Source organism: Pseudomonas sp. R28(2017), assembly GCF_002112505.1.
Lineage (GTDB): Bacteria > Pseudomonadota > Gammaproteobacteria > Pseudomonadales > Pseudomonadaceae > Aquipseudomonas.
Window position 1 is genome coordinate 56,731 of sequence record NZ_NEHW01000008.1, and the last position, 230,686, is coordinate 287,416.

The 230,686-nt window shown below is 63.4% G+C and carries 196 protein-coding genes, 8 tRNA genes, 4 pseudogenes and 1 riboswitch (1 of these 209 cut by a window edge); of the genes and pseudogenes, 90 read left to right on the forward strand and 118 right to left on the reverse strand.

Annotated features, from left to right (window positions below):
* Positions 1-26: 26 nt before the first annotated feature.
* On the forward strand, positions 27-1,061 hold the full coding sequence (selD, locus tag CAF78_RS15370; RefSeq protein WP_085673736.1) for a selenide, water dikinase SelD: 1,035 nt from the start codon (positions 27-29) through the stop codon (positions 1,059-1,061).
* Entirely contained in the window at positions 1,061-2,173 is a 1,113-nt protein-coding gene (gene mnmH / locus CAF78_RS15375) for a tRNA 2-selenouridine(34) synthase MnmH (protein WP_085673738.1), read from the forward strand. The genes selD and mnmH overlap by 1 nt, the downstream gene beginning before the upstream one ends.
* Before the next feature lie 52 nt (positions 2,174-2,225).
* On the opposite strand, the gene CAF78_RS15380 is transcribed toward mnmH, so the two are convergent.
* The 13 genes from CAF78_RS15380 to hmpA form a co-directional block, all read right to left on the reverse strand.
* On the reverse strand, positions 2,226-2,606 hold the full coding sequence (locus tag CAF78_RS15380) for a lysozyme inhibitor LprI family protein (RefSeq protein WP_085673740.1): 381 nt from the start codon (positions 2,604-2,606) through the stop codon (positions 2,226-2,228).
* An 11-nt stretch (positions 2,607-2,617) separates the two neighbouring features.
* The gene (locus CAF78_RS15385; RefSeq protein WP_085674111.1) at positions 2,618-3,157 is read right to left on the reverse strand and encodes a hypothetical protein; all 540 of its coding nucleotides are present in this window, start codon (positions 3,155-3,157) and stop codon (positions 2,618-2,620) included.
* A gap of 11 nt (positions 3,158-3,168) precedes the next feature.
* Complete coding sequence (locus CAF78_RS15390; protein ID WP_085673742.1) at positions 3,169-3,732, reverse strand: GNAT family N-acetyltransferase; 564 nt, start codon at positions 3,730-3,732, stop codon at positions 3,169-3,171.
* A 99-nt stretch (positions 3,733-3,831) separates the two neighbouring features.
* The gene (locus tag CAF78_RS15395) at positions 3,832-4,215 is read right to left on the reverse strand and encodes a YkgJ family cysteine cluster protein (RefSeq protein ID WP_079229671.1); all 384 of its coding nucleotides are present in this window, start codon (positions 4,213-4,215) and stop codon (positions 3,832-3,834) included.
* A 150-nt stretch (positions 4,216-4,365) separates the two neighbouring features.
* On the reverse strand, positions 4,366-5,574 hold the full coding sequence (gene alaC / locus CAF78_RS15400; RefSeq protein WP_085673744.1) for an alanine transaminase: 1,209 nt from the start codon (positions 5,572-5,574) through the stop codon (positions 4,366-4,368).
* Between the two features lie 174 nt (positions 5,575-5,748).
* Positions 5,749-6,873, reverse strand: a complete 1,125-nt coding sequence (locus CAF78_RS15405) for a hypothetical protein (RefSeq protein ID WP_085673747.1) — start codon at positions 6,871-6,873, stop codon at positions 5,749-5,751.
* A gap of 134 nt (positions 6,874-7,007) precedes the next feature.
* Positions 7,008-7,895 carry a heme o synthase gene (gene cyoE, locus CAF78_RS15410; protein WP_085673749.1) on the reverse strand — a complete coding sequence of 296 codons (888 nt, stop codon included), beginning with the start codon at positions 7,893-7,895 and terminating at the stop codon, positions 7,008-7,010.
* A gap of 11 nt (positions 7,896-7,906) precedes the next feature.
* Entirely contained in the window at positions 7,907-8,239 is a 333-nt protein-coding gene (gene cyoD, locus CAF78_RS15415; RefSeq protein ID WP_054887538.1) for a cytochrome o ubiquinol oxidase subunit IV, read from the reverse strand.
* Positions 8,239-8,862: a cytochrome o ubiquinol oxidase subunit III gene (gene cyoC / locus CAF78_RS15420; protein WP_027920308.1), complete on the reverse strand. Its 624-nt coding sequence runs from the start codon at positions 8,860-8,862 to the stop codon at positions 8,239-8,241. The genes cyoD and cyoC overlap by 1 nt, the downstream gene beginning before the upstream one ends.
* Before the next feature lie 3 nt (positions 8,863-8,865).
* On the reverse strand, positions 8,866-10,884 hold the full coding sequence (gene cyoB / locus CAF78_RS15425; protein WP_085673751.1) for a cytochrome o ubiquinol oxidase subunit I: 2,019 nt from the start codon (positions 10,882-10,884) through the stop codon (positions 8,866-8,868).
* 3 nt (positions 10,885-10,887) lie between these two features.
* Positions 10,888-11,832: a ubiquinol oxidase subunit II gene (gene cyoA, locus CAF78_RS15430; protein WP_085673753.1), complete on the reverse strand. Its 945-nt coding sequence runs from the start codon at positions 11,830-11,832 to the stop codon at positions 10,888-10,890.
* Positions 11,833-12,390: 558 nt separating this feature from the next.
* A complete protein-coding gene (locus CAF78_RS15440; RefSeq protein ID WP_085673755.1) occupies positions 12,391-12,897 on the reverse strand; it encodes a disulfide bond formation protein B in 507 nt (168 codons plus the stop codon).
* A 318-nt stretch (positions 12,898-13,215) separates the two neighbouring features.
* Entirely contained in the window at positions 13,216-14,394 is a 1,179-nt protein-coding gene (gene hmpA, locus CAF78_RS15445) for an NO-inducible flavohemoprotein (protein WP_085673757.1), read from the reverse strand.
* A 155-nt stretch (positions 14,395-14,549) separates the two neighbouring features.
* Here hmpA and norR point away from each other — a divergent pair, with 155 nt between their 5' ends.
* The 15 genes from norR (at position 14,550) to CAF78_RS15525 (ending at position 45,958) form a co-directional block, all read left to right on the forward strand.
* Positions 14,550-16,103, forward strand: a complete 1,554-nt coding sequence (gene norR, locus CAF78_RS15450; protein ID WP_085673759.1) for a nitric oxide reductase transcriptional regulator NorR — start codon at positions 14,550-14,552, stop codon at positions 16,101-16,103.
* A 195-nt stretch (positions 16,104-16,298) separates the two neighbouring features.
* The gene (locus CAF78_RS15455; protein WP_085673761.1) at positions 16,299-28,325 is read left to right on the forward strand and encodes a BapA/Bap/LapF family large adhesin; all 12,027 of its coding nucleotides are present in this window, start codon (positions 16,299-16,301) and stop codon (positions 28,323-28,325) included.
* Between the two features lie 63 nt (positions 28,326-28,388).
* A complete protein-coding gene (locus CAF78_RS15460; RefSeq protein ID WP_085673763.1) occupies positions 28,389-29,822 on the forward strand; it encodes a TolC family outer membrane protein in 1,434 nt (477 codons plus the stop codon).
* A complete protein-coding gene (locus CAF78_RS15465; RefSeq protein ID WP_085673765.1) occupies positions 29,819-31,987 on the forward strand; it encodes a type I secretion system permease/ATPase in 2,169 nt (722 codons plus the stop codon). The genes CAF78_RS15460 and CAF78_RS15465 overlap by 4 nt, the downstream gene beginning before the upstream one ends.
* A complete protein-coding gene (locus CAF78_RS15470) occupies positions 31,984-33,168 on the forward strand; it encodes an HlyD family type I secretion periplasmic adaptor subunit (RefSeq protein ID WP_085673766.1) in 1,185 nt (394 codons plus the stop codon). Before CAF78_RS15465 ends, CAF78_RS15470 begins: the two co-directional genes overlap by 4 nt.
* A gap of 202 nt (positions 33,169-33,370) precedes the next feature.
* A complete protein-coding gene (locus CAF78_RS15480) occupies positions 33,371-34,270 on the forward strand; it encodes a chemotaxis protein (RefSeq protein ID WP_085673770.1) in 900 nt (299 codons plus the stop codon).
* A 98-nt stretch (positions 34,271-34,368) separates the two neighbouring features.
* Entirely contained in the window at positions 34,369-34,680 is a 312-nt protein-coding gene (locus tag CAF78_RS15485; protein ID WP_085673772.1) for a hypothetical protein, read from the forward strand.
* Entirely contained in the window at positions 34,677-35,411 is a 735-nt protein-coding gene (locus tag CAF78_RS15490) for a YkgJ family cysteine cluster protein (RefSeq protein WP_085673774.1), read from the forward strand. The genes CAF78_RS15485 and CAF78_RS15490 overlap by 4 nt, the downstream gene beginning before the upstream one ends.
* A 436-nt stretch (positions 35,412-35,847) precedes the next feature.
* A complete protein-coding gene (locus CAF78_RS15495; protein ID WP_085673776.1) occupies positions 35,848-37,011 on the forward strand; it encodes an efflux RND transporter periplasmic adaptor subunit in 1,164 nt (387 codons plus the stop codon).
* A complete protein-coding gene (locus tag CAF78_RS15500) occupies positions 37,008-40,100 on the forward strand; it encodes a multidrug efflux RND transporter permease subunit (RefSeq protein WP_085673778.1) in 3,093 nt (1,030 codons plus the stop codon). The genes CAF78_RS15495 and CAF78_RS15500 overlap by 4 nt, the downstream gene beginning before the upstream one ends.
* A gap of 9 nt (positions 40,101-40,109) precedes the next feature.
* Positions 40,110-40,784 carry a heavy metal response regulator transcription factor gene (locus tag CAF78_RS15505; RefSeq protein WP_027918369.1) on the forward strand — a complete coding sequence of 225 codons (675 nt, stop codon included), beginning with the start codon at positions 40,110-40,112 and terminating at the stop codon, positions 40,782-40,784.
* On the forward strand, positions 40,759-42,153 hold the full coding sequence (locus CAF78_RS15510) for a heavy metal sensor histidine kinase (protein ID WP_085673780.1): 1,395 nt from the start codon (positions 40,759-40,761) through the stop codon (positions 42,151-42,153). The genes CAF78_RS15505 and CAF78_RS15510 overlap by 26 nt, the downstream gene beginning before the upstream one ends.
* 336 nt (positions 42,154-42,489) lie before the next feature.
* Positions 42,490-42,711 carry a hypothetical protein gene (locus CAF78_RS15515; protein ID WP_085673782.1) on the forward strand — a complete coding sequence of 74 codons (222 nt, stop codon included), beginning with the start codon at positions 42,490-42,492 and terminating at the stop codon, positions 42,709-42,711.
* A 204-nt stretch (positions 42,712-42,915) separates the two neighbouring features.
* On the forward strand, positions 42,916-44,250 hold the full coding sequence (locus tag CAF78_RS15520; RefSeq protein WP_085673784.1) for an OprD family porin: 1,335 nt from the start codon (positions 42,916-42,918) through the stop codon (positions 44,248-44,250).
* A gap of 211 nt (positions 44,251-44,461) precedes the next feature.
* A complete protein-coding gene (locus CAF78_RS15525; protein ID WP_085673786.1) occupies positions 44,462-45,958 on the forward strand; it encodes a sensor domain-containing diguanylate cyclase in 1,497 nt (498 codons plus the stop codon).
* On the opposite strand, the gene CAF78_RS15530 is transcribed toward CAF78_RS15525, so the two are convergent.
* Positions 45,955-46,431, reverse strand: coding sequence for a PA2169 family four-helix-bundle protein (locus CAF78_RS15530; protein WP_085673789.1), 477 nt, complete (start codon positions 46,429-46,431; stop codon positions 45,955-45,957). The two genes, CAF78_RS15525 and CAF78_RS15530, sit on opposite strands and share 4 nt — an antisense overlap.
* A gap of 201 nt (positions 46,432-46,632) precedes the next feature.
* On the opposite strand from CAF78_RS15530, the gene CAF78_RS15535 reads away from it, so the two are divergent.
* Complete coding sequence (locus CAF78_RS15535) at positions 46,633-46,854, forward strand: DUF3820 family protein (RefSeq protein WP_085674113.1); 222 nt, start codon at positions 46,633-46,635, stop codon at positions 46,852-46,854.
* A 121-nt stretch (positions 46,855-46,975) separates the two neighbouring features.
* Here the strand turns inward: CAF78_RS15535 and CAF78_RS15540 are convergent, their stop codons facing one another.
* Genes CAF78_RS15540 through ptsP form a run of 3 tightly spaced genes read right to left on the reverse strand, consistent with a single transcriptional unit; the run spans position 46,976 to position 52,502 of the window.
* Positions 46,976-48,706 carry a PTS fructose-like transporter subunit IIB gene (locus CAF78_RS15540; RefSeq protein WP_085673791.1) on the reverse strand — a complete coding sequence of 577 codons (1,731 nt, stop codon included), beginning with the start codon at positions 48,704-48,706 and terminating at the stop codon, positions 46,976-46,978.
* Positions 48,703-49,650, reverse strand: coding sequence for a 1-phosphofructokinase (gene pfkB / locus CAF78_RS15545; RefSeq protein ID WP_085673793.1), 948 nt, complete (start codon positions 49,648-49,650; stop codon positions 48,703-48,705). The genes CAF78_RS15540 and pfkB overlap by 4 nt, the downstream gene beginning before the upstream one ends.
* Entirely contained in the window at positions 49,650-52,502 is a 2,853-nt protein-coding gene (gene ptsP, locus CAF78_RS15550) for a phosphoenolpyruvate--protein phosphotransferase (protein WP_085673795.1), read from the reverse strand. The genes pfkB and ptsP overlap by 1 nt, the downstream gene beginning before the upstream one ends.
* A gap of 297 nt (positions 52,503-52,799) precedes the next feature.
* Between ptsP and cra the strand changes: the two genes are divergently transcribed.
* Both cra and CAF78_RS15560 read left to right on the forward strand, forming a co-directional pair.
* On the forward strand, positions 52,800-53,795 hold the full coding sequence (gene cra / locus CAF78_RS15555) for a catabolite repressor/activator (protein WP_085673797.1): 996 nt from the start codon (positions 52,800-52,802) through the stop codon (positions 53,793-53,795).
* Between the two features lie 2 nt (positions 53,796-53,797).
* Positions 53,798-54,574 carry a TatD family hydrolase gene (locus CAF78_RS15560; RefSeq protein ID WP_085673799.1) on the forward strand — a complete coding sequence of 259 codons (777 nt, stop codon included), beginning with the start codon at positions 53,798-53,800 and terminating at the stop codon, positions 54,572-54,574.
* A gap of 123 nt (positions 54,575-54,697) precedes the next feature.
* Here CAF78_RS15560 and CAF78_RS29065 read toward each other — a convergent pair whose 3' ends face one another.
* From CAF78_RS29065 to CAF78_RS15580, 5 genes and pseudogenes are all read right to left on the reverse strand, one after another.
* Positions 54,698-55,411 carry a methyl-accepting chemotaxis protein gene (locus tag CAF78_RS29065; RefSeq protein WP_371915521.1) on the reverse strand — a complete coding sequence of 238 codons (714 nt, stop codon included), beginning with the start codon at positions 55,409-55,411 and terminating at the stop codon, positions 54,698-54,700.
* A gap of 144 nt (positions 55,412-55,555) precedes the next feature.
* Positions 55,556-56,722, reverse strand: a pseudogene (locus CAF78_RS29070) (HAMP domain-containing protein); the annotation flags it as partial.
* A 121-nt stretch (positions 56,723-56,843) separates the two neighbouring features.
* Entirely contained in the window at positions 56,844-57,674 is an 831-nt protein-coding gene (ampE, locus tag CAF78_RS15570) for a regulatory signaling modulator protein AmpE (RefSeq protein WP_085673801.1), read from the reverse strand.
* Positions 57,671-58,237: a 1,6-anhydro-N-acetylmuramyl-L-alanine amidase AmpD gene (gene ampD, locus CAF78_RS15575; protein WP_085673803.1), complete on the reverse strand. Its 567-nt coding sequence runs from the start codon at positions 58,235-58,237 to the stop codon at positions 57,671-57,673. Before ampD ends, ampE begins: the two co-directional genes overlap by 4 nt.
* Before the next feature lie 89 nt (positions 58,238-58,326).
* Positions 58,327-60,471, reverse strand: a complete 2,145-nt coding sequence (locus tag CAF78_RS15580) for a DUF1631 domain-containing protein (protein WP_085673805.1) — start codon at positions 60,469-60,471, stop codon at positions 58,327-58,329.
* Positions 60,472-60,715: 244 nt separating this feature from the next.
* Here CAF78_RS15580 and nadC point away from each other — a divergent pair, with 244 nt between their 5' ends.
* The gene (gene nadC, locus CAF78_RS15585; RefSeq protein WP_085673807.1) at positions 60,716-61,564 is read left to right on the forward strand and encodes a carboxylating nicotinate-nucleotide diphosphorylase; all 849 of its coding nucleotides are present in this window, start codon (positions 60,716-60,718) and stop codon (positions 61,562-61,564) included.
* A gap of 55 nt (positions 61,565-61,619) precedes the next feature.
* On the opposite strand, the gene trxB is transcribed toward nadC, so the two are convergent.
* Entirely contained in the window at positions 61,620-62,582 is a 963-nt protein-coding gene (gene trxB / locus CAF78_RS15590; RefSeq protein WP_085673809.1) for a thioredoxin-disulfide reductase, read from the reverse strand.
* Positions 62,583-62,893: 311 nt separating this feature from the next.
* Here trxB and cysZ point away from each other — a divergent pair, with 311 nt between their 5' ends.
* On the forward strand, positions 62,894-63,622 hold the full coding sequence (gene cysZ / locus CAF78_RS15595) for a sulfate transporter CysZ (RefSeq protein WP_085673811.1): 729 nt from the start codon (positions 62,894-62,896) through the stop codon (positions 63,620-63,622).
* Positions 63,623-63,666: 44 nt separating this feature from the next.
* Here cysZ and CAF78_RS15600 read toward each other — a convergent pair whose 3' ends face one another.
* The 4 genes and pseudogenes from CAF78_RS15600 to CAF78_RS29080 all read right to left on the reverse strand — a co-directional run.
* Positions 63,667-64,284, reverse strand: coding sequence for a GAD-like domain-containing protein (locus tag CAF78_RS15600; protein ID WP_085673813.1), 618 nt, complete (start codon positions 64,282-64,284; stop codon positions 63,667-63,669).
* A 19-nt stretch (positions 64,285-64,303) separates the two neighbouring features.
* Entirely contained in the window at positions 64,304-65,650 is a 1,347-nt protein-coding gene (locus CAF78_RS15605; RefSeq protein WP_085673815.1) for a DUF6861 domain-containing protein, read from the reverse strand.
* 223 nt (positions 65,651-65,873) lie between these two features.
* Positions 65,874-66,305 carry a methyl-accepting chemotaxis protein gene (locus CAF78_RS29075; protein ID WP_371915522.1) on the reverse strand — a complete coding sequence of 144 codons (432 nt, stop codon included), beginning with the start codon at positions 66,303-66,305 and terminating at the stop codon, positions 65,874-65,876.
* A gap of 162 nt (positions 66,306-66,467) precedes the next feature.
* Positions 66,468-67,211 (reverse strand): annotated as a pseudogene (locus tag CAF78_RS29080) (PAS domain-containing protein); the annotation flags it as partial.
* Between the two features lie 158 nt (positions 67,212-67,369).
* Here CAF78_RS29080 and CAF78_RS15615 point away from each other — a divergent pair.
* Positions 67,370-68,584, forward strand: a complete 1,215-nt coding sequence (locus CAF78_RS15615) for a glycosyltransferase family 1 protein (protein WP_085673819.1) — start codon at positions 67,370-67,372, stop codon at positions 68,582-68,584.
* Here CAF78_RS15615 and CAF78_RS15620 read toward each other — a convergent pair.
* The 3 genes from CAF78_RS15620 to CAF78_RS15630 form a co-directional block, all read right to left on the reverse strand.
* Positions 68,553-69,656, reverse strand: coding sequence for an NADH:flavin oxidoreductase (locus CAF78_RS15620; protein WP_085673821.1), 1,104 nt, complete (start codon positions 69,654-69,656; stop codon positions 68,553-68,555). The genes CAF78_RS15615 and CAF78_RS15620 overlap by 32 nt on opposite strands.
* Positions 69,657-69,778: 122 nt before the next feature.
* Positions 69,779-70,261 carry a glutathione peroxidase gene (locus tag CAF78_RS15625; protein ID WP_085673823.1) on the reverse strand — a complete coding sequence of 161 codons (483 nt, stop codon included), beginning with the start codon at positions 70,259-70,261 and terminating at the stop codon, positions 69,779-69,781.
* A gap of 146 nt (positions 70,262-70,407) precedes the next feature.
* On the reverse strand, positions 70,408-70,893 hold the full coding sequence (locus tag CAF78_RS15630; protein WP_027918346.1) for a peptidylprolyl isomerase: 486 nt from the start codon (positions 70,891-70,893) through the stop codon (positions 70,408-70,410).
* Between CAF78_RS15630 and CAF78_RS15635 the strand changes: the two genes are divergently transcribed.
* Positions 70,892-71,194, forward strand: coding sequence for a DUF3565 domain-containing protein (locus CAF78_RS15635; protein ID WP_085674117.1), 303 nt, complete (start codon positions 70,892-70,894; stop codon positions 71,192-71,194). The two genes, CAF78_RS15630 and CAF78_RS15635, sit on opposite strands and share 2 nt — an antisense overlap.
* Before the next feature lie 31 nt (positions 71,195-71,225).
* Positions 71,226-73,313 carry a phosphate acetyltransferase gene (pta, locus tag CAF78_RS15640; protein WP_085673825.1) on the forward strand — a complete coding sequence of 696 codons (2,088 nt, stop codon included), beginning with the start codon at positions 71,226-71,228 and terminating at the stop codon, positions 73,311-73,313.
* Positions 73,314-73,371: 58 nt separating this feature from the next.
* On the opposite strand, the gene CAF78_RS15645 is transcribed toward pta, so the two are convergent.
* From CAF78_RS15645 to CAF78_RS15700, 10 genes are all read right to left on the reverse strand, one after another.
* Positions 73,372-74,097: an OmpA family protein gene (locus tag CAF78_RS15645; RefSeq protein WP_085673827.1), complete on the reverse strand. Its 726-nt coding sequence runs from the start codon at positions 74,095-74,097 to the stop codon at positions 73,372-73,374.
* 109 nt (positions 74,098-74,206) lie between these two features.
* Entirely contained in the window at positions 74,207-74,851 is a 645-nt protein-coding gene (locus tag CAF78_RS15650; protein ID WP_085673829.1) for an MBL fold metallo-hydrolase, read from the reverse strand.
* A 19-nt stretch (positions 74,852-74,870) separates the two neighbouring features.
* Positions 74,871-75,218, reverse strand: a complete 348-nt coding sequence (locus CAF78_RS15655; protein ID WP_085673831.1) for a type II toxin-antitoxin system ChpB family toxin — start codon at positions 75,216-75,218, stop codon at positions 74,871-74,873.
* On the reverse strand, positions 75,215-75,493 hold the full coding sequence (locus CAF78_RS15660; RefSeq protein ID WP_085673833.1) for an AbrB/MazE/SpoVT family DNA-binding domain-containing protein: 279 nt from the start codon (positions 75,491-75,493) through the stop codon (positions 75,215-75,217). Before CAF78_RS15660 ends, CAF78_RS15655 begins: the two co-directional genes overlap by 4 nt.
* A gap of 169 nt (positions 75,494-75,662) precedes the next feature.
* On the reverse strand, positions 75,663-76,355 hold the full coding sequence (locus CAF78_RS15665) for a sensor histidine kinase KdpD (RefSeq protein ID WP_085673835.1): 693 nt from the start codon (positions 76,353-76,355) through the stop codon (positions 75,663-75,665).
* On the reverse strand, positions 76,352-77,959 hold the full coding sequence (locus CAF78_RS15670) for a tetratricopeptide repeat-containing response regulator (protein WP_085673838.1): 1,608 nt from the start codon (positions 77,957-77,959) through the stop codon (positions 76,352-76,354). The genes CAF78_RS15665 and CAF78_RS15670 overlap by 4 nt, the downstream gene beginning before the upstream one ends.
* A 175-nt stretch (positions 77,960-78,134) precedes the next feature.
* Positions 78,135-80,852 (reverse strand): LuxR C-terminal-related transcriptional regulator, encoded by a 2,718-nt coding sequence (locus CAF78_RS15675; RefSeq protein ID WP_085673840.1) that lies wholly within the window; start codon positions 80,850-80,852, stop codon positions 78,135-78,137.
* A 251-nt stretch (positions 80,853-81,103) separates the two neighbouring features.
* Positions 81,104-82,468, reverse strand: a complete 1,365-nt coding sequence (locus CAF78_RS15685; RefSeq protein WP_085673843.1) for a DUF1329 domain-containing protein — start codon at positions 82,466-82,468, stop codon at positions 81,104-81,106.
* A gap of 25 nt (positions 82,469-82,493) precedes the next feature.
* Positions 82,494-84,413: a DUF1302 domain-containing protein gene (locus CAF78_RS15690; protein WP_085673845.1), complete on the reverse strand. Its 1,920-nt coding sequence runs from the start codon at positions 84,411-84,413 to the stop codon at positions 82,494-82,496.
* Between the two features lie 299 nt (positions 84,414-84,712).
* The gene (locus CAF78_RS15700) at positions 84,713-86,395 is read right to left on the reverse strand and encodes a fatty acid--CoA ligase (protein ID WP_085673847.1); all 1,683 of its coding nucleotides are present in this window, start codon (positions 86,393-86,395) and stop codon (positions 84,713-84,715) included.
* A 162-nt stretch (positions 86,396-86,557) separates the two neighbouring features.
* On the opposite strand from CAF78_RS15700, the gene CAF78_RS15705 reads away from it, so the two are divergent.
* From CAF78_RS15705 to CAF78_RS15715, 3 genes are all read left to right on the forward strand, one after another.
* Positions 86,558-87,523 (forward strand): 2-hydroxyacid dehydrogenase, encoded by a 966-nt coding sequence (locus CAF78_RS15705; protein ID WP_085673849.1) that lies wholly within the window; start codon positions 86,558-86,560, stop codon positions 87,521-87,523.
* Between the two features lie 64 nt (positions 87,524-87,587).
* Positions 87,588-88,586 carry a class I SAM-dependent methyltransferase gene (locus CAF78_RS15710; protein WP_085673851.1) on the forward strand — a complete coding sequence of 333 codons (999 nt, stop codon included), beginning with the start codon at positions 87,588-87,590 and terminating at the stop codon, positions 88,584-88,586.
* 40 nt (positions 88,587-88,626) lie between these two features.
* Positions 88,627-88,747, forward strand: a riboswitch (yybP-ykoY riboswitch).
* Between the two features lie 91 nt (positions 88,748-88,838).
* On the forward strand, positions 88,839-89,420 hold the full coding sequence (locus CAF78_RS15715; RefSeq protein ID WP_177408548.1) for a TMEM165/GDT1 family protein: 582 nt from the start codon (positions 88,839-88,841) through the stop codon (positions 89,418-89,420).
* Positions 89,421-89,517: 97 nt separating this feature from the next.
* On the opposite strand, the gene CAF78_RS15720 is transcribed toward CAF78_RS15715, so the two are convergent.
* The 4 genes from CAF78_RS15720 to CAF78_RS15735 all read right to left on the reverse strand — a co-directional run bounded on the left by CAF78_RS15720 (position 89,518) and on the right by CAF78_RS15735 (position 91,491).
* The gene (locus tag CAF78_RS15720; protein WP_085673855.1) at positions 89,518-90,333 is read right to left on the reverse strand and encodes a M48 family metallopeptidase; all 816 of its coding nucleotides are present in this window, start codon (positions 90,331-90,333) and stop codon (positions 89,518-89,520) included.
* A gap of 79 nt (positions 90,334-90,412) precedes the next feature.
* Positions 90,413-91,033, reverse strand: coding sequence for an SOS response-associated peptidase (locus tag CAF78_RS15725; protein WP_085673857.1), 621 nt, complete (start codon positions 91,031-91,033; stop codon positions 90,413-90,415).
* Positions 91,034-91,048: 15 nt separating this feature from the next.
* The gene (locus CAF78_RS15730) at positions 91,049-91,309 is read right to left on the reverse strand and encodes a putative signal transducing protein (protein ID WP_085673859.1); all 261 of its coding nucleotides are present in this window, start codon (positions 91,307-91,309) and stop codon (positions 91,049-91,051) included.
* Positions 91,309-91,491: a CPXCG motif-containing cysteine-rich protein gene (locus CAF78_RS15735; RefSeq protein ID WP_027918329.1), complete on the reverse strand. Its 183-nt coding sequence runs from the start codon at positions 91,489-91,491 to the stop codon at positions 91,309-91,311. Before CAF78_RS15735 ends, CAF78_RS15730 begins: the two co-directional genes overlap by 1 nt.
* 123 nt (positions 91,492-91,614) lie before the next feature.
* Between CAF78_RS15735 and CAF78_RS15740 the strand changes: the two genes are divergently transcribed.
* Positions 91,615-92,784, forward strand: coding sequence for a 1-acyl-sn-glycerol-3-phosphate acyltransferase (locus CAF78_RS15740; protein ID WP_085673861.1), 1,170 nt, complete (start codon positions 91,615-91,617; stop codon positions 92,782-92,784).
* A gap of 34 nt (positions 92,785-92,818) precedes the next feature.
* Here CAF78_RS15740 and CAF78_RS15745 read toward each other — a convergent pair whose 3' ends face one another.
* On the reverse strand, positions 92,819-93,079 hold the full coding sequence (locus CAF78_RS15745; protein WP_085673863.1) for a hypothetical protein: 261 nt from the start codon (positions 93,077-93,079) through the stop codon (positions 92,819-92,821).
* 162 nt (positions 93,080-93,241) lie between these two features.
* Here CAF78_RS15745 and CAF78_RS15750 point away from each other — a divergent pair, with 162 nt between their 5' ends.
* On the forward strand, positions 93,242-93,448 hold the full coding sequence (locus tag CAF78_RS15750; RefSeq protein WP_085674121.1) for a hypothetical protein: 207 nt from the start codon (positions 93,242-93,244) through the stop codon (positions 93,446-93,448).
* A gap of 170 nt (positions 93,449-93,618) precedes the next feature.
* On the opposite strand, the gene CAF78_RS15755 is transcribed toward CAF78_RS15750, so the two are convergent.
* Complete coding sequence (locus CAF78_RS15755) at positions 93,619-94,203, reverse strand: YajG family lipoprotein (protein WP_054887481.1); 585 nt, start codon at positions 94,201-94,203, stop codon at positions 93,619-93,621.
* Between the two features lie 145 nt (positions 94,204-94,348).
* Between CAF78_RS15755 and CAF78_RS15760 the strand changes: the two genes are divergently transcribed.
* Together CAF78_RS15760 and mqo are read left to right on the forward strand one after the other, a co-directional pair.
* Positions 94,349-94,582 carry a hypothetical protein gene (locus tag CAF78_RS15760; RefSeq protein ID WP_085673865.1) on the forward strand — a complete coding sequence of 78 codons (234 nt, stop codon included), beginning with the start codon at positions 94,349-94,351 and terminating at the stop codon, positions 94,580-94,582.
* Positions 94,583-95,186: 604 nt separating this feature from the next.
* Positions 95,187-96,692 carry a malate dehydrogenase (quinone) gene (gene mqo, locus CAF78_RS15765; protein WP_085673867.1) on the forward strand — a complete coding sequence of 502 codons (1,506 nt, stop codon included), beginning with the start codon at positions 95,187-95,189 and terminating at the stop codon, positions 96,690-96,692.
* A 179-nt stretch (positions 96,693-96,871) separates the two neighbouring features.
* On the opposite strand, the gene CAF78_RS15770 is transcribed toward mqo, so the two are convergent.
* The 4 genes from CAF78_RS15770 to CAF78_RS15785 form a co-directional block, all read right to left on the reverse strand.
* The gene (locus CAF78_RS15770; protein ID WP_085673869.1) at positions 96,872-97,162 is read right to left on the reverse strand and encodes a PA4642 family protein; all 291 of its coding nucleotides are present in this window, start codon (positions 97,160-97,162) and stop codon (positions 96,872-96,874) included.
* A gap of 67 nt (positions 97,163-97,229) precedes the next feature.
* Positions 97,230-97,700, reverse strand: coding sequence for a hypothetical protein (locus CAF78_RS15775; protein ID WP_085673871.1), 471 nt, complete (start codon positions 97,698-97,700; stop codon positions 97,230-97,232).
* A 52-nt stretch (positions 97,701-97,752) separates the two neighbouring features.
* Entirely contained in the window at positions 97,753-98,226 is a 474-nt protein-coding gene (locus CAF78_RS15780) for a WbuC family cupin fold metalloprotein (protein WP_085673873.1), read from the reverse strand.
* A 2-nt stretch (positions 98,227-98,228) separates the two neighbouring features.
* On the reverse strand, positions 98,229-98,786 hold the full coding sequence (locus CAF78_RS15785; RefSeq protein WP_085673875.1) for a hypoxanthine-guanine phosphoribosyltransferase: 558 nt from the start codon (positions 98,784-98,786) through the stop codon (positions 98,229-98,231).
* A 161-nt stretch (positions 98,787-98,947) separates the two neighbouring features.
* Between CAF78_RS15785 and upp the strand changes: the two genes are divergently transcribed.
* Positions 98,948-99,586, forward strand: coding sequence for a uracil phosphoribosyltransferase (gene upp, locus CAF78_RS15790; RefSeq protein WP_012316249.1), 639 nt, complete (start codon positions 98,948-98,950; stop codon positions 99,584-99,586).
* Positions 99,587-99,588: 2 nt separating this feature from the next.
* On the forward strand, positions 99,589-100,863 hold the full coding sequence (locus CAF78_RS15795; RefSeq protein ID WP_085673877.1) for a uracil-xanthine permease family protein: 1,275 nt from the start codon (positions 99,589-99,591) through the stop codon (positions 100,861-100,863).
* Positions 100,864-100,933: 70 nt separating this feature from the next.
* Here the strand turns inward: CAF78_RS15795 and hemH are convergent, their stop codons facing one another.
* Positions 100,934-101,947, reverse strand: a complete 1,014-nt coding sequence (gene hemH, locus CAF78_RS15800) for a ferrochelatase (protein ID WP_085673879.1) — start codon at positions 101,945-101,947, stop codon at positions 100,934-100,936.
* A gap of 13 nt (positions 101,948-101,960) precedes the next feature.
* Positions 101,961-102,866 carry a TIGR01777 family oxidoreductase gene (locus CAF78_RS15805; RefSeq protein WP_085673881.1) on the reverse strand — a complete coding sequence of 302 codons (906 nt, stop codon included), beginning with the start codon at positions 102,864-102,866 and terminating at the stop codon, positions 101,961-101,963.
* A gap of 187 nt (positions 102,867-103,053) precedes the next feature.
* On the opposite strand from CAF78_RS15805, the gene CAF78_RS15810 reads away from it, so the two are divergent.
* The 5 genes from CAF78_RS15810 (at position 103,054) to CAF78_RS15830 (ending at position 108,134) form a co-directional block, all read left to right on the forward strand.
* Positions 103,054-104,040: an NAD(P)/FAD-dependent oxidoreductase gene (locus tag CAF78_RS15810; RefSeq protein ID WP_085673883.1), complete on the forward strand. Its 987-nt coding sequence runs from the start codon at positions 103,054-103,056 to the stop codon at positions 104,038-104,040.
* A gap of 108 nt (positions 104,041-104,148) precedes the next feature.
* The gene (locus CAF78_RS15815; protein WP_085673885.1) at positions 104,149-105,117 is read left to right on the forward strand and encodes a DUF523 and DUF1722 domain-containing protein; all 969 of its coding nucleotides are present in this window, start codon (positions 104,149-104,151) and stop codon (positions 105,115-105,117) included.
* Positions 105,107-106,006 (forward strand): MerR family transcriptional regulator, encoded by a 900-nt coding sequence (locus tag CAF78_RS15820; RefSeq protein WP_085673888.1) that lies wholly within the window; start codon positions 105,107-105,109, stop codon positions 106,004-106,006. Before CAF78_RS15815 ends, CAF78_RS15820 begins: the two co-directional genes overlap by 11 nt.
* Positions 105,997-107,439: a deoxyribodipyrimidine photo-lyase gene (gene phrB, locus CAF78_RS15825; RefSeq protein ID WP_085673890.1), complete on the forward strand. Its 1,443-nt coding sequence runs from the start codon at positions 105,997-105,999 to the stop codon at positions 107,437-107,439. Before CAF78_RS15820 ends, phrB begins: the two co-directional genes overlap by 10 nt.
* Complete coding sequence (locus CAF78_RS15830) at positions 107,436-108,134, forward strand: SDR family oxidoreductase (RefSeq protein WP_085673892.1); 699 nt, start codon at positions 107,436-107,438, stop codon at positions 108,132-108,134. Before phrB ends, CAF78_RS15830 begins: the two co-directional genes overlap by 4 nt.
* A gap of 117 nt (positions 108,135-108,251) precedes the next feature.
* On the opposite strand, the gene CAF78_RS15835 is transcribed toward CAF78_RS15830, so the two are convergent.
* From CAF78_RS15835 to hemA, 6 genes are all read right to left on the reverse strand, one after another.
* Complete coding sequence (locus tag CAF78_RS15835) at positions 108,252-108,770, reverse strand: acyloxyacyl hydrolase (RefSeq protein ID WP_085673894.1); 519 nt, start codon at positions 108,768-108,770, stop codon at positions 108,252-108,254.
* Positions 108,771-108,875: 105 nt separating this feature from the next.
* Positions 108,876-109,673, reverse strand: a complete 798-nt coding sequence (gene murI, locus CAF78_RS15840; protein WP_085673896.1) for a glutamate racemase — start codon at positions 109,671-109,673, stop codon at positions 108,876-108,878.
* Positions 109,666-110,421 (reverse strand): molybdopterin-synthase adenylyltransferase MoeB, encoded by a 756-nt coding sequence (locus tag CAF78_RS15845; RefSeq protein WP_085673898.1) that lies wholly within the window; start codon positions 110,419-110,421, stop codon positions 109,666-109,668. Before CAF78_RS15845 ends, murI begins: the two co-directional genes overlap by 8 nt.
* Positions 110,415-111,245, reverse strand: a complete 831-nt coding sequence (gene prmC, locus CAF78_RS15850) for a peptide chain release factor N(5)-glutamine methyltransferase (RefSeq protein ID WP_085673900.1) — start codon at positions 111,243-111,245, stop codon at positions 110,415-110,417. Before prmC ends, CAF78_RS15845 begins: the two co-directional genes overlap by 7 nt.
* A complete protein-coding gene (gene prfA, locus CAF78_RS15855) occupies positions 111,245-112,327 on the reverse strand; it encodes a peptide chain release factor 1 (RefSeq protein WP_085673902.1) in 1,083 nt (360 codons plus the stop codon). The genes prmC and prfA overlap by 1 nt, the downstream gene beginning before the upstream one ends.
* Entirely contained in the window at positions 112,324-113,601 is a 1,278-nt protein-coding gene (gene hemA / locus CAF78_RS15860) for a glutamyl-tRNA reductase (RefSeq protein ID WP_085673904.1), read from the reverse strand. The genes prfA and hemA overlap by 4 nt, the downstream gene beginning before the upstream one ends.
* Positions 113,602-114,071: 470 nt before the next feature.
* On the opposite strand from hemA, the pseudogene CAF78_RS15865 reads away from it, so the two are divergent.
* From CAF78_RS15865 to CAF78_RS15915, 11 genes and pseudogenes are all read left to right on the forward strand, one after another.
* Positions 114,072-114,559: pseudogene (locus tag CAF78_RS15865) on the forward strand (Hcp family type VI secretion system effector).
* Between the two features lie 10 nt (positions 114,560-114,569).
* Entirely contained in the window at positions 114,570-115,547 is a 978-nt protein-coding gene (locus CAF78_RS15870) for a hypothetical protein (RefSeq protein ID WP_085673906.1), read from the forward strand.
* A 614-nt stretch (positions 115,548-116,161) separates the two neighbouring features.
* Positions 116,162-117,883, forward strand: a complete 1,722-nt coding sequence (locus CAF78_RS15875) for a tetratricopeptide repeat protein (protein WP_085673908.1) — start codon at positions 116,162-116,164, stop codon at positions 117,881-117,883.
* A 4-nt stretch (positions 117,884-117,887) separates the two neighbouring features.
* Positions 117,888-118,505, forward strand: a complete 618-nt coding sequence (gene lolB / locus CAF78_RS15880) for a lipoprotein insertase outer membrane protein LolB (protein ID WP_085673910.1) — start codon at positions 117,888-117,890, stop codon at positions 118,503-118,505.
* Positions 118,506-118,509: 4 nt separating this feature from the next.
* Positions 118,510-119,370: a 4-(cytidine 5'-diphospho)-2-C-methyl-D-erythritol kinase gene (gene ispE, locus CAF78_RS15885; protein WP_085673912.1), complete on the forward strand. Its 861-nt coding sequence runs from the start codon at positions 118,510-118,512 to the stop codon at positions 119,368-119,370.
* Positions 119,371-119,390: 20 nt separating this feature from the next.
* A tRNA-Gln gene (locus CAF78_RS15890) sits at positions 119,391-119,465 on the forward strand.
* A 48-nt stretch (positions 119,466-119,513) separates the two neighbouring features.
* The gene (locus tag CAF78_RS15895; protein WP_003247410.1) at positions 119,514-120,455 is read left to right on the forward strand and encodes a ribose-phosphate pyrophosphokinase; all 942 of its coding nucleotides are present in this window, start codon (positions 119,514-119,516) and stop codon (positions 120,453-120,455) included.
* A gap of 120 nt (positions 120,456-120,575) precedes the next feature.
* Positions 120,576-121,169 carry a 50S ribosomal protein L25/general stress protein Ctc gene (locus tag CAF78_RS15900; RefSeq protein WP_085673914.1) on the forward strand — a complete coding sequence of 198 codons (594 nt, stop codon included), beginning with the start codon at positions 120,576-120,578 and terminating at the stop codon, positions 121,167-121,169.
* Positions 121,170-121,252: 83 nt separating this feature from the next.
* Positions 121,253-121,837: an aminoacyl-tRNA hydrolase gene (gene pth / locus CAF78_RS15905; RefSeq protein WP_085673916.1), complete on the forward strand. Its 585-nt coding sequence runs from the start codon at positions 121,253-121,255 to the stop codon at positions 121,835-121,837.
* A 22-nt stretch (positions 121,838-121,859) separates the two neighbouring features.
* Positions 121,860-122,960, forward strand: coding sequence for a redox-regulated ATPase YchF (ychF, locus tag CAF78_RS15910; RefSeq protein ID WP_085673918.1), 1,101 nt, complete (start codon positions 121,860-121,862; stop codon positions 122,958-122,960).
* Between the two features lie 611 nt (positions 122,961-123,571).
* Positions 123,572-125,293 (forward strand): SulP family inorganic anion transporter, encoded by a 1,722-nt coding sequence (locus CAF78_RS15915; RefSeq protein WP_085673920.1) that lies wholly within the window; start codon positions 123,572-123,574, stop codon positions 125,291-125,293.
* Between the two features lie 117 nt (positions 125,294-125,410).
* Here CAF78_RS15915 and CAF78_RS15920 read toward each other — a convergent pair whose 3' ends face one another.
* The 14 genes from CAF78_RS15920 to CAF78_RS15985 form a co-directional block, all read right to left on the reverse strand.
* Positions 125,411-126,421 (reverse strand): DUF2955 domain-containing protein, encoded by a 1,011-nt coding sequence (locus tag CAF78_RS15920; protein ID WP_085673922.1) that lies wholly within the window; start codon positions 126,419-126,421, stop codon positions 125,411-125,413.
* The gene (locus CAF78_RS15925; RefSeq protein WP_085673924.1) at positions 126,411-127,502 is read right to left on the reverse strand and encodes an HlyD family secretion protein; all 1,092 of its coding nucleotides are present in this window, start codon (positions 127,500-127,502) and stop codon (positions 126,411-126,413) included. Before CAF78_RS15925 ends, CAF78_RS15920 begins: the two co-directional genes overlap by 11 nt.
* Positions 127,499-129,013 (reverse strand): efflux transporter outer membrane subunit, encoded by a 1,515-nt coding sequence (locus tag CAF78_RS15930; RefSeq protein ID WP_085673925.1) that lies wholly within the window; start codon positions 129,011-129,013, stop codon positions 127,499-127,501. Before CAF78_RS15930 ends, CAF78_RS15925 begins: the two co-directional genes overlap by 4 nt.
* A 13-nt stretch (positions 129,014-129,026) precedes the next feature.
* Positions 129,027-130,124, reverse strand: a complete 1,098-nt coding sequence (locus tag CAF78_RS15935) for an AI-2E family transporter (RefSeq protein WP_085673927.1) — start codon at positions 130,122-130,124, stop codon at positions 129,027-129,029.
* Positions 130,125-130,164: 40 nt separating this feature from the next.
* Positions 130,165-131,355: a monovalent cation:proton antiporter-2 (CPA2) family protein gene (locus CAF78_RS15940; RefSeq protein ID WP_085673929.1), complete on the reverse strand. Its 1,191-nt coding sequence runs from the start codon at positions 131,353-131,355 to the stop codon at positions 130,165-130,167.
* A 35-nt stretch (positions 131,356-131,390) separates the two neighbouring features.
* Complete coding sequence (gene ppk2, locus CAF78_RS15945; RefSeq protein WP_085673931.1) at positions 131,391-132,209, reverse strand: polyphosphate kinase 2; 819 nt, start codon at positions 132,207-132,209, stop codon at positions 131,391-131,393.
* 94 nt (positions 132,210-132,303) lie between these two features.
* Positions 132,304-132,924: an isochorismate family cysteine hydrolase YcaC gene (ycaC, locus tag CAF78_RS15950; protein WP_010951959.1), complete on the reverse strand. Its 621-nt coding sequence runs from the start codon at positions 132,922-132,924 to the stop codon at positions 132,304-132,306.
* A gap of 119 nt (positions 132,925-133,043) precedes the next feature.
* On the reverse strand, positions 133,044-134,429 hold the full coding sequence (locus CAF78_RS15955; protein WP_085673933.1) for an aspartate aminotransferase family protein: 1,386 nt from the start codon (positions 134,427-134,429) through the stop codon (positions 133,044-133,046).
* Between the two features lie 12 nt (positions 134,430-134,441).
* A complete protein-coding gene (locus CAF78_RS15960) occupies positions 134,442-135,908 on the reverse strand; it encodes an NAD-dependent succinate-semialdehyde dehydrogenase (RefSeq protein WP_085673935.1) in 1,467 nt (488 codons plus the stop codon).
* A gap of 36 nt (positions 135,909-135,944) precedes the next feature.
* Positions 135,945-136,964, reverse strand: a complete 1,020-nt coding sequence (gene doeB, locus CAF78_RS15965; RefSeq protein WP_085673937.1) for a N(2)-acetyl-L-2,4-diaminobutanoate deacetylase DoeB — start codon at positions 136,962-136,964, stop codon at positions 135,945-135,947.
* Positions 136,965-136,967: 3 nt separating this feature from the next.
* Positions 136,968-138,158: an ectoine hydrolase DoeA gene (doeA, locus tag CAF78_RS15970; RefSeq protein WP_085673939.1), complete on the reverse strand. Its 1,191-nt coding sequence runs from the start codon at positions 138,156-138,158 to the stop codon at positions 136,968-136,970.
* A 36-nt stretch (positions 138,159-138,194) separates the two neighbouring features.
* The gene (gene eutC, locus CAF78_RS15975; RefSeq protein WP_085673942.1) at positions 138,195-139,187 is read right to left on the reverse strand and encodes an ectoine utilization protein EutC; all 993 of its coding nucleotides are present in this window, start codon (positions 139,185-139,187) and stop codon (positions 138,195-138,197) included.
* Between the two features lie 32 nt (positions 139,188-139,219).
* Complete coding sequence (gene eutB, locus CAF78_RS15980) at positions 139,220-140,191, reverse strand: hydroxyectoine utilization dehydratase EutB (protein ID WP_085673943.1); 972 nt, start codon at positions 140,189-140,191, stop codon at positions 139,220-139,222.
* Positions 140,192-140,394: 203 nt separating this feature from the next.
* Positions 140,395-141,789: a PLP-dependent aminotransferase family protein gene (locus tag CAF78_RS15985; protein ID WP_085674123.1), complete on the reverse strand. Its 1,395-nt coding sequence runs from the start codon at positions 141,787-141,789 to the stop codon at positions 140,395-140,397.
* Positions 141,790-142,029: 240 nt separating this feature from the next.
* Here CAF78_RS15985 and ehuB point away from each other — a divergent pair, with 240 nt between their 5' ends.
* From ehuB to ehuA, 4 genes are all read left to right on the forward strand, one after another.
* Complete coding sequence (gene ehuB, locus CAF78_RS15990; RefSeq protein ID WP_085673944.1) at positions 142,030-142,884, forward strand: ectoine/hydroxyectoine ABC transporter substrate-binding protein EhuB; 855 nt, start codon at positions 142,030-142,032, stop codon at positions 142,882-142,884.
* Between the two features lie 62 nt (positions 142,885-142,946).
* Positions 142,947-143,606, forward strand: coding sequence for an ectoine/hydroxyectoine ABC transporter permease subunit EhuC (gene ehuC, locus CAF78_RS15995; RefSeq protein WP_085673945.1), 660 nt, complete (start codon positions 142,947-142,949; stop codon positions 143,604-143,606).
* On the forward strand, positions 143,603-144,259 hold the full coding sequence (gene ehuD, locus CAF78_RS16000; protein WP_085673946.1) for an ectoine/hydroxyectoine ABC transporter permease subunit EhuD: 657 nt from the start codon (positions 143,603-143,605) through the stop codon (positions 144,257-144,259). The genes ehuC and ehuD overlap by 4 nt, the downstream gene beginning before the upstream one ends.
* Positions 144,260-144,318: 59 nt before the next feature.
* A complete protein-coding gene (ehuA, locus tag CAF78_RS16005) occupies positions 144,319-145,113 on the forward strand; it encodes an ectoine/hydroxyectoine ABC transporter ATP-binding protein EhuA (protein WP_177408549.1) in 795 nt (264 codons plus the stop codon).
* A gap of 10 nt (positions 145,114-145,123) precedes the next feature.
* Here ehuA and CAF78_RS16010 read toward each other — a convergent pair.
* Positions 145,124-145,744, reverse strand: a pseudogene (locus CAF78_RS16010) (CorA family divalent cation transporter); the annotation flags it as partial.
* Between the two features lie 191 nt (positions 145,745-145,935).
* Here CAF78_RS16010 and CAF78_RS16015 point away from each other — a divergent pair.
* From CAF78_RS16015 to CAF78_RS16025, 3 genes are all read left to right on the forward strand, one after another.
* The gene (locus tag CAF78_RS16015; RefSeq protein ID WP_085673947.1) at positions 145,936-146,325 is read left to right on the forward strand and encodes a nuclear transport factor 2 family protein; all 390 of its coding nucleotides are present in this window, start codon (positions 145,936-145,938) and stop codon (positions 146,323-146,325) included.
* A 94-nt stretch (positions 146,326-146,419) separates the two neighbouring features.
* The gene (locus tag CAF78_RS16020; RefSeq protein WP_085673948.1) at positions 146,420-147,919 is read left to right on the forward strand and encodes a cytosine permease; all 1,500 of its coding nucleotides are present in this window, start codon (positions 146,420-146,422) and stop codon (positions 147,917-147,919) included.
* Positions 147,920-147,932: 13 nt separating this feature from the next.
* Positions 147,933-149,363 carry an aldehyde dehydrogenase family protein gene (locus CAF78_RS16025; RefSeq protein WP_085673949.1) on the forward strand — a complete coding sequence of 477 codons (1,431 nt, stop codon included), beginning with the start codon at positions 147,933-147,935 and terminating at the stop codon, positions 149,361-149,363.
* A gap of 407 nt (positions 149,364-149,770) precedes the next feature.
* On the opposite strand, the gene CAF78_RS16030 is transcribed toward CAF78_RS16025, so the two are convergent.
* Positions 149,771-150,304 (reverse strand): GNAT family N-acetyltransferase, encoded by a 534-nt coding sequence (locus CAF78_RS16030; RefSeq protein WP_085673950.1) that lies wholly within the window; start codon positions 150,302-150,304, stop codon positions 149,771-149,773.
* Positions 150,305-150,494: 190 nt separating this feature from the next.
* Between CAF78_RS16030 and CAF78_RS16035 the strand changes: the two genes are divergently transcribed.
* Complete coding sequence (locus CAF78_RS16035) at positions 150,495-151,712, forward strand: DUF3422 domain-containing protein (protein WP_085673951.1); 1,218 nt, start codon at positions 150,495-150,497, stop codon at positions 151,710-151,712.
* A 32-nt stretch (positions 151,713-151,744) separates the two neighbouring features.
* Here the strand turns inward: CAF78_RS16035 and CAF78_RS16040 are convergent, their stop codons facing one another.
* From CAF78_RS16040 to CAF78_RS16050, 3 genes are all read right to left on the reverse strand, one after another.
* Positions 151,745-154,147 (reverse strand): DUF3772 domain-containing protein, encoded by a 2,403-nt coding sequence (locus tag CAF78_RS16040; RefSeq protein WP_085673952.1) that lies wholly within the window; start codon positions 154,145-154,147, stop codon positions 151,745-151,747.
* Between the two features lie 56 nt (positions 154,148-154,203).
* Positions 154,204-155,256 (reverse strand): bifunctional DNA-binding transcriptional regulator/O6-methylguanine-DNA methyltransferase Ada, encoded by a 1,053-nt coding sequence (gene ada, locus CAF78_RS16045; RefSeq protein ID WP_085673954.1) that lies wholly within the window; start codon positions 155,254-155,256, stop codon positions 154,204-154,206.
* Positions 155,257-155,405: 149 nt separating this feature from the next.
* Positions 155,406-156,032, reverse strand: coding sequence for a DNA-3-methyladenine glycosylase (locus CAF78_RS16050; protein WP_085673956.1), 627 nt, complete (start codon positions 156,030-156,032; stop codon positions 155,406-155,408).
* A 174-nt stretch (positions 156,033-156,206) separates the two neighbouring features.
* Between CAF78_RS16050 and CAF78_RS16055 the strand changes: the two genes are divergently transcribed.
* From CAF78_RS16055 to CAF78_RS16065, 3 genes are all read left to right on the forward strand, one after another.
* Positions 156,207-156,722: a sigma-70 family RNA polymerase sigma factor gene (locus CAF78_RS16055; protein ID WP_085673958.1), complete on the forward strand. Its 516-nt coding sequence runs from the start codon at positions 156,207-156,209 to the stop codon at positions 156,720-156,722.
* Positions 156,709-157,665: a FecR domain-containing protein gene (locus CAF78_RS16060; protein WP_085673960.1), complete on the forward strand. Its 957-nt coding sequence runs from the start codon at positions 156,709-156,711 to the stop codon at positions 157,663-157,665. Before CAF78_RS16055 ends, CAF78_RS16060 begins: the two co-directional genes overlap by 14 nt.
* A gap of 94 nt (positions 157,666-157,759) precedes the next feature.
* Positions 157,760-160,234, forward strand: a complete 2,475-nt coding sequence (locus CAF78_RS16065) for a TonB-dependent receptor (protein WP_085673962.1) — start codon at positions 157,760-157,762, stop codon at positions 160,232-160,234.
* A gap of 61 nt (positions 160,235-160,295) precedes the next feature.
* Here the strand turns inward: CAF78_RS16065 and CAF78_RS16070 are convergent, their stop codons facing one another.
* Together CAF78_RS16070 and CAF78_RS16075 are read right to left on the reverse strand one after the other, a co-directional pair.
* Positions 160,296-161,456, reverse strand: coding sequence for an MFS transporter (locus CAF78_RS16070; protein ID WP_085673964.1), 1,161 nt, complete (start codon positions 161,454-161,456; stop codon positions 160,296-160,298).
* A 631-nt stretch (positions 161,457-162,087) separates the two neighbouring features.
* A complete protein-coding gene (locus CAF78_RS16075; RefSeq protein WP_085673966.1) occupies positions 162,088-163,299 on the reverse strand; it encodes an MFS transporter in 1,212 nt (403 codons plus the stop codon).
* A 182-nt stretch (positions 163,300-163,481) separates the two neighbouring features.
* Between CAF78_RS16075 and CAF78_RS16080 the strand changes: the two genes are divergently transcribed.
* A complete protein-coding gene (locus CAF78_RS16080) occupies positions 163,482-164,441 on the forward strand; it encodes a FecR domain-containing protein (RefSeq protein WP_256573846.1) in 960 nt (319 codons plus the stop codon).
* 68 nt (positions 164,442-164,509) lie between these two features.
* A tRNA-Met gene (locus tag CAF78_RS16085) sits at positions 164,510-164,586 on the forward strand.
* Between the two features lie 64 nt (positions 164,587-164,650).
* Here the strand turns inward: CAF78_RS16085 and CAF78_RS16090 are convergent.
* Positions 164,651-165,262 carry a LysE family translocator gene (locus CAF78_RS16090; protein ID WP_085673970.1) on the reverse strand — a complete coding sequence of 204 codons (612 nt, stop codon included), beginning with the start codon at positions 165,260-165,262 and terminating at the stop codon, positions 164,651-164,653.
* A 133-nt stretch (positions 165,263-165,395) separates the two neighbouring features.
* On the opposite strand from CAF78_RS16090, the gene CAF78_RS16095 reads away from it, so the two are divergent.
* Entirely contained in the window at positions 165,396-166,310 is a 915-nt protein-coding gene (locus CAF78_RS16095) for a LysR substrate-binding domain-containing protein (RefSeq protein WP_085673972.1), read from the forward strand.
* Here the strand turns inward: CAF78_RS16095 and CAF78_RS16100 are convergent.
* Positions 166,250-166,834, reverse strand: a complete 585-nt coding sequence (locus CAF78_RS16100) for a D-Ala-D-Ala carboxypeptidase family metallohydrolase (protein ID WP_177408546.1) — start codon at positions 166,832-166,834, stop codon at positions 166,250-166,252. The genes CAF78_RS16095 and CAF78_RS16100 overlap by 61 nt on opposite strands.
* 67 nt (positions 166,835-166,901) lie before the next feature.
* Between CAF78_RS16100 and CAF78_RS16105 the strand changes: the two genes are divergently transcribed.
* A complete protein-coding gene (locus CAF78_RS16105) occupies positions 166,902-168,059 on the forward strand; it encodes a hypothetical protein (protein WP_085673974.1) in 1,158 nt (385 codons plus the stop codon).
* Between the two features lie 115 nt (positions 168,060-168,174).
* On the opposite strand, the gene rimI is transcribed toward CAF78_RS16105, so the two are convergent.
* A complete protein-coding gene (rimI, locus tag CAF78_RS16110; RefSeq protein ID WP_060512520.1) occupies positions 168,175-168,630 on the reverse strand; it encodes a ribosomal protein S18-alanine N-acetyltransferase in 456 nt (151 codons plus the stop codon).
* Positions 168,627-169,415 carry an energy transducer TonB gene (locus CAF78_RS16115; RefSeq protein ID WP_085673975.1) on the reverse strand — a complete coding sequence of 263 codons (789 nt, stop codon included), beginning with the start codon at positions 169,413-169,415 and terminating at the stop codon, positions 168,627-168,629. Before CAF78_RS16115 ends, rimI begins: the two co-directional genes overlap by 4 nt.
* A 201-nt stretch (positions 169,416-169,616) precedes the next feature.
* Here CAF78_RS16115 and mksB point away from each other — a divergent pair, with 201 nt between their 5' ends.
* Genes mksB through mksF form a run of 3 tightly spaced genes read left to right on the forward strand, consistent with a single transcriptional unit; the run spans position 169,617 to position 174,419 of the window.
* On the forward strand, positions 169,617-170,894 hold the full coding sequence (mksB, locus tag CAF78_RS16120) for an Mks condensin complex protein MksB (protein WP_027918274.1): 1,278 nt from the start codon (positions 169,617-169,619) through the stop codon (positions 170,892-170,894).
* On the forward strand, positions 170,884-171,591 hold the full coding sequence (gene mksE / locus CAF78_RS16125; protein ID WP_027918273.1) for an Mks condensin complex protein MksE: 708 nt from the start codon (positions 170,884-170,886) through the stop codon (positions 171,589-171,591). Before mksB ends, mksE begins: the two co-directional genes overlap by 11 nt.
* Positions 171,588-174,419 carry an Mks condensin complex protein MksF gene (gene mksF / locus CAF78_RS16130; RefSeq protein WP_085673976.1) on the forward strand — a complete coding sequence of 944 codons (2,832 nt, stop codon included), beginning with the start codon at positions 171,588-171,590 and terminating at the stop codon, positions 174,417-174,419. Before mksE ends, mksF begins: the two co-directional genes overlap by 4 nt.
* Positions 174,420-174,541: 122 nt before the next feature.
* Here mksF and CAF78_RS16135 read toward each other — a convergent pair whose 3' ends face one another.
* The 5 genes from CAF78_RS16135 to rplU form a co-directional block, all read right to left on the reverse strand.
* Positions 174,542-175,003 (reverse strand): CreA family protein, encoded by a 462-nt coding sequence (locus CAF78_RS16135; protein WP_085673977.1) that lies wholly within the window; start codon positions 175,001-175,003, stop codon positions 174,542-174,544.
* Entirely contained in the window at positions 175,000-176,118 is a 1,119-nt protein-coding gene (proB, locus tag CAF78_RS16140) for a glutamate 5-kinase (RefSeq protein ID WP_085673978.1), read from the reverse strand. The genes CAF78_RS16135 and proB overlap by 4 nt, the downstream gene beginning before the upstream one ends.
* A gap of 85 nt (positions 176,119-176,203) precedes the next feature.
* Positions 176,204-177,430: an Obg family GTPase CgtA gene (gene cgtA, locus CAF78_RS16145; protein ID WP_085673979.1), complete on the reverse strand. Its 1,227-nt coding sequence runs from the start codon at positions 177,428-177,430 to the stop codon at positions 176,204-176,206.
* 187 nt (positions 177,431-177,617) lie between these two features.
* Positions 177,618-177,875, reverse strand: a complete 258-nt coding sequence (gene rpmA, locus CAF78_RS16150; protein ID WP_003247464.1) for a 50S ribosomal protein L27 — start codon at positions 177,873-177,875, stop codon at positions 177,618-177,620.
* A gap of 37 nt (positions 177,876-177,912) precedes the next feature.
* The gene (rplU, locus tag CAF78_RS16155) at positions 177,913-178,227 is read right to left on the reverse strand and encodes a 50S ribosomal protein L21 (protein ID WP_003247466.1); all 315 of its coding nucleotides are present in this window, start codon (positions 178,225-178,227) and stop codon (positions 177,913-177,915) included.
* A 244-nt stretch (positions 178,228-178,471) separates the two neighbouring features.
* On the opposite strand from rplU, the gene CAF78_RS16160 reads away from it, so the two are divergent.
* From CAF78_RS16160 to CAF78_RS16170, 3 genes are all read left to right on the forward strand, one after another.
* Positions 178,472-179,440: a polyprenyl synthetase family protein gene (locus CAF78_RS16160; RefSeq protein ID WP_085673980.1), complete on the forward strand. Its 969-nt coding sequence runs from the start codon at positions 178,472-178,474 to the stop codon at positions 179,438-179,440.
* Between the two features lie 144 nt (positions 179,441-179,584).
* The gene (locus CAF78_RS16165) at positions 179,585-179,926 is read left to right on the forward strand and encodes a zinc ribbon domain-containing protein YjdM (RefSeq protein ID WP_023382397.1); all 342 of its coding nucleotides are present in this window, start codon (positions 179,585-179,587) and stop codon (positions 179,924-179,926) included.
* 81 nt (positions 179,927-180,007) lie between these two features.
* Complete coding sequence (locus tag CAF78_RS16170; protein ID WP_085673981.1) at positions 180,008-180,253, forward strand: hypothetical protein; 246 nt, start codon at positions 180,008-180,010, stop codon at positions 180,251-180,253.
* 125 nt (positions 180,254-180,378) lie between these two features.
* On the opposite strand, the gene CAF78_RS16175 is transcribed toward CAF78_RS16170, so the two are convergent.
* From CAF78_RS16175 to CAF78_RS16195, 5 genes are all read right to left on the reverse strand, one after another.
* Complete coding sequence (locus CAF78_RS16175; RefSeq protein WP_085673983.1) at positions 180,379-180,996, reverse strand: FKBP-type peptidyl-prolyl cis-trans isomerase; 618 nt, start codon at positions 180,994-180,996, stop codon at positions 180,379-180,381.
* A gap of 85 nt (positions 180,997-181,081) precedes the next feature.
* Positions 181,082-181,387, reverse strand: a complete 306-nt coding sequence (locus tag CAF78_RS16180; protein ID WP_085673985.1) for a DUF6482 family protein — start codon at positions 181,385-181,387, stop codon at positions 181,082-181,084.
* A gap of 206 nt (positions 181,388-181,593) precedes the next feature.
* Positions 181,594-182,082: a TIGR00645 family protein gene (locus tag CAF78_RS16185; protein ID WP_003247486.1), complete on the reverse strand. Its 489-nt coding sequence runs from the start codon at positions 182,080-182,082 to the stop codon at positions 181,594-181,596.
* Between the two features lie 109 nt (positions 182,083-182,191).
* Entirely contained in the window at positions 182,192-182,530 is a 339-nt protein-coding gene (locus CAF78_RS16190; RefSeq protein ID WP_085673987.1) for a hypothetical protein, read from the reverse strand.
* A 162-nt stretch (positions 182,531-182,692) separates the two neighbouring features.
* Entirely contained in the window at positions 182,693-185,131 is a 2,439-nt protein-coding gene (locus CAF78_RS16195) for a Lon protease family protein (RefSeq protein WP_085673989.1), read from the reverse strand.
* Positions 185,132-185,385: 254 nt separating this feature from the next.
* On the opposite strand from CAF78_RS16195, the gene CAF78_RS16200 reads away from it, so the two are divergent.
* From CAF78_RS16200 to CAF78_RS16215, 4 genes are all read left to right on the forward strand, one after another.
* Positions 185,386-185,874 carry a DUF3015 domain-containing protein gene (locus CAF78_RS16200; RefSeq protein ID WP_085673991.1) on the forward strand — a complete coding sequence of 163 codons (489 nt, stop codon included), beginning with the start codon at positions 185,386-185,388 and terminating at the stop codon, positions 185,872-185,874.
* Between the two features lie 75 nt (positions 185,875-185,949).
* Positions 185,950-187,803 carry a DUF4105 domain-containing protein gene (locus CAF78_RS16205; protein WP_085673993.1) on the forward strand — a complete coding sequence of 618 codons (1,854 nt, stop codon included), beginning with the start codon at positions 185,950-185,952 and terminating at the stop codon, positions 187,801-187,803.
* A 94-nt stretch (positions 187,804-187,897) separates the two neighbouring features.
* Entirely contained in the window at positions 187,898-188,254 is a 357-nt protein-coding gene (locus tag CAF78_RS16210; RefSeq protein ID WP_085673995.1) for a hypothetical protein, read from the forward strand.
* A gap of 68 nt (positions 188,255-188,322) precedes the next feature.
* The gene (locus CAF78_RS16215) at positions 188,323-188,820 is read left to right on the forward strand and encodes a GreA/GreB family elongation factor (protein ID WP_085673998.1); all 498 of its coding nucleotides are present in this window, start codon (positions 188,323-188,325) and stop codon (positions 188,818-188,820) included.
* 32 nt (positions 188,821-188,852) lie between these two features.
* Here CAF78_RS16215 and gdhA read toward each other — a convergent pair whose 3' ends face one another.
* The 3 genes from gdhA to CAF78_RS16230 all read right to left on the reverse strand — a co-directional run bounded on the left by gdhA (position 188,853) and on the right by CAF78_RS16230 (position 192,893).
* Entirely contained in the window at positions 188,853-190,193 is a 1,341-nt protein-coding gene (gdhA, locus tag CAF78_RS16220) for an NADP-specific glutamate dehydrogenase (RefSeq protein WP_085674000.1), read from the reverse strand.
* Positions 190,194-190,505: 312 nt separating this feature from the next.
* A complete protein-coding gene (gene ettA / locus CAF78_RS16225; RefSeq protein WP_085674002.1) occupies positions 190,506-192,173 on the reverse strand; it encodes an energy-dependent translational throttle protein EttA in 1,668 nt (555 codons plus the stop codon).
* A 300-nt stretch (positions 192,174-192,473) separates the two neighbouring features.
* Positions 192,474-192,893, reverse strand: a complete 420-nt coding sequence (locus CAF78_RS16230) for a hypothetical protein (protein ID WP_085674004.1) — start codon at positions 192,891-192,893, stop codon at positions 192,474-192,476.
* Positions 192,894-193,153: 260 nt separating this feature from the next.
* Here CAF78_RS16230 and CAF78_RS16235 point away from each other — a divergent pair, with 260 nt between their 5' ends.
* The 4 genes from CAF78_RS16235 (at position 193,154) to CAF78_RS16250 (ending at position 200,314) form a co-directional block, all read left to right on the forward strand.
* On the forward strand, positions 193,154-196,984 hold the full coding sequence (locus CAF78_RS16235; protein WP_085674006.1) for an EAL domain-containing protein: 3,831 nt from the start codon (positions 193,154-193,156) through the stop codon (positions 196,982-196,984).
* A 202-nt stretch (positions 196,985-197,186) separates the two neighbouring features.
* Positions 197,187-198,440, forward strand: coding sequence for a serine hydroxymethyltransferase (gene glyA, locus CAF78_RS16240; protein WP_085674008.1), 1,254 nt, complete (start codon positions 197,187-197,189; stop codon positions 198,438-198,440).
* A 147-nt stretch (positions 198,441-198,587) separates the two neighbouring features.
* Positions 198,588-199,181: a hypothetical protein gene (locus tag CAF78_RS16245; RefSeq protein ID WP_085674011.1), complete on the forward strand. Its 594-nt coding sequence runs from the start codon at positions 198,588-198,590 to the stop codon at positions 199,179-199,181.
* 179 nt (positions 199,182-199,360) lie between these two features.
* A complete protein-coding gene (locus tag CAF78_RS16250) occupies positions 199,361-200,314 on the forward strand; it encodes an arsenic resistance protein (protein WP_085674013.1) in 954 nt (317 codons plus the stop codon).
* A 97-nt stretch (positions 200,315-200,411) separates the two neighbouring features.
* Here the strand turns inward: CAF78_RS16250 and CAF78_RS16255 are convergent, their stop codons facing one another.
* Positions 200,412-201,341, reverse strand: coding sequence for a malate dehydrogenase (locus CAF78_RS16255; RefSeq protein ID WP_085674015.1), 930 nt, complete (start codon positions 201,339-201,341; stop codon positions 200,412-200,414).
* Positions 201,342-201,718: 377 nt separating this feature from the next.
* Here CAF78_RS16255 and CAF78_RS16260 point away from each other — a divergent pair, with 377 nt between their 5' ends.
* Positions 201,719-203,104 (forward strand): GntP family permease, encoded by a 1,386-nt coding sequence (locus CAF78_RS16260; RefSeq protein WP_085674017.1) that lies wholly within the window; start codon positions 201,719-201,721, stop codon positions 203,102-203,104.
* 194 nt (positions 203,105-203,298) lie between these two features.
* On the opposite strand, the gene CAF78_RS16265 is transcribed toward CAF78_RS16260, so the two are convergent.
* A complete protein-coding gene (locus CAF78_RS16265) occupies positions 203,299-204,141 on the reverse strand; it encodes a LysR family transcriptional regulator (RefSeq protein WP_085674019.1) in 843 nt (280 codons plus the stop codon).
* 103 nt (positions 204,142-204,244) lie between these two features.
* Here CAF78_RS16265 and CAF78_RS16270 point away from each other — a divergent pair, with 103 nt between their 5' ends.
* Positions 204,245-204,634: a tautomerase family protein gene (locus CAF78_RS16270; protein WP_085674021.1), complete on the forward strand. Its 390-nt coding sequence runs from the start codon at positions 204,245-204,247 to the stop codon at positions 204,632-204,634.
* Between the two features lie 58 nt (positions 204,635-204,692).
* Here CAF78_RS16270 and CAF78_RS16275 read toward each other — a convergent pair whose 3' ends face one another.
* Together CAF78_RS16275 and CAF78_RS16280 are read right to left on the reverse strand one after the other, a co-directional pair.
* Positions 204,693-205,493, reverse strand: coding sequence for a class I SAM-dependent methyltransferase (locus CAF78_RS16275; RefSeq protein ID WP_256573845.1), 801 nt, complete (start codon positions 205,491-205,493; stop codon positions 204,693-204,695).
* Positions 205,494-205,572: 79 nt separating this feature from the next.
* A complete protein-coding gene (locus tag CAF78_RS16280) occupies positions 205,573-205,803 on the reverse strand; it encodes a hypothetical protein (protein WP_027918244.1) in 231 nt (76 codons plus the stop codon).
* A 1,461-nt stretch (positions 205,804-207,264) separates the two neighbouring features.
* Between CAF78_RS16280 and CAF78_RS28085 the strand changes: the two genes are divergently transcribed.
* On the forward strand, positions 207,265-207,903 hold the full coding sequence (locus tag CAF78_RS28085; protein WP_143515064.1) for a hypothetical protein: 639 nt from the start codon (positions 207,265-207,267) through the stop codon (positions 207,901-207,903).
* 227 nt (positions 207,904-208,130) lie between these two features.
* Here the strand turns inward: CAF78_RS28085 and CAF78_RS16300 are convergent, their stop codons facing one another.
* From CAF78_RS16300 to CAF78_RS16315, 4 genes are all read right to left on the reverse strand, one after another.
* A complete protein-coding gene (locus CAF78_RS16300; RefSeq protein ID WP_143515065.1) occupies positions 208,131-209,315 on the reverse strand; it encodes a hypothetical protein in 1,185 nt (394 codons plus the stop codon).
* Positions 209,316-209,533: 218 nt separating this feature from the next.
* The gene (locus CAF78_RS16305; RefSeq protein WP_085674031.1) at positions 209,534-210,187 is read right to left on the reverse strand and encodes a hypothetical protein; all 654 of its coding nucleotides are present in this window, start codon (positions 210,185-210,187) and stop codon (positions 209,534-209,536) included.
* A 265-nt stretch (positions 210,188-210,452) separates the two neighbouring features.
* Entirely contained in the window at positions 210,453-211,670 is a 1,218-nt protein-coding gene (locus CAF78_RS16310) for a hypothetical protein (protein ID WP_085674033.1), read from the reverse strand.
* Between the two features lie 322 nt (positions 211,671-211,992).
* Positions 211,993-213,630 (reverse strand): hypothetical protein, encoded by a 1,638-nt coding sequence (locus tag CAF78_RS16315; protein ID WP_085674035.1) that lies wholly within the window; start codon positions 213,628-213,630, stop codon positions 211,993-211,995.
* Between the two features lie 555 nt (positions 213,631-214,185).
* On the opposite strand from CAF78_RS16315, the gene CAF78_RS28090 reads away from it, so the two are divergent.
* Positions 214,186-214,674 carry a hypothetical protein gene (locus tag CAF78_RS28090; RefSeq protein ID WP_143515066.1) on the forward strand — a complete coding sequence of 163 codons (489 nt, stop codon included), beginning with the start codon at positions 214,186-214,188 and terminating at the stop codon, positions 214,672-214,674.
* Between the two features lie 488 nt (positions 214,675-215,162).
* Here CAF78_RS28090 and CAF78_RS16320 read toward each other — a convergent pair whose 3' ends face one another.
* The 7 genes from CAF78_RS16320 to CAF78_RS16355 form a co-directional block, all read right to left on the reverse strand.
* Positions 215,163-216,221 carry a serine protease gene (locus CAF78_RS16320; RefSeq protein WP_085674037.1) on the reverse strand — a complete coding sequence of 353 codons (1,059 nt, stop codon included), beginning with the start codon at positions 216,219-216,221 and terminating at the stop codon, positions 215,163-215,165.
* 439 nt (positions 216,222-216,660) lie between these two features.
* Positions 216,661-217,761 (reverse strand): hypothetical protein, encoded by a 1,101-nt coding sequence (locus tag CAF78_RS16325; protein ID WP_085674039.1) that lies wholly within the window; start codon positions 217,759-217,761, stop codon positions 216,661-216,663.
* Between the two features lie 176 nt (positions 217,762-217,937).
* A complete protein-coding gene (locus tag CAF78_RS16330) occupies positions 217,938-218,225 on the reverse strand; it encodes a hypothetical protein (RefSeq protein ID WP_085674041.1) in 288 nt (95 codons plus the stop codon).
* Positions 218,222-219,202, reverse strand: a complete 981-nt coding sequence (locus CAF78_RS16335; RefSeq protein ID WP_085674043.1) for an integrase domain-containing protein — start codon at positions 219,200-219,202, stop codon at positions 218,222-218,224. The genes CAF78_RS16330 and CAF78_RS16335 overlap by 4 nt, the downstream gene beginning before the upstream one ends.
* 890 nt (positions 219,203-220,092) lie before the next feature.
* Positions 220,093-221,415: an integrase arm-type DNA-binding domain-containing protein gene (locus CAF78_RS16345; protein ID WP_085674045.1), complete on the reverse strand. Its 1,323-nt coding sequence runs from the start codon at positions 221,413-221,415 to the stop codon at positions 220,093-220,095.
* A 162-nt stretch (positions 221,416-221,577) separates the two neighbouring features.
* Positions 221,578-221,653, reverse strand: a tRNA-Thr gene (locus tag CAF78_RS16350).
* Between the two features lie 70 nt (positions 221,654-221,723).
* Complete coding sequence (locus tag CAF78_RS16355; protein ID WP_085674048.1) at positions 221,724-222,134, reverse strand: pilin; 411 nt, start codon at positions 222,132-222,134, stop codon at positions 221,724-221,726.
* A gap of 215 nt (positions 222,135-222,349) precedes the next feature.
* Between CAF78_RS16355 and CAF78_RS16360 the strand changes: the two genes are divergently transcribed.
* Genes CAF78_RS16360 through yacG form a run of 4 tightly spaced genes read left to right on the forward strand, consistent with a single transcriptional unit; the run spans position 222,350 to position 225,247 of the window.
* Positions 222,350-223,558: a type II secretion system F family protein gene (locus tag CAF78_RS16360; RefSeq protein WP_085674050.1), complete on the forward strand. Its 1,209-nt coding sequence runs from the start codon at positions 222,350-222,352 to the stop codon at positions 223,556-223,558.
* A 2-nt stretch (positions 223,559-223,560) separates the two neighbouring features.
* Positions 223,561-224,427, forward strand: coding sequence for an A24 family peptidase (locus tag CAF78_RS16365; protein WP_085674052.1), 867 nt, complete (start codon positions 223,561-223,563; stop codon positions 224,425-224,427).
* Positions 224,427-225,050 carry a dephospho-CoA kinase gene (gene coaE, locus CAF78_RS16370; protein WP_085674054.1) on the forward strand — a complete coding sequence of 208 codons (624 nt, stop codon included), beginning with the start codon at positions 224,427-224,429 and terminating at the stop codon, positions 225,048-225,050. The genes CAF78_RS16365 and coaE overlap by 1 nt, the downstream gene beginning before the upstream one ends.
* Positions 225,047-225,247 (forward strand): DNA gyrase inhibitor YacG, encoded by a 201-nt coding sequence (gene yacG / locus CAF78_RS16375; protein ID WP_085674056.1) that lies wholly within the window; start codon positions 225,047-225,049, stop codon positions 225,245-225,247. The genes coaE and yacG overlap by 4 nt, the downstream gene beginning before the upstream one ends.
* 127 nt (positions 225,248-225,374) lie before the next feature.
* On the opposite strand, the gene CAF78_RS16380 is transcribed toward yacG, so the two are convergent.
* Positions 225,375-226,058, reverse strand: coding sequence for an energy-coupling factor ABC transporter permease (locus tag CAF78_RS16380; protein WP_085674058.1), 684 nt, complete (start codon positions 226,056-226,058; stop codon positions 225,375-225,377).
* 104 nt (positions 226,059-226,162) lie between these two features.
* On the opposite strand from CAF78_RS16380, the gene CAF78_RS16385 reads away from it, so the two are divergent.
* The 3 genes from CAF78_RS16385 to CAF78_RS16395 all read left to right on the forward strand — a co-directional run bounded on the left by CAF78_RS16385 (position 226,163) and on the right by CAF78_RS16395 (position 228,478).
* Entirely contained in the window at positions 226,163-226,792 is a 630-nt protein-coding gene (locus CAF78_RS16385; RefSeq protein WP_027918232.1) for a DUF1780 domain-containing protein, read from the forward strand.
* 132 nt (positions 226,793-226,924) lie between these two features.
* Positions 226,925-227,098, forward strand: a complete 174-nt coding sequence (locus CAF78_RS16390; RefSeq protein ID WP_008091951.1) for a DUF3094 domain-containing protein — start codon at positions 226,925-226,927, stop codon at positions 227,096-227,098.
* Between the two features lie 84 nt (positions 227,099-227,182).
* On the forward strand, positions 227,183-228,478 hold the full coding sequence (locus tag CAF78_RS16395; protein ID WP_085674060.1) for an NAD(P)/FAD-dependent oxidoreductase: 1,296 nt from the start codon (positions 227,183-227,185) through the stop codon (positions 228,476-228,478).
* Between the two features lie 149 nt (positions 228,479-228,627).
* On the opposite strand, the gene CAF78_RS16400 is transcribed toward CAF78_RS16395, so the two are convergent.
* From CAF78_RS16400 to clpB, 6 genes are all read right to left on the reverse strand, one after another.
* Positions 228,628-228,703 (reverse strand) — tRNA-Lys (locus CAF78_RS16400).
* Positions 228,704-228,708: 5 nt separating this feature from the next.
* Positions 228,709-228,785, reverse strand: a tRNA-Pro gene (locus CAF78_RS16405).
* Between the two features lie 47 nt (positions 228,786-228,832).
* A tRNA-Lys gene (locus CAF78_RS16410) sits at positions 228,833-228,908 on the reverse strand.
* A 6-nt stretch (positions 228,909-228,914) separates the two neighbouring features.
* Positions 228,915-228,991 (reverse strand) — tRNA-Pro (locus CAF78_RS16415).
* 4 nt (positions 228,992-228,995) lie between these two features.
* Positions 228,996-229,071 (reverse strand) — tRNA-Asn (locus tag CAF78_RS16420).
* Between the two features lie 456 nt (positions 229,072-229,527).
* Positions 229,528-230,686, reverse strand: partial view of an ATP-dependent chaperone ClpB gene (gene clpB / locus CAF78_RS16425; RefSeq protein WP_085674062.1) — the 3' portion only. The gene runs 1,406 nt beyond the window's last position; 1,159 of the gene's 2,565 nt are visible here — the last part of the coding sequence; the start codon falls outside the window, past its right edge; its stop codon occupies positions 229,528-229,530.

Sequence of the window (230,686 nt, forward strand, 5' to 3'; positions counted from 1 at the left end):
CAACAAATTGATCCCCTGAGGTGCATATGAGCGAGCCGATTCGCCTGACCCAGTACAGCCACGGTGCCGGCTGTGGCTGCAAGATCTCCCCCAAGGTGCTGGATGTGATCCTTGCCGAAAGCGGCGCCCAGGCCCTGGACCCGAAGCTGTGGGTCGGCAATGCCTCGCGTGACGACGCCGCCGTGTATGCCCTGGACGACGAGCGCGGGGTGGTGTCGACCACCGATTTCTTCATGCCGATCGTCGACGACCCATACGATTTCGGCCGCATCGCCGCGACCAACGCCATCAGCGACATCTATGCCATGGGCGGCGACCCGCTGATGGCCATCGCCATCCTCGGCTGGCCGGTCAACGTGCTGCCACCGGAAGTCGCCCGCGAAGTGATCCGCGGCGGCCGCGCCGTGTGCGCCGAAGCCGGTATCCCGCTGGCCGGCGGCCACTCCATCGACGCCCCCGAGCCGATCTTCGGCCTGGCTGTGACCGGCGTGGTCAGCAAGCGCCACCTCAAGCGCAACGACACCGCCACCGCCGGTTGCCGCCTGTACCTGACCAAGCCACTGGGCATCGGTATCCTCACCACCGCCGAGAAGAAGGCCAAGTTGCGCGAGCAGGACCAGGGCCTGGCACGCGACTGGATGTGCACGCTGAACACCCCGGGCAGCCGCTTCGGCAAGCTCGACGGGGTCACCGCGATGACCGACGTGACCGGTTTCGGCCTGCTCGGCCACCTGGTCGAGCTGGCTGAAGGCAGTGGCCTGACCGCTCGGCTGGACTATGCCGCCGTGCCGCGCCTGCCGAGTGTCGACCACTACCTGGCCGAGGGCTGCATCCCTGGCGGGACCCTGCGCAACTTCGACAGCTACGGGCACAAGCTCGGTACGCTGACCGACGAGCAGAAGCACCTGCTGTGCGACCCGCAGACCAGCGGTGGCCTGCTGGTTGCCGTTACCCCTGAAGGCGAGGCCGAGTTCCTTGCGCTGGCCGCCGAACTGGGCCTGAACCTGTCGCCGATCGGCCAGCTGGTCGAGCGACAGAGCCACGCGGTCGAGGTGAACTGATGCGCCCCGACTGCACCGACTTCCGTCAATTGTTCCTGAACGACGCGCCGATGATGGACATGCGCGCGCCGATCGAATTTGCCAAGGGTGCCTTCCCCGGCACCGTCAACCTGCCGCTGATGAATGACCAGGAGCGGCAGAAGGTCGGCACCTGCTACAAGCAGCAGGGCCAGGCCGCCGCCATCACCCTCGGCTACCAGCTGGTCAGCGGCGCCACCCTGCGCGAGCGCCTGCACGCCTGGGTCAGCTTTGCCAAAAAGCACCCCGACGGTTACCTGTACTGTGCCCGCGGCGGCCTGCGCTCACTGCTCGTGCAAAACGTGTTGCGTGACGAGGCCGGCATCGACTACCCGCGGATCAAGGGCGGGTACAAGGCGATGCGCAGCTTCCTGCTGAACACCACCCAGCAGGCAGTCGAGCAATGCGACTTCATTCTCATCGGCGGCCTCACTGGCACCGGCAAGACCGATGTGTTGCACCAGCTCGGCAACGCGCTCGATCTTGAAGGCCATGCCAACCACCGCGGATCCAGCTTCGGCAAGCGTGCCACCGCGCAGCCGGCGCAGATCGACTTCGAGAACAAGCTGGCCGTCGACGTGCTGAAAAAGCGTGCCCGTGGCATCGACCAGTTCGTGCTTGAGGATGAAGGCCGTATCGTCGGCAGCTGCTCGGTACCGCTGGAGCTCTATCACGGCATGCAGCACTACCCGATGGTGTGGCTGGAGGACAGCTTCGACAACCGCGTGGAGCGCCTGCTGCGCGACTACGGGATAAGTCTGTTCGCCGAATTCATCGACAAGTACGGTGAAGACCAGGGGCGCCACCTGTATGCCGAGCGGCTGACGCAAAGCATGGGCAACATTCGCAAGCGCCTTGGTGGCGAGCGCTACCAGCGCATGTCCGAACTGCTGCACCAGGCGCTGGAAGAGCAGCTGCGCAGTGGCGAGGTGGGTCTGCACCGCGGCTGGCTGGAGGTCTTGCTCAAGGAGTATTACGACCCGATGTATGCCTACCAGCGCGAGGCCAAGGCCGAGCGCATCGAGTTTGCCGGGGATGGTGTTGAAGTGCGCGAGTATCTCAAGGCCCGCGCCCTGCGCCAACACCGAAAATAAATCGGTCTCTGTGGGAGCGGGCTTGCCCGCGAATGGGCCAGCCCAGGCAACCTCACTGCCCCGGGCTGAGCACCCGCTCCAGCTCCGCCGCCCGCTCGCGGGTCATGTCCAGTACGCACATGCCCCCTTCGAGCTGCGCCAGGGTCCCGCCACTGGCCTGCACATGGAACGTGCAGTTCGCATCGCGATAGGCGATCCACTGCCGCTGCACATCGCGCAGGCTCTTCTGCGGCGCGGGCTGGAGCTTGCTTGTCAGCTGCTTGTAGACCCGATTCAGGCGCTGGTCCTGCAGTTGGGTCTCCGCCTGGATGCAACTGCTCATGGCCACCGTGCTGGAGGCCTTGTCCATGCACTGGCTGTAGGCCGGCGAGTTGTCGTCGGCCAGCGCCATCGGCGCAAGGAAGGCCAGGAGGGTCAGGTATCGCTTGTTCATCGCAAATCCCTTCATAGCGTATGTACCGGCTCTGGCGGCATCAGTACCTTGCCCGGCTCGAACTGCAGCGCTGGCATCTGGGTCGCCGCATAAGCAGTAACGGCCAGCGCCGCGATCAGGGCGACATCCAGCCAGTTCCAGCTTGGTACCTCGTCACGGCTGCGTGCGACCCGGCACTGCCAGGCCTGGCCTGCACAGAATACCGCGATTGCCGCCAGCCAGAGGTAGAAGCCGGCGCCGAAGCCGGTGCGGTGGGTGAATGCGTAGCTGATGTTGTCCGGCAGGCGTTCGATGCCGAAGCTGCTGGCAGCCAGGTACAACGCACCCAGGCCAAGCAGCAAGGCCAGCCGACGCAGGCGTCGATGGCAAAGGATGGCCACTGCCAGCAGCGGGTTGGCGAACCACTGGAACATGCCGAAGGGGATGCCCCAGGGGCCGTAGAGGAACATCTGCAGCGCCGGCATGTGCCTGCCGCCGCTCATCAGGGCTCCGTCGAAGGCCAGGCTCAGCAGGTAGAGGGCAAGGCTCAGGGTCAGGTAAAACCCAGGCAAGCGGGCCAGGCTCATGCGACAGGGGGTTCGAGCAGCAGGCCGTAGATACCCGAGTCGGTCAGTTCGCCCGCCACGCACCAGCGCGCCCGCAGTGTCCCTTCAAGCACGAAGCCCTGGCGCTCGAGGGTGCGCGCCGAGCCCTGGTTGCGCGGGTCGATCTCGCCTTCGAGGCGGCGCATGTGCAGGGTGTGGGCGATGTAGTCGATGAAGCAGGTGAGCGCTTCGTCCATGTAGCCCCTGCCCTGCACCGCACTGGCCAGGCAATAGCCGATTTCGCCACGGCGCGAGACATCGTCGATGTTGAACAGCTGGACCATGCCGATCAGTTCGCCATTGTCGCGGCGGTACATGCCCAGCTTGAGCTGGTCGCCATTGGCATAGGCTTCGCGGTCGGCGGCCAGGGCGCTTTCCGCTTCGGCCAGGTCTTGCCAGGGGGCATGGTGCCAGTAACGCATGACCTCGGGGTCGGCCATGATCGTCAGCCATTGCTCAGCGTCGGCATGGCGCATAGGGCGCAGCTGCAGGCGCGGGCTGTCGAGGCAGAGGTCAGTGGGGAAACTGCGGGGTGGGGTCACACCGGATCTCCTGTCCATTGCTGGGGAGATGACAGTTTAACGTCATGTGACCAGTTCGAGCATCCCGGGGCTCTGTAGGAGCGCCCTTGTGTGGTGGAGTCAGGCCACCTCGGCCCCATCGTCCGGCCAATGCGGCTCGTTGGCCCCAGGCGGGGTCAGTGGCGGCAAGCCATAGGCCGCCCGCGCATCGTCGCAACTCGGGTTATGCACACCACCCTCCCACGACGCCTCGAACTCGCGGCACGGGCTGGAACGGTTGGCGTAGATGGTGCACGCCACCTCGGTACCGATCTCGCCCTGCAGGCTCACGCAGCGGCAAGGCTTGGCGTCGGTGCCGATCATGGCAACGCGGGTGGGGTTGATCTGTACCACCAGGTCATCCGGCACAAGGCCGCCGGCAGACTGGCATTCGCCCCAGAAAAAGGACACACGGAAATACCCGCAGCAGGCGCCGCAGTCAAGGCAAGGGTTGTATTCGGACATGATGGCACGGAGGGAAGGTTGTTGTTATCGGGGCTGGGCCCGCGCGCCATTTGTAATCGAAGCCAGGTCGGCTGAGAAGAGGGGCATGCAAAAATAGTTTGCCGTTGATCCGGCAGTGCCGTGCCCGCCAAAGCGGGCCCGGCTGAAGCGCTACTTCCGGGTCAGGCCATCGGCACGGAACATCTGGCGGATACCGCGAATCGCCTGGCGAATGCGGTCCTGGTTCTCGATCAGGGCGAAGCGCACATGGTCATCGCCGTAATCACCAAAACCGATCCCCGGCGACACACAGACCTTGGCTTCGGCCAGCAGCTTCTTGGAGAACTCCAGCGAGCCCAGGTGCGCGTACTGCTCCGGGATCTTCGCCCACACGTACATCGACGCCTTGGGGTTCTCGACCATCCAGCCCAGCTCGTGCAGGCCCTTGACCAGCAGGTTGCGGCGCTGGCGGTACTGCTCGGCGATGTCACGCACACACTGCTGGTCGCCTTCCAGCGCGGCGATGGCAGCGACCTGCAGCGGGGTGAAGGTGCCGTAGTCGTGGTAGCTCTTGATCCGCGCCAGGGCACTGACCAGCTCGGGGTTGCCGACCATGAAGCCGATCCGCCAGCCGGCCATGTTGTAGCTCTTGGACAGGGTGAAGAACTCCACCGCGATGTCCTTGGCGCCCGGCACCTGCATGATCGACGGGGCCTTCCAGCCGTCGTAGACGATGTCGGCGTAGGCCAGGTCGTGCACCACCAGTACATCGTACTGCTTGGCCAGGGCGACCACGCGCTCGAAGAAATCCAGCTCCACGCACTGGGCCGTGGGGTTGGACGGGAAGCCGAGGATCATCATCTTCGGCTTGGGGATCGACTCGCGGATCGCCCGCTCCAGCTCGTTGAAGAAATCCACCCCCGGCACCAGTGGCACGGAGCGCACCTGCGCACCGGCGATCACGGCACCGTAGATGTGGATCGGGTAGCTCGGGTTGGGCACCAGCACGGTGTCGCCGTGGTCGAGGGTGCCGAGCATCAGGTGCGCCAGGCCCTCTTTCGAGCCGATGGTGACGATGGCTTCGCTTTCCGGGTCGATGTCGACCTCGTAGCGTTCCTTGTACCAGTTGGAGATGGCCCGGCGCAGGCGCGGAATGCCGCGGGAGGTGGAGTAGCCATGGGTGTCCTCACGCTGGGCGACCTGCACCAGCTTCTCGACGATGTGCGGCGGGGTCGCGCCATCGGGGTTGCCCATGCTCAGGTCGATGATGTCCTCGCCACGACGGCGGGCAGCCATCTTGAGTTCGGCCGTGATGTTGAAAACGTAAGGGGGGAGACGATCGATGCGCGCGAAGCGGCGCGGCGAACCTGGATTGGCCATGGTTTCCTCTGAAGACGTAAGCGCCCGGAACCGTCCGAGCGACGCTGGCCGCTGCGGCGGCCGAAAAAGAGGATAGTGCCGCCTCGAATAGCATGTAAAGGCATTTTTCCTGTTTATATATATTTTTTCAGATGGTTAGATCGAAATTCATATATTTCCAGGACTTGGAAGAATTCACTTCAAAGCCTCGTACGTGCGTTGATCCCACTGCTTCAGACCCAACCCCTCGCTCGGCTGCATGTGTGCACCCCTCACCTCGCTGAAGGGCTTATCCTTGAGGCCGTGGTGAACCTTGCGTTCGTCGCCCTGCCCCTCTTCGAAATAGGTATAGGATTTGCCGCGCATGGCCAGGTAAATCGCATCGTCGCTGGTTAGCGCCTGGTGATGCACCATCAGTTGCCGATCATCCAGCTGCAGGCACTTTTCCAGGCTGACGCCCCAACCCTTCAGGCAACACTCGGCCAGATGTCGCACGATGCGGCCAGGTGCCTTGCAGGTGTCACCCCGCCCTTCGCCCGTCGGTGAAGCATTGCCCACCAGTGTGGCGTGACGCCCCGGCATCGGGTAAATGCTCATACGCGTACCAACGGCCACCTCCGGCACCACGCAGGCGAACCCCCGGGAGCGTTCGTCGCGGGCGTAGAAACCGACATACTGCTTGACGTTTGCTGCCAGCACGGCGCGCGTCTTCTGCAAATTGAGCATCCCTGGAACCGGGTCGATGGCCAGGATGTTCACCGCTATGTGCTGCAAGGCAGGGTCCTGCGCCATGGCGTTGGCAAGCATGTGGCAGCTGATGCCGCCGCGGCTCCAGCCAATCAGGTTGACCTGTTCGGGTATCAACTGCTTGCGGAACTGGCGGATGATCTGCTCCTGCAGCGCTTGCGGGGTGACCCGCTTGCCGTAATCGTATCGTTCGCGGAACCAGTTGCCGGTTCCCTTGGCCTCCTCAATCGGTGCACCGGCCGCTTTCAGGCGCTCGTACTCGCCCTGGGTGCGCTCGCCTCGCTGCCACAGGCTCTCGCCCTTGATCACTTGCAAGGCATGCTGGACATTCTCATCCCAGCCGCTGCCGAGCAACGTTCCCATTGCCGCACCATGGTCGCCATCATCGACGAACAGGTTGTCGTCCTGAAGATTGCCGCTGCCCGGCCCATCGACCACGATCTTGTCGGCAAACTCCCGCCCCTGATCATTGAAGGCGAGCAGCGAGATCAGCTCGCCATCCCAATAGTCAGGGTGGCTGACATCGCCTGCGGTAGCCCCGGTGCCGCAGAAGTACACGTTGAACACACTCATGCCTGTTTTCTCCGATTGGCTGAAGCACGAACGGTAGCGCCGCAGTCGCCGGCGCTATCAGCCGGAAGCGCTGAACCACAGGCAATAAAAAACCCCGGCACATGGCCGGGGTTTTCGGGTAACAGGCGTCTGTATCAGCGCGCGTAGGTCATCAGCACGTCTGCAGCGGTCTGGCTGTCCACACCCATCATCACGCTCAAGGCAGTGACGGTGAGGATGGAGAAGCCGAACACCTTGCGCGCCCACTTGCTGTCGTCTTCCGCCTTGTAGCCACCCCAGGCCATGTACAGCCAGTACAGGCCCATGGCTGCCGCCACGGCCAGGTAGCCGAGGCCGGCGTAACCGCCGAGGGTGAGCATCAAGGTGGCGAGCAGGAAGGCCAGCACGTACAGCACGATCTGCTTCTTCGCCGCGAGGATGCCGCGTGCCACCGGCAGGACCGGAATGTTGGCAGCGCTGTAATCCTTGAAGCGGAAGATGGCGATGGCGAAGCTGTGCGGCATCTGCCACAGGCTGAACATCACCAGCAGGGTCACTGCGGCCAGGTCGAAGCTGTTGCTCACGGCGCAGTAGCCGATCACCGGAGGCATGGCACCGGACAGGCTGCCGACCAAGGTGCCGTGCACCGATTTGCGCTTCAGCCAGAGGCTGTAGAAACCGACGTAGACGATGAAGCCTACCGCTGCGCAGAACGCCGACAGCGGGTTGGCCTGGACATACAGCAGGCTGAAGCCCGCCACCCCGAGCAGGGTGGCGTAGACCAGCGCGAGGGTCAGCGACATGCCGCCCTGCACCATGACGCGGTTCTTGGTGCGCTCCATCTTGTGGTCGATGTCACGGTCGATGCAGTTGTTGAACACGCATCCGGACGCCACCACCAGCGAAGTACCGATCACCGCCGCCAGGAACAGGGCGAAGTCCACATGGCCCTTCGAGGCAAGGAAGAAACCGCCTGCCACGGAAAGCACGTTACCGAAAATGATCCCCGGTTTGGTGATTTGGATAAAGTGCTTAACGGACATGCAGTCTTACCTCACTTGGCCATCATTTCGAAGTGGATGCTGAACATGATCCACAGCGACAGGCCGACCAGCAGAGCGATTACCAGGGTGGTGAACAGGAACGTCGACACGTTGGAACGCTGCTCTTTCGAGCGGTCCATGTGCAGGAAGTACACAAGGTGTACCACTACCTGAATCACGGCCATGGCCACGATGATCAGAACCGTCAGGTTCTTCGGCAGGCTTGGCGACATGGCCAGGCCGAACGGGATCGCGGTCAGGATGATCGACAGGATGAAGCCGATCATGTACGACTTGACGCTGCCGTGGTTACCTTCGTGATGAGTGTCGTGTGCGTTAGCCATTACAGAACTCCCAGCAGGTAGACGACGGTGAATACGCAGATCCAGACCACGTCCAGGAAGTGCCAGAACAGGCTCAGGCAGCTCATGCGGGTCTTGGCGGTCGGCGTGATGCCGTGCTTGTTGATCTGGTACATCATGATTGCCATCCAGATCAGGCCGGCGGTCACGTGCAGACCGTGGGTACCTACCAGGGCGAAGAAGCCCGACAGGAAGCCACTGCGGGTCGGGCCGAAGCCCTCGCCGATCAGGTGATGGAATTCATAGATTTCCATCGCGATGAAGCCTGCACCGAACAGGAAGGTCACAGCCAACCAGCCCAGCACGCCCGCTTTCTTGCCGTCGAACATCTTCAGCATGGCGAAGCCGAAGGTGATCGAGGACAGCAGCAGGAACAGCGTTTCAACCGCTACGAAGTCGAGCTGGAAGATGTCGTGACCCGACGGGCCGCCGGCAAAACTGCCGGACAGCACCGCGTAGGTGGCGAAGAGCGACGCAAACAGGATGCAGTCGGTCATCAGGTACAGCCAGAAACCGAGGACGGTCATCTGGCCCGAGTCGTGGTGGTGGTCATCGTGAGCATGGTCATGACCATGCGCGCCACCGTGGATTACTTGACTGGACATTGATTACACCCGTTCAAACGATTCGACACGTGCGCCGGCAGGCAGAGCACCTGCTTTGGCCAGCGCTTTGAGACGCTCGCCTTCGATGCGCGCCACTTCTTCGGCCGGAACCATGTAGCCCTGGTCGTCACGCGCAGCGTGGCGAACGAAGACCGCGATGGTTGCCAGCAGGCTCGCGCCAACCAGCCACCAGATGTGCCAGATGAAAGCGAAGCCGAAGACAGTCAGGAACATACCCATGAACAGACCGGTAGCGGTGTTGTTCGGCATGTGGATCGCTTCGTACTTGCCCGGCACCTTGTAGGCAACACCGGCTTCCTTGGCTTCGTTCCAGCAGTCCAGGCCAACTTTCTCTGGCATGTGGGCGAAGTTGTAGAACGGAGGTGGCGACGAGGTCGACCATTCCAGGGTACGGCCGCCCCATGGGTCGCCGGTCACGTCCAGGTTCTGCTCGCGATCGCGGATCGAAACGACGATCTGGATCAGCTGGCAGGCGATACCGAACAGGATCAGCACGGCGCCGGCAACGGCTACGTACAGGTAGGGTTCCCACAGTGGGTTGTCGGAGTGGTTCAGACGACGGGTCATGCCCATGAAGCCCAGGGCGTACAGCGGCATGAACGCTACGTAGAAGCCGGAGATCCAGAACCAGAAGGCAGCTTTGCCCCACTTCTCGTTCAGCTTGAAGCCGAACGCTTTTGGCCACCAGTAGGCGAAGCCGGCGATGTAGCCGAATACCGCACCACCGATGATCACGTTATGGAAGTGAGCGATAACGAACAGGCTGTTGTGCAGCACGAAGTCAGCACCTGGAACAGCCAGCAGAACGCCAGTCATGCCACCGATCGAGAAGGTGATCATGAAGCCCAGGGTCCACAGCATTGGTGCGGTGAAGCGCACACGGCCCTGGTACATGGTGAACAGCCAGTTGAACAGCTTCACACCGGTCGGGATGGAGATCAGCATCGTCGCCAGGCCGAAGAAGGTGTTGACGCTGGCGCCGGCACCCATGGTGAAGAAGTGGTGCAGCCATACGGCGAAGCCCAGAACGGCGATGGCGCCCGATGCGTAGATCATCGAGTGGTGGCCGAACAGACGCTTGCCGGAGAAGGTCGAAGTCACTTCCGAGAACACGCCGAAGGCCGGCAGGATCAGGATGTAAACCTCAGGGTGACCCCACGCCCAGAACAGGTTGACGTACATCATCGGGTTCCCACCAAGCTCGTTGGTGAAAATGTGGAAGTCCAGATAACGGTCAACAGTCAGCAGCGCGAGTGCAGCGGTCAGGATCGGGAACGAAGCCACGATCAGCACGTTGGCCCAGGTGCAGGTCCAGGTGAAGATCGGCATGTCCATCAGCTTCATGCCAGGTGCGCGCATCTTCATCACGGTGACGAGGAAGTTCACGCCGGTCAGTGTCGTACCCAGGCCTGAGAGCTGTAGCGCCCAGATGTAGTAGTCGACACCCACCCCAGGGCTGTACTGAATGCCCGCGAGCGGCGGATAGGCAACCCAGCCGGTCTTGGCGAATTCACCAACGCCCAGCGAGATGTTGACCAGCAGCACGCCTGCCAGCAGCAGGTAGAAGCTCAGGGAGTTCAGGAACGGGAAGGCAACGTCACGTGCACCGATCTGCAGAGGAACCGCCAGGTTCATCAGGCCGGTGAAGAACGGCATCGCCATGAAGATGATCATGATCACACCGTGAGCGGTGAAGATCTGGTCATAGTGTTCAGGCGGCAGGTAGCCTTCGGAGCCACCGGTAGCGGCAGCCAGCTGGGTACGCATCATGATGGCGTCGGCGAAGCCGCGCAGCAGCATGACCATCGCGACGACGATGTACATCACCCCGATTTTCTTGTGGTCGACGGTGGTCAACCACTCGGTCCACAAGTAGGTCCACTTGCGGAAATAGGTGATAGCACCAACGACAGCAATACCCCCGAGCGCGATCATGGCAAGGGTCACCATGACTATCGGCTCGTGGAAGGGTATCGCCTCCAGGGTTAATTTACCGAACATCTCTTACTCCTCTGCACCGGCAGCTGGTTGCATACTCGATTCCACACCCTTGGTTGTGGCCAGATCTTTGCTGCCTGCTTCTTCGTGGCTCGGACGACCGCGGTTCATGCCTTCGTACTTGTCGACGATGATCTGGAACTGGTCAGGCGAGGCCTCGCTGTACAGCGCGACCGGGTTGTTTTCGCTTGGTTTGGCCAAGGCGTCGTATTCGGCCTTGTCCAGCTTCTTCGGCGACTGCTTGACCTCGGCGACCCACTTGTCGAAGTCTTCCTGAGAGGTTGCAGTGGCCTTGAATTTCATGCCGGTGAAGCCAGCACCGCTGTAGTTGGCGCTGATACCGTCGAACTCGCCGTTTTCGTTGGCGATCAGGTGCAGCTTGGTGGTCATGCCCGCCATGGCGTAGATCTGGCCACCCAGGCCCGGGATGAAGAACGAGTTCATCACGGCGTCGGAGGTGACGCGGAAGTTGACCGGGGTGTTAGCCGGGAAGACGATCTTGTTGACCGTGGCAATGCCCTGCTCCGGGTAGATGAACAGCCACTTCCAGTCCAGCGCGACCACGTCGATCTGCACCGGCTTCACATCGGAATCCAGTGGACGGTACGGGTCCAGCTTGTGGGTCGACTTGTAGGTGACGTAGCCCAGGGCGATGATGATGATGATCGGGATGATCCACACCGCGGCTTCGATCTTGGTCGAGTGCGACCAGTCTGGGGTGTAGGTGGCGGCCTTGTTGGAAGCACGGTACTTCCAGGCGAATGCCACGGTCATGATGATGACCGGAATCACCACCAGCAGCATCAGGCCGGTAGCGATCAGGATCAGGTTCTTTTGCTCAATGCCGACCTGACCTTTCGGGTCGAGCAGGGTCCAGTTGCACCCACTGAGTAAAAGCATGCCTAAAAAGGGCAATATGCCAAACAGTCTGGGGTAACGCTTTTTACTCATCTCACGACCTCTAGATCAGCTTGCTTCAATGCAATTTGTGTTTTGGTAGCCAACACTTCGTCCTGCCAAGTGCGGCATTTCGCGCCCGTACTCGCTCCTGCCTGGGTCCGACTGCAGGACCTTGGCGCAAAGCGGGTTAGCGGTGCTTATGGTTTCGTAGGCAACAGGCCTGTACTTCAGACCAAGTCCATTTGGTGCGGGAAAACGCGGAGGGGGGTCCGCCCGGTATCGCCGTTGGGCGAAACTTGACGAAGTCAGCAAAAAGGAGCGCTGGGGCTTCCTTCAATCCTGCGACTCGCAAGCAGTGCCGAACGGAAATTGGGGGCGATTGTAGATAGGTCGCCAACCCTTGACTATGACTTATTGAGCAACAGTCCTTTACAGAATCCGTAACAATAGCGCGCTACAAATCAACTTCGCGACAGTTTGTCGCACCCCGCTTGCTAGCCCTCAAACCCGCATTTCGCAAGGCTTTGAGGTTGATCTGGATCAAGCGGGAGAGGACTTTTCACTCTTCTCATCCGGTGCAAAAGACCACACCGAAATCGTGACTTATGTCTAAGACTGGCGCCGGTTGCGGTAGATGCCGAACGGTACCAGGATGGCAGTCAGGACGAACGCCACCAGTGCCCACTGCGCCAGCGACAAACCGAGGATCGGCGGGTACGGCGTGCTGCAGAAGCCGTCGACCTGGAACGCCAGCGGCCAGAGCTTGGCCAGGGGCAGGTCGTCGACGATCGGTTGCAGGGTATCGATGCCGCAACTGACCATGGGGTTGGCGAGTATATACACATGGTTGCCCGCCGCAACGATTCCGCCAATGGCACTGAGCACCACCAGCCCCTCGAACAGGGTCAGGCTGCGGCGCCCGGGCATGGCAGCGGCAATGAACGCGAAGATGGCGATAAAGAGCAAGGCATAGCGTTGCAGGATGCACAGCGGGCAAGGTGCCTCGCCCAGTACCACCTGCATGTACAGCGCACCGCCGATCAGGGCGAGGCAGATCACCCCCAGCAGCACCAGAAAGCGCCGTTCGCGGTTCAGGCGCAAGGTTTGTTCGTTCATTGCCGATTCCTTCGATGGATAGGTGGCAGCGTGGTCCGCCCGCCTGGGTGCAATTCTACACGCAGGCATGGCCCTTTAGCGTGTCGAGGAGGCGGCGAGACAGCACTGCGCAGGGCTATCCGGAGATGCTGAGACCGGCTGCAGCAACGTCGGTTCAACGTCGGCCGGTAAAAAAGCGGCTGCCCGGGTGCCGCACAGGGGCAAGCCCCTCGACACCCGGGAGTGAAGGATACAGTGATTAAAGGAGGATTAAAGATGAAAGGTGCCGAGGCACCCTTCATCTTTCCTTATATATAGGCAGGAAGTCTTAACAGGGGATCATTCCAGGGCAGCCGCGGGCCCGAAGAACTCGTAGCGGCTCTGCTGCTCCGGCACACCCAGGCCCTTGAGCTGGCGCTTGACCGCCGCCATGAAGCTTTTCGGCCCGAGGAAGTAGGCATCCACATCACGCTCGCGCGGCAGCCACTCACCCAGCAGGTCCTGGCTCAGCAGGCCAACCGCGTCGGCCTTCTGCGCACCCTCCTGCTCGGCATAGCAATAGAAGCGCTTGAGCTGCGGGTGGCGCTCGGCCAGGCCATCGATCCATTCGCGGAAGGCGTGCACCGCACCGTTACGCGCACAGTGGATGAAATGCACCGGGCGCTGGGTCTGCAGGGCCGCTTCGAGCATCGCCAGGGTCGGGGTAATGCCCACGCCACCGCTGATCAGCACCAGTGGCTTGTCGCTGGCCACCAGGGTGAAGTCACCCGCTGGCGGGAACAGCTGCAGGGTGTCGCCCACCACCAGCTGATCATGCAAGTAGTTGGAAACCTTGCCGCCCTCCTCGCGCTTGACGCTGATGCGATACCCCTGGCCGTCGCACAGGGCCGACAGCGAGTAGTTGCGGCGCTGCTCGGCACCGTCGATGAACAGCTGCAGGCCAATGTACTGGCCAGGCTCGGCCTTGAGTACCGGCTGGCCATCCAGCGGTTCGAAGTAGAACGACGTGATCTCGCTGCTTTCCTGCTCGCGACGGGCCAGGCGGAATTCGCGGGTACCGCGCCAGCCGCCAGCGGCCTCTTCCTTCTGCTTGTAGAGGCTTTCTTCGGCACCGATCAGGATGTCGGCCAGCTGACCATAGGCAGCGGCCCAGGCGGCGATGACCTCAGCGGTGGCGATTTCCTTGCCCAGCACTTCTTCGATGGCGCGCAGCAGGCAGCTGCCGACGATCGGGTAGTGCTCCGGCAGAATCTGCAGGGCGACGTGTTTGTTGATGATCTGGCCGACCAGGCCACCCAGTTGCTCCAGCTGGTCGATATGACGGGCATACATCAGCACGCCATTGGCCAGGGCACGCGGCTGGTCGCCACTGGCCTGGTGGGCCTGGTTGAACAGCGGGCGGACCTCTGGGTACTCGCTGAGCATCATCTTGTAGAAGTGAGTGGTCAGCGCTTCACCACCGGTTTCCAGCAGAGGGACAGTGGCTTTGATGATTGCACGTTGTTCGGCATTGAGCATTTGCAACGACTCCTGAGCCTGTGGCTTCAAATGGTTGCCCCTGCTATTTCAGCAATCGTGCCAACTTTTTTCGCCAATGAAATCAGGGCATTGACACCAATCATGTCAAATCGACCTGGCCAGGCGTATAGTCAAATCGACCCACAGGAGTCCTTATGACTACAAAGCCACTGCTCACCACGTTGCTGCCCCTGGTCAGTGACCTGTCCCGCGACTTGCCCGACCAGGAGCGCTATCGCCGCCTGCTGCAGGCCATGCGCGGGCTGCTGCCGTGCGATGCCGCCGCGCTGCTGCGCCTGGATGGCGAATGGCTGGTGCCGCTGGCTGTCGATGGGCTCTCCCCGGACACCTTGGGGCGCCGCTTCAAGGTCAGCGAACACCCGCGCTTCCAGATCCTGCTCAGCCGCCCGGAACCGACGCGCTTTGCCAGCGACTCCGAGCTGCCCGACCCCTACGATGGCCTGGTCAACGCCCCTGACGCCGCCCTTGAAGTACACGACTGCATGGGCTGCCCGTTGATGGTCGACGAGCGCCCCTGGGGCCTGGTGACCCTCGATGCCCTCACCCCCGGCCAGTTCCAGAGCCTGGAGCTGGATGCCCTGCAGGCCTTTGCCAGCCTGGCCGCCGCTACCGTGACCGTGGCCGAGCGCATCGAACACCTGGCCCTGCGCGCCGAAGACGAGCACCACCGCGCCGAGATCTACCGCCAGGCCAGCGGCCAGGACAAGGAGCTGATCGGCCAGAGCCCGGCGCACAAGCGCCTGCTGGAAGAAATCCGCCTGGTGGGCGGCAGCGAGCTGACCGTGCTGATCACCGGTGAAACCGGGGTGGGTAAGGAGCTGGTGGCCATGGCCCTGCACCAGGCCAGCAGCCGCGCCGACAAACCCCTGGTCAGCCTGAACTGTGCAGCCCTCCCCGATACCCTGGTGGAAAGCGAACTGTTCGGCCATGTGCGTGGCGCCTTCACGGGCGCCCACGGCGAGCGCCGCGGCAAGTTCGAGCTGGCCAACGGCGGTACGCTGTTCCTCGATGAAGTGGGCGAGTTGCCGTTGACCGTGCAAGCCAAGCTGTTGCGCGTGCTGCAGAGCGGCCAGCTGCAACGGCTGGGGTCGGACCGCGAACACCGCGTCGATGTGCGCCTGATCGCCGCCACCAACCGCGACCTGGCCGCCGAGGTACGCGCAGGCAACTACCGCGCCGACTTCTACCACCGCCTCAGCGTGTACCCACTGCAGGTGCCGCCGTTACGCGAACGCGGGCGAGATGTGCTGCTTCTTGCCGGCTATTTCCTCGAGCAGAACCGATCACGCCTTGGCCTGAACAGCCTGCGGCTGAGCAGCGAGGCGCAAGCCGCATTGCTGGCGTATGACTGGCCAGGCAATGTGCGCGAGCTCGAACACCTGATCGGCCGCTCGGCGCTCAAGGCCATGGGCCAGCACCCGGAACGCCCACGCATCCTCACCCTGGACGCCAGCGACCTTGACCTGCACGCCCCCCACCCTGCGGCGGTTGCCGCCCATGCTGATGCCACCCTGGACACGGCACCCGTCCCCGCAGGTGGCCTGCGCGAAGCCGTGGACGATTACCAGCGCCAGGTGATCGATGCCTGCCTGCAACGCCATCAGGACAACTGGGCAGCAGCGGCCCGCGAACTGGGCCTGGACCGCGCCAACCTCAGCCGCCTGGCCCGTCGGCTGGGGCTTCGCTGAGCCATCATGCACTAAAGGACTACCCGGAAAGCCATCTGGTGGCAATCTGCTGGGCTGCTATATCTCCCTAATCTCCGGTTACGCGGCCGTGACACGGCCAGGCTGCGCACAACACGTTCCGTTGGTCGGGCGAGTTGTGCAAGCCAAGGGTCGCCAACGTCGACCCTGTGTACCGAAATCCAGCAGGGAGCACTCATGGACAACATCGTCGTCGCCGACAAGCAATCCGCCGTCGCCACCCAGAATGCCTGGGGCAACATCACCCTCAACAGCCCAGGCGTCGTGCAGATGCCCGTCGCCCCCGACCAGGTGGCGACCGTCACCCGGCGCGGTCAGGACCTGATCGTCACGCTCAAATCCGGAGAAAAAGTCACGGTCGGCAACTTCTTTGCCATGGACCAGGCAGGGGTTGGCAGCGACATGGTGTTCGTCGGTGAAGACGGTACCTTGTGGCACGCCAACTATGACGCAACGGCCTTCACCGGTTTCACCTTCGACGAAGTGAACTCGCTCGACGAACTGGTCGCCGGCATCGGCACCGCCGGCAGCGAAACCTCGACCTTTGCCATTGCCGGCCTCAGCCTGCTTGGCGTCGGCGGCGTGGCAGCAGCGACGAATGGCGGCGGCGGTGGCGGTGGCGGTGGCGGTGGCGGCGAGCCTGGTGATACTACGCCACCGGCCACGCCCATCGACCTGCTGGTGTCGCCTGACGGTCTGCGCCTGAGTGGTCGCGGTGAGGCAGGCACCAGGGTGAATGTGTTCGATGCCGCAGGCAACCTGATCGGCAGCGGCACGGTGAATGCCGATGGCAGTTTCGATGTCGCCCTGAACACCCCACAGGCCAATGGCGAAAACCTTGGCGTCTCGCTGACCGATGCAGCGGGCAACACCTCGCAGCCCGGTACGGCCACGGCACCTGACATCACCGCGCCCACAGCACCGACGGAGCTGGCGATCAACGCGCAAGGCACTACGCTTACCGGCCGCGCCGAGCCCGGCTCGACCGTGCAAGTGCTGGGGGCCGGCGGCGCTGTGCTGGGAAGCGCTGTAGCCGCTGCCGACGGCCAGTTCAGCATCACCCTGCAGCCGCCGCAGACCGACGGCCAGGCCTTGCAAGTAACGGCCACCGACGCTGCCGGCAATGCCTCCGGCGGCACCGCCATCACCGCACCGGACGATGGCGTCGGCAACCCGCCCGACACCACGCCCCCTGACGCGCCGACCGAGCTGGCGGTCGGCCAGGCCGGTCAGCAGCTCACCGGCCGCGGCGAACCCGGCACCACGGTGCAAGTGCGCGATGCCGAGGGTCACGTCATCGCCACCGGCACGGTCGGCACCGAGGGTACCTTCCAGGTCACCTTGAACCCTGCGGTGGTCGACGGCAGTACCCTGCAGGTAACCCTGACCGATGCCGCCGGCAATGTCTCGCAGCCAGGTTCGGTGACATCTGCCGACCTGCAGCCGCCAGCGCCTCCCGGCGACCTTGCGGTGAGTGCCGACGGCAGCCAGCTCACCGGCCGTGCGGAACCTGGCAGCACCGTACGAGTGCTGGCCGCTGATGGCACCACGGTGCTTGGCACCGCCGTGGCAGGCGCCGATGGCCAGTTCACTATCACCCTCGATCCGGCGCAGGTCGATGGCGAGCAGCTGCAGGTCACCGCCACCGATGCCGCCGGCAATACCTCGACAGCTGGCAGCGTCACTGCGCCGGATATCGACAACGGCGGCGACACCACCCCGCCACCACCGGCCACCGACCTGGCCATCAGTGGTGACGGCCGCACGGTCTCCGGGCGTGGTGAAGCAGGCGCGACCGTGAATGTGCTGAACGATCAGGGCCAGGTCATTGGCACCGGCACCGTGCAAGCGGATGGCACCTTCACCCTGCAACTGAATACACCCGCAACCAATGGTTCTTCGTTGCAGGTGACCCTGACCGATGCGGCGGGCAATGTCTCCACCCCAAGCCCGTTGACCGCGCCTGATCTGCAGGCCCCTGCGCAGCCGACCGAGCTGACCCTGACCGCCGGTGAAACCCTGAGCGGCCGTGCCGAGCCCGGCGCGCGGGTGGAGGTGCGCGACGTCAACGGCACCCTCATCGGCAGCGGTATTGTCGCGGCGGACGGCACCTTCAGCTTCACCCTCGACCCTGCCCAGGCCAACGGCGAACACCTGGCCATCCGTGTATTCGATGCCGCCGGCAACGGCTCTGCCCCCCTGGACTACACCGCCCCGGACATCACCCCGCCGGGGTTGATCAGCAACGTCGTGGTGGGTGCCGGCAGCCTGGTCATTGCAGGCCGCGGCGAACCCGGCGCCACGGTCGACGTGCGCGATGCCAACGGCAACCTGCTTGGCAGCGGTGTGGTCGCCGCCAACGGTACCTTCCTGGTGGACCTCGACAGCCCGGTGGCTGCAGGTGAGAGCATCGTCCTGACCCAGACCGACGCTGCCGGCAACCCATCCGTCGGCCTGGCTGTCATCGTCCCGGCCACCGCCGTACCGGACAGCCCGGCCGGGCTGGTGGTGGCACCTGATGGCAGTTCCATCAGCGGTACCGCTACGCCGGGCAGCCTGGTAGAAGTGCATGACGCCCAAGGCAATGTGATCGGCAGCGTGCAAGTGGGTAACGATGGCACCTTCACCGTGCCCATCGACCCGGCCCAGGCCAACGGTCAGTTGCTCGACGTGGTGGCCATCGATGCCGATGGCAACAGCTCGTTGCCCACCCCGGTCACCGCTCCGGACATCACCCCGCCCACTGAAGCCAGTGACCTGCAGCTCAGCGCCAATGGCCTGACCCTGACCGGCCGCGGCGAAGTGGGCGCCACGGTGCAGGTCACCAACGCACAGGGTACGGTGCTGGGCACCGCGGTGGTCGCTGCCAATGGCACCTTCACGGTCACCCTGAGCCAGGCCCAGACCGACGGCCAGGTACTCGACGTGGTGCTGCGCGACAGCAGCGGCAACAGTTCCACCGCCACCGTCACCGCGCCGGACCTCGACGGCCCGCTGCAACCGGCAGGCCTTGCCATCGACAGCTCCGGCCTGCACCTCACCGGCCAGGGCCAGGCCGGTTCGACGGTTACCGTGCGTGCGGCCGACGGCAGCGTGCTGGGCACCGCCACGGTAGGCGCCGATGGCCGCTTCGACGTCACGTTGGGCACGCCGCAGCGCAATGGCGAAAACCTCACGGTGGAGGCCACCGACAGCCTCGGCAACAGTGCCGGGCCCGTGGACTTCACCGCACCGGACAGCACCCCGCCGCAAACCGTCGGCAGCCCGGTCATCGATGGCACCGGCACCACCGTGAGCGGGACCGGCGAACCGGGCGCCACGGTCATTGTGCGTGGCCCTGCAGGGGCCATCCTCGGCACTGCGCTGGTCGCCGGCAACGGCAGCTTCGAGGTCACCTTGGGCACCCCGCAGACCAATGGCCAGGCACTGACCGTGGAGCAGCGTGACCCGGCCGGCAACCTGTCGGCATCGGTCGACCTCGCTGCCCCTGACAATCAGCCACCGGCCACGCCTGGCAACCTGGTGCTGTCTGCCGACGGCACGGTGCTGACCGGCATCGGCGAACCGGGCACCCAAGTGCGGGTGACCGGCACTGGCGGTGCCGTGGTAGGCACCGGCGAGGTACAAGCCGATGGCACCTTCCAGGTCACCCTCACCCCGCCGCAACTGAACGGCCAGACGCTTTCGGTCAGCCTGACCGATGGTGGCAACAACACCTCCGGCACCGCAACGGTGGTAGCCGAGGACCTTCAGGCACCGGCACCCGCCCAGGGGCTGACCCTGGGCGCAGGCGGCACCCTGCTCAACGGCCAAGGCGAACCGGGCGCCGCCGTGCAGGTGCGCAACGCCGCCGGGCAGCTGCTGGGCGATGCCGTGGTGAACGGCGACGGCACTTTCAGCGTCACCCTCAGCCCGGCACAGGCCAACGGTGAAGTCCTGTCGGTGGTGCTCACCGATGAGGCCGGCAATGCCTCCCCTTCGGCAACGCTCACCGCACCCGATGGTACGGGCCCGACCAGCCCGGGAGGGCTACTGGTCAGTGCCGACGGCACCACCTTGCAGGGCAGCGGTGAAGTCGGCTCCACCGTGGAAGTGCGCAACGCCAACGGCGACCTGCTGGGTACCGTGGTGGTGCCGCCCGGTGGCAGTTTCAGCGTGCCGCTGTCGCCAGCGCAACTGGATGGCCAGGTGCTCGACGTGACCCTGGTCGATGCAGCAGGCAACCCTTCAACACCAGCCCAGGCCACCGCACCCGATCTTACGCCACCTGCACCTAGCGCCGACGCCGCGGTCAGTGCCGATGGCGCCACTGTGAACGGAACCGCGCCAGGCGCCGCGTCGGTAACGGTGACCGACCCGGCCGGCAATGTGATCACGGTTGCGGTCAACCCTGACGGTAGCTATGAGGTACCCCTCGGCACGCCGTTGAACAACGGCGAAACCGTGACCGTGATCGTTACCGATGCGGCCGGCAACGACTCGACCCCAACCACCATCACCGCGCCGGATACCACACCACCGGCCGCCGCCACCGATGTCACCGTGAGCCCGGACGGCAGCGTGGTCGGCGGCGGTGCGGAACCTGGCAGCACGATCATCGTGCGTGACCCTGACGGAACCCCGCGCGGTCAAGGAACTGCTGGGCCGGATGGCACCTTCGTGATTCCGGTCTCACCGCCCCTGACCAGCACTGATACCGTGCAGGTGGTGGTACGCGATGGCGGCGGCAATGAAACTGCGGTCAACCTCAGCGGCCCTGACGGTACCGAAGTCGCCACCCCGACCAACCTTGCACTGAGCGATGACGGCTTCCTGCTCACGGGCCAGGGCACCGTCGGTGCGCTGATTACCGTGACGTCAGGCGGCACCACCCTGGGCTCGGGGACGGTCGGCGGCGATGGCGTGTTCCGCATCTTCTTCAGCAACGCGCAACTCAATGCGCAGACCTTGCAAATCACCGCCCGGCTGTCTGCAGGCGGCAAGCCCTCGGTGCCGGCTATCGTCGTGGCGGACGATACAACGCCACCCGATGCCCTCACCAATGTCGCCATCAACCGCAGCGGCACCACCGTGTCCGGCCGTGGCGAGGTGGGCGCAACGGTGAGCGTGACCGATAGCCAAGGCACCGTGTTGGGAAGCGCAACGGTCGGCAGCAACGGCCTGTTCAGCGTCACCTTGTCACCGGCCCAGGCCAACGCTCAGAACCTGACCGTCACCCAGGCAGATGCCGCCGGCAACGTGTCACTGGCCACACCAGTTGTCGCCCCCGACTTGCAAGCCCCTACCGCTGCCACCGGGCTGTCGCTCAACGGTGCCGCCACCGTGGTCAGCGGCCAGGGCGAAATCGGCGCCACCGTCACCGTGCGTGACGTGAACGGCGCAATCGTCGGGACCGGCACGGTCAACCAGAGCGGCCAGTTCCAGGTCACCCTCAACAGCGCACAGACCTCCGGCAGCCCCTTGCAGGTGACCTTGACCGATGCCGCGGGCAACGTTTCCGGCCCGGCCAGCGTGGCCACCCCGGACCGCACACCGCCGGCAGCCGTCGGTGATACACAACTGAGCGCCGATGGCCGCCAGCTTTCCGGTACTGGCGAAGTCGGGGCCACGGTGCAGGTGCGCAACGCCGCCGGTACCGTGCTCGGCACCGCCACCGTCGGCGCCGATGGCCGCTTCACCGTGACGTTCGATACACCGCAGGCCAACGGCCAGGCGATTGGCGTGACTCAGGTGGATGCTGGCGGCAACGTTTCGCCAGCAGTCAATGTCACCACACCGGACCTGACCCCACCCGCAGCGCTGACCAACGTGGTACTCAACAACAATGGACTGACTCTCACCGGTCTCGGCGAAGCCGGTGCCACCGTGAGCGTGCGCGGCCCGGACGGCACCATCATCGGTAGTGGCCTGGTGGCGGCCAACGGCAGCTTCACCCTCACGCTCGACAGCGCCCAGCTCAACGCCCAGCGCTTGAGCGTGACCCAGACCGACGCTGGCAACAACACCTCGACAGCAGTTGCCGTGACCGCTCCAGACTTCACTGCACCTGCGGCGCCCACCGCGCTGGCCCTGGCCGCTACCGGCCTGCAGTTGAGCGGCAGCGCCGAGGCCGGCAGCACGGTCACCGTGCGCGATGCGGCAGGCAACGTACTCGGCAGCGCCGTGGCGGGCAGCAACGGCACCTTCCAGGTCACCCTCAACAGTGCCCAGACCAATGGGCAGACCTTGCAGGTGACCGCTACCGATGCTGCAGGCAACGTATCGCCTGCAGCGCCTTACACCGCTGCAGACACCACGCCACCGGCAGCGGTGGCCAACCTGGCGGTGTCGGCCGATGGCGCCACCCTGATGGGTACCGGCGAAGCCGGTGCCACGGTCACGGTACGCGCACCCGACGGTGCCGCGCTGGGCACCGCAACCGTCGGCACCGATGGGCGTTTCACCGTCACCCTTGCGCCTGCGGCCACGGCAGGCGAAAGCCTGAGCGTGGTACAGACCGATGCCGCGCAGAATGCCTCGCCGGCGCAGAGCGTCACCGCGCCGGGCAACACCGCTCCCGACTCACCCGACAATCTGCTGCTGTCTGCCGATGGCCTGGTGGTCACCGGCAGCGCCCCGCAGGGCAGCACGGTGAACGTGTATGGCCCCGGCGGTGTGCTGCTCGGCTCCGCGCCGGTCGGCAATGACGGCACCTTCACCGTCAACCTCGGCAGCGCCCAGGCCAATGGCGAGCTGCTGCAAGTCAGTGCCGTGGGCACCGATGGCAGCAGCTCGCTGCCAGCCGAGCTGCAGGCGCCAGACACCACCGCCCCGCAGCCACTGAGCAACCTGGTACTGTCCAGCGACGGCCTGATACTCACCGGGCGCGGCGAGGTGGGTGCCACCGTCACCGTGATCGGTGAAGGCGGCATCGACCTGGGGACTGCCGTGGTCGACGCCAACGGCAACTTCAGCGTCAACCTCGCCGCTGCACAGCTCAATGGCGAACAACTCAGCGCTGCGCAGACCGACGGCGCGGGCAACGAATCGAACAGCGTAAGCCTCACCGCGCCTGATCGGGTAGCGCCGGACGCAGCGCAAAACCTTGCCTTCGCGGGCGGCGGCAGCCTGCTCAACGGCACCGGTGAAGCCGGCAGCACGGTGAAGGTGCTGGCCGCCGATGGCAGTGTGGTGGGGACGGCCCAGGTCATGGCCAACGGCTCGTTCCAGGTCACCCTCGCGCCGCCGCAAGCCAATGGCCAACAACTGCAAGTGGTACTCACCGATGCCGCCGGCAACCAGTCGACCGCCAGCGACATCACGGCCCCTGACACCACCCCCCCTGCGGCCCCCGGCGAACTGGCGATTTCCAGCGATGGCGTCACGATCACCGGCCGCGGCGAAGCCGGTGCAGAAGTGACCGTGACCAATGCGGCCGGCGATGAGATCGGCACGGCGATCGTCGATGCCAGCGGCCATTTCACCGTGACGCTCAACCCTGCACTGGGTAATGCCGAAGTGCTCAGCGTCACCCAGGCCGATGCCGCCGGTAACGTGTCGGCGACCAGTACCTTGCAGACACCGGACTTCACGCCGCCCGACATACTCACCAACGTGGTCATCAACACCGACGGCAGCGTGGTCAGCGGCCGTGGTGAAGCCGGTGCCACCGTTACCGTCACCAATGCCGCGGGTGCGGTGCTGGGCACCACCACCGTACTCGCCGATGGCAGCTTCCGCGTCGAACTGAGCCCGGCGCAGATCAACCAGCAAGTGCTGTCGGTGCAACAGGCCGACCCACCCGGCAACATCAGCGAACCGGTCACCGTCAACGCACCCGACCTGACCCCGCCCGACGCGGCACTTGGCCTGCGCCTGAACGCGGCCGGCGACCAGCTTGGCGGTACCGGCGAAGCGGGCAGCACCGTGCGCGTCTACCTGGGCACCACGGAAATCGGCACCGCCACGGTCAGCGCCAACGGTACGTTCGTGGTCAACCTGGGCGCAGCCCAGCTCAATGGCCAGCTGCTGCAGGTGACACTCGAAGACGCCAGCGGCAACATCTCGCCCGTCAGCACCATCACCGCCGTCGACAGCACGCCACCGGCCACCGTCATCGCCAGCCTCAACGGCAGTGGTACGCAGCTGGTCGGTACTGGCGAAGCCGGTGCTCGCGTGACCGTGATGGATAACCAGGGCAACCTGCTCGGCCAGGGCACGATCGATCCCGATGGCGCCTTCGTGCTCAACCTGAGCACCGCGCAGATCAATGGCCAGGTGCTGACCGTGATCGCCCAGGATGCCACCGGCAACCCGTCCGCGCCGCTGCAGCTGACAGCGCCCGACCTGACCCCACCGGTGCAGCCGGGCAACCTTGCCCTGACTGGCAACGGCACGCTGCTCACCGGCAGTGGTGAAGTGGGCTCCACCATCACCGTACGCAACCCTGCCGGCACCGTGGTCGGTACCGTCACGGTACCGGCAGGCGGCGAGTTCACCGTCACCCTGAGCCCGGCGCAGAACAATGGCCAGCTGCTGACCGTGACTTCCACCGACAGCGCCGGCAACATCTCGCTGCCGGCCGAGTACCAGACTGCCGACACCTCACCGCCCACCGCCGTCACCAACCTCGCCATCAGCAACACCTACGACATCCTCACCGGGCGTGGTGAAGCTGGCGCGACCGTAACGGTCAGCTTCGCTGGCCAGGTCATCGGCACCGGCCTGGTCGACAGCGGCGGCAACTTCTCGATCGGCCTGTCACCGGCACCCGGTTCGGTAGCTACCCTGGCGGTGACCCAGACAGATGCCGCCAACAACACCTCGGCGGTGGCAAGCTATGTCACACCGCTGGTGCCACCACCAGAACCACCGGTTAACGTAACGCTGGCCGCCGATGGCCTGACCCTGACCGGCACCGCCGCCACCGGCACCTCGATCCGCGTGTACGATGCGGCCGGCAACCTGATCGGCAGCGGCTCGGCCAACATCGGCAATGGCGGCTTCAGCATTACCCTGAGCGCCGCCCAGCTCAATGGGCAACACCTGTCGGTGACATCGGTGTCGCTGCTCGGGGGTGAATCGCAACCGGTGTTCGTCACCGCTGCCGACATCACGCCACCGGCAAACCCGGTGGTCGCCGCGCTGTCGGCCAACGGCCTGGTGCTCAGCGGCACTGGTGAGGCCGGTGCCACGGTTACCGTGCGCGACGCGGGCGGCAACGTGCTCGGCACCGGCCTGGTCAATGGTGCGGGCGCGTTCAGCATCAACCTCAGCAGTGCCCAGCTCAACGGCCAGGTGCTCAGCCTGACTCAGGCCGACGCCGCCCTGAACGTCTCCGGCGCCACCAGCTACACCGCGCCGGACACCCAGGCCCCGCTGGCACCGACCAACCTGGCGATCAATGGCTCTGGCAGCGTGCTCACCGGTAACGGCGAGCCGGGCGCGACCGTGACCGTGCAAGGCCCCGCCGGCGCACTCGGCACGGCTGTCGTACAGCCCGACGGCACCTTCAGCGTCACCCTGACCAGCGCGCAGAACGATGGCCAGGCGCTCGTCGTGCGCCAATCCGACGCGGCCGGCAACCAGTCCGGCAGCACCGGCATCACTGCGCCGGACACCACACCGCCGGCCGCCCCGGTGGCCGCCATCAACGCCAACGGCACCACGGTCAGCGGCTCTGGCCAGATCGGCAGCACGGTCACCGTGCGCAACAGTGCTGGCACCGTCCTGGGCACGGCCACGGTCGGTACCAACGGCCTGTTCGTGGTCAGCCTGGCTGCGGCGCAGATCGACAATCAGGCGCTGAACGTCACCCTCACCGATGCCGCTGGCAACACCTCCACGGCCACCGCCATCACCGCTCCGGACTTCACTCCACCGGCCAACGCCGCCAACCTGGTGATCAGCGCCGACGGCAGTACCTTGACCGGCACCGGTGAAGTGGGTGCCACGGTCACCGTGCGCAGCGCCACCGGCACCGTGCTGCAGACCGCCGTGGTACAGCCCAACGGCACCTTCAGCGTCACCCTGAGCCCGCCGCAGGACAACGGCCAGGTGCTGTCGGTGACCTTGACCGACCCACGCAGCAATGTCTCCGGCAACGTCAACATCACCGCCCCGGACGTGGATGCCAATGCGCCGGTGGTGGCCAGCGACAACCTGGCCACCGCCACCGTCAACCTCGCACCGGTGACAGCCACCGCAACCTACCAGGACCAGTTCACCACGCTGCTGTCAGGCTTCAGCAAGACCTACACCTGGACGGTCGCCGCCGGCACCACGGTCGATCCGACCCTGACACTGACCACCAACAGCGTGCTGGCATTGCTCAACAACGCCACCTTCACCCTGCAGGTCAAGGATGCCAGTGGCGCCTGGGTGACCCTTGCCACCGGCAACACCCAGGGCCTGCTCGACCTGATCGTGCTGCCGATCGGCCTGCAGGTCGACATCGGTTCGCTGCAGGCCGGCGACTACCGCCTGACCGTGGCCAGCGGCGGTATCGGCCTGGTGACCCAGGTCACCACCACGCTTGACCTCGAAGCCACCAGCCTGACCCAGTTCACCGGGGTCGGCACGGCGGTGTCCGGTAACGTCGTGACCGACCCAGGCACAGACGGCAGCGTGGACGCACGCGGCCCCGACAGTGGCGCCGTGCTGCAGGTGCTGAAGAACGGCACCTTCGTGGCCGCCGCCAGCGGTGCGGGGACCACGGTGCAGGGCCAGTACGGCACCCTGGTGATCCATGCGGACGGCAGCTACACCTACACGCCCAATGGCAGCCCGTCGAGCGTCGGCAAGGTGGATGTGTTCAGCTACCAGCTGGTGCACCCGAACGGCCTGTCCGACTCCGCCAACCTTTACGTGCGCATCGACAGCCCACAGGCCACGGAGATCTGGAATGACAACAACCTGAGTGCACCGGCCACGGTGGTGGATGCGGTCAACGACGTCGACAGCAGCCACATCACCCTGGCCAACCGGGTCGACAGCAGCAGCGCCACCCTGGGTACACTGAGCCTGCCGCTGATCGGCTCGCGCTCGGCCACCTACTCCACCACGGTGGGCACCGACACCACGGCCAACCTGCAGGTGGTGGTCAACTCCACCAACCTGTTGAGCCTGCTCAACGGCACCACCATCCAGCTGCTCAAACTCAACCCAGCCACCGGCCAGTACGTGGTAGTGGAAACCGTAGGCGGCGGCTCGCTGGTCAGCCTGCTCGGCGGCGGCGCCGGTTATACCTTCCAGAACCAGGGCGCAGGTACCTACCACATCGTGGTCAGCGCCGGCGGCATCGGCCTGGCCAGTTCGATCACCACCAGCCTCAACACCACCACCACGCACCTCACCGAGTTCGTGGTCAGCAGCGCCACGGTGGCCAGCGGCAACCTGATCACCGACCCGTCAGGCACCGACAACCTGGGTTCGGCACTGACCGTACTGAGTGTGCTGACGGCCGCCAACACCTTCACCATCCCCGGCCACAACGGCGTCAGCGTGGCCGGCACCTACGGCACGCTGCTGGTGCATGCGGACGGCAGCTACACCTACACCCTCAACAGCGGCCTGACCTCGGCGGTGATCGGCCAGCACGACACCTTCACCTACGAGCTGACCCACCCCAACGGCACCACCGACACCGCCACGCTGACCGTCAACCTGGACAACGCCGCCGGCCTCACCACCTTCTCCGCACTGGTGGCCGACACCAGCGACGACAGCCTGGCCGTGGCCAGCGTGGCGGCCGCCGCGTCCAGCGAAGTGCTCGCTGGCACCGACGGCAACGACCACCTGGTGGGCAGCCAGGGCGGCCACATCACCCTGGAAGGCGGCGCCGGCAACGACATCCTCGAAGTGGTCGACCAGAACTTCGCCAGCGTCGATGGCGGCAGCGGTACCGACACCCTGCTGTGGGGCGGCGGCGATGCCAGCATCGACCTCGGCACCCTGGCCGAGCGCATCCACAACATCGAGGTGATCGACCTCAACGACACCAGCGCGGTGGCGCTGACCCTCAACCTGGCGGACGTGGTGGCCATCACCGAAACCGGCAACGACACACTGATCATCAAGGGGGACGACAAAGACTCGGTGCACATGACGGACAACTGGACCCTGGTAGGGAACCAAACCGCCGACGGCATCGACTATAACCAGTACACGGCCCAGGAAGATCCGAGCCACCACCTCTGGGTGCAGAACAGCATCCATGTCGTCTGAGGCCGCTGCAATCCGCCGGGCACTTCGCCCGGCGGCAAGGACGAACAGCAGTAAGGGAATTTCGTGAAGCGACGCAGTCCGCTGTCACCGCTGTGGCTGGGAGCCTTCGGGCTCCTGGTGTCGAACCTGAACCCGGTTGCCCAGGCGGCCGATGACATAGACCCCAGACTGCGCACCATCGGCCCGTCATTGATGCGCGACGCGCCCGACGCCATCCCCGCCCGTCCACCTTCCGGGCAAGCCAGCAACACAGGTGACCGCCTGGGGCTGGCCGAAGCGGTGCTGACCGCCGCGCAGTGGCACCCGAGCATCGCCGAAGCAGTCGGCAACCTGTACAAGCAGGGCGAAGGCATCAACGTCGCCCGTGCCGGTTACTACCCTCAGATCTCCGGCGGTATCCGCACCGGCTATGACACCGGCTACGGCGGCGACCGCAACAGCCAGGCGCTGAACCTGTCGTTGAAGCAGATGCTCTATGACTTCGGCAAGGTCGACAGTGCCGTCAGCGCCGCCCAGGCCGCCGCTACCCGGGCCCAGGCCAACATCCTGCTGGTGGTCGACGACCTCGCCCGCGACACGGCCTACGCCTGGATCGAAACCCGCCGCTATGAACAGCTGATGGTGATTGCCCGCGACCAGATCCGTGGCGTCGGCGACATCGCCGGCATGGCCCGCCAACGCAGCGACATGGGCGCCAGCACGCGCTCTGACGTGGTCCAGGCCGAGTCGCGGGTGGAAGGCGCCCGCGCCACCCTCGAGGAATACCAGTCGCAGTACGAACGCTGGCGCTCGACCCTGGCCGAACTGCTTGGCCGGGTCGCGCCGCCGGCCCTCGCCGAGGAGTCCCCGCCAGAGCTGAACCAGGCCTGCAAGCGTTCTTCAGGGGGTAGCGACCGGCTGCCAGCCGTGCTGATGGCCCTGGCCTTGCGCGCCCAGTCCCAGGCCGAACTGGCCCAGGCCAAGGCCGAAGCCTACCCCACGCTGTCGCTGCAGCCGCAGGTCAATCATTACCTGGACAACGACTACAACCGCGACAACCGAAGCCTGGACCGCACCCAGGCGGGCATCTACCTGAACGTCGAGGTGCCGATCTACCAGGGTGGTGCCATCAGCGCCCGCAGCCGCGCCGCCGGCCATGCCCTGAGCGCCGCCGACTCCGCCGAAGACGCCGCACGCCTGCAAGCCCGCCGCGGCCTGGCCGAAGCCATGGCACAGACATCCGGGCTGGGCCGGCGCCTGAATTCGCTGGAGGCACGCCAGACCAGCATCCAGGAAGCCCGCGAACTGTATGGCCGGCAGTACCTGGACCTGGGCACCCGGCCGCTGCTCGACCTGCTCAACGCCGAGCAGGAGATCTACCAGTCACGCTTCGAACTCGCCGGCACCCGCTCCGACCTGCTGCGCCTGGATGTCGACTGCCTGTACAACACCGGCGCCCTGCGTACCGCCTTCGGGCTGGACGGGCGCAACCTGCAAGGGGTGGAAATCGAGCCATGAACGATACCGTGAAACTGACCCAGTCCGGTCAGGAGCAGAACCCGGAGCAGCCGGTGGTTCATCGGCCCGACCTCGGCCCCTGGCTGGAAGTGATGCTGCAGGTCGCTCACCACTATCGCCTGGATGTCTCGCCCCAGCGTATCCGCCTGGCGGCGGTCGAAGATGCACGCCCGCTGGATGAAATCCTCCGGCACATGGCGCGCCAGGCCGGCCTGACGCTGCGCTTCGTGCGCTACGACGCCAAGGCCCTGCGCCAATGGCGCACGCCACTGGTGCTGGAGCTGGACGATGGCCAGCTGGCCACGGTCGAGGCGGTGACCGAGGAAAACGAGCTGGCCGTGGTCTTCGCCGGCGACCAGCGCCTGACCTCGCGCCTGCCTCGCGAAGCACTCGAAGGGCGCATCAACCGCGTGGCCCTGATGCGCCCGGCGCGGCCGTTGCGCGATGTGCGCACCGACGACTACACCGCGCCCTACGATCGGCACTGGTTTACCCGCATCGTGCTGCGCGACCTGCGCCCCTACGGCCAGGTGATGGTCGCCTCGCTGGTGGCCAACGTGCTGGCACTGGCCGGGGTGCTGTTTTCAATGCAGGTGTACGACCGGGTGATCCCCGCCGAGTCCCTGCCGACCCTGTACGTGCTGTTCGGCGGCGTGGTGCTGGCGCTGGTGTTCGACTTCAGCATGCGCCTGCTGAGGTTGAAGGTCACCGACCTGCTCGGCAAGCGTGCCGATTTGCGGGTGTCCGACCTGGTCTATGGGCATGCGCTGCGCCTGCGCAACTCGGCGCGGCCGAAGTCCACCGGTTCTTTCATCTCGCAGTTGCGCGAGTTGGAGTCGATCCGCGACCTGATCACCTCGAGCACCGCCACCGCCTTGGCCGACCTGCCGTTCTTCCTGCTGTTCCTGTTCGTGTTCTGGCTGATCGGTGGCGTGCTGGTGTTCATCCCGCTGGTGGCGCTGCTGGCCATGGTCATCCCGGGCCTGCTCGCACAACGGCGCCTGGCGGTACTGGCCAATGCCTCGATGCGTGAATCTTCGCTGCGCAATGCCATGCTAGTGGAAAGCATCCAGGGCCTCGACGAGATCAAGGCGCTGCAGGCCGAGGCGCGCTTCGAGCGCCAGTGGAACCAGTACAACGCCGCCTGTGCGCACACCAACCTGCGCCTGCGCACCCTGACCAACGGCCTGGTGACCTGGACGCAGAACGTGCAGGGCGCGGTGTTTGCCGTGGTCATCGTGATCGGCGCGCCGATGGTGATTGCCGGCGACCTCACCACCGGTAGCCTGGTCGCCGCCTCGATGCTGTCGTCACGGATGATGGCACCACTGGCGCAGCTGACCCATGTGTTGACCCGTTGGCAGCAGGCCAAGGTGGCCCTGCAGGGCCTGGACAAGCTGATGCAGTCGCCGGTCGACCACCCTGAAGGCGAAGCCCGTGTGCACTTGCCAGCCATCCGTGGCGAATATGCCCTGCGCCAGGCCAACTTCCGCTATAGCCCGGAAGCCCCGCCGGTGCTGAGCATCGGCCAGCTCGACATCCAGCCCGGCGAGCGCATCGCCGTGCTCGGGCGCAACGGCGCCGGCAAGTCGACCCTGCTGCAGGCCCTTGGTGGCGCCATGGACCTGAGCCAGGGCGAAGTCAGCCTCGATGGCATCGCCATGGCCCACCTCGACCCGGCCGACCTGCGCCGCGACGTCGGCCTGCTGGCCCAGTACGCCCGGCTGTTCCACGGCACCCTGCGGGAAAACCTCACCCTCGGCGCCGGCCAGGCCAGCGACCAGGAACTGGTGGCCGCGCTGGCCGCCACCGGTGCGCTGGAATTCGTCCGCCACCTGCCCAAGGGCCTCGACCACCTGATCCTCGAAGGCGGCCAGGGCCTGTCGGGCGGGCAGCGCCAGGCGCTGGTGCTCGCGCGTTTGCTGGTTCGCCAACCCCAGGTGCTGCTGCTCGACGAACCCACCGCCTCGCTCGACGACGTCACCGAACGCAAGCTGCTGGATAACCTGGAACGCTTCTGCCAGGGCCGCACCCTGGTGATCGCCACGCACCGCCTGAGCGTGCTGCAGCGGGTGGAGCGCATCATCGTGCTGGACGGCGGGCGCATCGTCATCGACGACAAGCGCGACGCCGCCCTGGCCAAGCTGCAAGGAGCGCAGGCATGAGCAACCACGAACTCCCCGCGTCGTACCTGGATGGCCAGGACGACCAGGCCGTGTTGCGCGCCGGCCGCGTCATCACCCTCTGCGCCGTCATGCTCGCCATGTTCCTGGCCTGGGCGGCCTGGTTCGAGGTGACCGAAGTCTCCACCGGCACCGGCAAGGTGATCCCCAGCTCACGCGAGCAGGTGATCCAGTCGTTCGAAGGTGGCATTGTCGCCGAGATGAACGTGGCCGAAGGCGACCTGGTCGAGCGCGGCCAGGTGCTTGCCCAGCTCGACCCGACCAAGACCGCCTCCAGCGTTGGCGAAAGCGAAGCCAAGTACCGTGCGGCCAAAGCCAGCGTGGCGCGGCTGCGGGCCGAGGTCACCGGCAAGCCGCTGAGTTTCCCCGAGAGCCTGCGTGACTCGCCCGACCTGATCGACGCCGAGACGGCGCTGTACGAAACCCGCCGCCGTGGCCTGGAGCAGACCCTGGCCGGCATCGAGGATTCGCTGCGGCTGGTGCGTGCGGAGCTGAAGATCACCGAGAACCTGGCCAAGATGGGCGCCTCCAGCCGGGTTGAAGTGATCCGCCTGAACCGCCAGCGCTCGGAGCTGGAACTCAAGGCCAACGAAGCGCGTTCCGAGTACCTGGTGCGCGCCCGCGAAGAGCTGGCCAAGGCCAGTGCCGAAGCCGACAGCCTGTCGGAGGTGATCCGCGGGCGCAGCGATTCGCTGACGCGCCTGACCCTGCGCTCGCCGGTACGCGGCATCGTCAAGGACATCGAGGTCAACACCCTGGGCGGCGTGGTGCAACCCGGCGGGCAGGTGATGAAGATCGTGCCGATGGACGAGCGCCTGCTGATCGAAACACGTATCGCCCCGCGGGACATTGCCTTCATCCACCCCGACCAGGCCGCCAAGGTCAAGATCAGCGCCTATGACTACTCGGTGTATGGCGGGCTGGAGGGCAAGGTGGTGGGGATATCGCCGGATACCCTGCAGGACGAGGTGAAGCCGGAGATCTACTACTACCGGGTGTTCATCCGCACCGAGCAGGACAGCCTGACCAACAAGGCCGGCAAGCACTTCGCGATCGTGCCGGGGATGATTGCCACAGTGGATATCCGCACGGGCGAGAAGACCATCCTCGATTACCTGATCAAACCGCTGAACCGCGCCCGCGAAGCCCTGCGCGAACGCTGACTGCAGCCTTTACACGCCCCCTGTGGGAGCGGGCATGCCCGCGAACACCGGCGCAGCCGGTGCCATGCACCGCGTTGGATTCTTCGCGGGCGCGCCCGCTCCCACAGGGATAGCGCCCTACTTTGCAATCTGTGCCTGGACGCTAAAGAGCCGTGGGATCAGGCCGATAACCCGGCATCCCCTGTTTCCCACGAAGGTCACCATGGCCACGCAAAATGCCCGCGCGGATTCGCTGTCCCTGCTGCTGTTCACCCTGCGCAGCGGCAAGCTGATGGCAATCAACCTGCTCAAGGTCAGCGAGATCATCCCCTGCCCACCCCTGACCAAGCTGCCCGAATCGCACCCCCACGTGAAAGGCGTGGCGACCCTGCGCGGCAACTCGCTGTCGGTGATCGACCTGTCCCGGGCCATCGGCGAACGCCCGCTGGCCGACCCCGACGGCGGCTGCCTGATCGTCACCGAGATCAGCCGCTCGCGCCAGGGCCTGCACGTGCAGGCGGTGAGCCGCATCGTCCATTGCCTGAGCACCGACATCAAGCCGCCGCCGTTCGGCTCGGGCAACCGTTCGTTCATCACCGGCGTGACCCGGGTCGACAACACCCTGGTGCAGGTGCTGGACATCGAAAAGGTCATCCACGGCATCGCTCCGCCCGAGCCGGAGCCACAACCGGGTGAGCTGAGCGAGGAAGATGCCAGCCTGCTGGCCGCCGCCAACATCCTGGTGGTCGACGACAGCCAGGTGGCGCTGCAGCAGTCGGTACACACCCTGCGCAACCTCGGCATCGACTGCCACACCGCACGCAGCGCCAAGGATGCGATGAACGTGCTGCTGGAACTGCAAGGCACCGCGCAAGAGATCAACATCATCGTCTCGGACATCGAAATGTCCGAGATGGACGGTTATGCCTTCACCCGCACCCTGCGCGAGACGCCAGACTTCCAGCACCTCTACGTTTTGTTGCACACCTCGCTGGACAGCGCCATGAGCAGCGAGAAAGCCAGGCTGGCCGGGGCCAATGCCATCCTCACCAAGTTCTCTTCGCCCGACCTGACCGACTGCCTGGTGACGGCGGCGCGGACCGTGGTGTTTGCCGAGCGCTGACGCACGTGTTGTTATATTCAGCGACAAACTCCCTGGCTTGCCGCCAGGGATGACTCGGGCATAATTCGCGCCCCTCGGATAATTTCCCGGAACCGCGTATGAAGTTTTTCAGCTCTCTTCTGATCGCCTGCGCCCTGTTCAGCGGTGTCGCCCAGGCTTCCAGCAGTCAGGCCTGGAACGAGCAGCGCCAGCAGATGCTCAAGGCCTGCCTGAACGCCAGCCAGTTCAAGGATGCCCACGCCCGTGGCAAACCGGCGGAGTTCGATGATCAGGTCGGTTTCAGCGCCCTGCTGATCGAAGGGGTTTATCCACAGAAGCACATGCAGCAACGCACCGGCACCGAGCTCTGCCTATACGACCGCAAGCAGCAGCAGGCCCACGTCAGCGAATGGAACCCGGACGCCAAGTGAACGACAGCCTGCGCTTTGCCTGTACCGGATGTGGCAAGTGCTGCACCGGCCACCATGTGCCATTGACCCTGGCTGAAGCCCGCCAGTGGGCGACGGCCGGTGGCCAGGTGATCGTGTTGATCGAAGCCTTCGTGACCGATGGGCCAGGCATGCCTGCAGAGCAGCGCGAGCATGTGATGCGCCGCTCGTACCCGGTGCCTTGTGGCGGCAGCGAAGCCCGCGTTTCGGTGACCTTTGCCGCGTTCAACCCCGGGCGCTGTCGCAACCTCGACGACAACGATCTGTGCACCATCTATGAAAGCCGACCACTGGTCTGCCGCATCTATCCGGTGGAGATCAACCCGCATATTCCGTTGCGGCCAGAGAACAAGGACTGCCCGCCCGAGGCGTGGGAACAGGGGCCTGAACTGATCCATGGCTCGCTGCCGGTGGACCCGGCGCTAATGGCGCTGGTGCAGGCTTCGCGGCAGGCGGATCGCGATGATATCGCGGCCAAGGTGGCCATCTGCGAGGCGCTGGGGATGACCACCAGTGCGCTCAAGGGCAATGGGTTTACCGCTTATCTGCCGGAGATGGCGGCCTTTACTGGGGTGCTGGCACAGGCGCCATCTGGGACCGGGGCTGAGTGGATGCTTCATGTGGAGCAGCCTAGGCTGGCTAATGACTTGCAGGCGTTGGGGTTGCAAACCACCGCAGATGCACCGGTCTACTATGCCTTCATCGGGTTCTAGGTAAGCAGGCCCGGCCTCTTCGCGGGCACGCCCGCTCCCACATTTGTTGCAACGTGGCCATGCCTGTCAGGCCATGGTTGTCAGCCATGTTGGCATGGCTGGATTTTGAGGTGGGCATCGATGCCGCCTCACATGACTTGAGACATGCACCAAGGCGGGCAACCATGGCCTGACAGGTTCGGCACGTTGCAACAAATGTGGGAGCGGGCGTGCCCGCGAAGCGCCGCGCGGGCGGCGCTCGATTTCTGCTCCACCACAACTCTCAAGGCATGCACCCCAAAGCCCACAACAACCTCCAGCCAGGCGCCAGGACCCTCACTCCAAACCCAACCTGTCACCGCTGTCAGCCAGCTGTCACGCTGCCGACCCGGTCACAGCGCTATAAGCTTCAATACAAACCTCCGTTTCCCACCCCTTGGCCAAGGTACCCGCGCCGATGAGACGCCCCTCCCGCTCCGTACTTCTCGCCGCGTTGGCCCTGCTCGCTCTGGTGGCCCTGGGCGTCTGGTATGGCCAGCGCCAGCAGGCCACCACGCCGCGCGCGCAAGCGGCGATCCCGGTACGGGTGGTCAGCGTCGCCCAGCAGGACGTCCCTCGCTACGCCAGCGCCATCGGCTCGGTGCTATCCCTGCACAGCGTCGAAGTACGCCCGCAAGTCGAGGGGGTGCTGACCCAGGTGCTGGTCAAGGAGGGCCAGTGGGTGAAGGAAGGCGACCTGCTCGCCACCCTCGATGACCGGGCGATCCGCGCCAGCCTCGACCAGGCCCGTGCCCAGCTCGGCCAGAGCCAGGCGCAGATCCAGGTGGCCGGGGTCGACCTCAAGCGCTACCGCCTGCTCAGCACCGACGATGGCGTGTCCAAGCAGACCCTCGACCAGCAACAGGCGCTGGTGAACCAGCTGCAGGCCACGGTCAAGGGCAACCAGGCAGCCATCGCCAACGCCGAGGTGCAGCTGTCGTACACGCAGATCCGCTCGCCAGTGACCGGGCGTGTCGGCATCCGCAATGTCGACCCCGGCAACCTGGTGCGCACCACGGATACCCAAGGCCTGTTCAGCGTCACCCAGATCGACCCGATCGCTGTCGAATTCGCCTTGCCGCAACAGATGCTGCCGACCCTGCAGGCCCTGCTCAAGGCGCCAACCCCGGCGCTGGTGCAGGCTTACATGGACGCCGACGGCGAACGTAACCTGCTCGGCGAAGGCCACCTGGCCCTGATCGACAACCAGATCTCGGCCAACACCGGCACGGTGCGGGTCAAGGCCGAATTCGACAACAAGGACGGCCGCCTGTGGCCGGGCCAGTTGGTCACCATCCGCCTGCGCACTGCGGTTGAAGAGAACGCCCTGGTGGTGCCGCCGCCGGTGGTGCAGCGCGGCATCGACGGGCACTTCGTCTACCGCCTGGACGGTGACAAGGTCACCAGCGTGCCAGTCAAGGTGCTGTACCAGGACAGCGGCCTGAACATCATCGCCGGGGTCAAGCCGGGCGAGCGCCTGGTGCTCGACGGCCAGTCACGGCTCAAGCCCGGTGCACGGGTCGAGGTCACCCCGGACGCACCGCCACCAGCGGAAATGGCTGACCGCAGGAGCCAGCCATGAATACCCGCAACGGCGTGTCGGCGTGGTGCATCGATCACCCGATCGCGACCCTGCTGCTGACCTTCGCCCTGGTGCTGCTGGGCGCCATCGCCTTCCCGCGGCTGCCGGTGGCACCGCTGCCCGAGGCGGACTTCCCGACCATTCAGGTCACCACCCAGCTGCCCGGTGCCAGCCCCGAAACCATGGCGTCGTCGGTGGCCACGCCGCTGGAGGTGCAGTTCAGTGCCATCCCCGGCATGACCCAGATGACCAGCAGCAGTGCGCTGGGCTCGACCACGCTGATCCTGCAGTTCACCCTCGACAAGAACATCGACACCGCCGCCCAGGAAGTCCAGGCGGCGATCAACACCGCCACCGCCCGCCTGCCCCAGGACCTGCCCAACCCGCCGACCTGGCGCAAGGTCAACCCGGCCGACAGCCCGGTGCTGGTGCTCACCGTCAGCTCCGCGCAAATGCCCGGCAATGACCTCAGCGACTACGCCGAAACCCTGCTGGCGCGCCAGCTCAGCCAGATCGAAGGGGTCGGCCTGATCAACATCACCGGCCAGCTGCGCCCGGCCATTCGCGTGCAGGCCCAGCCGGAAAAACTCGCCGCGATCGGCCTGACCCTGGCCGATGTGCGCCTGGCCATCCAGCAGACCAGCCTGAACCTGGCCAAGGGCGCGCTGTACGGCGAGCACAGCGTCTCGACCATCGCCGCCAACGACCAGCTGTTCCACCCCGAGGACTACGCCAAGCTCATCGTTTCGTACCGCAACGGCGCACCGGTGCACCTGCAGGACGTCGCCAAGGTGATCAACGGCGCCGAGAACGCCTACGTCAAGGCGTGGTCCGGCGACCAGCCAGGGCTCAACCTGGTGGTGTTCCGCCAGCCCGGGGCGAATATCGTCGACACCGTCGACCGGGTAATGGCGGCGCTGCCCAAGCTGCAGGAAATGCTCCCGGCGTCGATCGAAGTATCGGTGCTGCAAGACCGTACCCAGACCATCCGCGCCTCCCTGCACGAGGTGGAGCTGACCCTGATGATCGCCGTGGCCCTGGTGATCGGCGTGATGGCGCTGTTCCTGCGCCAGTGGTCGGCGACCCTGGTGGTGTCCAGCGTGCTCGGCGTGTCGCTGATCGCCAGCTGTGCACTGATGTATGTGCTGGGCTTCAGCCTCAACAACCTCACGCTGGTGGCCATCGTCATCTCGGTGGGCTTCGTGGTGGACGACGCCATCGTCGTGGTCGAGAACATCCACCGCCACCTGGAGGCCGGTGACGACAGCCGCACGGCAGCGCTCAAGGGCGCCGGCGAGATCGGCTTCACCGTGGTGTCGATCAGCTTCTCGCTGATCGCCGCGTTCATCCCGCTGCTGTTCATGGGCGGAGTGGTCGGCCGGCTGTTCAAGGAGTTCGCCCTGACCGCCACCTCGACCATCCTGATTTCGGTGATGGTGTCGCTGACCCTGGCCCCCACGCTGTGTGCGTTGTTCATGCGCCGCCCGCCCGGCGAGCAGCACGGCGGCTTTGGCGAGCGCCTGGTGAAGTGGTACGAAAAGGGCCTGAACCGTGCCCTCGCCCACCAGCGCCTGACCCTTGGCGTGTTCGGCGTGACCCTGGCCCTGGCCGTGGCCGGTTATGTCGGCATCCCCAAGGGCTTCTTCCCGCTACAGGACACCGGCTTCATCCTCGGCACCACCGAGGCGGCGGCGGACGTGTCGTACCCCTCGATGGTCGAGAAGCACCTGGCGCTGGCGAAGATCATCGGCGACGACCCGGCGGTGCAGGCCTACTCCCATTCGGTGGGGGTCACCGGCAGCAACCAGACCATCGCCAACGGCCGCTTCTGGATCGCCCTCAAGCCTCGCGGTGAGCGTGACGTATCGGCCAGCGAGCTGATCGACCGCCTGCGGCCGAAACTGGCCCAGGTGCCGGGCATCGTCCTGTACATGCGTGCCGGCCAGGACATCAACCTCAGCTCCGGCCCGTCACGCACCCAGTACCAGTACGTGCTCAAGAGCAACGACGGCGTGGCCCTGAACCTGTGGACCCAACGCCTGACCGAGCGCCTGCGGGAAAACCCGGTGTTCCGCGACCTGTCCAACGACTTGCAGCTGGGCGCCAGCGTCACCCGCATCGACATCGACCGCCAGGCCGCGGCGCGCTTCGGCCTGACCACCACCGACGTCGACCAGGCGTTGTACGACGCCTTCGGCCAGCGGCAGATCAGCGAGTTCCAGACCGAGACCAACCAGTACAAGGTGATCCTCGAACTGGACGCCAAGCAGCGCGGCAAGGCCGAGAGCCTGAACTTCTTCTACCTGCGCTCGCCACTGACCAACGAAATGGTGCCACTGTCGGCCCTGGCGCATGTCGCGCCACCGAGCACCGGCCCGCTGTCGATCAGCCACGATGGCCTGTTCCCGGCGGCCAACCTGTCGTTCAACCTGGCTCCCGGCGTGGCCCTGGGCGATGCGGTGAAGATCCTCGAACGCACCCAGCGTGAACTGGGCATGCCCGACTCGATCAGCGGCAACTTCCAGGGCGCGGCCCAGGCCTTCCAGAGTTCGCTGTCGAGCCAACCGTGGCTGATCCTCGCCGCGCTGGTGGCGGTGTACATCATTCTCGGTGTGCTGTACGAGAGCTTCGTCCACCCCCTGACGATCATTTCCACCCTGCCCTCGGCCGGCCTGGGTGCGTTGATATTGCTCTGGGGCATGGGCCAGGACTTCAGCATCATGGGCCTGATCGGCGTGGTGCTGCTGATCGGCATCGTCAAGAAGAACGGCATCCTGCTCATCGACTTCGCCCTGGAAGCCCAGCGCCACCACGGCATGACGCCCGAGCAGGCGATTCACCAGGCGTGCCTGACGCGCTTCCGGCCGATCATCATGACCACCCTCGCCGCCCTGCTCGGCGCGGTGCCGCTGATGTTCGGCTTCGGCGCCGGCGCCGAGCTGCGTCAGCCACTGGGCATCGCGGTGGTCGGCGGGCTGCTGGTGAGCCAGGCACTGACGCTGTTCACCACCCCGGTCATATACTTGGCCCTGGAGCGCCTGTTCCACCGCCGCCAGGCCGCCCATGCGGCGGCGCCAAGTGCCAGCTAGGACAAGACCATGCGTGTGCTGATCATCGAAGACGAAGAAAAAACCGCCGACTACCTGCATCGCGGCCTGACCGAGCAGGGCTTCACCGTCGACCTTGCGCGGGACGGCATCGACGGCCTGCACCTGGCCCTGGAAGGCGACTACGCGGTGATCGTGCTGGATGTGATGCTGCCCGGCCTGGACGGCTACGGCGTGCTGCGCGCACTGCGCGCGCGCAAGCAGACGCCGGTGATCATGCTCACCGCCCGCGAGCGCGTCGAAGACCGCATCCACGGCCTGCGCGAAGGCGCCGACGATTACCTGGGCAAGCCGTTCTCGTTCCTCGAACTGGTCGCCCGGCTACAGGCCCTGACCCGCCGCAGCAGCAGCCATGAGCCGTTGCAGATCCAGGTCGGCGACCTGTGGATCGACCTGATGGCACGCAAGGCCAGCCGCGCCGGCCAGCGCCTGGAGCTGACCGCCAAGGAATTTTCGCTGCTCAGCGTGCTGGCCCGGCGCCAGGGCGAAATCCTCTCCAAGACCGCCATCGCCGAGCTGGTCTGGGACATCAACTTCGACAGCGACGCCAATGTCGTCGAGGTGGCCATCAAGCGCCTGCGCGCCAAGCTCGACGGGCCGTTCGACAACAAGCTGCTGCACACCATCCGAGGCATGGGCTATGTCCTGGAAAACCGTGCCGCTTAACTCCATCGCTTTGCGCCTGTCGACACTGTTCATCCTGGTGGCACTGGGGGTGTTCGTGCTGATCGGTTCGGCGCTGTACCGCCAGGTCGACCGCAGCCTCGACCTGCTGCCAGCCGCGGAGCTGGATGCACGCTTCAGCGTGCTCGAATCCACCCTCAACCGCTTCGGTACACCCGAGCACTGGGCCAAGATCAACAACAAGCTCAACCTGCTCAGCGAGGAAGACAAACGCATCCGTTTCTGGGTGGTCAGCAGCAACCCGGCCTACGAATACGGCCACCCCAGCGAACTGGTCCGCGCCTTTGCCGAGGGCCCGCAAGGCATGCGTGACCTGCGCCTGCCCGACCGGCCCTACCCGTACAAGGTGCTGGTCAGCGAACTGCCGGCCCTGGGCGAGCGCCCGCCGCTGCGCTTTCTGATCGGCATCGACACCGAAACGTTCTGGCAGGCCCAGCACAGCCTGCTGGTGGCCATTGTCGGCCTGGCCGTGCTCGGTGTGCTGCTGGCTTCGGTGCTGGGTTACTGGGTGGCGCGCGTCGGCCTGCGGCCGCTGCTGGCGCTGTCTGTCGAGGCCCAGGCGCTGGCGCCGCCGCGCCTGGACGGGCGCCTGCAGACGCAGGACCTGGCACCGGAACTGGCGCAGTTCGCCGGCGCCTTCAATGCCGCGCTGGACCGGGTCAGCCAGGCCTATTCGCGGCTGGAGGCCTTCAACGCCGACGTCGCCCACGAACTGCGCTCGCCGCTGACCAACCTGATCGGCCAGACCCAGGTCGCCCTCACCCGCGGGCGCAGCGCCGAGCATTACTTCGAGGTGCTGCAATCGAACCTGGAAGAACTGGAGCGCCTGCGCAGCATCATCAACGACATGCTGTTCCTCGCCAGCGCCGACCAGGGCAGCAAGGCCACCGCGCTGACCCAGGCCTCGCTGGCCGAGGAAGTGGCCACCACCCTCGATTACCTGGACTACATCCTCGAAGACGCCCAGGTCAGCGTCACCGTCAGCGGTGATGCCCAGGCGCCCATCGAAAAGGCCCAGCTGCGCCGGGCGTTGATCAACCTGCTGAACAACGCCGTGCAACATACCGCGCCGAATCAGGTGATCGCGGTGCAGATCGAAGCGGGGCCGGAGCAGGTGTGCATTGCCGTGAGTAACCCGGGGCCTGCCATCGACGACGCACACCTGCCGCTGCTGTTCGAACGGTTCTACCGGGTGGACGCGGCGCGCAGCAACAGTGGCGGCGGTAACCATGGCTTGGGGCTGGCAATCGTCAAGGCGATCGCGCTGATGCATGGCGGTGAAGTTTTCGTGCGCAGCGCTGCCGGCGCCAATACTTTTGGCATTCGTTTGCCCATCTACAAGCCCATCTAGGACCCTGTGGGAGCGGGCTTGCCCGCGAAGCAGGCGCCACGGTGTATGGCACCGGCTTTCGCCGGTGTTCGCGGGCAAGCCCGCTCCCACAAGGATCGCGCCAGACTCTAGAAATTGAGCAAGACAGATGCTCCCACAGGAAGGTGCACAAGCCCGCAAACCACGAGTAAGCCCTCTAGCATGCTGGTTTGCGGCCAAAGTCCAATTGCTTTTCCAGCGATCATTACTTTTTGCGCAACAGTGCTTATCGCCAAAGGCGCTGTTTCCGCGGCACTTTAAGGACTAACTTTAGCCCCGTCCTCATAGCACTTGCCAAGCAAGAAGGTAGTTTCAAACATGTCCAACAGTATGGGTATTGCCAGCGTTTTCGTTCTGTCGTCCCTGTTGTTGTCGCCCCTGGCCATGGCCGAAGAATCCCCGGCTTTCGTTGCTCGCTCTGCAGAACTTGCCGCTGTTCACCAAGACGCCCGCGAAGCCCTGGCACATAAGGCCGACGCCAGCAAAGACGCAGAACAGACAGCTTCGAAAGTTTCCAGCGACGCCAATGCCGATAGCTGATCGCGCGTCGCCCCTGCTCCCGTTTTCCCTTGGCTACGCCATGGGCACCGTCGGTGCCGATATGTTAGCCTTTTAAAGCCGCTGCCGATCAGCGGCTTTTTTTATGTGCTCTAACTCTCAGCCCCGCCGTAACGTACCCCTATAAAAAGACGCACATTCAAAAATAAAAACTGCCCCACCGCCCGACCCAAGGAGCTAGTACCGGTGCCTTCCGCGTTTCGTTTTACCCCGCTGTTCATTGCGTTGACTGCAACGATCCCTTTCGCCGCCCAGGCAGATGAAGACAAGGCTGATGGCTTCATCGACGGTTCGTCCTTCAACCTGCATCTCCGAAATGCCTACTTCAACCGCAACAACCACAACGCCGGCGTGCGCGACACCCGCGAGTGGGGCCAGGGCGCGGTCGCCCGCTTCGAGTCCGGCTACACCCCAGGGGTGGTAGGTTTCGGCCTGGACGCCCATGCCATGCTGGGCCTGAAGCTCGACGGCGGTGGCGGCCATGCCGGCACCAGCATCCTGCCCGAGCACATCAAGGACAACGGTGAGCTGGGCGCCGCCCCGCACTCGTTCTCCACCGCCGGTGCCGCGGTCAAGCTCAAGGCCTTCGACACCGAGCTGAAAGCCGGTGACCTGTTCATCACCAACCCGGTGATCGCCGGCGGTGAAACCCGCATGCTGCCGCAGACCTTCCGCGGTGTGAGCCTGACCAACCACAGCGTCGACGGGCTGCTGCTCGAAGGCGGCCAGGTCAGCTTCACCCACCCGTACAACCAGAGCGGCCACCGTCGTATCGACACCTACTACGGCACCCTGGACGAACACGACAAGAGCAAGCACCTGAACTGGGCGGGCGCGTCGTGGAGTGGGACCGAGAACATCACCACCAACCTGTATGCGGCCGAGCTGAAGGACATCTGGAACCAGTACTACGCCGACTTCGACTACACCTACGTGGTCAACGACCTGGTCAGCCTCAACCCGGGCGTGCACTTCTATCACACCCAGGACACCGGCCAGGCACTGCTGGGCAAGATCGACAACAACACCTACAGCGTGCACTTCACGGTCAACGCCGGTTACCACAGCTTCACCGCCGCCTACCAGCGGGTCAACGGCAACACGCCGTTCGACTACATCAACCTGGGCGACAGTGTGTACCTGGACAACTCGCGCATGTACTCGGACTTCAACGCCCCCAACGAGCGTTCGTGGAAACTGCAGTACGACTACAACTTCGCCGGTCTCGGCATCCCGGGCCTGAGCACCTCGCTGTCGTACTCGCGCGGCGAGGCGGACCTGACCAAGGCCAGCCAGGACACCAGCCACTACGACTACTACCGCGCCGATGGCAAGAACGCCATGCACTGGGAGCGCGACCTGGACCTGAAGTATGTGTTCCAGGAAGGCGACCTGAAGGATCTGGCGGTGCAACTGCGCTATGCCACCCACCGTGGCAGCCAGGGTTATGCCTCGATCGACAGCAACAGCGACAACGATGAAGTACGGGTGATCGTCGATTACCCAGTGAACATCTTCTGATCTGAGCCCGCTGGCGAGGGCTTCGCCCTCGTTCGCGGGCAAGCCCGCTCCCACAGAATCAGCACAGGTTTCTGACACTGTGCATTACCTGTGGGAGCAGGCTTGCCCGCGAAAAACCAGACACGATTCCGTCGGACAAATCTTGTCCGACAATCCGCGCTTCCCTAGAATGTCGCCCGCCGCAAACGGCCCTGCCTCAGCAGTAGCGCGCATGCCCTCTCGATCACCGCGTTTCGCACTCTACAGGTCGCACCCCGAGCTGATCCTCAACCTGGGCAGTTGCCTTGCCGTGCTCGCCATCGTGGCCATCGTCAGCTACCTGCTGGCCCGCGAGCGCGACAGTGTCGAGCAGTCGGCCATCCGTTCCTCGAACAACATCGTCCAGCTGATCGAGAGCGACATCCTGCGCAATGTCGAACTCTACGACCAGTCGCTCAAAGGCCTGATCTGGGCCGTCAGCCGCAAGGAGCTGCCTGAGATCTCCGGCCCGCTGCGCCAGCGCCTGCTGTTCAATGAAGCCTTCGTCGACCGCACGCGCGGTGATGTGTTGTGGCTGGACAAGCAAGGCAACGTGGTCGGCGACTCCAGCAGCCCCATACCGCGCAAGGCCAACTTCGGCGATACCGGGGTGTTCCAGGCCCACCTGCATGACCCGAACCTCGGTTTGCTGGTGGGGCCCCCCTTCAAGGCCAAGCTGGGCGACATGGACTGGTGCATCAGTTTCAGCCGGCGCATCAATGGCCCGCAGGGCGAATTTGCCGGCTTGGCCGCCGGGGCCCTGCGCCTGTCGTACTTCAGTGAGCTGTTCCGCCGTCTGGACATCGGCGATGAAAGCAGCATCAACCTGTTCAATACCGACGGCCAACTGCTCGCCCGGGAACCTGCACGCCCACAGGACCCGGCCATCGGTACCTACTACGGCGAACGCCCCAACTTCAAGCGCATCCTCAGCGAGCACAGCGGCAGCTTCACCGCCCGTTCTGGCAGCTCCCCTTCCCAGCGCATGTACACCTTCGCCCGGGTCGCCGACCTGCCGCTGATCGTGCTGGTGGTGCATTCTGCCGACGAGGTGTTCCAGTCCTGGCGGCGCACGGCCATCCTGGTCAGCGTCGCCACAGGCGTGCTGTGCATCGGCATTCTCTGGCTGACCTTGCTGCTGGGCCGCGAGCTGCGCCGCCGCCACGAAGCCGAACAAGGCCTGGCGACCCTGGCTGCCACCGACAGCCTGACCGGCCTGGCCAACCGCCGCCGGCTGGACCAGGTGTTGCGACAGGAATGGTCACGCGCGCAGCGTAACCGCAAGCCGTTGGCGGTACTGATGGTGGATGTGGATCATTTCAAGGCATTCAACCAGCGCCATGGTCACGCTGGAGGGGACCACGCGTTGCGCGAGGTCGCCAGCACACTTGAACTGTGCATCCGGCGCCCGGCTGACCTGGCCGCACGCTATGGTGGCGAAGAATTTCAGGTGATCCTGCCGGAAACCGAACTGGCCGGCGCGCTGCTGTTGGCCGAGCGCGTTCGCGCCCAGGTCGAGGCGCTGGCACCGTTTGCCGATGATGCTCACTCGGTGACAGTGAGCATCGGCGTCGGGGTCTACATCCCCGGCACCCAGCAAGACCTCACACAGGTGCTGGGCGCCGCGGACGAAGCGCTCTACCGGGCCAAGGCCAATGGCCGCAACCGGGTCGAGGGGCCGCTGGACTAGGAACGGGCGCGAGCAGCGTTGCGCAGCGCCTTCACCTGGTCGTGGTTACGCTGCACGCCCTGCAGTTGTTTCTCCACCAGCGCATAGCTCTGATCGCTGGCCTGGCGGCCAAGCTTGACCAGTTTCTCGCGTGCTTCCTTGTAGGCCTTGAGGGCATGGTCTTCGCCGCGCTCTACTTCATTGAGCACCGCTTCCTCATCCTTGCCGGTGACCATCGACTTGAGGTTGACCCAGCCACGGTGCAGGTCGCCACTGATGCTGGTGGAGGTTTCCGGATCACCACCCAGGCGGCGCACTTCGCTTTGCAGCTCGGCTGCGGCATTGGCGCACTCACCGGCACGCTGGACGAAGAACGCCTTCAGTTCCGGGTTCTTCACATCATCGGCCGAGGCTTTGAAGCCTTTCTCGCCATCCTTGCTGTACTCGACCAGGTCGTTGAGTACGTCGATCACGTCTTTGTTGGGGTTGCTCATGGCACGAACTCCTTGGCAGGTGATATTCACCTGTACTGGAGCAGCCTTCATGCCAAGCCAGAAATTTATAATAAATTCTTTAAAATCATTAAGTTACGAAACACCAAGCGAAACCTGGAAACGGCGTTATGCATGATTGCCGCTTGGGTGCTCGTGCAGATTGCAGTATGGTCGGCGCTCATTCACTGCCAGGCTTCGTCGATGAAACCGGAAATGCTCGAACTGCTGGTTACCCGCACCATGCCCTTTGGCAAGTACCAGGGGCGGATCATTGCCGACTTGCCGGGTGACTATCTGGCATGGTTTGCGCGCAAGGGCTTTCCTGCAGGGGAACTGGGCGGGTTGCTGGCGTTGATGCATGAGGTCGACCATAACGGCCTGGCTGACCTGCTGGTGCCCTTGCGGCAGAAGCATCAGCGCTAGCCTGCACTGGCCTCTTCGCGGGCAAGCCCGCTCCCACAGGGATCGCGCAATCTTCAGGCCTGCACAAATCCTGTGGGAGCGGGCTCGCCCGCGAAGAGGCCGGTAAAGCCAACAGAAAGCCTCAGCCTTTAGCGGGCGCTACAGCCAACTCCACCCGCTCGCTCTTCTTGATCACCGCATACACCACGGCAGTTACCAGGCTCCCCGCCACAATCGCCAGCAGATACAACAGCGCATGGTTGATCGCATTGGGGATCAGCAGCACGAACAGCCCGCCATGCGGCGCCATCAGCTTGCAGCCGAAGTACATCGACAGCGCACCGGTCAAGGCGCCACCGGCAATGCTCGCCGGGATCACCCGCAGCGGGTCCTTGGCGGCAAACGGGATAGCCCCTTCGGAAATGAAGCACAGCCCCAGCGCCAGCGCCGCCTTGCCCGCCTCGCGCTCGCTCTGGGCGAACTTGCGCCGGGCCAGGAAGGTGGCGATGCCCAGGCCGATCGGCGGCACCATGCCCGCGGCCATGGTCGCCGCCATCGGTGCATAGCTGGAAGACGCCAGCAGCCCCACCGAGAAGGCATAGGCCGCCTTGTTGATCGGCCCACCGAGGTCGACGCACATCATCCCGCCCAACAGCAGCCCGAGCAGGATGGCGTTGGTGGTGCCCATGCTGTCGAGGAAGTGCGTCAGCCCTTCGAGCATCGCCGCCACCGGCTGGCCGACCACGTAGATCATCACCAGGCCAGTGAACAGGCTGGCCAGCAGCGGGATGATCAGGATCGGCTTGAGCGCGTCCAGGCTGCTCGGCAGGCGTGCCCAGCGGGCGATGGCCTTGGCGCTGTAGCCGGCGAGAAAGCCGGCGACGATGCCACCGATGAAACCGGCACCCAAGGTACTGGCCAGCAGGCCACCGATCATGCCCGGCGCCAGGCCCGGGCGGTCGGCGATGGACCAGGCGATGTAGCCTGCGAGCAGCGGCACCATCAACTTGAACGCCGCCTCACCACCGATCTGCATCAGCGCGGCGGGCAAGGTGCCCGGTTCCTTGTAGGCTTCGATGCCGAAGACGAACGACAGGGCAATCAGCAGACCACCGGCCACCACCATCGGCAACATGAACGAAACACCGGTCAGCAAGTGCTTGTAGACGCCGGTTTTCTCAGCCTTGGCCGGCGCCGCCGAAGCAGCGTCCGTGGCGCTTTCGACCTTGGCCTCGGCCAGGGCCTTGTCCAAGGTCGCACGTGCCTGCTTGAGGGCGATGCCCGTGCCGCAGCGGTAGATGCGCTTGCCGGCAAAGCGTGCCGTCGGCACCTCGATGTCGGCGGCCAGGAGCACCACATCGGCATCGGCAATGGCCTGGGCCGACAGCGGGTTGCGTGCGCCAACCGAGCCCTGGGTCTCGACGGTGAGCTGGTAATCCAGCTGTTGCGCCGCCTGTTGCAAGGCCTCGGCAGCCATGAAGGTATGCGCCACGCCCGTCGGGCAGGCGGTGACCGCAACAATGCGTACCGCCGCTGAAGGCACCGTGCCGAGCGCTTGGGCAGCCAGCACTTCGGCCTTGCCTGCGGCCTCGTCGAGGAACCCCTCACGGTCGGCCAGGGCCTGCGCCGGGGTGCTCTGGTACACGCGCTTGCCGGCGAAGCGAGAAAGGTCAACCGGGCCGGTGCTGACCACCAGCACCCAGTCGGCCTCGGCAATTTGCGCAGGCGTCAGCTGGCGCTCGGGATGTTCGGTGCCCTGTACCTCGACACTGGTGCTCCAGCCGCGGCGCTGGGCGGCGGCCGCCAACAGGCGGGCGCTGAGTACGCTGGACACCTGCCCGTTGGGGCAGGCGGTGACAATGGCGATGTTCATCGGCAACCCTCTTGTTGTTCTGTCAGTTGCACGGCGGCTTCCAGCTGCGCGAGCTGATCGCGGTCGGCGATGCCGAAACCGACCTGGGTCACGGCCTGCGCGGCGATGGCGGTGGCGCGACGCAAGGTCTGCTGGGGTGAATCCTCTGCCAACAGGCCATGGACCATGCCGGCGACCAGCGAATCACCCGCGCCCACGGTACTGGCAACCCGCACCTGCGGCGGCCGCGCCTGAAGCGCCTGGCCGGCAGCAAACCAGCTGACCCCCTGTGCACCCGCCGAAACCACCACATGCTCGATACCGCTGGCCAGCAGTCGCTCGGCAGCGGCGCGCTGCTCGGCGGCGGTGTGCACCACCAGGCCGAGCACTTCGCCCAGCTCTTCGGTATTGGGTTTGACCAGCCAGGGCGCACTTTGCAGCCCGGCACGCAACGCGTCGCCACTGCTGTCGAGGGCCACTTTCAGCCCTTGTGCCTGCAACTGCTCGAGCAACTGGCGGAACCACTCGGGGCTGATGCCACGCGGCAGGCTGCCCGCCACGACCACCGCGTCGTGCCCTGGCGCTACCTGGGCCAGGCGGCGCAGCAGTTCGGCGCGGGCGGCTTCGTCGACTTCCGGCCCCTGGCCGTTGATGTCGGTGACCCGGCCATCGGCCTCGACCAGCTTGAGGTTGCTGCGGGTTTCACCGGCCACGCGCACGAAGCAGTCGGCAAAACCGCGCCGGGCGATCAGTGCCTCGAACGGTTGCGGGTTGTCGCGGCCCAGAAAGCCCCCGACCGTGACACTGTGGCCCAGGTCGGCGAGCACCTGGGCCACGTTCAGGCCTTTGCCGGCCGCATGGCTTTGCTGGGCCTGCGCACGGTTGACGTGCCCTGGGCGCAAGGCATCGAGGCTGACGGTGATGTCCAGCGCCGGGTTCAAGGTCAGGGTGAGGATCTTGGCCATCAGTAACGCTCCACCAGCGCGCGAACCGCCGCGGCGCTGTCCTGTTGCAGGGCCTCGCGCGCCAGGGCGCGGGCCGTTTGGTGATCAGCCTGGCGCACCAGGGCTTTGACTTCGGCAATGCTGCGGGCCGCCACGCTCAGCTCGTCCACCTCCAGGCCCAGCAGCACGGCCACCGCCTGCGGGTCGGCGGCCAGTTCGCCACAGACCCCCACCCACTTGCCCTCGGCGTGGGCGGCGCGCACGGTCATGTCGATCAGGCTCAGCACCGCCGGGTGCAGGCCGTCGGCCTGGGCAGAAAGGCTCGGGTGCCCCCGGTCGATGGCCAGGGTGTACTGGGTCAGGTCGTTGGTGCCGATGCTGAAGAAATCCACTTCGCGGGCCAGCTGCGGCGCCAGCAAGGCGGCGGACGGCACTTCGACCATGATCCCCACTTGCAGGTCGGCGACCGGAATTTCCAGGCGCAGGCGCTCGACCATGGCGCGCGCCTCACGCCACTCGTGAACCTGCCCGACCATGGGGAACATGATGCGCAGCGGCCGCTGATCGGCGGCGCGCAGCAAGGCACGCAGCTGGTCTTCCATGATCTGCGGGCGTTGCAGGGTCAGGCGCACGCCACGCACGCCGAGGAACGGGTTTTCCTCGGCGGCGATCGGCCAGTACGGCAATGGCTTGTCGCCCCCCACATCGAGGGTACGCACCACCAGTGGCCGGCCGCCGAGGCCATCGAGCACGCGGCGGTACTCCGCTTCCTGGGTGGCCACGTCGGGTGCCTGCGAGTGGGCCATGAAGATCAGCTCGGTGCGCAGCAGGCCAACACCTTCGGCGCCCTGCTCCACCACCTTGTCGATGCCGCTGCTCTCGCCGATGTTGGCGAATACTTCGATGGCATGGCCATCGCGGGTCACGGCCGGCTCATGGCGTTTGGCCCAGGCGGCTTGCAGGCGCTGTTCGCGCTGGTCGCGCTCGGCCAGCGCGCGTTGCAGCTCGTCAGCTGGCGGTGCGACGCTGACCACACCGCGCTGGCCGTCGAGCAGCAGCGGGGTGCCGGCATCGAGCAGCAGCACCGCCGGGCCCGCGCCGACCACCGCCGGGATGCCCAGGGCGCGGGCGACGATCGCGCTGTGCGCGGTGGCGCCGCCATGAGCGGTGACGATGCCGGCGACACGGGCCGGGTCCAGGCGGGCGACATCGGAGGGGCCGACCTCGCCCATCACCAGCACGTAGGGTTGATCGGGCTCGCTCTGGGCCTGCACGCCACACAACTGGGCCAGCACCCGGCGGCCGATGTCGCGCAGGTCGGCAGCGCGCTCGGCCAGCAGGGCGTCGTGCAGCGCTTCCTGCTGGCGCGCCGCGGCTTCGATCACCGCCATCCAGGCCGCCGCCGCACTTTCGCCCTGGGCCAGGCGGGCCTCGACATCGTCGCTCAGGGCCGGGTCGGCGAGCATTTCCTGATGGGTGACGAAGATGTCGCCAATCGACTTGTCGCTGCGCTGCACCAGCGCCTGCAATTGGCCATTGACCGCCTCCAGCGCGCTGCGCAGCTTCAAGCGCTCCTGGGCTGGCGACTCACCACGCAGCGGGTAGTCGATATCGCGCTCGACGCAGACATGCGCCGGGCCGCTGGCAATGCCGGGGGATGCACTGACGCCCTGGATACGGCTGCCCGCAGCAGGCGCGTGAATAACGTCGACTGCGCTGGCAACGGCCACTGCGTCCGTTTGCGCCAACGGCTCGACGTCTTCGCCCAGGCCTTGCTCGATGGCTGCCAGCAGGACCGGCAAGGCATCGCCGGCAATCGACGGTTCGGCCATCAGTTCAAGTTCCTGGCCGCGTCGGGCGCCCAGGCTGAGCAGCTTGCTCAGGCTCTTGATCGACACCGCCGGCTGCGCGCTGTCGAGCACACGCACACGGATGTCGCCCTCGAAGCCCTTGGCCAGTTGCGCCAGGACCTTCGCCGGGCGGGCATGCAACCCATGCGGGTTGGCCAGCACGACACGCGCACTGGGCCAGTCAAGCGGCGCCTCCCCCCCCAGCACCTCCAGCACCGCGCGGCTGCTGGTGGCCTGGTAGAGCGTTTGCCCACGGCCTTCGATCAGCACTTCGCACAGGCGCTCGAGCAACGCCTGGTGGGCCGCGCCGAGGCTGGCGAGGCAGAACAGGCCGTTGAGCGGCTGGTCGCGATAACGCAGAGGCTGCTGCGGGGTGATGAAGACCAGGCCAGGTTGGCGCACCTGGCGCTCGCTGTGCAGCCACCACAGGCCCTCGCCCAGCGGCAGGGGTTCGGCCTGCTGCAGCACGGCCGCGAAGCCGCTGTCGACACAACCGGCGCGCTGCAGCAGACGGGCACCGCGCCAGGCCAGTTCATCGAAGTCTTCCGCCGGCAGATTCAGGCCGACCAGCTGCGCGTCCAGCGCCAGCGCCTGGGGCGCACCTTGCAGCAGCTTGAGCAATGCTTCGGCAGAGCTGGCCCGGCGCAGCGCCTCGGCCAGGTCGGTTTCGCCGAGGGCGCGGGTCAGCAACTGCAGCAGGCGCAGGTGTTCATCGGAGCGGGCGGCGATGCCGATGGCCAGGTAGACGATCTGGCCATCGCCCCAATCCACGCCGTCGGGGAACTGCAGCAGGCGCACGCCCGTGGCGAACACCAGCTCGCGGGTCTGCGGGGTGCCGTGCGGGATGGCGATGCCCTGGCCGAGGAACGTCGAGCCTTGCGCTTCGCGCGCCTGCAAGCCGTCAAGATAACCTTCGGCAACCAGGCCGTCGGCTTCCAGCAGATCCGCCAGCAGGCGCAATGCCCCGGCCTTGTCGGCGGCCGTCTGGCCCATGGCTATCTGCTCTTTGGCGAGCTCGAGCATGACCTTCTCCTTTTGCAGCCCCGGCTTGGTTTTGATGCCGGGTACTGAGGTATTGTTGTGATATTCACAGAATCAGCCAGTTCGACAGCCTTGCACGGGCGGCGGCCGAGGCAGAAAAATTAATAGCTGAAACGTTTAATCTGACCAAGTGGCCACGTTACTCGATAATCTTCCGAGGAAAAAGCCCCATCCTGTCGGACAATTGCGACAATGGTCGCCTGCGCGTGGCGGCCAACCCGGGTCAAACTACCCGGTCCTGGTTCCGTAGCCAGTCCCGGTAATAACAAGGAAAATTCGGTGAAACTCAGCGATATCGCCCGTCTGGCCGGTGTGTCAGTGACCACTGCCAGCTATGTCATCAATGGCAAGGCCGAACAGCAGCGCATCAGCAACAGCACTGTCGAGCGGGTGCGCGCGGTGGTCGAGGCCCATGGCTTCACGCCCAACCCGCAAGCAGCCGGCCTGCGCAGCCGGCACACCCGCACCTTGGGCTTCATTCTCCCGGATCTGGAGAACCCCAGCTATGCCCGCATCGCCAAGCAGCTCGAGCAAGGCGCGCGCGCCCGTGGCTACCAGCTGCTGATCGCCAGCAGCGACGACCAGCCCGACAGTGAGCGCCAGCTGCAGCAGCTGTTCCGCGCCCGCCGCTGCGATGCGCTGTTCGTCGCCAGCTGCCTGCCGCCGGAGGACGACAGCTACCGCGAGCTGCAGGACAAGGGCCTGCCGGTGATCGCCATCGACCGGCGCCTGAACCCGGCCCACTTCTGTTCGGTGATCAGCGATGACCGCGATGCCAGCCGCCAGCTGGCCGACAGCCTGCTGGCGACTGCCCCGCGCAGCATCGCGCTGATCGGCGCACGCCAGGAACTGTCGGTGAGCCAGGCCCGTGCCGGTGGTTTCGACGAAGCCATGCAAGGTTTCAACGGTGTGGTGCGGCGCTACCAGGGCGAGGCCTTCAGCCGTGAATGCGGCCAACGCCTGATGCAACAACTGATCGATGAACACGGCGGCCTGCCGGATGCGCTGGTGACCACGTCCTACGTGCTGCTGCAAGGTGTGTTCGATACCTTGCAGGCGCGCCCGGCCGATTCGCGGCAGCTGCAACTGGGCACGTTCGGCGACAACCAGCTGCTCGACTTCCTGCCCCTGCCGGTCAATGCCATGGCCCAGCAGCACGGCCTGATCGCCGCCACCGCGCTGGAACTGGCCCTGGCCGCGATCGAAGAAAAGCGCTACGAACCCGGCGTGCACGCCATTGGCCGCACCTTCAAGCAACGCATCACAGCGGCCTGACCATGCGCCTGATCGACACCCACACCCACCTGGACTTCCCCGACTTCGACGCCGACCGCGCGCGCCTGCTGGCCAACGCGGCGGCACGCGGGGTGGAGCGCATGGTGGTGCTGGGGGTGTACCAGGCGAATTTCCAGCGGGTGTGGGACCTGGCCTGCGCCGAAGGCAGCGTGCATGCGGCACTGGGGCTGCACCCGATCTACCTGGAGCAGCACCGGCCGGAACACCTGGCGCAGCTGCGCGAATGGCTGGAGCGCCTGCAGGGCGACCCACGGCTGTGCGCAGTCGGCGAGTTCGGCCTGGACTACTACATCGAAGCACTGGACAAGGAACGCCAGCAAACGCTGTTCGAAGCCCAGCTGCAGATGGCCTGTGACTATGCGCTGCCTGCCCTGTTGCACGTGCGTCGCAGCCATGCCCAGGTGATTGCCACGCTCAAGCGCTACAAGCCGGCGCGAGCGGGGGTGATCCATGCCTTCGCCGGCAGTTACGAAGAGGCACGCGAGTACATCAAGCTGGGCTTCCGGCTTGGCCTGGGTGGCGCAGCGACCTGGCCGCAGGCGCTACGCCTGCGCAAGACCCTCCCGCGCCTGCCGCTGGAAAGCATCGTGCTGGAGACCGATTCGCCGGACATGGCCCCGGCGATGTTCGCCGGCCAGCGCAACAGCCCGGAACATCTGCCAGAGATTGCCGAAGCGTTGGCCGAGCTGCTGGGCATCGAACCTGATGTCTTGGCCGAGGCGAGCAGCCGCAATGCGTGTGAGCTGTTTGGCTGGTAGTACCGGCCCTTTCGCGGGCAAGCCCGCTCCCACAGGTATTTCACTAAGACCGAGCGTTGCGCAGTCTCTGTGGGAGCGGATTCACCCGCGAATGGGCCAATACAGGCAACTCAAGCGTCGGCCTTAAACCCTGAACGCCCCGATCAGGCGTTTCAGCTCCACCACCTGCGTCGATAGCACCCGGCTGGCATCCTCGGCCTGGCAAGCCCCTTGGGTGGTGTCCTGCGCCGCCCGGTTGATCGCGACGATGTTGCGGTCGATGTCATGGGCCACCGCCGTCTGCTGCTCGACCGCCGCCGCGATCTGCTGGTTCTGCTCGACGATGCCACCCACCGCCCCCAGGATATTGCCCAGCGCCTGCTGCACCTGGCGCGCTTCATCGACCGTGCCCGCCGCCATCTGGTGGCTGCTGCCCATCGCCCGCACCGCCTGCTCCACACCATCACGCAGGCGCTGGATCATCTGCGCGATCTGCGCAGTCGAGTCCTGGGTACGCCGGGCCAGGGTGCGTACTTCATCGGCCACCACGGCAAACCCACGCCCTTGCTCACCGGCCCGGGCAGCTTCGATGGCTGCATTCAACGCCAGCAGGTTGGTCTGCTCGGCAATGCTGCGAATCACCTCCAGCACCTGGCCGATCGCCTGGCTGTCGTCGGCCAGCCGATTGATCGCCAGCACGGTCTGGTCGATTTCCCCGGCGAGGCGGCCGATGCTGTCTTGCTGGCTCTCTACCAACGTGCGGCCATTGGCGCTTTCACGGTTGACCTGCTGCGCCCCGTTGGCCGCCAGCGCGGCGCTGCGCGCCACCTCCTGCGCGGTGGCGCTCATCTGGTTCATCGCCGTGGCCACCTGCTCGATCTGTTCACGCTGGCCACTGACCGCCTGATTGCTCCGTGCCGACACTGCCAACACCTGCCCGGCCTGCTCTTCGACGGCCACCACGGTGCGCCCGACCTGGTCGATCAGGCCGCGGATGCGGCGCACGGTTTCGCTGAAGCCTTGGCCCAGCTCGCCCAGCTCATCGCGGCTATGGGCCTGGAAGCTGACCGTCATGTCACCCGCTGCCACTTTGTCCATGGCACTGCCCAGCCGGCGCAAGGTGGCGCGGGTCGACACATAGAAGCCGCCATACAGGTACAGGATCAGCACGAAGACACCGGCCAGCACCGCGCCCAGCGCAAGCATGCGCACGCGCTGTTCGGCCAGGCGCTGTTGCAACTGCCCCTGCAGGTGCGCAAGTACGGCGTCGTTGAAGCGATAGGTCTGCGCCATCAGTTCGCTGACCTGCTGATAGAACGCTGGCCAAGGGGCATCGAGCGTTTCCGCCACCACCACCTGCTCTTCGAACAACGACGCAGCCTGCCTGACCGTCGCCTGGCTGGTTGCTGCCGCGCCCGCCAGGCTGGCCTTGGCAGTGCGCTCCGTGGCGAGGGCATCGTCCAGCCGCAAGGTATAGTCGGCGCCAAGGCGATCGAGGCGTTGCAGCAGGTCTTCGAAACGGCCACTGCCAGACGAGTCGATGAACCCCCGCCCCAGTGCAATGGCGCCCATGGCCCGGCCCTCACCCAGGGCCTGGGTCACCTGTGCCGTGGCGACGCCCAGCAGTTCGCTCAACTGACGCACCGAAGCCTGGCTGTCCTGGCTCAGGCCGGACTGGCTGACCACCTGCTTGGCCAGCATCTGAGCCTGGGCCAGCAGCTTGTCGAACAGCGCGGCCTTGTTCTGCAGCGACGACTCCGCCCGGGCACTGGCAAAGGCCCCATTTAATTCTTCGAGCTTGCCTTGAGGAACCGCCTCATCCCCTTGCAGCTTGTGCAACTGCGCCTGGACCTTGTCCTGCAACGCAGCGATTTGCACCTCCAGATCCCCGGCGTGGCCCGACTGGCCGAGCACGGCATTGATCTGTAACAGGTTGCCCAGCGCCTCCAGGTCGGCGCGCAGGTTCAGGCTGTCAGCCAGCGGCGCTATGCCTTGCAACTCGGCGCGGGTGGCATGGAATTGCTGGTAGGCATCGCGCACCAGATAAAAACTGGTGGCCAGCATGGGCAGGAAGAACAGGACGCTGATGAGGCTGAACTTCTGACCGAAGCTCAGCCGGTTCATCAATGCGATGGCCGGGTAGAGCAGACGCTTCACGGGCACCTCCATGGATTCTTGTTGTTCTGCAGAGATAGCACTAGGCCACTTGTATAACGCAGATCGAATCGGAGGTTTGTAACTTAAGGTTAACCGCTGCCCGCCAATGCTCTGTAGGAGTGGCCGCAGCCGACTATACGAGGACTGTCCACAGGGCAAAGCCTGCGTACCACAGCACCGCGCAACGCAGCAGCAGCTCCCACAGGCTGTCCAGCCGCCCCAGCCCGCGCTGGGGGTCTTCTGCCTCGGGGATGTCATCGGCAATGCGCCCGACCCTGGCCACCAGGTGCCCGGCGCTGATGTGCCAGTTGAGCAGCTCGTGCAGCATCACCCGCATCACCGCGACGAAATTGCCGACCAGTGCGAAGCTCAGGGCAAGTACCCGTACCGGCAGCCAGTCCATGATGTGGCGCAGCTGTTCGGCACGGGCCTTGAGCGCCGGCTGGCGGCTATGCTCGCCGGTCAGCGCCAGCAGGCGATAAGCCAGTGCCGCGCCGGGGCCGAGCACGAAGTACCAGAAGATCACCGCAAAGAAGCTCTGGTAGGCCTGCCACAACAGGTAACCCTGCACCCGCACCAGCAGGCCGTGTGGCTCGTCGGCCGCCAGGCCCAGGTCGCGCTCGGCGACATGCAGCGCGGCCTGGTCGTCGCCACGCCGCCAGGCATCACGGAATGGCCCGAGCGAACCCTTGGCATCGCCGCGCCCCAGGCTGTAGATCAGCACCAGCAAGTGCAGCGGCAGGGCCAGCAAGCCGTAGGCCACCGGGTCCAGCACGTGCAGCACCAGCACCAGCACCGCCACCGGCGCCAGCACCAGGATCGCCAGCGTCCACCAGGGGTGGACCTTGCCGCTGCGCTCCAGGCGCACCAGTTCGCCCAGGAAGAAAGCGTCTCGTTGTATCTGATGGCGCAGCGCAGAGAACTTCTCTACCCACAGCGCCAGTAACAGCACCAGAAAACTCATGCGTTGTCCTCGTTGTGCTTCACGGCCATGCGGTAACGCGCCCAGTCGAACGCCGGGCCGGGGTCGGTCTTGCGCACCGGGGCAATGTCGCTGTGGCCCTGGATTCGCTCAAGGCCGATCACCGGCCAGGCGGCCTGGATCTGCCGGGTCAGTTGCGCCAGCACGGTGTATTGGGCATCGGTATAGGGCAGATCGTCAGTGCCTTCCAGCTCGATCCCGATGGAAAAGTCGTTGCAGCCCTCACGCCCGTCGAAACTCGACACGCCGGCATGCCAGGCACGGTCGAGCAACGACACGAACTGCGTCACTGCACCGTCGCGTTCGACGAACAGGTGCGCCGAAACGGTCAGGTGGCTGATGCTGGCAAAGTAAGGGTGTTCGTTCGGGTCCAGGCGGTTCTGGAAGAACTGCTGGACCTTGCCGCTGCCGAAACAGGCCGGCGGCAAGCTGATGTTGTGGATCACCAGCAGGGAAATCGCTTCACCTTCCGGGCGGGCGTTGAAGTTCGGCGAGGGGCAGTGGGTGATTCCGTCAAACCAGCCAGTGGCACGGTCCAATTGCATGGGGCAGATCCTGAAAAGCACCGGTACAGGGCTGCAGTATGCCTTGCCCACGGGCCGCCGTGCATGTGAATGATTGTAAGGCTGGCGGCTCAATGCACCCGCTGCTGGCGCAAGCCTTCAAGCACGGTTTCCAGTGCCCGCTCGAACAGCAGGCCGTCATCCAGCAGTCGCACCGCGCCACGGTGCAGGGCTTGGGCGAGGCTCACCGTGTTCCATTCGCGTACCTTCATCCCGGTACGGTTGGCGAAGACCAGCCGGTCGCTGCTTTCGATGCGCGCGACCAGCTTGCAGCGCAGCGGCTCGTCATCATCGAGCATTTCAACCCAGGTACCGATCCGCAGGCGCTGCACCAGGCGCAGCTCTGCCGCTTGCTCATCGAGTTGACGCAGCGGCGCGCAGGCGGACTCGTCGGCGATGGCCAGCACGATGTCCTCGGCCACCAGCACTTCAGCCAGTTCGTCGCCGCCAGCAGGCAGTGTGCCCCCCGCACACGCGCGCAGGTGCAGCCGTTCCAGCTGCTGGAAGAATCCGCGGCTTGCCGCCGAGTCCAGCGCCACGCTGGCCAGGCCGTCGCGCAGGGCCTTGAGCAGGCCGGGCACTTGTTGCAGCAACACCTGTGGCTGCTGATGCGGGGTAATGCTGGCGAGCAGGGTGTCCATGGTCGCCAGCGCTTGCTGCCAGGCCTGGGACGCCTCGCCTTGCTTGAGCCAGGCCATCAACAGCACCTGGCTCCAGGCCTGCACGAGCATGTGCACCACCCCCTGCGGCAGTGTGCGTCCACGCAAGCGCTGGTTGAGCGCCTGCTGCACCTGCTGGCGGGCCTGCAAGGCACGGGCGCGGCCTTCTTCGGCATCGCGCGTACGCTGCTCCAGCAGCTCGTTGCGCCGGCGCTCGTCTTGGCTGAAGGCGAGGAAGTCCTCCAAAAGTTCGGCGAACAGGGCGGCGTCTTCGGTGAAATCATTGAGCAGGCGCTGGACGATGCGCTCGACACGTAGATGCAGGCTGTCGCGCAGGCCTTCGCTGCCCGTCTCCCAGCCGATCGCGGCAGCGGCGATCTCGTTGAGCAGGCGCCGCGCCGGGTGGCTGGCACGGCTGAACAGGCTTTTGTCCAACAGCGCCACCTTGAGCAGCGGAATATGCAGGCGAACGATCAGCGCGCGCAGGCTCAGCGGCAGGTTGTCGTCGGCTGCGATGTAAGCGAACAGCAGGCCAACCAGGTTGATCATGTCCTCGTCGGCGCAGGCGATGCGCCGGCGGGTGCCGCTGCGCACGCTGACCCTCAGCAGCAGTTGTTCGAGCTGCTGGCCCAGGTCGAAGTCGTCGTCGTCGACCGTGGCCGGCACATAGTGTTGCAGGTGCGAAAGCAGGCGCAGCAGGTCGGCGGTGCTGATCGCCTGGGCGCTCACGGCGGCCTGCAGGCGCGGGGCGATGCGGCCTCGGCAGGGCGACAGCAGGCCTTCGAGTGAACGCATGAAGGCATGCCCGGCGCTGTCTGCGCCCAAGGCATCAGGCTCGAGGTTGGCCGACACGCGCCGCGAACTCAGGCGACGGTCTTCGGCGCGCCGGCGTGGCGCCGGCTGCAGTTCCGGCATCACGCCCGCAGCGGCCAGCAACTGGTTGGCTTCAACATAAAGCACGTCGATGTCTCGCAGCACGTAGCGCTCGAACAGCTTCAACAGGATCAGCTTGACCCGCAGGCCTACGCCCAGGTTACGCCCGGCATCGAGGAAGTAACCACATAGCGCAGCCGGCCCGAACGGGTTCTGCTGTTCGTCGAAGCTGCGCGCGAGCAGGCATTGCAAGCGCTGGCCCAGTTGCTTGAGGGCCACGCCATCACGCGACAGCACCCGCGCGACCATGCCGTCAACGGCGACGGCACGCTCCATTTGCGGCGCGTCATGCGCGCCCGGGTGGCCCAGCGGGTCGAACTGGCCGATCCGGGCAAAGGTGTCGTAGAAGATGTCGAGAAAGCCACGTTCGATGTGCTTGCGCTTCAGGCGCAGGTCACGCATGGCCTCGAAGTACAGGTTCTGGTCGAAGCGGTCAGCCGCCCGGTCGGCCATTTCGAACAGCATGTCGTCGGCGTTGTCGAACAGCGCCTGCAGGCCCTGGCGCAGTTGCAGGGCGGCCTTGTCACGCACTTGCAGGAGCAATACCGGAAGGCAGGGTAAAGGCGTGCGTGCGCCTCGGTCGATGGCGGCCGCCAGGGGCACCACCTTGCCTTCTTTATGCATCCCGGACTCCTTGCTGGGTGACGTATTCGACAGGGCGATAATCGTCAAAGCTATGACGCCAAATGTTGGGCGCCATTATCGGTAAAAATGCCGACAGCTGCCAGCACTCTTCGCTGCCGGGCAACTGACTGTATTTTCGGGCAAATGCTCAGTTGGCCTGACCAATGGTCGCCTGCCAGGCAAGCTGTACACGGCGGCGTCCCCCTGCCCTATAATCGCCGGCATCTAGCTTGTGGAGCCGACCATGCCGAACCTACGCCTTGCCGACCTGACCGCCGAGATCGAAGCCAATGTGCGCCGTGCACTGCTGGAGGACATCGGCAGTGGCGACATCACCGCGCAGCTGATCCCGGCCGAGCGCCTGGCAAAGGCCACCATCATCACCCGCGAAGACTGCGTGATTGCCGGCACCGCCTGGGTCGATGCCGTGTTCCGTCAGCTCGACCCGCGCGTGGCCGTGCACTGGCAGGTGGCCGATGGCGAGCGCGCCACGGCCAACCAGCCGCTGTTCCACCTCGAAGGCCCGGCGCGTTCGCTGCTCAGCGGTGAGCGCAGCGCACTGAACTTCCTGCAGATGCTGTCGGGTGTGGCCACCCGCGCGCGCTTCCTGGCCGACCTGGTCGAAGGCACCCGGGTGCAGCTGCTCGACACCCGCAAGACCCTGCCGGGCCTGCGCCTGGCGCAGAAGTACGCGGTCACCTGCGGTGGTTGCCACAACCACCGCATCGGCCTGTATGACGCCTTCCTGATCAAGGAAAACCACATCGCCGCCAGCGGTGGAGTGGCCGAGGCGGTGGCGGCGGCGCACCGCATTGCCCCCGGCAAGCCGGTGGAAATCGAAGTGGAAAGCCTGGATGAACTGCGCCAGGCGCTGAAAGCCGGCGCCGACATCATCATGCTCGACGAGCTGACCCTGGATGAAATGCGCGAAGCGGTGCGTATCACCGCTGGCAAGGCCAAGCTGGAAGCCAGCGGCGGGGTCAACGAAACGACCCTGCGGGTGATTGCCGAGACCGGCGTCGACTACATCTCGATTGGCGCGATGACCAAGGATGTGAAGGCCGTGGACCTGTCGATGCGCCTGAGCCTGTGAGCAAACCCCAGGCATGAAAAAACCGGCCAATTGGCCGGTTTTTTTATTGCCTGAATCAGAACGAGGCGTTGGCCAGGCCGTCCAGGTACCGCTCGACGTCCAGGGCTGCCATGCAGCCGGCACCGGCCGAGGTGATGGCCTGACGGTAGACGTGGTCAGCCACGTCGCCAGCGGCGAACACACCTTCGACGTTGGTGGCGGTGGCGTTGCCTTCACGGCCGCCGGCGACCACCAGGTAGCCGTCCTTGAGGGTCAGCTGGCCTTCGAACAGCGAGGTGTTCGGGGTGTGGCCAATGGCGATGAACACACCGTCGACCTTGATTTCGTCGCTGCTGCCGTCGTTGTTCTTCAGGCGCGCACCGGTCACGCCCATGTTGTCACCCAGCACTTCGTCCAGGGTGGCGTTGAGCTTGAGCTCGATCTTGCCTTCGGCGACACGGGCGTTGAGCTTGTCGACCAGGATCTTCTCGGCACGGAAGGTCTCGCGGCGGTGCACCAGGGTGACCTTGCTGGCGATGTTGGCCAGGTACAGTGCTTCTTCCACGGCCGTGTTGCCGCCGCCGACCACGGCGACCGGCTTGTTGCGGTAGAAGAAACCGTCGCAGGTGGCGCAGGCCGAAACGCCCTTGCCCATGAACGCTTCTTCCGACGGCAGGCCCAGGTAACGGGCGCTGGCGCCGGTGGCGATGATCAGCGCGTCGCAGGTGTACTTGCCGCTGTCACCCTGCAGGGTGAACGGCTTGTTGGCCAGGTCGACGGCGTTGATGTGGTCGAAGACGATCTCGGTCTCGAAACGCTCGGCGTGTTCCTGCATGCGCTGCATCAGGGCCGGGCCGGTCAGGCCGTGGGGGTCGCCCGGCCAGTTGTCGACTTCGGTGGTGGTGGTCAGCTGGCCACCCGCCTGCATGCCGGTGATCAGCAGTGGCTTGAGGTTGGCGCGGGCGGCGTAGACCGCAGCGCTGTAACCGGCAGGGCCGGAACCGAGGATGATGACGCGCGAATGACGTACTTCAGACATGTCGAACTCCTGTCGAGCGGGCCGCAGGGGCCGCCAGCTGGAAATTAAAAAGGACCCACGCAGCACTTGGGGAAGGCTACAACGCGCAGGCCCAGAAAGCGGAAAGTTGAGCGCACTGTAGCGAGGTGGCAGAGATTAAGGAAATATCCTTCGACAATCCACCTCATAGGCATCCTCTATCTGCGAATTTCACCCGGGCGTATGGCCCTGGCACATTTGTTACAGCCGGTTTCTTCATGTGCGCCTGCCTTTCGTCGGCGCGGCAAACTCGGTAAGGTCAGCGCGTTTTCCCTTCTCTGCGGAGTGTCCCGATGCAAGCCCCTGTCCTCTCCGGCCCCCAGTACCTGCGCGAAGGCCTGAAACTGGTGCTGAGCCCCAACCTGCGGATGTTCGTGCTGTTGCCGCTGGCGATCAACCTGCTGCTGTTCGGCGGCCTGATCTACTTCGCAGGCCACGAGTTCAGCCTGTGGCTCGACGCCCTGATGCCGACGCTGCCCAGCTGGTTGAGCTTCCTTTCCTACATTCTGTGGCCGCTGTTCGTCGCCTTGCTGGTGCTGATGGTGTTCTTCACCTTCACCCTGGTGGCCAACGTCATCGCCGCGCCGTTCAATGGTTTCCTCGCGGAAAAGGTCGAGGTGGTGGTGCGCGGTGAAGACCCGTTCCCGGCATTCAGTTGGGGCGAGTTGATGGCCATGGTGCCGCGCACCTTCGGCCGCGAGATGCGCAAGCTCGGTTATTTCCTGCCGCGGGCGATCGGCCTGTTCATCCTGTCGCTGATCCCGGTGGTCAACGTGGTCGCCGCGCCGCTGTGGCTGATCTTCGGCGTGTGGATGATGGCCATCCAGTACATCGACTACCCGGCGGATAACAACAAGATGAGCTGGCAGGACATGCTTGCCTGGTTGCGCAGCAAGCGCTGGCAGTCGCTGGGCTTTGGCGGCATCACCTACCTGGCGTTGCTGATTCCTGGCGTCAACGTGCTGATGATGCCGGCGGCGGTGGCGGGGGCTACGTTGTTCTGGGTGCGCGAGCGGAACTGATTGAGCGAGGGGCTGCCGGGCAGCCCCTTACGCAGCGTGTTTTATTAAAAATCGGAGAAGCTGTAGGGTTTAAGAGGTGACAACTGAGAGAGCAGTATCAAATGCTCTACTGCACTTACCTTTTGTAGATTATCGAGCTTGCTTAACCCTCCAAACGCTAGCGCAGGAACAAAGCCGTACATCTCATCACACCCAAGGACACCTAAACGTTCCTTTGCAGGCGCGAAGAACTCCCCAAAATCATTGGATTCTCGCTCCATCAAAAGAAAGAAACCCTCTACCTCCTTATCCATATTATTCGCATCAACTTCACCAGCCGAACCGCAATAGGTTGAAGTATGGGCTACGATATTTAATGAAAATCCGGAATTTTCACCATACAGGTAGAGGTCACCAAAAGCGCCACGGGCAATGATGTGATAGGTATCCCGCCCTTCTAGCGGAGTGCCCTCTATGAATGAGGCAGCCACGCCCTCGTAATCTTGAGGATTGACGGTCCAAAATATCCCATCACCATATCCGCACCAGCCGTGCTCGGCCCAGTATCCTAACAGTTTTTCCGGCAACTTACCTCTGTAGCACTCAATGCTGGAGGGAGGTACCTCCTGCCTGAACACCGGCTCGCCCATTTCCTCTATGAAAAGTGAGTAAACGTCGTCCATTCTTGTGCTCCTCAGTTTATTAGCACTTATGCAATCTAACATTCAAAAAGCCCGAGACACCGTCCTCTTTGGACTGCTTTTTGACTGATTGTATTAGCTCACCCACCCTGCTTTTCCACTGGGGACCTATAGTGGAATTTACTTGCCTATCACCGAAGTCAGAAATGACATCCCTGCCACCGGCGATTAAATCTGGATTGTGCAGCGCAGCAAGAGAGGACATAGTTTCCTTCGCCTGTTTCGCTGAGAGTTTTTTTGCTTCAACTTGGCTCATATCCTTAGATAGCTCGTCATAAGCTCTTCTCCTCAGATCATCATACAATTTCCTTCTTGCATTTCTCGCAACCTTCGGATCACGCTCCTTGGGATTTACAACATTCTCCAAAAATTCTTCAACTGTGAGCCGGTTCAATCCATCCTGCTGTCCTTTTAATTGACGCTCAAACTCTCCATGCTTCGACGCTGGCAAATTGTCCGCCTTGAAACACGCCACCGTATGCAAAGGCATGCTACCGGGCTTGCCCGTTGAAGGCTCCTTGTCTTTCCCCGCTGGCCGGTTCGGCTGCGCAGGCTGCGGCTCACTCACCGCGCCCTTGCGCCGCTCCGGCACCTGCAGGTCCGGCCGCTTCTTCAACCCCTCCTCATGTTTGAGCATCCACTGCCCAATCCGCGCGCCTTTCTTGCTAGCGGCCATTTCCTGAGCCAGCACACCGGCATTGCCACCCCCGCGGGTGAGGTAGGACACCATGGCGCCCAACAGCAGCATCACGACTTCGACATGCCCGGTGGCAATGAAATGCGCGGCCTGATTGATGGCAAACGGGTTGTCCTGGCTGAACGCGCTCAGCCCCTGTTCACCGCGTGGGCCTTCCCAGGCGATGCCGATGCCGTCCAGGTAGTACTCGCCAATGCGCGGCAAGCCGTCGACGAAGAACTCGGCGAGTGAGGCAATGCCCAGCACACCGAGGATCCAGCCGCTGACCTTGAAACCAATGGCGGTACCTGCAACGCCGCCGGGAAATGCACCGACACCGCCGGCGAAGGCACCGATGCCGGCACCGAGCAGGCCGCCAGTGAGGGCGCTGCCGGCGACGATCATCGCCATCTGCTCGGCCACGCCGAGCAGGTCGTTGAGGATGTTTTTGATGTCGAGGTCGGCGAAGCGCTGGCGCAGTAGTTCGCCCGCTACCCATTCGGCCTTGTAGAAAGCGCGCCGCACGCTGTCGACACGGCGCAGCTGGAGGGCCAGTGATGGCACCTCTTCGTTGAGGTAGGTACGGAAATGGGCGCCTCCCTGATAGCCCATTTCATCGGTGATGCGTGACTCGATATCGTGCCAGGTGGGCACGATGTGCCAGAGCAGCATGAGGCGTCTCCCTGCCAGTTTTGTGCAGGGAAATCACATCATGGGGTGGGGGTAGGACGTTCCTGAGTCAGTTGTAGGAAAAGTCGATTCGTTGCTGGTGGGGGGACGTTCGGGATTGGGGTGTTGCTGCGAGGGGTACGGCTGGAGGGATTTGGCGACCTTGAGATCGAGCGCCGCCCGCGCGGCGCTCGATCTCACAGGCGCTACACAACCCAAGCCATGATCAATGGCCCAGCTGGCTGGAAAACTGCCCCACCGCATCCACCACTTTCTTCGCCCCTTCCTGGATCTCGACGATCACCCCACCGGTGTCTGCCGCCAGCGCCAGCCCCTGTTCGGCCTGGCGCTTGCTGGTATCGATGATGTCTACCGCCGCCTGGGCCAGCTGTTCGTTCTGCTGCACCACCTTGGCAATCTCCTCGGTGGCGCTGCTGGTGCGCGAGGCCAGCTGCCGCACTTCGTCGGCGACCACGGCGAAGCCACGGCCCTGCTCACCGGCACGGGCGGCCTCGATGGCAGCGTTGAGCGCCAGCAGGTTGGTCTGCCCGGCAATGTCGCTGATGGTCTTGATGATTGCGCCGATCACCTTGGACTGCTTGTCCAGCGCCTGGATACCCTCGGCTGCGTCCTGCATCGAACCTTCCAGGCCACGCATCACGTCCACGGTCTGGGTCACGACTTCGGTGGCCTTGCGGGCGCTGCTGTCGGTTTCCAGCGAGGTGTTGTAGGCGATGTCGGCGGCTTGCGCCACGGCCAGTTCCTGATTGACCTGCTCGGTAATCACGGTGGCGAACTTGACCACCTTGTACAGCACGTCATGGGCATCGAAGATCGGGTTGTAGGAAGCCTCCAGCCAGATCGTACGGCCATGGGCGTCGACCCGCTTGAAACGGTCGGCCACGTACTCGCCACGGCGCAGCTTGTCCCAGAATGCCTGGTAACCCGCCGAGCTGGCTTCCTCCGGCTCGCAGAACATGCGGTGATGCTTGCCACGCACCTGTTCCAGGCTGTAGCCCACCGACTGCAGGAAGCGCTCGTTGGCGGTCAGCACCTCGCCATCGAGGTTGAACTCGATCACGGCGGTGGAGCGCATCAGTGCCTTGATCAGGCTCTCGTGCTCACGGGACGCTTCGATGGTGCGGGTCAGGTCGCTGGAGTGCATGGAGAAATGCCTGATCCGGCCATCAGCGCTCTTCACCGGCTGCAGAATAGAGCGCAGCCAGGCTTCCTGGCCGTTGCCGCGCAGCAGGCGGAAGGCGCCGTTGAGGTGCTCGCCACGGCTGATGGCGTTTTTCATGCGCTGGTAGAAGTCGAGCTTCTTCACGTGTGCCGGCACGATGTCTTCGATGTTGCGGCCAATCAGTTGCTCGGCACGGTAGAGCATCTCGCTCTCGAAGTTGCCGTTGACCTGCTCGATGCGCCCCTGAGGGTCGAGCTGCAGCACCAGCATCTCGCTGTCGAGGCTACTCTTGACCTGCTCGATGGCCATCAGCTCTTCGCGCAGTTGCTGGATTTCTTTCTTGAGCTTGCTGTTGAACATCACCGCTCTCCCGGAGCGCATCAGACCGATTCGGATGCATCTTCATCGGCTGCGCCGCGTGCCGCTTGAGCACCCTGAAAAGAAATTTTCACAACGCCGAAACTGCCGTGAATCAGGCGTCATTTGCGTGTCACAAGGCTGTCATGTGAGCGCAACGCAGCAGGTGGAAACTTTTTGTCATGAATACACCTGCCCTACGCATCGCACTCGTCAGCGAAACCTTCCCGCCCGAAATAAACGGTGTGGCCAACACCCTTGGCCGCCTCAGCGAGGGTTTGCGACAGCGTGGCCATCAGGTGGAAATCGTGCGCCCACGGCAAGCCAACGAGGCGCCGGCGGACGATGACGATGGCCTGTTGCTCTGCCGAGGCTGGGCACTGCCCGGCTATCCCGGCCTGCAGTGGGGCGAGGTGTCGATGCACAAGCTGTTGCGCCGCTGGCGCAGGCAGCGCCCGGACGTGCTGTACATCGCCACCGAAGGGCCACTGGGCCTCAGTGCCCTGCGCGCCGCGCGGCGTTTGGGGGTTGCCGTGGTCAGTGGCTTTCACACCAACTTTCCGCAATATTCCGGGCAATACGGCCTCGGCCTGCTGGCGCGCCTGCTCACCCATTACCTGCGCTGGTTCCATCGGCGCACGGCCGCCACCCTGGTGCCCAGCGCCAGCCAGCGCCTGGAGCTGGAACGGCGCGGGTTCGAGCGCCTGGCCCTGATGGCCCGGGGCGTCGATGCCGGCCTGTTCAACCCGGCCCGGCGCAGCCAGGCCTTACGCGAAAACTGGGGGCTCGGCGCCGATGACATCGCCGTGCTGCACGTCGGGCGCCTGGCTGCGGAAAAGAACCTGGCGCTGTTGCAACCCTGCCTGCAAGCCTTGCAGAAAGCCTATCCACAGCGGCGTCTGCGCCTGGTGGTGGTAGGCGATGGCCCGCAGCGTGCTGCGCTCGCTCAACAGATGCCGGAGGCGGTGTTCTGCGGCGCCCAGCGTGGCGAAGCGCTGGCCGAGCACTACGCCAGCGGCGACCTGTTCCTGTTCCCGAGCCTGACCGAAACCTTCGGCAACGTGGTGCTCGAAGCCATGGCTTCGGGCCTGGCCGTGGTCGCCTACGACGAAGCCGCCGCAGCCCAGCATATCCGCCATGGCCACAGCGGCGCGCTGGCCATGCCTGGCGACCAGTGTGCGTTCATCGATGCCGCCTGCTGGTTGCTGGAAGAAGACGAGACCCTGCGCCGGGTCCGCCTCAACGCCCGCCAGCATGCCAGCCGCCAAGGCTGGCCGGCGATCGTCGAGCAGTTCGAATCGCACCTGCTCAACGCCTGCCACACGGCGCCAGCCGGCACCCGGCCGGCTGGCGCCGCGCTGGCGATCAAGCCAGGGTCGTCAACGCCTCGCGGCTGAACGGCAGCACGTCCGCTTCACGCCCCTCGCGCACCTTCTGCGCCCACTCGGCATCCACCAGCAGTGCGCGACCAACCGCCACCAGGTCGAACTCTTCATCGCCCAGACGGCGCAGCAAGCCTTCCAGGCTGGCGGGCTTGGCCACCTTGTCGGTGGCGACCATGAACTGCAGGAACTCGCCATCGAGGCCCACGCTGCCGACGGTGATGGTCGGTTTGCCGGTGAGCGTGCGGGTCCAGCCGGCCAGGTTCAGCTCGGAACCCTCGAACTCGGGCTCCCAAAAGCGCCGGGTCGAGCAGTGGAAGATATCCACACCCGCCGCCGACAGCGGCTCGAGGAACGCGGCCAATGCGTCTGGCGTTTCCACCAGGCGCGCGCTGTAGTCCTGCTGCTTCCACTGCGAGAAGCGGAAGATGATCGGAAAGTCCGGCCCCACGGCAGCGCGCACGGCCTGGATCAGCTCGATGGCAAAGCGCGAACGGCCGGCCAGGTCACCGCCGTATTCATCGTCACGGCGGTTGCTGGCGTCCCAGAAAAACTGGTCGATCAGGTAACCGTGGGCGCCATGGATCTCCACCCCGTCCATGCCGATGGCCTTGGCGTCGCGGGCCGCCTGGGCAAAAGCAGCGATCACCTCGCGGATATCGTCATGGGTCATGCCATGCACCAGCACCTGGCCGTCCTTGACCTTCTCGCTCGGCCCGTAACCCGGCACGCTGGCGTCCGGCTCGGTACCCAGGCGGCGCACCGTGCCCACATGCCACAGCTGCGGCACGATACGGCCACCTTCGGCATGCACCGCGTCTGCTACCTGCTTCCAACCGGCCAAGGCATCTTCACCATGGAAGCGCGGCACATTGGGGTAGCCGTTGGCGGCCTTGTGCCCGACCGTGGTGCCCTCGGTGATGATCAGCCCCACGCCTGCTGCGGCACGGCGGCGGTAGTACTCGACCACACCGGCGTGCGGCACGCCACCGGGGCAGAAGGTACGGGTCATGGGCGCCATGACGACGCGGGTCGGCAGTTCGAGCGCGCCGAGGGTGAAGGGCTGGAACAGGGGGTTGCTGGACATGGGGCGCTTCCGTCTGGGTAGGAAATGCACCTGAGGTTAGGGGTTGGGGGGAGCGTGGCCCAGTATTATTGATCTGGGTGATTCTGCTGTATCGAAGGGGGTGCTGTGCCCCCCCTGGATATTCAGCCCAAGGCTTTCTCGATGGCCTGCACGACCGATGGATCGTCCGGCGCGGTACGCGGGGCAAATCGCGCCAGCACCCGGCCATCCTTGCCCACCAGAAACTTCTCGAAGTTCCAAGTTATGTCACCAGGGAATTCTGCCCCCTCGCCCGCCAGCAGACGGTACAACTGGTGACGGTCATGGCCATTGACTTCGAGCTTGGCCCCCAGCGGGAAGCTCACGCCGTAGTTGAGGCTGCAGAACTCCTGGATTTCCTTTTCGTTGCCGGGCTCCTGGCCGGCAAACTGATTGCAGGGCAGGCCCAGCACATTGAAGCCCTTGCCCTTGAATTGCTGTTGGAGCTTTTCCAATGAGGCGTATTGCGGCGTCAGGCCACACTTGGAGGCGACATTGACCACCAGCACCACCTGGCCCTTGAACGGTGCCAGGGGCAGGTCCTCGCCGTTCAGCGCCTTCAACGTCAGGTCGTGAAATGCACTCATGATGAATCCCCTTTCAGGTTCCCGGTTGCCGCTGCGGGCGAATAGCGCCCACTAAAAAGGCGCTCTTCCAAGCCGCGCACCTCCCGCTGGGGAGGCATGCCGGCTTGTCCGAGCGCCTGGCGACTTTCTGAGCTTAGCGCAGAAAATCAGTGGTGATGGCCACCTTCACCGTGGATGTGACGGTGAGCGATTTCTTCTTCGCTGGCGTCACGCACGTCGACAACCTTGACCTTGAAGTTCAGGCGCTGGCCAGCCAGCGGGTGGTTGCCGTCGACGGTGATGTCATCGCCATCGATGTCGCGGATGGTGACGATCTGCATCTGGCCGTCCGGCGCAGAGGCGTGGAACTGCATGCCGACTTCCAGCTGGTCGACGCCTTCGAACAGGCTGCGGTTCAGGGTGCTGACCAGTTCGGCCAGGTATTCGCCGTAGGCGTCTTCCGGCTCGATGGCAACTTCCAGCTCGTCACCGGCCTGCTTGCCTTCCAGGGCTTTTTCAAGGCCTGGGATGATGTTGGCAGCACCGTGCAGGTAAACCAGCGGCGCACCGCCGGCGGAGCTGTCGATGGTCTCCCCGGCGTCGTTGGTCAGGGTATAGTCGATGGAGACAGCCTTGTTGGCGGCGATCAGCATGGGGCAAGACCTTTTGCAAAAGTATGTAGAGCGGACAAGTGTAACCAAGGCATCGCCCGATTGCGACCGCAGCGCGGACGAGGGGCGACCCATCAGTCGGATCACCGGCTTCCACCAGGACGAAGAAGGCCACTGGGTGGTCGAACTGTCCTGCGGCCACACCCAGCACCTGCGCCACCAGCCACCGTGGCAGGCGCGCCCGTGGGTGCTCGATGCCGGGCAGCGCGCCGCACGCATCGGCCAGGCATTTGCGTGCGGTTGGTGCGCCCAGGGGGCCGATAGCGCTACCCTTGGCCGTTGATTCCTTGCACCGCTTATTTCGAGAAGCACGCATGCAGACATTTTTCATTGCGCCGACCGACTTTGGTGTCGGCCTGACCTCCATCAGCCTGGGCCTGGTCCGCACCCTGGAGCGCGCCGGGCTCAAGGTCGGCTTCTTCAAGCCGATCGCCCAGCCCCACCCCGGCGACACGGGCCCGGAGCGCTCGACCGAACTGGTTGCCCGCACCCACGGCATCAAGCCACCGGTGCCACTGAGCCTGGCCCATGTCGAGCGCATGCTTGGCGATGGCCAGCTGGACGAGTTGCTCGAAGAAATCATCCGCCTGTACCAGCAAGCCTGCATCGGCAATGACGTGGTGGTGGTCGAGGGCATGGTGCCGACCCGCCACGCCAGCTATGCGGCGCGGGTCAACCTGCACCTGGCCAAGAGCCTGGATGCCGAAGTGATCCTGGTCTCGGCCCCGGAAAACGAAGTGCTCAGCGAGCTGTCCGGCCGTGTTGAACTGCAGGCCCAGCTGTTCGGCGGCCCGCGCGACCCGAAAGTGCTCGGGGTGATCCTCAACAAGGTGCGCACCGACGAGAGCATGGCCGACTTCGCCACCCGCCTGCGTGAGCACTCGCCGCTGCTGCGCGGCAACGACTTCCGCCTGCTCGGCTGCATTCCGTACCAGCCCGAGCTGAACGCCCCGCGCACCCGCGACGTGGCCGAACTGCTCAGTGCCCAGGTGCTCAACGCCGGCGACTACGAGCAGCGCCGGATGAACAAGATCATCATCTGCGCCCGCACCGTGGCCAATACCGTGCCCCTGCTGACGCCTGGCACCCTGGTGGTGACCCCGGGCGATCGCGACGACATCATCCTCGCCGTGAGCCTGGCCGCCATCAACGGCGTGCCCCTGGCCGGCTTGCTGCTGACCAGTGACAGCAAACCCGATGCACGCATCCTCGGCCTGTGCCGTGGCGCCCTTCAGGCTGGCCTGCCGATCCTGTCGGTGAGCACCGGCTCCTATGACACCGCCAACCTGCTCCACTCGCTGAACCGCGAAATCCCGGTGGATGACCGTGACCGGGCCGAATTCATCACCGACTTCGTTGCCAGCCACCTGGATGCCGCCTGGCTGCACCAGCGCTGCGGCACACCACGGGAAATGCGCCTGTCGCCAGCGGTGTTCCGCTACCAGTTGATCCAGCGGGCGCAGCAGGCCAACAAGCGCATCGTCCTGCCGGAAGGCGCCGAGCCGCTGCTGGTGCAGGCTGCGGCACTCTGCCAGGCGCGCGGCATCGCCCGTTGCGTGCTGCTGGCCAAGCCCGAGGAAGTCGAAGCCGTGGCCCGTGCCCAAGGTATTACTCTGCCGCCGGACCTGGAGGTACTCGACCCCGAGCTGATTCGCGGGCGCTACGTCGAGCCGATGGTCAACCTGCGCAAGAGCAAGAACCTCAACGCGCCAATGGCCGAGCAACAGCTGGAAGACCCGGTGGTGATCGGCACCATGATGCTGGCCCTGGATGAGGTCGATGGCCTGGTCTCGGGCCTGGTGCACTCCACCGCCAACACCATTCGCCCGGCCCTGCAACTGATCAAGACCGCGCCCGGCACCAGCCTGGTGTCGTCGGTGTTCTTCATGCTGTTCCCCGAACAGGTACTGGTGTACGGCGATTGCGTGATGAACCCGCACCCCAGTGCCAGCGAACTGGCCGAGATCGCCCGGCAGAGTGCCGAATCGGCACAGGCGTTCGGTATCGCGCCACGGGTAGCGATGATCAGCTACTCCAGCGATTCGGCAAGTGACGAGGAAGTCGAGAAAGTACGCGAAGCCACGCGCCTGGCCCAGGCTGCGGAGCAAGGGCTGCTGATCGACGGGCCGTTGCAGTATGACGCGGCTGCCAACCCGCAAGTCGCCCGCCAGTTGGCTCCACAGAGCCAGGTGGCCGGGCGTGCGACGGTGTTCGTGTTCCCGGACCTGAACACCGGCAACACCACCCACAAGGCGGTGCAGCGGAGCACCGACGGGGTCAGCCTGGGGCCAATGCTGCAGGGGCTGCGCAAGCCGGTGAACGACTTGCCACGCGGGGCGCAGGTGGACGATATCGTGCATACCATCGCCCTGACTGCGATTCAGGCCAGCGTCACCCGCTGAATTGAAAAAGGGCAGGCCGTCACCGGCCTGCCCTTTTCATTGCGCCGTTCTGAGCGGCTTATGGGTACTGCTGAACCTGGCCCTGCTGCTGGTCATACTGCTGACCCGGAATAGGCTTCAGGTTGACCTCCACTCGACGGTTTTGTGCACGGCCATTGGCGTCGGCATTGCTGGCGATCGGCTGGTCCGGGCCCATGCCACGTACGGTCACACGCGAAGCATCCACGCCCTGCGAAGTCAGGTAGGTGCTGACGGCCTGAGCGCGGCGCTGCGACAGGTCCATGTTGTGCTGGCGGCTGCCGGTGCTGTCGGTGAAGCCGACCACTTCGATGGTGTTCTGGTTGAACGACTTGAACGAGTTGGCCAGGTTGTTCAGCGGGTTGTAGAAGCTCGGCGAAATGTTGGCCGAGTCGGTGGCGAAGGTGATGTTGCCCGGCATGATCAGCTTGATCTGGTCGCCCTGGCGCTGTACTTCGACGCCGGTGTTGGCCATTTTCGCGCGCAGCTCGGCTTCCTGCTTGTCGGCGTAGTAGCCGTAACCGGCAGCGGCGGCACCCACGGCGGCGGCGCCGATCAGCGCGCCCTTGCCACGGTTGTTGTGGTCGATGGCAGCACCGGCGATGGCGCCGGCCAGCGCGCCCAGGCCGCCGTACTTGGCGGTCTTGCTCATGCCCGAGGACTCGCCCTGAGCCTGGCCTTGGCTGTCATAAGGATTCTGCCCGGCGCAGCCGGTCATCAGGGCTGCGGCGGTTGCGACGATAATCAGACGACGCATGGTGAACATGGACAAGCTCCTACAAAAATTCGTGTGTGCGGCAGATCACGGAGGGATCTATGCCAGCCTTGGATTGCCAGGATACGGAAAAATTCCATGAAAGGCTTTTCATGCAGGCTCAGGCCCGCACGAAGGGGTTCTCGCGCATCTCGTCGCCCAGGCGTGTATCCGGCCCGTGGCCGGTGACCACGATGGCATCTTCATCCAGGCGGTACAGCCGTTCCTTGATCGAACGCACAATGGCGCGCTGGTCGCCACCCCACAGGTCGGTGCGGCCGATACCACGGCGGAACAGGGTATCGCCGGCGATCAGCAGCTTGGCGTCGGCGAACCAGAAACTCATCGATCCAGGGGTGTGCCCCGGCGTGTGCAGGGCCACACCACAACCGCAGGCCAGTTCCTCGTCATCGCCGAGCCAACGGTCTGGCGACGGTACCGGGGTGTAGGGCACGCCGAACATCTGGCATTGCATCTCCAGGTTGTCCCACAGCGGCTGGTCCTGCTTGTGCAGGTGCAGGGTGGCGCCGGTGAGTTCCTTGAGCTTGCCCGAAGCAAGGAAATGATCGAAGTGCGCGTGGGTGTGGATGATGCTCACCAGGGTCAGGCCATGGGCCTGCAGGCGGGCGAGGATCTTGTCCGGGTCACCACCCGGGTCGACGACGATGGCCTTCTTGCTGACCGGGTCACCGATCAACGTGCAGTTGCACTGCAGGGGGCCTACGGGGAAGGTTTCGCGGATCAGCGCTATTGATGCTTTTACCATGAGTGATTACAGCAACCGGTTATTCGAACAGGGTTTGAACTCGTGCCAACGCATCGAGAATGACAACTTCAGGAGCCGACTCAACACGCTTGGCACCTCTGGCGTCGAGGTCCACCGTGCGTATCTGGTTGCAGAGTATTACACCTTGCGTCAAGGTGCCTGCCCCACTGAGGGTAACCGCAAATCCAGCATGCCTGGCGAAATCGCCGCCTTGGCTGATTGGAACGATCACTGCCAGACCAGACGCATTGAAGGCTGCGGGGGTGAGCACAAGGGCCGGACGCCCGGCACCTTGCTGTTCTCGCCCAACGGTAGGGTCAAGGTTGACCCGAACAATATCCCCCCTGGCGAACTTGACCCGCTTCACACTTCACGCCCCACGGGCCGCATCGCGTTCCACTCAGCCATGTCCTCAGGTTCCGGCGCGTTCAAATCACATTGCGCCATCAATTCTTCAAGGGTGTACTTCGGCTTGGACCTTACGGGTTTGAGTACCAGAGTTTCACCTGCCGCATCCAGGCTCAGCGTCGAGCCAACGCCAAGGCGCATCTGCTTGAGCACAGCCGCTGGCAAACGAATAGCCGCACTGTTGCCCCATTGCTGAATCTTGATTTGCATGAGTATCTCCCAAGGTAGATACATAGTAGAAACCCTCCTGACGATTGCAAGTGAAATGTAGATACCTCGTATCTACACTGCCACGCAGCTGCCATCGAAAACAGAGCCGATGGTACGACTAGGAATTTTCCTACCTGGCCTTGAGAAACAACCTCTCAATCTGGAACAGTGCTGAACACTCGAAGTAAAGCGTTCATGGCAAATACAACCTGAACAACCCGCCCCCAAGTGCCCCGCCATTGGCAATCTCGATCCGCCCGCGCACGCCGTTACGCTCATGCAACGCCGCAATCCGCGCCGCGAAGTACAGCCCGAGCCCGGTGCTGCCGCTCTGCGAGTCGATGCCCTGCACGTAATCCTGCTGGCGCTCGAGCATCCGCGCCGGATACCCCGGGCCGTCGTCGTTGACACTGATGACCAGATGCTCGTCTTCCTCGCCAATGCTGACCAACAGCGTGTGGCCGGCATAGCGGGTGGCGTTGGTGATCACGTTGGCGATCACCGAGGCTACCAGCTCGCGGTCGAAGAAACCCAGCGGGTTGTCGGTGTCGACACGCCAGGTCGCGAGGATGTCATTGTGCTGCAGCACTTCCTGGTGGGCCGCCAGCTGGGCCTCGATGAAGTCATCCAGTTCGTGGTAGTCCGGGCAAACAGGCAGCTGATTCACCCCCAGCTTGTACAACCCCAGCAACTGCACCAGCATGCCGTTGAGGTGACGGAACTCATGCTCGATCACGCCCTGCTCGGTGCCGCTGCGCCACTCTTCAGGCAGGCGTGCCAGCCACTGGTCATGGGACTGGATCAGCGCAGACAGCGAATTCTTCAGGTCATGCACGGTGGAGGCGATCACCGTGGAAAAATCCAGCCCCTGGTTATCCTGGCTCATGCGCCGAAGACCTTGATATGCAGTTTGCGGTAGCGGTCGTAGCGGCTGTCGCTGGTCGGGATGCCGGCCACGCGGGTCAGGCAGTCGCGGCATTCCTGCTGGATCGCCGGCGGCGTCACCTCGCCACCGATGCGCAGCAAGGCCTGCGCCGTGTTGAGCGCGATACTGATGTTCTTCGGTTGCAGCGACAGGGCCTTGCGGAACATCTGCAAGGCTTCGTTGAGCTGCCCGGCCTGGTAGCTGCGCACGCCCTGGCGGTTGAGGTCGACCGCCTCGGTGACTGCGCCCAGAACGGCCGGGTCGTCGGTCAGCTTGGCCACGCTCTGCATGACTTTGGGGTCGTCACCGTAGGTTTCCACGCAGCCCTTGAGGATGCTGCCGCCGGCCGCTTCCTGGCCAAGCGCCTGCAACTGCTTGACCACGGTCAGGGCGGCTTCGACCGAGAAGAACTGGTCCATCTTCTCCAGCCGCTGCATGGCCTGCTCGGTCAACTTGGCGGCAGTCTCCAGGTCGCCTGCCTGCTGCAGGCTGGCGGCTTTCATCAACCGGGCACGCACTTGCAGGCCCTGGTCTTCGATGTTGTCCTTGGCCACTTCGCTGAGCACGGTGTTGATTTCGACCCGGGCGCGGGCATCCAGGCCGAAGCCGGCGTTCTTGCTCATCAGCGCCTGGACCAGCCCAAGGTTGCTTTCGGCATCCTTGTAGCGCGAGCTCTGGCCCTGATTGACCGCATGGCGGAAAGCCTTGGAGGCGCTGTCGAAGTCTTCGTTGTCCAGCGCCAGCTTGCCCAGTGCCGCCTGCCGGCGCACCGCCAGGGGTGACAAGCGCACCGCTTCCTCGAGCATGCTCTGGGCACGCCGGGTTTCGCCTTGAGCGACCAGCACCTCGGCCATGCCATCGTACAGCCCGGGCATGATCGGGAATGCCTTGAGCGCCTGCTCATAGACACCCTGGGCCTGGGCATTCTGCCCACGCTTGTGCATCAGGCTGCCCAACGCCGAATACACCCAGGGTTGCGGGCGGCTGGCGAGGATGCTCTTGAGAAACTTCTCCAGCTCATCGAAGCGGTTGAGGTCGCGCAGCGCGTCGGCACGATAGCGCAGGCACAACGGCGCAAAACGCGGGTCCTTCTTGCACAGCTCGGCACACGCCGCCAGTACTTCGGCCGGGCGACCGCGGTCGAGGGCCTGCAGAATCGGCTTGAGCAGGGTCTTGCGCTGGGTCAGCTTGTCCAGGCGCTGGGCCAGGCCCACGCGGTTGAACGGTTTGGTCAGGTAGGCATCCGGTTCATGCTCGAGGGCGCTGAGCACGATGGCCTGGCTGCTCTCGGCAGTGACCATGATGAAAACGCATTCATGGCTGATCAGTTTGTCGAGGATCAAGTCTTCCAGGACCTGCTGGCCGTTCTTCTTGCCGTCGCCGAGGTGGAAGTCCTGGAGGATATAGTCGTAGCGCTTCTGCCCGCACATGCGCAGGGCCTGCTCGCCGCTGTCCGCAGTGTCCACATCGCGCACGCCCAGTTCGCGCAGCATGGACCGGGTCGACGTGCGAAAGTCGGTGAAGTCGTCGACGATCAGAAAGCTTTTTTGCCCGTACTGCAGCATCAACACGACCTGTATTGAGTAGTTGGGTGGATGGCGCGAGGCGATGCATATCGCCGAAACCTGTATCGGCAACAGGCCTGGAAAGATGAGGGTGGAGAATGCAGCGCACTCAGGACAAAACCAGATAATGGCCCTGAGCCATCATTTTATAGCGCCATGCCCCTCGCGGCTAGCTTCAGGCCAGCAAGCCCAACGACTTGGCCCGGGCCACTGCCTGGGTACGGCGCTCTACCCCCAGCTTGCTGTTGATATGGCTGGCATGGGTCTTGACGGTGTGCAGGGAGATGAACAGCCGCTCGCTGATCTGCTGGTTGGAACAGCCCTGGGCGATCAACTCGAGCACCGCCAGCTCGCGACCACTCAATGCTTCGGCGGCGCCGCCTGTTGGGGCCGCCGGTTCGGGCAGATACGTCAGCAGTTCGGCCTGGACCTGGCAGGCTGGCTGTGCCAGCAATTGTTCACGCAGCCAGGCAGGGTGCAATTCGATCAGCCGCTGGAAGGGTTGCACAACTCCACCCCGGGCTGCGCTCAACGCCATGGGCAGCAGTTGCGCTGCCTGCGCTTCCTGCCCTGCGCTCAATGAGAGGTCGACCCACTGCGACAACGCGTGCAGTGTGAGCATCATGCCGCCGCTGGCCTGCCCGCGTTCGGCCAGGGCGCACAGGCGCGCCACGGCGTCTTCGCTGCGCTGCTGAACGCGTTCGAGCAGTGCCTGCTGCAATTCGATGTGCAGCGCCAGCAAGGGGTGGAACTCCGGCGCCGCCGCAGGGTGCTCGCCGCCATAGGTCTGGCCCAGGCGCAACAGCCAGGATTCGGCCAGGTCGATACGGCCCTGGGCAAGCCATAGCTCGCACTTCACCAGGGTGATCATCGCCAGGTAGAAGATCGGTGGCACATCCCAGATGTGCATCAGCCGCTCCGCCTCGGCCAGCTCGGCGAACGCCTCGGCATACTGGCCCTCACGGCCATCGAGCGAGGCAATCACGCAATGGCCGATCAGCACGCTGATGTCGCGGCAGGCACGCGCCTCGCCCAGCCCTGCACGCAAGCGCGCACGCCCTTGCGCAGGTTGCAGGCGCGCCACCAGCAGGTAGCCCTCGTAAAGGGTCAGCCGCGCCCGCACCGCGTACAGCCGCTGCGCCGACAGCCCTTGCAGGCGCTGCAACCCCTGGCGCACTTCATCCAGCGCCCGCAATACCTCGCCGCGGGCATGCAGCACCCGCGCCCGATCGTAATGCGCCAGCGCCTCGAACAACGGGTTGCCGACACGCTGCGCCAGTTCCAGCGCTTCGCGGTTCCAGCCGCGCGCACGCCAGAAGTCGCCATCGGCAATGGCCAGGTTGGACAGCGTCGACAGGCACACCAGGCGTTGCCCATAGCGTTTGCTCGGCAGGCTCTGCAGCGCTTCGCCGCAATAGGCCAGCGTGCGCTCGCGGTCACCCCGGCCACGGGCAATGACCCCGCTCAAGGCCAGCCATTGCGCCAACATCGACTTCTGGGCAGTGGCGGAAGGTGCGGGCAGGAAGCGGCTGAGGTAACTGGCCAGCTCCTCGGCGGCATCCAGCTGGCAGGCCAGGCCCAGCGCCCAGCTGTACAGCACGATCAACCGCGGCGTGCTGATCAGCAGGCTGTCAGGCAAGTCCATCTTCCAGCGCAACAGCATGCCGACGTTCTGCTCGGCCAACAGTTGTTCCTCGGACAGGCTCTGTACCAGGTCGGCAGCGACGTCGAGGTGGCCGGCGCGCAACGCCTGTTCCACCGCCTCGTCGAGCAGGCCCTGGGCCTGGAACCAACGGCAGGCGCGCAAGTGCAGGCGCGCCAGCGGTTCACTGCACTGACGGCTGCGCAACAGGTCGGAGAACAGGTGATGGTAGCGATACCAGTGGCCATGCTCGTCCAGCGGCACCAGGAAAACCTGATGGGCCTGCAGGTAACGCAGGATCGCTTCACTGTCATGGCGGTCACGCAGTGCATCGCACAGCGCCGCGCAGAAGCGCTCCTGGCAGGCCGTGTCGAACAGAAAGGCCTGCACATCCGCAGGCAACATCTCGATGACTTCTTCCAGCAGGTAGTCGCGGATCAACCCTTCACCACCGTGCAGGGCCTGGGGCAAGGCATGCTCGTCACCGGCTTCGCTGGCAGCCAGCTGCCAGAAGCGCAGCCCGGCCACCCAGCCGTCACTGCGCTGAATCAGGTTGTCGAGCGCCTGGCCGCGCAGGCCCGTGGGTTGGCGACCAATCACCGCCAGAGACTCCTCCGGGGTCAGGCGCAGGTCCTGCTCGCCGAGCTCGGTCAACTGCCGGGACAGGCGCAGCCGCGCCAAGTGCCAGTCCGGGCGCTGGCGGCTGGTCACCAGCAGCACAAGGCCAGCGGGCAAGTGGTTGAGGAAGAACTGCAGGCAGCGATCGAGAACCGGCCCCTGGGCCAGGTGGTAGTCGTCGAGCACCAGCAGCAAAGGTGTATCGGCATGAAGGTAGAGCGCCAGCTCGTCGAGCAAGCTGTCGAGCCATTCTTCGAAGGCAAAGGGCTGGTGGCGCTGACGCATCTTCAACAGGCCCATGGCCTGCCCGCCCAGTGCCGGGCAGTACTGCTGCAGGCCTTCGAGCAGGCGCTCGAGAAAACGACCGGGGTCAGCGTCCCGTTGGCTCAACCCGAGCCACAGGCTACGCCAATGGCTGGGCAGCGACTCGCAGAACTCGATGGCCAGGGAGCTTTTGCCAAAGCCGGCTGGGGCGTTGACCAGTAACAAGCGCCCGCCAAGACCACCCTGCAAGCGCTGGCACAAGCGTGCACGCGGCACGTGGCCGTCCGGCTGCGGAGGCCGGAAGAAACGCCCGTCCAGAAGGCCCAGGGCCTGGCTGGCGAATCCATGCGTACGGGACAGATCTGTCATGGCCGGCTCGTTCTGTTGGGAAAACTACGGCGGTACGGATGCTTGCGAGACTAGCGGGTAATGCAACGCATTTGAAGATGATGGGCGCCATTTGCCTGGAAAAGACTGCGACAAAAAGCAACATGGCTGATGGACAAGGGCTGGGGCGGGGCTTTGGCGAGGTATTCATCGGCCTTATCGGCCGGCCAGACAGAAACGCCCCGGCAAGCCGGGGCGTTCTGGGAGGTCACACGGAGTTGCAGGTTTTCAGCTCAGCGGATACCCGACTGACGCAGGGCGGCTGGCTGGAAATCGGCTTTGCTGGCACTGAAGCCGAAGTCGTAGGCGCGCTTCTCTTCGTTCTTCATGCCCAGGGCCAGGTAGCGGCCCGACTGCAGGTCGTAGATGGCTTCGAGGGTGTACCACGGTACCTGCACATTGTAGTAAGGCTGGGCGTGAGCCTCGGACACGCGCCACAACTGACCACGACCGTCGTACTGGTCGATCACCGCCGCTTGCCAGGTGTCCTCGTCGATGTAGAAGTCACGCTTGGCGTAGATGTGCCGCTGGCCCGGCTTGAGGGTCGCCACCACATGCCAGACCCGGCGCAGCTCGTAGCGGGTCAGGTCCTGGTTGATATGCCCGGCCTTGAGGATGTCGGCGTACTTGAGCTTGGGGTCATCCAGCTTGAAGGCGTTGGAGGCGATGTACATCTCCTTCTTGCCCTCGAGCTTCCAGTCGTAGCGGTCCGGCGCGCCGTTGTACATGTCCAGGTTGTCCGAGGTGCGCAGGCCGTCGGCCGCAGTACCCGGGCCGTCGTACGACACCTGAGGGGCCTGGCGCACACGCCGCTGGCCGGCGTTGTAGATCCAGGCCTTGCGCGGTTCCTTGACCTGGTCGAGGGTCTCGTGCACCAGCAGCACGGTACCGGCCAGGCGTGCTGGAGCGGTCACCTCCTGCTTGAAGTAGAACAGGATGTTGCCTGGGTTGTTCGGGTCGTAGTCCTTCATCTTGTCGCGGAAGACGAACTGATCGGCGAAATACACCAGGCTGTACGAGCCGTTCTGCTGCGGAGTCGCCTGGGTCACCAGGCGGCTGACGCTGCCGCCGCGGTAGCGGGTGATGTGGTTCCAGATCACTTCCAGGCCGCTTTTCGGGATCGGGAAGGGCACGGCCGTCTGGAAGTTGTTCAGGCCGTTGCCGCCTTCGACCAGGGTGGTCGCGGTGGCGTTCTTCTTGATGGCGGCGAACACATCGTCAGGCGCCGTGGCACCACGGTGGGTCTTGAATACCGGGATCTTGAAGGTATCAGGGTAGCGCTTGAGCATCGCCAGCTGGCCCGGCGAGAGCTTGTCCTTGTACTGCTCGGCATTCTGCGCGGTGATGGTGAACAGCGGCTTGTCGCTGCCGTAGGGGTCAGCAAGGAAGCCCTTGGCATCGACACTGCCCGCGGTCTTCGACAGTGGCTCCCACGGGCCGATCGAACCGTCGGCGTTGCCGGCCTTTTCCGCCCCCATCGGGGTCAGGGTGCTACCCAGTTTTGCCGCTTCATCGGCAGATACCGCAGCCATGACGCTGGTCGCCAGCAGGGACAGGCCCAGCACACCGGCTTGCAGCAGACTTCTGGTCTTGTTCATCTCGTGTCGTCCTGGATCAGTGTTCTTAGAAGTTCACGCCGAAGCTGAGGGCGACGAAGTCGCGATCATCCACGGTGCTGTACTTGCCGTCGAAGAAGTTGGTGTACGACAGGCTGGCGGTATAGGTCTGCTGGTACTCCGCGTCCAGGCCCAGGCTGATCGCCTTGCGCCCTTCCTCGAAGTTGCCGCCCGGCCCCGGCGAATAGCCGTCCACGTCATGCGACCAGGCCACGCTCGGGCGCAGGTTCACCCCGGCGAAGACGTTGTTGTAATCCCAGATCGCACGCACGCGATAACCCCAGGAGTCCGCCGTGGTGTAGCCGTCGTTTTCGCAGTAGCGCGACACGTTGTTGGCGTTCGAGGTGCCCAGTGTGCTGGTGTTGAGCGCTTCGCACTGGCCGCTGGGCAACGGGCCGGGGCCGAATACCGGGTCACGCCCGTATCGCGCCTTGGAGGTGCTTTCCAGGCCACCCACGTGGGTCCAGCCGACTTCGCCGACCATGGTCAGCCGCTCCGCGCCCATCACCTGGTCGAAGAAGTGGGTGAACGTGGTCTGCAGCTGGGTGATTTCCTTGCGCCGGTAGCCAGGCTGATCGGCCCCCGGGGTGCCTTGCAGCACCGATACGTTGGGGTTGAGCGGCGTCAGGCCGGAATAGAGGATATCGGTGGTATTGAGCTGCACCGGGGCGTTGGGCCGATAGCTGATTTCCCCGCTCCAGGCAGTACCGGTGGGCAGCGTGGTCGAGAAACTCAGGCCATACAGGCGGATGTCTTCCGGGTATTCCACGTAGTAGCTGGAGTTGCCTGCCACCTGCAACGGCATCAGGCTGGGCAGCAGGTTGGCCAACGCACCGGCCGGCACGCCCGCCCTGACCAGCGCGCCGGCCAGGCCGGTGGTGCTGTAGAACTGAGCGTCTGCGCCACGACCACTGAAGATCGGCGCACGGCTGTGATAGTTCATGAAGTAGCCACCGAACTCGGTGTTGAGCGGCTCGAACATGTAGCGCAGGGCAACACCGAACTGCCCGCTGTCGCGTGCATCGCGGTCCGCGCCGCGGCGCACGATCACGCCTTCGTCCGGGTTGCCGTAGGTCACGCCCCGGGCGGCCAGGGTGTTGTTCACCGGGGTCGCCAGCGGCCCAAGGCGGCTGGCCAGCGAATTACGTGTGGCAAGCACGGCCAGGTTGTTGTTGCAACCATCGGCGATCACGTCCGGCTGGGAGAAGAATGTTCCGCAGTTGTCGACAACCGTCTGGTCCCACTCGATCTGGTAGAAACCTTCGGCCGACAGGTTGTCGGTGAGGCTTTGCGACACATAGAACATGTTGACCGGGATCAGGCCTTCCTTGATCTCGGCACCCGGACGGCGAAACGCCGAAACGTCGATCGGGTTGATCGAGTTGATGCCGCCGCCGATGAAGGTACTTTCGCCCCAGCTCACCACCTGCTTGCCCAGGCGTACCGAGCCCGGCTGATCACCGATCGCGTAGTTGTGGTAGACGAAGGCGTCGAGCAGTTCCGAACCCGCCGACTTGGCGCCTTCCTTGCGGTTGGAGTCGCTGATGTCCTTGAATTCGCGGTTTTCGTCTTTGAGCTCGAAGTCGTACCAGTACTTGCCACGTACGAACACACCCGTGTCGCCGTACTTGAGCTCAAGGTCATGGATGCCTTTGAAGATCTTCGAGAAGGTTTCGCCCTTCTTGAAGTTCAAATGGCCGTCGTCGGAGGTCTGCGACAGGCCCTTGCCGCCGTTGTTGACCCCGATCAGGTTCTTGTTGGGGTTGGCGGTCGACCAGCTGGCGCCAACGGAGAGCGACGAGTCGAACTGGCCTTCGATTTCACCGATGTTGAAACTGACAGCGAAAGCAGGACTTGCGAGCGTGGAAGCAAGGCTGACGGCCAAGGGCAACTTGGCCCGGCGCCAGAACGGGTTTGCAGATTTCATCGACGCTACTCCATGTACTTTATTGTTATGGCAGTGAGTCCCTTCAGAAACGGCCCGTGCGACCGGTATGCGGGCTTGCACCCGCGACGACGCGTCTTGCGCGCGCCGCCCTCCCCCATTTCTGAAAATCCCCTGGCCCCGACTATAGCCAGCAGGCACAAGTGCTTGATCCCTCTAAAGTGTGATTTGCGCAGACTGCGCGTTGGCCGTGCTGAAGCATGGCCGATTTTTTTCGTTTGGCAAGGCTTCAGGCCGTCTAGCATGCGGGGCGCGTTCTGTCGTGCGCGACCCGCAGGGGGTTACAAGGTAGACAGGAAGGCGCTGTTGCTGGCTTGCCACTGGAGGATGTCCTGGCGAATGCGCTTCTTGTCGAGCTTGCCGACACTGGTCTTGGGAATTTCAGTAACAACGGCGATCTGGCTTGGAATGGCCCACTTGTTGATGTGCCCTTCTTCGACAAACGGCTTGAGATGGTCCTTCAGCGCCTTGGCATCGATCGCCTTGTCGTCACGCACCACCAGCAGGGCGAACGGGCGCTCGCCCCATTGCGGGTCGGCGACCCCGACCACCGCCACTTCGCGCACGGCCGGATGGCGGCTGATCAGGTCTTCGAGGTCGAGCGAGGAGATCCACTCGCCGCCAGTCTTGATCACGTCCTTGATGCGGTCGCGGATATCGATGTAGCCCATGCCGTCGAGGGTGGCGACGTCACCGGTGTGCAGCCAGCCACCCTGCCACAGCTCTTCGCTCTTTTCCGGCTCCTTGAAGTACCCCATGGTCAGCCACGGCGCACGCAGCACCAGTTCGCCCTGGGTCTCGCCATCGGCCGGCAGGAAGTTGCCCTCGCCATCGACGATCGCCGCTTCCACCAGCGGCACTGGCACGCCGGCCTTGATGCGGTAGGTAACGCGTTCATCCTCGCTGCCGGCCTGCAGTTCGTCATTCAGGTGCGCGGCGGAAATCAGCGGGCAGGTTTCGGACATGCCGTACGCTGCCGTCAGCTGGATCCCCCGGGCCAACGCCGCCTCATACAACGCCCGGTTCAGCGCGCTGCCGCCGATGATGATTTTCCAGCCGCCAAAATGCTCGCCTTGGGAGGACGGGCAATTGAGCAGCATCTGCAGGATGGTCGGCACGCAATGCGAGAAGGTGACCTTCTCTTCGCGCCACAGCTTGACCAGCATGTCTGCCTCGTAGCGGCCCGGGTAGACCTGCTTCATGCCCAGCATGGTGGCCGCGTAGGGGATGCCCCAGGCATGCACGTGGAACATCGGCGTGATCGGCATGTACACGTCGTTGCTGCCGAGCAGGCGCACGCTGTCGATGCTGCCGGTCACGGCAGCCTCGGCCAGGGTATGCAGCACCAGCTGGCGGTGGGTGAAGTAGACCCCTTTGGGGTTGCCGGTGGTGCCGGTGGTGTAGAAAGTGGTGGCCACCGAGTTCTCGTCGAAATCCGGGAAGTCGTAGCGCGGGCTGGCGGCGGCGAGCAGTTGTTCGTACTCGCCGACCAGGTTGGGCAGGTCGGCGGTCTTGTCCGGGCCATCGGTGATCAGCACGGTCTTGTCGACCGTGGTCAGTTGCCCGGCGATGGCCTGATAGAGGCCGACGAAATCACTGTTGACCAGTACGAAGCGGTCTTCGGCGTGGTTCATGGTGTAGAGGATCTGTTCCGGCGACAGGCGCACGTTGATGGTGTGCACCACTGCGCCGATCATCGGGATGGCGAACATGCATTCCAGGTAACGGTGGCTGTCCCAGTCCATCACCGCCACGGTATCACCGGCCTTGACCCCGGCTTCGGTCAGCACGTTGGCCAGGCGGGCGATGCGTTCGTTGAGCTGTGGATACGTCAGGCGCAGCTGATCGCGGTAGACGATCTCGCGGGTCTTTTCGTAGCGGCTGCCAGACATCAGCAGGCGCTTGATCAACAGAGGGAAGTTATACGCGCCCTCGGCGGGCTTGATGATGCGGGTCTGCAACATGGTGATCCCTTTTCTGAAAAGCATGCCGAACAAGTCTGGATCTACTGTAGTAGCTCAATGTGACGGTCAAATCAGCCGAAGGAATGATTTGGCTGTGAGAGGTATGAGTGGCATTGTGCGGGTTGATGGATCAACCCCTGCCCTGCCACCGGAGCCTCACCGATGCCCAGCTTGCGCCGTGCCGTGTTTCTCGATCACCAATCCCTGGACCTTGGCGACCTCGACCTGTCGCCGTTGCAGCAACAGTTCAACGAATTCGAGCTGTTTGCCGCCACCCGCCCCGAGCAGGTCGCCGAACGCCTGCAGGGCGCTGTCGCGGTGGTCAGCAACAAGGTCATGCTCGATGCCGCCACCCTGGCCGCCAACCCGCAGCTGAAACTGATCCTGGTGGCCGCGACCGGCACCAACAATGTCGACCTGGCAGCCGCGCGCGCCCAGGGCATTACCGTCTGCAACTGCCAGGGCTATGGCACGCCGTCGGTGGCCCAGCACACCCTCGCCCTGCTGCTGGCCCTGGCCACGCGCCTGTGCGACTACAACCAGGCGGTGGCCGACGGCCAGTGGGCCAAGGCCAGCCAGTTCTGCCTGCTGGATTTCCCGATCGTCGAACTGCAAGGCAAGACCCTCGGCCTGCTCGGCCATGGCGAACTGGGCGGGGCAGTGGCACGGCTGGCCGAAGCCTTCGGCATGCGCGTGCTGAGCGGGCAGATCCCTGGCCGCCCGGCCCGTGATGATCGCCTGGCGCTGGACGAACTGCTGCCGCAGGTCGACGCGCTGACCCTGCATTGCCCGCTCAACGAGCACACCCGGCACATGATCGGCGCCCGCGAACTGGCGCTGCTGAAGAAGGGCGCGCTGGTGGTCAACACCGCCCGTGGCGGCCTGATCGACGAACAGGCCCTGGCCGAAGCCTTGCGCAACGGCCACCTGGGCGGCGCCGCCACCGATGTGCTGAGCGTCGAGCCGCCAGTCAATGGCAACCCGCTGCTGGACAAGGGCATCCCGCGCCTGCTGATCACCCCGCACAGCGCCTGGGGCGCGGTGGAGTCGCGCCAGCGCATCGTCGGCCAGCTCAGCGAGAACGCCAAGGCCTTCTTCGAAGGCCAGCCACGCCGCGTGGTCAGCTGAGCGCCCGGTCAGTCCCGCGCCCGGCTCTGCTACACTGCGCCACTTTTTTCAGGAGGCGTCGTCCATGGACCCGCGCAGTGAAGTGTTGCTCCGCCAGGCAGAGCTGTTCCAGGGCCCGCTACTGCTTGCCGGCGCCCCCGCCGACGGCCTGCTCGGGCAACTGCCCCAGGCCCATGGCTGGACCTGGCATGCCGGTGACCAGGCCATGCTCGACAGCCGCTTTGCCGGGCGCAGCCACTACGGCGTCGACGTGCCGCCGGTCGCCTTCGAGGCGGCCGTGCTGTTCCTGCCCAAGTCCCGCGAACTGGCGGCCTACCTGCTCAATGCCCTGGCCTCGCGCCTGGCTGGGCGCGAGCTGTACCTGGTGGGTGAAAAGCGCGGTGGCATCGAGGGCGCGGCCAAGCAGCTGCAGGCGTTCGGCAAACCGCGCAAGCTCGACAGTGCCCGGCATTGCCAGCTGTGGCAGGTGACCGTGGCCAACGCCCAGCAAGCCACGCCGCTGGAAAGCCTGGCCGAGCGCTTCACGCTCGACCTCGAAGACGGCCCGCTGCAGGTGGTGAGCCTGCCGGGCGTGTTCAGCCACGGCCGCCTCGACCGTGGCACCGCCCTGCTGCTCAAGCACCTGGACAACCTGCCGGTCGGCGATGTGCTCGACTTCGGCTGTGGCGCAGGCGTGCTCGGTGCCACGGCCAAGCGTCGTTATCCACAGAGCCGGGTCACCCTGCTGGATGTCGATGCCTTCGCCGTGGCCGCCAGCCGCCTGACCCTGGCGGCCAACAGCCTTGAAGGCGACGTCATCAGTGGCGATGGCATCGATGCCGCACCCGCCGACCTCAGCCTGATCCTGAGCAACCCACCGTTCCACACAGGCGTACACACCAATTACCAAGCGTCGGAAAACCTGCTGAAAAAGTCCGGCCAACATCTGCGAAAAGGTGGCGAAATGCGCCTTGTGGCGAACAGCTTCCTGCGCTATCAGCCGCTGATCGAGGGTGCCCTTGGCAACTGCCAGACCTGCGCTGAGGCTGATGGCTTCCGCATCTATCGCGCCACACGTGGATAAAAATCAGGGCTTGCCGAAACCGTTTCGGCTAGGCAGAATCCGCACCGTCCTAGGGGAGTAGTCTCCCGCGAGCGCCCAGCTCGCCCGGTACGCGTCAACATACTTGGCCCACAGGCCATGGCGCGTGCGACCCAGCGACCTGCACAGACAGGTCCGGGGTTTGACAAGACCTATGACACGCACACCTTACCCGGGGCGGGGAGGCTGTACGTGTCATAGCCGTGTCGACCCGCCCCCGTAGGAATCCTGATGCTGGAATCTCTGTTGGTCCCCACCGCAATCGTTGCCTTGGCCGAAATCGGCGACAAGACGCAATTGCTCGCGCTCATCCTCGCCGCACGCTTCCGCAAGCCCTGGCCAATCATCGCCGGCATCATCGCCGCCACCCTGGCCAATCATGCCGCGGCCGGTGCGGTCGGTGCCTGGGTCGGCAGTTTCTTCAGCGAGTCGGTGTTGCACTGGGTGCTGGCCGCGAGCTTCACGGCCACTGCGCTGTGGACCCTGGTGCCAGACAAGATGGACGATGACGAGAACCCGGCGCGCCGCTTCGGCCCGTTCCTGACCACGCTGATCGCCTTCTTCCTGGCCGAGATCGGTGACAAGACCCAGGTTGCCACGGTGATGCTGGCGGCCCAGTATCCGCACCTGATCCTGGTGATTCTCGGGACGACTCTGGGCATGCTGATCGCCAACGTACCGGTCGTGCTGGCGGGTAACTTCGCTGCGGAGAAACTGCCACTGACGCTGATTCGCCGCCTGGCGGCTGCCGCGTTCTTCGTGCTGGCGATCGTGGCCGTGTACTCGGCGATGAAAACCAGTGGCTGGGTGGGGTAAGGCCAAAAGCTGGGGGCGCTTTGCGCCCCTATCGCGACACAAGGCCGCTCCTACAGGATATTGCGCTCGCCTGTAGAAGCGGCCCCAAGGGCAGTGATTACTTCTTGGCCGCTTCGTACAGCGGCATCACCTTCGGAATCGCCGCCTGCAACGAGGCGATCCGGCTGCTGGACGCCGGGTGAGTACTCATGAACTCGGGCGGCGCCCCCTCCGATGCCTTGCTCATCTTGTTCCACAAGGTGATCGCGGCATTCGGGTCGTAGCCGGCACGCGCCGACAGCTCCAGGCCGATCAGGTCGGCCTCGTTCTCGTTTGAGCGGCTGTTGGGCAAGGTCATGGCGTAGTTCACCACGGTGTCGGCCAACGCCATGCTGTCCTGGCCGAGGCCAAGCAACGCACCCGCGCCCTGGCGCGCCATCTCCACACCGTAGGCCTTGGACATCGCTTCACGGCTGTGCTCGCGCAAGGCGTGGGCAATTTCGTGCCCGACCACCGCAGCGATCTCCGCGTCGGTGAGCTTGAGCTGATCGATCAGGCCGGTGTACACGATGATCTTGCCGCCTGGCCCACAGTTGGCATTGAGCTCGTCGCTCTTGATGACGTTGACTTCCCAGTTCCATTGCGCGGCATCGGGGCGGAACTGCGGCGCCTGGGCGATCAGTCGGCTGGCGATGGCCTGCACGCGCTTGGCATCGGCACTGGACTTGTCCAGCACGCCTTTGCTCGACGCCTCGCCGAGGGTCTGCTGGTACGACTGGGCGTACATCTGGTTGACCTCATCGGTCGAAAGCATGCTGAACATGTACTGCTGACGCTGGACGCCGACAGCACCGCCACTGGTGGTATTCACCGCCTGGCAGCCGGTCAGCAGGATGCCAGCACTCAACAGGCTGACGACAAAAGACTTACGCATGAAAACACTCCCTTTCTGCATGCGCCGTATCCTAGGCTGAGTCGCCCGTACCCCGCCATAGCCGCAGAGAAGATTTTACCTAAGCAGGTGTCAGACACTCCGGCGCGTCCAGTTTCGGGTCGTTGACGAAGTTCGCCAGGGCCCGTTCGCGCAGCGTGGCCGGCGGGCTGGCGAGCAGCTCATGCAGGCGCGGCAGCGGTGTGTCCGGGTCCAGCCAGGCGGCCTGGCCGGCCTCGTCGAGTATCAGCGGCCGGCGCTGATTCATCGCCGCCTGGGTCACCACCGCGCAGCTCAACCACACCTGGCCCTGCACCGGATAGGCTTCCCACACGGCGGCAAAATACAACGATGCACCCTCCCCCGGCGTCAGCCAGTAGGGCCGTTTGCGCACCGACCCGCGCCATTCGTAGAAGCCGTTGGCCGGCATCAGGCAACGGCGCAGGCGAAACGCTTCGCGAAACATCGGCTGCTCGGCCAAGGTCTCGGCCCGGGCATGGGCGGGGGTGCGGGAAAGGTCGGTGAGCCAGGCGGGGGTCAACCCCCAGCGCGCCTTGGCCAGTTGCTGCTGGCCGTCGAGCTGGCGCTGGATCAGCACCGAGGCACCGGGCGAGATGTTCCATTGGGCCGGCTGGCCGGCAGGGAAGCCCGGCAGGCTGGCCAACGCCTGGGGCCAGCGGAACAGGGCGTAACGTCCACACATGGGCGATTTGAGAACCTAGCAGATCAAGGTACCGGGATGACTTTCCGGCTCGTCGCCGGCAAGCGGCTCGGCACCATTGTACGCATCGATCAGCTGCCGTGCGTATTCGGCCTGTTCGTCGGGCACCGCGAGCCCGAGCAAACCTTGTAACGGCAACTCACCGGCGCCCCCCATCAGGTCGCGGCCGGCCAGGTGCACTTCGATGCCCTCGTTGACGAGCATGCCCACCAGCATTTCGGCTTCCAGCAGGTTTTCCGGTTCGTAGATCCGCCGCATCAGTCGTTCTCACCGTAGACATCCAGCATCCATTCGTCGCCATGAACCTGCAGCACAAAGCGGATAGGCTTGCAGCACACCTGACAGTCCTCGATGTACTCCTGGTCCCCCCCGGACAGGTCCACTGTCGTTTCGACTTCCTCGCCACAATAAGGGCAATCGTAGAACGCTTGTTCGAGCATCGCGGCCTCCGGGGTGACTTGTGCGTATAATTGCCGGTCTGTTTACAGGGCTTGCGTGTGCCCGAGCCGTTTTTCGGGCCCCACCCCTTACCTTATTACCCTAGCCGTTTCCAACAAGAGAGCATGATGGGCGAATTCGATGCCATCCGACCGTACGACGATGCTGAGGTCCCTGCCGTTCTGGCGCGCCTGCTCAGCGACCCGGCATTCCTCGATATCCTCACCCACTTCAAATTCCCGCGTGCCGCTGGCGCCCTCGGCTGGCTGCTCAAGCCGCTGATCGCCCGGCGCCTGCGCAAGGAATTCGCCGGGGTTACCTGCGTGTCGACCCTGCAGGACAAAGTCGAGTACTACGTCGACCAGACCATCGAGCGTGCCACCGACGGCGTGACCTACTCCGGCGTCGAGCAGCTCAAGTCGGGCACTGCCTATCTGTTCCTGGCCAACCACCGCGACATCGTCATGGACCCGGCCTTCGTCAACTACGCGGTGTACCACGCCGGCCTGCCGACACCGCGCATCGCCATCGGCGACAACCTGCTGCAGAAGCCGTTCGTCAGCGACATGATGCGGCTGAACAAGAGCTTCATCGTGCACCGCTCGATCAGCGGCCGCCGCGAAAAGCTCGCGGCCTACCAGTTGCTCTCGGCCTACATCAACCACTCGATCCGCAATGACGGCACCTCGATCTGGATCGCCCAGGCCGAAGGCCGCGCCAAGGACGGTGACGACCGTACCGATTCGGCGATCCTCAAGATGTTCCACATGAGCCGCAAGGACGAGCCGTTCGGCGCGGTGATCCAGAGCCTGAACCTGATCCCGGTGTCGATCAGCTACGAATACGACCCGTGCGACCAGGCCAAGGCCCGCGAGCTGTACATCCGCGCCACCACCGGCACCTACAAGAAGGCGCCGGGCGAGGATGACAACAGCATCGCCAAGGGCATCACCGGCTACAAAGGCCGCGTGCACATCAACTTCGCCCCGCCGGTGACCGAGTACTACGAGGACACCAAGCAACTGGCACAGGAAACCGACCGGCAGATCCTCGGCGGCTACCGCCTGTTCCCGGTGCATTACCTGGCCTATGCGATGTGGAGCGAGAAGGACGAGGCACTGCAGGTGCCGAGCGCCGAGCAGGTGTTCCCGGCCGAAGAGCTGGCCAAGGCCAGGGAAGAATGGCAGCGCCGCCTGGATGCCTGCCCCGAGGAGCAGCGGCCGTACCTGGTCTTGCAGTATGCGACGCCGGTACGCAACCAGTATCAGGTCAAGCAACAGGCCCCTGTCGCCTGATCAAATTTGGGGCCGCAAAGCGGCCCCAGGCATTTCAGATCCAGGTACTGAACCAGGACAGCAACAGGGCCATGGCCAGGCACGAAAACCCGAGGATGTAGTAGTAGCGCGGCACACGCTGGTCGAATGCATCCACCACGCCCTCATCCACCGCCAGACGCTCACGGGCCGTCACTTCACGCCGCCGCGCGCTCTGCAGCAGCAACCCGCCTGGGCAGGTCAGCAACAGCGCCAGCAGATTGATCAGCTTGGTCGGGTGGGCGGAAAGAAAGCCCCAGAGCACTTGCAAAGACATCACGCAACCTCGGTCATAGCCACAGCGAAGCCCGGCATTCTACCGAAGTCCGCCCCGCATGCCCGGCCCTGGCGACAAAGTGTCACTCGATTTCATCTGTGTCACATGCTCGTCATCAAGGCAGGCCACGCTATCGGCCTTTTCCCGTACCGGAGCTCGTTGATGCTGCACGCCGAAAACCAGGACCGTCTCTATCTCGTGGCTCAGAGTGATGAGCAACAGGCGTTGATCGATGGTTTTGCCATCAATGTCCAGGACCGCCAGTGGCTGGTCTACTGCGCGCTGGGTGGGCATGTGCACGAGGACCTGCCCGAGGTGGACGCAAGCACCGGCGTCAGCTTGCTGGATTTCCTAATAGCCGCCGCGTAAGCCTGTACCGGCCTCTTCGCGGGCGAGCCCGCTCCCACAGGGATATCACAGGCCTTGAGAGCGGTGCCGTACCTGTGGGAGCGGGCTCGCCCGCGAAGAGGCCAGTACAGGCAACAAAAAACCCGCTACCTGGCACTCAGGCAGCGGGTTTTTCGTTTGCAGCGTGAGGCTTACTCGCCCAGCACCTGACCGATGGTCGGGTCCTTGAACAGGCGGGTCAGCGCATCGCTCAGCACATCGCCCACCAGCTGGGTGTTGGTGTCCTGGTTCGGCGCCATGCCGAAACGCTGGTCCAGCGAAGCACCATAGCGACCGCTGTAACGGCGGCTGGCATTCTGCACGTCGGCACGGAAGGTGGCACCGATGGTGGCTTCGGTCACGTACAGGTTGTCCTTCGGCGACTGGTACTTCAGTTCGGCCAGGGTCACGGTCAGCTGCGGTGCGTTGTAGGCGTTCGGCGTCGGGGTGAAGCCGAGCAGGCGCACGGCGGCTTCGGCCTGGGCCTGCAGCTTGGGCACCACATCATTGCCACTGACGCTGATGGTGCTGGTTTCGGGGTACATGCCACCACGGGTACCCAGGGACTGCGAAGCACGCCCGTCGACCACCTTGACCACCACCGGCTGGCCGTGGCCGACTGGCGCGAGCTGAGCCTTGAGCGTGGGTTGCGGGCTGAGTTGTTGCGGGCTGTGGGCACAACCGACCAGGCTGAGGCTGGCCACGGCAATCAAACCGAACAACAGACGTTGCAACATGCGCGTTTCTCCAGAAAATACGGCAAAGGCCCACAGTATACCCAGCCAGGCACAGACCAGTCATCGGTCCGGCCCGCTTGTCACAATCGTTTCATGGCCGCGCCCTTATCCTTGTGCCAAGCCCGAACGCACAGGACGCACCGCCATGGCCTCGCTCTGGACCCTGCTCTGCCAACGCCCGCGCCACAATGCCTATGCCCGCCTAGACGGTGAAGGCAAATGCCTGGCCTTCAAGCAATGCAGCCAGGCGCCAAGCGGCAGCGGCTGGGTGCAGATCAGCGAAATCCAGCTCGCCTGGCTGGGCCGTGAGCTGCCCGCCGAAGCCCGGGTTTGCGCCCGCGCAAGCCGCCGCTGGCACCAGCGCATCCTCGCGGCCTGACAAACGCTGCAATAAAAACCACGAATAACGACCTTTCTGCCCGCGACATCGTTATAATCTCCCCCCGATTATAAGGACGTCTCCTGATCGGGCCCCGCATCCGCCGATTGACCCCGGCACCTTCACCCGCTTCGCCCACAGAGAGCCTTCCACTCAGGTCTTGCATCGGCTGTCGTGCCTGCTTTTCCGGCCCTTCGCACTGCATGAACCTGCGGGTTGCCATCGCGCAGTCCCCTTTTGAGGTTCACGTCTCCAAAAGAGCGTGAAAAAACGGTTTTCACTACTTCACAAGAGTGTGGCGAGCAAATGAACAGTCTGGCATGTGCAAAAGCGGCAGATGTGTCCCGAACAGCCCTGAACAGACGGCAAAAGCGCTCATCCCGGATGAGTGACTGAAGTCGTTCCATAGCGCACGCACGACACCTTGACCATAAGTCGAATTGCCGCACCCGTGGCAATCAGGGTTCAATATCGCAACCCAAAGACTGATTGGCGGTGTCCGCGGAAGTGGCAAGAACTGCGAAGAGTCGGACATGGCGATCCTGGCAACCCCAGTGGTCCTATGCTGTCAATTAGGTAGCTGTAGATTGTGGAGACGCGTTAAATGGCGCAGAACGAATCGGTTGATGTGGTACTGGTAGGCGCGGGCATCATGAGTGCCACCCTGGCCGTACTGCTCAAGGAGCTTGACCCGACCCTGAAGCTTGAGGTCGTCGAGGCAATGGACTCCGGAGCCGCGGAAAGCTCCAACCCCTGGAACAACGCCGGTACCGGCCACGCCGGCCTGTGCGAGCTGAACTACACGCCCCAGGCCGCCGATGGCAGCATCGACATCAAGAAGGCCGTGCACATCAATACCCAGTTCGAGGTCTCGCGCCAGTTCTGGGCTTACCTGAGCAAGAAGAGCACCTTCGGCTCGGCACGTGCGTTCATCAACCCGGTCCCGCACCTGAGCTACGTCGAAGGTGACAAGGGTGTGTCCTTCCTCAAGAAGCGCTTCGAGCTGCTCAAGCAGCACCACGCCTTCGCCGAGATGGAATACACCGAAGACAAGGCCGTGATGAACGAGTGGATGCCGTTGATGATGCCAGGCCGCCCGGCCGACCAGCACATCGCCGCCACCCGCGTGGCCAAAGGCACCGACGTCAACTTCGGGGCATTGACCAACAAGCTGCTCAAGGTGCTGGGCGACAGCGCCGATGCGCAGGTCAAGTACAGCAAGAAAGTCGTCGGCCTGCGCCGTAACGGCAACGGCTGGACCGTGAGCATCAAGGACGTCAACAGCGGCGGTGCCCGCGAAGTCGACGCCCGCTTCGTGTTCCTCGGCGCTGGCGGTGCGGCGCTGCCGCTGCTGCAACTGTCCGGCATCCCGGAAAGCAAAGGCTTCGGCGGCTTCCCGGTCAGCGGCCAGTGGCTGCGTTGCGACAACCCGGAGATCGTCAGGCAGCACCAGGCCAAGGTGTACAGCCAGGCAGCGGTCGGCGCGCCGCCGATGTCGGTGCCGCACCTGGACACCCGCGTGGTGGACGGCAAGACCTCGCTGCTGTTCGGCCCCTACGCCGGCTTCACCACCAAGTTCCTCAAGCACGGCTCGCTGATGGACCTGCCGCTGTCGGTACGCATGGGCAACATCGGCCCGATGCTGGCCGTGGCCCGCGACAACATGGACCTGACCAAGTACCTGGTCAGCGAAGTGATGCAGTCGATGGAGCAGCGCCTGGAGTCCCTGCGCCGCTTCTACCCGCAAGCCAAAGCCGAAGACTGGCGCCTGGAAGTGGCCGGCCAGCGCGTGCAGATCATCAAGAAGGACCCGAAGAAAGGCGGCATCCTGCAGTTCGGTACCGAGCTGGTTTCGGCACAGGACGGCAGCCTGGCGGCACTGCTCGGCGCCTCGCCGGGCGCTTCGGTGACCGTGTCGATCATGCTCGAACTGATCGAGCGCTGCTTCCCCGAGCAGGCCAAAGGTGCCTGGGCTGCCAAGCTCAAGGAAATCTTCCCGGCCCGCGAAAAGGCCCTGGCCACCGACGCAGCGCTGTACCGCAAGATCAGTGCCGACAACGATGTGGCGCTGGAACTGGTGGAAGACAGCCCGGCCAAGCATTACGCCTGAGCCGGCCTGAAACGAAAAAACGCCCCGCGGGGCGTTTTTTTGTGCCTGGAATCTCTATCAGTCTGTCCTGGCCCTTTCGCGGGCACGCCCGCTCCCACAGGATCCGCGCTGTTCTCAAGGGCAGCGCAAACCCTGTGGGAGCGGGCGTGCCCGCGAAAGGGCCGGGACAGGCTTACCGATCAGCCGCGGGCCTTGTCGATGATCTCGACGTATTCCGGCGCGTTGCGCTGGTCGGCGATCACTTCGACGAAGGTCTTGCCGTGCTCGTCCTTGCCATCCAGGTCCAGGCCCGCCTCGACGAAGAAGCCCACGAAGCGTTCGAAGTCATCGACACGCAGGCCACGGTAGCCTTTGATCAGCTTGTGGTGCGAAGGCGAGGTCACGCCATCGGCCGGCTCAAACTGAAGGAACGACTTGATGTAGTCGTCGCTGATTTCGTCACCAATCACCTGCTTCTTGTCTTTGCGCATTGCCGGCTCCAACTGACCATCATGGAATTTCGAAGGCCGGCAGTGTACCCCTCACAGGCGGCACGCCTCAACGCGAACGTACGGTACCGGTGTGCAGGTCGGCCCAGACGTGGCCGTTGGCGTAGGTCAGGAACTGCACATAGACCGTCTCGTTGCGCAGCAGGTCCATGATCACCCGATAGTCACTGACCGGGTAATTCAGGCTCAAGGTCCGGGTCTTGTCGTCGTACACCGGCTTCTTCAGGCTCTTGCCGGCCTCGCCGTCGAAGTTCAGCAGCACCTGGCTGATGGTCGCGCCCTTGCTCAGCGGCTTGCCTTTGAGGCGCATCTGCAGCGAAGCGGTAATCGGGATCGGCTGCTGGTCAGACTGGCGCTGGGCCCCCACCACCACCGAGTAGTCGGTTACTTGCAGCAACTGCTGGCCGGTCGGCGCTTCCTGGCGCAGGGACTGGTCATCGGGCGGGAGGAACTGGCTGTGCAGCGGTGCGGCGGCAAGAGGCAGGCTCACCGCCAGCAGCAGGGGAAGAATTGCACGCATGTGAGGCTCCTTGGCATGAAGGAGCACTCTAGCACGCAGGCAGCGGCAGATCTCAAGCGAACTGCGCGAGCATCCAGGCCTGGTATTCAGCCACGCCGGCCTCGCCCTCACGCGGCGCCCAGGGCGCATGCTCACCCTCGCCCAGCTGGCGATAGGGGCCGGCCTTGCATTCGAACATGATGGTATCGGCTTCGAGCACCACCAAACCATGGTAGACGCCCGGCGGCAGGTCCACGCCCATGCACTCGCCTCCGGCTTCGAGCACGCGCTTGCCGATCACCATACCCTGCTCATCGAACAGCAACAGGCCCAGGCGGCCCTTAAGGGCCAGCAGGGCCTCGGCCTTGTCATCGCTCAGGTGCCGGTGCGGCGCGATGTAGGTCGAGGGTTGCAAGCCGACCGCCAGGCGATGGCAAGGGTCTTCCATGTCATGGAAGTTGTGATGGTGCCGCTGACGCGGTGCATCGGCGGCCTTTTGCGCCAAGCCGGCAAACAACGTCTGATCGATGAAAGCTGGCTGACTCATGATTACAGTCCCTTGACCGCGAAAATACCGTTTGCGTTGCGCCAGTAGCCTTTATAGTCCATTCCGTAACCAAAGATATAGCGATCGATGCACGGCAGGCCGGCATAGCTGGCCTTCAGGCCCGGGCTGGCCTTGCGGTCGTGGTCCTTGTCGATTAGTACCGCCGTGTGCACCGAACGCGCGCCGGCATGCTTGCAGAATTCGATGATGGCGCTGAGGGTATGGCCTTCGTCGAGGATGTCATCGACGATCAGCACATCGCGGTCGATGAACGACACTTCCGGCTTGGCCTTCCAGAACAACTCGCCGCCACTGGTCTGGTTGCGGTAGCGAGTGGCGTGGATGTACGAGACTTCCAGCGGGAACTGCAGGTGGGTCAGCAGCTTGCCGGCGAAGATCAGGCCACCGTTCATCACGCAGAACACCACCGGGTTCTTGTCGTGCAGGTCGTGGCAGATCTGCTCGCCGACCTTGGCGATGGCCGCTTCGACTTCGGCTTCGTTGTAAAGGCAGTCTGCCTCGCGCATGACTTGACGGATGTGCTCGAGATCGGCGGACATGGCGCTCTCCAGGGGGTGCATTTTGGAAAAGCGGGCAAAGGTACGCATCCGCTCGTCACAGATCAAGCATTTATGGACTAACGTGCAAAAGGACTACACGACAGCAAAGGCTGAATAGATTAATCTAGCGCGGTTTTTTTGCCCGCCTTTCGGAGCCCCCCATGCCTACTCGTGAGATCCGCCATCCGCTGATCCGCCACAAGCTCGGCCTCATGCGCCGTGCCGACATCAGCACCAAGAATTTTCGCGAACTCGCCCAGGAAGTCGGCGCGCTACTGACCTACGAAGCCACCCAGGACCTGCCCCTCGAAACCTACGAGATCGACGGCTGGTGCGGCAAGGTGCAAGTTGAAAAAATCGCCGGCAAGAAGATCACCGTGGTGCCGATCCTGCGCGCCGGCATCGGCATGCTCGACGGCGTGCTCAGCCTGATCCCGGGCGCCAAGGTCAGCGCGGTCGGCGTTGCCCGCAACGAGGAAACCCTCGAAGCGCACACCTACCTGGAAAAGCTCGCGCCGGACATCAACCAGCGCCTGGCCCTGATCATCGACCCGATGCTCGCCACTGGCGGCTCGATGGTCGCCACCATCGACCTGCTGAAGAAGGCCGGCTGCAAGGAGATCCGCGCCATGGTGCTGGTCGCCGCGCCAGAAGGCATCGACGTGGTCGAAAAAGCGCACCCGGACGTACAGATCTACACCGCCTCGATCGACCAGCGCCTGAACGAACATGGTTACATCGTCCCAGGCCTGGGCGATGCCGGTGACAAGATCTTCGGCACCAAGCAGAAGGACGCCTGACCATGCAGGACGGCTTCAACGACCCGCTCTGGCGCCAGGTCGTCTCGGGCGCGCAGATGCTTTTCGTGGCATTCGGCGCGCTGGTGCTGATGCCGCTGATCACCGGCCTGGACCCGAACGTGGCCCTGTTCACCGCCGGCATCGGCACCCTGCTGTTCCAGCTGGTCACCGGCCGTCAGGTACCGGTATTCCTGGCGTCGAGCTTTGCCTTCATCACCCCGATCATCCTTGCCAAGGGCCAGTTCGGCCTGGCCGAGACCATGGGCGGCGTGATGGCCGCCGGTTTCGTCTACACCTTCATGGGCCTGATGGTGAAGATCAAGGGCACCGGCTTCATCGACCGCATGCTGCCGCCGGTGGTAATTGGCCCGGTGATCATTTCCATCGGCCTGGCCATGGCCCCGATCGCCGCCAACATGGCGATGGGCAAGGCCGGTGACGGCAGCGTGCTGCTGCCGTACAAGACGGCGATGCTGATCTCCATGCCGGCGCTGCTGACCACCCTGATCGTCGCCGTGTTCGGCAAGGGCATCTTCCGCCTGGTGCCGATCATTGCCGGCGTGCTGGTGGGTTTTGCCCTGTCGTTCGCCTTCGGCGTGGTCGACACCGCCAAGATCGCCGCCGCACCGTGGCTGGAAATCCCCAACTTCACCGCGCCGGCGTTCAACTGGCAGGCCATCCTGTTCATCGTCCCGGTTGCCCTGGCACCGGCGATCGAGCACATCGGCGGGGTGATTGCCGTCGGCAGCGTGACCGGCCGCGACTACCTGAAGAAGCCCGGCCTGCATCGCACCCTGCTGGGTGACGGCCTGGCCACTACCGCAGCCGGCCTGTTCGGCGGCCCGCCCAACACCACCTACGCCGAAGTGACCGGCGCGGTGATGCTGACCAAGAACTACAACCCGAAGATCATGACCTGGGCGGCGGTGTTCGCCATCACCCTGGCCTTCATCGGCAAGTTCGGCGCGCTGCTGCAGAGCATCCCGGTACCGGTGATGGGCGGCATTCTGTGCCTGCTGTTCGGCTCGATCGCGGCGGTGGGCATGAACACCATGATCCGCCACAAGATCGACCTGGCCGAAGCGCGCAACCTGGTGATCGTTTCGGTGACCCTGGTGTTCGGTATCGGCGGCGTGCTGATCGGCAGTGGCGACGGCCCGGACGACTGGGGCCTGAAGGGTATTGCCCTGTGCGCCATCGTGGCGATCGCGCTGAACCTGATCCTGCCGGGCAATGATGGCTGGAAGCACAAGAAGCTGGATGATCAGTTGCCTTGATTCGGCGTTAGCCTGATCCGGCCCCTTCGCGGTGAACCCGCGAAGAGGCCGGGACTGATCAACTAAAAAATCAGACCTTTTCGCACATCCCCGCCAACACCCTCACCCACTCCGGGTGATCATTCAGGCACGGCACCAGCACCAGTTCCTTGCCGCCCGCTTCGACAAACTGCTCGCTGCCGCGCATGCCGATCTCTTCCAGCGTCTCGATGCAATCGGCAACGAACGCCGGGCACATCACCAGCAGCTTTTTCACCCCGGCCTTGGCCAGCTCATCCAGGCGCGTCTCGGTGTAAGGCTCGATCCATTTGGCCCGCCCCAACCGCGACTGGAACGACACCGACCATTTGCCATCGGGGATGCCCATTTTCGTCGCGAAGGCCTTGGCCGTCGCCAGGCACTGCCCGCGGTAGCACACCGCGCGCATCTCGGCACTGGCGTCCTTGCAGCAGTCTGCCGCCTGGAAGTCATGCTTGCCGGTTGGGTCGAGCTTCTTCAGGTGGCGCTCTGGCAAGCCATGGAAACTCAGCAGCAGGTGGTCGTAGTCCTGCTGCAGATAAGGCGTGGCGCTGGCGACCAGGGCATCGATGTACTCAGGATGATCGTAGAACGGTTGCAGCACCCGCAGTTGCAGCGGCAAGTGGCGCTCGGCGACCGTCTGTTGTGCCAGCGCCACCACCGTGGTCACCGTGCTGTCGGCAAACTGTGGATAAAGCGGCGCCAGGGTCACCTTGCGCACCCCTTGTGCAGCCAGGCGAGCCAGCACCTCGGGCAGCGCCGGCTCGCCGTAGCGCATGGCAACCTCCACCGGCCCGTGCGGCCAATGCTCGACCATCGCCGCCTGCAGGCGCCGTGTCAGCACGACCAGCGGCGAACCTTCATCCCACCAGATCGAGGCATAGGCGTGCGCCGACTGCTCAGGGCGCTTGACCAGGATCAGCGACACCAGCAGCCGCCGCACCGGCCAAGGCAGGTCGATCACGTAGGGGTCCATCAGGAACTGGTTGAGGTAGCGGCGCACATCGGCCACCGAGGTGGAGGCCGGGGAACCCAGGTTGACCAGCAGCAGAGCGTGATCGGTCATGCAGCGTCCTATGTCAGAGGCGGCTGGACAGGTTGCCCAGGGCCGATTGCAGATCGTTGAAGCGGAAGGTGAAGCCTGCCGCCAGCAAGCGCACCGGGCGCGCCCGCTGGCCGCCAAGCAGCAAGGTCGACAGCTCGCCGAGGCCGGCCTTGAGCAGCAGCCCGGGCATTGGCATGAATGCCGGCCGGTGCAGCGCACGCCCCAGCGCCTTGGCGAAATCGCGGTTGCGTACCGGTTCTGGCGCGCAGGCATTATAAGGACCGCTGGCATCCTTGTGCTGCAAGAGAAAATCAATCAGGGCGATCTGGTCGTCGATATGTACCCACGGCATCCATTGCCGACCATCCCCCAATGGCCCGCCCAGGCCCAACTTGAACGACAGCCGCAGGCGCGACAAGAAGCCGCCGTCACTGGCCAGCACCAGCCCGGTACGCACCAGTACCACGCGAATGCCCAAGTGCTGTGCACGCTGGGCCGTTTCTTCCCAGGCGATACACAGCTGGCTGGCGAAGTCTTCGCGAACCGGCGGGGAGGCTTCGGTGAGCTCGCGCTCGCCGCCATCGCCATACCAGCCCACGGCGGACCCGGAAATCAGCACCTCGGGGCGCTGTTCACGGCTGCCCAACCAGGCCAGCAGCTGTTCGGTCAGGGTGATGCGACTGGCCCACAGCAGGTTGCGCCGCGAGCCCGACCAGGGCCGATCGGCGATCGGCGCACCGGCCAGGTTGACCACGGCATCCACCTGCTCATCGGCGCCCAGGTCCTCCAGCCGGCCGATGCCACGCACCCCGCTGCCACACAATCGAGGCACGTGTTCAGGGCGCCGGCTCCACACGGTAAGCCGATGGCCTTTGCCGAGCCAGTACTGGCAAAGGTGCTGGCCGATCAACCCGGTACCACCTGTCAGCAATATATGCATGGCTGTGTCCTCGCAGCGTGCGGCCATGGTCTATTTTTAAGAACAAGGCACTTTTCCAGACCAATCGCTCTCGGATAACCATAGGCCAACCTGCCTATGAAGCGGAATAACCTTATACAAACATTGTGCATTGTACAGGTTTACCTGACAGCGTAGTCTGCCTACAGCAAGGTTCGAAGAGGCCATCATGACAGTACCTATTGCCATCATCGGTGCCGGTATCGCCGGCCTGTCCGCCGCCCAGGCCCTGCAAAAGGCCGGGCAGTCCGTGCACTTGTTCGACAAAGGCCACGGCAGTGGCGGGCGCATGGCCAGCAAGCGCAGCGAAGCCGGCGCTCTCGATCTTGGCGCGCAGTACTTCACCGCCCGCGACCGGCGCTTCGTCGAGCAGGTGCAGCAATGGGTCGCTGCCGGCTGGGCCGAGCAGTGGAAGCCACAGCTGTACAACTATCGCAATGGCGAACTCACCCCCTCCCCCGACGAACAGACGCGCTGGGTCGGCGTGCCGCGCATGAGCGCCATTACCCGCGGCCTGCTCAAGGACGTCACGGTCAATTTCGGCTGCCGTATCGCCGAAGTGTTCCGCGGCAAGCAATACTGGCATCTGCAGGACACCGAAGGGTGCAGCCATGGCCCCTTCAGCCGCGTGGTGATCGCCGTGCCCGCCCCCCAGGCCACCCAGTTGCTGGCCGCCACGCCCAAGCTCGCCGCCGTGGCAGCCGGTGTGCAGATGGAGCCGACCTGGGCCGTCGCCCTGGCCTTCCAGGCAGCGCTGGATACGCCGATGCAAGGCTGCTTCGTGCAGGACAGTGCGCTCGACTGGCTGGCCCGCAACCGCAGCAAACCCGGCCGTGAAGATCACCTCGACACCTGGGTGCTGCACGCCACCTCCGACTGGAGCAAGCAGCACATCGACCTGGCCAAGGAAGAAGTGATCGAGCACCTGTGGGGGGAGTTCGCCGAACTGGTCGGCTGCGTGGTGCCGGCGCCGAGCTTCGCCTTGGCCCACCGCTGGCTGTATGCACGCCCGGCCGGCAATCACGAATGGGGCGCGCTGGCCGATGCCGATCAGGGCCTGTATGCCTGCGGCGACTGGTGCCTGTCTGGCCGTGTCGAAGGTGCCTGGCTCAGCGGCCAGGAAGCCGCGCGACGGCTGCTGGAACATCTCGAATAACATCACACGGCAAAGCTATACAAAAAATACTAGTTGCATAAGTTTCTGGCTGTGCTGGAATGAACTTGTACGCGCTTGCTTCCATGTACAAGTTTTCCGGAGACAGCCATGCACGAACCCGCCCACGCCCATAAGCCCCGTATCGCCATCAGCGCCTGCCTGACCGGCCATAGCGTGCGCTACAACGGCGGGCACAAGGCCTCCGATCTGTGCCGCGAACAATTGGAAGCGCATTTCGAATGGCTGCCGATATGCCCAGAGGTCGCCATCGGCCTGGGCGTACCACGCGAGCCGATCCGCCTGGTCGGCGACCCTGCACAGCCAACCGTGGTCGGCACGCGCAATCCAGGCACTGACCTGGCCGGCCCACTGCGAAGTTATGCCGAGCAGATGGCCGCTGAGCTCGATGACATCTGCGGCTACATCTTCATGCAGAAGTCGCCTTCCTGCGGCCTGGAGCGGGTCAAGGTCTACCAGGACAACGGCCACCCTGCGCCACAAGGCGGCACGGGGGCCTACGCCGCCGCCTTCTGCGCCCGCCGCCCCGATCTGCCGGTCGAGGAGGAAGGCCGCCTGCACGATCCGGTACTGCGGGAAAACTTCATCAGCCGGGTGTATGCCTACGCCGACTGGCAGCAACTGCTGGCACAAGGGTTGAGCCGTGGCGCCCTGGTGCGTTTCCATTCCCGCTACAAGTACCTGCTGATGGCCAACAACCCCCAGGCCTATCGCCAGCTTGGCCGCCTGCTGGGCAGCATGAGCCGCGACGATGACCCCGCGCAGGTCGGCCCCCGCTACTTCAGCCAGCTGATGCAGGCCCTGCGCCGCTGCGCCAGCCGTGGCACCCACTGCAACGTGCTGCAGCACCTGAGCGGCTACTTCAAGGACGCGCTGACCCAGCAGGACAAGGCCGAACTGCAGCACATCATCGGCCAGTACCAGCAGGGCGTGGTGCCGCTGGTGGTGCCGCTGACCTTGCTCAAGCATCACCTGCGCAAGCACCCGGACCCTTACCTGCAGCAACAGACCTACCTGCAGCCCCACCCTGACAGCCTGGGCCTGCGCAATGCTGTCTGAAACGCTCCTGCCGATCGGCGAACTGGCCCGGCGCACGGGGGTGAACCCGGTCACCTTGCGTGCCTGGGAGCGCCGCTATGGCCTGCTCAAGCCGCAACGTACCGCCAAGGGGCACCGCTTGTATGGGCAAGACCAACTTGAACGGGTGCAGGCGATTCTGGCCTGGCTCGAGCGCGGCGCGTCCGTCGGCCAGGTTCGCGAACTGCTCGAACAACCGCTGGAACGGGCGCCTGTGGGTGACTGGCAACCGCGCCAGCAGCAGCTGATCGAGGCCATCGCCACGCTTTCCCAACGTGCCCTCGACCAGCAACTTAACCAGGCCATGGCCTTGTACCCCGCCGTGACACTGTGCGAACAGTTGCTCCTGCCATTGCTGGAGTCCCTCGCCGTGCGCTGGCGCAGCCACTTCAACGCACGCCTTGAACAGGTGTTTTTTCACACCTGGCTGCGCAGCAAGCTAGGGGCGCGGGTGTATCACGACAACCAATCGCTACAAGGGCCAGCCGTGCTGCTGTGCGAGGACAGTGAGCGCCCGTTCGACCCCAGCCTGTGGCTGTGCGCCTGGTTGCTGAGCAGCAACGGCATTCCGGTAGAGGTGTTTGAACAACCGGTGGCCAGCGCGCAGCTGCAACGTGCAGTGATCACCCTGCAGCCGCGGGCAGTGCTGATGCACCTGGGCCCGCGTATCGATGCCAGCGCCTTGCTGCGCACCTTGCAGGGCATCGCCGGGACCAAGCTGCTGGGCGGCGCCACCCTCGCTTTGCACCAGGCCCAGTTGCACGCCTTCGACCTGCCCGACCTTTTCCTGTTCGATACCCCGCAGGCGGCATTGCGTGTGCTGCAAGGCAATGTCCGCCGGCCTGTAGAGACGAGTGCCCCATGCAACTGATCTGGCTGCGCAGCGACCTGCGCATCGATGACAACTCCGCCCTCAGCGTCGCCTGCGAACGCGGCCCGACCGTGGCCGTGTGGCTGGCCAGCCCCGGCCAGTGGCAGGCCCACGACGACGCTGCCTGCAAGGTCGACTTCTGGCTGCGCAACCTGCGCCAGCTACGCCATTCGCTGGAGCAACTGAACATCCCGCTGCTGGTGCGCAAGATCGACACCTGGGACCAGGCCCCGGCCACCCTGCTCGAAGTCTGCCGCCAGCACAACATCGAGGCGGTGCACTGGAACGATGAATACGGCATCAACGAAACGCGGCGCGATGCTGCCACACGCCAGCTGCTACAGGATTCCGGCGTCCGCGCCCACAGCTACCTCGACCAGCTGTTCTTCCGCCCGGGCACCATCCTGACCCGCAGCGGCGACTACTTCCAGGTCTTCTCCCAGTTCAAGAAGGTCTGCCTGGAGCACCTGCACCGCAGCCTGCCAAGCTTGGCCCGACGGGTAAAACAGCAGGCCCCGCTGCAGATCGACAGCGACCCGATCCCACAGCACATCGACGGCTTCGAAAAACCCGCCCGCGCACTCAGCGATCACTGGCCCGCCGGTGAAGCCGAAGCGCAGGCGCGGCTCAGCCGCTTCCTGGACGAAACGGCCGAGGACTACGAACGCCTGCGCGACCTCCCGGCCAGGCCCGGCACCAGCCAGCTGTCTCCCTACCTGGCCGCCGGCGTGATCTCGCCCCGCCAATGCCTGCATGCCGCCCTCGCCAGCAACCGCGGTGAGTTCGACAGTGGCAGCAGCGGCATCCAGACCTGGATCAACGAGCTGCTCTGGCGCGAGTTCTACAAACACATCCTGACGGGTTATCCACAGGTGTCCCGGCACCGTGCCTTCCGCGCCCAGACCGAAGCCCTGCCCTGGCGCGATGCGCCGGACGACTTCAAGGCCTGGCAGGAGGGGCGCACCGGCTTCCCGATCATCGACGCGGCCATGCGCCAATTGCTGCACACCGGCTGGATGCACAACCGCCTGCGCATGATCGTCGCCATGTTCCTCAGCAAGAACCTGCTGATCGACTGGCGCCTGGGCGAGCGCCATTTCATGCGCCACCTGATAGACGGCGACCTGGCCGCGAACAATGGTGGCTGGCAGTGGAGTGCCTCCACCGGCACCGATGCAGTGCCCTATTTCCGTATCTTCAACCCGGTTTCCCAGTCGCAGCGGTTCGACCCCGAAGGTCGCTTCATCCGCCACTGGCTACCGGAACTGCGGGGGCTGGATGAAAAAACCATCCATCAGCCCGTGAAGTCTGCAGACCTTTTTGCTAATAATTCCTATCACAGTCCGATCGTCGATCTCGGCAGCAGTCGCCAGCGTGCACTGGAAGCCTTCAAGGGCCTACCACGCCGGCAGGATCAGAGGGCAGTATCTTGAATAACTCGCGTAGTTTCTGGGTTACGGGAGCCAGCAATGGGCTGGGTCTGGCCTTGGTGGAACGGTTGCTCGAACAAGGGCACCGGGTTGCCGCAAGTGGCAAGGGAAGCGAGGAACTGGAGGCACTGGCCGTGCGCCATGGCAGCCGCCTGTTGAGCCTGCCTTGGCAGTTGCATGAAGAAGGCCAGGCCGCCAGCGCGGCGGAGCAGATATGCCATGCCTGGTGCTCGCTGGACGTATTGATCATCAACGCCGGGACCAGTGACTACCTGGCCGATGAGGTAGCGGACAGCGATATGTTCGAGGCCATCGTCCATGACAACCAACTGGCTGGCGAGCATTGCCTGAGCAGTGCGCAACCGCTACTGGCCAAGGGGCATCAGCCGCAGGTCATGGCGATTTTCAACCGTTATTCGGCCTTGCAGCTTTACTCGCCGACACAAGTGTCGGCGGGCTGGAACAATCTGCCACAGTGGTCACGCGAGCAACGCCAGGCGTTGAAGGACCAGGGGATCGACCTGACCGTGGTGGCGCCACAGTCGTTGAAGACACCCGTGACGTCCGTGCAGGCCGTCCCGGATGCCTGGACGGCGCAGAGTGCGGCGGATGAACTGATCGCTCGCTTGGCGCTGCGTGAACCCGAACTGGTGCTGGAGGTGCTGGACATCAGCAGCTTGTGGCCATTGTCCCGCTAATTCTTGTCATTTGCGGTCCGGCCTCTTCGCGGGTGAACCCGCTCCCACAGGGACCGCACAGGCAACTCAGTACTTGTGGGAGCGGCTTCAGCCGCGAAGAGGCCGGTACAGGAATGATCAGAGGGCCATACGGTAATGCAGGCTGTAGCTCTCGACACCATCGTTAGGGGTCTGCAGCCCCGCGTTGGAATAGTGGATCGCCCTCACGCCAATCTCATGCCCACCGGCAAAACGCAGGCCGAAACCAATCCGGTCTTCGAACTGGAAAGACGAACCTAGCTTGTTGCTTTCGAGTTCGGTGCTGGAAAACGCCGCCACGCCAATGCCCGCCTCGATATACGGCTTAACCGACTGGCCGGCGAACTCATAGACGAACACCGGTGCAAACGACAGGCTATGATTGCTCGCCGTCTCGTCACCGTCCCAATAGGTATAGGCCCCGTCCCAATAGCCTGTCAGCCGACCGACACTGGTCTGCCACCAGCTGGCATCCCAGTTCGACTGCAGTCCCAGCCGATAGACCATGGTGGAATCACCGGTCTGCCCGACCGAAAAAGAAACATCGGCCGCTTGCGCCGCCATCACTTGCCCCAGGGTGACTGCGGCAGCCGCCGCCAAGCCGAGCAGTTTCTTCATGAGAAACATCCTTCTATCCATACTGTTATTAGTGTCCGCCTGCCATCAGGCAATGCGGTAGAAATCGGCAGTAGTACGATAGTTCAGCTTCTTTTCACGTTTTTTTTACAACGCAAAGCTTTGCACACGATCGGACCCATGCCACAGCACGGGCAGGATTTGCGCCAAGGACAGCGGGTCGCCGCTGCTCCAGAAGCGTGCCCCACGCGTCGGCCCATCGGCCAGCAGGTCGCGCCCAGCCAGCAGGCGTTGCAGTTGGCGCGCCACGGCGGCACCGGTATCGATGATGGCCACATCGGCAGGCACCATCTCGGCCAACAGTGGGCGCAGGAAAGGGTAATGGGTGCAGCCGAGGATCAGCGTGTCGCAACCGGCGGCCAGCAGCGGCTGCACGTAACCCTGCAGCAACTGGCGCAACTGCGGGCTACCGAGGTCACCGGTTTCGATCCGCTCGACCAGCCCCGGGCAGGGCTGGGTGACCACTCGTACGTCATTGGCGAAGCGGTCGAGCAAGGCAGCGAACTTGGCGCTCTGCAAGGTGCCGGTGGTGGCCAGCACACCGACCACGCCCGAGCGGGTGGCGGCAGCGGCAGGCTTGACGGCCGGCTCCATGCCAACCAGCGGCCAGTCGGGGTACAACTCGCGCAGGTCGGCGACCGCAGCCACGGTCGCGGTGTTGCAGGCCAGGACCATTGCCTTGGCACCTTGCGCCTGGAAGAACTCGGCGATACGCCGACAGCGCTGGCGGATGTAGTCCGGGGACTTCTCGCCATAGGGCACATGACCACAATCGGCCACATAGAGCAGCGACTCATCGGGCAGCAGGCGCTGGATCTCGGCGAGCACCGACAAGCCGCCGACCCCCGAGTCCATCACGCCGACCGGCGCCGAGCGCTCAGCCATCGCGCTTGCCGCACACGGCACAGGCCGGGTCGCGCTTGACCCGCAGCTCACGCAAGCGCGTGCCGAGGGCATCGATCAACAGCAGGCGGCCAACAAGCGGTTCGCCGAAACCCGCCAACAGTTTCATCGCCTCCAGCGCCTGCAGGCTACCGACCAGGCCCACCAGCGGGCCGATCACGCCCGCTTCGCTGCAGGTCAGTTCGTCTTCGCTGCCGTGGCCGTACAGGCAGTGGTAACAAGGGCTGAAGTCCCGGCGCGGGTCGAACACCGACAACTGGCCTTCTAGGCGAATCGCCGCGCCGCTCACCAGCGGTTTGCCAGCCGCGAAGCAGGCCGCATTGACCGCCTCGCGCGTGCCGAAATTGTCAGAGCAGTCCAGCACCAGGTCGACCGCCGCCACTGCGGCTGCCAGGGAGTCTTCGTCCAGTGCCTGGCGGTGGGCGACCAGGGCGATCTCGGGGTTGATCGCCTGCAGCCGCTGCAGCGCCGAATCGACCTTGCTCATGCCGACGCTGTCGCTGTCATGGATGACCTGGCGTTGCAGGTTGGTCAGGTCGACGGTGTCGAAATCGGCCAGGTGCAGTTCACCCACCCCCGCGGCCGCCAGGTAAAGCGCCACCGGCGAGCCGAGGCCACCGAGGCCGACGATCAGTGCCTTGCTCTGCTTGAGCCGCAACTGGCCGTCGATGTCCACCTGGGCCAGCAGGATCTGCCGGCTGTAACGCAACAGTTCCTGATCGGTCAGCATGGCAGGCGCCCCAGTGAAATACGCTCATGGCCGCCCAGGTCCTTGCGGCTGGCCACTTCGGTGAAGCCTCGTGCACTGAGCAGCGCACGCACGTCGGCGGCCTGGTCGTAACCGTGTTCAAGCAGCAACCAGCCCCCCGGCAGCAGATGCTCCGGTGCCTGGGCGACGATCACCCGCAGGTCATCGAGGCCATCGGTACCGGCCACCAGCGCACTGCTGGGCTCGAAACGCACGTCACCCTCGACCAGGTGCGGGTCTTCGGCGCGGATGTACGGCGGGTTGCTCAGAATCAGGTCGAAGCGCTGCCCGGCCAGGCTGCCGAACCAGTGGCTGGCGAGTACCTGGACGTTGCCCAGGCCCAGGCGCTGGCGATTGCGTTCGGCCAGGGCCACGGCTTGTTCGACGCGGTCCACGGCCGTCACCTGCCAGGCCGGGCAATCGCTGGCCAGGGCCAGGGCGATGGCGCCAGTGCCAGTGCCCAGGTCGAGCACCTTGGCGGGGGATGCGGGCTGCAGCTCCAGGGCCGTTTCGACCAGCAGTTCGGTATCCGGGCGCGGGATCAGCGTATGCGGCGCCACTTCCAGGTCGAGCTTCCAGAAGCCCTGCTGCCCCAGGATGTAGGCCACCGGCTCGCCGGCACGGCGGCGCTGCAGGTAACCGGCGTAGGTCTCGGCATCTTCGCTGCTGACGATGCGCTCGGGCCAGGTGTGCAGGAAGCTGCGCGACTTGCCGATGGCGGCAGCCAGCAGCAGTTCGGCGTCCAGGCGCTCGCTGGGCGAATCGGGTAGCTGCGCGTTGCGCAGCAGGCTGGCAATGATGGTCATCAGTCCCCCAGGGCCGCCAGTTGGTCGGCCTGGTACTCGGCCAGCAACGGTTCGATCACGGCCTCCACGCCACCGGCGAGGATGTCGTCGAGGGAGTACAGGGTCAGGTTGATGCGGTGATCGGTTACCCGCCCCTGTGGATAATTGTAGGTACGAATGCGTTCGGAACGGTCACCGGAACCGACCAGCAGCTTGCGCTCGCTGGCGATGGCGTTCTGCGCGGCGCTGGTCTGCATGTCGTTGAGCTTGGCCGACAGCCAGGACATGGCACGGGCGCGGTTCTTGTGCTGCGAACGCTCTTCCTGGCACTCGACCACGATGCCGGTGGGCAAGTGGGTGATGCGGATCGCCGAATCGGTCTTGTTCACGTGCTGGCCACCAGCGCCGGAGGCGCGGTAGGTGTCAACGCGCAGGTCAGCCGGGTTGATCTCGATTGCCGCTTGCTCGTCGGGCTCGGGCAGCACGGCCACGGTGCAGGCCGAGGTGTGGATACGGCCCTGGGATTCGGTTTCCGGTACACGTTGAACACGGTGCGCGCCGGATTCGAACTTGAGCTTGCCGTACACGTTCTCGCCTTCGACACGGGCAATGATCTCTTTGTAGCCGCCGTGTTCGCCTTCGTTCTCGGACAGGATCTCCAGGCGCCAGCCACGCTTCTCGGCGTAGCGCGAGTACATGCGGAACAGGTCGCCGGAGAAGATCGCCGCCTCGTCGCCACCGGTACCGGCGCGGATTTCAAGGAACACGTTGCGGCCGTCGTTGGGGTCCTTGGGCAGCAGCATGCGCTGCAGGTTGGACTCCAGTTCGACCAGTTGCTCCTTGGCTTCGCGCACTTCCTCCACGGCCATCTCGCGCAGGTCGGGGTCGGCGTCCTTGAGCAGCGCCTGGGCACCCTCGAGGTCGTCCTGCACCTTGCGCCACTCTTTATAGGCGGCATAAACCGGCTCGACTTCGGCATATTCGCGGGAATAGGCGCGGAAGCGGGTCTGGTCGGATATGACTTCGGCGTCACCCAGCAGCGCGGTGAGTTCCTCGAAGCGGTCCTGGAGAATCTCCAGTTTGTTCAGCAGCGACGCTTTCATTGCGGGGATTTGTCCGTCGAGCCCTCGTTGAGGGCAAAGAGTTCCTGGGCCATGGCCAGCGCATCGAGGCGGCCCTCGGCCGAGAGCTTTTTCAGCTGCACGCTGGGGGCATGCAGGAGTTTGTTGGTCAGGCCCCGGGCCAGTTGCGCCAGTACATCCTCGGGGTTGCCGCCATTGGCCAGCATGCGCTGGGCCTTTTGCAGTTCTTCGTCGCGCAGGCGCTCGCTTTGCTGGCGGTAGGCGCGCAGCACATCGACAGCAGCCAGCTCGCGCAAACGCAGCATGAAGTCTTCGGCGCCCACCGAGACCAGTTCCTCGGCGGCCTGGGCTGCGCCCTGGCGGCTCTTGAGGTTTTCCGCGACCACTTCGTGCAGGTCATCGACGGTGTACAGGTACACGTCGTCGAGCTCACCCACTTGCGGCTCGATGTCACGCGGCACGGCGATATCGACCATGAAGATCGGCTTGTGCCGGCGCTGCTTCAGCGCGCTTTCCACCGCGCCCTTGCCCAGGATCGGCAACTGGCTGGCGGTGGAGCTGATGACGATATCGCTGTTGGCCAGCTCCTGCGGGATGTCGGCCAGCAGCACGGCATGGGCACCGAACTGCTCGGCGAGCATGCTGGCCCGCTCCAGGGTGCGGTTGGCCACGACGATGCGGCGCACACCTTGCTCGTGCAGGTGGCGGGCGACCAGGGTGATGGTTTCCCCGGCGCCGATCAGCAGGGCCTGGCTGCGGCCCAGGTCACTGAAGATCTGCTTGGCCAGGCTGACCGCGGCGAACGCCACGGACACCGGGTTTTCGCCGATCGCGGTGTCGGTGCGCACCTGCTTGGCGGCGCTGAAGGTGGCCTGGAACAGGCGCCCGAGCAGCGGGCCGACGGTGCCGGCCTCACGCGCCACCGCATAGGCGGACTTCATCTGGCCGAGGATCTGCGGTTCGCCGAGCACCAGCGAGTCGAGCCCGGAGGCCACCCGCATCATGTGTTTGACCGCGTCGTGTTCCTCATGGACGTAGGCGCTTGCACGCAGCTCGTCCAGGCTCAGCCGGTGATAGTCGGCCAGCCATTGCAGAACGGCGTCGGCGGACAGGTGGTCCTGCTCTATATAAAGCTCGCTACGGTTGCAGGTCGACAGGATCGCCGCCTCACGGCTGGCGGTCAGTCGGCAGAGCTGCTGCAGGGCGTCGACCAGCTGCTCTGGGGTAAACGCCACGCGCTCGCGTACGTCTACCGAGGCAGTCTTATGGTTGATACCGAGTGCAAGAAAGGCCATGCAAGGTCGCTGGTTGTGACGGGAAGCCGATAATTGTCCTCTTTCGCAGGTTTTTGGACAACCACCGTTCGCTATTGTCGTGATAGCCCGGACCGCCCCGCCCCCGCGGAGCCCCCTGTGGATGGCTGAGGCACGCACGAAACCTGTGGGAGCGGCGGTGCGGCGACCCGACTTGCCCGCGAAGAGGCCATTGCAGGTTAAGCCAGTTTCATTTGAGCCCCCTCCCGCACCAGGTTGTCCGCAACGAGCCATTGCACAGCTGGCGGGTAATATTTCCTACAAAATGCTTTTCAATGAAATCTTTCGACATACATACAGCGAAATTATCCACAATCTTGTAGTCCTTTTCCCAAATAAAGCTCTCTCTATTGCCTTCCATGATATCGGTGCCTAGCCTTGCCAATCACTGACTGGGCCAAGTTTCCCGTCAGCCATTCAATCCCTGAAAAGATTGCCAAGGAGAGGTAAGCATGGCATTTGATGCATATATAAAAATCGACGAAATCCCAGGTGAAGCCTTGGATGAAAAATACAACAAATGGATTGAAGTCACTGGCTATGACTTCGGTGTCAGCCAAAGCACCTCAGCCACTGCAAGCTCCTCCGGTGGCGCCACCTCAGGCCGCACTGCGGTCAGCAACTTCAGATTCACCAAGTTTCTCGACAGTGCCAGCTGCAAATTGATGGAGGCCAGTTGTGCCGGCCTGCATCTGAAAGAAGTGAAACTCGCGTTGTGCCGCGCAGGCGGCGACAAGCTCAAGTATTACGAGGTCATTCTCGAAGAGTGATCATTGCCGACTATACACAGAGCGCCGCCGATGGTGTGCCGATCGAGGTAGTGCAACTCGACTACGGCCGAATCAAGACTACCTATACCCAGCAGAAACGCATCGACGGCTCTGGCGGCGGAAACATCGCTGGCGGGTGGGACCGAATCGGCAACAAGAAACACGCATAAGGAAAATGCCATGACCGAAGCCCGCGCGTTCATCAACCCCAAAATGCAGAACTACCACACACTCAAGGCAGGCCTTGGCCTGAGCGGCCATTCGGCCGGCAAGTTCGACGTTCTGAATGCACACATCTACAACAATGTGGTGAGAAGCGGCGAACTGGTCATTGTCGGCGACTGGTCCACGCCCTCGTGTACCAGCCAGGAGGCGTATCTGATGGCAAAGGCTGCCGTAGCACACATGGGGCTGATGCGCAGCGGGCAAGGTGCTGATGAGTTTTTTCTGGATAATTTCGAGTTGCTCAAAAGTCTGCTTACCCATGCCTCCATGGGGGCAGGCGTGGTCAGCGATGGTTGGAGCAGGCACCTGAAGGCTATTCAGGACACATTGCTGGAAATTGAAAAGCTGTATCAGGCGCACATGAGTTCAGGGACGCTCAAAGCTCGCGATCAGTTTTATGCCAGGCGTGCAGCGCTGTTCATGAGGCTGGAAGAGCAGTTGGACAAAATGGCAGCGTTTGGTGCCAGCTTGCGAAACAAAGGGTCGATCAAGAGAACGCTTGGCCTTTCCACGAAAAGCTATTTGCACGCTGGTGAGGTCGCAGGGTATGCCGATAAGGTCGCAAGAGTCAGCAAGGCTGCCAACCTGATCAAGAAAGGCGCCTATTTAGGCATTGCGCTGGAGGTCGCAAGCACAAGCTTATCAATCAAAAAAGCATGCACAGAAGGGAGAGAGGAAGGATGCAAAAGAGCTACCGTTGTTGAGAGTGGTTCACTTGCAGGAAGCGTGGGAGGAGGCCTAGTTGGCGCATACGGTGGAAAATTGATTGGCATGGCAGCCTGCAGCGTGGTCTTGGGAATAGCATCAGGCGGGCCTGGAGCGATCGCTTGCGGCGTAGGGGGCGGAGCCTTGGGAGGAATGATCGGTGGAGAGCTCGGAAGTGAAGGAGGAGAATATCTGGGCGAAATTCTGTATGAGCGAGTGATAAAGTGACCACGATCCAACTTGCTTTGGGAGCGGCCTATGGCATCCTATTTACCGCTATTTTCATCTCACTACCTATAACCTTCTATTTATCACACCGTGACACCGATCATATAGAGTCCCTGCTACCAAACTGTAAAATCGTCAGTGACAATAGAAACTTATATTCTAAATTCGGCCTGACGGGCAAAATCATTCGATTCGGGGCACTCTCTCTCATGTTAGTTTTCCCAGAAGCGTATGCACACAGAGGTCTGATAAATCTTGATGAAGTTGATCGACTACCCACCCGAATGAAAAAACGACTCTGCAGGCTCGTGATCTTCAACCTGGCATTATTTCTTGCATTACTGTTGCTTCACGCATGCCAACATTTCATTTGAATCTCGCGATCTGCCGCGCCGACGGTGACAAACTCAAGCATTACCATGTCATGCTCAACGAAGTAATCTTTGCCCTCAACAACCGAATCAACGGGACGATCTACACCACCGAACCTCTCACCTACCTCGCTGTCCGACCTAGCACCACCCAAGCTGTAAACCACGACCTTCGCAGGTGGGTTTGCCCCCGCGCTTGTGTCATCATGCTCCGACCGCCGGTTAGTCTTTTTAAGCCTCTTTATGAACAGACCCTACGCACTGCTGCTTGCCTTCGCCCTGCTCCAGGGCTGCCAGAGCCTGGCCCCGCACAATGCCGAGCCCCCCGTTGCCGAGGCCGGCAAGGGCGAGGCTGAAAAGCCCGTAGTGTATGGGTCGTTCACGCAGGACACCCTTTATAGCCTGCTGGTGGCCGAACTGGCCGGCCAGCGCAATCGCTTCGACATCGCCCTGGCCAACTACACCGACCAGGCCGAGAAGACCCAGGACCCAGGCGTCTCCGAACGCGCCTACCGGATTGCCGAGTACCTCGGTGCCGACGAACCGGCCCTCGACAGCGCACTGATCTGGGCCAAGAACGACCCGCAGAACCTCGACGCCCAGCGTGCCGCCGCCATCCAGCTGGCCCGTGCCGGCCGCTATGACGACTCCATGACTTATATGGAGAAGGTGCTGCAAGGCCAGGGTGACACCCACTTCGACTTCCTCGCCCTGTCGGCCGCCGAAACCGACCAGAGCACCCGCGACGGCCTGATGCAAAGCTTCGACCGCCTGCTGGTCAAATACCCGGACAACAGCCAGTTGGTATTTGGCAAGGCGTTGCTGCTGAACCAGGACGGCAAGTCCCAGGAGGCCCTAGACCTGCTCGAAGCGCACCCGGCGCAGAATGGCGAAATCGCCCCGATCCTGCTGCGCGCCCGCCTGCTCCAGGCCTTGGACCGCGGCCCAGAAGCGCTGCCGCTGCTGCGCGGGGCGATCCGTGACAACCCGGACGACAAGCGCCTGCGCCTGACCTACGCGCGCACCCTGGTCGAACAGGACCGCATGGCCGATGCCAAGGCCGAATTCCTCAGTCTGGTGCAGCAGTACCCGGACGACGACGAGTCGCGTTACTCCCTGGCCCTGGTGTGCCTGGAGATGAAGGACTGGGACGAAGCCGAGGTCTACCTGCGCGAGCTGATCGAACGCGACAGCAACGTCGACGCCGCCCACCTGAACCTGGGCCGCATCGCCGAAGAGCGCCACGACCCGGCGGGTGCGCTGCGCGAATATGCCCTGGTCGGCACAGGCCCGGACTACCTGCCGGCCCAATTGCGCCAGGCTGACATCCTGATTGCCAACGGTCGCGGCACCGAAGCTTCGCGCCTGCTCGCCGAAGCTCGCGAAGCGCAGCCGGACATGGCCGTGCAGCTGTACCTGATCGAATCGGAAAGCTACAGCAACAACAACAAGGACGCCCAGGCCGACCAGGTACTGCAGCAAGCCCTCACGCGCTACCCGGACGACCTCAACCTGCTTTACACCCGTGCCATGCTGGCCGAGAAGCGCGATGACCTGCCGCTGATGGAAAAGGACCTGCGCGCCATCATCGCCCGCGAGCCGGAAAACGCCATGGCCCTGAACGCCCTCGGCTATACCCTGGCCGACCGCACCACCCGCTACGCCGAAGCCAAGGCGTTGATCGACAAGGCCCACCAGCTGACCCCGGACGACCCGGCCGTGCTCGACAGCATGGGCTGGATCAACTACCGGCTGGGCAACCTCGACGCGGCTGAAAACTACCTGCGCCAGGCCTTCACCCGCTTCCCCGACCACGAAGTGGCCGCCCACCTGGGCGAAGTGCTGTGGGCCAACGGCAAGCGCCGCGAAGCCCGCCAGGTCTGGGCCAAGGGTTTCGAAGCCCAGGCCGACAGCCCAATCCTGCGCAAGACCCTCCTGCGCCTGACCGGATCCGAGACTCTTTAACGCCATGTTCCTGCGCCATTGCATCACCTTCACCCTGATCGCCCTGCTGGCCGGCTGCGCCGGCTTCGGGAGCCGCGAGGCCCTGCAGGGCCACGGCGACCCACAGCAGTGGCGCGCCCATAAAGAGCAGCTGAGCAGCCTCGACGGCTGGCAGATCAACGGCAAGGTCGGCATCCGCGCCCCGCGCGATTCCGGCAGCGGCACGCTGTTCTGGCTGCAACGCCAGGACTATTACGACATCCGCCTGGCCGGCCCGCTCGGCCGCGGCGCCGCTCGCCTGACCGGCCGCCCCGGTGGCGTGGTGCTGGAAGTGGCCAACCAGGGCCGCTATGAAGCCCCCAGCCCCGAAGCCCTGCTGGAAGAACAGCTCGGCTGGCAGCTGCCGGTATCGCACCTGGTCTGGTGGGTCCGCGGCCTGCCCGCCCCCGACAGCAAGAGCAAGCTGACCCTGGACGGCGACAGCCGCCTGGCCAGCCTCGAGCAGGATGGCTGGCAGGTGCAGTACCTGAGCTACACCGAGCAGAACGGCTACTGGCTCCCCGAGCGCCTGAAGCTGCACGGCAAGGACCTCGACGTGACCCTGGTGGTCAAGGACTGGCAGCCACGCCAGCTGGGGCACTGATTACATGCACACGCTCACCCTGCCCGCCCCGGCCAAGCTCAACCTGTGGCTGCACATCATCGGCCGCCGCCCCGATGGCTACCACGAGCTGGAAACCGTGTTCCAGTTCCTCGACCATGGCGACGAACTGAGCTTCGCCCTGCGCGAGGACGGCGTGATCCGCCTGCACACCGAAATCGAAGCGGTGCCCCACGACAGCAACCTGATCGTGCGCGCCGCGCGCAAATTGCAGGAGCAGTCCGGCACCCGCCTGGGCGCCGATATCTGGCTGACCAAGGTGCTGCCCATGGGCGGCGGCATCGGCGGCGGCAGCTCGGATGCGGCGACCACCCTGCTGGCGCTGGCGCACCTGTGGCAACTGGACTGGGACGAAGACCGCCTGGCCGCGCTGGGCCTGAGCCTGGGTGCCGACGTGCCGGTGTTCGTGCGTGGCCATGCCGCGTTCGCCCAGGGTGTGGGCGAGCAACTGACCCCGGTCGACCCGGAGGAGCCGTGGTATGTCGTGCTGGTGCCGCAAGTGTCTGTCAGCACAGTAGAAATTTTTTCACATCCGCAGTTGACACGTGATTCACTCCCCCTTAAGATGCGCCCCGTTCCCAAGGGAAACAGTCGAAATGACTGCCAACCGGTGGTAGAGCAGAGTTACCCAGAAGTTCGCAACGCGTTGAATTCACTGGGGAAATTCACTGAGGCTCGGCTAACCGGTACTGGAAGTTGCGTGTTTGGGGCCTTCCCAAGCAAAGCCGAAGCTGATAAAGTTCTGGCCCTTCTTTCAGTGACCCAAACAGGGTTTGTGGCGAAAGGAAGCAATGTTTCGATGTTGCATCGCAAGCTGCAAAGTCTGGTCAAGAAGTCGAGCGCATAAGCGTTCGCAGCAACAGATACAGGGGCGTCGCCAAGCGGTAAGGCAGCAGGTTTTGATCCTGCCATGCGTTGGTTCGAATCCAGCCGCCCCTGCCATTTTCCTTATACTCATCCAGGTATACCCTCAGCCTTCAGGTACTGCGCGTGTCCAAGATGATGGTCTTTACGGGGAACGCTAACCCCGATCTGGCTCGGCGTGTCGTACGTCAGCTGCATATCCCTCTCGGTGACGTCTCTGTCGGTAAATTCTCCGACGGTGAGATCAGCACTGAGATCAATGAAAATGTCCGCGGTAAAGACGTTTTCATTATTCAGCCGACCTGTGCCCCGACCAACGATAACCTGATGGAACTGGTAGTGATGGCCGACGCCTTCCGCCGCTCCTCAGCATCCCGAATCACCGCCGTGATTCCTTACTTCGGATATGCCCGCCAGGACCGCCGTCCGCGTTCGGCACGTGTAGCCATCAGCGCCAAAGTCGTCGCTGACATGCTCACTGTCGTGGGTATCGACCGTGTTCTCACCGTCGACCTGCACGCTGACCAGATCCAAGGCTTCTTCGATATTCCCGTCGACAACATCTACGGCTCGCCCGTACTGGTCGATGACATCGAAGACCAGCGTTTCGAGAACCTGATGATCGTCTCCCCGGACATCGGTGGCGTTGTGCGCGCACGCGCCGTTGCCAAGTCCCTGGGCGTCGACCTCGGTATCATCGACAAACGCCGCGAAAAGGCTAACCACTCCGAGGTTATGCACATCATCGGCGACGTCGAAGGGCGCACCTGCATCCTGGTAGACGACATGGTCGACACCGCCGGCACCCTGTGCCACGCGGCCAAAGCCCTGAAAGAACACGGCGCTGCCAAGGTTTACGCCTACTGCACGCACCCTGTCCTGTCGGGCCGCGCGATCGAGAACATCGAGAAGTCGGTACTGGACGAGCTGGTGGTGACCAACACCGTTCCGCTGTCCGCCGCTGCTCAAGCCTGTGACCGTATCCGCCAGCTGGATATCGCACCGGTTGTCGCTGAAGCGGTCCGCCGCATCAGCAACGAAGAATCGATCAGCGCGATGTTCCGCTAAGCGGAACACGTGTTGATGTGAAGCGCCCCGCCCCAGCACTTGTTGGGGCGGGGCTTTTTTGCCATCCCCGTCTGGCGCTGGTCGCAAACGCCTTACGGGAGGCTATTTTGGAGAAGCAAAATGACTGATTTCATCCTGAACGCCCAAGCGCGTACTGACCTGGGGAAAGGTGCGAGCCGCCGCCTGCGTCACTCCGCCAGCATCCCTGCCGTTGTATACGGTGGCGATAAAGAAGCCCAATCCCTGACCATCGTGGCCAAGGAAATCGCCAAGCTGTTCGAAAACGAAGCTGCCTTCAGCCACGTTATCGAACTGAACGTCGACGGCGCCAAGCAGAACGTCGTGGTCAAGGCCATGCAGCGTCACCCAGCCAAAGGCTTCATCATGCACGCCGACTTCGTTCGCGTCGTTGCTGGCCAGAAGCTGACCGCCAAGGTTCCAGTTCACTTCGTTGGCGAAGAAGCCCCGGTCAAGAAAGGCGGCGAAATCTCGCACGTTGTTTCCGAGATCGAAGTTTCCTGCGAAGCCAAAGACCTGCCTGAGTTCATCGAAGTCGACCTGTCCAAGGCCGAAATCGGCGCCATCATCCACCTGTCGGACCTGAAAGCTCCGAAAGGCGTAGAGTTCGTCGCTCTGGCCCACGGTGATGACAAAGCTGTTGCCAACGTTCACGCTCCGCGCGTTGCTCCAGAAGCAGAAGGCGCTGCCGAGTAATCCACTCGCGCGCCGGTGTTGATCGGGTTACAGTGCGCCCCGCGCGCCCTGTAACCCACCAACTCCAAGGAAGAGCCCCTGACGTGACCGCCATCCAGTTGATCGTTGGCCTGGGTAACCCCGGCCCCGAATACGAACAGACCCGGCATAACGCAGGGGCTCTTTTCGTTGAACGCATTGCCAGTGCCCAGCGTGTATCGCTGACCGCTGACAAAAAATATTTCGGCCTGACGACTAAGTTCAGCCATCAGGGCAACGACGTTCGTTTGTTGATCCCCACCACCTACATGAACCGCAGCGGCCAGGCCGTGGCGGCATTGGCCAATTTCTTCCGCATCAAGCCGGAAGCGATTCTGGTGGCACACGACGAACTCGACCTGCCTCCGGGCGTTGCCAAACTCAAGCGCGGCGGCGGCCATGGGGGGCACAACGGCCTGCGCGACATCATCGCGCAGCTCGGCAACCAGAACGACTTCCACCGCCTGCGGCTTGGCATCGGCCACCCGGGTGACGCCAAACTGGTCTCCAACTTCGTCCTGGGCCGCGCGCCGCGCGCCGAGCAGGAGAAGCTCGACGCCAGCATCGATTTTGCCCTCGGCGTGCTGCCGGACGTGCTGGCCGGCGACTTCGCCAAGGCCATGCGCGAGCTGCACAGCCAGAAGGCCTGATTTCCTAGAGAGGGGAATACCCATGGGTTTCAATTGCGGCATCGTCGGCCTGCCCAACGTCGGCAAGTCCACCCTGTTCAACGCCCTGACCAAGTCTGGCATCGCGGCGGAGAACTTCCCTTTCTGCACCATCGAGCCGAACAGCGGCATCGTGCCGATGCCCGATGCGCGCCTGGCGGCGCTGGCGGAAATCGTCAAGCCTAACCGCATCCTGCCGACCACCATGGAATTCGTCGACATCGCCGGCCTGGTGGCCGGTGCGTCGAAAGGTGAAGGCCTGGGCAACAAGTTCCTCGCCAACATCCGCGAGACCGACGCCATCGCCCACGTGGTGCGCTGCTTCGAAGACGAGAACGTGATCCACGTTTCCAACAGCGTCGACCCTAAGCGCGACATCGAGATCATCGACCTTGAGCTGATCTTCGCCGACCTCGACAGCTGCGAGAAGCAACTGCAGAAGGTTGCCCGCAACGCCAAGGGCGGCGACAAGGACGCCTTGGCACAGAAGGCGATCCTGGAAAAACTGATCCCGCACTTCACCGAAGGCAAGCCTGCGCGCAGCCTGATGAAGCACATGGCTGACGACGAAAAGGCCGTCATCCGTGGCTTCCACCTGCTGACTAGCAAGCCGGTGATGTACATCGCCAACGTGGCCGAAGACGGCTTCGAAGACAACCCGCACCTGGACGTGGTCAAGGCCATCGCCGAGGAAGAAGGCGCGGTCGTGGTGCCGGTGTGCAACAAGATCGAAGCGGAAATCGCCGAGCTGGAAGACGGCGAAGAGAAAGACATGTTCCTCGAGGCCCTGGGCCTGGAAGAGCCTGGCCTGAACCGCGTGATCCGCGCCGGTTACGAGCTGCTCAACCTGCAGACCTACTTCACTGCCGGCGTGCAGGAAGTCCGCGCCTGGACCGTACGCGTCGGCGCCACCGCCCCGCAGGCGGCTGGTGTGATCCACACCGACTTCGAAAAAGGCTTCATCCGCGCCGAAGTGGTGGCCTATGACGACTTCATTCAGTTCAAGGGTGAAGGCGGTGCCAAGGAAGCCGGTAAATGGCGCCTGGAAGGCAAGGACTACATCGTCAAGGACGGTGATGTGATGCACTTCCGCTTCAACGTATAACGCAACATCGGCGGCGCCCCCTTCGCGGGCAAGCCCGCTCCCACAGTACAGCGAATGCTCAAGGCTGGCGCTGTACCTGTGGGAGCGGGCTTGCCCGCGAAGGGGGCGCCGCCGTTTTCACATCTGGAATAAGCCGGTAATCAATGCCAGGTGATCTCCCCCGCCTCCCGGGTCAGTACCAACTCAGCCAACGCCCTCCCCATCTGCACGTTATGCACACTATTGACCAGCATGCCGATACCCGGCTCGCCAGCTTTGCATGGGCTGCCTTCCCTTTCCCTCTCACAGGATTAGGCGGCAGCTGTACGCGGGGTGAGAGACCGGCCAAACAAGAGCGAAAACCGGCCAGGCACGGGGCCTGCCCGCGCACAGCTACCATGACGGCAATCTCTTGGTTGTAAGCGGGCTCTCACACCCGGTCGTCAAACCGCGACGACCCGGGGAAATTAGCCCTGATGCTCATCATCGACAACAGAGAAACGGCAGCGGCGTGCGTAGGATAATTCCCAAGCTATCTTCAACAGAAGCATTTGGTTTCAAGTTCGGAATTGTCTTACACCTGAGGGATTGCCGGGGCTGCGTTGCAGCCCTTTCGCTCTGGAGCCCGCACCATGCACGAACTCCCGCCGCGCCGACGCTTCGACTGGCAACGCTGGCTCCCCGGCCTGGCCACCTTGCTGCACTACCAACCTGCCTGGCTGCCCAAGGACATCGCGGCAGGCCTGGTGCTCACCACCATGCTGGTGCCGGTCGGCATCGCCTACGCCGAAGCCTCCGGAGTACCGGGCATCTATGGCCTGTACGCCACCATCATCCCGCTGCTGGCCTATGCCCTGTTCGGCCCCAGCCGCATCCTGGTACTCGGCCCCGACTCGGCACTGGCTGCGCCGATCCTGGCGGTGGTGGTGCAATACGCCGCCAGCGACCCGCAACGGGCCATCGCCATCGCCAGCCTGATGGCGCTGGTGGCCGGCGCCTTCTGCGTGATCGCCGGGCTGCTGCGCCTGGGCTTCATCACCGAGCTGCTGTCCAAGCCGATCCGCTATGGCTACATGAACGGTATCGCGCTCACCGTGCTGATCAGCCAACTGCCCAAGCTGTTCGGCATCAAAGTCGACAGCGAAGGCCCATTGCGCGACCTCTGGCACCTTGGCCAGGCACTGTTCGCAGGCGCTGGGCACTGGCCAAGCTTCCTCGTCGGGGCCGGCAGCCTGGTGCTGATCCTGCTGCTCAAACCCTTCAAGCGCATCCCGGGCATCCTGATCGCCGTGGTGCTGGCAACCCTGGCCGTGAGCCTGTTCAACCTCGACCAGCGGGGCGTCAAGGTGCTCGGCCAGTTGCCCCAGGGGCTGCCCAGCTTCGTCTTCCCATGGGTGAGCGACATCGATCTGGTCGAAGTGGTGCTGGGCGGGATCGCCGTGGCGCTGGTGTCGTTCGCCGACACCAGCGTGCTGTCGCGCTCTTATGCCGCGCGGCTGAAGGCCCCGGTCAACCCGAACCAGGAAATGTTCGGCCTGGGCGTTGCCAACCTGGCCTCGGGCCTGTTCCAGGGCATCCCCATCAGCAGCAGCTCGTCGCGCACACCGGTGGCCGAGGCGGCCGGCTCGAAAACCCAGTTGACCGGCATCATCGGTGCGCTGGCGGTGACCCTGTTGCTGCTGGTCGCGCCCAACCTGATGCAGCACCTGCCCAACAGCGCCTTGGCGGCGGTGGTGATCGCAGCGGCCCTGGGGCTGTTCGAGTTCGCCGACCTCAAGCGCATCTTCCACATGCAGCAATGGGAGTTCTGGCTGTCGTTCACCTGCTTCGTCGGCGTCGCAGTGTTCGGCGCCATCCCGGGCATCTGCATTGCCGTGGCGATCTCGGTGATCGAATTCCTGTGGGACGGCTGGCGGCCGCATTACGCGGTACTCGGGCGGGTCGATGGCACCCGTGGCTACCATGACGTGCAGCGTTATCCACAGGCACGGCGGATTCCGGGGCTGGTACTGCTGCGCTGGGACGCGCCGCTGTTCTTCGCCAACGCCGAGCAATTCCAGAGCACGGTGCTGGCGGCGGTGGATGAATCACCGACTCAGGTGCAGCGGCTGGTGATTGCGGCGGAACCGGTGACCAGCATCGATATCACTTCGGCCGACATGCTCGCCGAGCTGGATCGGGCGTTGGAGGCACGGGGGGTGGAGCTGCAGTTTGCCGAGATGAAGGACCCGGTGAAGGACAAGATGAAGCGCTTCGAGTTGTTCGAGCATATGGGCGAGCGGGCGTTTCACCCTACCGTCGGGGCGGCGGTGGATGCCTATCTGGCGGACACCGGGATTGACTGGAAGCCTTGAGTTGCCCGTGCTGGCCTCTTCGCGGGCTTGCCCGCTCCCACAGGGACCGCGTGATCCCATGGGCGGCGCTGTACCTGTGGGAGCGGGCGTGCCCGCGAAGAGGCCAGCACAGGAGAGCTACGCAGCCCGAACCCGGCGCCGGTCGATCCAGATCAGCATGGCGCTGGCATACAGCGACACCGCCAAAAACAGCGCCATGCGCACGGCAAAGGCCTTGTACACATCCTGCCCGCCGGCACTGTCCTGCACCGACTGCCCAAGCAGTATCAGCATAGTGGTCAGGCAACTCACCCAGTACGCCGGACTCTGCTTCGTATCCACAGCGCGGTAGAGCCTGCGCGCCTGCCAGAGCACGAACAGCAGCACCCACAGGAAGAACATCCACAGGTGCACGAACAGGCTCAACGCGCCCCACACCAGCATCGCCAGCACCCCGGCCAGCAAGGTCGAGCCGATCAGCTCGCGACTGGCATGCCGCGCCCGCGTCTCCCCCGCCTGCTGCCCCAGGCTCACCGCTTTCATGATCAGCGGCATGAACTGGTCCGGGGCGATCAGCGCCAGCAGGAACGCCGGCATGACGATGAGCGTGGCGCGCAGGGCCACCCAGCTGACATCGGCGCTGTCGAGCAACGGTGGCGAGGGCTGCGCCGGCGCGCCAGCAGGTTCGGGAAACAGCACATGGGCCAGCGCCGTGCCCAGCACCGCCAGCAGCATGCCCTTGGCCAAGGCCTCGACCACCGACAGCGCCAAGGTGAAATCGCTGGTGCCGGCCGCCGCGATCATGGTCAGGCCGATCACCAGCAGGTTGGCCAGCAGGCCATTGCCGCCCTTCAGCGCATAGCGCAAGACCAGGAACACCCCCACGCCGACCAGCAGCACCCCACTGACCGGGGCATGGCGCAACAGCGGAATCAGCAGCAGCCCGCTGCCACAACTGAGCAATACCAGGATCGCCAGTGCCGGCGCCGCCTTGACCGGCAGCGGCTCACTGCGCATGGCCAGCAGCAGCACCGCGAACACCGGTGCCAGGATCGGCACCGGCAGGCCCAGGCCGAAACTGCTCGCCAGGCACAGCGCCACGCCCCAGGCCAGGCGTAGTGCGCGCAGGCGACGCAGCTCAATAGGCATACGACAGCCAGCTCATCAGCCACATGAACACACGGCCCAGCAGGTTCAGCGGGTTGCCTTCGCTGGGCAAGGCCATGACTTCGGCCTGGCCGCCCACACGCAGGCCGGACTTGTCGGCCAGCTGGTCACGGTCGAGCTCGACGATCACCGGGAAGCGCTGCGCCGAGCGCAGCCAGTCGCGGCTGTTCTGCACCGTCGGCAAGCTGCCCGGCGGCGCCGGCTGGCCCACGCTCACGCCATAGCCGATGCTGCGAACCTGCCCTTTCAGTACCGTGCCAGGCAGGGCGTCGAGCACCACCAGCACGGGCGCGCCGGGGCGCAGGCGGCCGAGGTTGTTCTCGGTCATGTCGGCACTTATCCACACGTCGTGGATGGTGATCAGGGTCATCATCGGGCTGCCGGCACCGACGTAGTGGCCCACGTCGGTGCGCAGGTCGGTGATCAGGCCATTGGCATCGGCGCGCACCACCGTGCGGGCCAGGTCCAGGCGAGCCTTTTCCACATTGGCTGCGGCACTGCGCAGTTGCGCATTGTCGGCTTCAGCCCCGCCCTGCTGCTCTCGGGCCCGTTGCACCTCGGCGCGGGCGGCTGCCACCTGGCTGATGGCCTGATCACGGGTGGCCTGCGCCCCTTCCAGGCGGCGCACCGACACCGTGCCCGGGTCTTCGTCGATCAGCCGCTTGAGCCGTTCGGCATCCTGGCGCGCCTTGCGTTCGTTGGCCTGGGCCGCCACCAGCGCGGCCTGGGCCGAGTCGATGCCGGCGGTACCGGCGCCGATCTGCCGGCGCACGGTGTCCAGGTCGGCTTCGGCGCGGGCCAGGGCAATGCGGTACTGCTCCTGGTCGAGCTCGAACAGCACATCGCCCTGGCGCACTTCCTGGTTGTTGCCCACGGCCACACGCCTGATCTGCCCGGCCACTTCGGCGGCCACCGGGACCACGTAGGCCTGCAGCCGGGCTTGTTGGGTGTAGGGGGTGAAACGGTCGGCCAGCAGGTACCAGACCAGGCTGACGACGATCAGTATCAGCACCCAGCGCATGCCACGATCGGGGGCTGGCGGCGTGTCTGCGGCGTCACTCATTTCGGCTCACCTTGTTCGGGGGCGACGGGGGCCGGCTCGTCGAGCAGGTCGCCCCAATCGGTACGGTTTTCCATGTGCTGGCGGGTGACTGGGTCGATCGGTTTGCGGCGGTTGTCCCAGCCGCCGCCCAGCGCCTTGTACAGGCTCACCAGGCTGCTCACCGCGTTGCCACGGCTGACCAGGTAGCCATCCTGCTGCTGCAACAGCAGCTGCTGGGCATCGAGCACACGCTGGAAGTCGGCAAAGCCTTCCTGATACTGGGAACTGGCCAGGGTCAGCGAACGCTGGGCGGCCTGCGAAGCATCCTGGCGGATGCTGGCGCTCTGCAGCGAGCGCACCAGGCCGCTGGCGGCGTCGTCGGCTTCGTGTGCGGCTTCGCGCACGCTCTGGTGATACAACTCGATCAATTGCTGCAGGCGGGCGTCCTCGACCCGCACGGCGTTCTTGCGCCGGCCGTAGTCGAACGGGTTCCAGATCAGGCTCGGCCCCGCCGCCAGGTCGAAGGTGTTGGGCAGGTGGTTGGCCGACAGGAAGGTCCAGCCGATGCTGCCCAGCAGGCTCAGCTGTGGATAAAGGTCGGCCTCGGCCACGCCCACCAGCGCCGACTGCGCCGCCACCGCCTGTTCGGCGGCGCGGATGTCCGGGCGCCGTTGCAGCAGGCTGGCAGGCACGTCCTGCAACACCGCACGGTCAGGCAACGGCAATTGCCCGTGGCGCACCTCCAGTTCGGGCAGCGGCCCCGGCGGCCTGCCCAGCAGCGCACAGAGCACGTTGCGCAAGGCATTGAGCTGGTTTTCGAACTCGGGGATGGTGGCCAGGGTCGCCAGGTACTGGGTACGCGCCTGCTGCCAGTCCAGTTCGTCGTTTTCGCCATGACGGAACAGCCGCTCGGTGATCTCCAGGCTACGCGCCTGGCGCTTGGCGTTGTCCTGTGCGATATCCAGCCGTGCCTCGGCGGTGCGCAGGGCGAAGTAGGTATCGGCCACCTGCGCACGCAGCAGCAGCATGGCATCGGCGTAGTTGGCCTGGGAGGCGAAGTAGAGCGCATCGGCGCTCTCGATGGCACGACTGAAACGGCCCCAGAAGTCGATTTCCCAGCCGATGTCGAAGCCTGCGCTGGACTGCCAGAACACCGAGTCACGGGCCGTGGATGTGCCGGACTGGTCCTGCTTGAGGTACAGGCTCTGCGCACGCAGCTGCTGCAGCTGTGGATAACGCCCGGTCTGCACGATGGCCAGCTGTGCCCTGGCCTCGGCGATGCGCAGGCCGGCCACGCGCAGGTTGGTGTTGTTGGCGTCGGCTTCGGTAATCAGCGCATCCAGCGTCGGGTCGGCGAACACTGCCCACCACTGGCGCAGGTCTGGCGTGGCTGCGCTACGCCCGGCCTGCTCCAGCAGGGGCGTGCTCCAGCTGTCCAGCCATGGGTCCTGGGGCTTTTCGAAGTCCGGGCCGACCTGGGTACAGCCGGCCAGGACCATCAGCAACCCTATTCCATAGCAACGATTGGCCATGGCAGGCCTTGGCTCAGGCCGCAGGTGGCGCCGGTTGCTCCGGCACCTGCAACGCGACCCATTGCCAGAACAGCACGTAGGTCACGCCGAGGATCACCGGGCCGATGAACAGCCCGATGATGCCCTTGACCACCATGCCACCCAACGCCCCGATCAGCACCACCGGCATCGGCACATCCACCCCGCGCCCCAGCAGCAGAGGCTTGAGCACGTTGTCGGCCAGCCCGGCGACGAAGGTGTAGATGGCGAAGATGATGGTCGCCACGGTGAAGCCCTCGGCATTGAACACGTAGATGATCACCGGCACCGTGATCAGGGTCGCCGGGGCCTGGGCAATCCCCAGCATGAGGATGACGATGGCCAGCATGCCCGCGCCTGGCACGCCCTTGATCACGAAACCGACACCGATCAGCAGCATCTGGATGAAGGCGATGCCGATCACCCCCTGGGCAACGGCGCGGATGGTCGCGGTGCACAGCCTGGCAAGCGGTTTGCCACGCTCTTCGCCGGACACGCGCATGGCAATGCGCTGCGCGGCGATTTCGCCACGCTCACCAAACGCCATGATGATGCCCGAGACGATAATCGCCCCGACGAACAGCAGGAACGCCCCACCGGCACTGGCTGCAGCGCCCAGCACGGTGCGCCCGGCACCCTTGAGCTGAGGCATCCACTGGTTCAGCACATGTGCCATGTTTTCCGAGGCCGACAGCCACAGCGCATAAACCTTCGGGCCGATCAGCGGCCAGGTCGCCACCGACTCAGGCGGCGCCGGCACGCTCCAGGCGCCGCTCTTGAGCAGTGTCACCATGCTGTCTACCGATTCACCGATGGACATCACCACCAGGTAGATCGGTACCAGCAATATGACCAGCACCAACAGCACCACCAAGGATGCCGCATAGCCATCCTTGATGCCGCTGCCGCGCCTGATACGCAAGTACAGTGGATACAGCGTCACCGCGAGGATCACCGACCACAGCATCAGCTCCAGGAACGGCTGGAAGACCTGGAAGGAGAAAACCACCAAGGCGGCCACCAGCCCCGCCTTGATCAGCACGTCGAGCAGGCCCCGCGACAGGGCACTGTCCAGCTTGAAACTCGGCTGCATGTTTCACCTCCGAACATTGGGCGCGCCTTCGAGGCGCGGTTCAGTGGCCCGGCTCGGCTACCGGGCAGTCCTTGTCACGTAACTGCCGCGACAGGGCCATCATCACCACAGGCACCACTGCCATCGACAGCGTGATGGCAAGCACCAGCAAGTCATGCACCTGTTGCGTCAGCACCTGGTGCTCCAGCGCCAGCTTGAACACCACGAAGGCAAACTCGCCGCCGGACGCCAGCACGATCGCCAGGCACAACGCCTCGGCGCGGCTGAGCCCACCTGCTGTACGCCCCAGCGCCAGCAGCAAGGGCAGCTTGACCACCACCAGCAGCAACGTCAGCCCCAACACGATCAGGGGCATGCTGAACAGCAGCTGCAAGTCGGCGCTCATGCCGACGCCGACGAAGAACAGCCCGAGCAATAGGCCCTTGAGCGGTTCGATCTGGGTTTCCAGTTCATGCCGGAAGGGCGACTCGGCCATGATCACACCGGCCAGGAAAGCGCCCAGGGCCATGGATACGCCCACGTGCTCCATCAACCAGGCAGTGCCCAGCACCACCAGCAAGGCAGTAGCGGTGGACAGTTCGGGCAAGCCCGAGCCGACTGTCCATTTGAATACCGGGGTCAACAGGTAACGGCCGAAGATGATCAGCACACCAATGCCCGCCGCCACGGCCAGCAGCGGCCAGTTGCCTTCGTCGGCGGTGCTCACATCGCCACCGAGCAAGGGCACCACGGCAATCAGGGGGATGGCGGCAATGTCCTGGAACAACAGGATGGCGACGGCCAGGCGACCGTGCGGCTTGCCCAGGTCCTTGCGCTCGGCCAGCACCTGCAGGCCAAAGGCCGTCGATGACAGCGCCAGCCCCAGGCCGAGCACGATGGCCGCCGCTTTCGATTGGTCAAACAGGAAGCAGGCCATCAGGCCCAGCACCACCGCCGTCAGCCCCACCTGCAACGAGCCGATGCCGAACAACGCCTTGCGCATGGTCCACAGCCGCCGTGGCGACAGCTCCAGGCCAATGACGAACAACAGCATGACCACGCCCATCTCCGACAGGCGGGCGACGTTGTCGGGGTTGCCCAGAAGGCCCAGCACCGAGGGCCCGATCAGGATCCCGGCCAGCAGATAGCCGGGCACCGCGCCCATTTTCAAACGCTGCGCCAGTGGCACCAGAAGCACCACGGCCAGCAGAAACACTACCGTCGCCTGCAGCAGGCTGCCGTCATGTGGCATGAGTTCGCCCCCTTGTTACGCACTGGCGTAAGGGATCAGAAACGTTCTTCGACCACTTTGAAGGGATAGGCCACAGCCTTGTATTTGCCGATCTTGCCGCGCTTGGGCAGCTTCACCACTTCATCGCGGGTGATGTCCTTGTAAGGGATGCGCGACAGCATGTGGCTGACGATATTCAGCCGGGCGCGGCGCTTGTCGTCGGAATGCGCCATGAACCACGGCGCCCAGGACGAATCCGAGGCGGCGAACATGTCGTCACGGGCGCGGGTGTAGTCGTCCCAGCGGGTGTAGGACTTGAGGTCCATGGGCGACAGCTTCCACAGCTTGCGCCCGTCGTTGATGCGGTCCTGCAGGCGCCGGGTCTGCTCCTCGGCGCTGACTTCGAGCCAGTACTTGATAAGGATGATCCCCGACTCGACCATCATCTTCTCGAACAGCGGCACCACGGTGAGGAACTTGGCGCTCTGCTCTTCACTGCAGAAGCCCATCACCCGCTCGACACCGGCGCGGTTGTACCAGCTGCGGTCGAAGATCACCACCTCGCCGGCGGCAGGCAGGTGGCGCAGGTAGCGTTGCACGTACATCTGGGTCTTTTCCCGCTCGGTCGGTGCCGGCAGTGCCACCACGCGGAACACCCGCGGGCTGACCCGTTCGGTGATGGCCTTGATGGTGCCACCCTTGCCAGCACCATCGCGGCCCTCGAACACGATGCAGACTTTCAGGCCCTTGGCCACGACCCACTCCTGCAGCTTCACGAGTTCCACGTGCAGCGTCTTGAGCTCCCGTTCGTAGGCCTTGCCGCCCAGCTTTTCCGACTGTTCTCTCGGGTCTTTTTTCCTGGACGGCTTGGCCATGGCACTCTCCTGAAGGCGAATGAAGAGTCAGTATGGTCGATCCATGGCAATTTGCCGTTTCGCTTGTTAGGCAAGTTGCCGCGCCATGAGGCCCTTATTTCGCCAGCTTGTTGTAGCTGGTCATCAGGTTGCGATAGTCCGGAATGTGGTTGGAGAACAGCGTGCCCAGGCCTTCGATATCGTTGCGCCAGTCACGGTGCAGCTCGCAAGCCACGCCGAACCAGGTCATCAGCTGGGCACCGGCTGCCTCCATGCGCCGCCAGGCCGAATCACGGGTCAGTTCGTTGAAGGTGCCGGAGGCATCGGTGACCACGAACACCTCGAAGCCCTCCTCCAGCGCCGACAATGCCGGGAAGGCCACGCAAACCTCGGTGACCACCCCGGCGATCAGCAGCTGCTTCTTGCCGGTGGCTTTCACCGCCTTGACGAAGTCTTCGTTGTCCCAGGCGTTGATGTTGCCGGGGCGGGCGATGTAGGGGGCGTCGGGGAACTGCTCCTTGAGTTCGGGCACCAGCGGGCCGTTGGGGCCGGTTTCGAAGCTGGTAGTGAGGATGGTCGGCAGTTTGAAGTACTTGGCCAGGTCGGAGAGGGCCAGCACGTTGTTCTTGAAACGGTCGGGGTCGATGTCGCGGACCAGTGAAAGCAGGCCGGTCTGGTGGTCGACCAGCAGGACGGCGGCATTGTTCTTGTCCAGACGCTTGTATTGGAAGGCCATGACTGATCTCCATGCAACGAAAGGTTGGGAGTATCAGCGTAGGCAAGGATGAGGGGTGGGCGGGACCGTCAGTCGGTTCGCTGGTGCTGCAAGGGGCCGCAGGGCGGCCCCTGCAATGTTCAGCCGAGCACCTTGTTGGCGACCTCGTCGACCGCGGCCTTGGTGATGGCGACGATCCGCTCGGCATCCTCCTGGGTCAGCACCAGCGGCGGCGCAAAGCCGAGAATGTCGCCATGGGGCATGGCCCGGGCGATCATCCCGCGCTCGAGGCACGCTGCCGACACCTGCGGGCCGACCTTGAGCGCCGGGTCGAACGCGGTGCGCGCCTCGCGATCGGCCATGAACTCGACCGCGCACAGCATGCCGTCACCGCGCACTTCGCCTACCAGCGGGTGGCCCTCGAAGGTCTCGCGCATGCGCCGGTTCAGATAGGCACCCACCACTTCGGCATTCTCGGTCAGGTTCTCGCGTTCGAGGATATCCAGGTTGGCCAGGGCCGCCGCTGCGCAGATCGGGTGCCCGGAATACGTCCAGCCATGGCCCATCGGGCCAGCCTTCTGCGAGCCCTCTTCGATCACATTCCACACCTTCTCGCCGACGATCACCGCCGACAGCGGCGCGTAGGCGCTGGTCAGGCCCTTGGCCGTGGTCATCAGGTCCGGGCGGATGCCATAGCGCTGGCTGCCCATCTTCGAACCCAGGCGGCCGAACGCGCACACCACTTCGTCGGCGATCAGCAGCACGTCATAGCGGTCGAGCACAGCCTGGATCGCCTGCCAGTAGCCCTTGGGCGGCACGATGATGCCACCGGTGCCCATCAGTGGTTCACCGATGAACGCGGCGACGGTGTCGGGGCCTTCGGCGAGGATCAGCTGCTCCAGCGCATCGGCGCAGTACTGCACGAAAGCCTGCTCGTCCATGCCCGCTGGCGCCTTGCGGTACCAGTGCGGGCAGACCGTGTGGTGGACGCCTTGCACCGGCAGGTCGAAGTGCTGGTGGAAGCTGGCCAGGCCTGTGAGGCTGCCGGTCATGATGCCCGAGCCGTGGTAGCCACGGTCGCGTGAGATGATCTTCTTCTTCTGTGGGCGGCCAAGGATGTTGTTGTAGTAACGCACCAGCTTGACCTGGGTTTCGTTGGCATCGGAGCCCGACAGGCCGTAGTAGACCTTCTTCATCCCGGCCGGCGCCCAGTCGATGATGCGGCTGGACAGCTCGATGATCGCCTCGGTCGAATGGCCGACGTAGGTGTGGTAGTACGCCAGTTCCTTGGCCTGGCGGTGGATCGCGTCGGCGACCTCGGTGCGCCCGTAGCCGATGTTCACGCAGTACAGGCCGGCGAACGCATCGATCAGTTCACGGCCTTCGTGGTCACGCAGGCGGATGCCCTCGGCACCGGTGATGATCCGCCCCTTGAGCGCGCCGCTGGCGTGGTCGTGGGCATGGGTCGAGGGGTGCATGAAGTGGGCGCGGTCCTGTTCGAACAGCTGGCTGAAATCTTGGCTCATGGCAAACACTCCTTAGAACTGACCGTGGTGGTGCAGGCAAACGTATTTGGTTTCGACAAAGGGCTCGAAGCCCTCGCTGCCGCCTTCGCGGCCCAGGCCCGAGGCCTTCATGCCGCCGAACGGGATGGGGTGGCCGGTGAACTTGACGCCGTTGATCGCCACCATCGCGTGGTCGAGCCGGCGCACCAGCGGGTGCACGACATCCAGGCGGTTGCCGACGATGTAGGCGGCCAGGCCATACTCGGTGTCGTTGGCCATGGCGATGGCCTGCTCCAAGGTGTCGAACGGCATCACCCCGGCAATCGGCGCGAAGTTTTCTTCCTGGTAGATGCGCATCGCCGGGCTGACATCGGCCAGTACCGTCGGCTGGAAGAACCAGCCGCCCAGGGCATGCCCTTCCCCGCCGACCAGGCGCCGGGCACCGCGCTGCAGGGCGTCCTCGACCCGGGCCTGGGTGGCATCGAAGGCGGCCTGGTGCATCAACGGGCCGATCTGTGCCGCGGTTTCCTCGCCATCGACCATGGCCGGGCCGACCGGCAGTGCTCGCACCGCCTCGGCGAAACGCGCCAGGAACGCTTCGTACAACGGCCGCTGCACCATGATCCGGTTGGCTGCGCAGCAGTCCTGGCCGGAGGTCTGGAACTTGGCCGCCACAGCCACCCGCACCGCCAGATCGAGGTCGGCATCGGCGCAGACGATGAACGGCGCATTGCCGCCCAGTTCCAGCGCCACTTTCTTCACGTCCTGGGCCGCGGCCTGCAGCACCAGCTTGCCGACCCGGGTCGAGCCGGTGAAGCTGACCGCGCGCACGCGGCTGTCGCGCACCAGGGTTTCCATGGCCATCTGCGGCTCGCCGATCACCACGTTGAATACGCCTGGCGGGAAGCCGGCGTCCTCTGCCAGCTGCGCCAGCGCCAGCGCCGAGAACGGCGTTTCATGGGCCGGCTTGACCACCACGGTGCAGCCGGCGGCGAGTGCCGCAGCGGCCTTGCGGGTGATCATGGCGCTGGGGAAGTTCCAGGGAGTAAGCAGTGCGCAGACCCCGACCGGCTCCTTCACCGTGCTCAGCTGGGCGCCCGGGATATGGCTGGGAAGGGTCTGGCCATTGAGGCGTCGGGCCTGCTCGGCGAACCAGGGAATGAAGCTCGCCGCATAGGCGATTTCGCCGCGTGCCTCGGCCAGCGGTTTGCCCTGCTCTTCGCTGAGGATGCGCGCCAGCGCCTCCTGGTGTTCGACCATCAGCTCGGCCCAGCGCCGCAACAACGCCGCGCGACTGTCCAGGCTCTGCTGGCGCCAGGCGGGGAACGCCCGCTCGGCGGCATCCACTGCAGCGACGATCTGCTCGTGCTCGAGCAGCGGCACATGGCCGATGACCTGCCGGCTGGCCGGGTTGTGCACGGCGACGCTGTTGCCACTGTGGCTGTGCAGCCACTGGCCGTCGACATGGCACAGGCTATTGAAGGGGTAGTGGTGTGACATGACTGTTCTCCATACCTCGTTGTCGTGGCGTCGGGCCTAGGCCAACACGTCGGCGATCACCGCCAGGGTGTCGCCGCACTGCACCAGGCCGGGGAAATGCCGGGCAGCGAGCAGGCCGCTGCGGCGGGCGCGGTATTCGACCGGGGCGCTGCCGGTGCGGCGGATGTCATGGATGCGGGCGATCACTTCACCCTGGCTGACCGTGTCACCCAGGTCGCGGCACATCTCCAGCAAGCCGTCGTGCTCGCTGGCGATGAAGCAGTCGCCATCGGGCATGTCGAGCAGAATGGTCTCGCCCTGCTCCACTTCGCCGGCGAGGATGCCGGCGTGGATCAGCAGGTTGCGCACGCCTCGCTCGGCCAGGGCCACGCTTTTTGCCGTGGAGGTGCCGCCCCCGCCCAACTCGGTGGTGACGAACACCTTGCCCTGCTCTTCGGCGGCGGTGTCGTACATCGCCTGCGCATCCAGTTCGAGCATGCGCATGCTGTAGGGCGCGCAGAACGCCTGCATGCCGGCTTCACAGCGGGCTTGCTGGGCCTTGTCGGGCAGCACGTGGCAAGCGGCGAACGGCAGGAAGTCGAGGGTGCGGCCACCGGAATGGATATCCAGGACGATATCGGCCAGCGGCAGCAAGGTCCGCCGGAAGTAGTCGGCGATCTTCTCTGTCACGCTGCCATCGGGCCGGCCAGGAAAACTGCGGTTGAGGTTGCCGCGGTCGATCGGCGACGTGCGGGTGCCGGCCTGGAAGGCCGGGGTGTTCATGAACGGCACGATGATCACCCGCCCGCTCACCTGCCCGGCCTGCAGCTGCTGGGCCAGTTTGCTCAGGGCTACCGGGCCTTCGTACTCGTCACCGTGGTTGCCGCCGGTGAGCAAGGCGGTCGGGCCACTGCCGTTGCTGACCACGGTCAGCGGGATCATCACTGCGCCCCAGGCCGAGTCGTCACGTGAGTACGGCAGCTTGAGGAAGCCGTGCTGCACGCCGTCCCGCTCGAAATCCACGGTGCAGCTGATCGGGTTGGCCACGCCCACGGCGGCCTGTGCGATTGCATTCATGGTTCAGTCCTTCACGAACAGCTGGCGCGGCACGTTGCACAGGGTCTCGACCCCGGTCTCGGTGATGAGGATGCTTTCGGTGATCTCCAGGCCCCAGTCGTCCATCCACAGCCCTGGCATGAAGTGGAAGGTCATGCCCGGTTGCAGCACGCTGGTGTCGCTCGGGCGCAGGCTCATGGTGCGCTCGCCCCAGTCTGGCGGGTAGCTGATGCCGATCGGGTAGCCGCAGCGGCTGTCCTTGTGGATGCCGAACTTCTCCAGCACGCGGAAGAACGCCCGGGCGATGTCACCGGTGGTGTTGCCGGGCCGCGCGGCATCGAGGCCGGCCGCGATGCCTTCGACCACGGCCTTTTCGCCCTCGAGAAAATGCTGCGGCGGCTTGCCCAGGTACACGGTGCGTGACAGCGGGCAGTGGTAGCGCTTGTAGCAGCCGGCGATCTCGAAGAAGGTGCCGGCGCCACGGGTGAACGGCGAATCGTCCCAGGTCAGGTGCGGCGCGCTGGCGTCGGCGCCGGTCGGCAACAGCGGCACGATCGCCGGGTAGTCGCCGCCATGGCCGTCGACACCGAGGATGCCGCTGCGGTAGATCTCGGCCACCAGTTCGTTCTTGCGCATGCCGGGCTCGATGCGTTCGAGGATGCGCCCATGCATCTGCTCGACGATGCGCGCGGCGATGCGCATGTAGTCGATTTCCTGCGGCGACTTGATCGCCCGCTGCCAGTTGACCAGCCCGGCGGCATCGCTGAAGCGTGCCTGTGGCAGGTGCTTGCACAGCGCCTGGTAGGCGGCGGCGCTGAAGTAGTAGTTGTCCATCTCCACGCCGATGCTCAGGCCACCCCAGCCCTTGGCCAGGATCACTTCCTGGCACAGGTAGTCCATCGGGTGGCGCTCGCGCGACTGCACGTAGATGTCCGGGTAGCCGACGATGTTGTCGTGCTGCATGAACACCGTGCGCTTGGCGCCGTTGGCGTCCTGCCCGCGGCCGAACCAGATCGGCTCGCCATCGAGCGCCAGCAGCACGCACTGGTGCACGTAGAACGACCAGCCGTCATAGCCGGTAAGCCAGGCCATGTTAGAGGGGTCGGTTACCAGCAACAGCTCCAGGCCCTGTGCCTGCATGGCGGCGCGGGTCTTGGCCAGGCGCTGGGCGTATTCCTGCCGGCTGAACGGCAGGTTGACCACTGTCTGTGACATACGGGTGCCCTTCTTGTGAGTGGGTTGCGAAAGGTGTCAGCTGAGAAACGCCAGGCCTTTGTTGGCGGCGACCGCCCGTTCGAAGGCAAGGTTGGCGATGGCGGTGTCCTGGGCGCCGGTGCCGGTCAGGTCGCACAGGGTGACCTGCTCGGCGCTGGTACGGCCTGGCTGCAGGCCGGCGATGATCTGGCCCAGTTCGGCGTGTTCGGCCTTGTCGCTGAGCGCTCCGGCGCGCAAGGCGTGGTGCAGCTCGCCGAGCACACAGGTCTGGCTCAGGCGGTCGGCGACATAGCGGTCGAGCCGGGCCAGGGCCTTGGGCGCAATTTCGTTCTTGTGCTCGGCGTCCGAGCCCATGGCAGTGATGTGCAGGCCCGGTTGCAGGTGGTGGGGCTGGATCAGCGGTTCACGGCTGGGCGTGCAGGTGATGGCGATGTCGACCGCCTGCATGGCCTGATCGACACTGTCGCAGGCGTGCACCTGCAACTGCCCGTCACGGCCCAGCTCGTCGCACAGGGCTGCGACCTTTTGCGCATCGCGGCCCCAGACCTTGACCTGCTCGATTGGCCGCACCAGGCGCAGCGCCTGCAATTGCAGGCGGGCCTGTTCGCCACTGCCGATCAGCGCCACGCGCCTGCTGTCCTGGCGTGACAGCGAGCGTGCGGCTACCGCGCCGGCTGCCGCAGTACGCACGGCGGTGAGGTAGCCGTTGTCGAGGAGCAAGGCATCGAGCAGGCCGGTACGTGCCGACAGCAGCATCATCATGCCGTTGAGGCTGGGCAGGCCGAGCCTGGGGTTGTCGAAAAAGCCCGGGCTGACCTTGATCGCGAAGCGCTCCAGGCCTGGCAGGTAAGCGGTTTTCACATCCACTTCGCCGTTGTGTTCGGGGATGTCCAGGCGCAGGATCGGCGGCATCGCGACCTTGGCCGTGGCGAGCAAGGCGAAGGCCTGTTCGATGGCATCGACCGCATCACGGTCGAGGGTGATACAACTGCGCAGGTCGGCTTCGCTGAGCAAGGTGATGGCCGGCATTGGAATTCCTCCCGTGAAGAAAACGAGCGTTCTCAGGCGTCGCCGCCATTGATCACGCGCAGGTGTTGTGCGCTGTCGACATTGCGCCCGCTGACCACCACCACGACCGGCCCACGGGCCGGCACCAGGCCGTCGAGCAGCGCCGCGATGCCGACTACGCCAGCGCCTTCGAGTACCAGCCGTTCTTGCTGGTAGGCGTGGCGCATGCCGTTGGCGATCGAGGCTTCGGGCAGCAGGTGAAGCTGATCGAGCAGCCGCTGGGTCATGCTCATGGTGTGCTGGTTGCCCAGGCCGATACCGCCGCCGAGCGAGTCAGCCAGTGTTGGCAATTCCTCGACTTCGACCGGGCAGCCGGCCTGGAGGCTGGCGTGCATCGCCGCACCGCGCTGCATGCTGATGCCGTGGGTGACGATCGCCGGGTTGATGCTTTTCAGGGCCAGTGCCACCCCTGCGAACAGGCCACCGCCAGAGAGCGGGACCAGCACCTGCTGCACCTCGGGCAACTGCTCGATGATCTCCAGGCCCAGGGTGCCCTGGCCGGCGATGACGTGGGGGTGGTCGAAGGGCGGGATCAACGCTGCGCCGTGTGCGTCGGCATGCTGTTGCGCGGCGTGCTGGGCATCGTCCTGAGAGTGACCGACGATGCACACCTCGGCGCCCAGGTCGCGAATGGCCTGGACCTTGTTGGCCGGCACAAGTTGCGAAAGGAACACCGTTGCCTTCACGCCCAATTGCGCGGCGGCATGGGCCATTGCCCGTCCGTGATTGCCGGTGGACGCAGTGACCACGCCGCGCGCACGTTGCTCGTTGCTGAGCGCCGCGATGGCATTGCTGGCGCCGCGCAGCTTGAAGCTGCCGGTGGTCTGCAGGGCTTCGAGCTTCAGGTAGACAGCTGTGCCCAGGTGGCGTGACAGGCTGGGTGACAGCTCCAGCGGCGTGCTGCGCACAAGGCCGTGGATACGCTGGCGGGCGAGGTAGAGATCGTGAAGCGAGGGCGCTGACATGACCGGGACCCAACAAGTGACCTGATGTTGGGCGGAGTGTATGAGGCGAAAATTGTCGTGATGAATGTACTAGGGCAATTTGCCTGGAAATTTGTTTTCGTCAGTCCCGGCCTCTTCGCGGGCACGCCCGCTCCCACAGGATCCGTGCTGGTTTCAAGATCTTCAGAGTACCTGTGACCCGCGAAAGGGCCAGTACAGGCGACTCAAAGCTCATGAATCTGTGGATACTGCCCGAACAACTCGCGCATATCGCCCAGCGCCTGGCGCAGCTTGGCCTCGGAACACTCGGCGCCCACGCACAGGCGCACGGCCCGTGGCCGCGGCGTGCCGCGCACGAGGAACGGCTCGGGTGGCGTCACGGCAATCTGCCTGCGGCGCAAGGCCCGCACCAGGCTGTCCACTTCCCAGCGCTCGGGAATGTTCAACCACGCGCCCAACGCGTGGGCATGCTGCCCGCGCACGTAATCGCCGAGGTACTCACGCAACAAGGCCTGCCGCTCAGCCAGCAACTTGCGCTGCAACTCCACCAGTTGCATGGCACGCCCATCGTTGATCCAGCGCGAGGCGATCTCCGCCACCAAAGGCGTGGCCATCCAGCTGTTCACCCGCAGAATGCTTTCGGTGCGCAGGGCCAGGCGCTTGGGCATCGCCAGGTAGCCCACACGCAGGCCGGTGAGCACCGACTTGGTCATGCTGGTGCAGTAGAACGACAGCTCCGGGGCATACGAACTCAGTGGCCGCGCATGGCGCCCGCCCAGCAGCGGCCCGTACACGTCATCCTCGATGATGTGCACGCCAAAGCGTCGGGCGATATCGGCGATCTCCTGGCGCCGGCTGTCGGGCATCAGGCTGACCGTCGGGTTGTTGAGGTTGGGCGTGCACACCAGCGCGGTCACCCGCTCGTTGCTGCAGATGTCCTCGAAATGCTCAGGGTCGATGCCTTCGCGGTCCATCTCCAGGCCCTTGAGGGTGAAGCCGAGTACCTGTGAGTTGCCGATCACGCCATGGTCGGTCAAACCTTCGCAGAGCACCACGTCGTCGGGCCCGGCCAGCGAAGCCAAGGCCAGGAAGATGGCATGGGCAGCACCGTTGGTGACCAGCACATCGTCGCGTTCGACCTGCATGCCCAGGCCATCGAGCCAGCGCACCGCCGACTCGCGATGGCTCTCGAAACCGGCGATCGGCCGGTAGGCATGGATCCACGGCTGCTCCTCCTCCACGGCAAGCTCCGCGCAGGTGTCGCGCCAGATGCGCTCGTGCACCTGGGTGTGCAGGATACGGGTGATGGAGAAGTCGACCAGGGTGCGTTCGGGCAGGTCGATGATGTCATCCGACACACGGTCGCTCATGCGCCGGCTGACGAAGCTGCCACGGCCGATCTCGCAACGCACCAGGCCCTGGCGCTCCAGCTCCTTGTAGGCATTGGTAACGGTCTGCACACTGATGCCCAGGGCATCGGCCACCTGGCGCTGCGGCGGCAGGCGCTGGTCATGCACCAGCACGCCACGCTCGATCTCGCCAGTGACGGCCTGCACCAGGATCTTGTACTTGGATTCGCCGATGCGGGCGGCGTCGAGGGCTGTCTTCCAACTCTGCATCATGATGTTCGCTTCGCTTGCCGGGGCCAGGCTCACAGCATCGCCCCTGCACACCCCTTGGGCAATTGTCCTAGTGCAATGCCATCGCCGTTTCAGCTTTTGTATGCTCCGTCCAAGGTCGACACCCCGCTGCCCGGCAGCCTCGAACAAACGACCGGCCCTGCTTTCGCTGTTTTGCTCCACTGCCTCCTAACACAGAGCCGTCGGCGACGGTTTTTATAACAAACAGGAGATTCATTGATGAGCCAGCCCTTCAACGTTCCACGCCCGTTCCAGCGTCTGCTGGTGGCCTGCGCCACCTTTGCCGTGCTGGCCAGCGCCCAGGCCGCCAGCCTGGACGAGATCAAGGAAAACAGCCGTATCCGCATCGGCTACGCCAACGAAACGCCCTTCGCCTACACCGAAACCGATGGCCGGGTCACCGGTGAGTCGCCGGAAATCGCCAAGATCATTTTCGAGAAGATGGGCTTCAAGCAGGTCGACGGTGTGCTCACCGAGTGGGGCTCACTGATCCCGGGCCTGCGCGCCGGGCGCTTCGATGTGATTGCCGCCGGCATGTACATCACCCCGGCACGCTGCAAGCAGGTGATCTTCACCGACCCACAGTACGCCCTGCCCGACACCCTGCTGGTGGCCCAAGGCAACCCGAAGAACCTGCACAGTTACGCTGACATCGCCAAGAACCCGGACGTGAAGCTGGCGATCATGGCCGGCACGGTCAACCTCGCCTACGCCCGCGACTCGGGCATCAAGGATGCGCAGATCCTGCAGGTGCCAGACACCACCGCCCAGTTGCAGGCCGTGCGCGCCGGCCGCGCCGATGCCGCCGTGGGCACCCAGCTGACCATGAAGGGCCTGGCCAAAAAAGGTGGCGACAAGGTCGAGGCGATCGCCGACTTCACCGATGACCCGGCCCATACCGGCTACGGCGCCCTGGCCTTCCGCCCTGAAGACAAGGCCCTGCGCGATGCGGTCAACGCCGAGATGAAGCAGTGGCTGGGCAGCGAGGAGCACCTCAAGACCGTAGCGCCGTTCGGCTTCGACCGCTCCAATGTGACCGACAAGACCGCCGCCGAGCTCTGTGCCCAGCAGTGAATCGAGGTGGCATGGCGCTTGCCGTGCCATTCCCTGTGTAATCCGATTATTCAGGTCGAACCATGGGTGAATTGATACCGTTGTTACTGCAAGGCGCCTGGATCACCGTCCAGGTCACCTTCTTCGGCTCGTTGCTGGCCATCGTCGCCGCGATCCTCGCCGCCCTCGGCCGGCGCTCGTCCTGGCGGCCGTTGAGCTGGTTGTGCGTGGCCTACATCGAACTGTTCCGCGGCACCTCGTTGCTGGTGCAGCTGTTCTGGCTGTTCTTCGTATTGCCGCTGCCGCCCTTCAACCTCGAACTCAGCGCCTACACCGTGGCCATCGTCGGCCTGGGGCTGCATATCGGTGCCTATGGCGCCGAAGTGATGCGCGGGGCGATCAGCTCGGTAGCCAAGGGGCAGTACGAGGCCTGCACCGCGCTGAACATGCCCGCCGCCACCCGCTTCCGGCGGATCATCCTGCCGCAGGCCTTGCTGGCAGCCATTGCGCCGGGCACCAACCTGCTGATCGAACTGCTCAAGAACACCTCGCTGGTGTCGCTGATCACCCTGTCGGACTTGAGCTTCCGCGCCCGCCAACTGGACCAGGCGACCTTCCAGACCCTGGAAATCTTCAGCCTGACCCTGCTGCTGTACTTCGTCCTGGCGCAGGTCATCAACTTCCTCATGCGCCGGGTCGAACGGCGCCTGAGCCGTGGCCGCCTGCGGGGGAGCCTGTCATGAACGTCTGGGACTGGAACTATGTCGCGCAGATCCTGCCCGACTTGCTGCAGGCGTCTTTGAAAACGCTGGGCATCACCCTGGTGGGCTTTCTGATTGCCGTGGTACTGGGCCTGTTCCTGGCCATTGCCCGGCGCAGCCGCCAAGCCTGGCTGTCGTGGCCGGTGGCGTTGCTGATCGAGTTCATCCGCAGCACACCGCTGCTGATCCAGGTGTATTTCCTCTACTACGTGCTGCCCAACTACGGGGTCAACATGAGCGCCATGCAGGCCGGCATCATCGGTATCGGCCTGCATTACGCCTGCTACCTGGCCGAGGTGTACCGCGGCGGCCTCGATTCGGTGGCGCGTAGCCAGTGGGAAGCGGTGGTCGCGCTGAACTTCGCGCCGTGGACGGCCTACCGGGCAGTCATCCTGCCCCAGGCGATCCGGCCGATCCTGCCGCCGCTGGGCAACTACCTGATCGCCATGCTCAAGGACACCCCGGTGCTGTCGGCCATCACCGTGGTGGAAATCATGCAGCAGGCCAAGAACGTTGGTTCCGAAAGCTTCCGCTACCTGGAGCCGATCACCCTGGTCGGTCTGTTCTTCCTGGCCCTGAGCGTCGCTCTGGCCTACCTCGTTCGGCGCCTTGAAGTGCGCCTGGAGCTCCGCTGATGATCGCGCCTGTGACCCACCTCGCCACTGCCACCACCCCCCTGCCGCAGGACACCAGCATGCCCACGCCGGCCATTGCCCAACCGATCGTCAGCTTCAAGGACGTGACCAAGCGCTACGGCAACTTCACCGTGCTCGATGGCCTCAACCTCAATGTCGCCCCCGGCGAGAAGGTGGCGATCATCGGCCCCAGCGGCTCGGGCAAGTCGACCTTGCTGCGGGTGCTGATGACCCTGGAGGGCATCGACCAGGGCATGATCGAGGTCGATGGCGATTCGCTCACCCACATGCCCGGGCGCAACGGTGCGCTGGTTGCCGCCAGCGAGCGCCATGTGCGCAAGGTGCGGGCGAAGATCGGCATGGTGTTCCAGAGCTTCAACCTGTTCCCGCACATGAGCGCCTTGCAGAACGTGATCGAGGCCCCGGTGCAGGTGCTGGGCGTCAAACCGGCCGAAGCCCGCGAGCGCGCCGCCGAGCTGCTGGAGATGGTGGGCCTGGGCAACAAGTTCGAGCACTACCCCTCGCAGTTGTCCGGCGGCCAGCAGCAGCGCGTGGCGATTGCCCGGGCGCTGGCCATGCGGCCCAAGGTGATGCTGTTCGACGAGGTGACCTCGGCGCTGGACCCGGAGTTGTGTGGCGAAGTGCTGAACGTGATCCGTCGGCTGGGCAGCGAGCACAACCTGACCATGCTGATGGTGACACACCAGATGGGCTTTGCCCGGGAGTTCGCTGATCGGGTGTGCTTCTTCTACAAGGGCCAGATCCACGAACAGGGGACCCCGGCGCAGATCTACGAGAACCCGCAACAGGAACGGACCCGGGCGTTCCTTAGCGCAGTACGCGAGGCCAACTGATCACCGGGCTTCAGTACTCGCGCCGCTTGCTGAATGCCCAGCGCCCCGCCAGGAAGGTGAAGGTCGCCACCACCGCCACCAGCAGCCAGAAACCGTTCTGGTCGTCCGATAGCGGTACGCCACCGACGTTCATGCCGAAGAAGCCGGCGATGATGTTGATCGGCAAGGCCTACACGGTGACCACGGTCAGGGTGAAGAGTGTGCGGTTGGTCTGTTCGTTGAGCTTGGCGGCTATTTCTTCCTGCAGAAGCTTGATCCGCTCGCCCAGGGCGGTCAGGTCGCTGATCACCAGGGTGAATTCTTCGGTGGCCGCGCGTAGCTGACGCAGATCCTGCTCCTGCAGCCACTCGGGCGGGCGGTTGAGCAGGCGCACCAGCACCCGGCGCATGCTGCTCAGCTCGGCGCGGTTGTCGCTCAGGCGCTGGGACAGCAGCTGGTCTTCGATGCGGTCGACGCTGGTGGTGGTCTCACGCACGATCTGGGTCAACAGGTCGCCCTGGTCACGCAGCAGGTGCACCAGCAGTTCGATCGGTGAATGGCGCCTGACTCGGTATCGCGTCGTACAAACAAGGCGGTCGCGCGCGCCTGTCACAGGCATTACTGGCCCGAAACAAACGTAGGAGCGAGCGCAGCTCGCGATGCGCCGCACGGGCGGCGCTCGGTCTCGAAGGCTCCAGCACGCTCTACTTGATCGGTTACTTGATCGGTAGATCATCACTTCACAGATTTCTGAAGTAATTATTTCCCGCCAGCGATTTTTCCCCTCACCCGTCCCCACCAGAATCGCTTCACCACAATCACAATAACCGTGAGGCCACTCCCGTGGACCAGACCCTCCAGGTACGGCAGGCCGCCGCCGACCTCATCAAAGCCTTCGCCAGCAACGACACCGCCCGCTACTTCGCCTGCTTCAGCGAAGACGCCACCTTCCTCTTCCACACCTTGCCGCAACCGCTGCTGTCGCGCCGTGCCTATGAAGACCTCTGGGCCCAATGGCAGGCCGAAGGCTTTGCCGTGCTCGGCTGTGAATCGAGCAACGTGCAGGTGAGCCTGCAGGGCGAGGTGGCGATCTTCATGCACGACGTGGCCACGCACATCCGCATGGCCGGTGAAGAGCACCAGCTGGCCGAGCGCGAGACCATCGTCTTCCGCCGCCAAGGCGAGCAATGGCTGGCGTGCCACGAACACCTGTCGTTCGTCACTGCAGCCTGATCCGAATTTCCGCGGCCTTGCCGCACTGCCATCGCACCCACAAGAGGGCCCGCGCACCGCGACGGGCCTACAACAACCGCGCTGGAGCATCACCATGAGCCATTCGACCGGTATCGAGACCAATGGCGTCGAGCAGATCCCCGACGATCAACGCGACGCCTCCCCGCTGGACCTGTTCCGCCTGATCTTCGGCGGTGCCAATACCTTCGCCACTGCCGTGCTGGGCAGCTTCCCGGTGCTGTTCGGGCTGTCGTTCCAGGCCGGGGTCTGGGCGATTTTGCTCGGCGTCGGCGTGGGCGCACTGATCCTCGCGCCGATGGGCCTGTTCGGTGCGCTCAACGGCACCAACAACGCGGTGTCGTCGGGCGCGCACTTTGGCGTGCACGGGCGCATCGTCGGCTCGTTCCTGTCGCTGCTGACCGCCGTGGCGTTCTTCTCGCTGTCGGTGTGGAGCTCGGGCGATGCCCTGGTCGGCGGCGCCAAGCGCCTGGCCGGGCTGCCGGAAACCGACCTGACCCTGGGCCTGGCCTACGGCCTGTTCGCGGTGCTGGTGCTGGTGGTGTGCATCTTCGGCTTCCGCTTCATGCTGTGGGTCAACAAGATCGCGGTGTGGGCGTCGAGCCTGCTGTTCCTGCTGGGCATCTTCGCCTTCGCCGGCCCGTTCGATGCGGGCTTCGCCGGTAGTGTCAACCTCAGCCAGCCGGGCTTCTGGGCGGCATTCGTCGGCGCGGCGATCCTGGCCATGAGCAACCCGGTGTCGTTCGGTGCCTTCCTCGGTGACTGGTCGCGCTACATCCCGCGGCAAACGCCAAAGTCGCGCATCATGCTGGCAGTGATCGCGGCCCAGGTGGCCACGCTGATCCCGTTCCTGTTCGGCCTGTGCACCGCCACCTTGGTGGCCACCCAGGCGCCCGACTACATCGCCGCCAACAACTACGTCGGTGGCCTGTTGGCCGTGGCGCCGAGCTGGTTCTTCCTGCCGGTGTGCCTGATTGCCGTGATCGGCGGCATGTCCACCGGCACCACCGCGCTGTATGGCACCGGCCTGGACATGTCCAGCGTGTTCCCGCGCCTGCTCAGCCGCGCGGGCGCCACCTTGCTGATCGGCGTGCTGGCGATCGGCTTCATCTTCATCGGCCGCTTCACCTTCAACCTGGTGCAGAGCGTGTCGACCTTCGCCGTGCTGATCATCACCTGCACCAGCCCGTGGATGGTGATCATGATCCTCGGCCTGATCACCCGCCGCGGCTTCTACCACGCCGACGACCTGCAAGTGTTCACCCGCGGCCAGCGTGGCGGCCACTACTGGTTCCTGCATGGCTGGAACTGGCGCGGCATGGGCGCGTGGATCCCCAGCGCGATGGTCGGCCTGTGCTTCGTCAACCTGCCGGGGCAGTTCGTAGGCCCGCTGGGCGACCTGGCCGGCGGCATCGACCTGAGCCTGCCGGTAACCCTCGGCCTGGCCGGCGTGCTGTACCTGCTGCTGCTCAACCTGTTCCCTGAACCTGCTGGCGTGTATGGCCCGAATGGCCCGCGCTGGGTGCGCTGCAAAAGCGCCCCGCGCACGCCGGTGACCACCGCCGAAATGGCCTGACTGGATAACGACCATGACCACTTCCCACTACATTGCCGGCCGCTGGGTCGAAGGCCAGGGCAGCGATTGCATCAGCGTCAGCGAGCCTGCGCTGGGCCTGCCTTTCGCCGAACTGCAGGCCGCCAGCGTGGCCCAGGTCGACCAGGCCGTGGCCGCCGCGCGCGACGCCCTGCCGACCTGGAAAAAGGTCAGCGCCAGCACCCGCGCGGCCTTCCTGCGCGGCTTTGCCGAGCAGCTTGACCAACGCCGTGAAGCGCTGATCACGTTGCAGATGCGCAACAACGGCAAGCCGCGCCACGAGGCCGAAATCGACCTGGATGACGCGGTCGCCACGTTCGCCTACTACGCCGAGCTGGCCGAACAACTGCCGTCGAAGAACCGTGACGTGCCATTGGCCGCAGCGGGCTTCACCGCCCGCACCCGCCTGGAACCGGTGGGCGTGGTCGGCCTGATCGTGCCGTGGAACTTCCCGCTGGTGACCAGTGCCTGGAAGCTCGCCCCGGCCCTGGCGGCCGGTTGCACCGTGGTGCTCAAGCCCTCGGAAGTGACCCCGCTGATCGAGCAGACCTACGGCCAGATCGCCGACACCCTGGGCCTGCCGGCTGGCGTGCTGAACATCGTCAACGGCAAGGCCGAGACCGGTGCTGCGTTGAGCAGCCACAACGGCCTGGACAAACTGTCGTTCACCGGCAGCAACAGTGTGGGCAGCCAGGTGATGCGCAGCGCTTCGGCGCAGTGCCGGCCGGTGACCCTGGAGCTGGGCGGCAAGTCGGCGATCGTGGTGTTCGACGATTGCGACCCGGACCAGGCGGTGGAGTGGATCGTCGCCGGTATCACCTGGAATGCCGGGCAGATGTGCTCGGCCACCTCGCGCCTGCTGGTGCAGGAAGGTATTGCCGATGTGCTGCTGCCGCGCCTGCAGGCGGCACTGGAAAAGCTGCGCGTCGGCAACCCGTTGACCGAAGAAGTCGACATGGGGCCGCTGACCAGCCAGGCGCAATGGCTGAAGGTTGCCAGCTACTTCGCGACGGCCCGTGAAGAAGGGCTGCAATGCCTGGCCGGCGGGCTGGCGCTGGATCGTGAAGGCTGGTTCGTGAGCCCGACGCTGTATGCCGATGTGCCCAAGGACAGCCGCCTGTGGACCGAGGAAATCTTTGGCCCGGTGCTGTGCGCACGTCGCTTCGCCACTGAAGAACAGGCGATTGCCGAAGCCAACGACAGCCGCTTCGGCCTGGTCGCCACGGTGTGCTCCGCCGACCTGGAGCGCGCCGAACGCGTGGCCGATGCGCTGGAGGTCGGGCATGTGTGGATCAACTCGGTGCAGGCGGTGTTCGTCGAGACTTCGTGGGGCGGCACCAAGGGCAGCGGCATTGGCCGCGAACTCGGGCCTTGGGGGTTGTCGGGTTACCAGTCGGTGAAGCATGTGACCCGGTGTTTGGGGTGATGGCCTAGGGCGCCCACCGCGCCATCTTTGGCGCCTGTGAGATCGAGCGCCGCCCGCGCGGCGCATCGCGAGCTGCGCTCGCTCCTACGCTTGTTTCTGGCCAGTGACGCCTGTAACAGGCGCGCGCGACCGCCTTGTCGATACGACACAATATCGAGTCATGCGCCAAGGCGTACGCGCGCAATTCCCACAGGAATGATTGGCGCGAAACAAACGTGGGAGCGAGCAAAGCTCGCGATGCGCCGCGCGGGCGGCGCTCAATCTCATAGGCGCTGAATCCCTGACGGCGAGCACGTGGTGGCCCTCACGCAATGTTCAGCCATGCATCTGCAAACAACACGTGTAAGAGAATTCCCAACCCGAAACCAAATGCGCAGCCATCGCTCCAAAATTCGCCCGCCCCCGCCTCAACGCCAATCGCCCAATCGACATCGGTGATACACAACCGCTTCATAAGACGCCTTGTTCGGCAGCAGCTCGAAGCCAAGCCCCTCGACCTCGAACCCTGCCCGGCCCAGCACAATGCCGGACGCCACATTGCGATGCAGACGGCTGGCCACCAGCGCCTCGATGCCCGGCCGGCTCGCGGCATACTGACACACGCGAGAAGCCGCCTGGGTAGCGTAGCCCTGCCCCCAGAACCGTTTGCCCAACCAGTAACCCAGCACCGGCCTGGGGCCATTCAGGTGACGCAAGGACACCACCCCGACCAGCGTTGCATCCGCTCGCCTTTCGATCCCCCAGACAACCGCCTCCCCGGCCTGCCATAGCCGAGGCTGGCGCTCTATCCAGTCGGTGGCCATGGCGAGCGTATATGGGTACGGAATCACTGCAGTCATCCGGGCGATTTCCGGGTCCTGCAACAGGTTTTCAACCTTCGCTGTATCACGGCCATCAAGCGGACGCAGCAACAGGTCTGCGGTGGTCAATGTGGGTTGCATCAGACATTCCTTATCAGCGCTCGATAAAGCCGACCACTCTACGCCTGCGGGTGCCCCAGCAAGCCGATTGCCGCCTCACAAAACTGTCACAGAAGATTTACCGATCATCGAACCTGACGTGACTTCGTCAGCCTCCGCCAAAGTCCCATTCCCTGGTACCCCCACAATCACAACACCAGGCCGGACCACCATGCACCCTCAACGCACCGCTCTGCACAACGAGCTGCACGCCCGCCCGTCGCTGTACTTCGACGGCCCGGCGCATGTTTTTCACCTGGCCTTGCTCGGCGGCGATGCTGCCTGCGCTGCGCTGCTGCAACGCTGCTGCCCAGAAGCCATCGACCCCGAGGCAGCCCAGGGCGTCACCCGCCTGGATGGCCACCCGTTCAAGTGGGAACGGCACACCGAGTTCTTCACCCTGACCCTGGTGGTGTCCTGCTCTGCCGCCGACACCCGATGGCAGGTGCTACCGCCGGTGCTGGCCGAGGCCATCGCGCCGCAGGCCGCCCAGGTGATCAATGCCGTGCAGGTTCTGGTGCGTGACGAGCAGGATCTCGACCTGCCCCACTACGGTTTCAAGGACCCATGCGGCTCCTGCGTCGGCGGTGGCGATGCGGTGGTGTGGAGCGACTTCCGCCTGACCGAAGATGGCACCAACCGCTTCCTGTTCATCAACCGCCGGCTCAACGCCTACCGCCAGGGCCGGATGATCCGCCGCCTGCTGGAAATCGAAACCTATCGCATGATGGCCTCGCTGACCCTGACCACGGCCAAGGCCCTGAGCCAGGAGCTGGATGGCTTCGACAAGACCCTGGTGCAACTGTCGGAGCGCAGCGCGGGCGGTGACGGCCACGACTCCAAGGCCCTGCTCGACGCCATCGCCCATCTGTCACGCCAGGTGGTCAGCCGCACGGTGAAGGCCCGTCACCGCTTCGGCGCCACCCAGGCCTATGCGCAGCTGGTGTTCGAGCGCCTCACTGAATTGCGCGAAAGCCATGTCGGTGATTGCCAGCGCCTGGGGGTGTTCATCGAACGTCGCTTCAAGCCGACCGTGCGTTATTGCGCGGCGACCGAGCAACGCCTGGAACAACTGGCGAAGAACGTCGCCAACCTGGGCGACCTGCTGCAGGCGCGGGTGCAGGTGGAAATGGAAGAACAGAATGCCGGGATCCTGCGCAGCCTGAATGCTCGCGCCGATGCCCAGGTGAAGATCCAGCGGGCGGTGGAAGGGCTGTCGATCATCGCCATCACCTATTACCTGCTGAACCTGTTCAAGCTGCTGTATGGCGGGCTGAATGTGCTGGGGCTGGGGTTGACCGCGCGGGATGCGCTGTTGGGGATGGCGCCGCCGGTGCTGCTGGTGCTGTTGGTGATTCTGCTGCGTATCAGGCAGGCCAAGCAGCATTGAATTGTGGGGGCTGCCGCGCAGCCCCCTCGAACTCACACGGATTCGTCAGCCGGGCGCGAGCTTTCCTGCACCAGCACCATGCTCTGCGGTGAAGACAGGGCAATGCCCTCATCGCGCAGGCGGCCCAGAATGGTGAACAGCAAGTCGCTGCGGGTGCTCGACACCTGCCGCGGCCCTGCCACATAACCACTCACACCAATGACCATGCCCGCTGAGGTCAGGTCCTTGAAGGTTACCGAACAGGCCGGCGCATCGAGAATCGCTTCATGCTCGTGATAGGCCGCCAGCAGCAATTCACGCACATGGTTGGCATCGGTCTCCAGGGGCAGGGTCAAGGTAATACCCACCACGCCCAGGGCATTGCCCATGGTCACGTTGCGCACGTTCTGCGAGATGAACTGCGAGTTGGGCACGATCACCGTGGAACGGTCGGACATCTGGATCTCGGTGGCGCGCACGTTGATCCGGCGAATATCACCCTCGACCCCGGCCAGGCTCACCCAGTCGCCCACCTTGACCGGGCGCTCGGTGAGCAGGATCAGGCCGGAGATGAAGTTCTGCACGATCTGCTGCAAGCCGAAACCGATACCGACCGACAGCGCACTGACCACCCAGGTCAGGCTGGTGAGGTTGATGCGCAGGGTCGACATCACCAGCATGGCCAGGAACAGGAAGCCGAGGTAACCGACCAGGGTCACCAGCGAGGCCCGCATGCCGGCGTCCATGTCGGTTTCCGGCAGCAGCCGCTCGCTCAGCCAGCGCTTGACCACGCGGATGCCGAACAGGCCGCCGAAGAACATCGCCAAGGCCAGCAGAATGTCCTGCGGCACGATATTGAGGTTACCCAGCACCTTGCCGCCGGTGCCGTCCCAGTCGCCCAGGCTCAGCAGCAGTTCGCCAGGGCTGGTGCCGGACGGCATCAGTGCCAGCAGCACCGCCAGGAACAGCAGCACCGTACGGCTGATGCCGACCAGGATGGTGCTGGCCTGGGCCTGGTGGCGAGGCGCCAGGCCCAGGGTCGAGGCCAGCGCCAGGCCGCCCGGCTGGCGTGGCGACAGCAGGGTCTCGCAAAGGTCGGCAAGGAACGTGGTGAGCAGGTAGGCACACACGGCCACCACGCTGATCCACAGCAGCTTGGCCGTGAGGAAGTAGGCCAAGGTCAGGTAACCGGCCAACAGGGCCAGCACGATCAAGCCCACCCACACCACGGTCACGAACGGAATCAGCCCGGCCAACCCGGTCGGGCGCTCCAGTTCGTGCTTGCGCAGGGTGCGGCGATAACGCAGCAGCGCCAGCGTGAAGATCACCGCCACCACCAGCGCTGTCAGGCCGTTGGTGGCCACCGTCAGTGCCAGGCTGGTGCCGATCACGCTGTTGATGCGCTCCATGGTCAGCATGACCATCAGTGCCAGGGCCAGCAGCTTGGGGAACCAGCCCAGGGCAGCGGCCACTTCGTCGTGAATCGGCGGCAGGCGCCAGGATGGCCGCTGCAACATCAGCATGGCGCGGCCCAGGCCGGTGATGAAGGCGCTGAACACCACCAGGGTCAGGAAGTGATTGGTCAGGCTGGCGATGTCCGAGCCCAGTTCGGCGCTGCTTTCCAGGCCCCAGCGCAGCAATGACACCGAGCCTGCGATGGTGGCCAGGGTAGCCAGGCTCACGCTCAGCGCCAAGGCACTGCGGCGCAGGCGGCCCTCCGGCAGCCAGCGCACCATGGCGTTGGCCAGCAGACGCTCGATCACCCGCCGCACCCAGATCCACACCAGGAATGCGGCCGCCACGCTTGTGATGAAGAACCAGCGATGGTCGGCACTGAAGGCACTGCTCAACGCATCGCTCGCTTCGCCGCGCAGGTCGCGCAGGCGCGCCACGTCGTCATCGGTCGGGCGAATGAGGCTCGACCAGAACGCCGGGCTCAACGGCGTGGCGGCGCGGCTGAGGATTTGCGAGTTGAACTGGCTGCGGCGCAGATTGACGATCTGCGTGGAGAGGTCGCGGGCCGACTGGGTCAGCTTGGTGGCTTGCTCCTGTTGGGTGACCAGTGCCTTTTTCTCGGCATCGAGCTGCTTGCGCTGCTGGGTGATGCTCGCGGCCTCGTCGGGTTGCACCGGGCCAAGCACCTTGAGCTTGTCGTCGAGCTTTTCCACGTCGGCAGTGCGCAAGGCACTCAGTGCATCGGCCTGGCGCTGGACCTGCACGGCGGCCATACGCAGTTGCGACAGCAGGTCATCGTTGGCATTACTGGTCACGCCCTGACGGATCTGGTCCAGCCGGTCGTTCAATTGCTCGTAATCGGCATTTTCGTCCAGCGCCGGCAGTTCGCCAGCGGTCAGGCTGGAAACGGGGGTAGCTGGAGCCGACCAGGCGGGCGTGGCCGCCACCAACATCAGGGCTAGAAAGCCCAGGCAAAATCGGGCAAGGCTGACGCGCCTCATCGAATGTTCCTCTTTACACATCGATTTGGCGGGGGATTCTACGCGGCTTCAGGCAATCAGGAGAGTGCCGTTTCTCGCGCCAGCAGTTGCTGCTTGCGCTCCACGCCCCAACGGTAGCCGCTGATGTCGCCATCACGGCGTACCACCCGGTGGCAAGGGATGGCCACGGCAATGTGATTGGCCGCGCAGGCCATGGCCACGGCACGCACCGCCTTGGGTGCGCCGATGCGTTCGGCGATGTCGGTATAGCTGACCCGGCTGCCCACCGGCACCTCGCGCAAGGCCTGCCAGACCCGCTCCTGAAAGGCGGTGCCCTGGACATCCAGCGGCAGCTCCAGCCCCAAAGCCGGCGCCTCGATAAAGCCGACAACTTCGGCGATCAGTTGCTCGTAGCCGGCATCGCCGCCGATCAGGCGTGCTTTCGGAAACTGATCCTGCAACTGCTCCAGCAGCGCCTCAGGGTCATCACCGAGCAGGATCGCGCAGATGCCCTTCTCACTCTGGGCCACCAGGATCGCACCCAGGAAACACTGGCCAATGGCGAAGTGGATGGTCGCACCCGCGCCGCCTGCCTGATAGTCGCGGGGGCGCATGCCCAGGCGCTGGTCGGCGCTTTCGTAGAAGCGGCTGTTGGAGTTGTAGCCGGCCTCGTAGATGGCATCGGTCACCGAGCTTTGCCCATCCCCCAGCCGCTCGCGCAGGCGCCGGGCACGGAAAGCGCTGGCGTAGGCCTTGGGGGTGAGACCGGTTTCGGCCTTGAACAGGCGATGCAGGTGGAAGGGGCTGACGGCCAGTTGTACGCCGAGCTGGTCAAGGCTGGGCGGGGTGTCGCTGCTTTCCAGCAGGCGACAGGCGCGGGCGACCAGATCGGCGCGACGGTTATCGCCCGGTTTCGCCATGCAACGGCGGCAGGCTCGGTAACCGGCGGCTTCGGCGCCGGCGGCGTCGTTGAAGAACTCGACGTTTTCGCGCTTGGCCCTGCGCGACTTGCAACCGGGGTGGCAGTACACGCCGGTGGTGCGCACGGCGTAGACAAAGTGGCCGGCGGCAGAGGTGTCACGGGCCTCGACGGCTTGCCAGCGTTGAGCGTCAGTGGTGAAGGCTTTCATCGCGGTTACCTCAGCTATCTGTTTCGCCTGTTCCGGCCTTTTCGCGGGCAAGCCCGCTCCCACAGGTACAGCGCATGGCCGCAAGCGAGTGATAATCCTGTGGGAGCGGGCTTGCCCGCGAAAGGGCCAGAAAAGCCAGTCCGTCAGTTTCAGGCCCGCCACAAGTACCAGGCAGCCACAGTCCTGTAAGGGCTCCAGCCACCACCGAGCGAGCGCATCTGCGCTGGGGTCGGTGCCTTGTCCAGGCCCTTCAACCGGCGATATCCCTCACGCACGCCAAAATCGTCCACCGGCAGGATATCCGAGCGCTCCAGGCTGTAGATCAGCAACATCTCCACCGTCCAGCGGCCCACGCCGCGCAAGGCCACCAGGCGCTCTATCAAGGCATCATCGGCAAGGCCCAACGCCTCATCCCGGCTCGGTACCACGCCCTCCAGGCGGGCCTGGGCGATGCCATGAATGGTCGCCAGCTTGCTGGCCGAAAAGCCGCACCCGCGCATCACCTCGGGGCTGACCGCCAGCAGTTGTTCGGGGGCCGGAAACGCCTGATCGGGGAACAGCGCGAGCAACCGCCCGAGTATCGCCTCGGCCGCCCGCGCATGCAGCTGCTGATAGGCAATCGCCCGCACCAGGGCTTCATAAGGTTCACGCCCCGGCGTCGCCTGATGCAGGCAAGGCCCGATCGCCTGGATATGCCGCGCCCAGTCTGGGTCCAGCGCGGCCAGGTGGCCTGTGGCTTCGCGGTAGGCGTCGGGCGAGAGGTCGGCGAGGATCATTCATCGTTCCTGTGGGGTCAAGGCAGGTCCAGCTTAGCCCAGCCATTCATCGGGCAAACGCCGGATCTTGCGCGGCTAATTCCTGGTATGCCATTGCTCCGCGCCGGTTTCCCCGCATAGAATTGAGAACTATTCACAAACACGTGTGATTCACAGGACCAGGCCTTCGCTACGATGCAGATCAACGACACGCTCAAGCCGGCCGAGGTCGCCCTGCTCTATCAATCCCATCACGCCTGGTTGCGAGGCTGGCTGCGCAGCCGGGTCGGCTGCCAGGAGCATGCTGCCGATCTGGCACAAGACACGTTCGTGCGCCTGCTGCGCGCGCGCCAGGTGTCGCCGCTGAAAGAACCGCGCGCCTACCTGAGCAGCATCGCCCGCGGGCTGATGATCGACCAGTTCCGCCGCCGTGCGCTGGAACGCGCCTACCAGGAAAGCCTGGCGCTGCTGCCCGAGGGCGAAGTGCCCAGCGAGGAACACCGGCTGGTCATCCTCGATACCCTCGAACGCCTCGACCGTGCCCTGCACCAGCTCAGGCCGCGTACCCGCCAGGCCTTCCTGCTGGCCCAGCTCGATGGCCTGAGCATCCCACAGATTGCGCTGCGCCTCGAGGTATCGCGGGCGACCGTCGAGCGCGACCTGGCCAAGGCCCTGGGCGTCTGTTACCGGTTGCGCTATGCCGAGCTCTGAACGCCCGCCTGCACAGGCCCAGGTCGACCAGGCCATCGAGTGGCTGGTCAAGCTGCGCTTCGATACCCCGAGCCCGCTCACCGAGCAACAATTCCAGCAATGGCTGGCCGGCCATCCGCACAACGCCCTGGCCTGGCAGCGGGTCAGCGGCCTCAGCGACGAGCTGGCCGGGCTGCCCAACGCGCTGAGCCGGCGCACCCTGGAGGGCAGCCAGCGCCAGCGCATCAGCCGCCGTGACCAGCTCAAGCTGCTGGCCGTGCTGGCCGTGGGTGGCAGCCTCGGCTGGGCCGCACGCGAGCCGCTGGGGCTGCCTGCAATGATGGCCGACAGCAGCACCGGCACCGGCGAACGCCGCCAGTTGCAGGGCAGCGATGGCAGCCGTATCCAGCTCAACACCGCCAGTGCCGTCGACCTGCGCTACAGCGCCGACCTGCGCGAACTGACCTTGGTGCGTGGCGAAGTCAGCCTGGACAGCAACGCCAGCGACAATCGACCGTTCCGCATCAATACCCGCCTCGGCGAGCTCGACACCCGCAACGGCCAGTTGCTGCTGCGCGAGAATGAGCAGGGCCTGCTGCTGGCCGTGCGCCGCGGCGAGGTCACGCTGTTCCCCTACTCCCCTTCGCCACGCCAGGTGCATGCCGGTGAGACACTGCAGGTATTGAGCAACAACGACTACCAGCTCGCCCGCCTGCACGGCGACCCGTGGGGCTGGACCGATGGCGTGCTCAGCGTGCAGCAGATGCCACTGGGCGAGTTCGTCGCCGAACTGGCGCGCTACCGCCCGGGTTTGCTGCGCTGCGCGCCGGAGGTGGCGGAGCTGAAAGTGTCCGGCACCTACCAGTTGGGCGACACCGAACGCATCCTCCACCTGCTGGCGCGCAGCCTGCCGGTGCGCATCGACTACCGCACCCGTTACTGGGTCAGCATCGGCGCGGCCTGATTTTTTCAAAAAAGAATGAGGTGGAATCTCATTCTCGTCCGGCCTGAAGGAACAAAGCCCGAAAAGTGGTCTACGAAACCTTCAGGAGCGGTCGATGATTCACCCGAGTTCCCCCCGCAACGAGCGGCTGCGCCAAGCCGTGCGCGCCACCGTGTTCGGTCTTGGCCTGGGCGCAGGCCTGGCCCTTGCGCCTTCGGCACTGGCGGCGCCGGTCAGCCACAGCCAGCCGCTCGACTGGAACATTGCGGCCGGCCCGTTGGCCCCCGCACTGGACCAGCTCGCACGCCAGGGCGGGCTGAACCTGTCGTTCGATGCCGCCAGCCTGCAAGGCAAGAGCACCCAGGGCGTGCAGGGCCGCCATGAGAGTGCCGAGGCGTTGTCGATCCTGCTGCAAGGCAGCCATGTGCAGGTACAGCAGGAAGGTGACAGCAGCTTCCTGCTGATCCCGGCCATGGATGCGGGCGGTGCGCTGGAGCTGGGCGCCACCAGCATTTCCAGTGACCGGCTGGGCGAGACCACCGAGCACAGCGGCTCGTACACCACCGGCGCAGTCACCATCGGCAAGACCGCGCAAAGCCTTCGCCACACACCGCAATCGGTCACCGTGGTCACCCGCCAGCGCCTCGACGACCAGAACATCACCAACCTGACCAACCTGCTGGAGCAGACCCCTGGCGTGGTGGTGAACCTGACCGACAGCGAGCGGGTGCAGTACTACTCGCGCGGCTATGCGATCGATGCCATCCAGTACGACGGTGCCACGGTGGTGCAGAGCAGCGGTGGCGGTTCGTTCATCCAGAGCGATTCGGCGATCATCGACCGCGCCGAGATCCTGCGCGGCGCCACCGGCATGATCCGTGGCGCCGGCAACCCGTCGGGCACGGTCAACCTGGTGCGCAAGCGCCCGACCTATGATTACCAAGGTGAAGGCAGCGTGACCCTGGGGTCGTGGGACGCCCAGCGCTACGTGGCGGACATTTCCGGCCCGCTGACCGAAACCGGCAACGTGCGTGGTCGGGTGATTGCCGTGCACGATGACAAGGACCACTTCCAGGACTCGCGCCAGGAGCGCAAGGAAGTGTTCTACGGTGTGCTGGCCTTCGACCTCGACGACAGCACCACCCTGACCACTGGCCTTGAGTGGACCAAGCTCGACGCCACCGGCGCCTGGGGCAACCTGCCCGCCGACTACGACGGCTCGCCCCTGCCGTTCGGCCGCAGCACTTACCTGGGTGCGGACTGGAACCGCTGGAACCGCAGCAACCTGCAGACCTTCGCCGAGCTCGAGCACCGCTTCGACAACGACTGGAAGCTCAAGCTGATGGCCCAGCGTACCCACTTCAAGCTGGCCGACGACGGGTTCAAGCAGACCTACTTCACCCGGGCCACAGGGGCCGCCAACCCGACCAGCAACCCGTACCTGATGAGCTACCAGGTCACTGAAGGCGATGGCGGCGAAAGCCTGCAGAACAACTTGAGCGCGACCCTCAACGGGCCGTTCGACCTGCTCGGTCGTACCCATGAACTGATGCTGGGCGTGGAGCGCATCCGCAACGACTCCTACGCCTCTGCTACAAACAACGTGCAGTCCGGCGTATTCGACATCCGTGAGTGGGACCCGAAAACCAGCCTGGCGAACCCGCACATCGACATCACCGCCCACCCGGTGCGTACTCGCACCACCCAGGAAGGCGCCTATGCCACCTGGCGCATCTCGTTGGCCGACCCGCTTACCGCGATCATCGGTGCGCGCTCGAACTGGTATGACTACGAGCAGGAAAACAACACCCGCAGCAACGGCACCTTCAGCGTCGACAACAAGATCGTGCCGTACGCCGCGCTGATCTACGACCTCAACGACAACTTCAGCACCTACGCCAGCTACACCGAAATCTTCAACCCACAGACTGCCACCGATGTCAGCGGCTCGGTGCTCGAACCCACTACCGGTGAGGCGTACGAAACCGGGATCAAGGGCGAGTTCTACGAAGGCCGGCTGAACACCTCGCTGGCGTTCTTCCGCATTTACCAGGTGGGCAACGCGCTGGATGACATCAGCGGCCCCAACCCGTGCCTGCCCAACTACACCTCGGGCTACTGCAAGGTGGCGGCGGGCAAGAACCGCAGCCAGGGCTTCGAGCTGGAGATCTCCGGTGAAGTGCTGCCGGGCTGGAACGTCAGCGGCGGCTACACCTACAACACCACCGAGTACCTGAAGGACACTACCAGCAACACCGGGAATGCCATCCGCACCACCGACCCCAAGCGCATGCTGCGCCTGTTCAGCTCCTATCGCCTGCCAGGCGAGCTGCAGGCCTGGACCGTCGGTGGCGGGGTACAGGCGCAGAGCGACATCTATAACCGCAGCGGCACGGCAGAGGCTTCGCAGTCGGGTTACGCGGTGTACAACGCCATGGTCAATTACCGCTTCAACGACAACTACTCGTTGCAGCTGAACGCCAACAACCTGTTCGACAGAAAGTACTACCGCCAGGTGGCGCCGACACCGACCGGGTATTACTGGGGTGATCCGCGCAATGTGTCGGTGACCCTGCGCGGGACCTTCTGATCCCTCGTACCGGCTGCTTCGCGGGCAAGCCCGCGAAAGGGCCGGTACAGACACCCGATAATTAGTCCGCAACCGCCCGCAACTTCCCCACCCGCCGATACGACTGCCGGGCGAAGCACACGAACAGCCCCGCCATCAGCGCCAGCGCCATCGGCAAACCATGCGGTGCCACATCCATCGCTGCACCGCTCACCAGCGGCCCGACCAGGCTGCCGACGCCCCACAGCAGGCCGACGCTGGCGTTCGCCGTGACCAGGTCCTGCCCCTTGAAGCGCTGGCCGATCAACACCAGCGCCAGGGTGTAGATGCCGCCCGCCACCGCGCCCAGCAGCACCAGCATCGGCCACAACAGCCAGGTCACCTGCAGCAGCCATGGCAGGGCGATGCCGATGGCCATTGCCACCAGCCCGCACAGCAGGTGCAGCCCGGTGCGCTCGACGCGGTCGGCCAGCCAGCCCAGGGGCAGCTGGAACACCATGTCGCCGGCAAACACCACGGTCACCATCAAGGCCGCCACGGCCACGGCAAAGCCATGACTGCTGGCGTACACCGGCAGCAGCGACAGCACCACGGCATCGAAGAACGAGAAGAACAGCACCGCCACGCACAGCGCCGGCGCCACGCGGAAGAAGCCCGCCAGGCCGAAGCTTTTCTCACCCTCATCGCCATGCTCGACATGGTCGTTGGGCACGGTCAGCAGGATGCACAGCAAGGCCAGGCCATAGCCGATGGTGACCACGCCGATGATCCATGGGCTGTCGGCGCCAATCAGCGCGATCAGGGCCGGGCCGAGCACCTGGAAGCCGGTGAAGCTGGTGGCATACAGGGCCATGATCTTGCCGCGGTTGTGGTCCGGGCACAGTTCGTTGACCCAGGACTCGCCGAGGATGATCGCAATGCCCATGCCGATGCCCAGGCCCAGGCCCAGCAAGGCCAGCATCCACAGCGAATCGAACGCCGCATCGAGCAGGGCGATGCTCACGGTGCACAGGCTGAAGCACAGCAGGTAGATGGTGCGCCGGGTCAGGTGCCGGCAGCAGGCATCGACCATGAACGCCGAGAGCATCATGCCCGCGGCGGGGATGGCCGAAATGATGCCGATTTCCAGTGTTCCCGCACCGGCCTCGTGCAAGCGCAACGACACCAGCGGCAGGCTGGCACCCAGGCTGAAGCCCACCACCGACACGGCGAACAGAAGGCCCGCCAGCAAACGCATGTTCATGTACCACTCCAGGCAAAAACTGAAAAGACGCGCAAATACAGGCGCCCACACGCACACCGGGAAGGCGGGCGACGCAAGGGCGCGGGGGGTCAGTTCAGGCTGGGTGTGGCGAGAAGGTGAAGGCGAACAGCACGCTGCGGCGACGCTTGAGCACCGTATCGCTCGGCCACGCACGACGCATGGCCTGAAGAGCAGGCTGGCGAGCGTGTGGGAGGGATTGGGTACGGCGCATTGCTGTGGCTACTACGCAGGTGAGTTGGAAAGAGAGGCGGCACTCTAGGCCAAGGTTGACCCTATCGTCAATTGCCCGGAAGCCTCTGCGGGGCCCTATCGCCGGCGAGCCAGCTGCCAAAGGGGCAGTGCAAGAGCCAAGGCATGCACATTCCCTGTGGGAGATCACCCAGCCCTTTGGGCTGCGCTGTCGCGCAGAGAACAAAGCCTCAGCAAGCGCCGCTTTACCCTGTGGGAGCGGGCGTGCCCGCGAAGCATGCGACGCGGTGCATGGCACCGGCTTCGCCGGTGTTCGCGGGCACGCCCGCTCCCACAAGATCTTCGCTAAATCAAAGAGTTATGTGTTGTTCTATGAGAGCTGGCTTGCCGGCGATAGGGCTGCAAAGCAGCCCCGGCAATGTCAGCGCTTACCGGTATTTGGCAGAAACACCGCCAACAAGCCGAACAACGGCAGGAACGAGCACAACCCGTAGACGTACTCGATACCGCGCAAATCTGCCAGGTACCCCAGCAGCGCCGCACCAATCCCGCCAAAACCGAACATCAGGCCGAAGAAAACCCCGGCAATCATGCCCACGCTATCCGGCACCAGCTCCTGCGCATACACCACGATCGCCGAGAACGCCGAGGCCAGGATGAAGCCGATGACCACGCTGAGCACAGTGGTCCAGAACAGGTCGGCATAGGGCAGCGCCAGGGTGAACGGCGCCACGCCAAGGATGGAGAACCAGATCACCGCCTTGCGCCCGATACGGTCACCGATCGGCCCACCGAAGAAGGTGCCCGCCGCCACCGCGCCCAGGAACAGGAACAGGTGCAGCTGCGAGCTGGCCACCGACAGGTCGAACTTTTCGATCAGATAGAAGGTGAAGTAGCTGGTGAAACTGGCCATGTAGAAGTACTTGGAGAACACCAGCAGCCCGAGCACGATCAGCGCCGCGATCACCCGCCCGCGCGAGATGCCGTGGGTGGCCTGCACGGCCTTGCGCGCCTTGGCCTGGTTCAGGTGTTCCTTGTACCAGCGGCGTAGCATCAGGGTCACGGCAAAGAAGAACAGCGCCGCCACGCCGAACCAGGCCACGTGGGTCTGCCCGAACGGAATGACGATGGCTGCCGCCAGCAACGGGCCGAAGGCAGAACCGGTGTTGCCGCCCACCTGGAAGGTCGACTGCGCCAGGCCGAAACGGCCGCCCGAGGCCAGCCGCGCGATCCGCGAGGTCTCCGGGTGGAAGGTCGACGAACCGATGCCGACCAGCGCCGAGGCCAGCAGAATCATCGGGAAGCTGCCGACGAACGCCAGCATGACGATCCCCACCAGGGTGCACAGGGTGCCCAGCGGCAACAGGTTGGGCGTCGGCCTGCGGTCGGTGAAGAAGCCGACCCACGGCTGCAACAGCGAGGCGGTGATCTGGAAGGTCAGGGTGATCATGCCGATCTGGGCGAAGCTCAGGTCGTAATTGGCCTTGAGCATCGGGTAGATCGCCGGCAGCACCGACTGGATAAGGTCGTTGATCAGGTGCGCCAGGGCGCAGAAGCCGATGATGCGCATCACCAGCGGATTGGCCGGGTTAGCCGACCCGGTGCTGGCGGTGGAGGTGCTGCTGGTGGCCATGAGCTTGAATTCCGTGCGCAGGTTTGGGATCCGATTATCAGGAAATAAATAGATACATAGCTACCTTTTTTAGTGGGTTGGCGTGGCGTACTTGTAAATGGTTCTCAATATATTTAGCATCTTCAACCTAACGTCCCCCGTAATCGTTGGGCGAACCAGCCCTCACGCGAGCACACCATCCCATGAGCCCGATGCCCGCCACGCAGATTCAGGCCGATCCTCAGCAGGAAGCACTGGCGTGGTTTTCCCGCCTGCGCCAGCCCGGCTGCGATGAAGGCGAACGCCAGGCATTCGGCCGTTGGTGCCAGGAGCCGCGCAACGCGCACGCCTATGCCGAACTGGAAGCGTGCTGGCAGCAGCTTCAGGTGCCCCCGGCCCGGCCCCGGCCACGCTTGCTCAAGGTCCGCCGCAGCTACCTGGGCAAGGTATCCGCCGTGCTGTTTCTGCTGCTGCTCGGCGCTTCTGCCTATCTTTACTGGCCGCTGATGCAACGCCTGGCCAGCGAACTGGCCACTGATGTGGGGGAGCGCCGTAGCGTGCGCCTGGCCGATGGTTCGACGTTGCACCTGGACAGCGCCAGCGCGATGAACGTCGACCTGCGCGGACGCACACGTCAATTGCACCTGGTACAGGGCCAGGTGTACCTGGAGGTGGTGCTCGATGGACGTGCCATGGAGGTTCAGGTGGACGATGCCCGTATCCAGGTCTATGGCACCCGCCTGATGGTGGCACGGCAGTCCGATCATGACGAACTGGTGGTGCTCAATGGCAAGGCCATGGTCATCCAGGGCGGCGACCAGCGCATGGTGTCGGCGGGGGAGCGAGTGACCTTCACCGAGGCGCGCATCAACCCGGTGCAAAAAGTCGACGTGAAGACGGCGGATGCCTGGCGCAGCGGCCAGTTGCATGCCCGCGATATGCCCTTGGGCCAGGTCCTCGAACGCCTGGCCAGCTATCAGGGCCGGCGGGTCTGGTTGATGGATGAACAGACTGCCTATCGACGCGTGAGCGGCGACTTCAACCTCGACCGCCCGGATGAAACCCTGGAGGCACTGGCCGCCGAGCAGCATTTGCAGCTCTACAGCGTGCTCGGGCAGTGGCTGATCGTGCGCCAGAACCGGGCCGGGTCGCTAAGTTTTTGAAAGCGTGCAATTTTTTTTTGAAATGAGTGTTGACATGGGTCCGTCACAAGGGAATAATGCGCCCCATCGGCTACATAGCTCAGTTGGTTAGAGCATAGCATTCATAATGCTGGGGTCCGGGGTTCAAGTCCCTGTGTAGCCACCAAACTTGAAAAGGGCTTACCGCAAGGTAAGCCCTTTTCTTTTGCCTGTTGAAAAGTCCCGCCCTCTTAACGCACGCCGGCGACCGCCACGGCCAGCCCCAGGCCGATCAGCGCAACACCGATCACGCGGTCGACCAACCGCTGCCTTGCGATCATCAGCGCACGCAACCCCGCACTGGAAAAGAACAACGCCACCAGGCTGAACCAGGCCCAGTGAGCGAACGACATGAATGCCCCGTAGGCGAAGTCCGCTGCCAGCGAACTGCCTGGCCGCACCACCTGGGTGTAGGCACTGATGACGAAGAGCATGGTCTTGGGGTTGAGCGCATTGGTCACGAAGCCTGTGCGCAAGGCAGCCAGCACACCGGAATGTGCCGCCTCCCCTTCCAGGCTGATCCGACCGGTATTGGTCAGTGACTGGTAACCCAGGTAGATCAGGTAACCCGCACCCAACACTTTCATGGCTAGGAACAGTGCCGGGCTCTGGCTGATGAGCACTGCGATCCCCAACACCGTGTACAGCACATGCACCTGCACGCCCAGGGCAATCCCCACCGCAGCGGCCAGCCCGGCCTTGCGACCCCGTGCGTAACTGCTGCGGGTGACCAGGGCGAAATCGGCACCGGGGCTGATGACAGCCAGGAGGGTGAACAGGGCGACGGCAATGAGTTCGGTCACGGATAACGGCCTCGATAGACGATGAAAAAACACAGATACACCTATTATCGAGAGCAGGCTGAAGCGATAAAAACGATTTAATCTGAAGTGAATCTGATAGTTTTCCTGACAGATATCTAAAGCCAGTGACCCCATGAAGCTGCCAGCCCTCACCGCCTTCCGCTATTTCGATATCGCTGCCGAAACCGGCAGCTTCGTGCGCGCCGCCGAGCGCCTGCATGTCACCCACGGCGCCGTCAGCCGCCAGGTGCGCCTGCTCGAGGAAAGCCTGGGCATGGAGCTGTTCGAACGGCGCAATCGGGCGGTCTTCCTCACCCCCGCCGGCCGATCACTGCACGGCACCACCCAGGCGATCTTCGAACAGCTCGAAGGCGCCGTGCAGCGCCTGCAGCAGCAGGAACGCGACAACGTACTGGTGCTGTCCTGCGAGCCGACCATCGCCATGCGCTGGCTGATCCCGCGCCTGCCGCGCTTCCACGCCGCGCACCCTGACCTGCAATTGCACCTGGTAGCTGCCGGGGGCCCGGTGGACTTCGCCCGCAGCGGGGTCGACCTGGCGCTACGCCGCGATGACTTCCATTGGCCATCGACGCTGCACAGCCTGAAGATCTGCGATGAGTGGATAGGCCCGGTCAGCCGTACCAACAGCGACAACCTGAACGGCCAGCGCCTGCTGCACAGCAACACCCGCCCCAACGCCTGGCCCACCTGGCTGCGCCTGAGCGGGCGGCAGGCCACCCACTGCGAACGCAGCGACTTCGAGCACTTCTATCTGTCCCTACAGGCCGCCAGCGCCGGGCTGGGCCTGGCCATCGCCTCGGCATTGATGGTGCGCGACGAACTCGACAGCGGCCAACTACAGGCCCCGTTCGGCTTCCTGCGCGATGGCTCTGCCTATCACCTGCTCAGCCCGCAGCCATTGAATGACGGCGGCAAGCGCCAGCGCTTTGCAGAATGGGTGACGAGCGAAAGTCTGACCTGCCTCTCTCACTTGGGCTTGCTGCAGAACGACGAACCCGCACTGCCATCACCACCCCAGGTGCGATAACCCGCCGTATCGATGTGGATGCGCCCGCTCGGATAACGCCCCAACCCCATGCTCCAGGCCTGGCCATGCTGCTGCCAGAAGCGACACAGCGGGTTGGGATCAGCCCAGGCCGGCAGCAGGATATCGACCGCGAAGGCACGGGTATGGGCACTGGCCACGGCGCCGCCGGCGCAACGATTGAGCGCAGGATCGCGATAGGCCGATACCACTTCAAACTGGCGCAAGATGCCTTGCCCGTCGAGGGTATTGATCAACGACAACGTGGACCGCACTGCCGGCCAGTTGCTGGCAGGCGGCACCGCGAACGGCGAGGCATGGCACAGCTTCCAGTCCGAGGCCGAACGCAGCAGCTGATGGATAGGCACCACACCATACAGGCGAGCCTCCACCAGCATCTCGCGAAACGGCCGGGTCTGATGGTCACCGGCCCACTGCGCGAACATCCACAGGTCACGCTCGTCAGCCGCCGCCATTGTGCTCGACAGCACACCCGCAGCCAGCAGCAGCCTGCTTGCTCTTCTCATCCCCATGCTCCCTGCCCCAGTATGAGCGCGGCCGCCAACCCAGGCGGCCACTGACAAGGAGTTAAGCATGCACAAGACTGCCGCAACGAGCCTCGCCGCCCTCGCCTTCAGCAGCCTGGCCATGGCGGATGCCCGCATCGACCTGGGCGACGCCCAGCGCGTCACCCGCCTGTTCGCCTACCCCAACAACTGCCATGTGATCTGCTACCGCAACTGGACGCTGGAGCAGACCGTGGAGCACTACCTGACCCAGAGCGTACGCCGCGACGGCTACGCCAACGCCCAGGTGCACGTCAGCCGTGACCATGACCGGCTGCACGCCACCATCAGCGAGGTACCCGCCGACTATGCCAAGCCTTTGCGCAAGCTGCTCGACAGTGGCGAGCTAGCCTACAACGGTGCCACCCGGCTGAACAAGGACGGCAAATGGTCCTACGACTGGTACCTGTTCCTGCCGCTGGGCATGGCCCTGCAGAACCGCCGCAGCATCGAGCTGCTGCACTTCCCGCCGGACTATTCGCTGACCCAGGCCCAGGATTATCTGCGCTCCAACACCACCGACCGCTGGGCCGAACTGCTCACCTTCAACGGCGTCGACGCCAGCCAGACCGCGGGCTACCAGACCATCATCGACATCGCCCCGATCGCCGCCCCGGCCAGCGCGGGTGATGCCCTGACTGGCACCTACGGCTACTTCAAGGATTACCAGTTGCGCATGGTGCGTGAAATGACCCTGCACAGCGCTGCCAAGCCCCTGCCGATGGTCGCCTTCGGTGCCCCGGTGCGCAGCTGGATCCAGCAACAGTACGGTCCGCAGGTGGACGTGCTGGGCCTGGTCAGCATCAGCCCGCAGGCGGGTGCGCAGGTGCCGGTGCTGGGCGCCAACCATCCGAGTGCGATCTGGTATGCGGCGAACAAGGACAGCCATGGCGGCGATCAGGATGCAGCCGATGCGGCGGGTTTGAAGATGATGGGGCAGGATTTGACGGCGTCTTGCTGGCAGGCAGGCATGGGGCGCAACCCAGAGGCCGAACCGAAGATGACCCTGAATGCCTGCTCGACCAAGTGGCAGGTGACGCAGAAAAAGCAGACCTGCGAGCTGTTCTTCCGCACGGTGCGCAAGTACACGCCAGAGCAGGCGGCGGCGAAGTGCAATACCGGGGAGATGACCAGAACCCTCCGGGACCTGCGCAAGCCGGTCGAGGTCGTGCCGCGGGAACTGTGATCGACTTGCTGACGCCTTCGCGGGCAAGCCCGCTCCCACAGGGATCTGCGCTGGTCTGAAGGCAATCAATCCTGTGGGAGCGGGCTTGCCCGCGAAGGGGCCAGTACAGGTTTGCTCAGTCCTCGAGCAAGGTACAGGCCATCACCAAGGCATCTTCACGCCCACCAGCAACCGGGTAGTAATCACGACGGCGGCCGATCTCGTTGAAGCCATAACGCTCGTACAAGCGATACGCCGACTGATTGCTCGCCCGCACTTCGAGGAAGCACTCGCGGCCATTGAGCTGGTAGGCCCGCGCCATCAGGTGCTCGAGCAGCTTCAGGCCAAGGCCGCACCCCTGGTTCTCCGGCTTGACGGTAATGTTGAGCAGGTGCGCCTCATCGATGATCACGTTGATCACGCCATGCCCCACCTGCTGCTGGCCATCGAACATCAGCCACACTTCATAGGACTTCAGCGCATCCTGAAAAATACCGCGGGTCCAGGGATGGCTGAACGCTGCATATTCGATCTTAAGCACGGCATCCAGATCCGCCTCGGTCATCGGGCGGAAACTGATCGAGTCACTCATTCAACGCTCTTCCAGCGCGCCATCAGCTGGCGCATCGCTTGCCAGACGTCCGCCTTGCGCTGCGGCTCGTCCATCAACAGTTCAAGGCCCGGCAAGGCCCAGGCATCGCCCAGGCCGTCGACCTTCAGTACTTGGTAATACGCTTCAGCGTCGGCGCTGGCGGCATAGCGCATGGCCGGCAGGCCGATCAGCCACAGCACGTTGCAGGGGGTTTCTTCGAGGCGCGCCTGGATGAAGCCCTGGACGAAATCACGCGCGGCATCCGGCCCCTGGTCCATGTTGCCGCGCACCAGCAGCGGCCAGCGTACCGGCTCGCCGATGATCTGCGGCGCATCGGGCAGGCCGGCGGCGCGCAGCATGTCCTTGAGCAGCAGATAGGACGGATCGCGACTCTGGAATGGCTGCCCGGTGGCCAGCTCGACCAGCAACAGGCAGCTGCCGGCGCGCAGCAGTTGCAGCGAAAAGCGCGGTGGTGGCACCGGGGCCGGACGTGGCGCGGGAGCCTCTTCCTCGGCTTCGACTGGCTTGGCAGCGACCTTGGGCGTGCTGCCCGGACGCGGAATCTCGATTTTCGGGCGTTCGCCGGAGCGGGCCTGGGGCGCGGCCGGGGCGTCATTGGCCGCAGGTGCGGCTGGCCGGACCTCGAAGTCGATATCCTCTACCGGCGCTTGTGGCAACAGCAGCTCGGGGCGCGACGGTGCGGCGAACGGCAGTTCGGCGCGCGGCAGCCAATGCACCACTTGCATGGCGGAAAGGTAGGCGCGGCGGCGGGGTTCGGTCAGCACGGGTCGGGGGTCCGGGGTTTGAAACGTCGCACATTCTAACGTTGTTGATCGGGCTGTGCTGCAACTGGTCGGCGGAAATTTGAGGCCAGTGAATCCCCTACAAGGGCCAAGGTTATCTCTCATTACAGACCAAGGGGTGAAATCATCCCCCCCGGATGAAGTACAATCGCCCCCTTTTTACTTGGCAACGAGTAGACGCCAATGATCGAACCCAAGCGCGTCCTGCGCGCCCTAGCCGAACACTGGGCCCTGATCGAGCCGCTGTGCGAGCGTTTCGACCAGGGCACCCTGAGCCTGGTGGAGCTGCGCCAGCAACTGGGCCGCCAGCAGGTGGAAAGCACGCCGCAGGACATCACCCAGCTGCTCGACGTGTGGATCCGCCTGGATATCCTGGTGCCGGTGGCCAAGAGCCCGAACCGTTTCGAGCTCAACGCCCAGATCCACGACTTCCTCGCCTACCTGCGCCGCGAGCACCGGCTGGGCCTGTGCCTGGAGATCGAGGCCTACCTGCGCCACCTGGAGCGCCTGGCCGGGCACATCCAGGATGCCTTCGACAACCGCGACAGCGACGACCTGGCGCGCCAGCTGCGCCTGCTCGACATGCGCGTGCGCGACGTGCTGAAGAAGCTCGACAACGACGAGCAGGCGCTGGTTGCCGTGGCCGAACGGGCCAAGACCAGCAACCGCCAGATCCCGCTGCGCCAGCGTTACGCCGAAGTACTGGCGACCTGGGACGAATACGTCGAGCCGATGATCCAGCTGGTGAACGCCGACGGCGCCTTCGAGCAAGGCGTGCGCAAGGTCGAGACCGTGCTGCTGAAACTGCTCGGCGAACAGGCGCGCCTCGGCCACCTGGTCGACGACGACATGCTGCTGCGCACCCACGCGCGCATCCTGGAAATGCAGACCAGCGCCCAGCTGACCCTGCGCCACGCCCGCGAACTGCTGCTGCCGCTGCGTGAAGAAGCGCGCCGGCACAACGCCGTGACCCGTGGCGCGGCGCTAGCGCTGTCGGTCATTCGCCGCAAGGGCATCGACGCCGTGCCGCAAGCCGCCATGCCGCTGTTCACCCGCCCGCAGAGCACCTTCCTCGGCAGTGCCAGCCAGGTCGAGGCCTATGTCTATGCCCTGGCCCGCTTCGAGCCGAAGCCGGCCAAGTTCCCCAAGGCGCACAAGACCCAGAAAGGCCCGCTGCCGCGTGCGCCACGCACGGTCAAAGAGATGCTCGAGCGCTGCGAAGACGCCCTGCCCCTGCCGGACCTGATGGTCTGGCTGCTGGACCAGGAGCCCGAAGGCGCCACCGACGAACTGCTGTACTGGTTCTCGCGCCTGTCGCGGGAGAAGCGCTTCAAGCGCGAACGCCTGGAACGGCGCGAGTACACCACCCACGAACACCTGGTCAGCCTGCGCTCGTTCGCCCTGACGTCCAGCCGCGAAGCGCAACCTGAAACCAACGCGAGCCCAGCCAATGCATCTTGATCTTTCCGAACTGTCCCAGCTCGCGCCGATCTTCCGCGAGCTGTTCAAGGGCTTCCACGTCAGCCGCCGCGACCCAGAAATGTACGCCCAGCTGTCGAACTTCCAGGACCAGTACCGCACCCTGTTCAAGGCCCTGGGCTTCGAACTGGTGTGCGACACCCGCGGGTTCTACTACTTCGTCCCCGAGCAGGCCGCCGCGCAGGTCAACAAGACCGCGCAGCGCCTGTCGCTGTTCACCTTCATCATCGTCGAGCACCTGGCCGACCAGGGCCGCGACCCGATGGCCGTGCTCGACGGCGGCAGCATCGGCCGCGACGAGCTGCCCTCGCTGCTGGACAAGTATCGTGACCTGTTCCTGCAGGCCGAAGTGCAGACCGTCGACGAGCTGGAAGAAAAGATCATGCGCCGCATGACCCAGCTCGGTTTCGCCCATGAAGAAGGCGGCATCTACCGCTTCCTGCCGCCGATGCACCGCTTCCTCGACGTGTGCCTGTCGGTGCAGCAGGACCGCGACCTGGCCGCCAGCCTGCACAGCGACTTGCCGCTGCCGACCCCGGTCCTGGTGGAAGAAGAAAGCCCGGAACAACTCAACCGCACCGACGACCCGCTCGACCTCACCCCGTTCGACGGCGAGGAAAGCGAAGAGGATGCCCTGGCCCGGGCCATCCGCGAAGAGCAACAGGAGATTGACGCATGAGCCAGGAACGCTACGGCATCCGCCGCTTCGCACTGCTCAACACCGCCGGCTACAGCCTTGGCCTGTTCCCGCTGGAGCACCCACTGTCGGTGTACGGTGCCAACAACCTGGGTAAATCGGCGTCGATCAACGCCTTGCAGTTCCCGATCCTGGCGCGCATGTCCGACATGAGCTTCGGCAAGTACAGCCTGGAGCAGTCGCGCCGCTTCTACTTCGCCAGCGACACGTCCTACATCCTCTGCGAACTGAACCTGCCCCACGGCCCGCACGTGATCGGTGTGGTCGGCCGCGGCCCGGGTGGCGGTTTCGGCCACCAGTTCTTCGCCTACAAGGGCGAGCTGGACCTGGCCCACTACCAGAAGAACGACACCTGCCTGCGCCAGAAAGAGCTGTTCACCAACCTCGAGCGCCTGGGCCTGAAAGCCTATGAGCTCAAGCCCGATGAACTGCGCCGGCTGCTGGTCGGCGGCCACACCTCGTGCCCGCTGGACCTGACCCTGATCCCGCTGCGTTCGACCAGCGAGCAGAGCCTGAAAACCTTCCGCGCCCTGTTCATCAACCTGCTGCACATGCGCGAGATCACCGCAGCCAAGCTCAAGCAGCTGTTCCTCGACGCCTTCGAGCACAGCCTGCGCTCGGGCAGCGTCGACTACATCGCCGCCTGCGAAGAAGCCTTCCGCGACGTACGCCGCATGGAGCAGGACTACAACGCCCTGGTTGCGGCAGGCCCCTTGGTCGAGGCCCTGGCCGGCGGCGTGGCCCAGCGCGACATCCTGCGCGGCAAGCTGCACCGCCTTTCGCCACTGCTCGACAACCTGCTGGGCACCTGGCAGGAATACGCCATGGCGCGCAAGGAAGAACTGGTGATCCAGGCCGAACACTTCCGTGGGGAGCAGGACCGCCTGCAGAACGACCAGCGCGGTGGCACCCAGGAGCTGATGCGCCTGGAACGTGAAATCACCGGTATCCAGCGCTGGCTCGGCGAGCTGTCGGTGCTCAAGCACCGCTTCGCCCTGGTCGATGACGTCAAGGTCCTGGAACAGGGCCTGCTGGCCGCCAAGGACGCCCACGACGAGCTGGCCGGGGCCCTGGCGCAATCGCGCCAGTTCTCCGCCGAAGACCTCGACGAGCGCGTGCGCGACCTTGAAAAACGCCTGAAGCAGGTCAAGCAGCAGCTCGACCACGCCGACAACAACAGCTACGCCCGCCTGCGCGAAGAGTTCTCGCAGCAGGATGTCGACCGCCTGATGCGCCTTTTCAACGGCGCGCTGTTCAGCCTGCCGCTGGGCGCCCGCGGCATCGAGCTGGACGACAGCGACCTGTGGGTGAAATCCCTGGAAGCGGTGCTGGACAGCTTCAAAGGCGAGCGTTTCGAAGCCCCTGGCCTTTCCATCGACCTCTCCAACATCGACCCGCCGGCCCTGCAGGCCCTGGCCGACCGCGCGGCCCTGCGCGACCAGAAGGAGCGCCTGGAAAAGGAGCTCAAGCAGCTCAAGACCCAGCAGCAAGTCGCCGCCGACCGCACCGCCTCCAAGGCCCAGACAGAAGCCCTGTACCAGGAAGTGCTGGACGCCCAGAAGGCCCTGGAAGACTTCCGCCGCAGCGAAACCCTGAGCGCTGAAGAGCCCGAGAAGCTGGAGCAGCTGGCGCAACTCGAAGCCGCCCAGGACGAGCTCAAGCGCTCCAGCGACGCCTTCACCGAACGCGTCCAGCAACTGTCGGCCAAGCTGCAGCTGGTCGGCCGCCAGATCGGCGACCTCGAGTCCAAGCAGCGCACCCTGGAAGACGCCCTGCGCCGCCGCCAACTGCTGCCGGCCGACCTGCCCTACGGCACGCCGTACATGGAGGCGGTCGACGACTCCATGGACAACCTGCTGCCGATGCTCAACGACTACCAGGACAGCTGGCAGGCCCTGCAACGTGTCGACAACCAGATCGAGGCGTTGTACGCCCAGGTACGCCTCAAGGGCGTGGCCAAGTTCGACAGCGAAGACGACATGGAGCGCCGCCTGCAGCTGCTGGTGAACGCCTACGCGCACCGCACCGACGAAGCCCTGACCCTGGCCAAGGCGCGCCGCGCCGCAGTCACCGACATCGCCCGGACCCTGCGCAACATCCGCAGCGACTACGACAGCCTCGAGCACCAGCTGGCCCTGTTCAACCGCGAGATCAACAAGCGCCAGGTGTCCAACCTGGAAAGCTTCCGCGTGGTGCTGGCACCGAACAAGGAAGCGCTCAAGCACATCGACCAGATCATCCACAGCGCCGGCCAGTACGAGGAAGGCGAGACCCTGTCGGTGTTCGACCTGACCCAGAGCGCCGAGCAGGACAACAAGAACGAAGAGGCCAAGGAGTACCTGGCGCGGCTGGTGGCGGCCAATCACAACCAGCTGGGCCTGAAGGACCTGTTCGAGCTGGCGTTCGAGATCACCAAGGTCAACGGCCAGCCGATCATCCACGCCGACATCGACGGCGCGGCGTCCAACGGCACCACCATGACCATCAAGGCGCTGACCAACATGTACCTGTTGCTGCACCTGATGGACCGTGACCTGGCCGGGCGCATTCGCCTGCCGTACTACCTCGACGAGGCGGCAGACATCGACGAACGCAACCAGGCGGCACTGCTGGAGACCAGCCTGCAGCTGGGCTTCGTGCCGATTCTGGCGAGCGTGAAGCCGCAGGTGTCGGCGCGCGTGGCGATCGACCTGGAAGGTGGCAGCGGGCCGAATGGCATCTACATCGACGAAGCGGACTGGAAGTACATCAGCCGGCTGGATGAGGTGAAGGCGATCGTGCGGGAGGATCAGGCCGAAGAGTTGGCCTGAGGTAATTGGGGCCGCTTTGCGGCCCTTCGCGGGCAAGCCCGCTCCCACAGGCACTGCAAAAGCCTGAAGGGCTGCACCTAACCTGTGGGAGCGGGCTTGCCCGCGAAGGCCTTAACGCGGTTTCAAGGGCTCCAAGGCAGGATCGGGATCGCCGTCACCGCATTCTGCGGGCTGCCTTCGATCATGCGGTCGCTGTACACCAGGTACACCAGGGTATTGCGCTTCTTGTCGAGGAAGCGCACCACCTGCATGGTCTTGAACACCAGCGAGGTGCGTTCCTTGAACACTTCCTCGCCATCCTTCAACTCACCCTTGAAGTTGATCGGCCCGACCTGACGGCAGGCAATCGACGCCTCCGCGCGATCTTCCGCCAAGCCCAAGCCACCCTTCACGCCGCCGGTCTTGGCCCGCGACAGGTAGCAGGTCACGCCCTCGACCTTGGGGTCGTCGAAAGCCTCGACCACGATGCGGTCGTTCGGCCCGACGAACTTGAACACGGTGGAGACCTGGCCGATCTCTTCGGCACCGGCCAGCACCGGCAGGGCAAGGATGGCCAAGGCCAGCGCCTGCTTGAGCAGCCTCATACCAGCACCAGGTTGTCGCGGTGCACCAGCTCCGGCTCGGCGATGTAGCCCAGCACGGCCTCGATCTGATCGGACGGCTGGCCGATGATCTTTTGCGCTTCCAGCGCGCTGTAGTTGGCCAGGCCACGCGCCACCTCGACGCCATCCGGGCCGACGCAAACCACCATTTCGCCACGGCGGAAGCTGCCCTGCACGGTCTTCACGCCGACCGGCAGCAGGCTCTTGTTGGCCTCACGCAGCGCCTGCACGGCGCCAGCGTCGAGCACCAGCGTACCGCGGGTCTGCAGGTGGCCAGCCAGCCACTGCTTGCGTGCCGCCAGCATGCCGCGCTCGGGCGACAGCAGCGTGCCCAGGCGCTCACCGGCCTTCAGGCGATCAAGCACGCGCTCGATACGGCCACCGATGATGATCGTGTGGGCGCCGGAACGGGCGGCCAGGCGCGCGGCGCGCAGCTTGGTCTGCATGCCGCCACGGCCGAGGGCACCGCCGGTGCCGCCGGCCACGGCGTCCAGCGACGGATCGTCGGCGCGGGCTTCGTAGATCAGCTGGGCCTCGGGGTTGTTGCGCGGGTCGGCATCGAACATGCCGTCACGGTCGGTGAGAATCACCAGCAAGTCGGCTTCCACCAGGTTGGCCACCAGCGCGGCCAGGGTGTCGTTGTCGCCGAAACGGATCTCGTCGGTGACCACGGTGTCGTTTTCGTTGATCACCGGCACCACGCCCAGATCGACCAGGGTACGCAGGGTGCTGCGGGCGTTCAGGTAACGCTTGCGGTCAGACAGGTCATCATGGGTCAGGAGGATCTGCGCGGTGTGCTTGCCATGTTCGCCGAAGCTTGTTTCCCAGGCCTGCACCAGGCGCATCTGGCCGATCGAGGCAGCCGCCTGCAGCTCGTTCATCGCACTCGGTCGCGAAGTCCAGCCCAGCTGGCTCATGCCGGCAGCCACGGCCCCGGAGGAGACCAGTACCAACTCCACGCCTGCTTCACGCAGCGCGACCATCTGCTCGACCCATACGGCCATGGCGCCGCGGTCGAGGCCCTTGCCATCGGCGGTCAGCAGGGCACTGCCAATCTTCACGACCCAGCGCTTGGCGCCCGTCACCTTGCTTCGCATCTTCTTCCAACCTATGTCGAATCTGTAGATACCGTGGATACAAAAACGCCGCTCCTGAGAGCGGCGTTTAGTGTACTGCAACCGATCAGTCGCGCACGTAAATGATTTCCGGGCCGTCTTCGTCGTCCTCGAAATCATCGTCCCAGGCATCGTCGTCGCCGATGTCGTGCACGCTCTTGACGCCGGTGCGACGCAGGGTGCGGGCGTCGTCCAGAGCCTGCAGCTGGGCACGGGCTTCGTCTTCGATGCGCTGGTCCAGCTCGGCCAGTTCCTCGGCGTAGGCCGGGTCGTTGGCCAGGCGGTCGGCGCGGTCTTCGATGTAGCGCATCAGGTCGTGGCTGAGCTGCTCGGTGCCTTGCTTGGAGATGGCCGAGATCACGTAGACCGGGCCTTCCCACTGCAGGCGCTCGACCACTTCCTTGACCCGCTCGTCGCGCTCGTCTTCCATCAGCATGTCCGACTTGTTCAGCACCAGCCAGCGCTCACGGTCGGTCAGCGACGGGCTGAAGCGGGTCAGCTCGTTGATGATGACTTCGGCGGCATCGGCCGGGCTGCTGCCGTCCAGCGGCGCCAGGTCGACCAGGTGCAGCAGCACGCGGGTACGCGCCAGGTGCTTGAGGAAGCGGATACCCAGGCCGGCACCGTCGGAGGCGCCTTCGATCAGGCCGGGGATGTCGGCGATGACGAAGCTCTTCCAGCGGTCGACGCTGACCACACCCAGGTTTGGTACCAGGGTGGTGAACGGGTAGTCGGCGACTTTCGGCTTGGCAGCCGAAACCGAACGGATGAAGGTGCTCTTGCCAGCGTTCGGCAGGCCGAGCAGGCCGACGTCGGCCAGTACCTTCAGCTCCATCTTCAGGTCGCGCTGGTCACCCGGCTTACCCGGCGTGGTCTGGCGCGGTGCACGGTTGGTGCTGGACTTGAAACGGGTGTTGCCCAGGCCGTGCCAGCCACCCTGGGCGACCATCAGCTTCTGGCCCGGGGTCACCAGGTCACCGATCACTTCCTGGGTCGAGGCGTCGATCACGGTGGTGCCGACCGGCACGCGCAGGAACAGGTCATCGCCCTTCTTGCCGGTGCAGTCGGTGCTGCCGCCGTTGGAGCCCCGCTGGGCTTCGTGGTGACGGGTGTAGCGATAGTCGACCAGGGTGTTGAGGTTTTCGTCGGCCACCATGTACACCGAGCCACCGTCACCACCGTCGCCGCCGTTGGGGCCGCCGTTCTCGATGAACTTCTCGCGGCGGAAGCTCATGCAACCGTTACCGCCGTCACCGGCTTTGACCCGAATGGATACTTCGTCAACAAACTTCATGAAAACCGCCTCTCGCCTGCGGGCGAGTTGAATACTGAAAAACCTGAGGCTCTTGCAAAAATGAGCGCGGCGGCCCCGTACGACCGTAGAAACCCACGCCGGCAGCCCATACAAACAGCTTTGCAAGAGGCTCACCACAAACGAAAAAGCCCCGTCGCATGACGGGGCTTCTGGAGCGACGTCGCGATTAAGCGGCGACGATGCTCACGTAACGGCGCATGAACTCGCCTTTCTTCTCGAACTTGATCACGCCTTCGATCTTGGCGAACAAGGTGTGATCCTTGCCCATGCCAACGCCGTAGCCAGCGTGGAATTCGGTGCCGCGCTGACGGACGATGATGTTGCCTGGCTTGATAACCTGGCCGCCATACATCTTCACGCCAAGGCGTTTCGATTCTGAGTCGCGACCGTTACGAGTACTACCACCAGCCTTCTTGTGAGCCATGGTTCAATCTCCAAATAAATTCAGGGGAACCGGGCGATTAAGCCTGGATACCGGTGATTTTGATCTCGGTGAACCACTGGCGGTGGCCCATACGCTTCATGTGGTGCTTACGACGACGGAACTTGATGATGCGAACCTTGTCGTGACGGCCTTGCGAAACGACTTCGGCAACCACTTTAGCGCCGGCGACGACTGGTGCGCCGATGGTGACTTCTTCACCGTTGGCAACCAGCAGAACGCGATCGAAGGTCACGGATTCGCCAGTGGCGACTTCCAGTTTTTCGATCTTGAGGAATTCACCTTCAGCGACTTTGTACTGCTTGCCGCCGGTAACGATTACTGCGTAAGACATGGTATTTCTCCGATAATCCTGCTCACCCAGCGCTTTATATGATGAGTATTGGCTGGCATGGCTGCACGGGGCTGGAACGGCCCTGTGCAATTGCGTAAGGCAGGTGCTGCCCAGGAAGTTAGGGTGCGCGATTGTACGCAACCCGGGTTTTGCTTGCAAGTCCCGCCCCCGGCCTGCGGGCACCGCGCCTTGACACACCGGGACCCGCGACCTAGCATGCCGCGCAACCTCACTGGAGCAGCCGATGCAACCCCAAACCTTCTACCGCGCGGTAGCTGAAGATTTCAGCGCCGTCGACGAGATCATCAAGAAGCAGCTGACCTCGCGCGTGCCGCTGGTATCGAAGATCGGCGACTATATCACTTCCGCCGGTGGCAAGCGCCTGCGCCCGCTACTGGTGCTGCTGTGCGGCAAGGCCCTGGGCCGCGAAGGCGCCGACCTGCGCCTGCTGGCCGCGACCATCGAGTTCCTGCACACCGCCACCCTGCTGCACGACGACGTGGTCGACATGTCCGGCATGCGCCGTGGCCGCTCCACCGCCAATGCCCTGTGGGGCAACGCGCCGAGCGTGCTGGTGGGAGACTTCCTCTATTCGCGCTCGTTCGAGATGATGGTCGAACTGGGCTCGATGCCGGTCATGCAGATCCTTTCCAAGGCCACCCGAGTGATCGCCGAGGGTGAAGTGCTGCAGCTGTCGCGAGTACGCGATGCGAGCACCACCGAAGAGGTCTACATGGACGTCATCCGCGGCAAGACCGCGATGCTGTTCGAGGCGTCGACCCACAGCGCCGCAGCGCTGGCCGAAGCCAGCGAAGACCAGCGCGAAGCCCTGCGCACCTTCGGTGACCACCTGGGCGTGGCCTTCCAGCTGGTCGACGACCTGCTCGACTACGAAGGCGATGCCGAAGCCCTGGGCAAGAACGTCGGCGACGACCTGGCCGAAGGCAAACCGACCCTGCCGCTGATCTACACCATGCGCGAAGGTACGCCGGAACAGGCGGCACTGGTGCGCAAGGCGATCCAGAAGGGTGGCCTGGAGGACCTGGAGCAGATTCGCGAGGCCGTCGAGGCTTCGGGTGCCTTGAAGTACACCGCCGAGCTGGCGCGTGACTACGTCAAGCGTGCCATCGCCTGCCTGGAAGTGCTGCCAGCCAGCGAATACCGGGATGCACTGGTCGAGCTGAGCGAGTTTGCGGTCGCGCGTACTCACTGACAGACCGAGTCGCCTTCTTCGCGGGCCAGCCCGCTCCCACAGGAGCGTGCTGGCCCGCTTTGCATTTGTCCGGACAAAAACACTTCCCCCGCAAGACCTTTTACAATATGGGCCTTTAACCGCCTGTCTGCTTAAGGAACCGAAGTGAGCACTCTGCCACCCTGCCCCAAATGCAACTCCGAATACACCTACGAGGATGGCACTCAGCTGATCTGCCCCGAGTGCGCCCACGAGTGGTCGGCCAGCGGCGAAGCCGAAGCGGCCAGCGATGACGTGGTGAAGAAGGATTCGGTCGGCAACGTCCTGCAGGACGGCGACACCGTTACCGTGATCAAGGACCTCAAGGTCAAGGGCTCGTCCCTGGTGGTCAAGGTCGGCACCAAGGTCAAGAACATCCGCCTGTGCGACGGCGACCACGATATCGACTGCAAGATCGACGGCATCGGCGCCATGAAGCTGAAGTCGGAATTCGTGCGTAAGGTCTGATTACAAAATCCGCCAATTGGCGCTTGCTATTCTGATAATAAGAATTATTCTCATTGGAACCGCTATCCAAGGAGAATAGCCATGACTTATCTGATCGACGCCTGGCTGGACCGCCCCCACCCTTACCTGCGCATCCTTCATCGGGAAACCGGTGAGGTGTGCGCGGTGCTCGAAGAAGAAGCGCTGGACGAACTGCGCGACCAGGGCGACCTGGATCTCAGCGGGCTGAATTCGAGTGAGCCGATCGTGCTCAAGGAGCTGGTGCGCAACCTGTTTCTGTTCTGCTATGCACGGGCGTTGCGCCCTGGGGGAACAGACTGGAATTGAGGCCGGCAGCGCCGGCCATTCGCGGGCAAGCCCGCTCTCACAGGTTCGCACAGGATTCAAGCCTAGTGCGATACCTGTGGGAGCGGGCTTGCCCGCGAATGGGCCGCAAAGCGGCCCCAGCGGCATTACAGAACGTCGAGCAGCTCGACGTCGAACACCAGTACGCTGTGCGGCGGGATGCTGCCAACGCCTTGGGCGCCGTAGGCCAGCTCGCTCGGCACGTACAGGCGCCATTTGCTGCCGGCGTTCATCAGCTGCAGGGCTTCGGTCCAGCCAGCGATCACGCCACCAACCGGGAATTCAGCCGGCTGGCCACGGTCGTAGGAGCTGTCGAACACGGTACCGTCGATCAGGGTGCCGTGGTAATGGGTGCGCACGTTGCTTTCGCGGGTCGGCTTGGCGCCAACACCTGCGGTCAGCACTTCGAACTGCAGGCCCGAAGCCAGGGTGGTGATGCCGTCACGCTTGGCGTTCTCGGCCAGGAATTCCTTGCCAGCGGCAGCGGCGGCTTCAGCCTTGGCTGCAGCTTCGGCTTGCATCACGTCACGGATGACCTTGAAGCTGGCCGACAGGTCGGCTTCGCTGACGCGGCTGTCAGCGCCGTTGAAGGCGTCGGTCAGGCCGGCCAGGATGGCTTCCAGGCTCACGCCTGGTGGCGGGTTGTCGCGCAGCTGGCCGCCCAGCTGGCGGCCGATGCCGTAGCTGACGCGAGTTTCGTCGGTGGACAGGTTGAGTTCGGACATTGTCGTGCTCCACTGCAGGGCGCAGTGCAGCCGCGCCCTTGATGAAAAGGGCGAGCAGCCTAGCACACTGGGGCGCCGCGAGCAGCTACCAGGCCGAGCGCTGGGAAATCGGCACCTTCAGGTCTTCTTCCGGGTGCGTGCCCATGCCACACATTTCGTCCTGCACGGACCAGTGCACGAGGTTCATCGACACCATCGGAATGGTCTGCAGCAACTTGCGAGCATCCTCCACCGAGTGCACGCGCAAGCGCTCACCACGGGTATCGGACAGGGGGTGGGGATGGCCTTTGACCCGGGCCTCGATCAGGTAGTCGCCGCCTTCGATGGCGATCAGGTTCAGTTCGTCGACATGGCCAGCCCTGGCCTCTGTATTGAGCTGATGCAGGTTCATGAGAGCACCTCGCTTTGGGAACCACGCATGAGTGCTCATTTTTTGTACGGGAAAGGAGAATACACAAGGCATAACTGACGCCGCTCGTCAGTTATGCCTCGATCATTGTGCGAGCGGGCGAGCCCGCGAAACAGGCGACGCGGTGGATTGCACCGGCTTCGCCGGTATTCGCGGGCTTGCCCGCTCCCACAGGGGCCAGCCAGGCCTCAGTGCTTGGTCAGCTTGTCCAGGTAGCCCATGCAGAAGGCCGAGACCACGAAGGTCATGTGGATGATCACGTACCACATCAGGTAGTCGGTGGAGATGTTCTGCGCATCCATGAACACCCGCAGCAGGTGGATGGAGGAAATCGCCACGATCGACGCGGCAACCTTCATCTTCAGCGACGAAGAGTCCATCTTGCCCAGCCAGTTGAGCTTCTCCTTGCTCTCGTCGATGTCCAGTTGCGACACGAAGTTCTCGTAGCCGGAAATCATCACCATCACCAGCAGGCCGCCCACCAGCGACATGTCGATCAGCGACAGGATGACCAGGATCAGGTCGGCTTCGCTGAGGGCGAAAACGTTGGGCAGGACGTGGACAACTTCCTGGAAGAACTTCAGCGCCAGGGCCAGCAGGCCGAGGGACAGGCCGAAATAAATGGGAGCGAGCAGCCAGCGCGAGGCATACATCGCGTTTTCGAGAATACGTTCCATGGAGGGTTCTTGAACTCGTCAGGTGACTGGAAAAGCGAGCGCGAGTATAGCCAGCCACCTGTGACAGCAAAAGCCTGCGGCCCGATGCCGCACCCACCAGGGTGTGTGCTCAGGTTTCAGGGTGGAACTGATAATCCCCCAGGTTCCGGCAGCGTTCGCCGTTGATCCGCCGCAACTGAGCCTGCAGGTGCAGGCACCAGATCTGAGGATCTTCGGCCACCTGGTACCCGTGCAGGGTCAGGCTGTCGACAATGGCATTGAGCACCGATTCGGCCACCATCGGCCCATGGAACGGCCCTTGGGCCTTGATCGCCGAGGGTTGCTCACCGGCCATGCCGGCGGCGAACAGCAAGGTCCACATGCCGTTGTCGCCGGCCAGTGGGCGAATGCTGCATTCAATGCGGGTCACCAGGCCCAGGCACTGGCGAGTAAGGCTGAGGTTGCGCATGGCCGCGTCCCCCTCGAATGAGCCCTGTTCAGCCTGAAAGCCAGGCTGTTTCCATCCTGAACCCTGATACCGTCCTTAAGTTCCAGCATAGAAGAACAGCACAGAAAGATGGAAAACCGGCGCTGAACGGTAGCACATGGCCGCCAGCGCCGATTTATTGACTCAGGCCGGTTTGGCCTGGGCAATCACCTCTTCCAGGCGGTCCTTTTCCGCCTTCTCGATCTCTTCCTCGCTGATCATCTCGGCGATCTCGCGCAGACGCTCGACCACGCGGGCATTGACGCTGCCTTCGGTGAACACGCCTTCGTCGTTGAGCTCGCCAGCATCCTGGCCCACCAGCAGGCTCAGCGCCTCGTCCGCCTGGCTCACGGCATAGACGTGGAACATGCCGTTCTCCACCGCCTGCAGCACGCGCTCGTCGAGCATCAGCGTGGCGACGTTGGCGCGCGGGATGATCACCCCCTGCTCGCCGGTCAGGCCACGTGCCTCGCAGAGGCGGAAGAAGCCTTCGATCTTCTCGTTGACCCCACCCACCGCCTGCACTTCACCGAACTGGTTGATCGAGCCGGTGATGGCGAAGCACTGCTTGAGCGGCGTGCGCGACAAGGCCGAGATCAGCGTGCAGGCTTCGCCCAGCGAGGCGCTGTCGCCATCGACATAGCCGTAGGACTGCTCCAGGGCAATGCTCGCGGAAATCGCCAGGGGGAATTCCTGGGCATAGCGGCTGCCCAGGTACCCGGTGAGGATCATCACCCCCTTGGAGTGGATCGGCTGGCCGAGGTTGACCTCACGCTCGATGTCGACAATGCCGCTGCCGCCGGGGTAGACGGTGGCGGAAATCCGCGCCGGCATGCCGAACGCCGAGTCGCCGACCTCCAGCACGGTCAGGCCGTTGCACTTGCCGATGGCCGCGCCTTCGCTGTCGATCAGGATGATGCCGGCGAGCATGTCGTCGAGCACCCGCTGCGAGACACGCCCGGTGCGGGTGGCCTTGGCCTTGAGCGCACGTTCGATGTGCCCGGCGTCGGTCATCTCGTCACTGGCCAGCTGGCGGATGAAATCTGCCTCGCTGACCAGCTGGAACAGGTCGCCGATGCGGGCCGACAGGCGCGACTGGTTTTCCGCCAGGCGTGCGCTGTAGGTGGCCAGGCGCGCCACCGCATCACTGGTCAGCGGTGCCATGCCTTCCTCGTTGGTGCGGGTGCGCAGCAGCTGGGCGAACTGCTCGAGGTTCTCGTCGACCATCGGCATGTCTTCGTCGAAGTCGACCAGCACGCGGAACATCTCCTGGAAGTCCGGGTCGTGGTCCTGCAGCGCGTAGTACAGCTGGCGCGAACCGATGATCACCAGCTTGATGTTCAGCGGGATCATCTGTGGCGTCAGGCTGACCGTGGCGACACGGCCCAGCTCGCCCAGTGGCGATTCCATCTTCAGCTTGCGCGACTGCAGGGCGCGCTTGAGGGCATCCCAGACGAACGGCTCGCCCAGCATCTTCTCGGCTTCGAGAATCAGGAAACCGCCATTGGCACGGTGCAACGCGCCCGGGCGCAACTGCCGGTAAGAGGTGTACAGCGCCCCCTGGTCGGTGCTGTATTCGATGCGACCGAACAGGTTGTCGTAGGTCGGGTGCGGCTCGAACACCACCGGCGCGCCACCATCGGCATGGTGGCCGACCACCAGGCTCGGCGCGTACTGCTCTTCGAGCAGCTTGCGGGCAGCAGCGTCGGTCTTGCTGTCGTCGACCAACTGCTCGACCACGGTACGCAGCAGGTTCAGCTGCACGGACTGCAGGTAGGCACAGACGGCCGCGTTCTCGGCGTACTTTTCCGACAGTGGCGCCAGCAGCGGCTGCAGGGCCAGGGTGATGGTTTCTTCGTTGAGCTGGCGCAACTGGTTGTTCGATTCGCGCTTCCATTGCGGCAGGCTGGCCAATTCCTCGTTCAGGCGCTCCTCGAGCAGGGCGATGTCCTCGTGGAACTGCTCGCGGACCTCTTCGGGCAACTGGGCGAATTCGGCTTCATCCAGCGCCTTGCCATCGGCCATCGGGGTGAAGGCGACGTTGCTGGCATCGCGGTACAGGGCCACGTCCTTTTCCAGCGAGGCGCGCTCGATCACATCCAGCGCACGGTCGTAACGCTGGTTGAAGGCGCGGTCGATGGCGCCCTTCTTCTGCTGGTACGACGGGTGCTCGAACACCGCCGGGAAGGTTGCCAGCAGGTTGTCGATCAACCCACCCATGTCGCTGATGAACTCGGCCGCGCTGCCAGAAGGCAGCTCCAGTGCACGTGGCTCGCGGGTGTCGTCGAAATGGTTGACGTAGAGCCAGTCAGCCGGGGTCTGCTGGCGCTTGCCCTCGGCCTTGAGGTAGCGCTTGACGAACGAGAAGCGGCCGGTGCCAGGCTCGCCCATCACATACACGTTGTAACCGGGGCGCGGCATGGCCACGCCGAACTGCAGGGCCTCGACAGCACGTTCCTGGCCCAGGACTCCGCGAAACGGCTCCAGATCGTCGGTATTGGTAAAGGCAAACTGCTCGGGGGAGAAACGCCGGGTCAGGGCTTCAGGCGCGAGACGCAGGCGCGCAGCGACAGGATCGGGCATTGGGTTTCCTTACTTCGGCGGGGCAGATACGCAGCATTCTGGCGCTGCCCGCGCGCGCCTTGCAAGGCTCCACGGGACTTTATGTCGCAGCGGCGATGCTGTCATGGACAAGCAAATTTTTCGCAATCAACAACGCAACCTTTAGATCATGCCTAAACTCCAAGCTGCGCGGGTGGGTGAAATGCTTTCCCGACCTGGCAACCGCGTTGCCAGACAACCCTGACCCTTGGTTAAGACAAATAGAGAACAAAGCTATGAAACGGATTCTTCTGGGTACTCTGTTCACCGTGGTCTCCATCAACGCCATGGCCGAAGCGCCAGGTGGCCCGAACTGCGGCTGGGGCAACCTGCTGTTCGAAGGCCAGCGCGGCACCCCGGCTCACTTCCTGGCCTCCACCACCAACGGCACCTCCGGCAACGCCACCTTCGGCATGACCTCCGGTACCAACGGCTGCTCCACCAAGGCTTCGCTGACCTATGGCGGCAAATCCTGGTTCGCCATGAATGGCATGATGAACGAGCTGTCCGAAGACATGGCCATGGGCCAGGGCGAAGCCCTGACCACCTACGCCGTGGTCCTGGGCGTCGCTCCGGAAGATCGCGGCTACTTTGCCTCGGTCACCCACCAGCACTTCAACCAGATCTTCAGCAGCGCCGACGTGACTGCCGAAACTGTCCACAGCAACACCCTGGCCGTTCTGAAGAGCGACCCACGCCTGGCCAAATACGCCACCGAGGCCTGAGTGCAGCTGCTCCCGCCCCGGCCTCCGGGGCGGGTTTCGCCTTTTTTCGGCATCGTCTAGAAGTAGTTGCCCGATATGCTTAAACGCTTCGCTGCCCTGGCGCTGTGTGCCTGCGCCCCCGCTCATGCCATGCCCGTGCTGGACCAAGGCCGTATCCAGCAACTGGCCAACACCCCTTACTGGATTGCCCTGGGCCACTATGAAACCGCCAAGCTCGGTGGCTGGCGCAGCTATGTGGACGATGACGCCTTTTTCCTTGCCGAGGACGGCGCGCACCACCCGGACCAGGAACTCAAGGCCACGGTCGAAGCGCTGTACGCCCCGGCCAGCCTGGGTGACAAGCACGCCCAGTGCGTCTTCCCCGCACGCACCCGCTGGCTGCGTGAACAGCTCGACCTGCAAGGCCTGCCGCAACCGGACTGCCAGGAATTCAAGACCTGGTACCAGTCGATCGACCCGCACAGCGCGGCGCTGATCTTCCCGGCCGCCTACCTGAACAGCCCATCGTCGATGTTCGGCCATACCCTGCTGCGCATCGACCAGTCCAACACCCGCAGCGACGACACCACGCTGCTGAGCTACGCGATCAACTTCGGCGCCTATATCGAAGGCAGCGACAACAGCATCCTGTATGCCTGGAAGGGCCTGATGGGCGGCTATCCGGGCCTGTTCGCGCTGATGCCCTACCAGGAAAAGCTCTCCGAATACCGCAGCCTTGAGAACCGCGACCTGTGGGAGTACCAGCTGGACCTGACGCCGGAAGAAACCGGGCGCATGGTCGAGCACGTCTGGGAACTGAAGCAGATCCAGTTCGATTACTTCTTCTTCGACGAAAACTGCTCCTACCGCCTGCTGGAGTTGCTGCAGGTGGCCCGGCCGAGCCTGGACCTGACCTCGCAGTTCCCGCTTACCGCCATTCCCACCGACACGGTGAAGGCGGTGAAGCAGTCGGGCCTGGTCGCCAGCGAAACCTACCGCCCCTCACGCGAACGCGAACTGCTGGCCCGCGCCGAGCCGCTGGACCATGACGAGAAGCGCCAGGTGCTGGCCGTCAGTGCCGATACCGCGCAATTGCAAAGCCCCGAATTCAAAGCCCTGCCCCGCGAGCGCCAGGCGCTGGTGCAGGATGCCGCCTACCGCCTGGAGCGCTACCGGGCCAATGGCCAGGAACGTGACCCCGCGCAGGCCAGGCGCAGCTTCGAGCTGCTGCGGGCGATCAACGGCAACCCGCCGCCACCCTTGCAGATCGAGCGCCCCGGCCTGCCCGAGGACGGCCACGACTCGCGGACCTGGCAGCTGGGGGTCGGCACCCGCGAGGACCGCGCCTACGCCGAGTACGGCCTGCGCATGGCCTACCACGACCTCAACGACAATGCCTATGGCTTCCCGCTGGGGGCACAGATCGAGATCCTGCAGCTCAAGGTGCGCCAGTACGAAGGCAACGACTGGCAGGTGCAACGCCTGGACCTGGCCACCATCCGTTCGCTGACGCCGCGCAACGAGCTGCTCAAGCCTTGGTCCTGGCAGGTGGCAGGTGGCCTGGAGCGGGTGCCGGGCAAGCATGACGACGAGGTGCTGGTGAGCCATGTGAATGGCGGTGCCGGTGGTACCTGGCAACTGGCAGATGGCTTGCTGGGCTTCGCCCTGGGCACGGTGCGGGTCGAGCACCACAACGACTTCGCCCAGTTCATCGCCCCGGCGACGGGGTTCAATGGCGGGCTGCTGTGGCGCAACGGCCTGGGCAACATGACCCTGGAGGCCAAGGGCGATTACTTCACCAATGGCGAGGTGCGGCGCAGCGTGAGCCTGAACCAGCAGTGGGAGATCAGCCAGAACCTCGGGGTGAGGTTGAGTGCTTCGCGTGAGTTCAGCCACCTGGCGACGGCGCAGAACGAGGTGATGCTGGAGCTGAAGTGGTATCACTATTGATTGTGAACCAACCGACTCTTTGACACTGTTTTGACAGCTCCCCGACAAATCGCCACCTAGACTTTCCGGTATCTCCCCAAAGGTCCAGGTGGTCATGTCGCGGTACGGGTTCGGCTTGTGCATTGCGTTGTTGCTGGCGGGTTGCGAAACCACCCACGATCAGATGGTCAACCACGGTTATCCCCCCGCCTACGCCGACGGCTACCAGGCCGGTTGCAGCAGCGGCCGCCAGGCGGCCGGGCTGATGGTTGGCAATTTCCAGAAAGACGTGCCGCGTTACCTGCACGATCGCCAGTACGAGACCGGCTGGGATGATGGCTTCCGCCAGTGCCACGCGATGCAGAACAGCGAGGAGCAGCGCCAGTACCATGAGCGCTTCTGGGACGAGCGTGATCGCGAATGGCAGCAGGAGAAAGACCAGGGTGCCGCACGTGCCTACCGCCGCAATTAGGTCGCAAACGGGCATCCATTGAAACTGCTGGCCTGTCATGCTGGTCTCCAGCACAAGGAGGCCCTTGCATGAGCCGAGCATTCGTCAACGAAGACCAGGCCGCCGCCCAAGCCGATCAGCCGGTGGAGCGGCGCGTCAGCGACCAGCCCAACTACGTCACCGCCAGCGGCCTGCGCCAGCTGCAACAGCGCGTGAGCGAACTGAATGCCTTGCGCAGCGAGTTGCAGGCCCAGGGCGAGCGCGGCGACAAGCAGCGCCTGGCCGATACCGAGCGGGACCTGCGTTATTTCAGCGCGCGGGTGCAGAGTGCGCAGGTGGTACCGGCGGCGACATCGCGTAGCAAGGTGCAGATCGGTAGCCGGGTACGGTTCGTCGATGAGCAGGACCAGGAGCATGTGGTGCAGCTGGTGGGCGAGGATGAGGCGGACGCCGGGCGTGGGATGATCAACTGGGGCTCGCCGCTGGGGCGGGCATTGCTCGGGGCCGGGCCTGGGGATGAAGTGCTGTGGCGGCGGCCGGCAGGGGATCAGACGATCGAGGTGGTCGAGATCGGCGGTGGGGTGTAGGGGGCCGCAAAACGGCCCCCTACAGTGTCGGATCAGACCACGCCCTGAGCCAGCATGGCATCGGCGACTTTCACGAAGCCGGCAATGTTAGCGCCCTTGACGTAGTTGACCTTGCCATCCGCCTCTTCACCGTAATGCACGCAGGCATGGTGAATCGACTGCATGATGTTGTGCAGCTTGCTGTCCACTTCACCTGCAGTCCACAGCAAGCGCATGGCGTTCTGCGACATCTCCAGCCCCGACACCGCCACGCCACCGGCGTTGGACGCCTTGCCCGGGGCGTACAGGATGCCAGCCTCGATGAACAGGTCGACCGCCGCCAGGGTGGTCGGCATGTTGGCGCCTTCGGCCACGCAGATGCAGCCATTGCGCAGCAGGGTGCGGGCGTCTTCGATGTCCAGCTCGTTCTGCGTGGCGCACGGCAGGGCGATGTCGCACGGCAAGCTCCACGGCGTCTGGCCCTTGCGGAATTCCAGGCCGAACTGGCCGGCCAGCTCGCTGATGCGGCCACGCTTGACGTTCTTCAGCGCCATCAGCGCGTCCCATTGGGCATCGGTCAGGCCGGCTTCGGCGTACAGGGTGCCTTCGGAGTCGGACAGCGAAATCACCTTGCCACCCAGGTCCATGACTTTGCGCGCCGCGTACTGGGCAACGTTGCCGGAACCGGAAATGGCCACGCGACGGCCGTCGATGCGCAGGTCCTGGCGCTTGAGCATTTCTTCGGCGAAGTACACGCAGCCGTAACCGGTGGCTTCCGGGCGGATCAGGCTGCCGCCATAAGTCATGCCCTTGCCGGTCAGCACCGAGGTGAACTGGTTGGCCAGGCGCTTGTACTGGCCGAACATGAAGCCGATTTCGCGGGCGCCGACGCCGATGTCACCGGCCGGCACGTCGCAGTCAGCACCGATGTGGCGGTACAGCTCGCTCATGAAGGCCTGGCAGAAGCGCATGACTTCGGCATCGCTCTTGCCTTTCGGGTCGAAGTCCGAGCCACCTTTGCCACCGCCCATGGGCAGCGAGGTGAGGGAGTTCTTGAACACCTGCTCGAAGGCCAGGAACTTGAGCACGCTCAGGTTCACCGACGGGTGGAAGCGCAGGCCGCCCTTGTAGGGGCCGATGGCGCTGCTCATCTGGATGCGGTAGCCACGGTTGACCTGGACCTTGCCCTGGTCATCGACCCACGACACGCGGAACAGCACGGCGCGCTCAGGCTCGACCATGCGCTCGAGGATGCCGGACTGCAGGTAATGAGGGTTGGCTTCGAGGAACGGCCACAGGGTACGCAGCACTTCTTCCACAGCCTGGTGGAATTCCGGTTGGCCCGGGTCGCGTTGCTGCAGGCGTGCGAGGAAATTGTCGACAGATTCGATCATGGTAGACATCTCACCAAGAGGATTGGACTTATTGGTTTTTTCCGAAATGTACCAAGAAGCAATCGCACCGGAATAGGGCGAAATGTCGTTTTTATGAAATTATTTGGTGCGTTTTATATAAATGTATACAAAATCACCCTCGGCGCGGCCTGCTTCGCGGGCATGCCCGCCCCCACAGGATCCTAGTAACTTCAAAGGCAGCGCTGTACTTGTGGGAGCGGGCTCGCCCGCGAATGAAGCCAACCTCACTTTCCAGCCAGGCACAAAAATGGGGCCACTGAGGGCCCCATTCTTGTGCATCAGAAGACCGGCTTACTGGGCCAGCTTCTTGTGCCGTACACGGTGCGGCTGGGCAGCAGCGTCGCCCAGGCGCTTCTTGCGGTCGGCTTCGTACTCGGTGTAGTTGCCCTCGAAGAACACCACGTTCGAGTCGTCTTCGTACGCCAGGATGTGAGTGGCCACACGGTCCAGGAACCAACGGTCGTGGGAAATCACGATGGCGGCGCCCGGGAAGTCCAGCAGGGCTTCTTCCAGGGAACGCAGGGTTTCGACGTCGAGGTCGTTGGACGGTTCGTCGAGCAGCAGGACGTTACCGCCCTCCTTCAGGGTCAGGGCCAGGTGCAGGCGGCCACGCTCACCACCGGACAGGTCCTTGACGAACTTCTGCTGGTCGCCGCCCTTGAAGTTGAAGCGGCCGACGTAGGTACGCGACGGGATCTCGTAGTTACCGATGCGGATCTGGTCGGAACCGTCGGAGATCTGCTGGAACACGGTCTTGGAACCGTCGAGGTCTTCACGGCTCTGGTCCACGCAGGCCAGCTGCACGGTTTCGCCGATCTCGATGCTGCCCGAGTCCGGTTGTTCCTTGCCCATCAGCATGCGGAACAGGGTCGACTTACCGGCACCGTTACCACCGATCACGCCGACGATGGCACCCTTCGGCATGGCGAACGACAGGTTGTCGATCAGCACGCGGTCGCCATAGCCCTTGGTGACGTTCTTGAACTCGATGACCTTGTCGCCCAGGCGCGGACCGGCCGGGATGTAGATCTCGTTGGTTTCGCTGCGCTTCTGGAATTCCTGCGACTGCATTTCTTCGAAACGCTGCAGACGGGCCTTGGACTTGGACTGGCGGGCCTTGGCGCCTTTGCGCACCCACTCCAGTTCCTCTTTCATGGCCTTCTCATGGGCGCTCTGCTGCTTGGATTCCTGCGCCAGGCGCTCCGACTTGGCTTCCAGCCAGCCCGAGTAGTTGCCTTCGTACGGGATGCCAGCGCCGCGGTCCAGTTCGAGGATCCAGCCAGCGACATTGTCGAGGAAGTAACGGTCGTGGGTGATCGCTACCACGGTGCCCGGGAAGTCGTGCAGGAAGCGCTCCAGCCAGGCAACCGAGTCGGCATCCAGGTGGTTGGTCGGTTCGTCGAGCAGCAGCATGTCGGGGGCCGACAGCAGCAGGCGGCACAGGGCCACACGGCGCTTCTCACCACCGGACAGGTGTTCGATGCGGGCATCCCAGGCCGGCAGGCGCAGGGCGTCGGCGGCTACGTCCAGCTGACGCTCCAGGTTGTGGCCGTCGGCGGCCTGCAGAATGGCTTCGAGCTTGGCCTGTTCGGCGGCCAGCTTGTCGAAGTCGGCATCCGGCTCGGCGTAGGCGGCGTAGACCTCGTCCAGGCGAGCCTGGGCGTCCTTGATCACGCTGACCGCTTCCTCGACCACTTCACGCACGGACTTGTTAGGGTCCAGTTGTGGTTCCTGCGGCAGGTAACCCACGTTGATGTCGGGCATCGGACGGGCTTCGCCGTCGAATTCCTTGTCGACGCCCGCCATGATCCGCAGCAGGGTCGATTTACCGGCGCCGTTCAGGCCGAGCACGCCGATCTTGGCGCCAGGGAAGAACGACAGGGAAATATTCTTGAGAATTTCCCGCTTCGGCGGCACGACCTTGCTCAGCCGATGCATGGTGTAGACGTATTGAGCCAAAACCAAGCCCTCTAATCAGATAGGTAAAGACATCGACGATCGCCCCGGCGGTATGGCCAGGGGGATGTGTTTACGGGGTGTATTGAACAAAGTCGACCATTCTACGCCAACGCGCGGCGTTGCACAGGGTGGTCGGATGGCGGGGTGGGATCGTTGTGATCCTGGGAGGCTTTTGTTGCCTGTGACGGCCTCTTCGCGGGCAAGCCCGCTCCCACAGGGATAACACCACATTCAAGGCTGTGGAGATTCCTGTGGGAGCGGGCTTGCCTGCGAAAGGGCCGGTAAAGCGGCCGAGATGGCTCAGACGTGGCGCTGTTTGCCAGCCTTGCCCCGCGGCAACCGGCAACGGTCGCTCTGCTCGGCCAGGCGCGCAGCATAAGCGGCCTTGACGCTGAAACCACCACTGCGGGCCGGTTGCTCGTCAACCTTGGCAGGCTGGGCAGGCTTGGCTGCGGCAGGCGTGCTCACGACCTTGCCAGCAGACTTGGCGGCAACGGTGGCCGGCGCTGCGTCTACCACAGGCGCTGCCGCCTTGGCGGTCTTGCGCAGTTCAGCCAGCGATGGCGTCTTGTTTTTCGACGCTGCGGCCGCGTCTGGTTTGACCAGCGAACGCTGGCACGATTTGCAGGATACGTCCGCGGTCACGGCAGTGCTGACAAGGGTCTGACTGCTGCGCCCACAGGCGGAATCGAGGCCATTGGTGGAAAAGTGAGTAACCAAAACCGAACATCTCCGATGCGTTGTCATTGAAGCGGGCGGCATTCTCGCACAGGATGCAAGGTCTTGCCGAACGGGCCGGCATCACCACGACCACTGGCGCCGGACAATCGGGCTGGCACATTGCCATAATCACAGGCATGCTAGCCCGTTCGGATGCACGGCTTTATAGTGCGCGGCCGCGGTCCAGGCCTGTGCAGATACCGGCACACACCGTGCATATTTCCTCCCTGCCATCGCCAGCCCAATCGCAGGACCAACGCTTGACCAATCTCAATCATCCGACTCTGCTGCGCCCCGCTTCGCCGGCCCCAGTCGCTTCGCTGCGTGGTTCGGTCAAAGGTGCGCTGGCCCTGCTGGCCCTGATCCTGCTGGGTTTGCTGCTGTGGCAGCTGTTTTCGCAGTTCCGCCACACCCAGGCCGACCAGCGTCAGCTGAACCTGGACGCCAGCGCCGAACTGGCCGACCACCTGAGCCTGAACATGGCGCTCAAGGCCCAGCAGGCCGTCAACGTGGTGCAGCCCTACGTCAATGCACCGACGCCTGCCGCCCTGCCGAGCCTGCTGGCGACCCTGCGCGAGCGCCTGCCCGCCCTGCGCGACCTGGCCTGGCTGGGCCCTGCCGGGCAGCTGCGCAGCGACAGCCTGGCCGGCAGCCCCGACCGCCAGCTGATTGACGAACTGGTCGGGCTGAACCAGGGCCGCAACTACTTCTTCGCCAACGCGGCGGACAACCGCACCGTCTACCTGCTGCTGCGCCAGACGGCCGAACAGGATCGCGGCTACTGGCTGCTGCGCCTGTCACCTGAGTATTACCAGGCGCTCACCGTGCACCTGGACGGCCCCGGCCACCCGCTCTGGCTGCTGGAAAACAGCCGCAGCGGGGAGGTACTGGAGCGCCACGCCCCGGTACAGACCAGCGGTGAACCGCTGCAAAGCGTGATGCTCGCCTTCATCGACAACAGCGCCTGGCAATTGCGTGGCCTGTTCGACGCCGGCCTGGCCCGGCAGAAGCTGCTGCCGGCGCTGATCGGCAAATGCCTGCTGGCGCTGTTCTGCGCCCTGCTGCCGGTGCTGGCGCTGATCAACATGCGCCGCCGCCAGCGCGCCCTGCAGGAAGACCGCCGGCGCTACCAGGAAATCTTCGAGGGCACGGGCGTGGCCTTGTGCGTGCTCGACCTGTCGAGCCTGCCCGGCCAGCTCGACCGCTACCACCTGCGCAACCTGGCCGGGCTCAAGCAGAGCCTGGCGCTGGACCCCAGCCTGCGCCGCTCACTGCTGCTGGAGCTGAAGATCACCGAGATCAACCAGGTAGCGCGCCAGCTGCTCAACGTCGAGTGCCACGAAGGCGCCTGGCAACGGCTGATCGATGGCAGCGGCGATGGCCGCGACAGCGTCGGCATGCAGCTGATCGACGCGCTGATCGAACAGCGCCCGTCGCTGGAACTGGAGGTGCGCCTGCCCGCGCCGCTGGGCGGCGAGTTGCACCTGTGGCTGATGGCACGCCTGCCGCAACAGCGCCGCGACTACCAGGCCGTGATCCTGAGCATCAGCGACATCACCAGCCGCAAGCAGGTGGAGCTGTCGCTGCTGGAGCGCGAGAGCTTCTGGTCCGACGTGGTGCGCACCGTGCCCGACCAGCTGTACGTGCAGGACGTGCTCAGCCAGCGGATGATCTTCAGCAACCGCCACCTCGGCCAGACCCTCGGCTATGACCGCACCGAGCTGGCGCAGATGGGCGACCGCTTCTGGGAACTGCTGCTGCACCCCGAAGACGCCGCGCACTACCAGGCCTTGCGCCAGCAACAGCGAGACAGTGCTCACAGCCAGTCGCTGCATACGCAACTGCGCTTCCGCCACCGCGACGGCGGCTGGCGCTGCTACGATATCCGCGAACAGGTGCTGACCCGTGACGAGGATGGCCTGGTCACACGCATCATCGGCGTGGGCAAGGATGTCACCGTACAGATCGAGGCAAGCCAGTCGCTGCGCGACAGCGAGCAGCGCTACCGCATGCTCGCCGAGAGCATCAGCGACGTGATCTTCTCCACCGACAGCCGCCTGCAACTCAACTACCTAAGCCCCTCGGTGCAAGCGGTGCTGGGCTACCAGGCCGACTGGATCTTCGACAACGGCTGGCAGTCGATCATCGCCAACCCGTCCCAGCTCACCGGCATCTACAGCCTGATGGAGCGGGTCAGCAAGGCCATGGGCGACAGCGAGCAACTGGCGCAACTGCGCAGCCAGCTGCCGACGCAACTGTTCCTGTTCGATTGCCTGCGCGCCGATGGCCGCAAGATCCCCATCGAACTGCGCCTGGTACTGGTGTGGGACGACCAGCAACGCTTCGAGGGTGTGCTCGGCGTGGGCCGCGACATCAGCCAGCAACGCCGTGCGGAAAAAGACCTGCGCATGGCCGCGACGGTGTTCGAACACTCCACCTCGGCGATCCTCATCACCGACCCGGCCGGCTACATCGTGCAGGCCAACGAAGCGTTCAGCCGGGTCAGTGGCTACGCGGTCAGCGACGTGCTCGACCAGCTGCCAGCCATGCTGGTGGTCGAGGACCAGCAGCAAAGCCACCTGCGCTACGTGCTAAAACAACTGCACCAGCGCGGCAGCTGGGAAGGCGAAGTGTGGCTCAAGCGCCGCGACGGCGATCATTACCCGGCCTGGGTCGGCATTACCGCGGTGCTCGACGACGAAGGCGACCTGGCCAGCTATGTGTGCTTCTTCACCGACATCAGCGAGCGCAAGGCCAGCGAACAACGCATCCACCGCCTGGCCTACTACGACGCCCTGACCCACCTGCCCAACCGCACGCTGTTCCAGGACCGCCTGCACACCGCGCTGCAGCAGGCCGAGCGGCAGAAGTCGTGGGTGGTGCTGATGTTCCTCGACCTCGACCGCTTCAAGCCGATCAACGACTCCCTCGGCCACGCCGCAGGCGACCGCATGCTCAAGGACATGGCCCTGCGCCTGCTGGCCTGCGTCGACGACGACGACACCGTGGCGCGCATGGGCGGCGACGAATTCACCCTGCTGCTGCAGCCGCGCGCCACCCGCGAGATGGCCCTGAACCGCGCCATCCACGTGGCCGAGAACATTCTTGGCAGCCTGGTGCGGCCGTTCGTGCTGGAAGGCCGCGAGTTCTTCGTCACGGCCAGTATCGGCATCGCCCTCAGCCCGCAGGACGGCAACGAGCTGAGCCAGCTGATGAAGAACGCCGACACCGCCATGTACCACGCCAAGGAGCGCGGCAAGAACAACTTCCAGTTCTACCAGACCGAAATGAACGCCAGCGCCCTGGAGCGCCTGGAACTGGAAAGCGACCTGCGCCATGCGCTGGAACAGAACGAATTCATCCTCTACTACCAGCCGCAGTTCAGCGGTGACGGCAAGCGCCTGACCGGTGCCGAGGCGCTGCTGCGCTGGCGCCACCCGACCCGTGGCCTGGTGCCGCCGGGTGACTTCATCCCGGTCATCGAAGAGCTGGGCCTGGTGGTGGATGTCGGCGACTGGGTGCTGCGCGAGGCCAGCCGCCAGCTCAAGGTCTGGCACAAGAACAAGGTGCGCGTGCCGAAGGTGTCGGTGAACATCTCGGCGCGGCAGTTCTCCGACGGCCAGCTGGGCACGCGGATCGCCACCATCCTCGAGGAAACCGGCCTGCCACCGGCGTGCCTGGAGCTGGAGCTGACCGAAAGCATCCTGATGCGCGAGGTCAACGAGGCGCTGCAGATTCTTGCCAGCCTGAAGAACCTCGGCCTGAGCATCGCGGTCGACGACTTCGGCACCGGTTACTCGTCGCTCAACTACCTCAAGCAGTTCCCGATCGACGTGCTGAAGATCGACCGCACCTTCGTCGACGGCCTGCCCGAGGGCGAGCAGGACGCGCAGATCGCCCGGGCGATCATCGCCATGGCCCACAGCCTCAACCTGGCGGTGATCGCCGAGGGCGTTGAGACCCATGAGCAGCTGGAGTTCCTGCGCGAGCATGGCTGTGACGAGGTGCAGGGCTACCTGTTCGGGCGGCCGATGCCGGCCAACCAGTTCGAGGCGCAGTTCGCCAACCAGACCCTGTTCATGTTCCAGTGATGACGCCCTCCCTGTGGGAGCGGGCCCGTCACAGCTGAAATTCGGGCCGGGAAAATGGACCTTCGAGTCAACTCCAGCCCAGACACGGCGCGGGATGCAACATGAAGCCCATTGGTCCGCGACTTGATGCCAGTTCATATGCCAGGCGCGGATCAATCGGTTAGAATGCCCCCCCAAATTACCCCGATCCTTGAGGACCGCCATGTTCAGCCGTGATTTGACCATTGCCAAGTACGACGCCGAGCTCTTCGAAGCCATGCAGCAAGAAGCCCTGCGCCAGGAAGAGCATATCGAGCTGATCGCTTCGGAAAACTACACCAGCCCGGCAGTCATGGAAGCCCAGGGCTCGGTCCTGACCAACAAGTACGCCGAAGGCTACCCAGGCAAGCGCTACTACGGTGGCTGCGAGTACGTCGACGTGGTCGAGCAACTGGCTATCGACCGCGCCAAAGAGCTGTTCGGCGCCGACTACGCCAACGTCCAGCCGCACGCTGGCTCGCAAGCCAACGCCGCGGTCTACCTGGCCCTGCTGTCGGCCGGTGACACCATCCTGGGCATGAGCCTGGCCCACGGTGGCCACCTGACCCACGGTGCTTCGGTAAGCTCGTCGGGCAAGCTGTACAACGCCATCCAGTACGGCATCGACGGCAACGGCCTGATCGACTACGACGAAGTCGAGCGCCTGGCCGTCGAGCACAAGCCGAAGATGATCGTTGCCGGCTTCTCGGCCTACTCGCAGGTCCTGGACTTCGCCCGCTTCCGCGCCATCGCCGACAAGGTCGGTGCCTACCTGTTCGTCGACATGGCCCACGTTGCCGGCCTGGTTGCCGCTGGCGTGTACCCGAACCCGGTACCGTTCGCCGACGTCGTCACCACCACCACCCACAAGACCCTGCGCGGCCCGCGTGGCGGCCTGATCCTCGCTCGCAAGAACGAAGAGATCGAGAAGAAGCTGAACTCCGCCGTCTTCCCGGGCGCCCAGGGCGGCCCGCTGGAGCACGTGATCGCCGCCAAGGCCATCTGCTTCAAGGAAGCGCTGCAGCCTGAGTTCAAGGCTTACCAGCAGCAGGTGGTGAAGAACGCCCAGGCCATGGCCGAGGTGTTCATCGAGCGTGGTTTCGACGTGGTTTCCGGCGGCACCCAGAACCACCTGTTCCTGCTGTCGCTGATCAAGCAGGAAATCTCCGGTAAAGATGCTGACGCTGCCCTGGGCAAAGCCTTCATCACCGTCAACAAGAACTCGGTCCCGAACGACCCACGTTCCCCGTTCGTCACCTCGGGCCTGCGTTTCGGCACCCCAGCCGTCACCACCCGTGGTTTCAAGGAAACCGAGTGCCGCGAACTGGCCGGCTGGATCTGCGACATCCTGGCTGACCTGAACAACGAAGCGGTGATCGACGCCGTACGTGAGAAGGTCAAGGCCATCTGCAAGAAGCTGCCGGTTTACGGCAACTGATTGGCGAACGCCTGATGTCAAAAAGCCCGGCCTTGTGCCGGGCTTTTTCATGCCTGCCGCCCGGCACCGGAACCGCTTCCGGATGGGCTGGGCGAACCCGGCCGAATAACCTGCCGCCTCTTTTGGAAAACGAGCAGGAGGCCAGCCATGGCTGACCACGTAGCACTGTCCTTCATCGCCACCTTGCAAGCCGCTGACGCGCCGATCAATGTGCTGGGCGACATGACCACCGGGCCCGTATCGCTGGTGAGCCCTCACCAAGCGCCGGGATACGCCGTTGAAGGCGCCACCACCCTCGGCATGTTGAATGGCACCGAACCAGACTGGCAACACGGCCAGGAGATCGGATTGATCACATTCGAGCAGACCGCCCAGCCCCCGGCGTTGCTGCTGTACTTTCGCCATACCGAGGCGGGTTACCGCATCTATCTGCGCAGCGGCTCCCATTCGGGCCAAGGCGTTTTCACCACCGGCGATGGCCTGGTGAACGTACAGCCGATCGAGGCAAGAGACCCAAGCCTGTGGATGCTGACCGATGCACAGACAGGCGAAGCATTCGACCTGACGCAGCTTGAAGATGGCCGGCGAGAAGTTCAGCTGAGCAGTGATCAGGGGCACCCCGTGGAGATCCACAACCTGTACCCGGTGGGCGGCTTCCTGGCCTGCTACCCGGCAGCGCGCTTAGGGACCCTGAGCCTGATCATTCAGGAGCGCGGTGTCGATTGGCTCAAGCCTGACTGATGTTTTTGCTCACCTCCTCAGTACTGACCCAATCCTTGTGGGAGCGGGTTCACCCGCGAAGCAGGCAACGCGGTGCACGCGGGTGAACCTGGGGTCCTTCAGGTTCATTCAGATCATGCAGCCCCGGCCGTCACGTATTAACCTGTGCCCCCCAAGCGCAAACCAACACAGGCCCGGCTTTGACCAGAGAGCAACTCGAAACCCAACAGATCCCCATCTACTTCGCTGCCGTTCTCGCAGCCTTGGCCTTCGGCATGCTGGCCAGCGACACTGCGCAACAGCTGCAAACCCTGGTCACCCCCGCCATCGCCATACTGATGTATGCGATGTTCCTGCAAATCCCCTTCCTCGACCTGCGCCAGGGCCTGGGCAACCGCCGCTTCATGGCCGCGCTGCTGCTCGCCAACTTCATCCTCGTGCCCTTGCTGGTGTGGGCCATCACCCGGGGCCTGGCCGACCACCCGGCGATCCTCATCGGCGCCCTGCTGGTGCTGCTTACGCCGTGCATCGACTACGTGGTGGTGTTCACCCACATCGGCAAAGGCGACTCGCGCCTGACCCTCGCCGCCACGCCCGTGCTGTTGCTGGTGCAGCTGGTGCTGCTGCCGGTGTACCTGGCACTGATGCTTGGCGACAGCAGTGGCGTCACCATCAGCATCGCCCCGTTCGTGGAAGCCTTCGTGCTGCTGATCGTGCTGCCGATGATCCTTGCCGTGCTCACCAGCGCCGGCGCCCGCCGCTCCCGCGCAGTATCGGCCTGGAACGACGCCTGGGCATGGATGCCAGTACCGGCGATGGCCCTGGTGCTGGTGGCGGTGATCGGGTCGCAGATTGCCGTGGTGCTGCGGGATTCTGATCGGTTGCTGCCGGTGATTCCGGTGTATGTCGGCTTCATGCTGCTGGCGCCAGTACTCGGCTTTGTCTCGGCACGGCTGATGCGTTTGCCAGTGAGCGAGGCACGCTCCGTGACCTTCAGCGCCGCGACGCGAAACTCGCTGGTGGTATTGCCGCTGGCGCTGGCGTTGCCCGAGGACCTGCGCGGGCTGGCGGCGGCTGCCGTAATCACCCAAACGCTGGTGGAATTGCTCAGCGAGTTGATTTACGTCCGAGCCATCCCAGCCCTCATACGATGAAGTTAGCAATCACGCGATCTCTGTAGGAGCGGCCTTGCGTCGCGATGGGCTGCAAAGCAGCCCCAATATCTCGCCAGCTTGATGCCGCTTCCCCAGTTCAAAGCGCTTTCATCTCCGCAATATCCCGCGCCACCTGGTCCGCAGAGTGATCAAACATCGCCTGCTCCTGGGCATCCAGCGGCAACTCGATCACCCGGGCAATCCCCTCCTCTGCCAGCACGCATGGAACGCCCATGGCGATATCGCTGCGCCCGTATTCTCCTTCAAGAATCGCAACCGCCGGCAGAATGCGGTTACGCCCATTGGCGATCGCATCCACCATCTGCGCAATGGCCACGCCCGGCGCATCGCAGGCACTGCCGAGCTTCTTCAAGCCCAGAATCTCGCCGCCACCTTTACGTGTGCGCTCCACAATCTGCTCGATCTGCTCACTGGACAGGAAGTGCGACAGCGGCACCGACCCGATCTGGCAGTAACGCATCAGCGGCACCATGCTGTCGCCATGCCCGCCCAGCACCAGCGCCGTGATATCCCGGGCAGAAAACCCGGTCAGCTCGGCAATGAAGCACTTCATGCGCGCGGTATCCAGCACGCCGGCCTGGCCGAATACCCTGCTGCGTCCCAGCTTGCTGAGCGAACAGGCCCGATAGGTCAGCACATCGACCGGGTTCGACACCACCAGCACCGTCGCTGCCGGCGCATAGCGGTTGATGTCGTGCATGATGCCGTCGAGGATTGGCAGGTTGATGCTCAGCACGTCTTGCCGCGACTGGCCAGGCTTGCGCGGCACGCCTGCGGTAATCACCACCAGCTCCGAGCCCTGCAGCATTTCGGCCTTGGCGCCACCCAGCACCTTGGTATCGGAACCTGACTCGACGGCCGCCTGCCAGATGTCTAGCGCCTTGCCCTGGGCCAGTTCACCCTGCACATCGAGCAACATCAGCTCACGGCAGTACTCTTCCCGGGCAATGATCTGCGCCGCCGCCTCGCCCACGATCCCGGCACCCACGATTGATAGCTTGTTCACCTGACACCTCCCAGCGGCGCGCGCCACCAGGAGCACGCCTGCGTATACAGAGAAGTATTGCCTGCCAAGGCGAAAAGACCATGTGATGCGACCGCATGCTATTGACAGCATCCCACCGTCGCGGAAATACTTTGTAAAGATTCATATAGATGACCAAATAACAAGGTGAATCGCTCCATGACCGCACTGCCCAGCCCTACGCGCTTGCCCGGCGCGACACCTCCGTCCGCCAGCCCCATTCCTCCGATGTTCGAAGTTTGCGCATCCAGTCGGCCCTCCGCCCGCGACCGATAACGGGTAGCTACTGCCCGCAGCCCCCTGTCATGCCCGCAATGCCTGAGTGCCGCTAACGCGCCAGCCCAACCGAGATTCCCTGAATGACTCCCTTAGATATACAGCTGTTGCTGACCGCACTGGTCAGTGTCCTGGTGCTGGTAGCGCTCATCGTGTCCCGCCTCAAAATGCACCCGCTGCTGGCCTTGCTGGTGGTGTCCATTGGCGTGGGCTTTGCCACCCGCATGGAACCCGGCAGCATCGTTGCTCACCTGCTCACTGGCGCCGGCAAGACGTTGGGTGCGGTCGGGGTGGTGATTGCGCTGGGCGCGATGCTGGGCAAGATACTGGCTGACGCTGGCGTCACCGAGCAGGTCGCCGACGTGATCCTCAAGCGCACCTCGGACCGCATGATCCCGTGGGCCATGATGCTGGTTGCCTTTGTCATCGGCATTCCGATGTTCTTCGAGGTAGGCCTGGTGATCATGCTGCCGCTGATCTTCAGCGTGGCGCGAAAGCTGGAAGGCCAGGCTCGCTTCAAGGGCTCGGCGTACGTGTATGTCGGTGTGCCGGTGATTTCGGCGCTTGCCGCCATGCACGGCATGGTACCGCCGCACCCTGGCCCGTTGACTGCCATCGCCGTGCTCAAGACCTCGGTCGGGCCCACCATGCTCTATGGCTTCCTTGCGGCTATCCCGGCCATGATCCTGGGCGGCCCGCTGTATGGCCTGTTCATTGCGCCGCGCATGAGCACGCGGCCGGACCAGGCATTGCTGGACCAATTCACCCTGACTGAAAAAGCCGCCAATCAACCCCGCCCCGGCGTGTTGATCGGCATGCTGGCCGCGTTGCTGCCGGCGATCCTGATGCTGGTGCACGCCGTCGCCGAGATGGTGCTGCCCAAGGGCAATGCGATGCTGGAACTGGCCAGCTTCCTCGGCAACCCGCTGATCGCCATGCTGCTGGGCGTGCTGTTCGCCGGTGCAAGCCTGGTACTGGCGCGCGGCGGCGACGCCGAACAGCTGCGCGATGCGCTGGGCAAAAGCCTCAAGCCTATCGCCTCGATCATCATGATCATCGCCGGCGGCGGGGCGTTTCAGGAAATGCTGACCAGCGCCAAGGTGGGCGATGCCATTGTGCACCTGACTCAACAATCGGCCTTCCCTCCGTTGCTGCTGGGGTGGCTGATCGCGATGTTGCTCTCGGTGTCTACCGGCTCCGCCACCGTGGGTATCGTAGGGGCGGCCGGGTTGCTGGCGCCGCTTGCAGGTGCAGACCCTAGCCTCAACTTGCCGTTGCTGGCCCTGTCCATCGGTTGCGGTTCGCTGTTCTTCAACTACGCCAACCATGCAGGCTTCTGGATGGTGAAGGAGTCCTTCGGCATGACCATGGGCGAAGCGACCAAAACCATCTCGGTGGTGCAATCCATCGTGGCGCTGGTCGGGTTGATCGTGGTGTTGATGCTGAATGCGGCGATTACCGTAGGTTGAACCGGACTTAAAAAAGGCGAGCCGGTTCGCCCGAAATCAGAGAACAAAAGCCGCAAGCGCCGCCGCCCCTGTAGGAGCTGGCTTGTTCTGGTCAAGTTTTGCCGGACACCGATTACGGTGATCAAGCCCCCTGCTGCCTCGACTTGAAAGACTGGCAAGAGTCGGATGAGAAAGCAGGCTGCGCAACCCATAACCTATGCCAAAAAACCCTGCAACAATCGCCGCACATTTTCCACTAGCGCAGACTCCCCCTTACGCGGCGCAAGCAACAAGAACCTGGCTTGCGCCAACACCGGCATGCCAGCCCGGTAAGGCTCCACGCCATGCGGTACGGCACTCGCGTTAATGCAGGCTATTCCAAGCCCTGCCCGCAATGCCGACTGCAGCCCCGCCACACCTGAAGTCGAATAAACGATCTCGTATTCCACCCCGGCGCGCTCCAACACCTGGCAGCTGTACTCCGACAATCCGCACCCGCTGATCGCGAGCAGTGGCAGCGGCTGGTCGGGCTCTGGAACCCAGCCGGCAGCGGCTACCCATTGCAGTGGCTCCTGCCTCACCTCAAAGGTGTTGGAAGTGGACACGCGCTCGTTAAAACGCATGGTCAAGCCAATGTCCAGGTAGTCACTTGCCTGATCAATTTCCAGGCTCTTTTTCATAACCACATGAAGTCGCAGCCGTGGATGCCATTCACGTAGTTTTTTCAGTAGCCCAGCAATGTCGTCGGGGCGGAAGTAATCGGTGATCGCCAGTCGTATCTCCCCTTCGAATTGTTCGCCTCGTACATCGGACAGCGCCCGCTCTCCCAGGGTAAGGAGCTGCCGCGCATGGCGCACAAGACGCTCACCCGCAGGGGTGGGGCGAACGCCTTGCTTGCCTCGTATGAGCAACTCGACGCCAATGGCATCTTCCAGCTTGCGCAGCTGTTCGCTGATGGCGGAGGTTGAGCGAAACAGGGCCGGAGCGGCTGCAGAGATACTGCCTGCGTGACAGACCGCCAAGTAGACGTGGAGCTGGGCAAGGTCGAGGTGGTACATGCAGGTTCCGGATAAACAGGAAGATGAGCACTGATTTTCCCGCTTTTTAGGAACATGTTCAAAGGCTAAGTTACAGGCACATTCACTGACGAGGATGACTCAAATGCCTGGTATCACCCTGACCTTGTCCGGCGCACCGAATGCTGCGTTGGCGTCCGGCCTCAGCCACGAGCTGACTGAACTGACTGCACGCGTTCTGGACAAGCAGCCATCCCAAACGATGGTGATCGTTCGGTTCGTTGATGCTGGTTTGTGGTTTATCGACAGCGAATCGCTTGAGCGCTTAGGGCGAAACAGCTTTCGCCTGGAGGTCACGATCACCGACGAAACGACAACTGTGGAGCAGAAACGGCAGTATCAGCGTGAAGCCTATGATTTGCTCTCAGGACGCATCGGGAATGTGCACCCTCATTCGAACGTCCACATCATAGACGTGCGCGCTACGGCTTATGGCTATGGCGGGGTGCCGCAAGCTGCAAAGCTATGGGGCTGAAAGAGGAATCAGGGGCGATTCACAACGCCCCTGAACACCCTGCTGCCCATCTGCTGCCTCACAGTTTTTCTGCTACCAGGGCATAACACATGGGTACCTGCACCACGCCCTGGGTGTAGACGTCGTACAGATCTTCCCGATTGGAATGCGCGTATTCGTTGAATGCGCGCAGCCTCAACCCCGCGCCCAATACCCCCATGAGCAGATCGCCCAGGCGGTGGATATGCCAGTAAGACGCCTGCCCGGTTGCCTCGCCCTTGCCCTCGTAAACAATTGCCCCCGTTTCGACCACCGGCTCGGCCTGGAAGTAGGAACCACTGATGCGCCAGGGGTCGCTGGCTTCGGGATCGAGCATTTCCAGAAACGGATGCGTTTCGTAAATCACCAACACCCCGCCCGGTTTCAGCGTCCTGGCAACGTGGCTGAAGAACAGACCAAGGTCGGGCATCCAGTTCACAACACCGATAGTGATCAACGCGACATCGAAGCGCGCGTTGAGCATGGTCGGCAGCGCGTGAATGTCGGCCTCGACGAACTCAGGCGAATACTGGGATCGCTCGGCCAGCTCCTGCGCTTGCTTGAGAAACGCCGAAGACTGATCGACACCCACCACTTCCAGTGCGCCAAGGGCAAACAGCGAAAGCACTTCGCGGCCATTGTTGCAGCCCAACTGGATAACCGACTTGCCCGCTACGCCTACCTGTTGCAAGTGTTCAGTCAGGGTCGAATCCAGGCACGAAAAGCCTTTGTCCGCCACGGCGTCGGTAAGCCGAGCCCACTCAGCGCTGCGCCGGTGGTGGTCGGCGGAGGCATTCCAGGCGTCACGGTTGCTGGTGATGACATCCTTGTGCGAAACCATCTTGAACCTCATCTTTGTTCGCTGAGGTTCTGACATTAGCAGCTGCGCCAGCCTTGGGCTGGCGACAGCGTTGCTTTCATTAGTCGACCAGGTGACTAAGTTCGTTGGGATCGATCATCTTCCCGCATTGCTCACTGGCCAACCGGCTGATGATCCGGATCGCCTGGTGAATACCTGCGGTGTTGCGGAAGCTCAGCTGAGGGTTGTGTTCGCACTCCAGCACTTCATCGTGCTGGACCAAGGCTTCGCCGAGCAGTTCGAGGGTCCAGGCGTAGCTTTGGATGGTGGATAAGCGTTCCTGGTCAGTCATGGGGCACCTGCCTGGGTTGGGAGGTGGGGCGAGTCAGGTCGCAGATTGGGTAGAAGCGGTGAGGTTTCGGGGCCGGCGCGGGGCGGCGGCGGAGAACGGATGCGAGGATCCTGAACGGATTTCTGGTGGTCATGCATGAGTTCCTTTCGTTGTGGAACTGCCACCGCTCGCGGCCAAGCAAGTTTAGGTGGCAGCAGTACGCGGGTTGGCCGACCGGGACGAAAGGAGCCCGGCACACCCGAAGGTGTCCCGCGCACCACCGCCATAACGCGACATCGCGGGCACAAAAAAAGCGCCTGCGATGAAGATTGGGCGCTGCTGCGCCTTTCGATTCCGACCGGCCAAGGTCGCATCGCCGATGCTTCGACGACTGGGGCAATTTATCCCTATGGGCCCGCTTGCGCAAGGGCGCGTGGGGTGTTCTGAGGCCATACGTTTTGTAGGAAGAATGCAGGTCTTTATGTTCCTCAGGCGGGACAGGTGAGCCTCAACGAGGTCGGTGAGCTCGGCGAGGAGTACGTCGGGGCTGGTTTTTAGGATTACTCTCAGGTGGCGAAATCATTATCTCGAAAATTTTGAGCTTTTGCCCCGTAAACATTGGGCAAAACCGAAAATCTGGAAATCGGTTATCTCAAAAGCTGCCAATTCTTAAGTGGAAAGCTGCGAACTCGAAAGCTGGGCTGGTGGGATTGGACCGACGAAGGGAGCCCCAGGGTGTACAGTCCCTAAAACCTGCGGAGGTGGATTTTTCTAGATTCCAGAAAGCGGGGTAACAGCGTGGATTTCCACCGCGTCCCGGCAAGGTCAAACCACCTGTTTTTCGGCAATTTGTTCCAGCGGCCGCTCGGAAAATCGCATCAACCGAGAAACAAAAAAGGCCAGCATCGCTGCAAGCCTTGATATGTGGTGGAGACAGGAATCGTACCGACACGAAAGAGTCTGAATTCAATGGGTATTATTCTTAAGGTTACAACTCTTTATCTCTAAAATTATCCCCAGCCTATTTTCAGGATCCCGACCACTGCGAAATGGCATGACAGGATGATGGAGGACGGCTACCCAATCGCCAAAGCCAGGCTCAGGCTCGTCTGGGGAAAGGCAGCTAACGAACCGAAGCAGACACTTGAGAATAACCGGCTTCGTGAGTGCGACACGCACTCTGTGGGAGCGGGTTTACCCGCGAAGCAGGCGACGCGGTGGATGGCACCGGCTTTGCCGGTGCTCGCGGGCGAACCCGCTCCCACAAGGTTCGCTGCAGGACGCAGCGTCGGCTATGGGTCGTAGATTGCCGGTCGCGAAGGCTGAACTTATTTAGGTTAATCAGGCTCACCCATTGCAAAGCAGGTCGTCGTCAGGGACTCTGGAGGCCGCAGCACGTGGCCAGGAATTCGTCGCAGATATCGCGAATCGTGCCGATGCGTTCTCGTGGCTTGATCAGCTTTTTGCACAGGAGTCATGACGATGCGAGTACACACGTATGTGATCGCCATGGACATGGGCTCCGCGCCAAATTACGATCCGCCGGCCGTTACGCTGGCGGTATGTAAGCCGCGCATCCGCAAGAAGGCGAAGGTCGGAGAGTTGGTGCTCGCATTTGCAGGTGCGAAAGTTAATCCTGCCTCCCGCCACAGCGTTGTCTGGACCGGTATTGTCTCTGAAATCCTGACCTTCACCGAATACTGGGGCGACCGCCGTTTTGCCTCAAAGCGACCTGACCGTACCGAAATACCGGACAATTTTTATAAGCCTACCGTTAATGGCGGCTTTGCTTGGCAACCCAATCCCGTTCACGGGCGTGAGGCCCAAACTCACGACATCGGTGGGCTGAACGTACTCGTATTCGATCAGGCTTGGCGCTTTGGTGCCCTCGGTCCCGTTCTGCCAGAGGACTTTGGTCTGCGCATGATTAACGGCCGGCGCGGGGAGAGGGTTGCCGATCTCACTGACTCCATGTCGCAACGCCTCAAAACCTGGCTGAATGCCCATTCGCAAATCTCCATTGAGGTTGCCGGTGACCGCAAGCTGAGTTGCAGTCACTCACCCGGCATGCCGCCAGTCTTACCGCAGCCTGTTTCCTCAAACCGACGGCGTTGCTTGTAGTTGGGAGCATCTTCATGGAGTACACATTAAGCTAGCCCTAGCTGCTACGTTGCAGACCTGGCGGCCTATAACTGCGGATACCTCGCTCGCGCATGGCTCGATCACTCGACCCGGTTCCTTGCACGGGGCGAGTTCCAGCACCATGCCCGGCAGTAGTCGCTGTTCTGAAAAAACGCGGCCCTACAGGCCGACGTTATAGACGTTACCGATGTTGCTTAACGCTGCCGCTAATAGCCGTCGTCGGCTCTTGTGACGAGCATTATTGCAAACCATAAATTAAAAAATGTCACCGCCGCAATTCTCCTGGCCCAAGAGCGCGATTTCATATTGCTCTCACCAATAAATGAAATCGAGGAGGTCGCAGCTTTGCCTCCGGAAATAAAGCAGATAAGGCAAAACAGGAAATACTTTAAATGAGTGTATTCTTTATAGCGCGTAACCTTGTCTGTGTAAGTGTTTAGCTTTTTATAGAGTTCCTTAAGCCTATTAGTGTGGCCTGAAATGGGTACGAGCACCTTCTCGAAAAGCTCCTGGCCTGTAATAAGAAGATCAATTGGAGTTTCTTTGCAGTGTGCGATGAGCTTGTCATCCGAACAAAAATACGAGTTCAATTGTTCAATATTTGTATCGCTGAGAATATCCTCCATCCACGAATCACCGTATCTTCTAAACTCAGGCTCAGAGCGTTCTATCTCCAGTGGCAGCGAAGTGGACAGAATTCTTGCTTTATCGCATATGAGCTTTGCATTGGCAAAAATCGAGGGCTCTTTGTGGCACAAGATATTCAGCGCCGAATAACGTTCCTTATAAAATTCGAGGTGTTTTCCAATGAGGGCGTTTGTTTCAATTTTATGCTCCTCGTGTGATTTTGCCTGCGAGTCCACAACGAGATACATGCATCCGACAATTGTTAATAGGCACCATATATGATCGTAAGCATGTTTGAATTTCTGGCTTTTAAAGAGATTAGCCACCAGCATGATCGTCGCCCAGCCCCACATAAATGCAATGATGTAGTTAGCACCATTGCTCCAGAATCCCCCGATGTATCCTGTGCCAAAGTGAAACTCGTCGGGGATAAAGAATTCTAGCGGCGCAGAGCTTCCCAGCAATGACAGTGCGCCAGGTAGAAGCACTGCTGCAAGCATGGCTAATCCCGGTTTTCGTCCGAGTATAAACCCGCCCCTAACAAGAACACATGCAAGAGGGGCAAGCAACAGATAGATCGCTCCCGCGATAATTTTAACCCCGGTGCTGGGGTCAAGGTTTAGTAGGGGGAGCGGAAAGCGTGGGTCGTAGATATTGTTGAGCCACCCAAAATAACTTACACCTTCAAGGTTTTGAGCTATGCCATAGGCTGCAATGTGTGCAAACCAATAATAGGGCTTTAAAAATATAAATATTAAATGCACTGTTGCCACCGGCGTAAAAAAGGACTTGTCACGGCATTATATCGCGATGCTCATGTGACGTATGTAAGTTTTGCTCTGCGTCATTGGTCTGACTTTGGGAGCTGCTCGCCCAACCATCGTCTTGTGAGGCTTCATTCGGACAGAAGTCAAAGGAACTGTTTTTCTAACGTCCGCATAAAGGCTGCAGCCCTTAGGGGCTACTTGGCTTCAGCGAATGATTAGCCGCTACCAGGCCAACCGCAAAGGGCGGAAAATTCTGTGTACGTTTTCGTAGACCCCTTGATTGCCTGACCTAGAGGCATGAGCAAGCGGTCAAGTTCAGACTTGCTTGCTCCCCCGCTAGTCGAAACTAGCTCATTAACGTGATTGACGAAAAATGAGTAGCAATCAATTGCGCTCTTCCCTGTACCAGATTCCTTCCACTCATTTTTCTTGTCGAAGAGTAGCGACTTGCACTTCTGCCTCTCGTCGGTGGTTAAATTTTCGAAGATAGCCCAAAGTGACCTGATTGCATGCTGGTCATAAATCGGATTATTTTTATCTCTCAGATGCATTGCAAAGGCATAGAACACCACGTCGGTCTTAGTGGGTGCTGGCTGCTCTGCGGCATAGTTCTCACAGAATTTCTTGTATGCCTTCCATTTCCCTAGCTTCCACAGAAGTGCCTCTGCAAGGTCTTTTGGAGAATCCGAACTATTGTTCGAGAAAGCCTCAGTGCCCACGAGCAGGGGGAACCGATGGTCGTCGTATTGATATCCAAGTTTCGCTAGCTCTTTCGTTGCTTTCTCAATTGCGGACTTGTCCAGGCCACCCTCTGAAATGCTCTTCTGAAGGCTGGTTATTAGTTTGCCCAGCGGGCTCTCTTTGGTCATCTACGAAGTCTCGATTGCAGTTGCTAACGTTTGTTTAAGGGAGCCAGTTTTCGCGAAATGCGGAGCACGCGAGAAGGAGCGCGAAGACATATTTACTTTTCTCTACTTTAGTCGTCCTTTTCGGGCCATTAACCGTCCTCTGCGAAAGGCTGTTTTGGGTCGATAGCGTCCAGTCGCGAATGGCGGCTAACGACCCAAAGCAGACCCTCGCCAGGGTCTGCATACGGCCAGAAACTTTATTTAGCGCATAGAAAGCCAAGCGTGATCATTCAGCAGTTACCATATCAAAGAGAAACTGATCGGCAATCTTCCCAGCCTCCAAAAGTGGCGATGAAAGCTCAGTCAGAAGTGACTTACTGTGAGTTGAGAAGAACTCACTGGCGATATCGTCTAGGTCGCCGCCGGCAGCTTGAACATGTAAATCAATAAGGGAACGACGGGTCGACAGCAAAACAATCGGCCCCCTGCCATTGCGAGAGTGAATATCCAGTGTCCACGTGCCGTTCTCCTCAACGGTGAGCTTATCACACAAAGCTAATAGGTAATTACGGGCTTCTTGTCGGATTTCCTCATTGAACCATAAGCCAATACCGACAGAGAGGTCCGGGATTCCGGCAGTGAACGGACCGATGTAATCGTAAACTTTTCCAGCAAGGGTGCCGCTCCACAAAATTAGTTGAGCGTCATGGCACTTAAAACCGTCATTGGTGAGCGTCAAACCGCAAAAAGTAGGCCAGATGAAGTCTCCACCACTCCCCCCACGAGGGGCCCTGATTTTCTCAAGGCGTGTCCCCTGAAGCTCGACTCTAAGGCAGTTATCCGCAACTCTACCCAGCTCTGACAACCCTTGTGTGAGTCTTTGATATGCGGGGTAGGCGGTAATATCCGCCAGTTCGATACGGGTTCCGTTCATGCCATTGTCTCCAAGGAATTTTTTCAATTGTTTAGTTATGTAGTTCAGCGCACTCGCCGACGAGCTATGGTCCGTAAAAGCGTTTAAGTATTTTTCAATAGCACGCCAGTGCAACGTCCGATGGGTCCAGTCTGATGGCGGCAACGTGGAATGCGTAATAAGAACAAGGCCACCAAACGCCTCTTTCCGGCTTCTACGATATGACTGATACATAGACAGTTGATCGACTCGCCCCAATTCATCTTGGTATTGAGTAAATCCAGCGGAGATTTTGCTCTCTATAATCAGGAAAAAATTAGAACATCGTCCAATCAGGTCTGGGCGCTTACCCTCCGCGCCGTGGTCGCCAGGACCAATGACGTGCTGAGTCTCCCAGACAATTGAGTTAAGATTGCTCAAATCTCCAAGCTCGGCCGGTGCCAGTTTGAAGAGGTCAGTTAGCACCTCTGAAACTCGACCAGTAAGCGTCACTTGCCGTAGCCACTCGGCAAAGATCTCCGTGAGAAAGTCCTCAAGGGGCGTCCGAAATTCGTTCTGTCGGAACGCGAATAATCGGTCAAAAAAACTCATACCTTTCCTTGGACGTTGGTGCAAACCAAGATTCTGGCATATTCAGATGCTACTTTGCCGGCCAGATGCCATTACCACCATTGAAAAATTGGTCATGTGGATAGCCCCTCCAAAAAATGCCCAGAAGCAGTCATCAGCCACCCCTCAGCCGGAAAGCTTCCTACAAGCTCGGGAAGAACGGCTTAGGTCGTGGAAGGCCGCCACGGGTCGTTGCCGGCCCGTGGCGACCGACCGCTTCCGACCCGAAGCAGACCTTCATTAAGGGCTGCTAACGGCCAAAGCGACCACTCGCGAGTTGCATTTATCGGCCCCAAACGGTCTGTTACAACGTGTTACCTTCGGTGATGTAATGATCAAGCAGCATTAGCAAATTTGGTTCAACTCTGAGCAAAAAATTAGAGGCACCGAAACCAAACACGGATGCCAGGCTAGCCTTTGTCACTCTTCCTTGATCTTTGAGCAGCTGATCGCTGTGTTTTCGGCATGCCTCCAGCACGTGCGCTCGTGTCGGCGTTCTTGGCTTGTTGTTACCGGTACCTATGCAGATGGCTTGAACTCGGAAAGCCTCGTCCTGCTTGTCGATCTCCTTGTTCTGGCGATTCAGAAATGCTGTCAGCCCCCCAAAGCCATGTTTATTCATCTGGCGATAAGCCGGATATCTTCCAGGTGGAACCTCACCACTGGATAGGATCGCTCGAATAGCCTGATCACGGTTCTCCTTAAGAAACCAGTGCCCTGGAGCGTTGGTGGAAGCGGGTTGGACACTGACCCCGACCACCATCTCTGAAGTTGCTTTGCTGAAAAGCTCATTGAAGTGCCGGCTCAATTGCCCTGAATCCGCCAGCATGGAAGGCTCAACCCAAAGTACCTTCAGTTGATATTGGTCGTAAGCCTTTTGGCGCGCATTGACCTTCTTTGCATAATTGATGGCATCCTTACTTGTAGGATTTTCAATCTGTGACAACGGGTGGCGAAGAACCTCGACATATATTCCATTTAGCGCAAAGTCACCCTTATAGGTGCTGCCGCCGATCAAAGGGTGGGGGACAATGTTGAGGTTCCCCAAGTCTTGTCTGAGGGAGAGCTGATGCATCGCGACTCTACAGGCCTCATACCAACGTACCTCGCTCCAGCTGTCGAGCTTGATGCCGTCTGCGGTTGTCGGAGTGTGTGACTGTATTTTCCAGGATTGAGGCAGCTCCCCCTTATCGCACAAGTCTTCGAATAACTTTTTTACCGACATGCTCAGATGAGCTTTTATATAATGCCTGAGCGTATTGCCAGGAAGCTCAAGCCTGTAGACCTCGCCATTTGCGTCAAGGTGAATGTCATTATTGCTCAGTTCAAAGTCATTAACAAAGCGCCCCCTGGCAGAGCACAGACTCCTATACGCCTTGCGTATTCTGGCGAAACCTTCGGGTGTCGCCCATGAACCCGCGGGTACATTAGTCAATACACGCTTGATGCCGTGATCGGCACAGAAGCGCTTCAAATCACCGGGTTTGGCCAAATGCTGCTGCAATCCGCGCAGGACAGGGTCATCGTGTTTGGCTAGGACTGATGTAGACGGCACACCACCAAACAACTCAACGCAGCGCCTGGCAGCCTGCACCTCTCTTTCAGAGGTCCAGGGTGACTGAGCGGCCTGTGCAATCTGCCGCCGACTGGCCCACTCAGTTAATCCCGCTACCCCATAGGAAGCATAAATTGCGATGGCCAACTGCGGATAGCGACAAATTGTTTTCAACCACTCAGAGAGAGGGCGAGTTGCAAGATCGAGCTTGCTGTCCAGCGAGCGTAGATGCGCATTCAGGCTTTTGAGCATGTCTCTTGGAAGCGGTTTGCCCAGATCCAGCGTCTCCATCAAGGCGGCCCTTACCTTGTCACCCCGCGCGCCCTTACGCATGAAAGCGCGCCATTGCCCTTCATGAGCATCGGCCACTGCCTGGGCCAATTGCATGGGCATCTGCTCCAGTCGCGCTTGCGGCGAAGGAAGATTTAACCAGTCGTCAATCAGGGGCGCTCGCGCCTTACCTGAAGTGCTATTTGCGCTCACTTGTACCCCAGCTCCCGACACCTAATTTTATCAAAGTGAGCTTAACCGAGACTTCCGGATCTCCCAAATGGATACCGTATTATCACCGACTGTACAGCCAGAGTCATAAGCTTAGAGACTAGCATGCACCGGAACAGTTGAGTCCACAGCCGGAGGAGCCCTGAGGTCGAACGACCACTTTCGGCCATAAGCGGCCGGTCACAATTGACTCGCTCAGTGCGGATGGAGTAGCGTCGGAAATGATTTTGCTCGCGCATGTGGTCAAGCAGCTTGGGCTTACCGTCCATGGTGTATGAATCCCCTTTATACCGTCATCACACCGCGCGCGCCCCAGCCTAGAAGGAGATGGCAAAGAGGACAAGGAATTTTATCCTTCATGGCTGATAAAAAGTTATCACACCACTTGATGTATATTTATAGTTAGCTGCCTGAAGCCTAGTATTGAGCAAGAGGGTTGATATGAGTGATTGGGAAGACTTTTGCGACGGAATGGGATGGAGAAATGATGAGCACGCTACAGATAAGCTAATAGACTATATTGAAGGAAAAAACCCAAAGAACTATTCAGGTCGTCGCGACAGAGAGTTCACCCCTGAGCAAAAGCGTGCTTATGCAATTAAAAAAGAGGAGGAGCGCCGGATTTTCTCTACTCCTATTGGCCAATATATTGCTAGTCACTGGGGGCGCGGGGATATCTTTAACATTAAAGAGAGTATGTGGACTGATAATGGGTCGAATTTTAAGTCTATATACTTTGAAATCGGAAAGGGCTTTTTTCATGTGACGATAACCAAGTGCAATGAAACAAATTTTACAGTTGAATTTTGCAATATTACCGGCAGATCTCCAATATGCACACAGATATCAGGGAATCGGTTAACCCCAAGCCTAATCGAACAGGCGGTGAGTGAAAATGATAAATTGGTCAGTGCTAGAAACAGGCGTTAATAATTTTGTTGGGAAGTAGATCTGTTTATCTAATAAACATAACCAGGTTTACCAGGCAAATGCAGCTAACCAGGCATATACGAACTGTCCCCACCTGTAGTGAATAAAGCTTGACCTTCAACCCTGTCGTCAGTGCGGTTGTCTTCTTAAACCCAACCTGTGATGGGCTTAGATGCCGTAGCCACTCTGCCATTCGCAAACGACCGCTGTGGATCGATTGCTGACGTACCTGACTCACCGCTATCGACCCGTGGCAGCCGTTCGTGGAGGGCAGCAAACTATTTTTCATCAAAATACTGAGACGAAGCGGTGCGTGGAGGCTTCGGGATTATGCCGAGCTTGTCAGCGTTAGCTTTAAATTGACAGCCGCCTACAGCTGCTGACCGAAAGCAACGGATAAGTCTAGCAAAGCATCGCCGATACCCCCACCAACGATTCAATTAAGTCAGGCTGAGATAGCGTGCGGATGGGCTGCTCGCTATGACTGTCTATTGCTTCGATTTGAGTTGCCACTGGCTACGTTCCACAGCCATTGTCTTGTAGCCAGCGCTTTCAAATAGGTGCGCGACCGCCTCGCCGGCTTTTACCAAAAGCCCGGCTGGGGGATTTTCTGTAGGCATGTAAAGCCCAGGACCACCTTCAGTTTCCTCGAGATAGAGGGGCGTGACCGCATCGAATGTAGAAACTGCCTCGGAAAGCATTGCCTCGTCCGAACAGTTAATTTCTACGAATACGTCTCGGTCGTCATCATAGATGTAGATGCTTGCATCATAGATGAAGGAGCTGAGGGCTCTACTAGAAGGGTTCGAGAATTTGGCGGCGAATACCGCGTCACTGTAGCGGCCAGGATAGCTTCCATGAATACTAAATCCAAACTTCTCGGCCGCTAAGTCCACCGCTGGCTCAATCGAAAGTAGACTCATGTAACCAGTTTCCACGGGCATATCACCTTGTCCTAAGCTCTCCGTGACGAGCGCTAGCGCCACCCCAGATTGATCAAGTGCTACCCCCCCACTGAACCCACCACGCGCCATCGCTGAGGCAATGAAGTGAAGGACAGGTGAATGCCATACCCGCACCACGGCGTTAATTTGACCGAGAGTGACCACCTGGCAAGGTACCGTAGTAAATGGGATCGGGGGATAACCTACTATGAGGACATCGGAAAGGACTAAGTCGTTCTCCCTCAAAGAGTAATCCGTGTGATCGCTGACCGTGATTGATGGTAAAGGTGTAGCACCCAGATCAACTTTAAAAATAGCAAGATCTAGGCCGTCACGACCAAAATACGGGCCATCAACAATCTTCAGGCGCCGAGGAGGCACTACTTTGTCTTCTGCTTCCTCTCTTAGGTGCCCTGACTTAGTGGTTGCGATTTCTTTAATTGTTACCCCTTCAACCACGTGCCGTGCAGTGACAAAAACACCATCGCCGATGTGAAAAGCCGAGCCTATACCTTCATCGCCCTTCTCGTTGATGATGGCAACATATGCCACTGCCCCTGCCGCCCGTGTGTAGGTTTCGTGGAAGCGGTTTTTTTCAGTCATTAGAACGCGTTCCTGTAACTTAACGTTAGATTCCATAGGTTGGGCAGCCGTCGCTGTCCAGCTTGAGTCAATTTGGCACACCTCCGCAGATTGTATGGTACTGGATATGTGCGAGATGGGCAGCATCGTGGCTTGCCGCCCAGACAGGCCTAGCTGAGACCTGCCACATCAGCTATGACCAGTAGATACGGGACGTAGTCAGCATTTTCTCGAACCAGCATAAACGCTGCTAATGGCTGCTTGCAGATAAGTGAATCGCACCGGCCTTCTGGGACACGGCTGAGCGTCAGCTATGGGTCGAAAGCGGCCAGTTGCGAACGACTGCTATCGACCCAAAGCTGTCTTTCGCGAAAGACAGCAATCGGTCAAAAGCAGTCAGCGGCGGGTGGTAGCTTCCCCCCAAAGGCGGCTCTAGACATAGAATAAATCTGTTAGCGGCTCACCAATTTCGTTCCATTGAAAGCAAATAAGAGTAAGGACTATCTATTATGGTACGCCGTCTCTGATTTGCTAATAAGACTGCTGATGCTGTCAGCGAGATTCCCACTCCAGCAACCAAAGCGATAGAGGTTGGAATACCTGCAAGGATTGCTGTCGAAGTTGGGGCAGCTGAGAAGAATGAAACCTTTAATAACCCGCTAAGGCCTGCATCCCAACGTTGAGCCCGCAGAGACTCTCGGAGACTATGCATCGCTGGCAATACGTTGGCCTGATACTGGTCTGATACGGCTTGTCGCAGCGCCTCGATAGGTACCTCTTTAGGCAAGTCCGCGGTAAGACGTGAGATTTCTCGCCGAAATACAGCCAGCTCTTCCGCGTGGTATTTTTTGAACTTGAGAATTTCACCCACCGACAGATGCTCAGGCAAAGAAATTCCCTGCACCATAAGATCAATGAGCAAACTAGGGGCAACATCTGTTGGCAACGAGCGCCTCGATCCAAACGCGTCGAACTGGCGGCCAACGCGTCGATCGCCAGTAGTGCCAAGCGGCTTTCCCTTGCGCACAGCGATTGCCAATTGGTCTGCTGCAGACGACTCGGTCACCAAGCCTAGGCCTAGTCGCTCAGCCAATTGAGAGGCGAGGAGCGTCATGTAGAAATTTGCGAAACCAGGTGCGACGTGAAGCCAACCGTCATCATTAAGCCCACGCTCAAGTTCTGAGCGGATCATGTATGGCAGCTTTTCCGGATGAATATGAGCAAGCTCGCGCAGCTCGTAGGACATCTTCTCGGGATGAATTCTACGAGTCGGGTGTTTGTCTGTATCAAACATTACACCGGCCGAGGCTGGGTCCGTAAGAAATTCGAGAACTTTTTCAGTGAGCTCCTCAACTTCCTCCATATCCGATGAAACACGAACTGGATTGAGTACGCCTTCATCACAAAGGGCACGAGCAAAATCATTCGAGTAAGGTTCACGATGGGAAACGGGGACTATTGTTCGGACGGAGTCCCAGAACAACACCGCACTTCGTAGCCAACGCTCATTTTTTATGTCGATGTATGGGTAGTAAAGCGCTGTTGAAAAGGCTGTGGGCATCAGAGTTCCTCCATGATAATTTTTGATTGACTAGCCGCCGTGCAGCTACATCAGTGTGGCATGGAACTCCCTTCGGCGTGTCCATGGCCGGTTTCTGCCGGTGTTGACCGACCGCTTCGGGTCGAGAGCCGTCATTCAGGACTCGGCAGTTTTCCGAATGCGGTTTGTCGTGAGTATCAATCATATCTTTGGGACTTGAAGACCCATGGCTTTTCTAAACGACGAGCAAGCAGCCGCACGGTCAACAGGTAGTAATACTGAGTCGCCTCGCATCGTCCAGCCAGGCGATGCTCAAGAAACCAAGCCACATGTTTTCTCCGCCAGGCCCAAGGTGATTCGAGCTTCCAACGATCAGATATCTCCGCTTGGATGAGCTCTGCTTGCCGTAAATGGCGCTGCCGCGTTGCGTACGACCCCGTCAGAACCGCAGACAAGAACAGTTCCATGTCGAATGGTTTACTCACGCGCGCCCTCCAATGTAAGCAGCTACTCTATCGATCCGACCGTGTCCCAGCTCGTGGCTGATCTGCTTCCGGGCCTCACGATCAAGGTTCCGATCTAACGGGCAACATTGGCCGCCATTGATAGGCGCGCGGTGTTGAGTGATTTGCTCATAGCGCTCACAGGCATACGCCGCCCGTAGCTCATGGAAGCCCTTGAAGTTGTGTGCATGCAGGACCTCCCGCGCAGGGCGGATGATTTGATGCAGAACATTCAGGTAGCTTTCGTGTGGCGCAATCAGGTTGCGGCTACCCGCAGGCGAAATCTGCCGTGCAAACTTAAGTGCATCTCGAACTTGGCCGTCCACCGCAATCCAACGCGGTGCCGAGGCACCGGCGCGACCGCCTTTGGTGCCATCCTGAATGTTAATTCTACCTAGATCGTTAGCCTCACGGCCTAGCCGCGGCAGGTCAGCCAAGATGGCCTCTCGCAAGCGCATGCCGGTGGCTCGCGCCAAAAGAACGATCGCAGCGGCTCGTAAGTGATGACGATTGCAAAGCGCATCAACGATCTGTTTAACCTGTTCGCGGTCTTGGCCCTGCGGCACTGAATGTCGGACCCCGATGCGCTGCATACCCAACGCTTTGCTCGGACTTGGCAACTTCACGTAATGATCACCCCGAAGCGCCGCCATGGTCCTGTTAACGCTGGATAGCCGATTTTGTGCGGTGCTGACGGCAAGGTCACCGCGCCCAACCACGTCACGCAGATACGCCGCATAGTCGGCCAACACCTTCCGATCAATCTGCCGGGCATCATTGATGCCGGGCCCCTGTTCGGAGCGGCACCATTTGACGAATGCGTGCCACCGATCACAGTGCGCCTTGACCGTGCCATAGTGGCCTCCGCCAAACATGTCTTTCAGCGCTTGTGGACCTGCGTAGCTCAATTGCCTTCCGTAGCCGAAATTGCGACCATCGCGTCTACCCACCAATGCCATGTCGGTCACCTCATCTCCGATCCTCGCCCCACGTCATCCCGCCAAGAATGTTGAGTGTTATCAGGGATCAAGGCCCCTGCGACCTGTGGGGTGTCCTCTCACGCGGGACCATCGGCTCCTTACGACCGGGAGCAAGGGCATCTCATGATCTAGCCTCCTGGACACCGTTACCGGTGGGCGGGTGGAGGCTGCATTGGCTGACGAGACCAGTGCCTGAAGATCCTGAGCCGGGTGAACACAGCGATGCGATGACCGGGGCATGCCTGACTGTCAGTCAGGTGCAGTCCCTGGTCTGCGGCACCATCATCTACATCGCTGTTGCTGGTGACATCGGCGTTTGTCACGCCGATTGTCATGAGTGGTGTAGCCGCAAAGCCAAGTGCGATGAGGGCTGCAGCAGTGCTAGAAGCGCCCGTCTCTTTCCAGGAGAAAGAGACGGGCGCAGGTTGGCGAAAGATTCGGCCAAGCGGATAGGTTGCTGCAGGGCAGCGAAGTAGGAGGTGCTGTCTGGCGCACGAGGGCCATGATCTGAAGTAGGCATCCATCACCGGGGAGGTGACCGGGCGAGCTGCCGGATGCGAATCGCCATTTGGGGGGAGAACCACCGCAGGAGCGGCGTGACCTTGAAGGTTCTGGCCACCTGGGGTGCTGTCAACGACAGCCTTTGCACGGTCTTTTCTACGCCCGCAATTCGAGAGGGTCAAGCGACTCGCCCGCTGGATTTTGCAGTTGAAAATGACGTTGGGCGTGTACGGAATCCCGTGGTTTCCGGTGGCCGATTGGGTGCTTTTGATTTTTTAGGTGAGGTCCATCCAAACAGGGCGGCTTTGCAGCCCTGTTTGGATGGACCCGCATGGAAAGCGGATCATCGAAACTTCAAAGCCGTGCACTCACTCGACTGCGCCACGCCTTGCTCTGAGGCTAGAAACGTTTGCCCCGGCCTGATTCGCGAACTCATGTGGCGAGATATGCTCCTGCCGGTTCGCTTCGAGGTAACGGCTCCACCAACTCATGATCATTCGCCGTTCCTCCAGGAACTCAGCCTTGTGGATATACGCCGCCCGAACATTGTTGCGCTCCCTGTGGCTCATCTGCCGCTCGATAGCGGTCTCTGACCACAGCCCGGATTCGACCAAGGCACTGCACGCCATGGACCGGAAGCCATGCCCGCAGATTTCGGTCTTGGTGTCATAACCCATATTCCGCAGAGCGCTGTTGACCGTGTTCTCGGACATAGGCTTCCACGAGCGAGCGTCACTGGTGAACACCAGGTCGAAGTACCCCGTGATCGCATGAATCTGTTCGAGCAACATCACCGCTTGCGGTGAAAGCGGGACAAGGTGGATGTCGCCCGCCATCTTTGTCCCTCTGGTCGAGTACGGAACGCCGTCTAACGCGGGCCGCGTATCAGGTATCTCCCAAATACCGCGCTTCAGGTCGAACTCACTCCAACGTGCGAAGCGCAATTCACTGGAGCGTACGAACACATGCAGGGACAGCATGACGGTCAGCCGAGTGAGCGGGCGTCCCTTGTAGTTCTCGATGCGGTCCATCAACTCAGGCAGACGAGAGAGCGGGAGTGCAGGCCGGTGCGTAACCCGTGGCGCGCTGATGAAGCCCTCAAGATCATTTGCAGGGTTCACCGTGATCAGCCGCTGCCGCTTAGCCTCACGCATGATGCTCTGTAGGTAGTTTTGCACCCTCAAGGCCACATCGATCGTGCCGCGTTTTTTGATCTCTTCCAGCGGCTGCATGAGGTCGAAGGTATCCAGATCAACGATGGCGCGTGCGCCGAGCAGCGGGAATACGTGAGTCTTTAAGCGACTCAACACAGTCCTAGAATGGCCCGGCGCCCACTTCACGGACATTTCCTTATGCCAGTCCAAGGCAACGCGTTCGAATGTGTGGCCTCTGACAACTGCCTCGGCCTTGGCCTGCTGCTTGGACGCAATCGGATCAATGCCCTCAGCCAGCATCCGCTTGGTCTCCAGACGCTTCTGCCGAGCATCTGCAAGTCCGATGACGGGATAGTTGCCAAACGAGGTCAGCCCCTCTCGCCCATCCGGTTTCACATACCGGAAACGCCAGCCTTTGCGGCCATTGGGGTAAACGAGGAGGTAAAGACCGTCACCGTCGAAAAGCTTGTAGGGGCGGTCAGTAGGCTTGGCCGAGCGGCAGGCGGTGTCAGTGAGGGGAGCAGTAGTACGAGCCATAGGGGTAAACCCCTTTAACGAATCGACTTTATCCCAAACCTTACCCCTAAATCGGCTGGCAGCTGTCGGAATCCGACGGAACGCCATAACGAAAAAACCCGCCAGAAGGCGGGTTTTACGGGGGGTTCCAGAGATTTTAGTAGCCTTCACTGGAACCTGGACTGGTGCCGGAGACAGGAATCGAACCTGCGACCTTCGCGTTACGAGTGCGCTGCTCTACCTACTGAGCTACACCGGCGTGTAGCGCAACGTACCACTGCCGCACCTGCCGCGTAAACCCCTGTTTCCCCGGTCTTATTCCCCTCCCCTCAGGGCGCTTTGCAACCCTTCGGCGCGAGGTCTTCCTCGATATCGGTCGTGCAGGTCCAGCCAGTTGGCGAGCGCGTCAGGGCAAGGCTCTTGCCAACCACATTGGCCGGCACATCAACCAGGGCGCATGCAATCGTGCCAATCCCGTCAGCCGCCTTGCTGCTCACCGCAATCGCACAGTTCGCCGTCGCCGGCTGGCCGCCCAGTTCGGCCACGTTGTTCACATCCTTGCCTTCGTTCAAGCGCACTTCCATCGCCGTCTTCAGCGCGCTGATCTCCAGCAACCCGGCCGCCGCCTTGGTGCGGGACTGGTGGTTGGTGTACATCGGGATGGCGATGGTCGCCAGAATGCCGATGATCGCGACAACGATCATCAGTTCGATCAGGGTGATACCGCGTTGCCCTTTCATGAACGATTTCCTTTTTGATACGTGTACTCGTGGAGGTCAGGCTCGCCCCCAGCTGGCAGCGGCGCAGTAGGCCTGAACAGACACCTTTTGTCACCCCTGCCCGCCAGGGCGTCATCTTCGCTGAACTACTCTAGTGAGGATCACGGACGCACGCCCGCTCAGGGACGCGGCAAGCTGTTTCCAGGCTTGTCGCCCGGGCAGAAAAGGACCTTTGCATGAACTCATCGACACAGCTCTATGCATGGCGCGGCACCGATGCCAGTGGCGCCGCGGTCAGCGGCCAGGTCAGCGGGCGCAGCCCGGCTTTTGCACGGGCCAGCCTGCAGCGTCGGGGCATTCGCGTGGCCAGCCTGCGGGCGGCCGGCGGGTTTGAATGGCGGTTGCCGAAGGCGCGGGAAAAGGCCGACCCGGCGGGTTTCAGCCGGCAACTGGCGACCTTGCTCAAGGCCGGGGTGCCGCTGCTGCAGGCCTTCGAGGTGATGGGCCGCAGTGGCTGCAGTGCGGGGCAGGCAGCCTTGCTGGATAAATTGAAACGGGATGTGGCGTCGGGCCTGGGGCTGGCGGATGCGCTGCAGCGCCATCCGGCGTGGTTCGATGGCTTGTACTGCAACCTGATTCGCGTGGGCGAGCAATCCGGCACGCTCGATCGGCAGCTGGAGCAATTGGCGGGGATGCTGGAGCAGCGCCAGGTGCTGCGAAAAAGGGTGCGCAAGGCCATGCTCTATCCGTTGCTGCTGTTGCTGACTGGCCTGGGGGTTTCAGCGGTGTTGTTGCTGGAGGTGATTCCGCGCTTCGAGAGCCTGTTTGCCGGTTTCGGTGCCGCGTTGCCGGCCTTCACGCAGTGGGTGATCAACTTGTCCACAGGGCTGGGGCGCTATGCGCCGCTGCTGTTGATAACCGGGCTGGGCCTGGGTTTCGCTGTGACCCGGCTGTACCTGAAGCATGCGCCAGCGCGCTTGTGGATAACTGCTCAAGCCTTGCGCCTTCCTGTGTTCGGCAGGCTGTTGAGCCAGGCGGCGCTGGCGCGTTTTGCCCGCACCCTGGCCACGTCCTATGCGGCGGGGGTGCCGTTGCTGGATGCGCTGGTCACCGTGGCCAAGGCCTGCGGCGACGATCTGCACGAACAGGCGGTGCAGCGCTTGCGCCAGGGCATGGCCAACGGCCAGGCGCTGAATCAGGCGATGGCCAATGAACCGCTGTTCCCGCCATTATTGGTGCAACTCACCGCCATTGGTGAATCCAGCGGCACGCTGGACCAGATGCTGGCGAAGTCCGCCAGCCATTACGAGGAACAGGTCAGCCAGGCACTGGACCAGTTGACCAGCCTGCTGGAGCCGGCCATCGTGCTGATCCTGGGCCTGCTGGTCGGTGGCCTGGTGGTGGCGATGTACCTGCCGATCTTCCAGTTGGGTAGCTTGATCTGAACATGACTCCATGGACATTACTGGCCGAACAGCCGGCGTACTTCATCACCCTGGCGGCCGTGCTCGGCCTGCTGGTGGGCAGCTTCCTCAATGTGGTGGTGCATCGCCTGCCGATCATGCTCGAGCGCCAATGGCAGCGTGAGGCGCAGGAAGTGCTGGGCCTGCCGACCACCGAGCACGAACGTTTCAATCTGTCCCTCCCCGCCTCCCACTGCCCGCATTGCCACCACGCGATCCGCGCCTGGGAGAACATTCCCGTGCTGAGTTACCTGGCATTGCGCGGGCGTTGCTCGGCGTGCAAGCAACCGATCAGTGCGCGTTATCCGTTGGTCGAGGTGGGCTGTGCGCTGTTGTCGATGGCGGTGGCCTGGCATTCCGGCGCAGGCATCGAGGCCCTGGCCCTGCTGTTGCTGACCTGGAGCCTGCTGGCACTCAGCCTGATCGACCATGACCAGCAGCTGTTGCCCGATGTGCTGGTGCTGCCGACGCTGTGGCTGGGCTTGGTCGTCAATGCCTTCGACACTGTGGTGCCATTGCCCGATGCACTGTGGGGCGCGGTGGCCGGGTACCTGAGCCTGTGGTCGGTGTACTGGGTGTTCAAACTGATCACCGGCAAGGAAGGCATGGGCTATGGCGACTTCAAGCTGCTGGCGCTGATCGGCGCCTGGGGTGGCTGGCAGGTATTGCCGGTCACCTTGCTGCTGTCATCGGTGATCGGCGTGGTGGCGGGCCTGTGCCTGTTGCGTGTGCGCAGGCAATCCGTCGGCACTGCCATACCCTTTGGCCCTTATCTGGCCACTGCGGGGTGGATTGCTGTGCTCTGGGGTGATGAAATGTACGCCTTCTACCTGCAACTGTTTGGAATGTGATGAGCACCAAGGCCTTCACCCCCTGGATTCTCGGGCTGACCGGCGGCATCGGCAGCGGCAAGAGCGCCGCCGCCGAGCGCTTCGTCGAACTTGGCGTGCACCTGGTCGATGCCGACCAGGCGGCGCGCTGGGTGGTCGAGCCCGGCCGCCCGGCGCTGGCCAGCATCGTCGAGCGCTTCGGCCCCGGCGTTCTGCTGGACGATGGCCAGCTCGATCGTGCGGCCTTGCGCCAGCTGATCTTCGCCGACCCGGCTCAGCGCAAGTGGCTGGAGCAACTGCTGCACCCGTTGATCGGGCAGGAGATCTTCAGTTATCTGGCCAAGGCCGAGTCACCTTATGCGGTGTACGTGTCGCCGTTGCTGATCGAGTCGGGCCAGTACCAGAAGGTCAAGCGCGTGCTGGTGATCGATGTGCCGCAGGAGCTGCAGGTGGCGCGTACACTGGCGCGTGACAAGACCAACGCCGAGCAGGTGCAGGCCATTCTCAAGGCCCAGCTGGCCCGTGACGAACGCCTGGGCCATGCCGACGATGTGGTGGTCAATGACGGCGACCTGGCCGCGCTGCACGAGCAGATTGACCGCCTGCACCACTTTTACCTGACTTTACGAGGAGGCCAGCCATGAGCCAGCCATTGACCGTCGATTGCCCGACCTGTGGCGCACCTGTGGAATGGAACGAGAAGAACGCGTTCCGGCCGTTCTGTTCTGATCGCTGCAAGCTGATCGATCTGGGGGCCTGGGCGGCGGAGGAGCACAAGATTCCGGTGGCGCCGGATGCCGAGGATGAGCTGTTTTCCGGGGAGCTGGAGCCGCGGCATTGATTAGCTATCTCTGATACCTGTATCGGCCTCTTCGCGGGCACGCCCGCTCCCACAGGGAAGCCACAACCTTCAAGCCAGTGGTTATCCTGTGGGAGCGGGCTTGCCCGCGAAGAGGCCAGTACAGCTATCAGCGCTCATCATCCTTCCACGGTGCCTGCAGATACCGGGTGCGGTTGAACGTCTCCAGCCACTCCGGGCAAAACACCACCAGGGCACTGATCACCATGCCGTTGATGAATGCCTCCGGGAACATCATCAACCACAGGTAGCCGATAAAATCGCTGAGCCACTCCGGCATCGCAAAGCGCCCATCCAGCCACAGCACCCCCAACGCCACCGGTACGCAAATCAGCACCGTCAACGCAGCGGGGAAAAACCCCGAACAGAAGATATAGACGAACAGGTTACGCGGCTGCGCCCGCTCGACCAGCAGCGCGCACACTTCGGTGATCAGCACGGGCAACCCCACCAGCAGCAACCCGTTGACCCCAAGCGCCGCAAGATCCTGCCGGCCCAGCGCCAGCAAGCCAAGTTGCGCAAGGAAACCACCCAGAATCGCCAGCGGCCAGTCCAGCAACAAGGTCACCGCCGTCATGCCGATGAAGTGGTACGACACACCGGTATCGAAATCGCGCCTGACCAGCCACAGGGCAAACAGGCAGAACACGGTGCCAAACAGCAGGTGCTGACGGCGCCGGTCGGTGCACAACTCTACCCACCGTGTACGCGATGCAGCCCAGAGCAACAACGGGATATAGCCCAACCAACCGACGGTCAGGCTGGCAGAAGACAGGACGTGGGCGCTGATCACAGGCAAATCGCTCCTGGCACGGTTAGCCCGAGTCTACACCCTGATGCCGATTCCCACGGTCAAACAGGGCCTTACGTTCACAATTGCCGACTAAGCTTGTTCCCATGGATGACTCAGATTACCTGCGCCTGCTTACCATCCAGGCCGAACAAGCCAATGCCTTTCTCTCCAACGCCCGCAAGTGGGAGCGGGAGCGGTGGGTGTGCCAGCGCCTGTTGCAAGGGCTGAACATCCCCTACCGCAGCGAGGACTTCACCCCGGCCGGCCAGGAGCCCCCGGATGTGCTGTTCCGCGATGCCGCCTTTGAAGTGTTTTTCGTACTCGACGAAGGCCGCCGCCTGAACGACGAGTGGCGTGAAGAGCTGCAGCGCCGGCGCAGTGCCTTTTCCCTGGCCCAGCTGGTGCGCCGCGAGGCCCGCCCGCGGCGCATCGCCGCCGCCGAGCTGCTCGGGCGCCTGGCGCCGACCCTGCGCAAGAAGGCGCACAACTACCGCGAGCGCGGGCTGGACCTGAGCGAGCTGGACATCATCGCCTTTGCCAGCCTCAAGCGCGAAGTGCTCGACCTCAACACCCACTTCCCGCCGCCCACCGAATACCTGCGCCAGGGCTGGCGCTCGCTGTCGCTGGTGGGGCCGACCTTCGCCCGGGTGCTGTTCGCCCACCCCGATGCGCCGGACTTTCTGCGCGGCAACCTGGGGCGCAGCATCGTCTTCGACGTGGGCATCAGTCTTTGATCCACTGCCGAGAGTCTTTGCGATGGCGTAAACTCGGCGCCAGGGATAGAAAGCATTATCATTTGTTCAAAGCCCTTGCATGAACGCTGTGGCGTTCGTGCAGTCACAAACGTCTACCTGACGAGGCCCACCATGACCAGTCGCCTGAACCCGGAAGATCAGCGTCGTGTCGATGAGTATCTGCGAGCCCCCCAGCACCAAGTCGAGCGCCGGCCTTTCCGGCCCTGGCTGCTCCTTGTGCTGGTACTGGCCGTGACCATCGGGTTGGGTCTCATCAGCCGCCTGCTGAGTGGACTGGTGCTATGAGCTGCCTGGCGCTCGCCCTCCCCTCGCGCAGTTTGCGGCCGGCCCCTGGGGCCACGAATTCCGTAAACCTTATGAGATATCCCCATGACTCATCGCATCGTGATTGTCGGCGGCGGCGCCGGCGGCCTGGAACTGGCGACCCGCCTGGGTAAAAGCCTGGGCAAGCGCAAGCAGGCCGAGATCACCCTGGTCGACGCCAACCTCACGCACATCTGGAAGCCCCTGCTACACGAAGTGGCCGCCGGCTCGCTGAACTCTTCGGAAGACGAACTGAACTACGTGGCCCAGGCCAAGTGGAACCACTTCAACTTCCAGCTGGGGCGCATGAGCGGCCTGGACCGTGAAGGCAAGCAGATTCAACTGGCCGCGACCCTCGATGAAGAGGGCCGCGAATTGCTGCCTGCGCGCACCCTGGGCTACGACACCCTGGTGATCGCCGTGGGTTCGAACACCAACGACTTCGGCACCCTGGGCGCGGCGCAGCACTGCCTGTTCCTCGACACCCGCAAGCAGGCCGAGCGCTTCCACCAGCAGCTGCTGAACCACTACCTGCGTGCCCACGCCGGTGACGTGGCCAGCGAGCAGATCAGCGTGGCCATCGTCGGCGCCGGCGCCACCGGCGTGGAACTGGCAGCCGAGCTGCACCACGCGGCCCACGAACTGGCGGCCTACGGCCTGGACCGCATCCAGCCGAAGGACATGCACATCACCCTCATCGAGGCGGGCCCGCGCGTGTTGCCCGCACTGCCGGAGCGCATCAGCGTGCCGGTGCACAAGACCCTGGAAAAACTCGGGGTGAAGGTAATGACCAACGCCGCCGTGAGTGAAGTGACCGAAGATGGCCTGAAAACCAAGGACGGTGAAGTGATCCAGGCCAGCCTCAAGGTGTGGGCAGCGGGTATCCGGGCGCCGGGCTTCCTCAAGGACATCGACGGCCTGGAAACCAACCGCATCAACCAGCTGGTGGTGCGCCCTACCCTGCAGACCACCCGTGACGACAACATCTTCGCCTTCGGTGACTGCGCCGCCTGCCCGCAACCGGGTAGCGACCGCAACGTGCCGCCACGGGCCCAGGCCGCGCACCAGCAAGCCTCGATGCTGGCGCAGAGCCTGAAGGCACGCCTGGAGAACAAGGCGCTGCCGACTTACGAATACAAGGACTACGGCTCGCTGGTGTCGCTGTCGCGCTTCTCGGCGGTGGGCAACCTGATGGGTAACCTGATGGGCAGTGTGAAGCTGGAGGGCTGGCTGGCGCGGATGTTCTACGTGTCGCTGTACCGCATGCACCAGATGGCGCTGTACGGGTTCTTCCGCACTGCCTTGATGATGCTGGGCAGCAAGATTGGCCGGGGCACCGAGCCGCGGCTGAAGCTGCACTGACAGGCCGAAAAGGGCTTCACCTGTGGGAGCGGGCTTGCCCGCTCCCACAGGGGCACTCTTTTGCAGCGAGATCCGCGCAACCTGCGGCGAAGGGCAGTTTTCTTGAGGCCAAAGAAAAAGGGCATCTCTTTCGAGATGCCCTTTCTACATGGTGGGTCGTGTAGGATTCGAACCTACGACCAATTGGTTAAAAGCCAACTGCTCTACCAACTGAGCTAACGACCCAAAAATGGTCGGGGTGAGGGGATTCGAACTCCTGACATCCTGCTCCCAAAGCAGGCGCGCTACCGGACTGCGCTACACCCCGAGTGTTTCAAAAAAAAGGGCATCTCATTGGAGATGCCCTTTTCTACATGGTGGGTCGTGTAGGATTCGAACCTACGACCAATTGGTTAAAAGCCAACTGCTCTACCAACTGAGCTAACGACCCGGAAAATGGTCGGGGTGAGGGGATTCGAACTCCTGACATCCTGCTCCCAAAGCAGGCGCGCTACCGGACTGCGCTACACCCCGAGATTGGCTCCGCGACCTGGACTCGAACCAGGGACCCAATGATTAACAGTCATTTGCTCTACCGACTGAGCTATCGCGGAACTGAACTTCGGTACAACTCCGAAGACTGTGTTCGCTTCGGACTCTTGAGCTTCGCTGCTTTCGCTTTGTCGCTGCTGAGGCCGGCTATTCTACATTCTTCGTTTTGCTTGTCAACCACTTTTTTTCATTCAACTTACTGATTTGTAAGTTGTTTTGCGGTCACCGATGTTGCTGGTGATTCGCTTAGTGCCTGACAACGCGGCGTATATTAGGGGCACTCGATTTTTGATGCAAGCAAAAATTTCAAAATTTTCAGCAAGTTAACCTGCCCGCCCGGAAAGCCCCGATTTTACTGGGCCTGTATCGGCCTCTTCGCGGGCAAGCCCGCTCCCACAGGTACTGCACAGGCCTGGGAGACGGCACTATTCCTGTGGGAGCGGGCTTGCCCGCGAAAGGGCCAGCACAGGAAAACACACAAAAAAAACCCCGCCGAAGCGGGGTTTTGACAGCGGTGATCAGGCAAAGACGATTTCGTCGCCTTCGACCTTGGCGGTAATCGCCGTTCCTGGGAGGAACTTGCCAGCCAGGATCAGCTGCGCCAGCGGGTTCTCGATCCAGCGCTGGATCGCCCGCTTCAGCGGCCGTGCGCCATACACTGGGTCGTAACCCACGGCGATCAGCTTGTCCAAGGCCTCCGGGCTCAGGCTCAGCGACAGTTCGCGCTCGAGCAGGCGGCTGCGCAGGCGGCCAAGCTGGATCTCGGTGATACCGGCGATCTGCTCGCGGCCCAGTGGCTCGAACACCACCACTTCGTCGATACGGTTGATGAACTCCGGACGGAAGTGCGAACCCACCGCATCCATCACCGCCGCACGCTGCGCCTCGCGATCCCCTACCAGCTCCTGGATCTGCGCCGAGCCCAGGTTGGAGGTCATCACGATCACCGTGTTGCGGAAGTCCACGGTGCGGCCATGGCTGTCAGTCAGGCGGCCGTCTTCCAGCACCTGCAGCAGCACGTTGAACACATCCGGGTGAGCCTTTTCCACTTCATCCAGCAGCACCACCGAGTACGGCTTGCGGCGCACGGCTTCGGTCAGGTAGCCACCCTCTTCGTAACCCACGTAGCCTGGAGGAGCACCGATCAGGCGAGCCACGGAGTGTTTCTCCATGAACTCGGACATGTCGATGCGCACCATGGCCTCTTCGGTGTCGAACAAAAACTCGGCCAACGCCTTGCACAGCTCGGTCTTGCCCACGCCGGTCGGGCCGAGGAACAGGAACGAACCACTCGGCCGGTTGGGGTCGGACAACCCGGCACGCGAACGGCGCACGGCGTTGGCAACCGCAGTCACCGCCTCGCCTTGGCCGATCACCCGCTGGTGCAGCAGCTCTTCCATCTTCAGCAGCTTCTCGCGCTCGCCTTCGAGCATCTTCGCCACCGGGATGCCGGTCCACTTGGACACCACTTCGGCAATCTCTTCCTCGGTCACCTTGTTGCGCAGCAACTGGTTCTCGGTCTTGCCGTGCTGGTCGACCATCTGCAGGCTGCGCTCCAGGTCCGGGATCACCCCGTACTGCAGCTCGGCCATGCGGCTCAGGTCGCCTTTGCGACGGGCGGCTTCCAGCTCCTGGCGGGCCTGCTCGATCTTTTGCTGGATCTGCGCCGAGCCCTGC

Excerpts from the sequence above, each read along its gene's own strand:
- CAF78_RS16160 (WP_085673980.1), top strand. The coding sequence starts at position 178,472 with ATGCAACCCCAAACCTTCTACCGCGCGGTAGCTGAAGATTTCAGCGCC.
- phrB (WP_085673890.1), top strand. The coding sequence starts at position 105,997 with ATGCAACTGATCTGGCTGCGCAGCGACCTGCGCATCGATGACAACTCC.
- CAF78_RS16055 (WP_085673958.1), top strand. The coding sequence starts at position 156,207 with ATGCAGATCAACGACACGCTCAAGCCGGCCGAGGTCGCCCTGCTCTAT.
- yacG (WP_085674056.1), top strand. The coding sequence starts at position 225,047 with ATGAGCCAGCCATTGACCGTCGATTGCCCGACCTGTGGCGCACCTGTG.
- hemA (WP_085673904.1), bottom strand. The coding sequence starts at position 113,601 with ATGGCCTTTCTTGCACTCGGTATCAACCATAAGACTGCCTCGGTAGAC.
- CAF78_RS15930 (WP_085673925.1), bottom strand. The coding sequence starts at position 129,013 with ATGGCCAATCGTTGCTATGGAATAGGGTTGCTGATGGTCCTGGCCGGC.
- CAF78_RS16100 (WP_177408546.1), bottom strand. The coding sequence starts at position 166,834 with ATGAGAAGAGCAAGCAGGCTGCTGCTGGCTGCGGGTGTGCTGTCGAGC.
- CAF78_RS16280 (WP_027918244.1), bottom strand. The coding sequence starts at position 205,803 with ATGACTGACCAGGAACGCTTATCCACCATCCAAAGCTACGCCTGGACC.
- CAF78_RS16355 (WP_085674048.1), bottom strand. The coding sequence starts at position 222,134 with ATGAAAGGGCAACGCGGTATCACCCTGATCGAACTGATGATCGTTGTC.
- CAF78_RS15660 (WP_085673833.1), bottom strand. The coding sequence starts at position 75,493 with ATGTATCTACCTTGGGAGATACTCATGCAAATCAAGATTCAGCAATGG.
- prfA (WP_085673902.1), bottom strand. The coding sequence starts at position 112,327 with ATGAAAGCGTCGCTGCTGAACAAACTGGAGATTCTCCAGGACCGCTTC.
- CAF78_RS15705 (WP_085673849.1), top strand. The coding sequence starts at position 86,558 with ATGCCCAGCTTGCGCCGTGCCGTGTTTCTCGATCACCAATCCCTGGAC.
- CAF78_RS16190 (WP_085673987.1), bottom strand. The coding sequence starts at position 182,530 with ATGCGCAACCTCAGCCTTACTCGCCAGTGCCTGGGCCTGGTGACCCGC.
- CAF78_RS16195 (WP_085673989.1), bottom strand. The coding sequence starts at position 185,131 with ATGCCCGATCCTGTCGCTGCGCGCCTGCGTCTCGCGCCTGAAGCCCTG.
- CAF78_RS15485 (WP_085673772.1), top strand. The coding sequence starts at position 34,369 with ATGAAGTTTTTCAGCTCTCTTCTGATCGCCTGCGCCCTGTTCAGCGGT.
- upp (WP_012316249.1), top strand. The coding sequence starts at position 98,948 with ATGCCTACTCGTGAGATCCGCCATCCGCTGATCCGCCACAAGCTCGGC.
- doeA (WP_085673939.1), bottom strand. The coding sequence starts at position 138,158 with ATGTCACAGACAGTGGTCAACCTGCCGTTCAGCCGGCAGGAATACGCC.
- ppk2 (WP_085673931.1), bottom strand. The coding sequence starts at position 132,209 with ATGGCCAAGCCGTCCAGGAAAAAAGACCCGAGAGAACAGTCGGAAAAG.
- eutB (WP_085673943.1), bottom strand. The coding sequence starts at position 140,191 with ATGTCAGCGCCCTCGCTTCACGATCTCTACCTCGCCCGCCAGCGTATC.
- CAF78_RS15955 (WP_085673933.1), bottom strand. The coding sequence starts at position 134,429 with ATGAGCCAAGATTTCAGCCAGCTGTTCGAACAGGACCGCGCCCACTTC.
- rimI (WP_060512520.1), bottom strand. The coding sequence starts at position 168,630 with ATGAGTGACTCGATCAGTTTCCGCCCGATGACCGAGGCGGATCTGGAT.
- CAF78_RS15815 (WP_085673885.1), top strand. The coding sequence starts at position 104,149 with ATGCACGAACCCGCCCACGCCCATAAGCCCCGTATCGCCATCAGCGCC.
- CAF78_RS16310 (WP_085674033.1), bottom strand. The coding sequence starts at position 211,670 with ATGAGTTTTTTTGACCGATTATTCGCGTTCCGACAGAACGAATTTCGG.
- ampD (WP_085673803.1), bottom strand. The coding sequence starts at position 58,237 with ATGCAATTGGACCGTGCCACTGGCTGGTTTGACGGAATCACCCACTGC.
- CAF78_RS16050 (WP_085673956.1), bottom strand. The coding sequence starts at position 156,032 with ATGATCCTCGCCGACCTCTCGCCCGACGCCTACCGCGAAGCCACAGGC.
- CAF78_RS15615 (WP_085673819.1), top strand. The coding sequence starts at position 67,370 with ATGAATACACCTGCCCTACGCATCGCACTCGTCAGCGAAACCTTCCCG.
- cgtA (WP_085673979.1), bottom strand. The coding sequence starts at position 177,430 with ATGAAGTTTGTTGACGAAGTATCCATTCGGGTCAAAGCCGGTGACGGC.
- gdhA (WP_085674000.1), bottom strand. The coding sequence starts at position 190,193 with ATGATCGAATCTGTCGACAATTTCCTCGCACGCCTGCAGCAACGCGAC.
- rpmA (WP_003247464.1), bottom strand. The coding sequence starts at position 177,875 with ATGGCTCACAAGAAGGCTGGTGGTAGTACTCGTAACGGTCGCGACTCA.
- CAF78_RS16080 (WP_256573846.1), top strand. The coding sequence starts at position 163,482 with ATGAGCCCGATGCCCGCCACGCAGATTCAGGCCGATCCTCAGCAGGAA.
- CAF78_RS16210 (WP_085673995.1), top strand. The coding sequence starts at position 187,898 with ATGTCGCGGTACGGGTTCGGCTTGTGCATTGCGTTGTTGCTGGCGGGT.
- CAF78_RS15920 (WP_085673922.1), bottom strand. The coding sequence starts at position 126,421 with ATGCCTATTGAGCTGCGTCGCCTGCGCGCACTACGCCTGGCCTGGGGC.
- CAF78_RS15740 (WP_085673861.1), top strand. The coding sequence starts at position 91,615 with ATGATGGGCGAATTCGATGCCATCCGACCGTACGACGATGCTGAGGTC.
- CAF78_RS15495 (WP_085673776.1), top strand. The coding sequence starts at position 35,848 with ATGAGACGCCCCTCCCGCTCCGTACTTCTCGCCGCGTTGGCCCTGCTC.
- ychF (WP_085673918.1), top strand. The coding sequence starts at position 121,860 with ATGGGTTTCAATTGCGGCATCGTCGGCCTGCCCAACGTCGGCAAGTCC.
- selD (WP_085673736.1), top strand. The coding sequence starts at position 27 with ATGAGCGAGCCGATTCGCCTGACCCAGTACAGCCACGGTGCCGGCTGT.
- CAF78_RS15635 (WP_085674117.1), top strand. The coding sequence starts at position 70,892 with ATGGGGCAAGACCTTTTGCAAAAGTATGTAGAGCGGACAAGTGTAACC.
- CAF78_RS15510 (WP_085673780.1), top strand. The coding sequence starts at position 40,759 with ATGTCCTGGAAAACCGTGCCGCTTAACTCCATCGCTTTGCGCCTGTCG.
- CAF78_RS15580 (WP_085673805.1), bottom strand. The coding sequence starts at position 60,471 with ATGCATAAAGAAGGCAAGGTGGTGCCCCTGGCGGCCGCCATCGACCGA.
- CAF78_RS15515 (WP_085673782.1), top strand. The coding sequence starts at position 42,490 with ATGTCCAACAGTATGGGTATTGCCAGCGTTTTCGTTCTGTCGTCCCTG.
- CAF78_RS15725 (WP_085673857.1), bottom strand. The coding sequence starts at position 91,033 with ATGTGTGGACGTTACGCCCTGTTCCGCTGGCCCCAGGCGTTGGCCAGC.
- CAF78_RS16315 (WP_085674035.1), bottom strand. The coding sequence starts at position 213,630 with ATGCAATTGGCCCAGGCAGTGGCCGATGCTCATGAAGGGCAATGGCGC.
- CAF78_RS16060 (WP_085673960.1), top strand. The coding sequence starts at position 156,709 with ATGCCGAGCTCTGAACGCCCGCCTGCACAGGCCCAGGTCGACCAGGCC.
- CAF78_RS15775 (WP_085673871.1), bottom strand. The coding sequence starts at position 97,700 with ATGCGTGCAATTCTTCCCCTGCTGCTGGCGGTGAGCCTGCCTCTTGCC.
- CAF78_RS16345 (WP_085674045.1), bottom strand. The coding sequence starts at position 221,415 with ATGGCTCGTACTACTGCTCCCCTCACTGACACCGCCTGCCGCTCGGCC.
- proB (WP_085673978.1), bottom strand. The coding sequence starts at position 176,118 with ATGCGAAGCAAGGTGACGGGCGCCAAGCGCTGGGTCGTGAAGATTGGC.
- mksF (WP_085673976.1), top strand. The coding sequence starts at position 171,588 with ATGAGCCAGGAACGCTACGGCATCCGCCGCTTCGCACTGCTCAACACC.
- CAF78_RS15455 (WP_085673761.1), top strand. The coding sequence starts at position 16,299 with ATGGACAACATCGTCGTCGCCGACAAGCAATCCGCCGTCGCCACCCAG.
- CAF78_RS15870 (WP_085673906.1), top strand. The coding sequence starts at position 114,570 with ATGACCGAAGCCCGCGCGTTCATCAACCCCAAAATGCAGAACTACCAC.
- CAF78_RS15605 (WP_085673815.1), bottom strand. The coding sequence starts at position 65,650 with ATGCTGCTCTGGCACATCGTGCCCACCTGGCACGATATCGAGTCACGC.
- lolB (WP_085673910.1), top strand. The coding sequence starts at position 117,888 with ATGTTCCTGCGCCATTGCATCACCTTCACCCTGATCGCCCTGCTGGCC.
- CAF78_RS15730 (WP_085673859.1), bottom strand. The coding sequence starts at position 91,309 with ATGCGGCGGATCTACGAACCGGAAAACCTGCTGGAAGCCGAAATGCTG.
- CAF78_RS16175 (WP_085673983.1), bottom strand. The coding sequence starts at position 180,996 with ATGTCCGAACTCAACCTGTCCACCGACGAAACTCGCGTCAGCTACGGC.
- ehuD (WP_085673946.1), top strand. The coding sequence starts at position 143,603 with ATGAACGTCTGGGACTGGAACTATGTCGCGCAGATCCTGCCCGACTTG.
- CAF78_RS16395 (WP_085674060.1), top strand. The coding sequence starts at position 227,183 with ATGACTCATCGCATCGTGATTGTCGGCGGCGGCGCCGGCGGCCTGGAA.
- CAF78_RS15395 (WP_079229671.1), bottom strand. The coding sequence starts at position 4,215 with ATGTCCGAATACAACCCTTGCCTTGACTGCGGCGCCTGCTGCGGGTAT.
- CAF78_RS16075 (WP_085673966.1), bottom strand. The coding sequence starts at position 163,299 with ATGGCCACCAGCAGCACCTCCACCGCCAGCACCGGGTCGGCTAACCCG.
- CAF78_RS15720 (WP_085673855.1), bottom strand. The coding sequence starts at position 90,333 with ATGCGTAAGTCTTTTGTCGTCAGCCTGTTGAGTGCTGGCATCCTGCTG.
- CAF78_RS16335 (WP_085674043.1), bottom strand. The coding sequence starts at position 219,202 with ATGGCATTGGTGGGTAGACGCGATGGTCGCAATTTCGGCTACGGAAGG.
- CAF78_RS15795 (WP_085673877.1), top strand. The coding sequence starts at position 99,589 with ATGCAGGACGGCTTCAACGACCCGCTCTGGCGCCAGGTCGTCTCGGGC.
- rplU (WP_003247466.1), bottom strand. The coding sequence starts at position 178,227 with ATGTCTTACGCAGTAATCGTTACCGGCGGCAAGCAGTACAAAGTCGCT.
- ada (WP_085673954.1), bottom strand. The coding sequence starts at position 155,256 with ATGAAAGCCTTCACCACTGACGCTCAACGCTGGCAAGCCGTCGAGGCC.
- CAF78_RS15690 (WP_085673845.1), bottom strand. The coding sequence starts at position 84,413 with ATGAAATCTGCAAACCCGTTCTGGCGCCGGGCCAAGTTGCCCTTGGCC.
- CAF78_RS16035 (WP_085673951.1), top strand. The coding sequence starts at position 150,495 with ATGCACCCTCAACGCACCGCTCTGCACAACGAGCTGCACGCCCGCCCG.
- CAF78_RS15630 (WP_027918346.1), bottom strand. The coding sequence starts at position 70,893 with ATGCTGATCGCCGCCAACAAGGCTGTCTCCATCGACTATACCCTGACC.
- CAF78_RS16215 (WP_085673998.1), top strand. The coding sequence starts at position 188,323 with ATGAGCCGAGCATTCGTCAACGAAGACCAGGCCGCCGCCCAAGCCGAT.
- CAF78_RS15620 (WP_085673821.1), bottom strand. The coding sequence starts at position 69,656 with ATGTCCAGCAACCCCCTGTTCCAGCCCTTCACCCTCGGCGCGCTCGAA.
- CAF78_RS15845 (WP_085673898.1), bottom strand. The coding sequence starts at position 110,421 with ATGCTGACCGATCAGGAACTGTTGCGTTACAGCCGGCAGATCCTGCTG.
- CAF78_RS15875 (WP_085673908.1), top strand. The coding sequence starts at position 116,162 with ATGAACAGACCCTACGCACTGCTGCTTGCCTTCGCCCTGCTCCAGGGC.
- mnmH (WP_085673738.1), top strand. The coding sequence starts at position 1,061 with ATGCGCCCCGACTGCACCGACTTCCGTCAATTGTTCCTGAACGACGCG.
- CAF78_RS16020 (WP_085673948.1), top strand. The coding sequence starts at position 146,420 with ATGAGCCATTCGACCGGTATCGAGACCAATGGCGTCGAGCAGATCCCC.
- mksB (WP_027918274.1), top strand. The coding sequence starts at position 169,617 with ATGATCGAACCCAAGCGCGTCCTGCGCGCCCTAGCCGAACACTGGGCC.
- CAF78_RS15985 (WP_085674123.1), bottom strand. The coding sequence starts at position 141,789 with ATGCAGAGTTGGAAGACAGCCCTCGACGCCGCCCGCATCGGCGAATCC.
- CAF78_RS15675 (WP_085673840.1), bottom strand. The coding sequence starts at position 80,852 with ATGACAGATCTGTCCCGTACGCATGGATTCGCCAGCCAGGCCCTGGGC.
- ycaC (WP_010951959.1), bottom strand. The coding sequence starts at position 132,924 with ATGGCCTTCCAATACAAGCGTCTGGACAAGAACAATGCCGCCGTCCTG.
- CAF78_RS15530 (WP_085673789.1), bottom strand. The coding sequence starts at position 46,431 with ATGAGCAACCCCAACAAAGACGTGATCGACGTACTCAACGACCTGGTC.
- mqo (WP_085673867.1), top strand. The coding sequence starts at position 95,187 with ATGGCGCAGAACGAATCGGTTGATGTGGTACTGGTAGGCGCGGGCATC.
- CAF78_RS15685 (WP_085673843.1), bottom strand. The coding sequence starts at position 82,468 with ATGAACAAGACCAGAAGTCTGCTGCAAGCCGGTGTGCTGGGCCTGTCC.
- CAF78_RS15710 (WP_085673851.1), top strand. The coding sequence starts at position 87,588 with ATGGACCCGCGCAGTGAAGTGTTGCTCCGCCAGGCAGAGCTGTTCCAG.
- CAF78_RS28085 (WP_143515064.1), top strand. The coding sequence starts at position 207,265 with ATGCGAGTACACACGTATGTGATCGCCATGGACATGGGCTCCGCGCCA.
- CAF78_RS16135 (WP_085673977.1), bottom strand. The coding sequence starts at position 175,003 with ATGAGGCTGCTCAAGCAGGCGCTGGCCTTGGCCATCCTTGCCCTGCCG.
- CAF78_RS16260 (WP_085674017.1), top strand. The coding sequence starts at position 201,719 with ATGACTCCCTTAGATATACAGCTGTTGCTGACCGCACTGGTCAGTGTC.
- CAF78_RS15735 (WP_027918329.1), bottom strand. The coding sequence starts at position 91,491 with ATGCTCGAACAAGCGTTCTACGATTGCCCTTATTGTGGCGAGGAAGTC.
- CAF78_RS16180 (WP_085673985.1), bottom strand. The coding sequence starts at position 181,387 with ATGAACCTGCATCAGCTCAATACAGAGGCCAGGGCTGGCCATGTCGAC.
- hmpA (WP_085673757.1), bottom strand. The coding sequence starts at position 14,394 with ATGCTCAATGCCGAACAACGTGCAATCATCAAAGCCACTGTCCCTCTG.
- CAF78_RS15650 (WP_085673829.1), bottom strand. The coding sequence starts at position 74,851 with ATGGTAAAAGCATCAATAGCGCTGATCCGCGAAACCTTCCCCGTAGGC.
- CAF78_RS15820 (WP_085673888.1), top strand. The coding sequence starts at position 105,107 with ATGCTGTCTGAAACGCTCCTGCCGATCGGCGAACTGGCCCGGCGCACG.
- CAF78_RS15810 (WP_085673883.1), top strand. The coding sequence starts at position 103,054 with ATGACAGTACCTATTGCCATCATCGGTGCCGGTATCGCCGGCCTGTCC.
- CAF78_RS16030 (WP_085673950.1), bottom strand. The coding sequence starts at position 150,304 with ATGCAACCCACATTGACCACCGCAGACCTGTTGCTGCGTCCGCTTGAT.
- CAF78_RS15380 (WP_085673740.1), bottom strand. The coding sequence starts at position 2,606 with ATGAACAAGCGATACCTGACCCTCCTGGCCTTCCTTGCGCCGATGGCG.
- CAF78_RS16185 (WP_003247486.1), bottom strand. The coding sequence starts at position 182,082 with ATGGAACGTATTCTCGAAAACGCGATGTATGCCTCGCGCTGGCTGCTC.
- CAF78_RS15755 (WP_054887481.1), bottom strand. The coding sequence starts at position 94,203 with ATGTTGCAACGTCTGTTGTTCGGTTTGATTGCCGTGGCCAGCCTCAGC.
- CAF78_RS16325 (WP_085674039.1), bottom strand. The coding sequence starts at position 217,761 with ATGCCCACAGCCTTTTCAACAGCGCTTTACTACCCATACATCGACATA.
- CAF78_RS15935 (WP_085673927.1), bottom strand. The coding sequence starts at position 130,124 with ATGCAGCCGAGTTTCAAGCTGGACAGTGCCCTGTCGCGGGGCCTGCTC.
- cyoD (WP_054887538.1), bottom strand. The coding sequence starts at position 8,239 with ATGGCTAACGCACACGACACTCATCACGAAGGTAACCACGGCAGCGTC.
- CAF78_RS29075 (WP_371915522.1), bottom strand. The coding sequence starts at position 66,305 with ATGCGTGGCCTGGAAGGTTCGATGCAGGACGCAGCCGAGGGTATCCAG.
- CAF78_RS15670 (WP_085673838.1), bottom strand. The coding sequence starts at position 77,959 with ATGCTGCAGTACGGGCAAAAAAGCTTTCTGATCGTCGACGACTTCACC.
- CAF78_RS16265 (WP_085674019.1), bottom strand. The coding sequence starts at position 204,141 with ATGTACCACCTCGACCTTGCCCAGCTCCACGTCTACTTGGCGGTCTGT.
- CAF78_RS15925 (WP_085673924.1), bottom strand. The coding sequence starts at position 127,502 with ATGAGTGACGCCGCAGACACGCCGCCAGCCCCCGATCGTGGCATGCGC.
- CAF78_RS16105 (WP_085673974.1), top strand. The coding sequence starts at position 166,902 with ATGCACAAGACTGCCGCAACGAGCCTCGCCGCCCTCGCCTTCAGCAGC.
- prmC (WP_085673900.1), bottom strand. The coding sequence starts at position 111,245 with ATGACCATCATTGCCAGCCTGCTGCGCAACGCGCAGCTACCCGATTCG.
- CAF78_RS15500 (WP_085673778.1), top strand. The coding sequence starts at position 37,008 with ATGAATACCCGCAACGGCGTGTCGGCGTGGTGCATCGATCACCCGATC.
- pfkB (WP_085673793.1), bottom strand. The coding sequence starts at position 49,650 with ATGGCCAAGATCCTCACCCTGACCTTGAACCCGGCGCTGGACATCACC.
- CAF78_RS15470 (WP_085673766.1), top strand. The coding sequence starts at position 31,984 with ATGAGCAACCACGAACTCCCCGCGTCGTACCTGGATGGCCAGGACGAC.
- eutC (WP_085673942.1), bottom strand. The coding sequence starts at position 139,187 with ATGCCGGCCATCACCTTGCTCAGCGAAGCCGACCTGCGCAGTTGTATC.
- CAF78_RS15505 (WP_027918369.1), top strand. The coding sequence starts at position 40,110 with ATGCGTGTGCTGATCATCGAAGACGAAGAAAAAACCGCCGACTACCTG.
- CAF78_RS15480 (WP_085673770.1), top strand. The coding sequence starts at position 33,371 with ATGGCCACGCAAAATGCCCGCGCGGATTCGCTGTCCCTGCTGCTGTTC.
- hemH (WP_085673879.1), bottom strand. The coding sequence starts at position 101,947 with ATGACCGATCACGCTCTGCTGCTGGTCAACCTGGGTTCCCCGGCCTCC.
- CAF78_RS15665 (WP_085673835.1), bottom strand. The coding sequence starts at position 76,355 with ATGAGCCAGGATAACCAGGGGCTGGATTTTTCCACGGTGATCGCCTCC.
- ampE (WP_085673801.1), bottom strand. The coding sequence starts at position 57,674 with ATGAGTTTTCTGGTGCTGTTACTGGCGCTGTGGGTAGAGAAGTTCTCT.
- CAF78_RS16385 (WP_027918232.1), top strand. The coding sequence starts at position 226,163 with ATGGATGACTCAGATTACCTGCGCCTGCTTACCATCCAGGCCGAACAA.
- CAF78_RS15525 (WP_085673786.1), top strand. The coding sequence starts at position 44,462 with ATGCCCTCTCGATCACCGCGTTTCGCACTCTACAGGTCGCACCCCGAG.
- CAF78_RS15835 (WP_085673894.1), bottom strand. The coding sequence starts at position 108,770 with ATGAAGAAACTGCTCGGCTTGGCGGCGGCTGCCGCAGTCACCCTGGGG.
- norR (WP_085673759.1), top strand. The coding sequence starts at position 14,550 with ATGACTACAAAGCCACTGCTCACCACGTTGCTGCCCCTGGTCAGTGAC.
- nadC (WP_085673807.1), top strand. The coding sequence starts at position 60,716 with ATGCCGAACCTACGCCTTGCCGACCTGACCGCCGAGATCGAAGCCAAT.
- CAF78_RS29065 (WP_371915521.1), bottom strand. The coding sequence starts at position 55,411 with ATGAACCAGATGAGCGCCACCGCGCAGGAGGTGGCGCGCAGCGCCGCG.
- CAF78_RS16365 (WP_085674052.1), top strand. The coding sequence starts at position 223,561 with ATGACTCCATGGACATTACTGGCCGAACAGCCGGCGTACTTCATCACC.
- mksE (WP_027918273.1), top strand. The coding sequence starts at position 170,884 with ATGCATCTTGATCTTTCCGAACTGTCCCAGCTCGCGCCGATCTTCCGC.
- ehuA (WP_177408549.1), top strand. The coding sequence starts at position 144,319 with ATGCCCACGCCGGCCATTGCCCAACCGATCGTCAGCTTCAAGGACGTG.
- ptsP (WP_085673795.1), bottom strand. The coding sequence starts at position 52,502 with ATGCTCGAGCTCGCCAAAGAGCAGATAGCCATGGGCCAGACGGCCGCC.
- CAF78_RS15465 (WP_085673765.1), top strand. The coding sequence starts at position 29,819 with ATGAACGATACCGTGAAACTGACCCAGTCCGGTCAGGAGCAGAACCCG.
- cyoA (WP_085673753.1), bottom strand. The coding sequence starts at position 11,832 with ATGAGTAAAAAGCGTTACCCCAGACTGTTTGGCATATTGCCCTTTTTA.
- cysZ (WP_085673811.1), top strand. The coding sequence starts at position 62,894 with ATGCAAGCCCCTGTCCTCTCCGGCCCCCAGTACCTGCGCGAAGGCCTG.
- CAF78_RS28090 (WP_143515066.1), top strand. The coding sequence starts at position 214,186 with ATGAGTGATTGGGAAGACTTTTGCGACGGAATGGGATGGAGAAATGAT.
- glyA (WP_085674008.1), top strand. The coding sequence starts at position 197,187 with ATGTTCAGCCGTGATTTGACCATTGCCAAGTACGACGCCGAGCTCTTC.
- trxB (WP_085673809.1), bottom strand. The coding sequence starts at position 62,582 with ATGTCTGAAGTACGTCATTCGCGCGTCATCATCCTCGGTTCCGGCCCT.
- CAF78_RS15760 (WP_085673865.1), top strand. The coding sequence starts at position 94,349 with ATGGCCTCGCTCTGGACCCTGCTCTGCCAACGCCCGCGCCACAATGCC.
- CAF78_RS15750 (WP_085674121.1), top strand. The coding sequence starts at position 93,242 with ATGCTGCACGCCGAAAACCAGGACCGTCTCTATCTCGTGGCTCAGAGT.
- CAF78_RS16170 (WP_085673981.1), top strand. The coding sequence starts at position 180,008 with ATGACTTATCTGATCGACGCCTGGCTGGACCGCCCCCACCCTTACCTG.
- CAF78_RS16275 (WP_256573845.1), bottom strand. The coding sequence starts at position 205,493 with ATGGTTTCGCACAAGGATGTCATCACCAGCAACCGTGACGCCTGGAAT.
- CAF78_RS16095 (WP_085673972.1), top strand. The coding sequence starts at position 165,396 with ATGAAGCTGCCAGCCCTCACCGCCTTCCGCTATTTCGATATCGCTGCC.
- CAF78_RS16200 (WP_085673991.1), top strand. The coding sequence starts at position 185,386 with ATGAAACGGATTCTTCTGGGTACTCTGTTCACCGTGGTCTCCATCAAC.
- CAF78_RS15405 (WP_085673747.1), bottom strand. The coding sequence starts at position 6,873 with ATGAGTGTGTTCAACGTGTACTTCTGCGGCACCGGGGCTACCGCAGGC.
- murI (WP_085673896.1), bottom strand. The coding sequence starts at position 109,673 with ATGGCTGAGCGCTCGGCGCCGGTCGGCGTGATGGACTCGGGGGTCGGC.
- CAF78_RS15805 (WP_085673881.1), bottom strand. The coding sequence starts at position 102,866 with ATGCATATATTGCTGACAGGTGGTACCGGGTTGATCGGCCAGCACCTT.
- CAF78_RS15535 (WP_085674113.1), top strand. The coding sequence starts at position 46,633 with ATGAAACCGGAAATGCTCGAACTGCTGGTTACCCGCACCATGCCCTTT.
- CAF78_RS16305 (WP_085674031.1), bottom strand. The coding sequence starts at position 210,187 with ATGACCAAAGAGAGCCCGCTGGGCAAACTAATAACCAGCCTTCAGAAG.
- CAF78_RS16245 (WP_085674011.1), top strand. The coding sequence starts at position 198,588 with ATGGCTGACCACGTAGCACTGTCCTTCATCGCCACCTTGCAAGCCGCT.
- CAF78_RS15785 (WP_085673875.1), bottom strand. The coding sequence starts at position 98,786 with ATGTCCGCCGATCTCGAGCACATCCGTCAAGTCATGCGCGAGGCAGAC.
- cyoC (WP_027920308.1), bottom strand. The coding sequence starts at position 8,862 with ATGTCCAGTCAAGTAATCCACGGTGGCGCGCATGGTCATGACCATGCT.
- CAF78_RS15440 (WP_085673755.1), bottom strand. The coding sequence starts at position 12,897 with ATGAACGAACAAACCTTGCGCCTGAACCGCGAACGGCGCTTTCTGGTG.
- CAF78_RS15700 (WP_085673847.1), bottom strand. The coding sequence starts at position 86,395 with ATGTTGCAGACCCGCATCATCAAGCCCGCCGAGGGCGCGTATAACTTC.
- ehuB (WP_085673944.1), top strand. The coding sequence starts at position 142,030 with ATGAGCCAGCCCTTCAACGTTCCACGCCCGTTCCAGCGTCTGCTGGTG.
- doeB (WP_085673937.1), bottom strand. The coding sequence starts at position 136,964 with ATGAATGCAATCGCACAGGCCGCCGTGGGCGTGGCCAACCCGATCAGC.
- CAF78_RS15900 (WP_085673914.1), top strand. The coding sequence starts at position 120,576 with ATGACTGATTTCATCCTGAACGCCCAAGCGCGTACTGACCTGGGGAAA.
- CAF78_RS15560 (WP_085673799.1), top strand. The coding sequence starts at position 53,798 with ATGCGCCTGATCGACACCCACACCCACCTGGACTTCCCCGACTTCGAC.
- CAF78_RS16360 (WP_085674050.1), top strand. The coding sequence starts at position 222,350 with ATGAACTCATCGACACAGCTCTATGCATGGCGCGGCACCGATGCCAGT.
- CAF78_RS16320 (WP_085674037.1), bottom strand. The coding sequence starts at position 216,221 with ATGACTGAAAAAAACCGCTTCCACGAAACCTACACACGGGCGGCAGGG.
- pta (WP_085673825.1), top strand. The coding sequence starts at position 71,226 with ATGCAGACATTTTTCATTGCGCCGACCGACTTTGGTGTCGGCCTGACC.
- CAF78_RS16205 (WP_085673993.1), top strand. The coding sequence starts at position 185,950 with ATGCTTAAACGCTTCGCTGCCCTGGCGCTGTGTGCCTGCGCCCCCGCT.
- CAF78_RS15915 (WP_085673920.1), top strand. The coding sequence starts at position 123,572 with ATGCACGAACTCCCGCCGCGCCGACGCTTCGACTGGCAACGCTGGCTC.
- CAF78_RS16390 (WP_008091951.1), top strand. The coding sequence starts at position 226,925 with ATGACCAGTCGCCTGAACCCGGAAGATCAGCGTCGTGTCGATGAGTAT.
- CAF78_RS15600 (WP_085673813.1), bottom strand. The coding sequence starts at position 64,284 with ATGGACGACGTTTACTCACTTTTCATAGAGGAAATGGGCGAGCCGGTG.
- CAF78_RS15645 (WP_085673827.1), bottom strand. The coding sequence starts at position 74,097 with ATGTTCACCATGCGTCGTCTGATTATCGTCGCAACCGCCGCAGCCCTG.
- CAF78_RS15625 (WP_085673823.1), bottom strand. The coding sequence starts at position 70,261 with ATGAGTGCATTTCACGACCTGACGTTGAAGGCGCTGAACGGCGAGGAC.
- ispE (WP_085673912.1), top strand. The coding sequence starts at position 118,510 with ATGCACACGCTCACCCTGCCCGCCCCGGCCAAGCTCAACCTGTGGCTG.
- CAF78_RS15745 (WP_085673863.1), bottom strand. The coding sequence starts at position 93,079 with ATGTCTTTGCAAGTGCTCTGGGGCTTTCTTTCCGCCCACCCGACCAAG.
- CAF78_RS15940 (WP_085673929.1), bottom strand. The coding sequence starts at position 131,355 with ATGCCACATGACGGCAGCCTGCTGCAGGCGACGGTAGTGTTTCTGCTG.
- CAF78_RS16065 (WP_085673962.1), top strand. The coding sequence starts at position 157,760 with ATGATTCACCCGAGTTCCCCCCGCAACGAGCGGCTGCGCCAAGCCGTG.
- CAF78_RS15780 (WP_085673873.1), bottom strand. The coding sequence starts at position 98,226 with ATGAGTCAGCCAGCTTTCATCGATCAGACGTTGTTTGCCGGCTTGGCG.
- ehuC (WP_085673945.1), top strand. The coding sequence starts at position 142,947 with ATGGGTGAATTGATACCGTTGTTACTGCAAGGCGCCTGGATCACCGTC.
- cyoE (WP_085673749.1), bottom strand. The coding sequence starts at position 7,895 with ATGTCCGTTAAGCACTTTATCCAAATCACCAAACCGGGGATCATTTTC.
- CAF78_RS16270 (WP_085674021.1), top strand. The coding sequence starts at position 204,245 with ATGCCTGGTATCACCCTGACCTTGTCCGGCGCACCGAATGCTGCGTTG.
- CAF78_RS15960 (WP_085673935.1), bottom strand. The coding sequence starts at position 135,908 with ATGTCACACCACTACCCCTTCAATAGCCTGTGCCATGTCGACGGCCAG.
- CAF78_RS16070 (WP_085673964.1), bottom strand. The coding sequence starts at position 161,456 with ATGAACATGCGTTTGCTGGCGGGCCTTCTGTTCGCCGTGTCGGTGGTG.
- CAF78_RS16040 (WP_085673952.1), bottom strand. The coding sequence starts at position 154,147 with ATGAGGCGCGTCAGCCTTGCCCGATTTTGCCTGGGCTTTCTAGCCCTG.
- CAF78_RS16025 (WP_085673949.1), top strand. The coding sequence starts at position 147,933 with ATGACCACTTCCCACTACATTGCCGGCCGCTGGGTCGAAGGCCAGGGC.
- cyoB (WP_085673751.1), bottom strand. The coding sequence starts at position 10,884 with ATGTTCGGTAAATTAACCCTGGAGGCGATACCCTTCCACGAGCCGATA.
- CAF78_RS15540 (WP_085673791.1), bottom strand. The coding sequence starts at position 48,706 with ATGAACATCGCCATTGTCACCGCCTGCCCCAACGGGCAGGTGTCCAGC.
- coaE (WP_085674054.1), top strand. The coding sequence starts at position 224,427 with ATGAGCACCAAGGCCTTCACCCCCTGGATTCTCGGGCTGACCGGCGGC.
- alaC (WP_085673744.1), bottom strand. The coding sequence starts at position 5,574 with ATGGCCAATCCAGGTTCGCCGCGCCGCTTCGCGCGCATCGATCGTCTC.
- CAF78_RS15770 (WP_085673869.1), bottom strand. The coding sequence starts at position 97,162 with ATGCGCAAAGACAAGAAGCAGGTGATTGGTGACGAAATCAGCGACGAC.